At 61.0% G+C, this 228,378-nt stretch carries 213 protein-coding genes and 1 other RNA gene (1 of these 214 only partly in view); 99 read left to right on the forward strand and 115 right to left on the reverse strand.

Going from position 1 to position 228,378, the window contains the following annotated elements; all coding sequences use genetic code 11:
• Positions 1–322 (forward strand): transposase (locus DTP52_RS19050; protein ID WP_146206839.1); only part of this gene is annotated, 322 nt, incomplete at its 5' end.
• 99 nt (positions 323–421) lie between these two features.
• Here DTP52_RS19050 and DTP52_RS19055 read toward each other — a convergent pair.
• The 4 genes from DTP52_RS19055 to DTP52_RS31385 all read right to left on the reverse strand — a co-directional run bounded on the left by DTP52_RS19055 (position 422) and on the right by DTP52_RS31385 (position 2,228).
• Positions 422–781, reverse strand: coding sequence for a DUF6124 family protein (locus tag DTP52_RS19055; RefSeq protein WP_109754739.1), 360 nt, complete (start codon positions 779–781; stop codon positions 422–424).
• A gap of 374 nt (positions 782–1,155) precedes the next feature.
• A complete protein-coding gene (locus tag DTP52_RS19060) occupies positions 1,156–1,608 on the reverse strand; it encodes a hypothetical protein (RefSeq protein WP_109754740.1) in 453 nt (150 codons plus the stop codon).
• A complete protein-coding gene (locus tag DTP52_RS31675; protein WP_371925609.1) occupies positions 1,592–1,891 on the reverse strand; it encodes a hypothetical protein in 300 nt (99 codons plus the stop codon). The genes DTP52_RS19060 and DTP52_RS31675 overlap by 17 nt, the downstream gene beginning before the upstream one ends.
• Complete coding sequence (locus DTP52_RS31385; RefSeq protein ID WP_256594268.1) at positions 1,854–2,228, reverse strand: hypothetical protein; 375 nt, start codon at positions 2,226–2,228, stop codon at positions 1,854–1,856. Before DTP52_RS31385 ends, DTP52_RS31675 begins: the two co-directional genes overlap by 38 nt.
• 535 nt (positions 2,229–2,763) lie before the next feature.
• On the opposite strand from DTP52_RS31385, the gene DTP52_RS19070 reads away from it, so the two are divergent.
• From DTP52_RS19070 to nagE, 5 genes are read left to right on the forward strand one after another with little or no spacing between them, the layout of a single operon-like run.
• Positions 2,764–3,495 carry a GntR family transcriptional regulator gene (locus tag DTP52_RS19070; RefSeq protein WP_109754741.1) on the forward strand — a complete coding sequence of 244 codons (732 nt, stop codon included), beginning with the start codon at positions 2,764–2,766 and terminating at the stop codon, positions 3,493–3,495.
• 17 nt (positions 3,496–3,512) lie between these two features.
• Positions 3,513–4,619 (forward strand): N-acetylglucosamine-6-phosphate deacetylase, encoded by a 1,107-nt coding sequence (nagA, locus tag DTP52_RS19075; protein ID WP_109754742.1) that lies wholly within the window; start codon positions 3,513–3,515, stop codon positions 4,617–4,619.
• Positions 4,600–5,622, forward strand: a complete 1,023-nt coding sequence (locus DTP52_RS19080; RefSeq protein WP_109754743.1) for an SIS domain-containing protein — start codon at positions 4,600–4,602, stop codon at positions 5,620–5,622. The genes nagA and DTP52_RS19080 overlap by 20 nt, the downstream gene beginning before the upstream one ends.
• A gap of 44 nt (positions 5,623–5,666) precedes the next feature.
• On the forward strand, positions 5,667–8,180 hold the full coding sequence (ptsP, locus tag DTP52_RS19085) for a phosphoenolpyruvate--protein phosphotransferase (RefSeq protein ID WP_109754744.1): 2,514 nt from the start codon (positions 5,667–5,669) through the stop codon (positions 8,178–8,180).
• A 33-nt stretch (positions 8,181–8,213) separates the two neighbouring features.
• Positions 8,214–9,929, forward strand: a complete 1,716-nt coding sequence (gene nagE, locus DTP52_RS19090; protein WP_109754745.1) for an N-acetylglucosamine-specific PTS transporter subunit IIBC — start codon at positions 8,214–8,216, stop codon at positions 9,927–9,929.
• A gap of 258 nt (positions 9,930–10,187) precedes the next feature.
• Here nagE and DTP52_RS19100 read toward each other — a convergent pair whose 3' ends face one another.
• On the reverse strand, positions 10,188–10,499 hold the full coding sequence (locus DTP52_RS19100) for a YqfO family protein (protein ID WP_109754746.1): 312 nt from the start codon (positions 10,497–10,499) through the stop codon (positions 10,188–10,190).
• Between the two features lie 4 nt (positions 10,500–10,503).
• Entirely contained in the window at positions 10,504–14,400 is a 3,897-nt protein-coding gene (purL, locus tag DTP52_RS19105; RefSeq protein ID WP_109754747.1) for a phosphoribosylformylglycinamidine synthase, read from the reverse strand.
• Between the two features lie 288 nt (positions 14,401–14,688).
• Between purL and mltF the strand changes: the two genes are divergently transcribed.
• Positions 14,689–16,149 (forward strand): membrane-bound lytic murein transglycosylase MltF, encoded by a 1,461-nt coding sequence (mltF, locus tag DTP52_RS19110; RefSeq protein ID WP_109754748.1) that lies wholly within the window; start codon positions 14,689–14,691, stop codon positions 16,147–16,149.
• 215 nt (positions 16,150–16,364) lie between these two features.
• On the opposite strand, the gene pdxJ is transcribed toward mltF, so the two are convergent.
• From pdxJ to lptF, 8 genes are all read right to left on the reverse strand, one after another.
• Complete coding sequence (gene pdxJ / locus DTP52_RS19115; protein ID WP_109754749.1) at positions 16,365–17,108, reverse strand: pyridoxine 5'-phosphate synthase; 744 nt, start codon at positions 17,106–17,108, stop codon at positions 16,365–16,367.
• A gap of 49 nt (positions 17,109–17,157) precedes the next feature.
• Positions 17,158–17,847 carry a DNA repair protein RecO gene (gene recO / locus DTP52_RS19120; RefSeq protein ID WP_109754750.1) on the reverse strand — a complete coding sequence of 230 codons (690 nt, stop codon included), beginning with the start codon at positions 17,845–17,847 and terminating at the stop codon, positions 17,158–17,160.
• Positions 17,848–18,016: 169 nt separating this feature from the next.
• Positions 18,017–18,919 carry a GTPase Era gene (era, locus tag DTP52_RS19125; RefSeq protein ID WP_109754751.1) on the reverse strand — a complete coding sequence of 301 codons (903 nt, stop codon included), beginning with the start codon at positions 18,917–18,919 and terminating at the stop codon, positions 18,017–18,019.
• A complete protein-coding gene (rnc, locus tag DTP52_RS19130) occupies positions 18,912–19,601 on the reverse strand; it encodes a ribonuclease III (protein WP_109754752.1) in 690 nt (229 codons plus the stop codon). Before rnc ends, era begins: the two co-directional genes overlap by 8 nt.
• A 184-nt stretch (positions 19,602–19,785) precedes the next feature.
• Positions 19,786–20,640, reverse strand: a complete 855-nt coding sequence (gene lepB, locus DTP52_RS19135) for a signal peptidase I (RefSeq protein ID WP_109754753.1) — start codon at positions 20,638–20,640, stop codon at positions 19,786–19,788.
• Positions 20,641–20,645: 5 nt separating this feature from the next.
• On the reverse strand, positions 20,646–22,445 hold the full coding sequence (gene lepA, locus DTP52_RS19140) for a translation elongation factor 4 (RefSeq protein WP_109754754.1): 1,800 nt from the start codon (positions 22,443–22,445) through the stop codon (positions 20,646–20,648).
• A gap of 213 nt (positions 22,446–22,658) precedes the next feature.
• On the reverse strand, positions 22,659–23,720 hold the full coding sequence (gene lptG, locus DTP52_RS19145) for an LPS export ABC transporter permease LptG (protein ID WP_109754755.1): 1,062 nt from the start codon (positions 23,718–23,720) through the stop codon (positions 22,659–22,661).
• Positions 23,713–24,834 carry an LPS export ABC transporter permease LptF gene (gene lptF / locus DTP52_RS19150; protein WP_109754756.1) on the reverse strand — a complete coding sequence of 374 codons (1,122 nt, stop codon included), beginning with the start codon at positions 24,832–24,834 and terminating at the stop codon, positions 23,713–23,715. The genes lptG and lptF overlap by 8 nt, the downstream gene beginning before the upstream one ends.
• Before the next feature lie 315 nt (positions 24,835–25,149).
• Between lptF and DTP52_RS19155 the strand changes: the two genes are divergently transcribed.
• The 5 genes from DTP52_RS19155 (at position 25,150) to rlmF (ending at position 31,865) form a co-directional block, all read left to right on the forward strand.
• Positions 25,150–26,640, forward strand: a complete 1,491-nt coding sequence (locus DTP52_RS19155; protein ID WP_109754757.1) for a leucyl aminopeptidase — start codon at positions 25,150–25,152, stop codon at positions 26,638–26,640.
• A gap of 60 nt (positions 26,641–26,700) precedes the next feature.
• The gene (locus DTP52_RS19160) at positions 26,701–27,129 is read left to right on the forward strand and encodes a DNA polymerase III subunit chi (protein ID WP_109754758.1); all 429 of its coding nucleotides are present in this window, start codon (positions 26,701–26,703) and stop codon (positions 27,127–27,129) included.
• Positions 27,130–27,137: 8 nt separating this feature from the next.
• A complete protein-coding gene (locus DTP52_RS19165) occupies positions 27,138–27,503 on the forward strand; it encodes a DNA polymerase III subunit chi (protein WP_109754759.1) in 366 nt (121 codons plus the stop codon).
• 223 nt (positions 27,504–27,726) lie between these two features.
• The gene (locus DTP52_RS19170; protein WP_109754760.1) at positions 27,727–30,573 is read left to right on the forward strand and encodes a valine--tRNA ligase; all 2,847 of its coding nucleotides are present in this window, start codon (positions 27,727–27,729) and stop codon (positions 30,571–30,573) included.
• Positions 30,574–30,839: 266 nt separating this feature from the next.
• Positions 30,840–31,865, forward strand: a complete 1,026-nt coding sequence (rlmF, locus tag DTP52_RS19180; RefSeq protein ID WP_109754762.1) for a 23S rRNA (adenine(1618)-N(6))-methyltransferase RlmF — start codon at positions 30,840–30,842, stop codon at positions 31,863–31,865.
• An 87-nt stretch (positions 31,866–31,952) separates the two neighbouring features.
• On the opposite strand, the gene DTP52_RS19185 is transcribed toward rlmF, so the two are convergent.
• Entirely contained in the window at positions 31,953–32,234 is a 282-nt protein-coding gene (locus DTP52_RS19185) for an HU family DNA-binding protein (RefSeq protein ID WP_058544106.1), read from the reverse strand.
• Between the two features lie 396 nt (positions 32,235–32,630).
• Here DTP52_RS19185 and yejK point away from each other — a divergent pair, with 396 nt between their 5' ends.
• Positions 32,631–33,635 carry a nucleoid-associated protein YejK gene (gene yejK, locus DTP52_RS19190; RefSeq protein WP_014340016.1) on the forward strand — a complete coding sequence of 335 codons (1,005 nt, stop codon included), beginning with the start codon at positions 32,631–32,633 and terminating at the stop codon, positions 33,633–33,635.
• Positions 33,635–33,991 (forward strand): glutaredoxin family protein, encoded by a 357-nt coding sequence (locus DTP52_RS19195; RefSeq protein WP_109754763.1) that lies wholly within the window; start codon positions 33,635–33,637, stop codon positions 33,989–33,991. Before yejK ends, DTP52_RS19195 begins: the two co-directional genes overlap by 1 nt.
• A 210-nt stretch (positions 33,992–34,201) precedes the next feature.
• Here the strand turns inward: DTP52_RS19195 and DTP52_RS19205 are convergent, their stop codons facing one another.
• From DTP52_RS19205 to DTP52_RS19225, 5 genes are all read right to left on the reverse strand, one after another.
• Positions 34,202–35,137 (reverse strand): glutathione S-transferase family protein, encoded by a 936-nt coding sequence (locus DTP52_RS19205; RefSeq protein WP_109754764.1) that lies wholly within the window; start codon positions 35,135–35,137, stop codon positions 34,202–34,204.
• Between the two features lie 79 nt (positions 35,138–35,216).
• Positions 35,217–35,540, reverse strand: a complete 324-nt coding sequence (locus DTP52_RS19210; RefSeq protein ID WP_109754765.1) for a GIY-YIG nuclease family protein — start codon at positions 35,538–35,540, stop codon at positions 35,217–35,219.
• A gap of 41 nt (positions 35,541–35,581) precedes the next feature.
• Complete coding sequence (locus tag DTP52_RS19215; RefSeq protein ID WP_109754766.1) at positions 35,582–36,052, reverse strand: nuclear transport factor 2 family protein; 471 nt, start codon at positions 36,050–36,052, stop codon at positions 35,582–35,584.
• 87 nt (positions 36,053–36,139) lie between these two features.
• Positions 36,140–37,468 carry a CynX/NimT family MFS transporter gene (locus DTP52_RS19220; RefSeq protein WP_109754767.1) on the reverse strand — a complete coding sequence of 443 codons (1,329 nt, stop codon included), beginning with the start codon at positions 37,466–37,468 and terminating at the stop codon, positions 36,140–36,142.
• A complete protein-coding gene (locus DTP52_RS19225; RefSeq protein ID WP_109754768.1) occupies positions 37,458–38,117 on the reverse strand; it encodes a FadR/GntR family transcriptional regulator in 660 nt (219 codons plus the stop codon). The genes DTP52_RS19220 and DTP52_RS19225 overlap by 11 nt, the downstream gene beginning before the upstream one ends.
• A 165-nt stretch (positions 38,118–38,282) precedes the next feature.
• Between DTP52_RS19225 and DTP52_RS19230 the strand changes: the two genes are divergently transcribed.
• Both DTP52_RS19230 and DTP52_RS19235 read left to right on the forward strand, forming a co-directional pair.
• Positions 38,283–38,594, forward strand: coding sequence for a type II toxin-antitoxin system MqsR family toxin (locus DTP52_RS19230; RefSeq protein WP_109754769.1), 312 nt, complete (start codon positions 38,283–38,285; stop codon positions 38,592–38,594).
• On the forward strand, positions 38,591–39,073 hold the full coding sequence (locus DTP52_RS19235) for a type II toxin-antitoxin system MqsA family antitoxin (protein ID WP_109754770.1): 483 nt from the start codon (positions 38,591–38,593) through the stop codon (positions 39,071–39,073). The genes DTP52_RS19230 and DTP52_RS19235 overlap by 4 nt, the downstream gene beginning before the upstream one ends.
• A gap of 63 nt (positions 39,074–39,136) precedes the next feature.
• Here the strand turns inward: DTP52_RS19235 and DTP52_RS19240 are convergent, their stop codons facing one another.
• From DTP52_RS19240 to DTP52_RS19255, 4 genes are all read right to left on the reverse strand, one after another.
• Entirely contained in the window at positions 39,137–39,901 is a 765-nt protein-coding gene (locus DTP52_RS19240) for an amino acid ABC transporter ATP-binding protein (protein ID WP_003178331.1), read from the reverse strand.
• A 10-nt stretch (positions 39,902–39,911) separates the two neighbouring features.
• Positions 39,912–41,009, reverse strand: coding sequence for an amino acid ABC transporter permease (locus DTP52_RS19245; RefSeq protein ID WP_109754771.1), 1,098 nt, complete (start codon positions 41,007–41,009; stop codon positions 39,912–39,914).
• Positions 41,010–41,019: 10 nt separating this feature from the next.
• Positions 41,020–42,201 (reverse strand): amino acid ABC transporter permease, encoded by a 1,182-nt coding sequence (locus DTP52_RS19250; RefSeq protein WP_109754772.1) that lies wholly within the window; start codon positions 42,199–42,201, stop codon positions 41,020–41,022.
• A 65-nt stretch (positions 42,202–42,266) separates the two neighbouring features.
• Entirely contained in the window at positions 42,267–43,298 is a 1,032-nt protein-coding gene (locus tag DTP52_RS19255) for an amino acid ABC transporter substrate-binding protein (RefSeq protein ID WP_060740792.1), read from the reverse strand.
• Positions 43,299–43,771: 473 nt separating this feature from the next.
• On the opposite strand from DTP52_RS19255, the gene DTP52_RS19260 reads away from it, so the two are divergent.
• From DTP52_RS19260 to DTP52_RS19280, 5 genes are all read left to right on the forward strand, one after another.
• Complete coding sequence (locus tag DTP52_RS19260) at positions 43,772–44,428, forward strand: alpha/beta hydrolase (RefSeq protein WP_109754773.1); 657 nt, start codon at positions 43,772–43,774, stop codon at positions 44,426–44,428.
• A 98-nt stretch (positions 44,429–44,526) separates the two neighbouring features.
• On the forward strand, positions 44,527–45,990 hold the full coding sequence (rhlB, locus tag DTP52_RS19265; RefSeq protein WP_109754774.1) for an ATP-dependent RNA helicase RhlB: 1,464 nt from the start codon (positions 44,527–44,529) through the stop codon (positions 45,988–45,990).
• Between the two features lie 164 nt (positions 45,991–46,154).
• Positions 46,155–47,102 carry an ornithine cyclodeaminase family protein gene (locus tag DTP52_RS19270; protein ID WP_109754775.1) on the forward strand — a complete coding sequence of 316 codons (948 nt, stop codon included), beginning with the start codon at positions 46,155–46,157 and terminating at the stop codon, positions 47,100–47,102.
• A gap of 149 nt (positions 47,103–47,251) precedes the next feature.
• A complete protein-coding gene (locus DTP52_RS19275; protein ID WP_109754776.1) occupies positions 47,252–48,379 on the forward strand; it encodes an FAD-binding oxidoreductase in 1,128 nt (375 codons plus the stop codon).
• Between the two features lie 88 nt (positions 48,380–48,467).
• A complete protein-coding gene (locus DTP52_RS19280) occupies positions 48,468–49,094 on the forward strand; it encodes a transcriptional regulator (RefSeq protein ID WP_109754777.1) in 627 nt (208 codons plus the stop codon).
• Between the two features lie 127 nt (positions 49,095–49,221).
• Here DTP52_RS19280 and DTP52_RS19285 read toward each other — a convergent pair whose 3' ends face one another.
• From DTP52_RS19285 to DTP52_RS19310, 6 genes are all read right to left on the reverse strand, one after another.
• Entirely contained in the window at positions 49,222–49,998 is a 777-nt protein-coding gene (locus DTP52_RS19285) for an ABC transporter substrate-binding protein (protein ID WP_109754778.1), read from the reverse strand.
• A gap of 268 nt (positions 49,999–50,266) precedes the next feature.
• Positions 50,267–50,719: a molybdopterin synthase catalytic subunit MoaE gene (moaE, locus tag DTP52_RS19290; protein ID WP_109754779.1), complete on the reverse strand. Its 453-nt coding sequence runs from the start codon at positions 50,717–50,719 to the stop codon at positions 50,267–50,269.
• Positions 50,720–50,722: 3 nt separating this feature from the next.
• Positions 50,723–50,965: a MoaD/ThiS family protein gene (locus DTP52_RS19295; RefSeq protein ID WP_109754780.1), complete on the reverse strand. Its 243-nt coding sequence runs from the start codon at positions 50,963–50,965 to the stop codon at positions 50,723–50,725.
• On the reverse strand, positions 50,962–51,435 hold the full coding sequence (gene moaC / locus DTP52_RS19300) for a cyclic pyranopterin monophosphate synthase MoaC (protein WP_030139643.1): 474 nt from the start codon (positions 51,433–51,435) through the stop codon (positions 50,962–50,964). Before moaC ends, DTP52_RS19295 begins: the two co-directional genes overlap by 4 nt.
• A gap of 260 nt (positions 51,436–51,695) precedes the next feature.
• Positions 51,696–53,090, reverse strand: a complete 1,395-nt coding sequence (locus DTP52_RS19305; RefSeq protein ID WP_109754781.1) for a PhoH family protein — start codon at positions 53,088–53,090, stop codon at positions 51,696–51,698.
• 338 nt (positions 53,091–53,428) lie between these two features.
• Positions 53,429–54,553, reverse strand: a complete 1,125-nt coding sequence (locus tag DTP52_RS19310; protein WP_109754782.1) for a polysaccharide deacetylase family protein — start codon at positions 54,551–54,553, stop codon at positions 53,429–53,431.
• Positions 54,554–54,860: 307 nt separating this feature from the next.
• On the opposite strand from DTP52_RS19310, the gene yaaA reads away from it, so the two are divergent.
• Entirely contained in the window at positions 54,861–55,640 is a 780-nt protein-coding gene (yaaA, locus tag DTP52_RS19315) for a peroxide stress protein YaaA (RefSeq protein ID WP_109754783.1), read from the forward strand.
• Positions 55,641–55,723: 83 nt separating this feature from the next.
• Here yaaA and DTP52_RS31070 read toward each other — a convergent pair whose 3' ends face one another.
• Positions 55,724–55,978, reverse strand: coding sequence for a hypothetical protein (locus DTP52_RS31070; RefSeq protein ID WP_146206871.1), 255 nt, complete (start codon positions 55,976–55,978; stop codon positions 55,724–55,726).
• Positions 55,979–56,451: 473 nt separating this feature from the next.
• On the opposite strand from DTP52_RS31070, the gene DTP52_RS19320 reads away from it, so the two are divergent.
• From DTP52_RS19320 to DTP52_RS19395, 14 genes are all read left to right on the forward strand, one after another.
• The gene (locus DTP52_RS19320) at positions 56,452–57,768 is read left to right on the forward strand and encodes a nucleotide sugar dehydrogenase (protein ID WP_057448969.1); all 1,317 of its coding nucleotides are present in this window, start codon (positions 56,452–56,454) and stop codon (positions 57,766–57,768) included.
• Positions 57,769–57,868: 100 nt separating this feature from the next.
• Complete coding sequence (gene alg8, locus DTP52_RS19325; RefSeq protein ID WP_370873689.1) at positions 57,869–59,350, forward strand: mannuronan synthase; 1,482 nt, start codon at positions 57,869–57,871, stop codon at positions 59,348–59,350.
• Between the two features lie 35 nt (positions 59,351–59,385).
• Positions 59,386–60,555 (forward strand): alginate biosynthesis protein Alg44, encoded by a 1,170-nt coding sequence (locus DTP52_RS19330; protein WP_109754785.1) that lies wholly within the window; start codon positions 59,386–59,388, stop codon positions 60,553–60,555.
• Between the two features lie 15 nt (positions 60,556–60,570).
• Entirely contained in the window at positions 60,571–62,055 is a 1,485-nt protein-coding gene (gene algK, locus DTP52_RS19335) for an alginate biosynthesis TPR repeat lipoprotein AlgK (protein ID WP_109754786.1), read from the forward strand.
• Between the two features lie 5 nt (positions 62,056–62,060).
• A complete protein-coding gene (locus DTP52_RS19340) occupies positions 62,061–63,551 on the forward strand; it encodes an alginate export family protein (protein WP_109754936.1) in 1,491 nt (496 codons plus the stop codon).
• A gap of 26 nt (positions 63,552–63,577) precedes the next feature.
• On the forward strand, positions 63,578–65,167 hold the full coding sequence (gene algG, locus DTP52_RS19345) for a mannuronan 5-epimerase AlgG (RefSeq protein WP_109754937.1): 1,590 nt from the start codon (positions 63,578–63,580) through the stop codon (positions 65,165–65,167).
• A gap of 11 nt (positions 65,168–65,178) precedes the next feature.
• Positions 65,179–66,627, forward strand: a complete 1,449-nt coding sequence (locus DTP52_RS19350; RefSeq protein ID WP_109754787.1) for an alginate O-acetyltransferase — start codon at positions 65,179–65,181, stop codon at positions 66,625–66,627.
• 23 nt (positions 66,628–66,650) lie between these two features.
• Positions 66,651–67,775: a mannuronate-specific alginate lyase gene (locus tag DTP52_RS19355; RefSeq protein ID WP_109754788.1), complete on the forward strand. Its 1,125-nt coding sequence runs from the start codon at positions 66,651–66,653 to the stop codon at positions 67,773–67,775.
• 223 nt (positions 67,776–67,998) lie between these two features.
• The gene (locus DTP52_RS19365; protein WP_109754790.1) at positions 67,999–69,564 is read left to right on the forward strand and encodes an MBOAT family protein; all 1,566 of its coding nucleotides are present in this window, start codon (positions 67,999–68,001) and stop codon (positions 69,562–69,564) included.
• Between the two features lie 11 nt (positions 69,565–69,575).
• Positions 69,576–70,751: an alginate O-acetyltransferase gene (locus DTP52_RS19370; protein WP_109754791.1), complete on the forward strand. Its 1,176-nt coding sequence runs from the start codon at positions 69,576–69,578 to the stop codon at positions 70,749–70,751.
• Between the two features lie 14 nt (positions 70,752–70,765).
• Complete coding sequence (locus DTP52_RS19375) at positions 70,766–71,431, forward strand: alginate O-acetyltransferase AlgF (protein ID WP_109754792.1); 666 nt, start codon at positions 70,766–70,768, stop codon at positions 71,429–71,431.
• 217 nt (positions 71,432–71,648) lie between these two features.
• Positions 71,649–73,100 carry a mannose-1-phosphate guanylyltransferase/mannose-6-phosphate isomerase gene (locus DTP52_RS19385; protein WP_109754793.1) on the forward strand — a complete coding sequence of 484 codons (1,452 nt, stop codon included), beginning with the start codon at positions 71,649–71,651 and terminating at the stop codon, positions 73,098–73,100.
• Positions 73,101–73,261: 161 nt separating this feature from the next.
• Positions 73,262–73,726: a multidrug transporter gene (locus DTP52_RS19390; protein WP_109754794.1), complete on the forward strand. Its 465-nt coding sequence runs from the start codon at positions 73,262–73,264 to the stop codon at positions 73,724–73,726.
• A gap of 38 nt (positions 73,727–73,764) precedes the next feature.
• Positions 73,765–74,589 carry an SDR family oxidoreductase gene (locus DTP52_RS19395; RefSeq protein WP_109754795.1) on the forward strand — a complete coding sequence of 275 codons (825 nt, stop codon included), beginning with the start codon at positions 73,765–73,767 and terminating at the stop codon, positions 74,587–74,589.
• A gap of 225 nt (positions 74,590–74,814) precedes the next feature.
• Here DTP52_RS19395 and DTP52_RS19400 read toward each other — a convergent pair whose 3' ends face one another.
• Genes DTP52_RS19400 through DTP52_RS19415 form a run of 4 tightly spaced genes read right to left on the reverse strand, consistent with a single transcriptional unit; the run spans position 74,815 to position 79,563 of the window.
• Positions 74,815–75,678, reverse strand: a complete 864-nt coding sequence (locus DTP52_RS19400) for an HlyD family secretion protein (protein WP_109754796.1) — start codon at positions 75,676–75,678, stop codon at positions 74,815–74,817.
• Positions 75,679–75,688: 10 nt separating this feature from the next.
• Complete coding sequence (locus DTP52_RS19405; protein ID WP_024617598.1) at positions 75,689–75,889, reverse strand: DUF1656 domain-containing protein; 201 nt, start codon at positions 75,887–75,889, stop codon at positions 75,689–75,691.
• The gene (locus DTP52_RS19410; protein ID WP_109754938.1) at positions 75,879–78,083 is read right to left on the reverse strand and encodes an FUSC family protein; all 2,205 of its coding nucleotides are present in this window, start codon (positions 78,081–78,083) and stop codon (positions 75,879–75,881) included. Before DTP52_RS19410 ends, DTP52_RS19405 begins: the two co-directional genes overlap by 11 nt.
• A gap of 7 nt (positions 78,084–78,090) precedes the next feature.
• Positions 78,091–79,563, reverse strand: a complete 1,473-nt coding sequence (locus tag DTP52_RS19415; protein ID WP_109754797.1) for an efflux transporter outer membrane subunit — start codon at positions 79,561–79,563, stop codon at positions 78,091–78,093.
• 322 nt (positions 79,564–79,885) lie between these two features.
• Between DTP52_RS19415 and DTP52_RS19420 the strand changes: the two genes are divergently transcribed.
• Positions 79,886–80,854: a LysR family transcriptional regulator gene (locus tag DTP52_RS19420; RefSeq protein WP_109754798.1), complete on the forward strand. Its 969-nt coding sequence runs from the start codon at positions 79,886–79,888 to the stop codon at positions 80,852–80,854.
• Positions 80,855–80,883: 29 nt separating this feature from the next.
• Here DTP52_RS19420 and DTP52_RS19425 read toward each other — a convergent pair whose 3' ends face one another.
• Positions 80,884–81,141: a hypothetical protein gene (locus DTP52_RS19425; protein WP_109754799.1), complete on the reverse strand. Its 258-nt coding sequence runs from the start codon at positions 81,139–81,141 to the stop codon at positions 80,884–80,886.
• Between the two features lie 236 nt (positions 81,142–81,377).
• On the opposite strand from DTP52_RS19425, the gene DTP52_RS19430 reads away from it, so the two are divergent.
• The 5 genes from DTP52_RS19430 (at position 81,378) to DTP52_RS19455 (ending at position 89,433) form a co-directional block, all read left to right on the forward strand.
• Positions 81,378–82,535: an efflux RND transporter periplasmic adaptor subunit gene (locus DTP52_RS19430; RefSeq protein ID WP_109754800.1), complete on the forward strand. Its 1,158-nt coding sequence runs from the start codon at positions 81,378–81,380 to the stop codon at positions 82,533–82,535.
• Complete coding sequence (locus DTP52_RS19435; RefSeq protein ID WP_109754801.1) at positions 82,532–85,657, forward strand: multidrug efflux RND transporter permease subunit; 3,126 nt, start codon at positions 82,532–82,534, stop codon at positions 85,655–85,657. The genes DTP52_RS19430 and DTP52_RS19435 overlap by 4 nt, the downstream gene beginning before the upstream one ends.
• A gap of 9 nt (positions 85,658–85,666) precedes the next feature.
• Positions 85,667–86,350 carry a heavy metal response regulator transcription factor gene (locus tag DTP52_RS19440; protein ID WP_109754802.1) on the forward strand — a complete coding sequence of 228 codons (684 nt, stop codon included), beginning with the start codon at positions 85,667–85,669 and terminating at the stop codon, positions 86,348–86,350.
• A complete protein-coding gene (locus DTP52_RS19445) occupies positions 86,337–87,704 on the forward strand; it encodes a heavy metal sensor histidine kinase (RefSeq protein ID WP_109754803.1) in 1,368 nt (455 codons plus the stop codon). Before DTP52_RS19440 ends, DTP52_RS19445 begins: the two co-directional genes overlap by 14 nt.
• Before the next feature lie 232 nt (positions 87,705–87,936).
• Positions 87,937–89,433 carry a sensor domain-containing diguanylate cyclase gene (locus DTP52_RS19455; RefSeq protein WP_109754805.1) on the forward strand — a complete coding sequence of 499 codons (1,497 nt, stop codon included), beginning with the start codon at positions 87,937–87,939 and terminating at the stop codon, positions 89,431–89,433.
• 35 nt (positions 89,434–89,468) lie between these two features.
• On the opposite strand, the gene DTP52_RS19460 is transcribed toward DTP52_RS19455, so the two are convergent.
• The 19 genes from DTP52_RS19460 to rsmI all read right to left on the reverse strand — a co-directional run bounded on the left by DTP52_RS19460 (position 89,469) and on the right by rsmI (position 113,189).
• Positions 89,469–93,512, reverse strand: coding sequence for a dermonecrotic toxin domain-containing protein (locus DTP52_RS19460; RefSeq protein ID WP_109754806.1), 4,044 nt, complete (start codon positions 93,510–93,512; stop codon positions 89,469–89,471).
• Between the two features lie 200 nt (positions 93,513–93,712).
• On the reverse strand, positions 93,713–94,624 hold the full coding sequence (lpxC, locus tag DTP52_RS19465; RefSeq protein WP_030139673.1) for a UDP-3-O-acyl-N-acetylglucosamine deacetylase: 912 nt from the start codon (positions 94,622–94,624) through the stop codon (positions 93,713–93,715).
• 112 nt (positions 94,625–94,736) lie between these two features.
• Positions 94,737–95,930, reverse strand: coding sequence for a cell division protein FtsZ (ftsZ, locus tag DTP52_RS19470; RefSeq protein ID WP_109754807.1), 1,194 nt, complete (start codon positions 95,928–95,930; stop codon positions 94,737–94,739).
• Positions 95,931–96,028: 98 nt separating this feature from the next.
• Positions 96,029–97,288 (reverse strand): cell division protein FtsA, encoded by a 1,260-nt coding sequence (ftsA, locus tag DTP52_RS19475; RefSeq protein ID WP_003178237.1) that lies wholly within the window; start codon positions 97,286–97,288, stop codon positions 96,029–96,031.
• A 14-nt stretch (positions 97,289–97,302) separates the two neighbouring features.
• Entirely contained in the window at positions 97,303–98,169 is an 867-nt protein-coding gene (locus tag DTP52_RS19480) for a cell division protein FtsQ/DivIB (RefSeq protein ID WP_030139675.1), read from the reverse strand.
• A 3-nt stretch (positions 98,170–98,172) separates the two neighbouring features.
• On the reverse strand, positions 98,173–99,138 hold the full coding sequence (locus tag DTP52_RS19485; protein WP_109754808.1) for a D-alanine--D-alanine ligase: 966 nt from the start codon (positions 99,136–99,138) through the stop codon (positions 98,173–98,175).
• Positions 99,135–100,595 carry a UDP-N-acetylmuramate--L-alanine ligase gene (gene murC, locus DTP52_RS19490; RefSeq protein ID WP_109754809.1) on the reverse strand — a complete coding sequence of 487 codons (1,461 nt, stop codon included), beginning with the start codon at positions 100,593–100,595 and terminating at the stop codon, positions 99,135–99,137. The genes DTP52_RS19485 and murC overlap by 4 nt, the downstream gene beginning before the upstream one ends.
• Complete coding sequence (gene murG, locus DTP52_RS19495) at positions 100,588–101,658, reverse strand: undecaprenyldiphospho-muramoylpentapeptide beta-N-acetylglucosaminyltransferase (RefSeq protein ID WP_109754810.1); 1,071 nt, start codon at positions 101,656–101,658, stop codon at positions 100,588–100,590. The genes murC and murG overlap by 8 nt, the downstream gene beginning before the upstream one ends.
• The gene (gene ftsW / locus DTP52_RS19500) at positions 101,648–102,865 is read right to left on the reverse strand and encodes a putative lipid II flippase FtsW (RefSeq protein WP_109754811.1); all 1,218 of its coding nucleotides are present in this window, start codon (positions 102,863–102,865) and stop codon (positions 101,648–101,650) included. Before ftsW ends, murG begins: the two co-directional genes overlap by 11 nt.
• Complete coding sequence (murD, locus tag DTP52_RS19505; protein WP_109754812.1) at positions 102,862–104,208, reverse strand: UDP-N-acetylmuramoyl-L-alanine--D-glutamate ligase; 1,347 nt, start codon at positions 104,206–104,208, stop codon at positions 102,862–102,864. Before murD ends, ftsW begins: the two co-directional genes overlap by 4 nt.
• Positions 104,209–104,213: 5 nt before the next feature.
• Complete coding sequence (gene mraY, locus DTP52_RS19510) at positions 104,214–105,296, reverse strand: phospho-N-acetylmuramoyl-pentapeptide-transferase (protein ID WP_109754813.1); 1,083 nt, start codon at positions 105,294–105,296, stop codon at positions 104,214–104,216.
• Positions 105,296–106,663 carry a UDP-N-acetylmuramoyl-tripeptide--D-alanyl-D-alanine ligase gene (murF, locus tag DTP52_RS19515; protein WP_109754814.1) on the reverse strand — a complete coding sequence of 456 codons (1,368 nt, stop codon included), beginning with the start codon at positions 106,661–106,663 and terminating at the stop codon, positions 105,296–105,298. The genes mraY and murF overlap by 1 nt, the downstream gene beginning before the upstream one ends.
• A complete protein-coding gene (locus DTP52_RS19520; RefSeq protein ID WP_109754815.1) occupies positions 106,656–108,119 on the reverse strand; it encodes a UDP-N-acetylmuramoyl-L-alanyl-D-glutamate--2,6-diaminopimelate ligase in 1,464 nt (487 codons plus the stop codon). Before DTP52_RS19520 ends, murF begins: the two co-directional genes overlap by 8 nt.
• Positions 108,119–109,858, reverse strand: a complete 1,740-nt coding sequence (locus DTP52_RS19525; RefSeq protein WP_162893922.1) for a penicillin-binding protein 2 — start codon at positions 109,856–109,858, stop codon at positions 108,119–108,121. Before DTP52_RS19525 ends, DTP52_RS19520 begins: the two co-directional genes overlap by 1 nt.
• Positions 109,858–110,151 (reverse strand): cell division protein FtsL, encoded by a 294-nt coding sequence (ftsL, locus tag DTP52_RS19530; RefSeq protein ID WP_003178214.1) that lies wholly within the window; start codon positions 110,149–110,151, stop codon positions 109,858–109,860. Before ftsL ends, DTP52_RS19525 begins: the two co-directional genes overlap by 1 nt.
• Entirely contained in the window at positions 110,148–111,095 is a 948-nt protein-coding gene (rsmH, locus tag DTP52_RS19535) for a 16S rRNA (cytosine(1402)-N(4))-methyltransferase RsmH (RefSeq protein ID WP_162893864.1), read from the reverse strand. The genes ftsL and rsmH overlap by 4 nt, the downstream gene beginning before the upstream one ends.
• Positions 111,092–111,547: a division/cell wall cluster transcriptional repressor MraZ gene (gene mraZ, locus DTP52_RS19540; RefSeq protein WP_003205355.1), complete on the reverse strand. Its 456-nt coding sequence runs from the start codon at positions 111,545–111,547 to the stop codon at positions 111,092–111,094. Before mraZ ends, rsmH begins: the two co-directional genes overlap by 4 nt.
• A 308-nt stretch (positions 111,548–111,855) precedes the next feature.
• An RNA gene (gene rnpB, locus DTP52_RS19545) (RNase P RNA component class A) lies at positions 111,856–112,209 on the reverse strand.
• Between the two features lie 74 nt (positions 112,210–112,283).
• Positions 112,284–113,189 carry a 16S rRNA (cytidine(1402)-2'-O)-methyltransferase gene (gene rsmI / locus DTP52_RS19550; RefSeq protein WP_109754816.1) on the reverse strand — a complete coding sequence of 302 codons (906 nt, stop codon included), beginning with the start codon at positions 113,187–113,189 and terminating at the stop codon, positions 112,284–112,286.
• A 329-nt stretch (positions 113,190–113,518) separates the two neighbouring features.
• Between rsmI and DTP52_RS19555 the strand changes: the two genes are divergently transcribed.
• The 4 genes from DTP52_RS19555 to DTP52_RS19570 all read left to right on the forward strand — a co-directional run bounded on the left by DTP52_RS19555 (position 113,519) and on the right by DTP52_RS19570 (position 116,963).
• Entirely contained in the window at positions 113,519–115,330 is a 1,812-nt protein-coding gene (locus DTP52_RS19555) for a penicillin-binding protein activator (protein WP_109754817.1), read from the forward strand.
• Positions 115,330–115,692, forward strand: a complete 363-nt coding sequence (locus tag DTP52_RS19560) for a YraN family protein (RefSeq protein ID WP_109754818.1) — start codon at positions 115,330–115,332, stop codon at positions 115,690–115,692. The genes DTP52_RS19555 and DTP52_RS19560 overlap by 1 nt, the downstream gene beginning before the upstream one ends.
• Before the next feature lie 102 nt (positions 115,693–115,794).
• Positions 115,795–116,388: a phosphoheptose isomerase gene (locus tag DTP52_RS19565; RefSeq protein WP_007928463.1), complete on the forward strand. Its 594-nt coding sequence runs from the start codon at positions 115,795–115,797 to the stop codon at positions 116,386–116,388.
• A complete protein-coding gene (locus DTP52_RS19570) occupies positions 116,385–116,963 on the forward strand; it encodes a BON domain-containing protein (RefSeq protein WP_030139689.1) in 579 nt (192 codons plus the stop codon). The genes DTP52_RS19565 and DTP52_RS19570 overlap by 4 nt, the downstream gene beginning before the upstream one ends.
• 160 nt (positions 116,964–117,123) lie before the next feature.
• Here the strand turns inward: DTP52_RS19570 and DTP52_RS19575 are convergent, their stop codons facing one another.
• From DTP52_RS19575 to rplM, 7 genes are all read right to left on the reverse strand, one after another.
• Complete coding sequence (locus DTP52_RS19575) at positions 117,124–117,537, reverse strand: ClpXP protease specificity-enhancing factor (protein ID WP_058545586.1); 414 nt, start codon at positions 117,535–117,537, stop codon at positions 117,124–117,126.
• Positions 117,538–117,553: 16 nt separating this feature from the next.
• Positions 117,554–118,171 carry a glutathione S-transferase N-terminal domain-containing protein gene (locus DTP52_RS19580; protein ID WP_003178195.1) on the reverse strand — a complete coding sequence of 206 codons (618 nt, stop codon included), beginning with the start codon at positions 118,169–118,171 and terminating at the stop codon, positions 117,554–117,556.
• A gap of 151 nt (positions 118,172–118,322) precedes the next feature.
• Positions 118,323–119,105: a cytochrome c1 gene (locus DTP52_RS19585; protein ID WP_109754819.1), complete on the reverse strand. Its 783-nt coding sequence runs from the start codon at positions 119,103–119,105 to the stop codon at positions 118,323–118,325.
• Positions 119,105–120,316 (reverse strand): cytochrome bc complex cytochrome b subunit, encoded by a 1,212-nt coding sequence (locus DTP52_RS19590; RefSeq protein WP_003205362.1) that lies wholly within the window; start codon positions 120,314–120,316, stop codon positions 119,105–119,107. The genes DTP52_RS19585 and DTP52_RS19590 overlap by 1 nt, the downstream gene beginning before the upstream one ends.
• Positions 120,316–120,909 (reverse strand): ubiquinol-cytochrome c reductase iron-sulfur subunit, encoded by a 594-nt coding sequence (petA, locus tag DTP52_RS19595; protein ID WP_109754820.1) that lies wholly within the window; start codon positions 120,907–120,909, stop codon positions 120,316–120,318. The genes DTP52_RS19590 and petA overlap by 1 nt, the downstream gene beginning before the upstream one ends.
• A 256-nt stretch (positions 120,910–121,165) precedes the next feature.
• Positions 121,166–121,558: a 30S ribosomal protein S9 gene (rpsI, locus tag DTP52_RS19600; RefSeq protein ID WP_003228056.1), complete on the reverse strand. Its 393-nt coding sequence runs from the start codon at positions 121,556–121,558 to the stop codon at positions 121,166–121,168.
• A 14-nt stretch (positions 121,559–121,572) separates the two neighbouring features.
• Entirely contained in the window at positions 121,573–122,001 is a 429-nt protein-coding gene (gene rplM, locus DTP52_RS19605) for a 50S ribosomal protein L13 (protein WP_003205365.1), read from the reverse strand.
• Between the two features lie 245 nt (positions 122,002–122,246).
• Here rplM and DTP52_RS19610 point away from each other — a divergent pair, with 245 nt between their 5' ends.
• Entirely contained in the window at positions 122,247–123,287 is a 1,041-nt protein-coding gene (locus tag DTP52_RS19610) for an NADP(H)-dependent aldo-keto reductase (RefSeq protein ID WP_109754821.1), read from the forward strand.
• A gap of 132 nt (positions 123,288–123,419) precedes the next feature.
• On the opposite strand, the gene DTP52_RS19615 is transcribed toward DTP52_RS19610, so the two are convergent.
• The gene (locus DTP52_RS19615; protein ID WP_109754822.1) at positions 123,420–124,556 is read right to left on the reverse strand and encodes an acyl-CoA dehydrogenase family protein; all 1,137 of its coding nucleotides are present in this window, start codon (positions 124,554–124,556) and stop codon (positions 123,420–123,422) included.
• Between the two features lie 245 nt (positions 124,557–124,801).
• Between DTP52_RS19615 and DTP52_RS19620 the strand changes: the two genes are divergently transcribed.
• Entirely contained in the window at positions 124,802–125,698 is an 897-nt protein-coding gene (locus DTP52_RS19620; RefSeq protein WP_178082494.1) for a GlxA family transcriptional regulator, read from the forward strand.
• A gap of 188 nt (positions 125,699–125,886) precedes the next feature.
• Here DTP52_RS19620 and zapE read toward each other — a convergent pair whose 3' ends face one another.
• The 3 genes from zapE to DTP52_RS19635 form a co-directional block, all read right to left on the reverse strand.
• Positions 125,887–126,981, reverse strand: a complete 1,095-nt coding sequence (gene zapE / locus DTP52_RS19625) for a cell division protein ZapE (protein WP_109754824.1) — start codon at positions 126,979–126,981, stop codon at positions 125,887–125,889.
• Positions 126,982–127,084: 103 nt separating this feature from the next.
• Positions 127,085–128,440: a tryptophan--tRNA ligase gene (locus tag DTP52_RS19630; RefSeq protein WP_109754825.1), complete on the reverse strand. Its 1,356-nt coding sequence runs from the start codon at positions 128,438–128,440 to the stop codon at positions 127,085–127,087.
• Positions 128,441–128,464: 24 nt separating this feature from the next.
• Complete coding sequence (locus tag DTP52_RS19635; RefSeq protein WP_109754826.1) at positions 128,465–129,094, reverse strand: alpha/beta hydrolase; 630 nt, start codon at positions 129,092–129,094, stop codon at positions 128,465–128,467.
• Between the two features lie 147 nt (positions 129,095–129,241).
• On the opposite strand from DTP52_RS19635, the gene DTP52_RS19640 reads away from it, so the two are divergent.
• The gene (locus DTP52_RS19640) at positions 129,242–129,679 is read left to right on the forward strand and encodes a YhcB family protein (RefSeq protein WP_003205372.1); all 438 of its coding nucleotides are present in this window, start codon (positions 129,242–129,244) and stop codon (positions 129,677–129,679) included.
• A gap of 166 nt (positions 129,680–129,845) precedes the next feature.
• Here DTP52_RS19640 and DTP52_RS19645 read toward each other — a convergent pair whose 3' ends face one another.
• Together DTP52_RS19645 and DTP52_RS19650 are read right to left on the reverse strand one after the other, a co-directional pair.
• Positions 129,846–130,583 carry an OmpA family protein gene (locus tag DTP52_RS19645; protein WP_109754827.1) on the reverse strand — a complete coding sequence of 246 codons (738 nt, stop codon included), beginning with the start codon at positions 130,581–130,583 and terminating at the stop codon, positions 129,846–129,848.
• A gap of 151 nt (positions 130,584–130,734) precedes the next feature.
• Complete coding sequence (locus DTP52_RS19650) at positions 130,735–131,910, reverse strand: aspartate aminotransferase family protein (RefSeq protein WP_109754828.1); 1,176 nt, start codon at positions 131,908–131,910, stop codon at positions 130,735–130,737.
• A 97-nt stretch (positions 131,911–132,007) separates the two neighbouring features.
• Here DTP52_RS19650 and DTP52_RS19655 point away from each other — a divergent pair, with 97 nt between their 5' ends.
• The 4 genes from DTP52_RS19655 (at position 132,008) to DTP52_RS19670 (ending at position 135,861) form a co-directional block, all read left to right on the forward strand.
• A complete protein-coding gene (locus DTP52_RS19655) occupies positions 132,008–132,925 on the forward strand; it encodes a LysR family transcriptional regulator (protein WP_109754829.1) in 918 nt (305 codons plus the stop codon).
• A gap of 243 nt (positions 132,926–133,168) precedes the next feature.
• The gene (locus DTP52_RS19660) at positions 133,169–134,182 is read left to right on the forward strand and encodes a sensor domain-containing diguanylate cyclase (protein ID WP_109754830.1); all 1,014 of its coding nucleotides are present in this window, start codon (positions 133,169–133,171) and stop codon (positions 134,180–134,182) included.
• Positions 134,183–134,274: 92 nt separating this feature from the next.
• Positions 134,275–135,018, forward strand: coding sequence for a DUF72 domain-containing protein (locus DTP52_RS19665; RefSeq protein WP_109754831.1), 744 nt, complete (start codon positions 134,275–134,277; stop codon positions 135,016–135,018).
• Between the two features lie 138 nt (positions 135,019–135,156).
• The gene (locus DTP52_RS19670) at positions 135,157–135,861 is read left to right on the forward strand and encodes a hypothetical protein (RefSeq protein WP_109754832.1); all 705 of its coding nucleotides are present in this window, start codon (positions 135,157–135,159) and stop codon (positions 135,859–135,861) included.
• 237 nt (positions 135,862–136,098) lie between these two features.
• Here DTP52_RS19670 and DTP52_RS19675 read toward each other — a convergent pair whose 3' ends face one another.
• The 9 genes from DTP52_RS19675 to hmpA form a co-directional block, all read right to left on the reverse strand.
• Positions 136,099–136,413, reverse strand: coding sequence for a DNA-binding transcriptional regulator (locus tag DTP52_RS19675; protein WP_003205391.1), 315 nt, complete (start codon positions 136,411–136,413; stop codon positions 136,099–136,101).
• Entirely contained in the window at positions 136,410–136,754 is a 345-nt protein-coding gene (locus tag DTP52_RS19680) for a toxin (protein WP_109754833.1), read from the reverse strand. The genes DTP52_RS19675 and DTP52_RS19680 overlap by 4 nt, the downstream gene beginning before the upstream one ends.
• Before the next feature lie 139 nt (positions 136,755–136,893).
• A complete protein-coding gene (cyoE, locus tag DTP52_RS19685; protein ID WP_109754834.1) occupies positions 136,894–137,781 on the reverse strand; it encodes a heme o synthase in 888 nt (295 codons plus the stop codon).
• Positions 137,782–137,792: 11 nt separating this feature from the next.
• Positions 137,793–138,128: a cytochrome o ubiquinol oxidase subunit IV gene (gene cyoD / locus DTP52_RS19690; protein ID WP_025211927.1), complete on the reverse strand. Its 336-nt coding sequence runs from the start codon at positions 138,126–138,128 to the stop codon at positions 137,793–137,795.
• Positions 138,129–138,755: a cytochrome o ubiquinol oxidase subunit III gene (locus DTP52_RS19695; protein WP_109754835.1), complete on the reverse strand. Its 627-nt coding sequence runs from the start codon at positions 138,753–138,755 to the stop codon at positions 138,129–138,131.
• Positions 138,756–138,758: 3 nt separating this feature from the next.
• Positions 138,759–140,789 carry a cytochrome o ubiquinol oxidase subunit I gene (gene cyoB / locus DTP52_RS19700; RefSeq protein ID WP_109754836.1) on the reverse strand — a complete coding sequence of 677 codons (2,031 nt, stop codon included), beginning with the start codon at positions 140,787–140,789 and terminating at the stop codon, positions 138,759–138,761.
• A gap of 3 nt (positions 140,790–140,792) precedes the next feature.
• Entirely contained in the window at positions 140,793–141,740 is a 948-nt protein-coding gene (cyoA, locus tag DTP52_RS19705) for a ubiquinol oxidase subunit II (RefSeq protein ID WP_003205397.1), read from the reverse strand.
• Positions 141,741–142,515: 775 nt separating this feature from the next.
• Positions 142,516–143,025 carry a disulfide bond formation protein B gene (locus DTP52_RS19715; RefSeq protein ID WP_109754837.1) on the reverse strand — a complete coding sequence of 170 codons (510 nt, stop codon included), beginning with the start codon at positions 143,023–143,025 and terminating at the stop codon, positions 142,516–142,518.
• 590 nt (positions 143,026–143,615) lie between these two features.
• Positions 143,616–144,797, reverse strand: coding sequence for an NO-inducible flavohemoprotein (gene hmpA / locus DTP52_RS19720; protein ID WP_109754838.1), 1,182 nt, complete (start codon positions 144,795–144,797; stop codon positions 143,616–143,618).
• 152 nt (positions 144,798–144,949) lie between these two features.
• Here hmpA and norR point away from each other — a divergent pair, with 152 nt between their 5' ends.
• The 5 genes from norR (at position 144,950) to DTP52_RS19750 (ending at position 150,125) form a co-directional block, all read left to right on the forward strand.
• Positions 144,950–146,506 carry a nitric oxide reductase transcriptional regulator NorR gene (norR, locus tag DTP52_RS19725; protein WP_109754839.1) on the forward strand — a complete coding sequence of 519 codons (1,557 nt, stop codon included), beginning with the start codon at positions 144,950–144,952 and terminating at the stop codon, positions 146,504–146,506.
• Between the two features lie 282 nt (positions 146,507–146,788).
• Positions 146,789–147,691, forward strand: coding sequence for a chemotaxis protein CheV (locus tag DTP52_RS19735; RefSeq protein WP_109754840.1), 903 nt, complete (start codon positions 146,789–146,791; stop codon positions 147,689–147,691).
• Positions 147,692–147,789: 98 nt separating this feature from the next.
• Positions 147,790–148,116, forward strand: coding sequence for a hypothetical protein (locus DTP52_RS19740; protein WP_109754841.1), 327 nt, complete (start codon positions 147,790–147,792; stop codon positions 148,114–148,116).
• Positions 148,117–148,194: 78 nt separating this feature from the next.
• On the forward strand, positions 148,195–148,944 hold the full coding sequence (locus DTP52_RS19745) for a YkgJ family cysteine cluster protein (RefSeq protein WP_109754842.1): 750 nt from the start codon (positions 148,195–148,197) through the stop codon (positions 148,942–148,944).
• A gap of 209 nt (positions 148,945–149,153) precedes the next feature.
• Positions 149,154–150,125, forward strand: a complete 972-nt coding sequence (locus DTP52_RS19750; protein WP_109754843.1) for a D-glycerate dehydrogenase — start codon at positions 149,154–149,156, stop codon at positions 150,123–150,125.
• 45 nt (positions 150,126–150,170) lie between these two features.
• On the opposite strand, the gene DTP52_RS19755 is transcribed toward DTP52_RS19750, so the two are convergent.
• On the reverse strand, positions 150,171–151,073 hold the full coding sequence (locus tag DTP52_RS19755; RefSeq protein WP_109754844.1) for a DMT family transporter: 903 nt from the start codon (positions 151,071–151,073) through the stop codon (positions 150,171–150,173).
• A 140-nt stretch (positions 151,074–151,213) separates the two neighbouring features.
• On the opposite strand from DTP52_RS19755, the gene DTP52_RS19760 reads away from it, so the two are divergent.
• Positions 151,214–152,089, forward strand: a complete 876-nt coding sequence (locus tag DTP52_RS19760) for a helix-turn-helix domain-containing protein (protein WP_109754845.1) — start codon at positions 151,214–151,216, stop codon at positions 152,087–152,089.
• Positions 152,090–152,359: 270 nt separating this feature from the next.
• Here DTP52_RS19760 and DTP52_RS19765 read toward each other — a convergent pair whose 3' ends face one another.
• Positions 152,360–152,770: an HPF/RaiA family ribosome-associated protein gene (locus tag DTP52_RS19765; RefSeq protein ID WP_109754846.1), complete on the reverse strand. Its 411-nt coding sequence runs from the start codon at positions 152,768–152,770 to the stop codon at positions 152,360–152,362.
• 507 nt (positions 152,771–153,277) lie between these two features.
• On the opposite strand from DTP52_RS19765, the gene DTP52_RS19770 reads away from it, so the two are divergent.
• On the forward strand, positions 153,278–153,595 hold the full coding sequence (locus DTP52_RS19770; protein WP_109754847.1) for a DUF3509 domain-containing protein: 318 nt from the start codon (positions 153,278–153,280) through the stop codon (positions 153,593–153,595).
• Here the strand turns inward: DTP52_RS19770 and DTP52_RS19775 are convergent.
• Entirely contained in the window at positions 153,592–154,092 is a 501-nt protein-coding gene (locus DTP52_RS19775; RefSeq protein WP_047699631.1) for a phosphate-starvation-inducible protein PsiE, read from the reverse strand. The genes DTP52_RS19770 and DTP52_RS19775 overlap by 4 nt on opposite strands.
• Positions 154,093–154,413: 321 nt before the next feature.
• Here DTP52_RS19775 and DTP52_RS19780 point away from each other — a divergent pair, with 321 nt between their 5' ends.
• Positions 154,414–154,674, forward strand: a complete 261-nt coding sequence (locus DTP52_RS19780) for a YebG family protein (protein WP_003205410.1) — start codon at positions 154,414–154,416, stop codon at positions 154,672–154,674.
• Between the two features lie 65 nt (positions 154,675–154,739).
• Here the strand turns inward: DTP52_RS19780 and DTP52_RS19785 are convergent, their stop codons facing one another.
• Positions 154,740–156,131 (reverse strand): PLP-dependent aminotransferase family protein, encoded by a 1,392-nt coding sequence (locus tag DTP52_RS19785; RefSeq protein ID WP_109754848.1) that lies wholly within the window; start codon positions 156,129–156,131, stop codon positions 154,740–154,742.
• A 342-nt stretch (positions 156,132–156,473) separates the two neighbouring features.
• Between DTP52_RS19785 and DTP52_RS19790 the strand changes: the two genes are divergently transcribed.
• The 5 genes from DTP52_RS19790 (at position 156,474) to glyA (ending at position 161,905) form a co-directional block, all read left to right on the forward strand.
• Positions 156,474–157,679 carry a benzoate/H(+) symporter BenE family transporter gene (locus DTP52_RS19790; protein WP_109754849.1) on the forward strand — a complete coding sequence of 402 codons (1,206 nt, stop codon included), beginning with the start codon at positions 156,474–156,476 and terminating at the stop codon, positions 157,677–157,679.
• The gene (locus DTP52_RS19795; protein WP_109754850.1) at positions 157,676–158,848 is read left to right on the forward strand and encodes an FAD-binding oxidoreductase; all 1,173 of its coding nucleotides are present in this window, start codon (positions 157,676–157,678) and stop codon (positions 158,846–158,848) included. The genes DTP52_RS19790 and DTP52_RS19795 overlap by 4 nt, the downstream gene beginning before the upstream one ends.
• A 27-nt stretch (positions 158,849–158,875) precedes the next feature.
• Positions 158,876–159,307 (forward strand): Rid family detoxifying hydrolase, encoded by a 432-nt coding sequence (locus DTP52_RS19800; RefSeq protein WP_109754851.1) that lies wholly within the window; start codon positions 158,876–158,878, stop codon positions 159,305–159,307.
• Positions 159,308–159,401: 94 nt separating this feature from the next.
• Positions 159,402–160,655: a threonine synthase gene (gene thrC / locus DTP52_RS19805; RefSeq protein ID WP_109754852.1), complete on the forward strand. Its 1,254-nt coding sequence runs from the start codon at positions 159,402–159,404 to the stop codon at positions 160,653–160,655.
• An 11-nt stretch (positions 160,656–160,666) separates the two neighbouring features.
• Positions 160,667–161,905, forward strand: a complete 1,239-nt coding sequence (gene glyA / locus DTP52_RS19810) for a serine hydroxymethyltransferase (protein WP_109754853.1) — start codon at positions 160,667–160,669, stop codon at positions 161,903–161,905.
• 137 nt (positions 161,906–162,042) lie between these two features.
• On the opposite strand, the gene DTP52_RS19815 is transcribed toward glyA, so the two are convergent.
• The gene (locus tag DTP52_RS19815; protein WP_109754854.1) at positions 162,043–163,062 is read right to left on the reverse strand and encodes a Glu/Leu/Phe/Val dehydrogenase dimerization domain-containing protein; all 1,020 of its coding nucleotides are present in this window, start codon (positions 163,060–163,062) and stop codon (positions 162,043–162,045) included.
• Positions 163,063–163,248: 186 nt separating this feature from the next.
• Here DTP52_RS19815 and DTP52_RS19820 point away from each other — a divergent pair, with 186 nt between their 5' ends.
• Entirely contained in the window at positions 163,249–164,052 is an 804-nt protein-coding gene (locus DTP52_RS19820) for a SirB1 family protein (RefSeq protein WP_109754855.1), read from the forward strand.
• Between the two features lie 204 nt (positions 164,053–164,256).
• Here the strand turns inward: DTP52_RS19820 and maiA are convergent, their stop codons facing one another.
• The 3 genes from maiA to hmgA are packed head-to-tail and all read right to left on the reverse strand — an operon-like array spanning position 164,257 to position 167,515.
• Entirely contained in the window at positions 164,257–164,892 is a 636-nt protein-coding gene (maiA, locus tag DTP52_RS19825; protein WP_109754856.1) for a maleylacetoacetate isomerase, read from the reverse strand.
• Between the two features lie 10 nt (positions 164,893–164,902).
• Positions 164,903–166,207 (reverse strand): fumarylacetoacetase, encoded by a 1,305-nt coding sequence (gene fahA / locus DTP52_RS19830; RefSeq protein ID WP_109754857.1) that lies wholly within the window; start codon positions 166,205–166,207, stop codon positions 164,903–164,905.
• A 3-nt stretch (positions 166,208–166,210) separates the two neighbouring features.
• Positions 166,211–167,515, reverse strand: coding sequence for a homogentisate 1,2-dioxygenase (hmgA, locus tag DTP52_RS19835; RefSeq protein WP_109754858.1), 1,305 nt, complete (start codon positions 167,513–167,515; stop codon positions 166,211–166,213).
• Between the two features lie 151 nt (positions 167,516–167,666).
• On the opposite strand from hmgA, the gene DTP52_RS19840 reads away from it, so the two are divergent.
• Positions 167,667–168,488 carry an IclR family transcriptional regulator gene (locus DTP52_RS19840; RefSeq protein ID WP_109754859.1) on the forward strand — a complete coding sequence of 274 codons (822 nt, stop codon included), beginning with the start codon at positions 167,667–167,669 and terminating at the stop codon, positions 168,486–168,488.
• On the opposite strand, the gene DTP52_RS19845 is transcribed toward DTP52_RS19840, so the two are convergent.
• From DTP52_RS19845 to DTP52_RS19860, 4 genes are all read right to left on the reverse strand, one after another.
• A complete protein-coding gene (locus tag DTP52_RS19845; protein WP_146206873.1) occupies positions 168,453–169,154 on the reverse strand; it encodes a hypothetical protein in 702 nt (233 codons plus the stop codon). The two genes, DTP52_RS19840 and DTP52_RS19845, sit on opposite strands and share 36 nt — an antisense overlap.
• Positions 169,155–169,277: 123 nt before the next feature.
• Entirely contained in the window at positions 169,278–171,833 is a 2,556-nt protein-coding gene (locus DTP52_RS19850; RefSeq protein WP_109754861.1) for a LuxR C-terminal-related transcriptional regulator, read from the reverse strand.
• A gap of 226 nt (positions 171,834–172,059) precedes the next feature.
• Positions 172,060–173,427 (reverse strand): DUF1329 domain-containing protein, encoded by a 1,368-nt coding sequence (locus DTP52_RS19855; RefSeq protein ID WP_109754862.1) that lies wholly within the window; start codon positions 173,425–173,427, stop codon positions 172,060–172,062.
• A gap of 22 nt (positions 173,428–173,449) precedes the next feature.
• Positions 173,450–175,243 (reverse strand): DUF1302 domain-containing protein, encoded by a 1,794-nt coding sequence (locus DTP52_RS19860; RefSeq protein ID WP_109754863.1) that lies wholly within the window; start codon positions 175,241–175,243, stop codon positions 173,450–173,452.
• 657 nt (positions 175,244–175,900) lie between these two features.
• Between DTP52_RS19860 and DTP52_RS19865 the strand changes: the two genes are divergently transcribed.
• The gene (locus tag DTP52_RS19865) at positions 175,901–176,668 is read left to right on the forward strand and encodes an N-acetylmuramoyl-L-alanine amidase (RefSeq protein WP_109754864.1); all 768 of its coding nucleotides are present in this window, start codon (positions 175,901–175,903) and stop codon (positions 176,666–176,668) included.
• A 44-nt stretch (positions 176,669–176,712) separates the two neighbouring features.
• Here DTP52_RS19865 and DTP52_RS19870 read toward each other — a convergent pair whose 3' ends face one another.
• The 4 genes from DTP52_RS19870 to DTP52_RS19885 all read right to left on the reverse strand — a co-directional run bounded on the left by DTP52_RS19870 (position 176,713) and on the right by DTP52_RS19885 (position 180,162).
• Positions 176,713–177,624, reverse strand: a complete 912-nt coding sequence (locus DTP52_RS19870; protein WP_109754865.1) for an SDR family oxidoreductase — start codon at positions 177,622–177,624, stop codon at positions 176,713–176,715.
• 262 nt (positions 177,625–177,886) lie between these two features.
• Positions 177,887–178,789: an alpha/beta fold hydrolase gene (locus DTP52_RS19875; protein ID WP_109754866.1), complete on the reverse strand. Its 903-nt coding sequence runs from the start codon at positions 178,787–178,789 to the stop codon at positions 177,887–177,889.
• Entirely contained in the window at positions 178,789–179,571 is a 783-nt protein-coding gene (locus DTP52_RS19880) for a class II aldolase/adducin family protein (RefSeq protein WP_109754867.1), read from the reverse strand. The genes DTP52_RS19875 and DTP52_RS19880 overlap by 1 nt, the downstream gene beginning before the upstream one ends.
• 135 nt (positions 179,572–179,706) lie before the next feature.
• Entirely contained in the window at positions 179,707–180,162 is a 456-nt protein-coding gene (locus tag DTP52_RS19885) for a flavodoxin (RefSeq protein ID WP_109754868.1), read from the reverse strand.
• A 155-nt stretch (positions 180,163–180,317) separates the two neighbouring features.
• Between DTP52_RS19885 and DTP52_RS19890 the strand changes: the two genes are divergently transcribed.
• Both DTP52_RS19890 and DTP52_RS19895 read left to right on the forward strand, forming a co-directional pair.
• The gene (locus DTP52_RS19890) at positions 180,318–180,791 is read left to right on the forward strand and encodes a PAS domain-containing protein (RefSeq protein ID WP_109754869.1); all 474 of its coding nucleotides are present in this window, start codon (positions 180,318–180,320) and stop codon (positions 180,789–180,791) included.
• A 54-nt stretch (positions 180,792–180,845) separates the two neighbouring features.
• Positions 180,846–181,451 carry a hypothetical protein gene (locus DTP52_RS19895; protein ID WP_109754870.1) on the forward strand — a complete coding sequence of 202 codons (606 nt, stop codon included), beginning with the start codon at positions 180,846–180,848 and terminating at the stop codon, positions 181,449–181,451.
• A gap of 1 nt (position 181,452) precedes the next feature.
• On the opposite strand, the gene DTP52_RS19900 is transcribed toward DTP52_RS19895, so the two are convergent.
• Positions 181,453–182,412, reverse strand: a complete 960-nt coding sequence (locus tag DTP52_RS19900; RefSeq protein WP_109754871.1) for a MerR family transcriptional regulator — start codon at positions 182,410–182,412, stop codon at positions 181,453–181,455.
• A 209-nt stretch (positions 182,413–182,621) separates the two neighbouring features.
• Between DTP52_RS19900 and DTP52_RS19905 the strand changes: the two genes are divergently transcribed.
• From DTP52_RS19905 to DTP52_RS19935, 7 genes are all read left to right on the forward strand, one after another.
• A complete protein-coding gene (locus DTP52_RS19905; protein WP_109754872.1) occupies positions 182,622–183,191 on the forward strand; it encodes an antibiotic biosynthesis monooxygenase in 570 nt (189 codons plus the stop codon).
• Positions 183,192–183,402: 211 nt separating this feature from the next.
• Complete coding sequence (gene folM / locus DTP52_RS19910) at positions 183,403–184,113, forward strand: dihydromonapterin reductase (protein WP_109754873.1); 711 nt, start codon at positions 183,403–183,405, stop codon at positions 184,111–184,113.
• Positions 184,114–184,133: 20 nt separating this feature from the next.
• On the forward strand, positions 184,134–184,694 hold the full coding sequence (folE, locus tag DTP52_RS19915) for a GTP cyclohydrolase I FolE (RefSeq protein WP_109754874.1): 561 nt from the start codon (positions 184,134–184,136) through the stop codon (positions 184,692–184,694).
• Positions 184,695–185,066 carry a dihydroneopterin triphosphate 2'-epimerase gene (gene folX, locus DTP52_RS19920; protein ID WP_003178065.1) on the forward strand — a complete coding sequence of 124 codons (372 nt, stop codon included), beginning with the start codon at positions 184,695–184,697 and terminating at the stop codon, positions 185,064–185,066.
• Between the two features lie 104 nt (positions 185,067–185,170).
• Positions 185,171–185,467 carry a DUF1244 domain-containing protein gene (locus DTP52_RS19925; RefSeq protein ID WP_063324421.1) on the forward strand — a complete coding sequence of 99 codons (297 nt, stop codon included), beginning with the start codon at positions 185,171–185,173 and terminating at the stop codon, positions 185,465–185,467.
• Positions 185,460–185,798: a HopJ type III effector protein gene (locus DTP52_RS19930; protein ID WP_109754875.1), complete on the forward strand. Its 339-nt coding sequence runs from the start codon at positions 185,460–185,462 to the stop codon at positions 185,796–185,798. The genes DTP52_RS19925 and DTP52_RS19930 overlap by 8 nt, the downstream gene beginning before the upstream one ends.
• Positions 185,799–186,095: 297 nt before the next feature.
• Positions 186,096–187,346 (forward strand): aspartate aminotransferase family protein, encoded by a 1,251-nt coding sequence (locus DTP52_RS19935; protein WP_109754876.1) that lies wholly within the window; start codon positions 186,096–186,098, stop codon positions 187,344–187,346.
• Between the two features lie 178 nt (positions 187,347–187,524).
• Here DTP52_RS19935 and trxB read toward each other — a convergent pair whose 3' ends face one another.
• Positions 187,525–188,487 (reverse strand): thioredoxin-disulfide reductase, encoded by a 963-nt coding sequence (trxB, locus tag DTP52_RS19940; RefSeq protein WP_003205459.1) that lies wholly within the window; start codon positions 188,485–188,487, stop codon positions 187,525–187,527.
• 310 nt (positions 188,488–188,797) lie between these two features.
• Here trxB and cysZ point away from each other — a divergent pair, with 310 nt between their 5' ends.
• Together cysZ and DTP52_RS19955 are read left to right on the forward strand one after the other, a co-directional pair.
• Entirely contained in the window at positions 188,798–189,553 is a 756-nt protein-coding gene (gene cysZ / locus DTP52_RS19950; protein WP_109754877.1) for a sulfate transporter CysZ, read from the forward strand.
• A gap of 40 nt (positions 189,554–189,593) precedes the next feature.
• The gene (locus DTP52_RS19955) at positions 189,594–190,793 is read left to right on the forward strand and encodes a glycosyltransferase family 1 protein (protein ID WP_109754878.1); all 1,200 of its coding nucleotides are present in this window, start codon (positions 189,594–189,596) and stop codon (positions 190,791–190,793) included.
• Between the two features lie 118 nt (positions 190,794–190,911).
• Here DTP52_RS19955 and DTP52_RS19960 read toward each other — a convergent pair whose 3' ends face one another.
• The 3 genes from DTP52_RS19960 to DTP52_RS19970 all read right to left on the reverse strand — a co-directional run bounded on the left by DTP52_RS19960 (position 190,912) and on the right by DTP52_RS19970 (position 193,408).
• Positions 190,912–192,015, reverse strand: a complete 1,104-nt coding sequence (locus DTP52_RS19960) for an NADH:flavin oxidoreductase (protein WP_109754879.1) — start codon at positions 192,013–192,015, stop codon at positions 190,912–190,914.
• Between the two features lie 303 nt (positions 192,016–192,318).
• Positions 192,319–192,801 (reverse strand): glutathione peroxidase, encoded by a 483-nt coding sequence (locus DTP52_RS19965; RefSeq protein WP_109754880.1) that lies wholly within the window; start codon positions 192,799–192,801, stop codon positions 192,319–192,321.
• A 121-nt stretch (positions 192,802–192,922) separates the two neighbouring features.
• Complete coding sequence (locus DTP52_RS19970) at positions 192,923–193,408, reverse strand: peptidylprolyl isomerase (RefSeq protein ID WP_003205467.1); 486 nt, start codon at positions 193,406–193,408, stop codon at positions 192,923–192,925.
• On the opposite strand from DTP52_RS19970, the gene DTP52_RS19975 reads away from it, so the two are divergent.
• The 3 genes from DTP52_RS19975 to DTP52_RS19985 are packed head-to-tail and all read left to right on the forward strand — an operon-like array spanning position 193,377 to position 196,782.
• Positions 193,377–193,715, forward strand: coding sequence for a DUF3565 domain-containing protein (locus tag DTP52_RS19975; RefSeq protein ID WP_109754940.1), 339 nt, complete (start codon positions 193,377–193,379; stop codon positions 193,713–193,715). The two genes, DTP52_RS19970 and DTP52_RS19975, sit on opposite strands and share 32 nt — an antisense overlap.
• Positions 193,716–193,773: 58 nt before the next feature.
• On the forward strand, positions 193,774–195,873 hold the full coding sequence (gene pta / locus DTP52_RS19980; RefSeq protein ID WP_109754881.1) for a phosphate acetyltransferase: 2,100 nt from the start codon (positions 193,774–193,776) through the stop codon (positions 195,871–195,873).
• Complete coding sequence (locus DTP52_RS19985; RefSeq protein WP_109754882.1) at positions 195,874–196,782, forward strand: acyltransferase; 909 nt, start codon at positions 195,874–195,876, stop codon at positions 196,780–196,782.
• Between the two features lie 177 nt (positions 196,783–196,959).
• Here the strand turns inward: DTP52_RS19985 and cysN are convergent, their stop codons facing one another.
• From cysN to DTP52_RS20005, 3 genes are all read right to left on the reverse strand, one after another.
• Positions 196,960–198,858, reverse strand: coding sequence for a sulfate adenylyltransferase subunit CysN (gene cysN / locus DTP52_RS19990; protein WP_109754883.1), 1,899 nt, complete (start codon positions 198,856–198,858; stop codon positions 196,960–196,962).
• 9 nt (positions 198,859–198,867) lie between these two features.
• Positions 198,868–199,785: a sulfate adenylyltransferase subunit CysD gene (gene cysD, locus DTP52_RS19995; RefSeq protein ID WP_003178041.1), complete on the reverse strand. Its 918-nt coding sequence runs from the start codon at positions 199,783–199,785 to the stop codon at positions 198,868–198,870.
• Positions 199,786–200,055: 270 nt separating this feature from the next.
• A complete protein-coding gene (locus DTP52_RS20005) occupies positions 200,056–200,814 on the reverse strand; it encodes a Nif3-like dinuclear metal center hexameric protein (RefSeq protein ID WP_109754885.1) in 759 nt (252 codons plus the stop codon).
• A gap of 104 nt (positions 200,815–200,918) precedes the next feature.
• Between DTP52_RS20005 and algW the strand changes: the two genes are divergently transcribed.
• The 3 genes from algW to DTP52_RS20020 all read left to right on the forward strand — a co-directional run bounded on the left by algW (position 200,919) and on the right by DTP52_RS20020 (position 205,170).
• Positions 200,919–202,079 (forward strand): Do family serine endopeptidase AlgW, encoded by a 1,161-nt coding sequence (gene algW / locus DTP52_RS20010; RefSeq protein ID WP_109754886.1) that lies wholly within the window; start codon positions 200,919–200,921, stop codon positions 202,077–202,079.
• 252 nt (positions 202,080–202,331) lie between these two features.
• Positions 202,332–204,437, forward strand: a complete 2,106-nt coding sequence (locus tag DTP52_RS20015; protein ID WP_109754887.1) for a TonB-dependent siderophore receptor — start codon at positions 202,332–202,334, stop codon at positions 204,435–204,437.
• A gap of 13 nt (positions 204,438–204,450) precedes the next feature.
• Positions 204,451–205,170, forward strand: coding sequence for a DUF4198 domain-containing protein (locus DTP52_RS20020; protein ID WP_109754888.1), 720 nt, complete (start codon positions 204,451–204,453; stop codon positions 205,168–205,170).
• A gap of 196 nt (positions 205,171–205,366) precedes the next feature.
• Here the strand turns inward: DTP52_RS20020 and DTP52_RS20025 are convergent, their stop codons facing one another.
• The 3 genes from DTP52_RS20025 to DTP52_RS20035 are packed head-to-tail and all read right to left on the reverse strand — an operon-like array spanning position 205,367 to position 206,481.
• Entirely contained in the window at positions 205,367–205,990 is a 624-nt protein-coding gene (locus tag DTP52_RS20025; protein WP_109754889.1) for an SOS response-associated peptidase, read from the reverse strand.
• 36 nt (positions 205,991–206,026) lie between these two features.
• On the reverse strand, positions 206,027–206,287 hold the full coding sequence (locus tag DTP52_RS20030; protein WP_109754941.1) for a putative signal transducing protein: 261 nt from the start codon (positions 206,285–206,287) through the stop codon (positions 206,027–206,029).
• An 11-nt stretch (positions 206,288–206,298) separates the two neighbouring features.
• Complete coding sequence (locus tag DTP52_RS20035; RefSeq protein WP_109754890.1) at positions 206,299–206,481, reverse strand: CPXCG motif-containing cysteine-rich protein; 183 nt, start codon at positions 206,479–206,481, stop codon at positions 206,299–206,301.
• Positions 206,482–206,619: 138 nt separating this feature from the next.
• Here DTP52_RS20035 and DTP52_RS20040 point away from each other — a divergent pair, with 138 nt between their 5' ends.
• Complete coding sequence (locus DTP52_RS20040; RefSeq protein ID WP_109754891.1) at positions 206,620–207,786, forward strand: 1-acyl-sn-glycerol-3-phosphate acyltransferase; 1,167 nt, start codon at positions 206,620–206,622, stop codon at positions 207,784–207,786.
• Between the two features lie 211 nt (positions 207,787–207,997).
• Here DTP52_RS20040 and DTP52_RS20050 read toward each other — a convergent pair whose 3' ends face one another.
• Positions 207,998–208,279: a hypothetical protein gene (locus tag DTP52_RS20050; protein ID WP_109754892.1), complete on the reverse strand. Its 282-nt coding sequence runs from the start codon at positions 208,277–208,279 to the stop codon at positions 207,998–208,000.
• Positions 208,280–208,619: 340 nt separating this feature from the next.
• Here DTP52_RS20050 and DTP52_RS20055 point away from each other — a divergent pair, with 340 nt between their 5' ends.
• Positions 208,620–208,826, forward strand: coding sequence for a hypothetical protein (locus DTP52_RS20055; RefSeq protein ID WP_047735959.1), 207 nt, complete (start codon positions 208,620–208,622; stop codon positions 208,824–208,826).
• 133 nt (positions 208,827–208,959) lie between these two features.
• On the opposite strand, the gene DTP52_RS20060 is transcribed toward DTP52_RS20055, so the two are convergent.
• Positions 208,960–209,544, reverse strand: a complete 585-nt coding sequence (locus DTP52_RS20060; protein WP_003205489.1) for a YajG family lipoprotein — start codon at positions 209,542–209,544, stop codon at positions 208,960–208,962.
• A 184-nt stretch (positions 209,545–209,728) separates the two neighbouring features.
• Between DTP52_RS20060 and DTP52_RS20065 the strand changes: the two genes are divergently transcribed.
• Together DTP52_RS20065 and mqo are read left to right on the forward strand one after the other, a co-directional pair.
• Positions 209,729–209,962 (forward strand): hypothetical protein, encoded by a 234-nt coding sequence (locus tag DTP52_RS20065; RefSeq protein ID WP_109754893.1) that lies wholly within the window; start codon positions 209,729–209,731, stop codon positions 209,960–209,962.
• Positions 209,963–210,699: 737 nt separating this feature from the next.
• Positions 210,700–212,205, forward strand: a complete 1,506-nt coding sequence (gene mqo / locus DTP52_RS20070; RefSeq protein WP_109754894.1) for a malate dehydrogenase (quinone) — start codon at positions 210,700–210,702, stop codon at positions 212,203–212,205.
• 54 nt (positions 212,206–212,259) lie between these two features.
• Here the strand turns inward: mqo and DTP52_RS20075 are convergent, their stop codons facing one another.
• The 3 genes from DTP52_RS20075 to DTP52_RS20085 all read right to left on the reverse strand — a co-directional run bounded on the left by DTP52_RS20075 (position 212,260) and on the right by DTP52_RS20085 (position 213,744).
• Positions 212,260–212,724, reverse strand: a complete 465-nt coding sequence (locus DTP52_RS20075) for a hypothetical protein (RefSeq protein ID WP_109754895.1) — start codon at positions 212,722–212,724, stop codon at positions 212,260–212,262.
• 186 nt (positions 212,725–212,910) lie between these two features.
• Positions 212,911–213,198, reverse strand: coding sequence for a PA4642 family protein (locus tag DTP52_RS20080; protein WP_109754896.1), 288 nt, complete (start codon positions 213,196–213,198; stop codon positions 212,911–212,913).
• A gap of 60 nt (positions 213,199–213,258) precedes the next feature.
• The gene (locus DTP52_RS20085) at positions 213,259–213,744 is read right to left on the reverse strand and encodes a hypothetical protein (RefSeq protein WP_109754897.1); all 486 of its coding nucleotides are present in this window, start codon (positions 213,742–213,744) and stop codon (positions 213,259–213,261) included.
• Between the two features lie 286 nt (positions 213,745–214,030).
• Here DTP52_RS20085 and dauA point away from each other — a divergent pair, with 286 nt between their 5' ends.
• Positions 214,031–215,773, forward strand: coding sequence for a C4-dicarboxylic acid transporter DauA (dauA, locus tag DTP52_RS20090; protein ID WP_109754898.1), 1,743 nt, complete (start codon positions 214,031–214,033; stop codon positions 215,771–215,773).
• A 135-nt stretch (positions 215,774–215,908) separates the two neighbouring features.
• Here dauA and DTP52_RS20095 read toward each other — a convergent pair whose 3' ends face one another.
• Positions 215,909–216,382, reverse strand: a complete 474-nt coding sequence (locus DTP52_RS20095; RefSeq protein WP_109754899.1) for a WbuC family cupin fold metalloprotein — start codon at positions 216,380–216,382, stop codon at positions 215,909–215,911.
• Positions 216,383–216,385: 3 nt separating this feature from the next.
• Positions 216,386–216,943, reverse strand: coding sequence for a hypoxanthine-guanine phosphoribosyltransferase (locus DTP52_RS20100; RefSeq protein WP_060614135.1), 558 nt, complete (start codon positions 216,941–216,943; stop codon positions 216,386–216,388).
• A 173-nt stretch (positions 216,944–217,116) separates the two neighbouring features.
• Here DTP52_RS20100 and upp point away from each other — a divergent pair, with 173 nt between their 5' ends.
• Together upp and DTP52_RS20110 are read left to right on the forward strand one after the other, a co-directional pair.
• Positions 217,117–217,755 carry a uracil phosphoribosyltransferase gene (upp, locus tag DTP52_RS20105; protein ID WP_003185330.1) on the forward strand — a complete coding sequence of 213 codons (639 nt, stop codon included), beginning with the start codon at positions 217,117–217,119 and terminating at the stop codon, positions 217,753–217,755.
• Positions 217,756–217,757: 2 nt separating this feature from the next.
• Positions 217,758–219,032 (forward strand): uracil-xanthine permease family protein, encoded by a 1,275-nt coding sequence (locus tag DTP52_RS20110; RefSeq protein WP_109754900.1) that lies wholly within the window; start codon positions 217,758–217,760, stop codon positions 219,030–219,032.
• Positions 219,033–219,174: 142 nt separating this feature from the next.
• Here DTP52_RS20110 and hemH read toward each other — a convergent pair whose 3' ends face one another.
• Together hemH and DTP52_RS20120 are read right to left on the reverse strand one after the other, a co-directional pair.
• Positions 219,175–220,200 (reverse strand): ferrochelatase, encoded by a 1,026-nt coding sequence (gene hemH / locus DTP52_RS20115; RefSeq protein ID WP_109754901.1) that lies wholly within the window; start codon positions 220,198–220,200, stop codon positions 219,175–219,177.
• 13 nt (positions 220,201–220,213) lie between these two features.
• A complete protein-coding gene (locus DTP52_RS20120) occupies positions 220,214–221,113 on the reverse strand; it encodes a TIGR01777 family oxidoreductase (RefSeq protein ID WP_109754902.1) in 900 nt (299 codons plus the stop codon).
• Positions 221,114–221,309: 196 nt separating this feature from the next.
• Here DTP52_RS20120 and DTP52_RS20125 point away from each other — a divergent pair, with 196 nt between their 5' ends.
• From DTP52_RS20125 to DTP52_RS20150, 6 genes are all read left to right on the forward strand, one after another.
• Complete coding sequence (locus tag DTP52_RS20125; RefSeq protein ID WP_109754903.1) at positions 221,310–222,296, forward strand: NAD(P)/FAD-dependent oxidoreductase; 987 nt, start codon at positions 221,310–221,312, stop codon at positions 222,294–222,296.
• A gap of 174 nt (positions 222,297–222,470) precedes the next feature.
• A complete protein-coding gene (locus DTP52_RS20130) occupies positions 222,471–223,433 on the forward strand; it encodes a DUF523 and DUF1722 domain-containing protein (RefSeq protein ID WP_109754904.1) in 963 nt (320 codons plus the stop codon).
• Complete coding sequence (locus DTP52_RS20135) at positions 223,433–224,380, forward strand: MerR family transcriptional regulator (RefSeq protein ID WP_109754905.1); 948 nt, start codon at positions 223,433–223,435, stop codon at positions 224,378–224,380. The genes DTP52_RS20130 and DTP52_RS20135 overlap by 1 nt, the downstream gene beginning before the upstream one ends.
• A 14-nt stretch (positions 224,381–224,394) precedes the next feature.
• Entirely contained in the window at positions 224,395–225,846 is a 1,452-nt protein-coding gene (gene phrB / locus DTP52_RS20140; RefSeq protein ID WP_109754906.1) for a deoxyribodipyrimidine photo-lyase, read from the forward strand.
• A gap of 123 nt (positions 225,847–225,969) precedes the next feature.
• Entirely contained in the window at positions 225,970–226,743 is a 774-nt protein-coding gene (locus tag DTP52_RS20145) for an SDR family oxidoreductase (RefSeq protein ID WP_109754907.1), read from the forward strand.
• Between the two features lie 27 nt (positions 226,744–226,770).
• A complete protein-coding gene (locus DTP52_RS20150; protein ID WP_109754908.1) occupies positions 226,771–227,076 on the forward strand; it encodes a YkgJ family cysteine cluster protein in 306 nt (101 codons plus the stop codon).
• Between the two features lie 72 nt (positions 227,077–227,148).
• On the opposite strand, the gene DTP52_RS20155 is transcribed toward DTP52_RS20150, so the two are convergent.
• On the reverse strand, positions 227,149–227,667 hold the full coding sequence (locus tag DTP52_RS20155; RefSeq protein WP_025215451.1) for an acyloxyacyl hydrolase: 519 nt from the start codon (positions 227,665–227,667) through the stop codon (positions 227,149–227,151).
• 113 nt (positions 227,668–227,780) lie between these two features.
• Positions 227,781–228,378, reverse strand: the 3' portion of a protein-coding gene (gene murI / locus DTP52_RS20160) for a glutamate racemase (RefSeq protein ID WP_109754943.1). 194 nt of this gene lie beyond the right edge of the window; only the last 598 of its 792 coding nucleotides appear in the window; the start codon falls outside the window, past its right edge — the gene reads right to left on this strand; its stop codon occupies positions 227,781–227,783.

Here is a 228,378-nt window from a genome sequence, read left to right on the forward strand (position 1 = left end):
TCACTTTGTCAGTGGCGATGCATTCATTGCTTTCTTGGGGATGGATTTGCGTCCAAAAGATTCAGGGAAGAAGCACAGTCCTCGTCACTTGAGCAAAAAAGGGGACGGGGAGCTACGACGCCTGGCGCACAACGCCGCGATGGCGGCCTGTCGGTCTCCTGCCTGGAAACCTTACTATGAGGCCTTCTTGGCACGAGGCCTGGCCAGAACTCAGGCCTTGGTTATCCTCGCCCGCAAGTTGTGTCGGGTAGCATTCGCCCTGATGAAAAATCAGAGCGAATACCAACCAAATTCACGGTTGCAGGGTTCCCCTGCAACATAGAATCTCCCACAGTGGATTTGTGGTGTTCACAGAACTTGTGGTCGACACCCGTCCCTTGTGGGAGCGAGCCTGCTCGCGATGAGGCCGGCACTTATTGCATCAGGTCCGAAGCTCTACCCGATCCAAAGCTTTGTTCGCCAATAGCGCTCCCAGCTCGATCATCTGCGCCACTCCCAACGCCACATGCCGCCGAGAACCTTCCAGATCGAAGGCAAGATCGCTGAGCATCGCATTGGCCGAGGCCAGGGTTTCGCTGAGGTTGGCTAGCAGGGCTTCGGTATCGACGTTGTCCGAGACGGTGAACAATTGCGTCGAGGGTTGGGGTTCTGGTTCGCTGTCGTCGGGCTTGAGGTAATGGTCCATCGCACGGTCGGCGGCTTCTTTCAGCTTGTCGGGGGCGTAGTCGCCGTAGGGGAAGGTGGAGGCGGGTTTCGGCGGGTTTGGGGTTTCTTTGATCATTAGAAGCTCCTGATTCAATGGAGCCACCACTCTTCGCGGTCAAACAAAAAGGGGCAGCTGTACGCGGGTTGACCGACCGGGAATCAGAAGAACCGGCACGTCCGAAGACGTCCCACGCACAGCTGCCGCGACACGATACCTCAGGCGAAAGAAAAACGCCTGAACTAGGTCTTGGAACACTGGCGCGTCTAGATTCTCGGACGGTCAAATCCGGTCGCTGAATTTGGCAGCGACACCCAAAGGCTAGAGCCCTCGCTTCCGAGGGACAACCTTAAAAACATGTCGGAAACTTCGGGGCGTCTGACAGACCAAAGGATGATCATTCACACAACAAAAAACCGGCCGAAGCCGGTTTTCGAGGATGACATTTGGGTTTACACAAACGCTGCGCGCTGCTCAGCCTCATAATGCCGAGTTTGAAAAGGCAAGAGGGTTTGCACCTTCAAGCCAAGACCTTCATTCAACCCCCAAGAGAGAGCGAGTTCATCACGGCGTTTGCGAAGCGCAACAGCGGTTTGTGAGGTTATGGCTTGCTTGGGTGTTGAGCGTAAAAATAGTTCAAGGGCTTTGAAGACTTCCAATGCACGACTGTCCGTGACACACGAAAATCGGGTGAGTCGTTCGAGCAAATATCCTGCGCGACGCAACTCGACTTCATTAGTGTGTTGACTCAGAAAAGCTTGGGCTGCGCTTATCAAGTCCAAGTTGGAATACCAGACAGCTTTGGCTGCACTCACGAGTGCAACATCATCTGCGTGATCCAGCGGGCTTTTGACCAATGTGTCCAGAGCGGCTGAGAGGACGTGGCCGTTAGCAGGCTTCGTCATCTGTATTCTCCAAATAATTTTGCAAAATGTGGGTAAGAACAGACGTTGGAGGCTCTTTGTTACCAACATATACATCAATTGCCTGCATTGCCAGTCGACGCAGCTCGGCGGTCAATATGAAGCCGGCCCTCAGGAGCGCCATGATATCGCCAACGTCTTGGTCCGTTGCTCTACCCAGCTTTGAAATCGCAATATCGACAGGAGCAGCAATGTGGACGTGCAGAGGTGACTCTATCGGGAACTCTTCAAGGGGGATGCTTCGGACCCAATAATCCTCGTGAATCGGACCAAAGCTGGTGTTGTTGGAGGTCGTAGTTCAGCTCCATCAATCGGCCGGACTTCTCGTCGACAAATTGCTCAGGCACTTCCGCAAGCAGCGTTCGAAGATGAAAGCCTTCCGGAAGGCTCGCCTCATAGATTTCGGCGTCAACGTCCGTGGAAACACGATGATGCGTATAGAGATGTACTGCGCATCCGCCAAACACCATGACTTTAACCGCCCCTGACTCCGCATTTTCATATATCAGCTCCGCTTCGACAGACTTGAACATTGAAATCAAAGCCCGTCCCAGGGAGGTACTTGTATTGAGGCGGGGGGTGATCATATCCGGCAGTTCCATGTTTGGACCTCAGAGGCTGCTGTTGCTCCTTGAAACTTGGATCTGCTGCTCGGTCTTCCCAAGGTCGGTAAGCGATCCCAGTACTTGGAGATGTGGGCTCCGAAAGCTAGAGCCCTCGCTTCCGAGGGACAACCTTAAAAACATGTCGGAAACTTCGGGGCGTCTGACAGCCCCCTCATCTGATCAGGGATGTTTCGCACAGATTTCAGATGGGCTTTTCTGGATGGGGTTGGATACATATCCATTGCTGCGGTAACGGATATACACACCGCCCCAAAAAACAGACCACTAAATAAATATCAAATTTCAAACCCCCGCCCCATGCATACCACTGACCTCTAAAAACCCAGTCCAACGCTGTAATTCCACACCCCATTCCCACCACCCTAATACCACTTAACGAACCATCCATAGAAATACCCAGAAAAACACTAGCCACCACTAGAAAGCACCGTTGACATGGTATTCAAGTGGTATTAGCTTCCACCCCAATCACCGAGCGACAACGCCCACAAAAACCGCATCGGACAAACAAATGAACGACATCCTGACCCTACGTCCCGACGACACCCAACCCACCCCGCTCTACCTGCAACTGGCCCGCAACCTGGAAGCCGCCATCCACGCCGGCCAGTGGAAAGCCGAGCAAGCGATGCCCTCCGAACGCAGCTTGAGCGAGCAACTGGGCATTTCCCGGGTCACCGCCCGCAAAGCGCTGGAAGTGCTGTTCGAACAAGGCCTGATCCGCCGCAACCAGGGCTCGGGCACGTTCATTACCCCACGCCTGGAACAACCGCTGTCACGCCTCAGCGGCTTCAGCGAGATGCTGCGGCTCAAGGGCTTCGTGCCGGGTTCGCAATGGCTGGAGCGGGAAATCACCCCGCCAACCCACGAAGAACTGATCCGCCTGGGCCTGTCACCCACCGACAAGGTTGCGCGGCTCAAGCGCCTGCGCAAGGCTGACGACACGGTCATGGCCATCGAAATGAGCACCCTGCCCGCCAGCATCATCCCCAAGCCACAAGCGGTGGGCGATTCGCTCTATGAATTCCTCGACGGCATCGGCAAGCCGGTGGTGCGCGCGCTGCAACACATCCAGGCCATCAACGCCTCGGACGAATTCGCCGCCCTGGTGGGCATCGCCCCCGGCACCGCGATGTTGCTGATGACCCGGGTCGGCTACCTGGAAGACAACACCCCCATCGAAGTCACCGACACCTATTGCCGCAACGACTACTACGACTTCGTCGCAGAGCTGCGGCGTTAGACGACTAGAGAGTGCCCATGTCCGAAGACAACATCCTCACCTCCAACGGCTGGGTTCGCGGCCACCTGATCCATGAACACGGCAAGATCGTGGCCATCGATGGCCAACCCTGCGATCCGGCGAGCAATGACCTGCCCTATTTGCTGCCCGGTTTCATCGACCTGCACGTCCATGGCGGTGGCGGCATGGACATCATGCAAGGCGCCCTGGCGTTCGAAACCATCGCCCGCACCCATGTGCGTTTCGGCACGACGTCGTTGCTGGCGACCACCATGACCGCGCCCAGCGACGAGATCGCCAGCGTGCTCAAGGCCCTCGGCGAGTTTTGTGAGCAGCGCCAGCGCGGCAACGCCCGGGTTCTCGGCGTACACCTGGAAGGCCCTTACATCAACCCGGGCAAACTGGGCGCCCAACCGAATTTCGCCCACACCGCGCTGCTGGCCGAGGTGGAGAGTTACCTGGCCCTGGCACCGATCAGGGTGATCACCATTGCCCCGGAAATCGCCGGCCACGACGCCCTGATTCGTACGCTCAGCGCCCGAGGTGTGCGCATGCAGATCGGCCACACCCTGGGCAGCTACGAGGAAGGCGTCGCCGCGCTGGCAGCCGGGGCCAGCAGTTTCACCCATCTGTATAACGCCATGAGCCCGCTGCACCACCGCGAACCGGGCATCGTCGGCGCGGCGCTGGCCCATGCGCAATACGCCGAGCTGATCCCGGACTTGCTGCATGTGCACCCTGGCGCCATGCGCGTGGCCCTGCGTTCGATCCCGTGCCTGTATTGCGTGACCGACTCCACCGCCGCCGCCGGCATGCCCGATGGCGAGTACAAGCTGGGCAGCCACACCGTGACCAAGTGCCTGGGCGGCGTTCGGCTGGCCGACGGCACCCTGGCCGGCAGCACCCTGACCATGGACCAGGCCTTGCGCAACCTGGTGAAGATCGGCCTGCCCATCGGCGAAGCCTCGCAACGCCTGTCCCAATTCCCTGCCGACTACCTCGGCCTGCCCGAGCGCGGACGCCTGCAACCCGGTGCCTGGGCCGACTGCGTGCGCCTGGACCGTTCCCTGACGCTGACCGACGTGATGGTCGAAGGAGAAGCCATTGACTTGCAAAATGCTTGAAGAGGCCCTGAGCGCTTTCGAAGCCGTCGAGCGTCAGTTGCAACAGTTGGACCCGGCGCTGGTGGAAATCGCCGGACGCCTGCGCCGTCAACCGCCGCAAGTGGCGATGACTGTGGCGCGGGGCAGTTCCGACCACGCCGCCAGCTACTTCGCCTACCTGACCATGCAGCTATTGGGCATCCCGGTGGCCTCGCTGCCAATGTCGGTGGTGACCATGCAGCAGGCGCCGCTCAAGGTCAGCGGCCAGGTGGCCTTTGCATTTTCCCAGTCGGGACAGAGCCCGGACCTGGTCGACAGCCTGCGTCTGCTGCGCAAGCGCGGCGCCTTGAGCGTGGCCTTGGTCAATGCTGCCGACTCACCGCTGGAAGCGGCGTGTGAATTCAGCGTGCCGTTGTGCGCCGGCGTCGAAAGCAGCGTCGCCGCCACCAAGAGTTTCATCGCCACCCTCAGCGCCAGTGCGCGACTGGTAGCCCATTGGAAGGACGACGCCGAGTTGCTCGAAGCGGGCAATGCCCTGCCCGAAGGTTTGCGCGATGCCGCCCGTCAGGACTGGAGCGTTGCCGTCGAAGCCCTGCGCAACTGCCAGCGGTTGATGGTGATCGGCCGGGGCGCCGGGTTCGCCATCGCCCAGGAAGCGGCGCTCAAGTTCAAGGAAACCTCGGCAATCCAGGCCGAAGCCTTCAGCAGCGCCGAAGTCCGCCACGGGCCGATGGCGCTGATCGATGCCGACTACCCGCTGCTGGTGTTCGCCCCGCGCGGTGCCGAGCAGGCCGGGGTGTTGAGCCTGGCCGCGGACATGCGCCAGCGCGGCGCCCGGGTACTGCTGGCGGCGCCGGATGACATCGCCGAACGCGACCTGACGCTGACCCGCGCCGGACACCCGGCCCTGGACCCGATTCTGGCCATCCAGAGCTTCTACGGCATGGCCGCGAGCCTGGCCGTGGCCCGAGGACTGGACCCGGACCAACCAAGGCACTTGAGCAAGGTCACCCGTACGCACTGAGCCAACGGCTTTCTTTCAATAAAAGAGTCTGATGAGAGCGCCCCATGCCCAACAATAATAAAGAGCTGATCCTCAGCGCCCCGCTCAGCGGCCCGGTGCTCACCCTCGCCAATGTCCCGGACGCGGTGTTCGCCAGCGGCGCGATGGGCGACGGAATCGCCATCGACCCGCTGAACGACACCCTCTACGCGCCCTGTGCCGGCGAAGTGATCCACGTCGCCCGCAGCCGCCACGCCGTGACCCTGCGCGCCGACAACGGCGCCGAACTGCTGCTGCACCTGGGCCTGGACACGGTCGAGCTGCAAGGCGAGGGGTTTTCCATGCTGGTCAAGGAAGGCGCGCGGGTCAGCAACGGCCAGCCGCTGCTGCGTTACGACGTAGACAAGGTGGCACTGCGCTGCAAGAGCCTGGTCAGCCTGTTGGTCATCACCAACGGCGAGCACTTCCAGGCGCGGCCTATCACCCTCAAAGGGGTGAAGGTCGGCGAGCCGCTGTTGCACGTCGTCGCCAAGACCCCGGCTGAGACGCAAGACGAAGAACAGGCCGTTGGCATCGAAGTTTTCGGTCAGGTGCGCATCGCCCATCGCGGAGGCCTGCACGCCCGCCCGGCGGCGTTGATTCGTCAGACCGCCCAGGGTTTCAAGAGCCGTTCGCAGCTGCATTTCCAAGGCAAAACGGCATCCTGCGACAGCGTGATGGGAATGATGGGCCTGGCCATTACCGAGCAGGCAGAGGTGCACGTCAGTTGCCGGGGCAGCGATGCCGAGGCGGCGTTGCACGCCCTGCTGAGCACGTTATCCACAGCCCTGGCTGAAGAAGCCCACGCCGTGGCGCCTGCGGTAAAAGCCCAGCACCGTAGCGCCGAAGCCGGCGTGCTGCATGGTGTGTGTGCGGCCCCCGGTCTGGTGGCCGGGCCGTTGGTTCGGCTCGATGGCATTCAATTGCCCGAGGACGCTGGCCGCCACAACGTCGAAGAACAACGGCAGCAGTTGAACAGTGCCTTGGGGCACGTTCGTCGCGAAATCCAGCTCACCCTGGAAAACGCCAAGGCCCGTCGCCATCGCGACGAAGAAGCGATTTTCAGCGCCCATCTGGCGCTGCTGGAAGACCCGATCTTGCTCGACGCCGCGCATCTTGCCATCGACCAGGGCAGTGCCGCGAGCCACGCCTGGAGCCGCTCCATCGACGTGCAGTGCCAGGTGCTGCAGCAACTGGGCAGCACGCTGCTGGCCGAGCGCGCCAATGATTTACGCGATCTGCGCCAGCGGGTCTTGCGCGTGCTGTTGGGCGAGGCCTGGCAATTCGACGTGCCCGCGGGCGCCATCGTTGCCGCGCAGGAACTGACTCCGTCGGAGCTGCTGCAACTCTGCGCTCAAGGCGTGGCCGGTGTGTGCATGGTTGAGGGCGGGGCAACCTCCCATGTGGCGATCCTGGCCCGAGGCAAAGGCCTGCCGTGCCTGGTGGCGCTGGGCGATGCACTGCTGGTACAGACGCCGGGGCAATCGGTGGTGCTGGATGCCGACGGCGGCCGCCTCGAACTCGCGCCAACCGCCGAGCGCCTGGCCCAGGTGCAGCAAGAACAACGGCGGCGAGCGACCCAACACGCCCAACAAGAGGCCCACGCCCACACATCGGCGCATACCCGTGACGGCGTGAATATAGAAGTGGCGGCCAATGTCGCCTCCCGTAGCGATGCGGCCCAGGCACTGGCAAGCGGTGCCGACGGGGTTGGCTTGTTGCGCACTGAATTCCTCTTCGTCGACCGTCACACCGCACCCGACGAAGAAGAGCAACGCCAGGCCTATCAAGCCGTACTCGATGCCATGGGCGACAAGCCGGTGATCATCCGCACCATCGACGTCGGCGGCGACAAGCAGTTGGATTACCTGCCGCTGCCGGCCGAAGCCAACCCGGTGCTGGGCCTGCGCGGCATTCGCCTGGCCCAGTTGCGACCGGAACTGCTCGACCAGCAATTGCGGGCCTTGCTGCAAACCCGTCCGCTGCAGCGCTGCCGAATCCTGCTGCCGATGGTGACCGAGGTCGACGAACTGCTGCACATCCGCCAGCGCCTCGATACCTTGGCCAGCGAGCTGGGCCTGAGCGAACGCCCGCAACTAGGGGTGATGATCGAAGTGCCGGCCGCCGCGTTGCTGGCCGAACAATTGGCCGAGCACGCCGACTTCCTCTCCATTGGCACCAACGACCTCTCGCAATACACCCTCGCCATGGACCGCGACCACGCCGGCCTCGCCGCCCGGGTCGATGCCTTGCATCCGGCACTGCTGCGGCTGATCGCCCAGACCTGCGCTGGCGCGGCGAAGCATGGACGCTGGGTCGGCGTGTGCGGCGCCTTGGCCTGCGATCCGTTGGCCACGCCCGTGCTGATCGGGCTGGGCGTACGCGAGCTATCGGTCAGCCCACCGCAGATCGCTGAAATCAAGGCGCGCGTGCGCCAGCTCGACACCGTCAAGTGCGCTTGCCTCAGCGCCGAGCTGCTGAACCTGGGCAGTGCCGCCGCCGTGCGCCGCGCCTGTCATCAACACTGGCCCCTGGGCTGAGCCACGTCGAAGAACAATAAAAGGAGAGACGCCATGTACCAGCATTTCATCGAAGGGCTGCAACGCCTCGGCCGTGCGCTGATGCTGCCGATCGCGATCCTGCCGATTGCTGGCCTGTTGCTGCGCCTGGGCGACACCGATCTTTTGAACATCGCCATCATTCACGATGCCGGGCAGGCGATTTTCGCCAACCTGGCAATGATCTTCGCCATCGGCATCGCCGTGGGTTTCGCCCGGGACAATAACGGTACGGCGGGGTTGGCCGGGGCCATTGGTTATCTGGTGATGATCGCTACCCTGAAAGTGCTCGATGCCAGCATCAACATGGGCATGCTCGCCGGGATCATCAGTGGCCTGCTGGCCGGCGCGCTGTACAACCGCTTCAAGGACATCAAGCTGCCGGAGTACCTGGCGTTCTTTGGTGGCCGGCGCTTCGTGCCGATTGTCACGGGTTTCAGCGCCGTCGGCCTTGGCGTGGTGTTCGGCCTGATCTGGCCACCGATCCAGCAGGGCATCAACAGCTTCGGCGAACTGCTGATGGCCAGTGGCAGCTTCGGCGCGTTCGTCTTCGGTGTATTCAATCGGTTGCTGATCGTCACCGGTTTGCACCACATCCTCAACAACATGGCCTGGTTCATCTTCGGCAGCTTCACCGATCCGCAAACCGGCGCGGTGGTCACGGGCGATCTGACTCGCTACTTTGCCGGCGACCCCAATGGCGGCCAGTTCATGACCGGCATGTTCCCGGTAATGCTCTTCGGCCTGCCCGCCGCGTGCCTGGCGATGTACCGCAATGCCCTGCCCCAGCGGCGCAAAGTCATGGGCGGTATTTTGCTGTCCATGGCGCTGACGTCGTTTCTCACCGGGGTCACCGAGCCGGTGGAATTCGCCTTCATGTTTCTCGCGCCGCTGTTGTTCCTGTTGCATGCCTTGCTCACCGGGCTGTCGATGGCGATCACCGATTGGCTGAACATTCGCCTGGGCTTCACCTTCTCCGGCGGTTTCATCGACATGGTCCTGGGTTGGGGCAAGTCCAGTAACGGTTGGTTGGTGGTACCGGTGGGCCTGGTCTATGCGGTGATCTATTACGTTGTATTCGACTTCTGCATTCGCCGCTTCGACCTGAAGACCCCGGGGCGTGAAGACGTGCCGGCCGGGGACAAACCGGTCATCGCCCAGAACCAGCGCGCCAAGGCCTACATCCAGGCCTTGGGTGGTGCGGACAATCTGATCACCGTCGGCGCCTGTACCACACGGCTGCGCCTGGACATGGTCGATCGCAACAAAGCGTCCGACACGCAACTCAAAGCCCTTGGCGCCATGGCCGTGGTGCGTCCCGGCAATGGTGGGAGCTTGCAGGTAGTGGTCGGGCCGATGGCCGACAGCATTGCCGATGAAATCCGCTTGGCCCTGCCCTCTTCTGCCCGTCCTGCCACTGCGCCCGTGGTTGCGCTGGTTGAGCCTGCTGCACCAACCGCCGTGTCCGGGGTCGAAGCGCAGCAGTGGCTGGATGCGCTGGGTGGCGCTGGCAATGTGTTGCAGCTCGATTGCGTGGCGACGAGCCGGTTACGGGTGCGACTGGCCGATGGCCAAGGGTTGTCGGAGAGCCAACTCAAGACACTGGGTTGCCAGGGAGTGAGCCCGTTGGAGGGTGGAGTCTGGCACTTGCTGCTGGGGGAGAAAGCACCGGGGTTGTGGCGGGCGTTGGAGGTGGTGGTGCTGAGTCGTCAGGCGGGTGTCAAAGCCTGAACTTTCGTTGCCTGATAGCCTGCTCGCGATGAGGCCTGCACACACCCAACACATCTGACAGACCACCCCCTGTGGCGAGGGGATTTATCCCCGCTGGGCTGCGAAGCAGCCCTAAACTCGGCACCTCGGTGTGTCAGGCAAATTGAGTTTGGTTGTTTTGGGGCTGCTGCGCAGCCCAGCGGGGATAAATCCCCTCGCCACAACAATAAAAAAACCCGCTGAATCAATCAGCGGGTTTCTCATTCAACGGCCGGAGGATCAGAAATCCTCCAACCGCCACACTTCATACGCCGGTGTCTCGTAGGGATGGCTCTGCTTCAACGCCACCACCACCGCACGGATCAACTCATCGGCAACGACAAGCTCCACCTTCCATTCCTCGACCTGCTCGACCTGCCCCGCTTCGCCAATGAACGGCTGGCTGCCGTCCAACGGGCGGAACTGGCCCAGGCCCAGCACTTGCCAGGCGCAGTGGTCGTAGTCGCCGATCCGCCCGCCACCGGCGGCGAATACGGCGCTTTTGACCACGTCCAGGTGGCTGGCCGGGACGAAGAAGCAGAGCTTGTACACCGCCTCAGTTCACCCAGACGCGGGCGTTGCGGAACATGCGCATCCAGGGCGCGTCTTCGTTCCAGTCGTCCGAACGCCACGAGTTCTGCACCGCGCGGAATACGCGCTCGGGGTGCGGCATCATGATCGTGACGCGACCGTCGCGGCTGGTCAGGCCGGTGATTCCGCGCGGCGAGCCGTTCGGGTTGGCCGGGTAGGTTTCGGTGACTTTGCCGTGGTTGTCGACGAAACGCAGCGACACACAACCGGACAGGTCGGCTTCGAGCAGCGCTTCTTCGCTTTCGAATTCGGCATGGCCTTCGCCGTGGGCAATGGCAATCGGCATGCGCGAACCGGCCATGCCCTGCAGGAAGATCGAGTTCGATTCCTGGACCTGGACCATCGCCACGCGCGCTTCGAACTGCTCGGAACGGTTACGCACGAAGTGCGGCCAGAACTCGCTGCCCGGGATCAGTTCGTGCAGGTTGGACATCATCTGGCAACCGTTGCACACGCCGAGGGTGAAGCTGTCGGTACGTTCGAAGAAACCCTGGAACGCATCGCGAGCGCGGCTGTTGAACAGTGCCGACTTGGCCCAGCCCTCACCGGCACCCAGCACGTCACCGTAGGAGAAACCGCCACAGGCGACCATGCCCTTGAAGTCGTTCAGGTCGACACGACCGGCGAGGATGTCGCTCATGTGCACGTCGATCGCGCTGAAACCGGCACGGTCGAACGCCGCCGCCATTTCCACCTGGCCGTTGACGCCCTGCTCGCGCAGGACCGCCACTTGTGGGCGAATGCCTTTCTTGATGTAAGGCGCGGCCACGTCGAGGTTGACGTCGTAGCTGAGCTTGGCGCTCAAACCCGGGTTGTCTTCTTCCAGCAGCGCGTCGAACTCCTGCTCGGCGCAGTCGGCGTTGTCGCGCAGACGCTGGATCTGGTAGCTGGTTTCCGCCCACTGGCGCTGCAACAGGCTGCGCTGGCCTTCGAAGACGGTATCGCCGTTGAAGGTGATATTGATGTGGGCGTTATTGATCGGCTGGCCGATCACCGAGACGCAGTCGGCCAAACCAGCGGCGCTGAACTGAGCGAGGATGTCCGGGGTGGCGTCCTGGCGAACCTGGATCACCGCGCCCAACTCTTCGTTGAACAGGATGGCCGGGATTTCAGCGGTGGATTCGGCGACGCTGTCGAGGGTCAGGCTCAGGCCGCAGTGGCCGGCAAAGGCCATTTCCACCACGGTGGTCAGCAAACCGCCATCGGAACGGTCGTGGTAGGCCAGCAGGTGACCGTCGGCGTTGAGGCCCTGGATGACGGCGAAGAACGCCTTCAGGTCTTCGGCATCGTCGACGTCCGGCGCTTGCGAACCAAGCTTGCCGTGCACCTGGGCCAGGATCGAGGCGCCCATGCGGTTCTGGCCACGGCCCAGGTCGATCAGGATCAGGTCGGTGGTGCCCTTGTCCATGCGCAGTTGCGGAGTCAGGGTCTGGCGGATGTCGGTGACTGGCGCGAAACCGGTCACGATCAGCGACAGCGGCGAGGTCACGCTCTTGTCCACGCCTTCGTCGTTCCAGCGCGTGGCCATGGACATGGAGTCCTTGCCCACCGGAATGGTGATGCCCAGCTCCGGGCACAGCTCCATGCCGACGGCCTTGACCGTGTCGTACAGGCGGGCGTCTTCACCCGGGTGGCCGGCGGCGGACATCCAGTTGGCCGACAGCTTGATGTCGGAAATCTTGCCGATGCGCGAAGCCGCGATGTTGGTCAGGGTTTCGCCAATCGCCATGCGGCCCGACGCCGGAGCATCCAGCAGCGCCAGCGGCGTGCGCTCGCCCATCGCCATGGCTTCGCCGGTGTAGACGTCGAAGCTGGTGGCGGTCACGGCCACGTCGGCCACCGGCACTTGCCACGGGCCGACCATCTGGTCGCGGGCCACGAGGCCGGTGATGGTGCGGTCGCCGATGGTGATCAGGAAGCTTTTGCTCGCCACGGCCGGGTGATGCAGCACGCGCTCGATGGACTCGGCAAGGTCGAGGGTGGACGGATCGAAATCGTCGCCCAACTCGGTTTCACGAACGGCCGAACGGTGCATGCGCGGGGCTTTGCCCAGCAGCACTTCCAGCGGCATGTCCACCGGGCTGTTGCCGAAGTGGCTGTCGGTGACGGTCAGTTGTGGCTCGGCGGTGGCCTCACCCACCACGGCGAACGGGCAGCGCTCACGTTCGCAGATGGCCTGGAAGCGCTCGAAGTCAGCCGGGCCGACCGCCAGGACATAACGCTCCTGGGATTCGTTGCTCCAGATTTCGTGCGGGGCCATGCCCGGCTCGTCGTTCGGAATGTTGCGCAATTCGAAGCGGCCGCCACGGCCACCGTCGTTGACCAGTTCCGGGAAGGCGTTGGACAGGCCGCCGGCGCCGACGTCGTGGATGAAGCTGATGGGGTTGTGTTCGCCCAACTGCCAGCAACGGTCGATGACTTCCTGGCAACGGCGTTCCATTTCCGGGTTTTCCCGCTGGACCGAAGCGAAGTCCAGGTCCGCCGAGCTGGTGCCGGTGGCCATGGAGGAAGCGGCGCCGCCGCCCAGGCCGATCAGCATGGCCGGGCCACCGAGGACGATCAGCTTGGAGCCGACCACGATTTCGCCTTTCTGCACGTGTTCGGCGCGGATGTTGCCCATGCCGCCGGCAAGCATGATCGGCTTGTGGTAACCACGAACTTCTTCACCACGCGGGGTGCTGATGGACTGTTCGAAAGTACGGAAATAGCCAGTCAGGGCCGGACGGCCGAATTCGTTGTTGAACGCCGCGCCCCCCAGGGGACCTTCGATCATGATGTCGAGGGCGTTGACGATGCGCTCAGGCTTGCCGTAAGGCTTTTCCCACGGCTGTTCGAAGCCAGGGATCTGCAGGTTCGATACGGTGAAGCCGGTCAGGCCTGCCTTGGGCTTGGCACCGCGACCGGTGGCGCCTTCGTCACGGATCTCGCCACCGGAACCGGTGGACGCGCCCGGGAATGGGGCGATGGCGGTCGGGTGGTTGTGGGTCTCGACCTTCATCAGGATGTGCACCGGCTCCTGGACCGCACCGTACTGGCGGGTCTCAGGGTTCGGGTAGAAACGCCCGGCGACGTTGCCGACGATCACCGCGGCGTTGTCCTTATAGGCCGAGAGCACACCTTCGTTGTGCATCTGGTAGGTGTTCTTGATCATGCCGAACAGGCTTTTTTCCTGGCTCTGGCCATCAATGTCCCAACTGGCGTTGAAGATCTTGTGGCGGCAGTGCTCGGAGTTGGCCTGGGCGAACATCATCAGTTCGATGTCATGGGGGTTGCGCTTCAAGCCCTGGAAAGCATTGACCAGGTAATCGATCTCGTCTTCGGCCAGGGCCAGACCCAGTTCGGCGTTGGCTTTTTCCAGCGCGGCACGACCGCCGCCCAGCACGTCGATAGCGGTCAGCGGCTTGGGTTCGGCGTGGCTGAACAGGCCGGCAGCCTGCTCCAGGTTACCCAGCACGACCTGGGTCATGCGGTCATGCAGGCCATCGGCGATCAACTGGGCCTCGGCCTCGCTGAACTCACCGGCGACATAAAACGCAATGCCGCGCTCCAGGCGCTGGATTTTCGCCAGGCCGCAGTTGCGGGCGATATCGCTGGCCTTGCTCGACCATGGCGAAATGGTGCCGAAACGCGGCAGTACCAGGAACAGACGACCGGCCGGCTCCTGGACGGGAACACTGGGACCGTACTTCAGAAGGCGCGCGAGCACCTGCTGTTCGTCGCCGGTCAAACCGCCGGTGACTTCGGCGAAGTGAGCGAATTCAGCATACAAGCCACTGACAGCCGGAACCTTCTGGCTCAGTTGCTCAAGGAGTTTGCTGTGGCGAAAGGCAGAAAGGGCAGGAGCGCCGCGCAGGATCAACATCTTCGGGACAGCCTCGGGAAGGGGGTGTGCTTTGAGGCCGTGCATTCTAGCCTAAACCGCCGGCAACGGCACCCGAAACGGCACGCGCGGTGCGAGCCGAATGTCGGTCTTTGCTTGCACGGCGCTATTGGACAGCGGTACCCATGCTCGCGAAGAGATATTTTTCAGCGACGCAAAGCCCGCCGCGCGCCGGCCGGCCTGCGCTGCGGACATGTTTTGCAATGGCTAGCAGACTGGCCTTTTGCTGTCGAGATATGGCGGTAGGGGCCGTTTGCGTATACTGCGCAGATGTTTTCCCCAACGGCTTTGCGTCCGCGATATGCCAAATGGCTGATCGCAACCGGACTCTTCCTGGTGCTCAGTGGTTGTGTTGAGAAACCCAACACACTGGAGCGCGTAAAGGAGGATGGCGTGCTGCGGGTGGTCACCCGAAACAGCCCCGCCACCTACTTTGAGGATCGTAACGGTGAAACCGGCTTCGAATACGAGCTGGTGAAGCGCTTCGCCGACGATTTGGGGGTGGAACTGAAGATAGAGACCGCCGACAACCTCGACGACCTGTTCAGCCAGATCGGCAAGCCCAACGGCCCGGTATTGGCCGCCGCCGGCCTGGTCAGCAGCGAGCAACGCAAAAAGCAGGTGCGGTTTTCCCATCCCTACCTGGAAGTCACCCCGCAGGTCATCTACCGCAACGGCCAGTCGCGCCCCACCGATGCCGCCGCCCTGGCCGGCAAGAAGATCATGGTGCTCAAGGGCAGCAGCCACGCCGAACAGCTGGCGCAGTTGAAACAGCAATATCCAGGCATCGAATACGAAGAGTCCGACGCAGTTGAAGTCGTCGACCTGTTGCGCATGGTCGACGAAGGCCAGATCGACCTGACCCTGGTGGATTCCAACGAAGTGGCGATGAACCAGGTGTACTTCCCCAACGTGCGCGTGGCCTTCGACCTGGGCGACGCTCGTAGCCAGAGCTGGGCAGTGGCCCCCGGCGAAGACAACAGCCTGCTCAACGAAATCAACAGCTACCTCGACAAGGTGCAGAAGAACGGCACGCTGCAACGCCTCAAGGACCGTTATTACGGGCACGTCGATGTCCTCGGCTACATGGGCGCCACCACGTTCGCCCAGCATCTGCAGCAGCGGCTGCCCAAATACGAACAGCATTTCAAGGCTTACGCCAAGCAGGAGAAAGTCGATTGGCGCCTGCTGGCCGCGATCGGCTACCAGGAATCGCTGTGGCAACCGGCGGTGACGTCCAAGACCGGCGTGCGCGGCCTGATGATGCTGACCCAGAACACCGCCCAAGCCATGGGCGTGTCCAACCGCCTGGATCCGAAGCAAAGCATCATGGGCGGCGCCAAGTACCTGGCCTACATGAAGGATCAACTGGACGAAAGCATCGAGGAGCCGGACCGCACCTGGTTCGCCCTCGCCGCCTACAACGTGGGCAGCGGTCACCTGGACGACGCCCGCAAACTGGCGGCCAAGGAAGGGCTGAACCCGAATAAGTGGCTGGACGTGAAAAAAATCCTGCCGCGCCTGTCGCAGAAACAGTGGTACAGCAAGACCCGCTATGGCTACGCCCGGGGCGGCGAGCCAGTACATTTCGTGGCGAACATCCGTCGCTACTACGACATCCTGACCTGGGTGACGCAGCCGCAGCTCGAAGGCAATCAGGTGGCCGAGGGCAATCTTCACGTGCCGGGTGTGGACAAGAGCAAGCCGAACCAGGAAACCCCGCCGCTATAAGCTGTACACAACTCCTGATGCTGTGATGAACCTGTGGCGAGGGGATTTATCCCCGCTGGGGCGCGAAGCGGCCCCAGGACAGGTCAACTCAATCTGCCTGACACATCGAGGCGCCGGGTTTTAGGGCTGCTGCGCAGCCCAGCGGGGATAAATCCCCTCGCCACAGTGGATCAGGCAAGCCCAAGTGAGCCGGCACATGGGGTTATGGGATGGGTTCAGGATCTGGCGGCAGCCAGGATCAGCGCTTTCATTTCCGACACAGCCGACTTGAACCCGACGAACAACGCATGGGCCACCAGCGCGTGGCCGATGTTCAGTTCGTTGATGCCCTTGATCGCCGCGACGGCTTCGACGTTGTGGTAGTGCAAGCCATGGCCGGCGTTGACGATCAGGCCCTGGGCCAGGCCGAAGGCGACGCCGTCGGCCACGCGCTGCAGCTCATCGGCCACGTCCGTGGGGGTTTCGGCATCGGCATAACGGCCGGTGTGCAGTTCGATGGCGGGCGCGCCGACACGTTTGGAAGCTTCTATCTGCCGTTCGTCGGCATCGATGAACAGCGACACCTCGGCACCAATCTTCGACAGGCGTTCCACTGCCAAGCTGATCCGCGACTCCTGCCCCGCTACGTCGAGGCCGCCTTCGGTGGTCAGTTCCTGGCGCGTCTCCGGTACCAGGCAGATGTGCGCCGGGCGGATGCGCTCGGCGAACGCCATCATTTCTTCGGTCACACCCATTTCGAAGTTCATGCGGGTTTGCAGCACATCCTTGAGCAGCAGCACGTCGCGCTCCTGGATGTGGCGACGGTCTTCACGCAAATGCACGGTGATGCCGTCGGCGCCCGCCTCTTCGGCGTCCAGTGCGGCCTTGACCGGATCCGGGTAGCGCGTACCGCGGGCCTGGCGCAGGGTGGCGACATGGTCGATGTTCACGCCGAGAAGAATGCGATTGCTGGTGCTCACGAAAAGGCTCCTGAAGGGACAAGTATTCGGCCCACAGCATACGGGTAGATCAGGGCTTGCGAAACAGCTCGCGACTGACCAGCGGCCGACCGCCCAGATGCACGGCCAGGGCCTGGCGCATCAGGCGCTTGGCCGCCGACAAGGCGCCTGGCGCACTCCAGTCGGCCTCGGCCATGGCCAGAAGCTCAGCGCCGTTGAACAGCCCCGGTTGCAGCAGGTAGACCCGCTCCAGGCCGGCGTCCACCTGCAAACGGTACAGACCGTCTGCTGCGATAGGCTCGCCGTGCAAGTCAGTGTTCAGGGCGAACCCGTAGCCGAGATCGTCCAGCAGCCGCCATTCGAACGAGCGCAACAGCGGCTCCAACGGCCGGCCTTCGGCCAGGGCCAGCAGCGTGGCGGCGTAGTGGTCGAAGACGGCCGGGTGGGGATCTTCGGCGGGCAGCAGGCGGATCAGCAGTTCGTTGAGGTACAAACCGCTGAACAGTGCCTCGCCGTTGAGCCACGCCGCCACGCCGTTGCTTTCCATGCGCCCGACATTCTTCAACTCGCCTCGTCCGCGGAATTCGACTTCCAGCGGCACGAATGGCCGCGCCAGCGTCCCGGCCTTGCCCCGCGCCCCACGCAACACCGCCCGCAGCCGCCCTTGCGGCGTGAGGAAATCCACCAGGGCGCTGCTTTCGCGGTAGGCGCGCGAGTGCAGGACGTAGGCGGGTTGGGCGATGGGTTGGGTTGGGGGCATGGGGATCGCGGTTCTCAATGAGCAAGCACAATTTTACTGACAACCACAAACCACTGTGGGAGCGAGCCTGCTCGCGATGAGGGACTGATATTCAACAAAGATGTTGACTGACAGACCGTTATCGCGAGCAGGCTCGCTCCCACAATGGAATTCATGTATCCCAGAAGGATTACAGGTCGCCGTAACCCAACGACCGCAACGCCCGCTCGTCGTCGGACCAGCCGCCCTTCACCTTGACCCACAGGTTGAGCATGATCTTGGAGTCGAACAGCAGTTCCATGTCCTTGCGCGCCTCGGTGCCGATGCGCTTGATGCGCTCGCCCTTGTCGCCAATGATGATTTTCTTCTGGCCGTCACGTTCGACGAGGATCAACGCATGGATGTGCAGGGTCCTGCCCTGCTGCTTGAACTCTTCGATCTCGACGGTGATCTGGTACGGCAGCTCGGCGCCCATCTGGCGCATGATTTTCTCGCGCACCAACTCGGCGGCGAGGAAACGGCTGCTGCGGTCGGTGATCTGGTCTTCGGGGAAGAAGTGATCGTTTTCCGGCAGGTGCTCGGCAATCACCCGCTCCAGCGCGTCGAGGTTATGGCCGTGCTGGGCGGAGATCGGGATGATCTGGGCGTTCGGCAACTGTTCCTGCAACCAGGACAGGTGCGGCATCAGCTCTGCCTTGTCTTCGATGCGGTCGGTCTTGTTCAGCGCCACGATCAGCGGACCGGTGACGTACTGGACACGCTCGAGGACCATCTGGTCTTCTTCGGTCCACTTGGTGCGGTCGACCACGAAGATCACCACGTCGACGTCTTTCAACGCCGCCGAAGCGGTCTTGTTCATGTAACGGTTCAGGGCCTTCTCGCCACCCTTGTGCATGCCAGGGGTGTCAACGTAGATCGCCTGCACGGCGCCTTCGGTCTTGATGCCAAGCATATTGTGGCGAGTGGTCTGGGGCTTGCGCGAAGTGATCGCCAGCTTTTGGCCCAGGATGTGGTTCAGCAACGTGGACTTGCCCACGTTCGGCCGACCGACAATGGCGACGTAGCCGCAGCGGGTGACGGTTGTATCAGTCATTGCCATTCTCCACACCCAGGGCAATCAGTGCTGCGGCGGCCGCTACCTGTTCGGCAATACGACGACTCACACCCTGACCCCGGCTTTTTTCATTCAATAGGACAACTTCGCATTCGACGAAGAAGGTACGGCAATGCGGCTCACCCTGGATATCCACGACTTCGTAGCGCGGCAACTCGCAACTGCGCGATTGCAAAAATTCCTGCAAACGGGTCTTCGGGTCCTTGTTGGTGTCCACCAGCGTCAGGCTGTCGATCTCGGAGGTCAGCCAGGCCAGCACGCGTTCGCGCGCCATTTCCATGCCTGAATCCAGGTAGATCGCGCCAATCAATGCTTCCAGGGCGTCGGCCAGAATCGACTCACGACGGAAACCGCCGCTTTTCAATTCACCGGAGCCCAGGCGCAGGTATTCGCCCAGGTCAAAACCACGAGCCAGTACGGCCAGGGTCTCACCTTTTACCAAGCGCGCGCGTAAACGCGACAACTGGCCTTCGCGAGCCAACGGGAAACGCTCGAACAGCGCCTCGCCCGCCACGAAGTTGAGGATGGCATCACCGAGGAATTCCAGGCGTTCGTTGTTGCGCCCGGCAAAACTGCGGTGAGTGAGGGCCAGGAGCATCAGGTCCTGGTCCTTGAAGGTGTAGCCGAGCTGGCGCTCGAGACGGCTTAGAGAAACGCTCACGGTTTACCCACGCTGAGTTCGTGGCTGGATTCCACCGCTACGGCGGCGAGGCGCCGTTGGCTTGGGACAATTAACGCTGTGTTCAAAAATGACGTCCTGACTATCGTTGGCTTCATGCCTTCGGGCAACCTTGTGCAGGCTCCAGAAAAGCATTCGGCGCTGTGTTCAACAGCGCCGTGTGTGATTACTTGATCAGGCCAACCCGCGAGAAATTCGGCAGGTGACTGAGTTTGGGTTCCGGCCAGCTCATCCAGACCGCAAAGGCCTTGCCGACGATATTCCGGTCGGGGACCATGCCCAGCATGTCCTTGGGAATGTTCGGATCATCCCAGTAACGGCTGTCGTTGGAGTTGTCGCGGTTGTCGCCCATCATGAAGTAGTGCCCCGCCGGCACGGTCCACGAATGGTCCGGCGTGGCGCGGTAGCGGCTCATTTCCTTGCGGATCAGGTGCTCGGCCTCGCCGAGTTTTTCCCGGTAGAGCTCGGCACTGCCCAGCGTACCAGGCTCGGAGCCAAGCAACTGTTCGGCCACCGATTCGCCATTGACGAACAGACGCTTATCGGCGGTGTAGCGGACCGTGTCACCCGGCAGGCCGACGACACGCTTGATGTAGTTGACGTTCGGGTCGCTCGGGAAGCGGAACACCATCACATCGCCGCGTTGCGGGTCACCGACCTCGATGACTTTCTTGTCGATCACCGGCAGACGGATCCCGTAGGAAAACTTGTTCACCAGGATGAAATCGCCCACGTCCAGGGTCGGCTTCATCGAGCCGGACGGGATCTGGAACGGTTCCACCAGGAACGAACGCAGCACCAGCACGATGAACAGCACCGGGAAGAACGACTTGCCGTACTCGACCAGCAACGGTTCCTTGTTGAGCTTTTCGATCACCACACCATCAGGCTGGCTGACGCTGCCCTGATAAGAGGCGATGGCCGCCCGGCGCCGAGGCGCCAGGAACAACAGATCAAGCAACGCCAACAAGCCGCAGACAAACACGGCGATAACCAGCAACAGCGGGAAATTTAGCGACATAGGACCTAACTATCCAACCTGAGCACCGCAAGGAAGGCTTCCTGTGGAATTTCCACGTTACCGACCTGCTTCATGCGTTTTTTACCGGCCTTCTGCTTTTCCAACAGCTTGCGCTTACGGCTGACGTCGCCGCCGTAGCATTTGGCCAATACGTTCTTTCTGAGCGCCTTGACGGTTGTACGCGCCACAATCTGCCCACCAATGGCGGCCTGGATTGCCACATCGAACATCTGCCGCGGAATCAGTTCCTTCATCTTCTCGGTCAATGCACGACCTTTGTAGTGCGCGTTGTCACGGTGCACGATCAATGCCAGGGCATCGACTTTCTCACCGTTGATCAGCACATCCAGCTTCACCAGATTAGCCGATTGGTAACGATCGAAATGATAGTCCAGCGAAGCATAGCCGCGACTGGTGGATTTGAGGCGGTCGAAGAAGTCCAGCACCACTTCGTTCATCGGCAGGTCGTAGGTCACCTGGACCTGCGAGCCGAGGAACAGCATGTCGTGCTGCACGCCGCGCTTCTCGATGCACAGGGTAATGACGTTGCCCAGGTGCTCCTGAGGCACAAGGATGTTGGCCCGCACGATCGGTTCGCGCATGTCCTCGATGGCCGACAGGTCCGGCAGCTTGGACGGGTTGTCGACGTAGAGGGTTTCGCCGTTCTTGAGCAGCAGCTCGAAGATTACCGTCGGCGCCGTGGTGATCAGGTCCAGGTCGTACTCGCGCTCCAGGCGCTCCTGGATGATTTCCATGTGCAACATGCCCAGGAATCCGCAACGGAAGCCGAAGCCCAGGGCATCGGAGCTTTCCGGGGTGTATTGCAGGGACGAGTCGTTCAGGGTCAGCTTTTGCAGGGCTTCGCGGAAATCCTCGAAGTCGTCGGAGCTGACCGGGAACAGGCCGGCATAGACCTGCGGCTGAATGCGTTTGAAACCTGGCAGCACATCGACGTCGGGGGTGGAGCTCAAGGTCAGGGTGTCGCCGACCGGCGCCCCGTGGATGTCCTTGATACCGGCGATGATGAAGCCCACTTCACCGGCCTTCAGGTCAACGGTGGCGGTGTGTTTCGGGTTGAACACACCGACGCTGTCCACCAGGTGGATCTTGCCGGTGGACTTGACCAGGATCTTGTCGCCCTTCTTCACGCGGCCATGGCGCACGCGAACCAGGGAGACCACGCCCAGGTAGTTGTCGAACCAGGAGTCGATGATCAACGCTTGCAGCGGATCTTCGATGTTGCCGGTTGGCGCGGGAATGGTGGTGACCAGGCGTTCGAGCACTTCATCCACGCCCAGGCCGGTCTTGGCGCTGCAAGTGACCGCATCGGTGGCGTCGATGCCGATGATTTTCTCGATTTCTTCCTTCACGCGGTCCGGATCGGCCTGAGGCAGGTCGATCTTGTTCAGTACCGGCATGACTTCCAGGCCCTGCTCGATGGCCGTGTAGCAGTTGGCGACCGACTGGGCCTCGACGCCCTGGCCGGCATCGACCACCAGCAACGCACCTTCACAGGCCGCCAGCGACCGGCTGACTTCATAGGTGAAGTCGACGTGGCCTGGGGTATCGATGAAGTTCAGCTGATAGGTGATGCCGTCGCGGGCCTTGTAGTAGAGGGTAACGCTGTGGGCCTTGATGGTGATCCCGCGTTCACGCTCCAGATCCATGGAGTCCAGGACCTGGGCCTCCATCTCACGCTCGGCCAGGCCGCCGCACATCTGGATGAAGCGATCAGCCAGCGTCGACTTGCCATGGTCAATGTGGGCGATGATGGAGAAATTGCGGATATGACTCAAATCACTCACGGATCAACACTCAAAAAGGCTGCAGGCATGGCCCGCCGAAAAATAGCCGGGAATTGTACCTGATACAGCGCGCAAGTGGGAGCAAAGCTTGCCCGCGAAACAGCCGCCCCCGATCTATGGAAGACCGCAGGGGCTTCATCGCGGGCAAGCCTTGCTCCCACAGCTTGCTCCCACATAGCCCTGCTCCCACAGCCCCGTGCTACAGGTGCATGTTCAACCGGCCCGACGCAGCAGCCAGAGCCCTGCCAACGCACAGACGCCGGCCGGCACCAGCACCGCGAACAGTGGCGAGAAGCCGAACACCAGGCTCGAAGGCCCCAGCAGATCCTGGGCGATACGGAAGGTGAAGCCCACCAGCACACCGGTGAACACCCGCTGCCCCAGGGTCACCGAACGCAGCGGGCCGAAGATGAAGGAAATCGCCATGAGCACCAGCGCGGCGGTGACCAGCGGTTGCAACACCTTGACCCAAAAAGCCAGCCAATAGCGGCCGTTGTTCAGGCCCTGGTCCGCCAGATAGTGGATATAGCCCCACAAACCGGTAATCGACAGGGATTCTGGCGCCATCACCACGGTGCTGAGCAACTGCGGGCTGATCGACACGTCCCAACGCTCTTGCGCGGCGGCGACCACTTCGGTGCGCTTGTCATGGAACAGGGTGGTGGTGACATCGCTCAATTGCCAGTGATCCTCGGCAAAGTTGGCGCGCTTGGCGAAGCTCGACGAGAGCATGTGCCGTTGGTCGTCGAAACGATAGCGGGTCACGCCATAGAGGATGCCGTTGGGTTGGACCGAGTTGATGTGGATGAACTCGTCGCCCTGGCGGTGCCACAGGCCGTGCTTGGCACTTTGCGCATCACCGCCGCCCTGGGCCAGGGAACGGTTGGCCTGAGCGGTATTTTCGGTGGCCGGGGCGATGTATTCGCCAATCAGCACGCCCACCAGCATCAGCACCAGCATGGGCTTCATCACCGCCCAGACGATCCGACCAATGGACACGCCGGCGGCGCGCATGATGGTCAGCTCACTGTTGCTGGCCAGGCTGCCCAGGCCGATCAGGCAGCCGATCAGCGCGGCCATCGGCAACATGTCATACAAACGCCGCGGCGCGGTCAGCAGCACGTAGCTCGCCACGTCCGTCAGCGTGTAGGTGTCGCTGACGTCACTCATTTCATCGATGAAGGCAAACAGGGTCGCCAGGCCGAGGATGATCCCCAGCACCGCGAGGATCGCCATGAACACACTGCTGCCGATGTAGCGATCGAGTTTAACCACGGGCCACCTCCAGCGCGCTGCGGCGACTGGCCAGCTTCAGGCGCAGTGGTTCCCAATAGAGCAGCCCCAGGCCGATGGCCAGGAAGATGCCATGCACCCACCACAAGCCCAGCGTCGGCGAAATCTTGCCCTTTTCCAGGGCGCCACGGGCGGAAATCAGGATGGTCAGGTAAGCCATATACAAAAGAATCGCCGGCAGCAGCTTGAGGAAACGCCCTTGGCGCGGATTGACCCGCGACAGCGGGACCGCCATGAGAGTCACGATGAACACCAGCAGCGGCAAGGACAGGCGCCATTGCAGCTCGGTACGGGCGCGAATGTCTTTGTTGCCCAGCAGGCTGGCGGTGGTCATCGCGTCGCGGTCGGTGACTTCGTTGCTGACCTCGGGCTTGGGCAACAGCACGCCATAGGTGTCGTACTTGATGGCCCGGTAATCGGCCTGCCCGGGCTTGCCGTCATAGCGATAGCCATTCTGCAGGATCAGGTAGCGGTTGCCGTCGGGATTGATTTCCTGGCGGCCCTTCTCGGCCACCAGCACGGAAATGCCACGGTCCTTCTTGGTGTCCGAAGACAGGTTCTTTTGCGTAATGAAGACACCGCCCAGGTCGATCCGGTCGTCTGAGAGCTGTTCGGTGTAGGTCACACGCGTACCGTCGCGCAAGGCCTGGAAACGCCCCGGCACCAGGGTGTCGAACTCGGTCATGGCGTCCTGCTGGTTGATCAGCAATTGGAACTGGTTGGCGCCCTGGGGGGCCAGGCTCAGGCTCAGCCAGGCCACCACCAGTGCCACCAACGTGGCCGGGAACAGGGTCATGCGAAACAGCCGTTGCTGGCTCATGCCAGTGGCCGACAGCACGGTCATTTCGCTGTCCAGGTACAAGCGCCCGTAGGCCAGCAGGATGCCGAGGAACAACCCCAACGGCAGGATCAACTGCAAGAAGCCCGGCAGGCGGAACCCCATGATCAGGAACAGCGAGCCCGGATCCAGGGCACCGGAGGCCGCCTGGGCAAGGTATTTGATGAAGCGTCCGCTCATGATGATGACCAGCAGCACGGCGCTCACGGCGCTCAGGGTCAGCAATACTTCGCGGGATAGATAACGAAAGACGATCAAACCAGACACTCCAGGGTTGTCAGGCTAAGGCGGCCAAACAAGCAAACGTATCGAGTCGGCCCGCCAACGCGAGCCGCCGAAAAAAGAGCCGCATTATCCTGTGATTGGAGGCGCCTGTCACTTCGCACGCTTTAAGCCGGCACTTAAAGCCAAAAAACTTAAGGGTGCCGAGGGTTGTCAGGCTCGGGCGCCGGGGTTCAAACTGCGGCCTTTGTCGCCGGCAAAAACCGGCGCTTCTTTTATATAGAAGAAGCTTGCTCAGCGCGCCATTGCCTCGGCGCCTGGCCTCTTGACCATTGACTCAGGGATCCGGAAATGGAACTGGTTGTAAAAAGCGTCAGCCCAGAAACGTTGAAAACCGCCACGCTGGTAGTCGCCGTCGGTGAAAACCGCAAGCTCGGCGTGGCCGCCACCCAGCTCGATACCCTTAGCGGTGGTGCCATCAGTGCCGTGCTCAAGCGCGGCGACCTGGCCGGCAAAGTCGGTCAGAGCCTGCTACTGCACAACCTGCCCAACCTCAAGGCCGATCGCGTGCTGCTGGTGGGCGTGGGCAAGGACGCCGAACTGGGCGACCGTCCGTTCCGTAAAATCATCGCCGGCGTACTGGGCACACTCAAGGGCTTGGGCGGCAGTGATGCGGCACTGGCATTGGACGAGTTGGTGATCAAGGGCCGCGACAGCTACGGCAAGAACCGCCTGTTGGCCGAGACCCTGGTGGACGGCGGATACCAGTTCGACCAGTTCAAGAGCCAGAAGGCCGAACCCCGCGCCCTGAAAAAAATCACCCTGCTGACCATCAAGGCCGCCCAGGCTGAGGTCCAGCGTGCCGTGACCCACGCCACCGCGATTGCCAATGGCATGGCGTTCACCCGCGACCTGGGCAACCTGCCGCCAAACATCTGCCATCCGACATTCCTCGGCGAACAGGCCAAGGCACTGGGCAAGGAGTTCAAGGGCCTGAAGGTCGAAGTCTTCGACGAGAAGAAGATCAAGGACCTGGGCATGGGCTCGTTCTATGCCGTCGGCCAGGGCAGCGCCCAGCCGCCGCGCCTGATCGTCATGCAATATAACGGCGGCAAGAAATCCGAGAAGCCGTACGCACTGGTCGGCAAAGGCATCACCTTCGACACCGGCGGCATCAGCCTCAAGCCGGGCGCCAACATGGATGAGATGAAGTACGACATGGGCGGTGCCGCCAGCGTGTTCGGCACCCTGCGCGCCGTGCTCGAACTGCAACTGCCGATCAACCTGGTGTGCATCCTGGCCTGCGCCGAGAACATGCCCAGCGGCACGGCCTCGCGTCCGGGCGACATCGTCACCACCATGAGCGGCCAGACCGTGGAAATCCTCAACACCGACGCCGAAGGCCGCCTGGTGCTGTGTGACGCCCTCACCTACTCCGAGCGCTTCAAGCCGCAAGCGGTGATCGACATCGCGACCCTGACCGGCGCCTGCATCGTCGCCCTCGGCTCCCACACCTCGGGCCTGCTGGGCAACAACGACGAACTGATCGGCCAATTGCTCAGTGCCGGCCAACAGGCCGACGACCGCGCCTGGCAGTTGCCACTGTTCGACGAGTACCAGGAACAGCTGGACAGCCCGTTCGCCGACATTGCCAACATCGGCGGCCCGAAAGCCGGGACCATCACGGCGGCGTGCTTCCTGTCGCGCTTCACCAAGAACCTGAACTGGGCGCACCTGGACATCGCCGGCACGGCGTGGACCAGCGGTGGCAAGGACAAGGGTGCCACCGGTCGTCCGGTGCCCCTGCTGACCCAGTACCTGCTGGACCGCGCCAAGGCCTGACACCAATGACCGTCGTTGGCGTCGCTCTCGGGTGACGTCATCGACGGCTCAGGAACCGCAATGACCAAAGTCGATTTCTATATCCTGCCCAGCGCCGATCCGTCGGCGCGGCTGGATTTCGCCTGCAAGCTTGTTGAAAAGGCCTGGCGCATGGGACACAGCATCTACCTGCATTGCAGCGATGCCGCCCAGCGCGAGGACCTGGACGCACGCCTGTGGGCATTCAAGGGCGAGAGCTTCGTGCCCCACGGCCCGGCCGAAAACGAACCCGAAGGGTTGATCGTGCTGGGGCTGGGGAATGACTGCGGCCCGCACCAGGACCTGCTGGTCAACCTCGACCTGAAAGTACCGGCCTTTGCCCAGCGCTTCGCCCGCGTGGCGGAAGTGGTGGTCGAAGACCCGGCCATCCGACAAGCCGCGCGGGAGAGTTTCCGTTTCTACCGCGAACAGGGCTATCCTCTGCAAGACCACCGTTTACAGCGACTCTGAGCCCTACGATGGACACTCCAAAACCGCCACAAAAGCCCGCGCACCTGCTGGATGACCTCGAATCGATCCGCCAGTTGCTCGGTGACGACAACCTGCAACCGCCGCTGCTGACCGATACGGTCGTGCACGAGGTGGTGCATGACGAACAGATCCCCCTGCTGTTCGAGCCGATCAACGGCCAGCCTGAACCCAAGCCGGCTGCCAAGGCCGAAGCCAAGGGGCCCGACGCCCTGCTGCACCTGGACCGCGAATTGCGCGCTGCGGCGCAGTTGATCCTGCAAGACGTCATCGACGACTTCGCCCCGCACATCGAAACCGAGATCAAGCGCCGGCTGGATGCGCGGATGGAGCGGTTGTTGAGTCAGTACGAGTAACGTCCTCAGCCTCATTGTGAACATCCTGTGGGAGCGAGCCTGCTCGCGATAGCGGACTGTCAGTCACCTCCATGTCGAATCTGCTGGCCTCATCGCGAGCAGGCTCGCTCCCACAGGGTTCAACCGCATCCTGCTTCCAGCTCGCTGCGTGTGGCTTGCATCTCCCCCGCCCGCTATACTTCCCGGCTTTTCCTGAATAAATGCCAATAGGGTCCCGCCGCGCATGGATAAGACCTACCAGCCGCACGCCATTGAAACTTCCTGGTACAACACCTGGGAGTCCGAGAATTATTTCGCTCCGCAAGGCGCGGGCGATTCCTACACCATCATGATCCCGCCGCCGAACGTCACCGGCAGCCTGCATATGGGCCACGGTTTCAACAATGCGATCATGGACGCACTGATCCGTTTCCGTCGCATGCAAGGTCGCAACACCTTGTGGCAGCCGGGTACCGACCACGCCGGTATCGCCACGCAGATGCTGGTGGAACGTCGCCTCGAAGCCCAGGGCCAGAGTCGCCATGACCTGGGTCGCGAGAAATTCCTCGAGAAAGTCTGGGAATGGAAAGACGAGTCCGGTGGCAACATCAGCCGGCAGATCCGTCGCCTCGGCTCGTCCGTGGACTGGAGCCGCGAGCGTTTCACCATGGACGACGGCCTCTCGGAAGCAGTGAAAGAAGCTTTCGTGCGCCTGCATGAAGACGGGCTGATCTATCGCGGCAAGCGCCTGGTCAACTGGGACACCAAGTTGCACACAGCCATTTCCGACCTCGAAGTGGAGAACCACGACGAGAAAGGTTTCCTGTGGAACCTGAAATACCCGCTGGCCGACGGCGCCAAGACCGCCGAAGGCAAGGATTACCTGATCGTCGCCACCACGCGTCCGGAAACCATGCTGGGTGACGCCGCCGTGGCGGTGAATCCGAACGATGAGCGCTACCAGGCCCTGATCGGCAAGTTCGTCGAGCTGCCGCTGGTTGGCCGACGCATCCCGATCATCGGCGACGATTACTGCGACCCTGAATTCGGCACCGGCTGCGTGAAAATCACCCCGGCCCACGATTTCAACGACTACGAAGTCGGCAAGCGCCACAACCTGCCGCTGCTGAACATCTTCGACAAGAACGCCAATGTTCTGCCCGCAGCCCAGGTGTTCAACCTGGACGGCACGCTGAACACCGAAGTCGGCGGCAAGCTTCCAGCAGAATACGCCGGCCTGGACCGTTTCGAAGCGCGCAAGCAGATCGTTGCCGCATTCGAAGCCGCCGGCCTGCTGGTCAGCGTCGACGATCACGCCCTGAAAGTCCCGAAAGGCGACCGTTCCGGCACCATCATCGAGCCGTGGCTGACCGACCAGTGGTACGTCTCCACCAAACCGCTGGCCGAGCCGGCGATTGCCGCCGTGGAAGATGGCCGCATCCAGTTCGTGCCCAAGCAATACGAAAACATGTACTTCTCGTGGATGCGCGATATCCAGGATTGGTGCATCAGTCGCCAACTGTGGTGGGGCCATCGCATCCCGGCCTGGTACGACGAGTCGGGCAAGGTTTATGTCGGCCGCGATGAAGCCGAAGTGCGTGCCAAGAACAACCTCGGCGCCGACGTGGCGCTGCAACAGGACAACGACGTTCTCGACACCTGGTTCAGTTCGGGCCTGTGGACTTTCTCCACGCTCGGCTGGCCGGAGCAGACCGAATTCCTGAAGAAATTCCACTCCACCGACGTACTGGTCACCGGTTTCGACATCATTTTCTTCTGGGTCGCCCGGATGATCATGCTGACCATGCACCTGGTGAAGAACGAAGACGGCACGCCGCAAGTCCCGTTCAAGACCGTCTACGTCCACGGCCTGGTGCGCGATGGCCAGGGCCAGAAGATGTCCAAGTCCAAGGGCAACGTCCTCGATCCGCTGGACATCATCGACGGCATCGACCTGGAAACCCTGGTGCAGAAACGCACCTCCGGCCTGATGCAGCCCAAACTGGCGAAAAAGATCGAGAAAGCCACCCGCGAAGAATTCGCCGAGGGCATCGCCAGCTACGGCACCGACGCCCTGCGTTTCACCTTCTGTTCGCTGGCGTCCACCGGCCGCGACATCAAGTTCGACATGGGCCGCGTCGAAGGCTACCGCAACTTCTGCAACAAGATCTGGAACGCCGCGCGCTACGTGCTGGATAAAGGCGAAGACTGCGGTCAGAACGGCGAAGCCTATGAGCTGACCCTGGCCGATCGCTGGATTATTTCGCAGCTGCAACGCACCGAAGCCGAAGTGACCCGCCAACTGGACCAGTTCCGTTTCGACCTGGCCGCACAAGCCTTGTACGAGTTCATCTGGAACCAGTACTGCGACTGGTACCTGGAACTCTCCAAGCCTGTGCTGTGGGACGAAAACGCACCGGTCGAGCGCCAGCGCGGCACCCGTCGCACCCTGGTACGCGTGCTGGAAGTGGCCCTGCGCCTGGCGCATCCGTTCATGCCGTTCATCACGGAGGAAATCTGGCAGCGCATCGCACCGCTGGCGGGCATCCAAGGCAAGACGATCATGCTGCAACCTTGGCCGGTGGCCAACGAAACCCGCATCGATCCGGCGGCCGAAGACGACATCGAATGGCTCAAGACCTTCATGCTGGGCCTGCGTAACATCCGCGCCGAAATGAACATCGGTCCGGGCAAACCGCTGACCTTGTTCCTGAAGAACGCCAGCGCCGAAGACCTGCGTCGCCTCAACGAAAACGAGGCGCTGCTCAAGAAACTGGCGAAGCTTGAATCGGTGACGGTCCTGGCAGCCGGCGAAGAAGCGCCACTGTCGGCCACCGCCCTGGTCGGCGAGATGGAAGTACTGGTGCCAATGGCCGGCCTGATCGACAAGGCCGCTGAACTGGCGCGCCTGGACAAGGAAATCCTGCGCCTCAAGGGCGAAGTGCAGCGGGTCGGCGGCAAGCTGTCCAACGCTGGCTTCGTCGACAAGGCACCAGCCGAAGTCATCGAGAAGGAACGGGCCAAACTGGCCGAGGCCGAACAGGCCTTGGGCAAGCTGGCCGAGCAGCATGGGCGGATCTCCAGCCTGTAACGGCGGTTCGCTACTGAAAAAGGAGGCCCTGGTGGCCTCCTTTTTCATGCCATCACTTCTTACGAACACTGGATACCCCCTGTGGGAGCGAGCCTGCTCGCGATGACGGAGGTACATTCAACATTGATGCAAGCTGACCCACCACTATCGCGAGCAGGCTCGCTCCCACACGGGGTCGCGCCGGTCGTTGCAGTTGGGTTCACACGGGCTGGATGTGGGACAATGCCCGCCACCTTTTTTGAACCCATCCCCGAATCGACCCGCCCATGACTGCCCCCCGCACACCCAAACCTGCCCGCCAGAAGCCCAAGTCCGCCACTGAGGCCAAACCCGTGGCGCCACGGGAGAAGGCCAGCCTGCACCCACGTAACCGCCATCAGGGCCGCTATGACTTCCCAGCGCTGATCAAATCCACGCCTGAGTTGGCCAAGTTCGTGATCATCAACCCCTACGGCAAGGAAAGCATCGATTTCGCCAGCCCCGAAGCCGTGCGGGTGTTCAACCGGGCGCTGCTCAAATCCTTCTACGGCATCGCCCACTGGGATATCCCGGCCGACTACCTGTGCCCTCCGGTGCCAGGTCGTGCGGACTATGTGCACTTCCTCGCCGACTTGCTCGCCAGCCACAACGACGGTGAAATCCCCCGCGGAGCGGCAGTCAAGGTGCTGGACATCGGCACCGGCGCCAACTGCGTCTATCCGCTGATCGGCTACAGCGACTACCGCTGGCACTTCCTCGGTTCGGAGATCGACCCGACGGCCATCGCCTCGGCCAAGGCGATTATCCAGTCCAACGGGTTGAACAAGGCCATCCAGTTGCGCCAACAAACCAACCGCAAGCAGATCCTGCTGGGCTTACTGGAGGATGCCGAGCAGTTCGACCTGACCCTGTGCAACCCGCCGTTCCATGCGTCCCTGGAGGAAGCCACCAAGGGCAGCCAGCGCAAGTGGCGCGCGCTGGGCAAGGCCGATCCGAAGCGCAAGCTGCCGGTGCTGAATTTCGGCGGTCAGGCCGCCGAGCTATGGTGTGAGGGTGGAGAAGCGCGGTTCGTGACGCAACTTATCAGCGAAAGCGCGCAGGTGGCCGGGCAAGTGCTGTGGTTCAGCACCCTGGTGTCGAAGGCGTCGAACCTGCCGGCGATTCAAGCCGCACTGAAAAAGGCCGGGGCGCTGCACAGCCAGGTGGTGGAGATGTCTCAGGGCCAGAAGCAGAGTCGTTTCGTGGCCTGGACCTTCCAGACCGAGGCACAGCAGCAAGCCTGGCGCCAGGCCCGCTGGGTGCGCAGGGACTGAGGGAGCTACCTTGCTCCCACAACTTTTTCCAAGGCAATAAAAAACCGTGCCCGGATCGCTCCGAGGCACGGTTTTTTTACAGCGGTCTTACTTGTTGACCGCGTCGGTCAGGCCTTTGGCCACAACCAGCTTGATCACTTTCTTGGCAGCGATTTCGATGGCAGCGCCAGTCGAAGGGTTGCGGCCGGTACGGGCAGGACGCTCGGTGACTTTCAGCTTGCCAACGCCTGGCAGAGTGATTTCGCCGCCATTTTCCAGCTGATCGGCAACGACTTGGCCCAGTTGGTCCAGCAGAGCACGCACGGTAGCTTTTGGTGCGTCTACAGATTCAGCCAAATCAGCGATCAGTTGGTCTTTAGTAAGAGCCATGTAGTGTTCCTTCCCTATCAAATTCATATGGATTGCAGAGTGCAGTGTCAGCCATCGAGCCCGATCTCTCTTGATCAGGCACCCTCGGCAATCACCGCGACGGATCGGGGTAATAGATGCCGAAAACCGGGTTTGGTTCGACCTGACAGATGCTGAATGCACGCTTAACGCAGTGACTTCGCGTAAGACCGGGCAAAACTAGCACAACGCCTCTGAAATATCCGCCTCTAGCTACCCATTTGGTCAGCTTTCTTGCGCTAAAACGTTAAAAAAATGCATATAGGGCGTCGGACGGGGCTGAAAGGGCCTTTGCTGGGTTGCAAAACCAGTGATTGCGGTACACTGGGCCCTTTTTCGGGGAGCGCGCCCTCCTCTCTTTCATCAGCCGAGAAATCCATGCCGATCCGTCATTGCATCGTCCACCTGATCGACAAAAAACCCGACGGCACCCCTGCCGTGCTCCATGCCCGCGACTCCGAACTGGCAGAGTCCACGGCCATCGAGAACATGCTCGCCGACCTCAACGAGAGCTATAACGCCAAGCAAGGCAAGGCCTGGGGCTTTTTCCATGCCGAGTCCGGGGCGCATCCGTTCAGCGGCTGGCTGAAGGAGTACCTGGACGGCGGCAAGGATTTCACCGCGTTCAGTCGCGTGGCGGTGGAACACCTGCAAAAGCTGATGGAAGAGTCCAACCTGTCCGTGGGCGGCCACGTGCTGTTCGCTCATTACCAGCAAGGCATGACCGACTACCTGGCCATCGCCCTGCTGCACCACAGCGAAGGCGTGGCCGTGACCGATGAACTGGACGTGACCCCGTCCCGTCACCTGGACCTGGGCCAATTGCACCTGGCGGCGCGGATCAACGTGTCGGAATGGCAGAACAACAAACAATCCAAGCAGTACATCTCGTTCATCAAGGGCAAGAACGGCAAGAAGGTTTCGGAGTACTTCCGCGACTTCATCGGCTGCCAGGAAGGCGTCGACGGCCCCGGCGAGACCCGCACCCTGCTCAAGGCCTTCAGTGACTTCGTCGAAAGCGAAGACCTGCCGGAAGACGATGCCCGGGAAAAAACCAAGACCCTGGTGGATTACGCCAGCAGCCAGGCCAAGCTCGGCGAGCCGATGGGCCTGGAAGAACTGTCCGAGCTGATCGATGAGGATCGCCCGAAAGCCTTCTACGATCACATCCGCAACAAGGACTACGGGTTGTCGCCGGAAATCCCGGCGGATAAACGTACCCTCAACCAGTTCCGCCGCTTCACCGGCCGCGCCGAAGGTTTGTCCATCAGCTTCGAGGCGCACTTGCTGGGCTCCAAGATCGAATATGACGAAGAGGCCGGCACGTTGATCATCAAGGGGCTGCCCACATCGCTGACCGACCAGCTCAAGCGCCGCAACTGATGCTCGGTGGGGTGCTGAAGAAGTTTCTGCTGATTTTGCTGGTGGTGGTGGCGTACCAGAACTGGGGCAAGATCGAACGGGTGTTCAATCCCTCGCAGATGGTTTCCGAGCAGATTCGCAGCAACGCCCGCGTCGCGCTGTACGCCACTGATTGGTGCGGCTACTGCAAGGCCACCCGACGGTTCCTGGATGAGAAAGGCGTGCCGTTTCGCGAGTTTGACATCGAGAAGGACACCGAGGCGCGCAAGGCCTATGAGGCACTGGGTGGCCGGGGGATTCCGATCCTCGATGTGAATGGCACGTTGATTCGTGGGTTTGAGCCGGAGAATATTCTCAAGGCGTTGTCCGCGACATAGGGTTGTTCGCTAACGGCGATGTTGGATCTGATGTCCTCATCGCGAGCAGGCTCGCTCCCACAGTGGAGTTGTGGTGGCCACAGGATTCGTGTCCGCCGTGAATCATTGTGGGAGCGAGCCTGCTCGCGATAGCGACGGCACATTCAATAGTGATGTTGACTGTCACACCGCCATCGCGAGCAGGCTCGCTCCCACAGGGTCATTGGTCGTTCATCGAGGCTCGATTCGAAACCCGAACCGCGGAAAGTGCACATGCACCACCCCGCCACGCGCGTCTTCACGGCGCAGGATCAGTTCTTCGCGACCGGCAAACAGCAACTCCCCGGCCACTGGATCGACGCCGTAGTCAGTCGCCGCGATGCTCACTTGTTGGCCCGGCGCAAACCCATTCGGCTCTTCGAACACCTCATCCGGCAGCGCTACCGGTGTGGCATTGCGGGCAATTTCCAGGGCTTCTTCGGAACTCATCTCGTTCGGCGCGCCGTGGCCGAAACCCAGCACCCGCGCCAACCAGGCCGATACCGCCGGATAAGCGTCCACCAGCGGCGAAGTCACAGGCGTACCCTTGAGAAACCACAGAGGATGGGCCATGGCGAAGTCGGCAATCGAGGGATCTCCCAACAGGAAGTCGCCTTCCTCGCGCTGCAACTGTTGCTCAAGGCGCGCCATGATCGTCGGCCACTGGTGCTTGGCCTGGTCAGCGGGCAAGCGCGTGGTCGTGCCGCCACTGAACAGCCCGGCGCGGTCGCTGATGAACGCCTTGATAGCTTCAGGCGACAGCTTGGCGAAACGCACCGCCACCGATTCAGGCTGAAACACCAGACTCACGGCATGCTGGAACACCACCGAATCGGCCCAGGCAGCAAAGGACGCGGCCAGCATTTCCCGGCCTTCGGGGAACAGGGCCGGCGAGGCTTTTTCCTGCTCCAGCCGACGAGCGATCAGGGACGTATCGCAATAGATGTCCGCGCCAATCTGCAATACCGGGGTCTTGCGGTAGCCGCCTGTCAGCGACGTCAGGTCAGGCTTGGGCATCATTGGCGGGATGCTCACCGAACGCCAGGACAGGCCCTTGAAGCCCAGCAACAGCCGGGCCTTTTCCGCGAAAGGAGACGTCGGGTAATGATGAAGGATCAGCTCTGACATGGGATTCGCCACTGCAGGAATGAAGTCTTGCAGCTTAGCGCGCCTGACCGGAGCAGCCTACCGGCCTGATAAAGGCCTATCAGTCCGGCTGATGAAGCGACAGCGCACTGGCCACCAGGCATTCCTTGGCGCTTTTCCTGAGCTTTTTGATCAGCCGCTCCTGGCGCAGGGCTTCGCCCTTGTCGCGACAAGCCTCGGTATACACCAGGGCCACCGCCGGGCTGGAAAGGAAGAAGCGTGCGCCCTTGCCGCTTTGATGCTTGGCGAAACGCCGCACCGGGTCATCACTGATGCCGCAGTACAGCGAGCCATTGGCGGCCCGCACCAGGTAGACGAACCAGGGTTTGTCCGGTTCGGCCGGGCCTTGTGCAGGCAGATCGGGAGATGGGGTGGCGTTCGTCACAAAGATGTTCAACAGGTCGGCACAGACAAGCCGAGATCTTATCAGCGACTGGCCTGGAACGCCCGCAACCCCTTGAGCGCCTGGGCCCTGACGGCGTTGCGCACCAGCGGTGTCCAGCCCAACAACAGGCCCTTGGCGCCCAATGCCTGACGGGACCAACGCCACAGATCAAAGTTGTCGTGGTGCTCGCAGATCTTGCCGTCGCGAAAAACGAACCGCGCCTGGATGTCATTGATCACGACGTTACCCGTCTGGCTGAACAGGTAGGTCGCCACCCAATGCGCTCCGCCGGTACGCTCATCGCTACGCACGTTATCGAAGGTCAGGGAGAAGTCCTTGGCCCGGGTGGTGAGCATGCGCCACATGTCGCCGGCATCACGTCCGCGCAATTCACCAAACGCCGGATCGCTGAACACCACATCGTCGGTGTAGCAAGCACTCATCGCTTCGGCGTCCAGGCGCTGGAAGGCCTGGTAAAAGTGGGTGATCAAGGCGTTGTGGGCATCACTCATGGACAGGCTCCGAAATTCGCTTCAATAAACCTGCACGATAATCTGTCACAGCGGCGAAGACTATCGTCATTCGCCATGAAAATGACATCAACGAAGATCGGTGACTTTTTCGCTACTGACCCCCACGTACAACGCCCGGCCTGCGCCGATGCCCGCGATGATCGCACCCAGGCCAACCAGGCCGAAGATCCAGCCCAGTGCATTCCAACCGCCAGTCAAGTCGTGGACCACGCCCACCGCGAACGGTCCCAGCGACGCCAGCGTATAACCAAAGCCCTGGGCCATGCTGGACAGGTTGGCGGCCACGTGGGCGTCCCGCGAACGCAACACGATCAGCGTGAGCGCCAGGCTGAACGTCGCGCCCTGCCCCAAACCCAGCAGGATCGCCCAGCCCCACAACCCATCGAGCGGAGCGTAGAGGCAACCAAACAGCCCCCCCAGGGTCATGAGCATGACGATCACGATGGCCAGGCGCTGGTCTTTGCCACGCGTTGCCAGCCACGGAGCTGCGAGGGAACTGATCAATTGCACGATGACCGAACCGGACAGCACCAGCCCGGCCTGGGTCGGGGTCAGGCCACGCCCAATAAGAATTGAAGGCAGCCAACCAAAGACGATGTAGGCCAGGGACGATTGCAACCCCATGTACAAGGTCACTTGCCAGGCCAGGGGATCGCGCAGCAAGCCTCGGACCCGGTACGCCACTTGATGGGCACCGTGTTTCTCGCCCACTTGCGGCAACCAGAACACCGCGGCCAGCAGCGCCGGGACCACCCAGAACCCCAGGCCCAAGGCCCAGCTATGACCCAGGTGTTCGCTCAACGGCACTGTCGCCCCGGCCGCCATCGCCGCGCCCAGGCACAGCGCCATGGTGTAGACACCGGTCATGGCGCCGGCCTGCTTGGCGAAGTCGCGCTTGACGATGCCCGGCAGCAGCACGCCGATCACGCCGATACTCGCACCGGCCAGGATACTGCCGGCGAACAGCCCGACCTGACCGAACGCACTGCGCAGGACAATCCCACCCGCCAGCGTCAACAAGATTCCCAGCACCACGCGCTCGGCACCGAAGCGCCGTGCCAGCACCGGCGCCAGCGGCGCGAACAGGCCCAGGCAAAGCACAGGCAATGTGGTCAGCAAACCGGCTTGGGCAGCCGACAGGCCAAGGCTTCGTGACACTTCGCTGAGCAGCGGCGCCATGCTCGACAACGCCGGACGCAGATTCAGCGCTACCAGGATCAACCCCAGCAGCAACAACCAGGGACGACGCACCAACGGAGGACGCTGCTGGGCCTGCTCATCGTCGGCCTCGGCGTCGATCAACAGTTCTTCAAGTTCGGCGGCGCGTTTGGGCGCCGTCGAGGTGGCAGGGTCAAGCAGATCGCGGGACATGGAAAGCTCGGATTCAGGGTTCATTGATCAACTGGCGGCACAGGGACTTGGCCCGTTGCGGATCCTGTTGCTCGACGGCTTCAAGGATTTCGACGTGCAGGTCGAACACATGTTGATGGCGCGGGGTGATGTTGAGGCTCTGGCGCAACTGTGCACCGATGACGCTGGAAAAGTAGCGATAGAGCTCGCTCAACGCGGGGTTGTGCGCGGCATCCACCAGGAGGCGATGGAACACCAGGTCGCAGGCGATGTAGTGCTCCAGGTCGCCGTGGTAATGCTCACCGCTGTCTTGCAGCGCCTGGCGCAAGGCAATCAAGTCTTCATCGGTGCGTCGCAACGCGGCCAGGCCGATGGCCTCGACTTCCAGGATATGCCGGGTTTCCCGGGCCTGCTCCAGCGAACAGCGCGACAGCACCTTGAGGGTATCCAGCGGATCGACCACTGCCCGCACGTAGCTGCCGTCGCCCTGACGGATCTCGATCAACCCGGAAAACGCCAGCACGCGCATGGCTTCGCGCACGGTGTTGCGGCTGATACCCAGCTCGGCCACCAGCTCCGGCTCGGTAGGCAGGCGCTGGCCGACGGCCCACACGCCATCGCTGATGCGCCGACGCAATTGCTCCAGGGCCTGATCGACCAGGGAGCGCTTTATTAACGGAGAGCTATCTGACATTGGATTCGCCTTTTCATCCAATCATAGGATGAATTTTCTGACATGTTAGTCAGCTTCATGTAGGACGGCAACCGCCTAGGGTCAATGGGACGGAAAAGGAGCGAAATTTTCGATTAGCCAACATTACCCTTTAAGGGTAATTTTAAGGACAAGGCACACCGTTCCATGGAAAAGAACACACCCCATTACGCCTTGGTGGCGATACAGGCGGATGTCAGACGGCTTGAAGGGAAAGCTTTCACCAGCACTGCGAAGCACACTGCTCGAACACTTGGTTTAAACGTCTCGGACATGCAGCAGGTCATCCACAGGCTTGAGCGAAAACAGTTCTACAAATCGATGACCACCTATGACGATCATCGGGTCTGGCATGACGTCTACCACGCCAATTCACACGGTCTGCAGATTTACCTGAAGGTGACGTACCGCCCCAGCGGAGGCCCACCGGTAATTTCCTTCAAGGAGAAAAACTCATGAAACACCAGCAATGCTTCAGCTGTGGTGCCCCGGAGGGCATGTTGCATTTCGAAGGTCGCGGCGAAACCATGAGCGTCAAGGGACTGGAATGCCGGGTCGATGACTTGTCTGGCTGGGAATGTCAGATGTGCGGCGAAGTCGAACTCGATTCAAGCTGCTCGGATCGCTACGACCACGCAGGTGATGAGCTGGTCAATGCGGCCAGGCGAATGATCGGCGAAGAGATCAAACGTGTCCGGCGCAAACTGCATCTATCGCAAAAGGAAGCGGTACTGCTGCTATCGGGCGGTGGACACAATGCGTTTTCCCGCTACGAGCGCGGCGAGGTAGTACCACCCAAGGCGTTGATCTTGCTGATGCGTCTGCTTGACCGTTACCCGCATTTGCTTGCAGATGCGCGAGCCCTGGCCGAAGACGCGGACTTGAGAGGTTTCAAGACGACGGTGCACAAGGAGCACGAAACCCTCACGGCTTCCTGAGCAGCCGAAGCAGAAAAAATAAACCCGGACAAGTCCGGGTTCATTTCGCTGCCTAAGGCTGGGTCAATGCAGGATCTGGCTCAGGAACAGCTTGGTGCGGTCGTTCTGCGGGTTGTCGAAGAAGTCGTTCGGCGCGGCCTGTTCGACGATTTCACCCTTGTCCATGAAGATCACGCGGTTGGCCACGGTGCGGGCGAAGCCCATTTCGTGGGTCACGCAGAGCATGGTCATGCCGTCTTCTGCCAGGCCGATCATGGTGTCCAGTACCTCTTTCACCATCTCCGGGTCGAGGGCCGAGGTCGGCTCGTCGAACAGCATGATTTTCGGCTTCATGCACAGGGCACGGGCAATGGCCACACGCTGTTGCTGACCGCCGGAGAGCTGGCCCGGGTACTTGTGCGCCTGCTCTGGAATGCGTACGCGCTCCAGGTAGTGCATGGCGATTTCCTCGGCCTTGCGCTTGGGCATCTTGCGTACCCACATTGGCGCCAGGGTGCAGTTCTGCAGGATGGTCAGGTGCGGGAACAGGTTGAAGTGCTGGAACACCATGCCGACTTCACGGCGGATCGCTTCGATCTGCTTGAGATCGTTGGTCAGTTCCACGCCGTCGACCACAATGCGACCCTGCTGGTGCTCTTCCAGGCGGTTGAGGCAGCGGATGGTGGTGGACTTGCCGGAGCCCGACGGGCCGCACAGCACGATACGCTCGCCCTGCTTGACGTTCAGGTTGATGTCTTTCAACACGTGGAACTGGCCGTACCACTTGTTTACGCCCTGCATCTGAATAATGCCTTCAGGGCTCACAGGCTGTTTGATCGCTTCACTCATGAGTCAACTCCTAACGCTTGTGGCCAGTGTCCAGCTTGCGTTCCAAATGCATGGAATAGCGGGACATACCAAAACAGAAAATCCAGAACACCAGGGCGGCGAACACATAGCCTTCAGTGGCCATGCCCAGCCATTTCGGGTCGGCGGCAGCTTGTTTCACGCTGTTGAGCAGGTCGAACAGGCCGATGATGATCACCAGGCTCGTGTCCTTGAACAACGCAATGAAGGTGTTGACGATACCCGGGATCACCAGCTTCAGGGCTTGCGGCAAAATCACCAGGCCCATGCTGCGCCAGTAGCCCAGGCCCATCGCCGCGGCCGCTTCGTATTGCCCCTTGGGAATGGCTTGCAGGCCACCACGCACCACTTCGGCAATGTAGGCCGACTGGAACAGGATCACCCCGATCAGCGCCCGCAGCAGCTTGTCGAAGTTCATGCCTTCGGGCAGGAACAGCGGCAGCATCACCGAGGACATGAACAGCACCGTGATCAACGGCACGCCGCGCCAGAACTCGATGAAGGTCACGCAGACCACACGAATCGCCGGCATGTTCGAGCGCCGGCCCAAGGCCAGGACAATACCCAGCGGCAGTGCGCCGACGATACCCACGGTGGCGATCACCAGGGTCAGCATCAGGCCGCCCCACTGGCTGGTCGCCACGGCGTCCAGGCCGAACACGCCACCGTGCAACAGGCACCAGGCAATGATCGGGTACAGCACCAGGAAGCTCAGGCCATAGATCGCCTTGCGCGGGAAGCGCGAGATGAACAGTGGTGCCACGCCGATGACCGCCAGCCACACGGTCAGGTCTACGCGCCAGCGCAGATCCGCCGGGTAGTAGCCGTACATGAACTGACCGAAACGCTGCTGGATGAACACCCAGCAGGCGCCTTCCTTGGTGCAGTCGGCGCGGGTAGTACCGACCCAGTTGGCATCGAGGATCGCCCACTGCAACAGCGGTGGAACGATCAGGTAGATCAGGTAGAACGCAAACAACGTCAGCAGCGTGTTGATCCAGCTGGAGAACATGTTGGCGCGCATCCACGCCACCACGCCGATGCTGCTGCCCGGCGGGGGCATGTCAGGTTTGAAAGTATGAGTCGTCATGCGCGTTTCCTCACCGCTCGATCAGCGCAATGCGCTTGTTGTACCAGTTCATCAGCAGGGAAATGCTGATACTGATCGCCAGGTACACACTCATGGTGATCGCGATCACCTCAATGGCCTGGCCGGTCTGGTTCAACACCGTGCCGGCAAACAGCGAAACCATTTCCGGGTAACCGATACCGGCGGCCAGGGACGAGTTTTTCGCCAGGTTCAGGTATTGGCTGGTCAACGGCGGAATGATCACGCGCAGGGCTTGCGGGATGATCACCTTGCGCAAGGTCGGACCGTTGCGCAACCCCAGGGAACGGGCCGCTTCGGTCTGGCCGTGGCTGACCGACTTGATGCCCGAACGCACGATCTCGGCGATGAACGCCGCGGTGTACACGGTCAAGGCCAGGGTCAAGGCCAGCAGTTCGGGAATCAGCACCCAACCGCCGACGAAGTTGAAGCCCTTGAGCTCCGGCATTTCCCAATGCACCGGCGCACCAAAGAGCAGCGCGCTCAAGGCTGGGATCACCAGGAACAACGCCAGGCCGACCCAGAATTTATGGAACGGTTCACCGGTCGCCTCGAAACGCTTGTTGGCCCAGCGAGTCATCAGCACGATGGCGACAATCGCCAGTACGATGCTGATCACAAACGGCCAGAACCCTTCGGCCACTAGCGCGGCGGGCATGTTCAGGCCCCGGCTGCTGACGAAGAAGGTGTCGCCGAAGTTATGGGCGGCCCGCGGTCCCGGCATGCTCAGGAACACGGCAAAGTACCAGAACAGGATTTGCAGCAGCGGCGGGATGTTGCGGAAAACCTCCACATAAACGGTCGCCAGCTTGGCGATGATCCAGTTCGGCGACAGCCGCGCCACGCCGATGATGAAGCCGAGGATGGTCGCCAGGATCACGCCGATGAACGTCACCAGCAGCGTGTTGAGCAAGCCGATGACAAAGACACGGGCATAGCTGTCCGCTTCGGTGTAGTCGATCAGGTGTTGGGCAATGCCGAACCCGGCACTGCGTTCCAGGAAGCCGAAACCGGAGGTGATGCCCCGGTGCGCGAGGTTGGTCTGCGTGTTATCGAACAGAAACCAGCCCAGCGAAATAACCGCCACGACCGTGACGATCTGAAATACCCACGCACGCACTCGTGGATCGCTGAGGCTGAGCCTCTGCTTAGGTGCGCCGATTGAATTTTGCATGAAGTGCCCCGCAAAGAATGGAACAGAACATCACCCGGTGGTTGGCCCACCGGGTGATAGAACCATCAGCGCACTGGTGGTGCGTATTGAATGCCGCCAGCGTTCCACAGAGCGTTCAGGCCGCGGTCGATTTCCAGCGGAGTGCTCTTGCCGAGGTTGCGCTCGAACATTTCACCGTAGTTGCCGACTTGCTTGACGATCTGCACGACCCAGTCTTTCGGCAGTTTCAGGTCCTTGCCGTACTCACCGTCGGCGCCCAGCATACGAGCGACGTCAGGGTTCTTGGTGGACTTGGCTTCAGCTTCGACGTTTTTCGAAGTTACGCCGGCTTCTTCCGCGTTGAGCAGGGCGTAGCCAGTCCAGCGCACGATGGCCAGCCACTCGTCGTCACCGTTACGTACGACCGGGCCCAGGGGTTCCTTGGAAATGGTTTCCGGCAGAACCACGTAGTCCTTCGGCGAAGCCAGCTTGCTGCGCTGGGCGAACAGCTGGGACTTGTCGGAGGTCAGCACGTCGCAACGACCGGATTCCAGCGACTTGGCGCTTTCATCGGAGGTGTCGAACGTGATCGGGGTGTACTTCAGGCCGTTGGCGCGGAAGTAGTCGGAAACGTTCAGCTCGGTGGTGGTACCGGCCTGGATGCAGATAGTTGCACCGTCCAGTTCCTTGGCGCTCTTGACGCCCAGCTTGTTGTTGGCCAGGAAGCCGATGCCATCGTAGTAGGTGATGAAGCCTGGGAATTTCAGGCCCATGCCCGCGTCACGGGAACTGGTCATGGTGGAGTTGCGCGAGAGCATGTCGATTTCGCCCGATTGCAGCGCGGTGAAGCGCTCCTTGGCGTTCAACTGGCTGAACTTGACCTTGGTCGCATCGCCAAATACCGCAGCGGCAACGGCGCGGCAGAAGTCAGCGTCGATACCAACGATCTTGCCGGTCGAATCAGGCACCGAGAAACCCGGCAGGCCATCACTCACACCGCACTGCACAAAGCCTTTCTTCTGCACGGCATCCAGGGTTGCACCCGCCTGAGCGAACCCGCTGACACCGAGCACAGCTGCGGCAGTCACGACAGCCAGGGTGGATTTCAGTAACTTCATTCAAACCTCCAGTTTTGCTCTTGTTGTGTCGGAGCTTGGGTCCTGTCGCACCCTTTTGAGGCATTGCCGACCCTTGTTGGCTTTTTTTAGGGTCAACCGACGTCTGGACCTTCGCTATGAGTCTATTAATGAGAACGTCCACAATCAGTGTTCATGCCCACTTCTCACCAATCGGCCGAACGGGCTGTAGCCCTTCACGTTCGCGAAGCCCCGTAGCGGCTATTGGCGAACATCCATCACCGGATTTCCGATATCCCATGCGGCGCGTCTAACTGATAGTGTTACCGCGTAGCGTGAGAATCATCACTCAGCTACCCCATAGCAAAGCCCGTACCAGACCGCTGCGCTTAGCCCTTGTAAAACACGTCAAGACAAAAACTTTCAACTTTGCGACATCTAATTAACTGAGGCACCGGGAACGCACTGTAATCACGCACTGATTAAGCGCACCCGCACAGATTTGGAGCACAGCCATGTCCGACCCCTTGATTCTCGAGCCCAGCAGCACTGCCGACGCGTGCGTAATCTGGCTCCACGGCCTGGGCGCCGATCGTTTTGATTTCCTGCCGGTTGCCGAAATGCTGCAGCAAAAACTGCTCACCACACGTTTCGTTCTGCCCCAGGCCCCGACCCAACCAGTAACGATCAACGGCGGCTATGAGATGCCCAGTTGGTACGACATCCGAGCCCTGAGCCCGGCGCGGGCCATTGACGAGCAGCAACTCGAAGCCTCGGCACAACGGGTCATTGACTTGATCGACAGCCAGCGAGCCAGCGGAATAGACGCCTCGCGGATTTTCCTGGCGGGTTTCTCCCAGGGCGGCGCGGTGGTCTATCACACCGCCTTCGTGAAATGGGAAGGCCCACTGGGCGGCGTGATCGCGCTGTCTACTTATGCACCGACCTTCAGCGACGAGCTGCAATTGTCGGCCAGCCAGCAACGCATTCCGGTCCTGGCGCTGCACGGGCAATACGACGAAGTGGTACTCAACCCGATGGGCCGCACCGCGAAAGAGTATTTGAAGCAGCATGGTGTCACCGTGACATGGCAGGAATACCCAATGGGCCACGAAGTGTTACCCGAGGAGATCCGCGACATCGGCACCTGGCTGGCCGAGCGGTTGCGCTGAAGGCCTGATTGCCAGGTCAACGCATTGATCATCACACTACGCCGCGCCCGTTTCTTGCATTACACTGGCCGGCGTACATTCCTTAACCAATCGATGAGATGACCGTGCTCAAAGCACTCAAGAAGATGTTCGGTAAAAGCGAGGCCGAGCAACTCGCGCCTGGCTCCACTGCGCCGACCCAAGGCCCGAGCCGTACCGATGCGCAACAACCGCGCCGCGCCGCCCCTGTTGCACAGGCCAAAAAAGAGCCCGCCGCCCAACCTGTCAGCGCCCCTGAACCGGAAAAACCACGTAGCGAAGCCCCCAAGCCACGCCGCGAACGCGCACCAAAACCGCCGGTCGTCGCCTGGAAACTCGAAGACTTCGTCGTAGAACCCCAGGAAGGCAAGACCCGCTTCCACGATTTCAAGCTTGCCCCGGAACTGATGCATGCCATCCAGGACCTGGGCTTCCCGTACTGCACGCCGATCCAGGCGCAAGTGCTCGGCTACACCCTCGCCGGCAAAGACGCCATCGGCCGCGCCCAGACCGGCACCGGCAAGACCGCCGCGTTCCTGATCTCCATCATCACCCAACTGCTCCAGACCCCACCGCCCAAGGAACGCTACATGGGCGAGCCACGGGCGCTGATCATCGCCCCGACCCGCGAGCTGGTGGTGCAGATCGCCAAGGACGCCGCCGACCTGACCAAGTACACCGGCCTGAACGTCATGACGTTCGTGGGCGGCATGGACTTCGACAAACAGCTCAAGCACCTCGAAGCCCGCCACTGCGACATCCTGGTCGCCACGCCGGGCCGCCTGCTGGACTTCAACCAGCGCGGCGACGTGCATCTGGACATGGTCGAAGTGATGGTGCTGGACGAAGCCGACCGCATGCTCGACATGGGCTTCATTCCCCAAGTGCGCCAGATCATTCGCCAGACCCCACCGAAAAGCGAACGCCAGACCCTGCTGTTTTCCGCCACCTTCACCGAAGATGTGATGAACCTGGCCAAGCAGTGGACCACCGACCCGGCCATCGTCGAGATCGAAGCCGAGAACGTCGCCAGCGAAAACGTCGAGCAACACATCTACGCCGTCGCCGGGGCCGACAAGTACAAGCTGCTCTACAACCTGGTCAACGACAATGGCTGGGAACGGGTGATGGTCTTCGCCAACCGCAAGGACGAAGTACGCCGCATCGAAGAACGCCTGGTGCGCGATGGCGTCAACGCCGCGCAACTGTCGGGCGATGTGCCGCAGCACAAGCGTATCAAGACACTGGAAGGTTTCCGCGAGGGCAAGATTCGTGTGCTGGTGGCTACTGACGTGGCAGGCCGTGGGATTCACATCGACGGGATCAGCCATGTGATCAACTTCACCCTGCCGGAAGTGCCGGATGACTATGTGCACCGGATCGGGCGTACTGGCCGTGCCGGGGCTGCGGGTGTATCGATCAGCTTCGCGGGGGAGGATGATTCTTATCAGTTGCCGTCGATCGAGGCGTTGTTGGGTCGCAAGATCAGTTGTGAAATGCCACCGACCCACTTGTTGCGGCCGGTAGAGCGCAAGCGACCTTAGCATCGAGACGGACGCAGAGCGTCCATTGAGGCATTCCCACGCAGAGCTTGGGAACGATCAGCGCAGCCAAGACAGGCTGCGCTTTTTTTTGCCCGGGATATTGCTCGATAAAACTAAAAGTCCATAATAGACAAATTAGTTTACAAAAGCACTCCGGAGGCCCCATGCCCAGCACGCCCTATGTGATGACTCAAGCCCAGGCCCAAGAACTGCTCGGGCAAGTCGATGTGCCGCAGATCCTGCGCAAGCTGTTCCGCGATCTCGCCGTCGGGCAAGCGGTGCAGCCGCCCCAGCAACTGGTGGTGTTTCCCCAGGGTGCCGGGGACTTCATCAACTACCTGGGCGTGCTGGCCGAAGAGCAGGTCTACGGGGTCAAGACCTCGCCCTATATCGTGCGCGAGCAAGGCCCATTGGTAACCGCGTGGACCTTGTTGATGTCGATGCAGACCGGCCAGCCGCTGCTGCTGTGCGACGCCGCCGAGTTGACCACCGCTCGCACCGCCGCCACCACGGCTGTCGCCGTCGATGCCCTCGCTCCTCCCAGGGCCAGGCGTCTGGCGGTCATCGGTAGCGGTGCGGTGGCCCGGGCCCACGTGCAATACGTCAAGGACCTGCGGGACTGGCAAGGCATCAGTCTCTATTCACCGAGCCTGAAGGGCAAAACGGCACAAGAGCTCGCGCCGATCACCAAGCTGGACCCACGCCTGCACATCGCTGACAGCCTTGAAGCGGCGCTGCATGACGCCGACGTGGTGATGCTCTGCACCTCGTCCGCCAAGGCAGTACTCGACCCACAGACCCTGAGCAAACCGGCACTGATCACCTCCATCAGCACCAACGCTCCGCGCGCCCACGAAGTGCCGCCGCAGAGCCTCAACGATATGGATGTGTTCTGCGATTATCGTCAGACCACCCCAGGTTCAGCCGGTGAAATGCTGATAGCCAGCGAACAGTTCGGCTGGGATGTTTCGAAAATCGTCGGCGACTTGCCCGAACTGCTCAGCGACTACGTGGCCCGTCCCGATTATCAACGCCACGTGTTCTTCCGTTCCATTGGTCTGGGGTTGGAAGACGTTGCGTTGGCGAATGCGCTTTACCGACTTCACAACTGACACCCCCCAGTTTCCCTTGTGGGAGCGAGCCTGCTCGCGATGGCGGTGTATCAGATAAATATAGGTGGCTGACACACCGCTATCGCGAGCAGGCTCGCTTCCACAGGTTCCTACGAACGCCCGGCACCGTTGCTCGACAGGAGAGCTACATGACCTCAGCAGATTTCATCATCATCGGCGGCGGCATTGCCGGTGCCTCCACCGGTTACTGGCTGGCGCCCCACGGCCGGGTCATCGTGCTCGAACGCGAGTCCCATCCGGCCTACCACTCCACCGGACGCTCGGCGGCGCTGTACAGCGCCGCCTACGGCACCCCTCAGGTGCGGGCGCTGACCCAGGCCAGTCGGGATTTTTTCGACGCCCCGCCGAGCGGCTTCTGCGAGCATCCATTGCTGACCCCACGGGGCGAAATGACCGTGGACTTCACCGGTGACCCGACCGAGCTGAACAACCAGTACCTCAGCGCCAAGGCCACGGTGCCGCAGATGCAACTGCTCAGCGCCGAAGAAGCCTGCGTACGGCTGCCAATCCTGCGGCGGGACAAGGTCCACGGGGCAATCTACGACCCCACGGCCTGCGACATCGACACCGATGCGCTGCATCAGGGCTACTTGCGCGGTATTCGTCGCAGCGGCGGCCAAGTGCACACCGACAGCGAAGTGCTGGGCCTGAGCCGCGACGACCAGGGATTGTGGCAGGTGAAAACCGCCGGCCAGACCTTCAGCGCGCCGGTACTGATCAACGCCGCTGGCGCCTGGGCCGACCAGGTGGCCGAAATGGCCGGCGCCCGGAAGCTAGGGCTGCAACCCAAGCGGCGCGCGGCCTTCATCTTTGCCGGGCCCGAGGGCGTGGATATTCATGACTGGCCAATGCTGGTGAGCCTGGACGAATCCTTCTACATGAAGCCCGACGCCGGGATGTTCCTTGGTTCGCCGGCCAACGCCGATCCGGTGGAGCCCCATGATGTACAGCCTGAAGAGCTGGACATCGCCATGGGCATCTACCAGATCGAAGAAGCCACCACCCTGACCATCCGCCGTCCGACCCGGACCTGGGCCGGGTTGCGCAGTTTCGTTCACGACGGCGACCTGTTGTCCGGTTTCGATCCACAGGTGCCCGGGCTGTTCTGGGTCGCGGCCCAGGGTGGCTACGGCATCCAGACCTCCCCGGCGATGGGCCAGGCCAGCGCGGCGCTGGTGCGTGGCGAACCGCTGCCCGAGGCGCTGACCCGTTTCGGCCTGAGCAGCGCCATGCTCTCCCCCAAGCGCTTGGAGTGAACCCACTCAGGTGACGCATCGCCACGATTGCGGCACACTCCCCCGCGCCCCTGTCTCACGGGGCGCTGACGCTGCCTGGAGCCCTGTCATGACCGCCTCGCAACCCGATCCGGCGCTGGAAAACTTCCGCACCATCGCCGACGCCATCGCCACGCTGTTCTACCCCCACGCCGAAGTGGTGCTGCACGACCTGCGCACTCAGAAAGTCGACTACATCGCCAACAACCTGTCCAAGCGCGAGATTGGCGACGATTCGTCCCTGGAGGACATGCTCAGCGAGGACGTCAGCGAACGTAACATCGGGCCCTACGAAAAACTGAACTGGGACGGGCAGAAGATTCGCAGCCTCAGCAGCGTACTGCGTGACACCAATGGGCATCCGCTGGCGGTGCTGTGCATCAACCTGAATATTTCGCTGTTCGAGAATGCCAAGGCCGCATTGGACCTGTTCCTGTCGCCGGGGAAATTGATCCCGCAGCCGGACTCACTGTTTCGAGATGACTGGCAGGAGCGGATCAACACCTTCCTGCACGCCTGGATGCGCGAACGGCAACTGAGCCTGAACCTGCTGACCCGCGACCACAAACGCGAGCTGGTGCTGGCGCTGCATGCCGAAGGCGCGTTCAAGGGCAAGAGCGCTTCCAACTATGTGGCCAATGTGCTGAACATGGGGCGGGCGACGGTTTACAAGCATTTGAAAGAGTTGAAGGGCTGAGGTTTTTTGTCGCCAGGCCTGGCCTCATCGCGAGCAGGCTCGCTCCCACAAGGGGTCTGTATCAAACACGCTATTTGTGTTCAATGAGATCCAATGTGGGAGCGAGCCTGCTCGCGAAGGCGATGTATCAGTCGCCGTAGATGTCTGACTTGAAATACTTGGCCTGGATCTTCTGATACTCCCCGTTGGCCCGAATCCCATCGATGGCCTTGTTCAAGTCCGCCACCAGTTGGGTATTGCCTTTGCGCACTGCGATACCCGCGCCTTCGCCGACGTATTTCGGGTCCTTGAGCTCCGGCCCGACAAACGCGTAGCCCTTGCCACGGGGCATAGACAGGAAGTCTTCCAGCGGGATGGTGTCGGCGAAAATCGCGTCCAGGCGACCGGACGCCAGGTCCATGTAGATTTCTTCGTTATTGCTGTAGCGCTTGACGATCACACCCTTGGGTTCGAGGACTTCGGTGGCATAACGGTCAGTGGTGGTAGCCCGCTGCACGCCCACGGTCTTGCCCTTGAGGCTGGCGTATTGGTCATCGACCACCGCCCCTTCCTTCATCACCAGCCGCGATGAGGTGAAGTAGTACTTGTGAGTGAAATCCACCGATTTCTTGCGCTCTTCGGTGATGGTCATGGACGACAGCGCCAGGTCGATCTTCTTCACCTTCAGCGACGGAATCAGCCCGTCGAACTCACCCTCGACCCATTCGCACTTGACCTGCATCTGCACGCACAGGGCATTGCCGATGTCGTAGTCGAAACCCTCGATCTTCCCTTCCGAGGTCTTGGAAGCAAACGGCGGATAAGCCGCCTCGATGCCGATGCGCAAGGTTTTCTCGGCGGCGAACAGACTGCTGGAGGCCAGCAGGCTCAAGGCCAGGCCGGTGATGAGGGGGAATTTTTTCATGATCGATCTCTCGCGGGTTGTTGTTGGTTTGGCAGAGAAAGGTGGATGCGACTATTTGTACTTATAAATCCATACTGGACTTTAATGTACATATCGTCAATTGGGGAAAGCGGGAAAATGATGGAAGGCTGATAGCCCCCTCGCGAGCAAGCCCGCTCCCACAGAGGCCCTGCGTTGAGCACAAATATTGTGTACGACACAGATTCCCTGTGGGAGCGGGCTTGCTCGCGAAGGCGGACTCACAGCCTCCAAACGACTGACAGGCTGCCTACTGCTTCCAGCGATCCGCCGCCGCATGATCACTGTCGCGCCCTTCCACCCAGCGCGGGCCGTCGACAGTGTTTTCCTTTTTCCAGAACGGCGCTCGAGTCTTGAGGTAGTCCATGACGAAGGCGCAGGCGTCGAATGCCGCCTGGCGATGGGCACTGGCGGCCGCGACGAAGACGATCGGCTCGCCCGGCTCCAGGGCACCGATGCGGTGCAGCACCTCCAGCTTGAGCAGCGGCCAGCGCTGCTCGGCCTCGGTGGCGATCTTGCCCAGGGCTTTTTCAGTCATGCCCGGATAGTGCTCCAGGAACATCCCGGACACATCGAGGCCGTCATTGAAATCACGCACGTAGCCGACAAAACTCACCACCGCCCCCACGCCGACATTGGCCGCGTGCATCGCGTTGACTTCGGCGCCCGGGTCGAACGGATCGGCCTGCACACGAATCGCCATGGCTCAGCCTCCGGTCACGGTGGGGAAGAACGCCACTTCGTCACCGTCCAGCAGCGGCTCGTCGAGCTGGCACAGGTCCTCGTTGCGCGCGCACATCAGGTTTTGTTCCTTCAGCACCTCGGCACCGTCACGCTGGGCGAGCAACACGCGCACATCGTCGACCGTGGCAAAATCACCTTCCACCTTTACCGAATCCACGCCAAGCGCTTCACGGTAACGGGCAAAGAACTTCACGTTGATTTTCATGAGGCATCCGCCTGGAAGTGGCCGCTCTTGCCGCCGAGTTTCTCCAGCACCCGCACACCTTCGATGGTCATGCCGCGATCCACGGCCTTGCACATGTCGTAGATGGTCAGCGCGGCAACGCTGGCGGCGGTCAGTGCTTCCATCTCCACACCGGTCTGCCCCGACAGTTTGCAACGGGCAACGATGCGAACGCGGTCCTCACCCTCGGCATTGAGCTCGACCTTGACGCTGGTGAGCATCAGCGGATGGCAGAGCGGGATCAGATCGCTGGTTTTTTTCGCCGCTTGAATACCGGCAATGCGCGCAACGGCAAACACATCGCCCTTGGGATGGCCGCCGCTGACGATCATCTGCAGGGTATCGGGCAACATGCGCACAAAGGCTTCAGCCGTGGCTTCACGGAACGTCACGGCCTTGTCGGTCACGTCGACCATGTTGGCGCGACCTTGGGAATCGAGATGAGTCAGCACAGGGTTACTCCTGATCGGGAGTGTCGATTGTAAACCTGTGGGTCAGATTCCGGCAGGGTTGATTGTCGCACCCACGGCGGCCTGTAATTTGCTGAACACCGTAGATCCCTTTGTGGGAGCGAGCCTGCTCGCGATGGCGGTTTATCAGATAAAAATATGTGGCTGGCACACCGTCATCGCGAGCAGGCTCGCTCCCACAGGCGCTTATGGTGACAGGGTAAAAAACCGGGCGACCTTGAGGTCGCCCGGTTTGCCTGGGGTTACAGATGGGATTCGGCGTATTCGGCCAGGATCGAGCGCGGTACGCCCTGCAGGGTGATGTGGACCCCGTTGGGGAAGTCCTTGAAGCGTTCGGTCAGGTAGGTCAGCCCGGAGCTGGTCGCAGACAGGTAAGGGGTGTCGATCTGCGCCAGGTTACCCAGGCACACCACTTTGGAACCGGCACCGGCACGGGTGATGATGGTTTTCATCTGGTGCGGGGTCAGGTTCTGGCATTCGTCGATCAGGATCAGGCTCTGCTGGAAGCTGCGCCCGCGAATGTAGTTGAGGGATTTGAACTGCAACGGCACTTTGCTGAGGATGTAGTCGACGCTGCCATGGGTGCTTTCGTCATCCATGTGCAAGGCTTCGAGGTTGTCGGTGATCGCCCCCAGCCACGGCTCCATTTTCTCCGCTTCGGTGCCGGGCAGGAAACCGATTTCCTGGTCCAGGCCCTGCACGCTGCGGGTGGCGATGATGCGCCGGTAGCGTTTGCTGACCATGGTCTGCTCGATGGCGGCGGCCAGGGCCAGGATGGTCTTGCCGGAACCGGCGGCGCCGGACAGGTTGACCAGGTGGATATCCGGGTCGAGCAAGGCGAACAGGGCCAGGCTCTGGTAGATGTCACGAGGCTTGAGACCCCAGGCTTCCTGGTGCAGCAAAGGTTCCTGGTGCAGGTCGAGGATCAGCAGCTTGTCGACCTGGATTTCCTTGATCCAGCCGACGAATCCTTGTTCGTCGATGATGAATTCGTTGATGTGCACGGCCGGCAGGTTGTCGATCAGTTGCACCTGGTGCCAGGTGCGACCATGGTCCTGGCGAGTCTCGACCTTGCTCACACGGTCCCAGAAAGAACCGGTCATGGTGTGGTAGCCGTTGGGCAACAGCGAGACGTCGTCGACCAGTTGGTCGGTGCTGTAGTCCTCCGCCGCGATCCCGCAGGCGCGGGCCTTGAGGCGCATGTTGATGTCTTTGGTCACCAGCACCACGGCCTGGTCCTTGGTGCGCGCGTGCAGGTCGATCAACTGGTTGATGATGATGTTGTCGTTCAGGTGTTCAGGCAGCACCAGGTTGGGTTCGGTGCGCTTGCTCATCAGAATCGAAAGCAGGCCCTTGGGACCACTTTTGCCACGCTGGATCGGCACGCCAAGTTCTACATCCTCAGGGGAGGCATCGCCCAGGGTCTTGTCGATCAGGCGGATCGCCTGCCTGCATTCGGCCGCAACGCTGTGGTGCCCGCTCTTGAGCTTGTCCAGCTCCTCAAGCACGGTCATCGGGATGGCAACGTGGTGTTCTTCGAAGTTCAGGAGTGCGTTTGGATCGTGGATCAATACGTTGGTATCGAGTACATAGAGGATTGGCTGGTTGGAGGAAAGGCTACGTCCGTGGTCATCCATACTCGGTCACCTATGTGGGGGCCATTCGACGCAATACCGTGACAGTGCTGCGCCTCGAGGTAGCCACCGAATTCACCCGCGAGGATTTTCAGGTGAACTGCACACAATCTGGGTCTTGGAAGACGCCACCTGTGTTGCAGGTTTCGGCGGTCTGACTTCTTGATACTCCAAAAACCATGACAGGAAAAAGCACTTTGACGCTTTTTTGAAGTTTATTTTTCAGAGTGACGAATAACCCTTGGCGTACCGCCGTTGCGCCGTTAAAGTCGGAAGTCCGGTTGTCATGAATGTGCGCCGTTTTTTTCTCCTCCCCCAATGTTTCCGGGCCTTCGCCGGTTTCAGCGAAACGCGTCCTGACACTCCGCCCAACCGATTCCGCTTTGCGCCGTTTGCGTCATGAGCCAGGGCAACGCCGTTTTCACCCCATCCTGCTTGGCATTGAAATTGATCACCCCGTGGCGCCACAGCAGCATCAGGGTCAGCGCGCGCTGGGCGCTTTGCTCAGGCTTGAGCCGACTGTTGCTGTCCTGGGGGTCGATGTCCCATAGCGCCACTTGCAAGCCCTGCTGCCGGAAGAACGCTTGCGCATCGCCACGACGCTGGCCTTGGGGCGGGCGGAACAGCGGCACGTAATTCTCCGGCAGCTTGCCCTTGACCAGCTCGACACTGCGCCGGACCGAGTCTTGCCAGTCCTGCCAATGGCTATGGGAGCGGAACTCCCAGCCCTGCACACCCACGCATTGTCCTGAATACAACGCCTGGAGATTGTTGACCGAGCGCTCTTCCAACCGCGCCTGGATGTCCTTGCCCAGCACGAAGAAGGTGCCATTCATGTTGGCCTTGCGCAGGTAGTCGGTCAGCCACGGGGTGTTGTCCGGCGCAACGTTGGCGGCGCTGTCGAAGGTCATCAGGAACAGGCGGTCGTTCATATCTTCGCCGTTGCGCTCGTAATCGCCGAAACGTTCGATTTCGCTGCTGGTTTGCGGAAAAAGCGCGGCTTTACGCAGCAATTCATCGCGGTATTGGGTATGAAAGATCTGGCTCGGCGCGGCCCACTTGATGTAATAGGAGTCGTCGTCCAGATGGAACCTGCGCGCCTCTTCGCGCAGGGTCGCCATGTCCTCGACCAGGTAACAGAAGGAGGCGTCCTGATCGCAGCTGCGCTGGGCAAAGTTGTAGTTGGCCAGCAAACGCTGCCACAGCCGGGCGCGAAGCGCGTCGATCGCGACCATATTCACCGTGCGCAGCCCCAGGTATTGCTTGAGCGCGATTTCGTCCATGGCATCGACGTCCAGCAAGACCCGGGCGAACATCAGGATTTCGGCCCGCGAGGCCACATCGAACAGCGTCGGGCTGGTGAGCTGTTCAGGCCACGTGCTGCGATCCAGGGTGGCGACATCGTTGGGCGCAGCAATGGCGCCCAGGCTCAACAGCCAGGCCGATAACAGAAGAGCGATACGCAAAAGGGATGTCTCCATAACGAAACCCGCGCGGCATCATAGCCGATCCTGGCCCAATACCCTTGTGATCAGCGGACTTGGGGAGCAGACCTGTGGGAGCAAAGCTTGCTCGCGATGCAGTCGACAAGATCCATCTGCAAGATTGCGTCATCGTTCATCGCGAGCAAGCTTTGCTCCCACAGACTTTGCTCCCACAGCTCCCTCGCCACAATGCCCGTCAATATTCGCCCATCCATCACCTATCACCCCAATAGCTGGAGTCCACCCGGACAACCCCCTAGAATCGCCGCACCCTCAAGGAGACGATTTCATGCTGATGGTGATTTCCCCCGCCAAGACCCTCGATTACGAAACACCGCCGGCCACCGAGCGTTTTACCCAACCGCAGTACCTGGATCATTCCCAGGAACTGATCGAACAGTTGCGCGAACTCTCGCCGGCACAGATCAGCGAGCTGATGCTCGTTTCCGACAAGATTGGGGGGCTCAATGCCGCTCGATTCGGTAGCTGGACGCCGGCGTTCACCCCGGCCAACGCCAGGCAGGCGCTGCTGGCCTTCAAGGGCGACGTGTACACGGGCCTGGATGCGCAAAGCTTTGGCGAAGCCGATTTCGACTATGCCCAGCAACACTTGCGCATGCTCTCCGGCCTCTATGGCCTGCTGCGGCCACTGGACCTGATGCAACCCTATCGCCTGGAAATGGGCACGAAGCTGGCCAATGCCCGGGGCAAGGACCTTTACGCTTTCTGGGGTACACGCATTAGCGAATGGCTGAACGAAGCCCTGGCCGAACAAGGCGATGACGTCCTGTTGAACCTGGCATCCAATGAGTACTTCTCGGCGGTCAAGCGCAGCGCACTGAAAGCGCGCGTCATCGATACCGAGTTCCGAGACCTGAAAAATGGCCAGTACAAGATCATCAGCTTCTACGCCAAGAAAGCCCGGGGCCTGATGAGTCGTTTCGTGATTCAGGAACGGATCAACGACCCTGCGGCACTCAGCCAATTCGATGTGCAGGGTTATCGCTTCAGTGCACAACAGTCGAGCCAGGACAAACTGGTGTTCTTGCGCGATCACGCCCCCGAATAAGGCATAACCTTATATCGCCCCTGATCGGGGGCTTCGATCAAGCCCCGATCTGTCATCTTAGTTACCCGCCTGTTTCGCCAGTTTCATGACGTCAATAAATCGGCCCACTCCCCCGCTAACTTTTCTTTCACTCGACACTCGTCAGTTTTTTGCGTAGTGGCACCAAAATTTTTTATCGGTAGTGGCACAAAACTATCTCCCCCTCCTAACTCCCCATTAATAAAGGATGAAACGGCAAGTGCCATCATATTGAGGGCAGTGCCATCTTCGATAATATTTCGAAAAATTTCGAAAATCGCGATGAGCGGATCGGAACTATGTGAAATTGCACGGCTCATACCACCCGTAACGATTCTCACGGAGCGTGTAAGAGAAGACTTACATAGGCCGTCGATCCCAGTAACCAAGTTGTCATGGCAATTTAGCGAAACGGTCGCCTATTTGGATCCATCTTATAAAGGACAGGAGATAACGCACCATTACTATCCCCTACAAGGCCAAGGCTGCGCCCCTACAACGTGCTCACCCGAGCACACAAGCTTCTGATTTTGTGGGCTTTTTGCCAGGGATCGGAAGTGAAGGACTTTTGCACGAGCGTTCCTGAAAACGGGAACTGGCTGCATAACAGGGCAGGTCATAACAAACTAGGCCGCTTTGCGCACAACTTGAGTGCAATTATTTAGACACTCGGAACTTAGTATGCCTGCACACGGCATTGTGGCGCCTGCATTCCACACTTCCGAGTGCACTATGACCGCTGAACACTATTAACTCCGGCCATTTAATGGCGTGAAAAACAGAGGTAAATGCGATGCGCATTAGCATATTTGGTTTGGGTTACGTCGGTGCAGTATGTGCCGGTTGCCTGTCTGCACGGGGCCATGATGTAGTTGGCGTGGATGTCGCCAAAGACAAAATCGACATGATCAACGCCGGCAAATCGCCGATCGTTGAACCTGGTCTTGGCGAGCTATTGGCGCAAGGCATTCAAACAGGCCGACTGCGCGGTACGACCAACTTCGCCGAGGCAATTCGCGATACTGACCTGTCGATGATCTGTGTCGGTACACCCAGCAAAAAGAACGGCGACCTGGAACTGAACTACATCGAAGCGGTGTGCCGCGAGATCGGTTTTGTCCTGCGTGACAAGACCACCCGCCACACTATCGTGGTTCGCAGCACCGTATTGCCGGGCACTGTGGCAAACGTTGTCATCCCGATCCTGGAAGACTGCTCCGGCAAGAAAGCCGGCGTCGATTTCGGTGTCGCGGTCAACCCTGAGTTCCTGCGCGAAAGCACCGCAATCAAAGACTACGACCAGCCGCCGATGACCGTTATCGGTGAGTTCGACAAAGCCTCTGGCGACGTTCTGCAATCGCTGTACGAAGAGCTCGACGCACCGATCATCCGCAAGGACATCGCCGTCGCCGAGATGATCAAGTACACCTGCAACGTGTGGCACGCCACCAAGGTGACCTTCGCCAACGAGATCGGCAACATCGCCAAGGCAGTCGGCGTCGATGGCCGTGAAGTGATGGACGTAGTCTGCCAGGACAAGACCCTGAACCTGTCCCAGTACTACATGCGCCCAGGCTTCGCCTTCGGCGGTTCCTGCCTGCCCAAGGACGTTCGTGCGCTGACCTACCGCGCCGGTTCCCTGGACGTGGAAGCGCCGCTGCTCAACTCGCTGATGCGCAGCAACGAATCCCAGGTGCAGAACGCCTTCGACATCGTTTCCAGCCACGACAAGCGCAAAGTCGCCCTGCTGGGCCTGAGCTTCAAGGCCGGCACCGACGACCTGCGTGAAAGCCCATTGGTGGAACTGGCGGAAATGCTGATCGGCAAGGGTTTCGACCTGAAGATCTACGACAGCAACGTCGAATACGCCCGCGTCCACGGTGCGAACAAGGATTACATCGAGTCGAAGATTCCTCACGTCTCGTCCTTGCTCAACGCCGACTTCGACTCGGTGATCGACAGCTCCGACATCATCATCCTGGGTAACCGCGACGAGAAGTTCCGCGCGCTGACCGAAAACGTACCGGAAGGCAAGCAGGTCATCGACCTGGTCGGCTTCATGTCCAAGGCCACCAACCCGAGTGGCCGGACCGAAGGCATCTGCTGGTAAGTCTGTTTGCCGGCCGGGGCTTGCCCCGGCCGGCCTTTCGCCTGCCTTAACCCATCGGGCCGCCCACAAGGCCCGCCCGAGATAGAGACGGATGCAGATTATGCACAGGCTAAAGCACGGCCTGCTTCAGGCCGCCGGTTGGCTGTTTTACTTGAGTTTATTGATGGGCATCGCCATGGCGCTGCCCACGTCCACGTTCGACTCCGAATCCAAGGATTTCATCTTCCTGATCGGCGCCGTGGGCATCTGGCGTTACTCCATGGGAGCAACGCATTTCGTGCGCGGCATGATCTTCCTCTACATCGTCTACCCGCACCTGCGCCGCAAGGTACGCAAGCTGGGCAAGGCGGCGGATCCGTCCCACGTGTACCTGATGGTCACCAGCTTCCGGATCGATGCGCTGACCACTGCCCAGGTGTATGGCTCGGTGATTCGCGAGGCCATCGACTGCGAGCTGCCCACCACCGTGGTCTGCTCCATCGTGGAAATGTCCGACGAACTGCTGGTCAAGAGCCTCTGGGCCCGCATGAACCCGCCAGCGCGGGTCAAGCTGGACTTCGTGCGCATTCCCGGCACTGGCAAGCGTGACGGCCTGGCCTACGGCTTCCGCGCCATCTCCCGGCACTTGCCGGACGACCGCGCCGTGGTTGCGGTGATCGACGGCGATACCGTGCTCGCCGAAGGCGTCGTACGCAAGACCGTGCCGTGGTTCCAGCTGTTCGGCAACGTCGGCGGCCTGACCACCAACGAGTTCTGCGAAGTGCGCGGCGGCTACATCATGAGCGAATGGCACAAGCTGCGCTTCGCCCAACGGCATATCAACATGTGCTCCATGGCCTTGTCCAAGCGCGTGCTGACCATGACCGGCCGTATGTCGGTGTTCCGCGCCACCGTGGTGACCAACCCGGACTTCATCGCCGACGTGGAAAGTGACTCGCTGCAACACTGGCGCCTGGGTCGCTTCAAGTTCCTCACCGGTGATGACAAGTCGAGCTGGTTCAGCCTGATGCGCCTGGGCTACGACACCTTCTACGTACCCGATGCGGCGATCAACACCGTCGAGCATCCCCCGGAGAAAAGCTTCATCAAGGCCAGCCGCAAGCTGATGTTCCGCTGGTACGGCAACAACCTGCGACAGAACTCCCGGGCCCTGGGCCTGGGGCTGCGCCGTCTGGGCCTGTTCACTTCGGTGGTGCTGTTCGACCAGCGCGTGTCGATGTGGACCTCACTGCTGGGCCTGACCGTCGCACTGATCGCCAGCTTCAAGTACGGCACCGCGTTCATCCTGGTGTACCTGCTGTGGATCGGCATCACGCGGTTGATCCTGACCCTGCTGCTGTCGTGCTCCGGACACCGGATCGGCCCTGCCTACCCGGCGATTCTCTATTACAACCAGATCGTCGGTGCCCTGGTGAAGATCTACGTGTTCTTCCGCCTCGATCAACAGTCCTGGACCCGCCAGCCCACCCACCTGACCCGTGATCTCGCCAGCTTTCAACGTTGGTTCAACACTTGGTCGTCTCGGACCATGACCTTCTCCGCCGGCAGCATTTTTGTCGCCGTGCTGCTGACGATGGTCTGACCGGACTTGAATGAATTAACTAGGAAATCGCCCCTATGAACACCGCCGTGAATGTCAACGTAGTGCATGAATCCGAAGCCCAGCGCCAACACGCCCGGGTCAAAATCCCGGCCAAGCTGCGCTTCTTCGGCCCTGACCGCACCCCCATGGAAGTCAAGGTCCTGGACCTGTCCGCCGGTGGCCTGAGCTTCAATGCCGGCCAGATGCCCCTCAAGGTCGGTGAGTCCTACAAGGGTCGCCTGCAGTTCGTCATCGACAACCTTGGCCTGGCCATGGACGTGGAATTGCAGATCCGCTCCTACGACCGCCAGACCGGCCGCACCGGTTGCCAGTTCCAGAACCTGGAGCCTCGGGACATCTCGACACTGCGTCACATCATCACCTCGCACCTGGCCGGCGACATCGTCGGTGTCGGTGACGTACTGGCGACCCTGCAGCGCGATAACTTCACCAAGGCTCGCAAGCAGAAAGACGAAAACGGCGGCATGAGTGCCTTGGGTCGCCTGCGCGCCGTGACCTTCAGCCTCGGGGTCTTCATCGTTGGCCTGGCGGCGTTCGGTTTCATCTTCAAGTCGGTGTACGGCATGTACTTCGTCAGCCACGCCCAGGCGGGCCTGGTGAACGTACCGGGCACGGCCATCACCATGCCGCGCGACGGCACCGTGCAAAGCCTGGTCAAGGCCGACGGCGTGGCAGCCAAGGGCGCCCCGCTGGCGACCTTCAGCACCAGCATGCTCGATGTGCTCAAAGGTCACCTGGACGACAACCAGTTGCAGCCAGCCAAGGTCGAAGAGCTGTTCGGCAAGCAAATGACCGGCACCCTGACGTCTCCGTGCGACTGCATCGTGGCCCAGCAACTGGTCGCCAACGGTCAGTACGCCAGCAAGGGCGACGTGATCTTCCAACTGGTTCCACGAGGCACCGAAGCCAACGTCGAGGCGCGTTTCTCCTATCGCCAGTTCGGCGACGTGCGCCCAGGTACGCCCGTCAACTTCCAGGTCGCCGGCGAAGAAGGTACCCGTACCGGCAAGATCGTCAGCAGCACCAGCCTGAAAAGTGCCGACCTGTCTTCCGATATCCGTGTGTTGATCCAGCCTGACGAACCCCTGGACAGCTCGCTGGCCGGCCGTCCGGTAGAAGTCACCAGCGACCGTGGCCCGAACCTGAACTGGCTGATCGACAAAGCCATGGCCGTCGGTCTTTAAGTCGAGGATATGCCCGTGACCATTATAAAAATCCTTAACACCCCACAGACCCTGTGGGAGCGAGCTTGCTCGCGAAAGGATCAACGCGGTCAGGATGATATGCCGCAAGCTCGTTCCCACATGGGGACACTCTGTGCCCTGGCATTGGCCGTCAGCCTGGCCGGTTGCGCCGGCCTGCCCGATCAACGCCTGGCCAACGAAGCCCTCAAGCGCGGCGACACGGCGCTGGCGCAGCAGAACTATCAGCAACTGGCAGACCTGGGCTACAGCGAAGCCCAGGTCGGCCTGGCCGATATTCAGGTGGACAGCCGTGATCCGGAGCAGATGAAAAAAGCCGAGGCGACCTATCGCGCCGCGGCCGATATCTCGCCCCGGGCCCAGGCGCGCCTGGGTCGCCTGCTGGTAGCCAAGCCGGGCTCCACCGAAGCGGAAAAACACGAAGCCGAAGGTCTGCTGAAAAAAGCTTTCGCCAACGGTGAAGGTAATACCCTGATCCCGCTGGCGATGCTGTACCTGCAATATCCCCACAGTTTCCCGAACGTCAACGCCCAGCAGCAGATCAGCCAATGGCGCAGCGCCGGCTACCCGGAAGCAGGCCTGGCGCAGATTCTGCTCTACCGCACCCAGGGCACCTACGACCAGCACCTGGATGAAGTCGAGAAGGTCTGCAAGGCCGCGCTGGCGACTACGGACATTTGCTACGTCGAATTGGCCACGGTCTATCAGAAACGCGGCCAGCCGGAACAGCAGGCCGCGTTGCTCAAGCAGATGCAGGACGGTCACGCCCGTGGCGTCGTATCCGCCCAGCGCGTGGACAGCGTCGCCCGTGTCCTGGCCGATGCCAGCCTGGGCAAGACCGATGAAAAGACCGCCCAGTCGTTGCTCGAAGGCATCGCCCCTGGCTACCCCGCTGCCTGGGTCAGCCTGGCGCAATTGCTCTACGACTTCCCCGAACTGGGTGACGTCGACAAGATGATGCAGTACCTGGAAAACGGCCGCGCCGCCGACCAGCCTCGCGCCGAGCTGTTGCTAGGCAAGCTTTACTACGAAGGCAAGTGGGTCCCGGCCGATGCCAAGGTCGCCGAGGCGCATTTCCAGAAAGCTGTTGGTCGCGAAGTGGCTGCCGACTACTACCTCGGCCAGATCTATCGCCGCGGCTACCTGGGCCAGGTGTACCCGCAAAAAGCCCTGGACCACCTGCTCAAGGCCGCCCGCAACGGCCAGAACAGCGCCGATTTCGCCATTGCCCAGCTGTTCTCCCAGGGCAAGGGCACCAAGCCCAACCCGGTCAACGCCTATGTCTTCAGCCAGTTGGCCAAGGCGCAGAACACCCCGCAAGCGACCGAACTTGCCCAGACCCTCGAAACACAATTACCGCCGCAACAACTTGCACAAGCCCAACGCCTGCTACAACAAGAGCAGGCCATTCGCGGCTCGATGAGCCCCGATACGCTGGAACTGCAAGCCCTAAAAGAAGATGACGGCGAGGAACCTCTATGAAGCCTTTGAAGCTCAATCCTTTTGTGCAGGCCGGAATTGGCCTGACCTGTGCCCTGCTGTGGTCCTGCCCGACCCTGGCGGCCCTGACCGACACCAAGAACTTCGGCCTGGAAGTGAAGATCACCGGCCAGTCCGAAGACGACCGTGACCTCGGCACCCAGAGCGGTGGCGACGTCAACGGCGTCGGCCTGGACCTGCGTCCCTGGGTCTACGGCGAAAGCGAAAGCGGTGCCTGGAGCGCCTACGCCATGGCCCAGGCCGTGACGTCCTCCGATATCATCGAGACCGACACCCTGCAGCAGTCCGATGGCAGCACCCAGGAAACCGACAGCGGCGATCGCGAAGCCAAGAAAAGCTACCTGGCCATGCGCGAGTTCTGGATTGGCTACCGTGGGCTGACCCCTTACCCGGGCGAGCAGTTGAAGTTCGGTCGCCAGCGCCTGCGCAATGACGACGGCCAATGGCGCGACACCAACATCGAAGCCCTGAACTGGACCTTCGACACCACCTTGCTGCGGGCCAACCTCGGCGTCGCCGAGCGGTTCAGCGAATACCGCACCGACCTGAAAGAATTGTCCCCCAAGGACAAGGATCGCCTGCACGTCTACGGTGACGTGGGTTACCAGTGGATGCCCGGCCAGTGGGCCGGTATCCGTGCCCACCATTCCCACGACAGCGGCAGCCTCGATTATCCGACCCCGGGCGAACCTACCGATACCCTGGACAAGACCCAGAACGGTGACTTGACCTGGCTGGGCCTGGAAGCCAACAGCGACGCCTACAACTGGCGCAACACCAACACCGTCAACTACTGGGCGAGCCTGACCGGCATGACCGGTGACCGTGACACCGTCAACCCGCTCAATGCCGACGGCACGCGTCCGGCGCAAGCCAAGCACAGTGATGACGTCGACGGCTGGGCCACCGACCTGGGTATCCGCCTGCGTCTGGACCCGCAATGGCAAGTCGGTGCGGCCTATGCCCGCGCCAGCGAGGACTACGAACAGAACGGCCTGCAAAGCAACCGCTCGAACTTCACCGGCACCCGCTCGCGCGTGCACCGTTTCGGCGAAGCGTTCCGTGGCGAAATGGCCAACACCCAGAGCGCCAGCCTGTTCGGTTCCTGGCAGCTGCGTGACGAATACGACGCCAGCCTGGTGTACCACAAGTTCTGGCGCGTGGACGGCAACAAGCCGGTGGGCAGCAACGGCATCAACGCCGTGGAAAACAACACCGACGACGTGACCGGCGCGATCCTGTCCACCTCGTCCCTGCCGCTGCGTGACGGTAACAAGGACCTGGGCCAGGAAGTCGACCTGGTGGTTACCAAGTACTTCAAGCAAGGCCTGCTGCCGGCCGCGCTGAGTCAGTCCATTGATGAGCCGTCGGCGCTGGTGCGCTTTCGTGGCGGCGTGTTCAAGCCAGGCGACGCCTACGGCAAAGAGGTCGATTCGTACATGCATCGCGCCTTTGTCGACGTGATCTGGCGCTTCTGATGCGAATGGCCATGGGAGTGCCCGAAATGAACCGCTACCTCAGGAACAGCCAGGCGATGAAAGGTTCGATCAGCCTGTTGGTCGCAGCGATGCTGCTGGCCGGCGCGCCGGCGTTCGCCAACGTTGAACCGGCGGTCAAGCCGGGCAACGTGGTCAAGGAACTGCAACGGGCCAAGACCTACACCGTCAACAGTGCGCCGACCGCGCCACTGGAACTGGCCAAGCCGACCCTGCCCGACCTCTCCGGCTACACCGCCGAAGCGGCCGCGGCAAAAATCGTGCGGACCAAGCCCGGCAAAGTCAGCGTGCGTCGGATGATGCAGGAAAACGCCTTGAAGGACTTCATCGGCGGCGACAACAAGATGGCCGAGTGGGTAGTGCGTCAGCACGGCATCCCACAGGCCATCTTCGTCGACGATGGCTACATGAACCTCAAGGAGCTGGCCAAGAAACAGCCCAAGTACATCATCCAGACTTCGCCAGGTGTCTACCTGGCGAAGATTCCGATCGTGGTCGGCCAGAAAGGCATCCTGGAAATCGACAAACAGACCCAGGAACTGCGCCTGTCCCAGGAGGGCGGAGCGTTCCTGGTCAACGATGGCCAGATGTTCATCCGTGACACCAAGGTCACCGGCTGGCGTGAAAAGGACAATGGCCCCGCCACGTTCCGCTCGCCCAAGGAATTCCGACCGTTCCTGCTGGCCTGGGGCGGCACCGAGACCTATATCGTCAACACCAAGATGGCCAGCTTCGGCTACGCCAACAGTAAGTCGTACGGGGTGAGTATTTCCCAATACACGCCGAACATGGCCAAGGTCCTCAAGCGCCCGGAGCCGACCGGCTGGATCATCGGTTCCGAGTTCTCGGACATGTGGTACGGCTTCTACTGCTACGAGACCCGCGACTTTGTCGTCAAGAGCAACACCTACAAAGACAACATCGTCTACGGCATCGACCCCCACGACCGTTCCCATCGGCTGATCATCGCCGACAACACCGTCTACGGGACCAAGAAGAAGCACGGGATCATTATTTCCCGTGAGGTCAACGACAGCTTCATCATCAACAACAGAAGTTACGACAACAAACTCTCGGGCCTGGTGATCGACCGTAACAGCGTGAACAACCTGATCGCCTACAACGAGATCTACAAGAACCACACCGACGGCATCACGCTCTATGAGAGTGCTGACAACCTGCTGTGGGGCAACAAAGTGATCAGCAACCAACGCCACGGTATTCGCATTCGTAACAGCGTGAACATCCGCCTCTACGAAAACGTCTCCATGGCCAACGGCCTGACCGGTATCTACGGTCACATCAAGGACCTGTCCGATACCGACCGGGACATCAAGCTCGACCCGTTCGACGCCGAAGTCTCGCTGATCGTGGTCGGCGGCGAACTGGCTGCCAACGGCAGCGGCCCGCTGTCCATCGACTCGCCGTTGAGCGTCGAGCTGTACCGCGTGTCCATGCTTGCGCCGACCAAATCCAGCGGCATCAGCTTCACGGGGATCCTTGGCGAACGCCAGGATGAAATTCTCGACCTGCTGGTACGCCAGCAGAAAGCCGTGCTGATCGACCCTGTCGAACGCCAGACCGAAATGCGGGACTGAGGATGACCTTTATGAACCCACAAATGATCAAACTCCTGGGCCTGTCCGCCCTGACTGCCGGCATTCTCGCCGCCGCAAGCGGCGCCCGCGCCGATGAAATCAAGGCCCCGACCTTCACGGCCGAACCGTGCTGCAACCTGTGCCCTGCCGCCCACGACGCGAAGAACTACACCACGCGCTACCAGCAGAACTTCACCACGCTGGTACAAGCCCAGGGTGACTGGCTGTTCCGGACCCAGGAAGACCTGCGTACCGAATTCAACACCACCCCCGCCGGTTACAAGCGCATGCAGCAGTTGCACGATGCGTTCAAGGCCAAAGGCGTCGAGCTGGTGATCGTCTACCAGCCAACCCGGGGCCTGGTAAACCGCAACAAGCTCAACCCACAGGAAAAGGCCGCTTTCGACTATGAGAAAGCCCTGACCAACTACAAATCCATGCTCGGCCGTTTCGCCCAGATGGGCTATGTGGTGCCGGACCTGTCGCCGCTGACCAACGAGAACCTGCCGGAAACCCTGCCGGCCCACGATTTCTATTTCCGTGGCGACCAGCACTGGACTCCGTACGGCGCCCAGCGCACGGCCAAGATCGTCGCCGAGAAGGTCAAGCAGATCCCGGCCTTCGCCGACATTCCCAAGCGTGAGTTCGAGACCAAGAAATCCGGCCGCATGGGCAAGACCGGCACCCTGCACAACATGGCCGGGCAACTGTGCGGCACCAGCTATGCGATCCAGTACATGGACCAGTTCACCACCGAACCCAAGGGCGAGGCTGGCGACGGCGACCTGTTCGGCGATTCCGGCAACCCGCAGATAACCCTCGTGGGCACCAGTCACAGCGGCAAGAACTACAACTTTGCCGGTTTCCTGGAAGAAGCCATCGGCGCCGACATTCTCAACGTCGCCTTCCCTGGTGGCGGCCTGGAAGGCGCGATGATCCAGTACCTGGGCAGCGAAGAGTTCCAGAAGAACCCGCCGAAAATCCTCATCTGGGAATTCTCGCCGCTGTATCGCCTGGACCAGGAAACCATCTACCGCCAGATGATGGCGCTGCTGGACAACAACGGCTGCGAAGGCAAGCCGGCACTCATGAGCAGCAAGACCGCGCTCAAGCCGGGCAAGAACGAATTGATGGTCAATAGCAAGAACATGGATCTGCGTAACAGCAGCCACCAAGTCGACATCCGCTTCGCCGACACCTCGGTGAAAACCTTGCAAGCCACCCTCTGGTACATGAATGGGCGCCACGAGGATATCAAGATCGAAAAACCGGATACCTCGGAAACCGACGGACGTTTCGCCTTCCAATTGCGTACTGATGACGACTGGGCTTCCCAGAACCTGCTGGCTGTAGAAGTCCAGGGACCTGAAGCCGGCAAGGAGCCACAGCAAGTGGAAGCGAAAATCTGCAAACGCAACGCATCTCCGCAAGCCGAACAAACGGCTCAAATCGGACAATGAGGTCTCGTCTCATGACTAGAACCATGCGCACCCGAACGTTGAAAACGCTGCTGGCGCCGTCCCTGCTGACCCTGGCGATGTTCGCCGGGGCCACGCAGGCGGCGGCCCCGCTGCGTCCGCCACAGGGTTACTTCGCACCGATCGAGAAGGTCAAGGTAGGCGAACCCGCCCAAGGCTGCGATGCCACGCCGACACCCTATACCGGCTCCCTGCAATTTCGCAGCAAGTACGAGGGCTCCGACAAGGCCCGCGCGACCCTGAACGTGCAGTCGGAAAAAGCCTTCCGTGACAGCACCGCCGACATCACCAAGATCGAGCGTGGCGTCAGCAAGCAGGTGATGCAATTCATGCGTGACGGTCGTCCCGAACAATTGGAATGCACTCTCAACTGGCTGACCGCGTGGGCCCAGGCCGATGCACTGATGTCCAAGGACTTCAACCACACCGGCAAGTCCATGCGCAAATGGGCGCTGGGCAGCATGGCTTCGGCCTATGTACGCCTGAAGTTCTCCGAGTCCCGCCCACTGGCCAATCACCAGGAGCAGGCGCAACTGATCGAAGGCTGGTTCAGCCGGATGGCCGATCAGGTGGTCAGCGACTGGGACAACCTGCCGCTGGACAAGACCAACAACCACTCCTACTGGGCCGCCTGGTCGGTGATGGCGACGTCCGTGGCAACCAACCGCCGCGACCTGTTCGATTGGGCCGTCAAGGAATACAAGGTCGGCGTCAACCAGGTCGATGCGGACGGTTTCCTGCCCAACGAACTCAAGCGCAAGCAACGGGCCCTGTCCTACCACAACTACGCGTTGCCGCCGCTGGCGATGATCGCCAGTTTCGCCCAGGTCAACGGCGTAGACCTGCGCCAGGAAAACAACGGTGCCCTCAAGCGACTGGGTGATCGGGTGCTGGCCGGGGTGAAAGACCCGGACATCTTCGAAGAGAAGAACGGCGACGAGCAGGACATGAAGGACCTGAAGATCGATTCGAAATTCGCCTGGCTCGAACCGTTCTGCAGCCTCTACACCTGTTCCGAGGATGTGCTGGAGCGCAAGCACGAAATGCAACCGTTCAAGACTTTCCGCCTCGGCGGGGACTTGACCAAGGTGTATGACCCGTCACGGGAGAAAGGCGAAAAGGGAAGCTGACACCACTCACCCTGCCGACAGGGAAACCTGTGGGAGCGAGCCTGCTCGCGATAGCGGTCTGACATTCGCCAAGGATGTCGACTGATACACCGTCATCGCGAGCAGGCTCGCTCCCACAAGGGGAGTTGGGTCTGTTCCGAATGTAATGAAGCCCCCCGGTTTTCATGGGGGGGTTTGGGGGGGCTCTGGCCCTTGACTGTTGATTCAACATGGAGAGATCGGGATGGTATTTTCATCCAACGTGTTCCTGTTCCTGTTCCTGCCGATCTTTCTCGGCTTGTACTACTTGAGCGGGCAACGCTACCGCAACCTGCTGCTGCTGATCGCCAGTTACGTGTTCTATGCCTGGTGGCGAGTGGACTTCCTGGCGCTGTTCGCCGGCGTGACCCTGTGGAACTACTGGATCGGCCTGAAAGTCGGCGCCGCGGGTGTGCGCACCAAACCGGCCCAGCGCTGGCTGTTGCTCGGCGTGGGCGTGGACTTGGCCATCCTGGGCTATTTCAAGTACGCCAACTTCGGCGTGGATAGCCTCAACGCAATCATCACCGGCTTCGGTCTCAACCCGTTCATCCTGACCCACGTGCTGTTGCCGATCGGGATCTCGTTCTACATCTTCGAGTCCATCAGCTACATCATCGACGTCTATCGCGGTGACACACCGGCCACCCGCAACCTGATCGACTTCGCGGCGTTCGTGGCGATTTTCCCGCACCTGATCGCCGGCCCCGTGCTGCGTTTCCGCGACCTGGCCGACCAGTTCAACAACCGTACCCACACCCTGGACAAGTTCTCCGAAGGCTGCACCCGCTTCATGCAGGGCTTCATCAAGAAAGTGTTCATCGCCGACACCCTGGCGGTCGTGGCCGACCATTGCTTCGCCTTGCAAAACCCGACCACGGGCGATGCCTGGCTCGGCGCCCTGGCCTACACCGCGCAGCTGTACTTCGACTTCTCCGGCTACAGCGACATGGCCATCGGCCTGGGCCTGATGATGGGTTTCCGTTTCATGGAAAACTTCAAGCAGCCCTACATCAGCCAGTCGATCACCGAGTTCTGGCGCCGCTGGCATATCAGCCTCTCCACCTGGCTGCGCGATTACCTCTACATCACCCTGGGCGGTAACCGCAAAGGCACGTTGATGACCTATCGCAACCTGTTCCTGACCATGCTGCTCGGTGGTCTGTGGCACGGCGCGAACATCACCTACGTGATCTGGGGTGCCTGGCACGGTATCTGGCTGGCCATCGAGAAGGCCGTGGGCATCAACACCACACCACGCAGCATCAACCCGATCCGCTGGGCGCTGACCTTCCTGCTGGTGGTCATGGGCTGGGTGATTTTCCGTGCCGAGAACCTGCACGTGGCCGGTCGCATGTACGGCGCCATGTTCAGCTTCGGCGACTGGTCGCTATCGGAACTGACCCGCGCCAACCTCACCGGCCTGCAGATCGCGACGCTGGTGGTGGCCTACATCACCCTCGCCTTCTTCGGCCTGCGGGACTTCTACACCAACCGTCCGCCGCTCAAGACCAAGCCCGAGGTCAACACCGAGGCCAACGGCCCGGCCACCGCGCAACCGGGGATGATCAAGGCCGTACCGGGTGACAACCCATCGACGATCCATGAACCGGGCTACACCGTGGGTGTCGAAGCCCAGGTGCAACCTGCCTACTGGACCGTGGACTGGTCACGCTACGTGATGCGCGCCCTGGTACTGCTGCTGTTCATCGCCTCGATTCTCAAACTCTCGGCGCAAAGCTTCTCGCCGTTCCTTTACTTCCAGTTCTGAGGGATCTGAATATGACCCGCTCATTACGCATCTTTTACATCGCACTGTTCATGCTGATCCTGACAGCGCTGGGCCTGTGGTCGATGCGCAGCTTCTTCGGCTTCAACACCAACCCCGACGCGACCGTGCTCAACGGGCGCTGGGCCAAGGCCGTGGAAACGCACTACGACGACGAGTTCCCGATCAAGCGCCTGGGCACCAACATCTGGGCCGCGCTGGACTACAAGCTGTTCAACGAAGGCCGTAAAGGCGTGGTCCTGGGCCGTGACCAGTGGCTGTACAGCGACGAAGAGTTCAACCCGATCGTCAACGAAGAGCTGAACCTGCAAGGCAACTACGCACTGGTCGAAGGCGTGCGCCAGAAGCTCAAGGAACAAGGCATCACCCTGGTGATGGCGATCATACCGGCCAAGGCTCGCCTGTATCCGGAGCACCTGGGTGACGTGAAGCCATCGAGCATTCACGCCAACCTTTACCAGGACTTCCACGCTCGCGTGGCGGCCGACAAGATCCTCGCCCCTGACCTGCTCGGCCCGCTGCAACAGGCCAAGCAAAGCGGCCAGCAAGTGTTCCTGCGCACCGACACCCACTGGACCCCGGAAGGTGCCCAGGTCGCTGCCGAGAACCTGGCCAAGGCCATTGCCGAGAAATCACCGCTCAACGGCGAGCCGCAACGCTTCGTCACCGAGCCTGCGGAGAAAATCACCCACAAGGGCGACCTGCGTCAGTTCCTGCCCCTGGATCCGCTGTTCGAAAACCTGATGCCGGCCCAGGAACCGCTGGTCAAGCGCAATACCCGCGAAGCCGACGACCAGCCGGCCGGCGGCGACGCGCTGTTCGCTGACGCCCAGGTGCCCGTGGCCCTGATCGGCACCAGCTACAGCGCCAACCCTACCTGGAACTTCGTCGGTGCACTCAAGCAAGCCCTGCACAGCGACGTCGTGAACTACGCCGAAGACGGCCACGGCCCGATTCTGCCGATGCTCAGCTACCTCAAGAGCGATGCCTTCAAGAACAGCCCGCCACAGGTGCTGATCTGGGAGTTCCCTGAACGTTATCTGCCCGTGAACAACGAAATCGGCGACGCCGACCCACAGTGGGTCGCAGAGCTCAAACAAGCCGGTGCGCGCCAACAGAACGTAGCCGCCAACACCCCATCCGAGACGCCCGACCGGGCGCAAAACTGAAAGAGAGGTCCACCATGACTTTCAACACTACTCCTCGCCGTCTCGCTGCTCGCTCCTTCAAGGCCGTTGCCCTCGTCGCCAGCATGAGCGCCCTTTCCCTGTCAGCCTTTGCCGGTGACTCGGCCCTGTACGGCCCGGTCGCGCCAAAAGGCTCGAGCTTCGTGCGGGTCTATAACGCCGCCAACGCCGAAGTCAGCGCCACCGTCGGCAGCACCAACATCAGCGACGTAGCTCCCTTGGCCAGCAGCGACTTCAGCTTCATGCCCGGTGGCGACTACAGCGCCAAGGTCGGCAGCCAGACCGTGCCGGTGAAACTGGCTTCCGATCACTATTACACCCTGGTCAACAACGCAAGCGGCCAGCCTCAACTGATCGAGGAACCGCCGTTCAAGAACAAGCAGAAGTCCCTGGTCCGCGTGCAGAACCTCAGCGACAAGGCTCTGACCCTCAAGACCGCCGATGGCAAGACCGAAGTGGTGCCGAACGTCGCGGCCAAAGGTCGTGGCGAGCGTGAAATCAACCCCGTCAAGGTGACCCTGGCGCTGTTCGAAGGCGACAAGAAAGTCGGCGACCTCAAGCCCGTGGCCCTGGAACGCGGCGAAGCGGCCGTGCTGTACGTCACCGGTTCAGGCAGCAGCCTGTCGCCAGTGTGGGTGAAACGCCCAGTGTCGACCCGCTGATGAATTCGCCTGATTGACGCTGTACCCCTGTGGGAGCGGGCTTGCTCGCGAATACGGTCTCACATTCAACATTGATGTTGGCTGAACCACCGCTTTCGCGAGCAAGCCCGCTCCCACCCTGAATCGGGGTGTCATTCGGGTACGGAACAAAAACAAGAGAGTGAAACGACAGAACGCAGTAGCTCTAACAACCATTTCGCTTCAAGGAGTAACAAACATGATTCCGGTGATCTTGTCAGGTGGTAGTGGCTCACGTCTTTGGCCGCTTTCGCGCAAGCAATTCCCTAAACAGTTCCTGGCCCTGACCGGCGAACACACCCTGTTCCAGCAGACCCTCGAGCGCCTGGTGTTCGAAGGCATGGACACGCCGATCGTGGTCTGCAACAAAGACCACCGGTTCATCGTCAACGAGCAACTGAGCAACCGCAAACTGGAAGCCCAGCGCATCCTGATGGAACCGTTCGGGCGCAACACCGCACCGGCCGTGGCACTGACCGCGATGATGCTGGTCAATGAAGGTCGCGACGAGCTGATGCTGGTGCTGCCGGCCGACCATGTGATCGAAGACCAGAAAGCCCTGCAACGCGCCCTGGCCCTGGCCACCGTGGCCGCCGAGCGTGGCGAAATGGTGCTGTTCGGCGTACCGGCCACCAAACCGGAAACCGGCTACGGCTACATCAAGTCGACCAACGATGCGCTGCTGCCTGAAGGCGTGAGCCGCGTCTCGCACTTCGTCGAAAAACCCGACGTCAAGCGCGCCACCGAGTTCGTCGAGGCCGGCGGGTATTTCTGGAACAGCGGCATGTTCCTGTTCCGTGCCAGCCGCTTCCTCGAAGAGCTGAAAAAGCACGATCCGGATATCTACGACACCTGCCTGCTGACTCTGGAGCGCAGTGAGCAGACCCCGGATACCATCACCTTCGACGAAGCCACCTTCGCCTGCTGCCCAGACAACTCCATCGACTACGCGGTGATGGAAAAGACCCAGCGCGCCTGTGTGGTCCCACTGTCGGCCGGTTGGAGTGATGTCGGCTGCTGGTCGTCGCTGTGGGAAGTCAATGCCAAGGACGCCAACGGCAACGTCACCAAGGGCGACGTGGTCGTCCAGGACAGCCGCAACTGCATGATCCACGGCAACGGCAAGCTGGTGTCGGTGATTGGCCTGGACAACATCGTGGTGGTCGAAACCAAGGACGCCATGATGATCGCCCACAAGGACAAGGTCCAAGGTGTCAAGCAGATGGTCAACACCCTCAACGCCCAGGGCCGCACCGAGACCCAGAACCACTGCGAGGTCTATCGTCCGTGGGGTTCCTATGACTCGGTGGACATGGGCGGTCGTTTCCAGGTCAAGCACATCTCGGTCAAGCCGGGCGCGTGCCTGTCGCTGCAGATGCACCACCACCGCGCCGAACACTGGATCGTGGTCAGCGGCACCGCTGAAGTGACCTGCGATGAGAACGTGTTCCTGCTCTGCGAAAACCAGTCGACCTATATCCCGATCGCGTCGGTCCACCGCCTGCGCAACCCGGGCAAGATCCCGCTGGAAATCATCGAAGTGCAGTCTGGCAGCTACCTGGGCGAAGACGACATCGAGCGTTTCGAGGACATCTACGGTCGTTCCACCCCGGTTGAGCGCGGCGTCTCGGTGAAAACCATCGCGCAGTAAACCTTTGCAAAAGAGAAGCCCCCGTCCAGCCCACTGCGTCCCCTATCCGCAGTGGGTTGGGTGGGGGCTTTTTTTTGCCCGCACATGCCGAGCAGCATCATCGCTTCAACACCTGCCACTCTCTTCGGTAGGATGGGCCTACGGTATCGGAGGCTTCAACCATGCTTATCGGCGTCTTGCTGGTTATCACCTGGCTCATCCTGCTGCTGCGCTACCCGGCCAAGGCCTTGCCGGTATCCCTGGCGGCGTTCATCGGCCTGGGCCTGGTCGCCGCGTGGGTGCTCTGGCAGGAAAACCGCGAGACCCGCCAATTGGAGCGCCTGGAGTTGCGCATCAGCTATGCCCCCGGGCAATGCCCCGCCGACCGGCCGCTGTCGCTGACCATAAAAAACACCAATGACGTGCCGCTGATCGAACTGCAGTGGCGGGTCGCGGCCTATGCGCCTGGCGACACCATCAACCTCGCCGACAGCCCCTACGACGCACCGCGCTACCGTGGCCCGGGCGAATTGCAGGCAGGGGCCGATTGGCAAGACTGCCTGCCGCTGCCGCCCCTGCGCCCAGGGTATCGCCCACAGACCCTGGAGTTTCGCGCCGAGCGATTGCACGGTAGCTTTTCCAATTGATTGCCCTGCCCCCCACTTTTTTGCATAAGGAATGCACCATGCCTGTTGCGTTGATTACCGGATGTTCCAGCGGCATTGGCCGCGCCCTCGCCGATGCCTTCAAGGCTGCGGGTTATCAGGTCTGGGCCACGGCGCGCAAGACTGACGACGTGGCGACACTCGCCACCGCCGGGTTCACCGCCGTGCAACTGGACGTTAACGACGGCCCAGCCCTGGAACAACTGAACGAGCGGATCAATCAGCAGCATGGCGGGCTGGATGTGCTGGTCAACAATGCCGGCTACGGTGCCATGGGCCCGCTGCTGGACGGTGGCGTGCCGGCCATGCAGCGGCAGTTCGAAACCAATGTGTTCGCCATCGTCGGCGTGACGCGCGCGCTGTTTCCGGTGTTGCGCCGCGCTCGGGGGCTGGTGGTGAACATCGGCAGCGTGTCCGGCGTGCTGGTCACGCCGTTTGCCGGCGCCTACTGCGCCTCGAAGGCCGCGGTGCACGCCTTGAGCGATGCCTTGCGCATGGAACTGGCGCCGTTCGGCATTCGCGTGATGGAAGTCCAGCCCGGCGCGATAGCCTCCAGCTTCGCCAAGAATGCCGGCCATGAAGCCGAACAGCTGATCAGCGAACAATCGCCCTGGTGGCCCCTGCGCGACGGCATCCGCGCCCGGGCCAAGGCCTCCCAGGACAACCCGACCCCGGCCAACGAATTCGCCGCCGGCCTGCTCAAGGCCGTGCAACAACCCAAGCCTCCGCGCCTGTTGCGCCTGGGCAACGGCAGCCGGTCACTGCCCTTGATGGCCGGGTGGCTGCCCAAGGGGCTTCTGGAGAAGGGGTTGATGAAGCGGTTTGGGTTGGGCCGGTCGTTGTAAGTACCGGAGGAGTAACAGGCATTACTTCTGTGGCGAGAGGATTGGGAGCGAACACAAAACTCATGCTCACCGCAGATCCAGTGTGGGAGCGGGCTTGCTCGCGAAGGCGCCGGCACAGCCAACCTCAGTGCAAGCTGAGCCAACGCTTTCGCGAGCAAGCCCGCTCCCACAGGGGATCTGTGGTGTGTATCAAATCTCACCATCACCCACAAATGATGCGATGCCTCAGCGATTGTCGTGGGGCTCGACCACCACCGTACAGGTCATCCCCGCCGCCAGCAGCACACCTTCCGGCACTTCGTCGAGATGAATCCGCACCGGCACCCGCTGGGCCAGGCGCACCCAGTTGAAGGTCGGGTTGACGTCGGCGATCAATTCGCGGCTTTCAGGGTTGTCACGGTCGTAGATGCCGCGGGAGATGCTTTCCACGTGTCCCTTGAGCATTTCGCCGCTCATGAGCTGCAACTGCGCCGAATCACCAACCCGCACCTTGGGCAGTTTGGTCTCTTCGAAGTAGCCATAGACCCAGAACGAATTCATGTCCACCACGGCCATCTTCGCCTCGCCGATGCGCGCATAGTCGCCACGGTGCACGTTGAGGTTGGTGACGTAACCGTCCACCGCCGCGCGGACTTCGGTGCGCGCCAGGTTCAGCTCGGCCGCCTCCAGTTGCGCCTGGGCCTGCTGGTAATCGGCCAGGGCCGAGTCGGCGATGTTGCTGGCGTCGTCGCGGTTTTCCCGGGAGATCACCAGGCTGTCCAGGTCGGCGCGGCGATGGGCGTTGACCTTGCGCATCTCCCAGGTGGCCTTGCGCGACGCCACCAGGGAACGCGCCTGCTTCACGGCGATGCGGTAATGCTCGGGATCGATGCGCAGCAGCAGGTCGCCCTTTTTTACGATTTGGTTGTCGCGTACCGGCACCTCGACCACCTCGCCGCTGACATCGGCGGCGACGTTGATGATGTCGGCCCGCACCCGACCATCGCGGGTCCAGGGGGTGTTCATGTAATGCACCCATAACGTACGGCCAATCCACAGGGCCAGGGCCAGCACCAACAGTGTCGCCAGCAGGCTGAAAAACTTTTTCATCGCATCGATCTCAACGGTAGACCGTCAGCGCCAGCGCGCCGAACAGGCAGGTAAACAGACTCAGGCGCAGCAACGCCGGGTGCCAGAAGAAGCGGTACAGGTCCAGCCCCGACAGGAAGCGGTCCAACGCCCAGGCCAGAGCGGCGGCGATGAAGAACATCAAGGTCATGGTGGGCATGTACACGCCATGGAAGGCGATCTCACGGGGCATGTTCAGGTTCCTGGGACAGCGGTGTGGCAGGCGGCATGGCATAGCCGGCCAATGGCGATTGCGGGTCGAGCAGCGAGGTACGGATGAAATGCAGGTAGCTTTTCACCCGACGCAGGGCCGAGGTGTCGAAATGCGGAGCGAAGGGTTCGTCGGTGGCCTGCACACGGCTGATGGCGTGATCCACTGCCACCAGGGCACGCTCCAGATTGCTCTGGCTCGGCTGGCGGAACAGCCGCACCAGTGCCCGCCCCATCACGCGGATCGCCTGGCGCCACGGCTGGCTTTCGGCATAAGCCGGATGCACGGGCAAAATCGCCTGCTCCTTGCGCAACTCGATAATCGCGTGGCCAACCTCCAGCACCACGAACATCCAGCGCAGCAATCCCCGTTGCACCTGGGGCTGCCCCGCCGCCAGCCCGTAGGCTTGGTGCAGCAAGTCGCGGGTACCGCTTTCGAAGCTCGACGCCAGGCCCTTGAGCTTGCCGCTGATGGCAAACACCACTTGCTCGCGCAGGTCCTGCTCCAACCGGCGCCACAACCAGCGGCTGTTGGGCGGCAGGATGATTGCCCCAGCCGCCGCACATACCAGCATGCCGAGGATCATCGCGATGTAGTCGTTGATGAACGCGTAGGGGTTGTAGACCGTCAGGTTGTCCGGCACCGAACCGGTGCTGAAAAAGATCAGCAGCCCCAGCCCGACTCCGGCGTATTGCGGCCTGGAACTGAGGAACGAACCGAGCATGATCACTGGCGCCAGCATCACGCAAAGCAACGGGAAGCCATCGATCAACGGGAAGATGAAAAACATCTCGACGAAGCCGATCAACGCCCCGAACAACGTGCCGCAGGCCATCTGGAACGCCATGCGCTTGGGGTTGGGCGTCGCGGCCGACAAGCCCACCGTGGCGGCGGCGATCATCGTCATGGTCGCGCCGCTCGGCCAAGCCGTGGCGACCCAGTAACTACCCAGCACCAACAGGATGAAGGCGGCACGAATACCCGATGCCGTGGCAGCCAACCAGTTGGTCTGCGGCACGAATGGTTCGTCCCAGCGCTCACGTTCGTGGCGATGATCGGCCAGGGATGCATGGGTCAGGGCATAGCCATGCAGATCGTCGACGAAGCGATAAAGCAGCTCGTAGGCGGTATGGAAATCCAACTGCTGCCCATCACTGGGTTCCGTTTCCTGGAACAACGCTCGCAGCCGTCGTACCTGGGCCGGCAGTTCGGCCTTATAGTCGGCCAGCGCCACCGCCAGACGGGCCGCATCGGCGTCGGTCAGGGCGCGGCCACTGAAGCCGTCGAGCAGTTCAGCCAAGGTTTGCAAACCCGGCTTGATGGCGTTGACCACGTGATCCGCCGCACTGCCGCGCAAGCGTTCGAGTAATTGGTGCAAGGCGTTGAAGCGGGTGGTGACGCCCATGAACTCGCTGTTCAAACGACTGAGCCGGCCATTGCGCCGACGCATGTGCGGGTCTTCGAACACGGTCACGCTGCGCAGGCTTTCCAGGCCGACGGCTTCAGCGATGAAGCCCACGTTACGCGCCTCGAAGGCCTCCCGCTGGCTGCGCCCACGCAGGCCATCGGTCACGAACAGGGCAAATACCCCAAAGCGCTGGTACAAGGCATTGCGCATGGCGGCGCTGGCGGTTTGCGGCAGGATCGCGGCGCTGACCAGGGTAGCGCAGAGAATTCCCAGGGATATCTCCAGCACCCGCCAGACCGCCGCCATGAACGCGCCTTCCGGATGGGCCAGGGCTGGCAGGCCGATCATCGCCGCGGTGTAGCCGGCCAGCACAAAACCGTAGGCCCGGAAGTTGCGGTAACGCGCCGCCCCCGCCGAACAGAGGCCAACCCAGATCGCCAGGCAACCGAGAAACGGCTCGGTGTTCTGGGCAAACAAGGCGATCAACGCCACCATCACCGCCGAGCCGGCCAGGGTACCGAGCAAGCGATAGAAGCTCTTGGCGAACACCTGCCCGCTCTGGGGCTGCATGACAATGAATACGGTGATCATGGCCGTGCGCGGTTGGGGCAGTTCCAGGCGCATCGCCAGCCACAAGGTCAAAAACGCAGCAAACAGGACCTTGAAGATATAGACCCAGGTCACCCCGTCGCTGCGGGCCCAGTCGAAGAAACCACGGCGCCACTCGAGGCGATAGAGCCGGCGGGCAGGAGCGAGTAAAGACATCACAATAGAACTACTCTGCATGGCTCAAGTCGGGGGAATCGTTACCGGCTTCCAGCCCCCCGCCCAACGCCGTCACCAGGTCGGCATGGGCACTCAAGCGCGCCGCCTGCACCTGCTGTTGCACCTGTTGCTGCTTGAACAACAGGCTTTGGGCGTTGAGCACGTTGAGGTAATCCGTCAGCCCGCGCTGGAACGCCACCAGCGCAATATCGTAAGTGCGCTGGGCGGCCGCCACCGATTCAGCGGCGAAGGCTTGTTGCTTGTCCATCGATTCACGCCGGATCAACTGATCGGAAATCCCCTTGAGGGCATTCACCAGTGTCTGGTTGTAGTGGGCCACGGCGATGTCATAGCCGGCCGCCGCCTCGCCCAACTGCGAACGCAAGCGCCCACCGTCGAAGATCGGCAACGTGATCGCCGGCCCGACGTTGTAGGTGAGCTTCTTGCCGGTCAAGAACTCCAGCGCCCCGCCGCCGGTGGCCATGTAGCCGATGCTGCCCACCAGGTCGACGTTGGGATAAAAACCGGCGCGAGCCACATCGATACCCCGCGCCTGAGCTGCCACTTGCCAACGCCCGGCCACCACATCCGGACGCTGGCCGAGCAGCTCGGCGGGCAAGGCCGACGGCAACTTCAAAGGTGCGCCGAGGGCCAGGGTGGGTCGTTGCAACTGGCCGCCCGCTCCCGGTCCCTTGCCCGCCAGTGCCGCCAACTGATTGCGGCTCAAGGCAATGGCTTCGTCCAGGGCGTCGAGTTGGCGATGGGTCTCAGGCAACGGCGCCTGGGCCTGGCTGACTTCGAAATGGGTGCCGATGCCGCCATCCAGGCGCTTTTGCGCCAGCTCTAGAATCTGCTCTTGTTGATGGAGGGTCGCGGCGACGATATCGCGCTGGGCGTAGTGCAACGAAAACTGGATGTATGCGCGCACGATGTTGCTCTGCAATTCCAGTTGCGCCTGCCGCGCCTCAGCGACACTGACATGGGCCAGGTCCACCGCCCGTTCACTGGCATTACGCTCGCGCCCCCACAGGTCCAGGGCGTAACTCAAGCCCAGGCCGGCGTTGTTGTCCCAGGTGGTGGTGTCGGCGAGCTCGCCCGGGCCATAGAACTGATCGGTGGGCCAGTTGTGACGCTTGAGGGTCGCCTGGCCATTGATCTGCAGCGACTCGGCGGCCTCGACCACGCCGGCCAAGGCCTTGGCCTGGCGTACCCGGGCAGCGGCCATGGCCAGGCTCGGGCTACCTTGCACGGCCAGGTCGATCCAGCGATTCAACTGCGGGTCGCCATAGGCGTTCCACCACTGGTGGGTAGGCCAGTGGGCATCGCGGGCGGCATCGCGGATGGCCGCATCGGTAGCCAATTGGTTGGCCGGTAACACCTGGCTTTGCGGCCCAATCCCTCCTGTCCCGATGCAACCGCTGATGGTTAATGTCAGAACCCAAACACTGAGAGTCTTCAGCTCTCTGCTGATGCAACGCGGCACTTGCGCAAAATTCCTGAGATGGAGAGGCATGAAGCGATCATGAGGATGCATGCCTGGTAACACACTTGTGGGAGCGAGCCTGCTCGCGATGGCGTCCGGCCAGACACATCGAAGGTGGATGTGGTGCCCCCATCGCGAGCAGGCTCGCTCCCACAAGGAGTCAATAGGTCCAGGATTGGCGGCAATTCTAGGCATCGCCCTCCCCGGCGATAAGCCGACCTTTCTGTGAATCTTTGTTACCGTTAACGCGATAATCCATTAGTCGGGTCCCGCAGCTCTGTAACTTCGTGTCACAATTTGCCACCTCCCAAGAGAGCCCTCCATGGACACCTTGCAAAACATGCGCGCGTTCAGCTGTGTTGCCGAAGCCGGCAGTTTCACCGCCGCCGCCGTGCAACTGGATACCACCACAGCCAACGTCTCGCGTGCGGTTTCCAATCTGGAAGCCCACCTGCAAACCCGCCTGCTCAACCGTACCACTCGCCGGATCGCCCTGACCGAGGCGGGTAAACGCTACTTGTTGCGTTGCGAGCAGATCCTGGCTTATGTCGAAGAAGCGGAAGCCGAGGCCAGCGATGCCCACGCGCGACCGGCCGGGCAGTTGAAGGTCCACACGATGACCGGCATCGGCCAGCATTTCGTGATCGACGCCATCGCCCGTTACCGCAAGACGCATCCGGATGTGACCTTCGACCTGACCCTGGCCAACCGGGTGCCGGACATCCTCGACGAGGGCTATGACGTCTCCATCGTGCTCGCCAGCGAGCTGCCGGATTCGGGTTTTGTCTCCCAGCGCCTGGGGATTACCTACAGCATCGTCTGCGCGTCGCCCGCCTACGTGAAAGCCAGCGGCTGCCCGCAAAAACCCAGCGACCTGCTCAACCACGCCTGCCTGCGCCTGGTCAGCCCGGTCATTCCGCTGGAAAAATGGGTGTTCGACGGCCCGGAAGGCCAGGAGATGGTCACCATCAACAGCTCACCGTTCCTGGTCAATTCCGCCGACGCGATGAAAACCGCGATCACCAGCGGCATGGGCGTGGGGGTACTGCCGGTGTACGCCGCCATCGAAGGCTTGCGCAACGGCACGCTGGTGCGGGTCATGCCCAACTACCGCTCCCAGGAACTGAACCTCTATGCCATCTACCCGTCGCGCCAATACCTGGATGCGAAGATCAAGACCTGGGTCGAGTACCTGCGAGGCTCGTTGCCGGAAATCCTCGCGGCGCACCAGTCTGAGCTGGCGGCTTACGAATTGAGTGGAAAGCTGGCTGGCGCACGGGTCGCGAACTGAGATCACCCCGTGCGTGAAGAAGGATGATTTCAGCGCTTGCCCATCGAACGACGCGTGCCGGGAGGCGCAGCGCCCGGGGTCTTGGTATGACCATTCTTCGCGCCGTTCTTGTACCACGGCTGTTGCCCGGCACCCTTGGCCGCAGCCAGCTCACCAGGTTTGAACGGGAATTTGAAGGCCGGAATCGGCGCTTTGACGTCCTCGGCGCTGGAAACATCGCTGTGGGACAAATCGGCCTGTTCGCCGCCAGGGAGTTCGTCCGCAGGCGAAGATGTCGGGGAATTCATGTAGGGCTCCGGGTCATGCATGCCAGTCGGGCCCGAAGAGCGAGCCGCGAAAGGCGGCAGTATACCTGGCCGATATCACAGCGCGCAGGGCAGTTTCATCCAGCACAACCATTCATCTGACAGCAAGCCGGGACAAAACTGACAAGCCTGACAGTTAGCCGTCACCTTCCTGACCGGCTCGTAACGCTATATAAGAAAGCTCCAACTCCTGTGTCCCGAACCGGCCTTTCATATCCATGCACACCCAGAAGAAAACTGTCCTGCTCGTCGTGCTGTTGGTCGCCCTGGCGGCCCTTGTCCTCTGGTTTGTGCTCAAGCCCGTGACCGCCAAGCCCAGCGCTCCCGCCGCTGTTCCGGTACGGGCCGTCAGCGTGGTGCAAAAAGACGTACCGCGCTTTGCCAGCGGCATCGGCACGGTCCTGTCGCTGCACAGCGTGGTCATCCGGCCGCAGATCGACGGCATCCTCACCCGGTTGTTGGTCAAGGAAGGACAGTTGGTCAAGAAGGGGGACCTGTTGGCGACCATCGACGATCGTTCGATCCGCGCCAGCCTCGACCAGGCCCGGGCCCAACTCGGCGAGAGCCAGGCGCAGCTCGCCGTGGCCCAGGTCAATCTCAAGCGCTACAAATTACTCAGCGTCGATGACGGCGTATCGAAACAGACCTATGACCAGCAACAGGCGCTGGTCAACCAGCTCAAGGCCACCGCCCAGGGCAACCAGGCGGCCATCGACTCGGCGCAGGTGCAACTTTCCTACACCCAGATCCGCTCCCCGGTGAGCGGGCGTGTCGGCATTCGTAACGTGGATGAAGGCAACTTCCTGCGCACCAGCGACACCGAAGGCCTGTTCACGGTGACCCAGATCGATCCGATCGCAGTGGAGTTCTCCCTGCCCCAGCAGATGCTGCCCACCTTGCAACGGTTGATCGCGGCGCCCGAGCAAGCCTTGGTCAAGGCCTACATCGGTGCCGATGGTGCCACCGGGGAGTTGCTGGGCGAGGGGCGCCTGAGTCTTATCGACAACCAGATCAACACCAACACCGGGACCCTGCGGGCCAAGGCTGAATTCAACAACGCCGCGCAACGGCTGTGGCCCGGGCAACTGGTGACGCTGAAGATCCAGACCGCCCTCGACAAGGACGCCCTGGTGGTGCCTCCCACCGTGGTCCAGCGCGGGCTGGAGCAACACTTCGTGTACCGGATCAAGGGCGACAAGGTCGAGAGCGTGCCGGTGGTGATGGTTTACCAGGACAGCGACATGCACATCATCAAGGGCGTGAACGCCGGCGACCAACTGGTGAGCGACGGTCAGTCACGGCTCAAGCCTGGCAGCCACATCCAGGTGCTCAGTGATCCGCCCGCCCTGGCCAAGACCGCGGAGCCGCAACCATGAAGGGCCGCGGCTCGGTTTCGGCGTGGTGCATCGACCACCCCATCGCCACGGTGCTGCTGACGTTTGCCCTGGTCCTGCTGGGGGTGATCGCGTTTCCTCGCCTGCCCGTCGCGCCGTTGCCGGAGGCGGAATTCCCGACCATCCAGGTCAACGCGCAGTTGCCGGGGGCCAGTCCCGAAACCATGGCCTCGTCGGTGGCCACACCGCTGGAAGTGCAATTCAGTGCCATCCCCGGCATCACCCAGATGACCTCCAGCAGCGCCCTGGGCTCGACCAACCTGATCCTGCAATTCAGCCTCGATAAAAGCATCGACACCGCCGCCCAGGAAGTGCAGGCGGCGATCAACACCGCCGCCGGCAAACTGCCCAACGACATGCCGAACCTGCCGACCTGGCGCAAGGTCAACCCCGCCGACAGCCCGGTGCTGATCCTCAGCATCAGTTCCACCCTGATGCCCGGCACCGAGCTGAGCGACTACGTCGAGACCCTGCTCTCGCGTCAGATCAGCCAGATCGATGGTGTAGGGCAAATCTACATTACCGGCCAGCAACGTCCGGCGATCCGGGTCCAGGCCTCGGCTGACCGACTCGCCGCCATCGGCCTGACCCTGGCGGACATCCGCCTGGCGCTCCAGCAGGCCAGCCTCAACCTGGCCAAGGGCGCCCTGTACGGCGAATCGAGCGTTTCCACCCTGTCCACCAACGACCAGCTGTTCCAACCTGAGGAGTACGGTGAGCTGATCGTGTCCTACAAGGACGGGGCACCGGTTCACCTCAAGGACATCGCCAAGGTCGTCAACGGCTCGGAAAACGCCTACGTCCAGGCCTGGGCCGACAACGAACCAGGGGTCAACCTGGTGATCTTCCGGCAGCCGGGGGCGAACATCGTCGAGACCGTCGACCGCATCCAGGCGGCCCTGCCCACCCTGCAAGCCATGTTGCCCGCCGCAGTGCAGGTCAAGGTCCTGATCGACCGCACCCAGACCATCCGCGCCTCGTTGCATGAAGTGGAAATCACCTTGCTGATCGCGGTGCTGCTGGTGGTCGCGGTGATGGCGTTGTTCCTGCGCCAGCTCTCGGCGACCCTGATTGTCTCGGCGGTGCTGGGGGTGTCGCTGACCGCCAGTTTCGCGTTGATGTACGTGATGGGCTTCAGCCTGAACAACCTGACCCTGGTGGCGATCGTCATTTCGGTGGGGTTCGTGGTGGACGATGCGATCGTGGTGGTGGAGAACATCCACCGGCACCTGGAGGCCGGAGACGGCATGCGCGAAGCGGCGATCAAGGGCGCTGGCGAAATCGGCTTCACCGTAGTCTCCATCAGTTTCTCGTTGATAGCGGCGTTCATTCCGTTGCTGTTCATGGGCGGCGTGGTCGGGCGCCTGTTCAAGGAGTTCGCCCTGACCGCCACCTCGACCATCCTGATTTCAGTGGTGGTGTCGCTCACGTTGGCGCCGACCCTGGCCGCGCTGTTCATGCGCGCTCCGGTGCACCATGCCCACGGCGCGCCAGGTTTCGGCGAGCGCCTGCTGAGCTGGTACGAGCACGGCCTGCGTCGGGCCCTGGCCCATCAAAAACTGATGATCGGTGTGTTCGGCCTGACCCTGGCATTGGCGGTGGTGGGCTACGTGTTCATTCCCAAGGGGTTCTTCCCGGTACAGGACACCGGCCTGGTGCTGGGCACCAGCGAAGCTGCCGCCGATGTGTCATTCCCGGACATGGTGGCCAAGCACAAGGCCCTGGCCGAAATCGTCGCCGCCGACCCGGCGGTACAGACCTTCTCCCACTCCGTCGGCGTCTCGGGCAACAACCAGACCATCGCCAACGGCCGCTTCTGGATCGCCCTCAAGCCCCGGGGCGAGCGTGACGTGTCGGCCAGCGGCTTCATCGACCGGATCCGCCCGCAATTACTGAAAATCCCCGGCGTGGTGCTGTACCTCAGGGCCGGACAGGACATCAACCTCAGTTCCGGCCCCAGTCGCGCCCAGTATCAATACGTGCTCAAGAGCAACGATGGGCCGAGCCTGAACGCCTGGACACAAAAACTCACCGACAAGCTGCGCGGCAACCCGGCGTTTCGTGACATCTCCAACGACCTGCAACTGGGCGGCAGCATTACCCACATCAACATCGACCGCAGCGCGGCGGCACGTTTCGGCCTCACCGCCACCGATGTCGACCAGGCTCTATACGACGCCTTCGGCCAGCGCCAGATCAATGAATTCCAGACCGAGACCAACCAGTACAACGTGATCCTGGAGCTCGACGCCCAGCAACGAGGCAAGGCCGAAAGCCTGGCGTATTTCTACCTGCGTTCGCCCCTGAGCGGGGAAATGGTGCCGCTCTCGGCCCTGGCCCGCTTCGATGCGCCGAGCAACGGCCCGCTGTCGATTGCTCACGACGGCATGTTCCCGGCCGCCAACCTGTCATTCAACCTGGCACCAGGCGTGGCCCTGGGGGACGCGGTGCGCCTGCTCGACCAGGCGAAGAACGAAATCGGCATGCCGGCGGCCATCACCGGCAGCTTCCAGGGCGCAGCCCAGGCCTTCCAGAGCTCCCTGGCCAGCCAGCCATGGCTGATCCTCGCCGCGCTGGTGGCCGTGTACATCATCCTCGGCGTGCTCTACGAGAGTTTCGTGCACCCGTTGACGATCATCTCCACCCTGCCCTCCGCCGGCCTCGGCGCGCTGATCATGCTCTGGCTGCTGGGCCAGGACTTTTCGATCATGGCGCTGATCGGGCTGGTGCTGCTGATCGGGATCGTCAAGAAGAACGGCATCCTGATGATCGACTTCGCCCTCGACGCCCAGCGCAACAGAGGACTCGCGCCCCAGGAAGCGATTTTCCAGGCGTGCCTGACACGCTTCCGTCCGATCATGATGACCACCCTGGCCGCGCTGCTCGGTGCCTTGCCGCTGATGCTCGGCTATGGCCCCGGCGCAGAGCTGCGCCAGCCCCTGGGCATCGCGGTAGTGGGCGGCCTGCTGGTGAGCCAGGCGCTGACGCTGTTCACCACACCGGTCATATACTTGTGGCTGGAGCGACTGTTCCATCGGCCCGCCCATCAGCCAGGGTCGGCGCCGACGGCGCCGACGGCGGCGCTGGCGAGCACAGACCACTGAGGCGAGGCCATGCGCGTTCTGATTATCGAAGACGAAGAAAAAACCGCGGACTACCTGCACCGCGGCCTGACCGAACAGGGCTACACCGTGGACGTGGCGCCGGACGGCATCGAGGGGCTGCACCTGGCCCTGGAAACCGACTATGCGGTGATCGTGCTCGACGTGATGCTGCCGGGCCTGGACGGCTTCGGCGTACTGCGGGCCTTGCGCGCCCGCAAGCAGACACCGGTGATCATGCTCACCGCCCGGGAACGGGTCGAGGACCGCATCAAGGGGCTGCGCGACGGTGCCGATGATTACCTGGGCAAGCCCTTCTCGTTCCTGGAACTGGTCGCTCGCCTGCAAGCCCTGACCCGCCGCAGCGGTGGTCATGAACCGGTGCAGGTGAGCATCGCCGACCTGTGGATCGACCTGATCAGCCGCAAGGCCACCCGTGCCGGCCAGCGCCTGGACCTGACGGCCAAGGAATTCTCCCTGCTCAGCGTCCTGGCCCGTCGCCAGGGCGAAATCCTGTCGAAAACCGCCATTGCCGAAATGGTCTGGGACATCAACTTCGACAGTGACGCCAACGTGGTGGAAGTGGCGATCAAACGCTTGCGGGCCAAGCTCGATGGGCCATTCGAACAGAAGTTGCTGCACACCATCCGCGGCATGGGCTATGTGCTGGAGAGTCGCAGTGATGAGCTTCCCTGACAGCATCGCCCTGCGCCTGAGCGCCATGTTCACGCTGGTGGCGGCGTTGGTGTTCCTGTTGATCGGGGGTGCCTTGTACCAACAGGTCGCCAAGGGCCTGGGGCTGCTGCCCGAAGCCGAACTCGATGCCCGCTACAGCGTCCTGGAGTCCACGGTCGGCCGCTACGGCACGCCTGAACACTGGGTGAAGATCAACAACAAGCTGCGATTGCTCGGTGAAGAAGACAAGCGCATCCATTTCTGGATCGTCAGTGACGATCCGCGCTTTGAATACGGCGATCCCGATGCGCAGATCCGTACCTTTGCCCAAGGCCCCCTGGGCAAACGCGACCTGACGTTGCCCCACCGGCACTACCCGATGAAAGTGCTGGTGAGCCAATTCCCGGCCAAGGACCTGCGCCCATCGCTACGCTTCATGATCGGCATCGACACCGAGACCTTCTACCAGACCCAGCATCGCCTGTTGGTGGCGCTGGTGAGCCTGGCGATCGTCGGTGTGATCCTGGCTTCATTGCTGGGCTACTGGGTCGCGCGTATCGGCCTCAAGCCGCTGATCAAGCTGTCCGATGAGGCTCGGCGCCTGGCCCCGCCCCGCCTGTCCGGACGCTTGCAGCTATCGCCCTTGCCGCCGGAGCTGAGCCAGTTCGTCAGTTCCTTCAACGCCACCCTCGACCGGGTCGAACAGGCTTACTCGCGCCTGGAATCGTTCAACGCCGACGTCGCCCATGAACTGCGCTCGCCCCTGACCAACCTGATCGGCCAGACCCAAGTAGCCCTGACCCGCGGACGCTCGGCCGAGCATTACTTCGAAGTGTTGCAGTCAAACCTCGAAGAATTGGAACGGCTGCGCTCGATCATCAACGACATGCTGTTCCTGGCCAGCGCCGACCAGGGTAGCAAGGCCACCAAGCTGACCAGCACCTCCCTGGCCGGCGAAGTGGCGACCACCCTTGACTACCTGGACTTCATTCTCGAAGACGCCCAGGTCCAGGTCCGGGTCAGCGGCGACGCCCAGGCCAACATCGAGATCGCCCACCTGCGTCGAGCACTGATCAACCTGTTGAGCAACGCCGTACAACACACCGCGCCAGGGCAAGTGATCGACGTGCGCATCGAAGCCCTTGGCGACCAGATCTGCCTTGCCGTCACCAACCCCGGCGAACCGATTGCCGGCGAGCATCTGCCGCGCCTGTTCGAACGGTTCTATCGCGTCGACGCCTCGCGCAGCAACAGCGGCGCCAACCATGGGCTGGGATTGGCCATCGTCAAGGCGATTGCACTGATGCATGGTGGGGATGTGTTCGTGCACAGCGACCAGGGCGCCAACACGTTCGGGATCCGCTTGCCGGCCTGAAGCCCTCCATAGGATTCGATCTTTTCCCGAATTGAATGCTGGGCGAAAGCCAGCTCGATCAAAATCAACAGATCGCAACCTTCGGCAGCTCCCACCGGCTTATTGCACAAACACTGATTGCCCGCCTCCACCGATCCAAGCACAATCAGCAAAAGGCCAGCATCTGGTTCATTGCCGGTTTGCAATCCTTTGGGACGGATCCCAGCCACATGACAATGCAGACATCGGAACCATGAGCGCGCGCAGTGCGACACCCGGCAACACCCCGCTTTCCAGACGTTCAGAATGGGTACTCGTACTGGCCAGCTCGCTGGTTGTCGTTGCCATTCTGGGCATCGTGACCTTCCTGCTGATTCGTGAACACGCCGCCGCCCAACAGGCAGCGACGCGTGCGGCGACCAATATCGTGCAACTGATCGATGCCGATGTGCTGCGCAACGTGGAGCTCTACGATCTGTCGCTGCAAGGTCTGGTCGCCGCCGCCAAGCGCGATGATCTGAAAGACGTTTCGCCAACGATTCGCCATCTGGCGCTGTTCGATCGCGCCACCGCCGCGCCCTACAAAGGCGACATCCTGCTGCTCGACAAACACGGCGATGTGATCGCTGACTCCGCCTCGATCGAACCGCGCAAAGGCAATTATGCCGATCGGGAGTATTTCCAATCCCATGTCCAGAACCCGAGCCTGGACATGATGATCAGCCGCCCGTTTCGGTCCAGGAGCCACGCGCAGGACTGGCGCATCAGTTTCAGCCGTCGGCTGAGCGATGAACAGGGTGAGTTCATAGGCGTGGCCGAGGCAGCAATGCGCTTGAACTACTTCAACCAATTGTTCAAGAGCCTGAACATCGGTCATGGCGGCACGGTCAATCTGGTCAGCCGAGACGGTATTCTCCTGGCGCAAGAACCGCCCTTGGCCGAAGACCTGACAGGCAAGGACTTCAGTAACCGACCGAACTTCGTACGCATCCTGCGCGAAGGCAATGGTAGTTTCACCAGCGTGTCTGGCCAGGACCAGACGACGCGCCTGTACACCTTTTCCCAAGTGGGCAACTTGCCGTTGATCGTGGTGGTCGCGCTCTCGACCCAGGAGGTCTTTGCTTCATGGCAACGTACAGCACTGCTGGTCAGCGGCGCTACCGGCGCACTGTGCATCGGTTTACTCTGGCTCACCTGGCTGCTGCGCCGTGAACTACGACGCCGCCACGCTGCGGAGCGGGAATTGGCCCAACTGGCGTCCGTCGACTCGCTAACAGGCCTGGCCAACCGCCGGGCCCTGGACGAAGCACTGCAACAGGAATGGCTACGGGCACAGCGCTCGGGCCAGCCGCTGTCGGTCATGATGATTGATGCCGATCACTTCAAGGCGTTCAATGATCGCCATGGGCACCAGGGCGGTGACGAGGCCTTGCGAACCCTCGCGCGGTTGATCAGCAGGCACGTCCGCCGACCGGCCGACCTGGCAGCGCGCTACGGCGGTGAGGAATTCTCGGTAGTACTGCCGGAAACCACCACCGCCGGCGCGTTCACCATGGCCCAGCACATCCGCGAGGCGGTGGAACAACTGCCACCGGCTATCGCCGGTGGCGCGCCCCTGACCGTCAGCATCGGCATCGCCACTTGGGTCCAAGGGCCGTATGGCGAACTCGAACAACTCCTGTTCGCCGCGGACAAGGCGTTGTACCAGGCCAAGGCCAGTGGGCGTAATCGCGTAGTTTGTGCGATGTAAAACCTGATCAAGGTAAGCACCAGCTTTCGCTTTGTTCAGCCCCCCCAGACGGTCGCCGGTTTGTTCGCGTGATAATCATAAAAACCCTGGAGCGTCCATGTATCGCCCTGGCGTTCAAACGCGGCGCGCCATGCGCCTCTGCCATGGCCTGGGTCTAGCCGAGCCATGTCATACCAGTAATACCTGTTGATTCTCTTGGTGGTCACCCTGCCGGCACGAATGTCGTCCATGATCTCCATGACTTTCGTCCTGGCGGTCTCGGTAAAGTTATCGTATGCCATCTGCGTTTCAGCCAGCAGGCTGGTGCCTACCGTGAACTTGTCCGGTGCGGGCGATGGCTCAGGTAAAACAGGGGTTGTGACGCTTGGCTGGGTCGCGGTCACGCGATGAGTTCGGGCCTGTGTAACAAGGTCGATGTCGAACGGCTCGTAGTTGGAGAGGGTACTCGTAAAATTTGTGATTTCTTCTTCGGTGATCAACATGACGTTTCGCCGCGTCTTGCCCCGATTGGCGATTATGTAAGGCACTCGATGGTTCCTTATCTCGGTCAGCAGCCCGGGTTTATGCCGGCGTTGCTTCTCCTCCCTGAGTGCATCGATCAGTTCGTTATAGTAGTCGGTCGAGGCCATGTAGTTGCGCTTGGCGGCTATTGCTTGCGGCTCATTTCCCGGGAATAGAGCGGTTGCCCTGGCCTCCATTTTACGCTCTACGGCCACTAACATTTCCCGGGTGTCTTTCGCTATTTTATCGATGGCTGCCCTCTTTTTCCCAGTCTTGGGGGTGATGGCCATGAAGACCGCGCCGGTAAGATTGTCCGTGATGATAGTCGTGTTCATCCGGATGGTGTCTTGGGTAAAGAACATGTTTTGATGAGCCAGTATCGTGTCATATATTTTTATTTTCTGGACGTCGGTAAGGGCTATGTTGGACACCTGTGCTTCGATGTCCATGCAACTCAGGACGACGATGCCCCAAGTGTTCATCTTGTCTAACAGCTTTCCATGGGCGGCTTTATGTCTAGCCATATTGCCCCATCCCCGACTCAAGTCTCGGATCTGTGAACGGTAAGTACTTATATCGGCTGCGCCTGTATCCGCCATGCTCTCGCTAAGGATGCGTTCGGCCAGCACCTCGGGCATCGAATTAAAAATGCCCTTTGCCGTGTTGATGGCCTCGGGGGAGGCGTTGCGATTCTTGACCAATACCCCCTCCACTAAAGCATTGTAGGTTCTCTGTTGCGGGGTCTCGGAGGGCCAACCGAGCAGGCTTTGTACCGCGCCACCACCGCGCAAGCGCTGGCGCTCTTCAACCCGCCATTCGCCCTTTTCCCACGTCACCGTGCGCTGGTTGGATCGGTTGTCTGGCGCGTAAATGATCCGCTCACCGCCCTGCACAGCTGTTTTGTAAAAACCCTGGTGCATCACCAGATACCCCTGCCCGCCGGCGTCCCTGTACCGGTTGCGCCCCTCGGGCACCAATCCCTTACCGTCAAACCCTCTGAGAACAAAGGGCTCCAACTCTGGGTCGGGCATGCGGGGCAAGGACGATAGCATCGGGCGTGCCTGGCCCCGGCGCCCCGCGCGGGCCATGATCAAGTCCTGCCCGGCCTCGGCGATGATCTCGCCCAGCCCGCCAATAAAATCACTCATCCACTGACGGAGGCTTCCGCTCGCATCGTCTATGGCCGAAAGCGCGGCGCCGCCCAGCATTGTCGGCAAGATCGCGCGCCCCAAAAGGCCGCCCAGTTGGCCTACCGGGAACATCGACATCGCCCCCGTCAGCAGCGTGACGCCGTTTCGGCGCCCCTCCCGCGCGGACGCGCTGTCGCGCTCGGCATTCGTCACGGTCAGCATGTCCGCCGTTTTAATCGCATGGGCTATTTGCGTTTCATGCAGCACGCTGAACAGATTCGCTTCAACCACGGGCGACGAAATTTTCATCGCGAAATCATTCTGTGCCCTGTCCTTTGCCCACCCGATCACGGACTGGGTGACTTGCTTTATCTTCTGCTCGAACGTCAGGTTTTCCGAGTTCGGTACCAGGCTGTCAAGCTGCTCGGCCTGCTCCTGCAATGGCAGATGCGAAATGAGCCAGCGGGTCATTTCCGAGGTGGCGGTGAGCGTCTGCGCCAGGGTCGTTTCCAATGCACGAGCGTTTTGCGCATCGACATCCCTGAAGTTTTTTCCGTCCGGCGCTCCCGGCGTGTACAGCGTCAGCGAGGGTCGGCTCGCCACCGTCTTCACCCCAAACGCCAGTACTTCCTTCAACACGCTATCGCCCCAGCACAACTGACGAACGACCACTTCGTGCCCGTTGACCTTACCGCGCCCCGCGGCCGTTGGGTTGTCCAGCGCCTCCAGCACCAGTTTCAGCCCGGTATTGTCGCGGTCGTGCCTCAAGTCGCCCGAGATATGGGCGGCCCATGCTTGGGCCCGCATTTGCTTCGCTTTCAGAGACATCCATTCTGCCTGGCGCTCCCGGGCTGCGAGCTGCAGCTCGGTCGCAAGCCGGGCACCGATATTGGCCCTCTCAATGACCTCTACAATCTGCGCAAAACTCAGCGGCCCTTCGACGGTAGGTTGAGGCGCATTGCGTTCGTCATCTGTCAGGTTCGACATCGCCCACTGCGTCATGGAGCGCCGATCATCGATAACCCCCCTCACGCTGCCTTGCGATATCCCGGAGCCAAACGGCGACCCGCCTGTGGGGGCGTGTGAGTCAATCAACTGCCTTCTGATATTCAGCGACACATCGTCCGGATCGACCGGTGGGTATTTCTCGCTGATGAAACCAGCCAGCAGTGTGCGGGTCCGGTCGTGAAGGGCTTCAGGGGTGGCCAGCGTCACCGGGTCTGGTGGCGGTGTATCCGCCGTGGCGCTTTGCAGATCCTGCACCGCGCGCCACCAGGCCACGCGGTCGCTGCCGATAACGTTCGGGTTGCCGTGCAGCCAGGCGCCGAGTCTTTGCAGGTTAAGCCGTAGTTCGCGTTCGTCCATGGCGGCGGCCAGGTCCAGCCTGTGCTTGACGCTCGCCGCGGCATCCAGCCTCGCCACCCAGGCAGTGATGGTCTCTCCCGCTGCCGGGCCTCTAAGTAAAGCGTCGCTCACGGCTGTTTTCTGCGCCGTTCGCAGGTCCGTGACCAAACGGGCAAGAAAGTCCTCGGCGATGGGGACGATGTCCACCTCGTCCGACGCGTCATTGTCAGCTTTCAGGCTAGTCTTCAGCGCCGCCAGGTCGCTGTACACCTCCAGCGGCCTGCCCGGCCTGTACAACAGCGCGCCCCCCGGGTCGTCGAGACTGTCATGCTGCGTCAGTACCACGACGCCCGACACCAACACGTCGAACCCCCACCCTTCGGGGGTGATACTCAGGCTATACACCCCGGGCCGAACACGTTCCTCGAGCCAGGCGCGAGTCGCCGCGTCCAGTGCCGCCAGCGCACCCTCGGTAATCGCCTTGTGCATTGGCAGGCTCAGCGTTCGATCCAGCCGGTGAAGATCCGCTTGTGCCTTGAGCTGCGCACCGAACTCATAGGCCAGCCAATCGCTGACAGGGGTGTCCTGGCTGCGGTCGGGCGGGCGGTCCCAGAAGTCATCCAGCGCCCGCACCAACAGTCGTTCATATGACCCTGGGGTGATGCCGATCAGTCGCTTGATTTGCTCCTTGGCGTCACGGCTGTTCAGGGCGACCGGCCGATCGGTGACGCTGTCTTTTTCGACGACGATGTCGATGTTGCCCAATTCGAGAAAGAACTCGCGAGCACTCATTTGGCCGGCGACCGCGCGCCAGAACAGCGTGTCGAGGGGGACGGTTTCCACTGCCGTGCGTGTTAACGCTGGCCCATCGGCTGTGTGCTCGGAGTTGGCGCCGCCCTGCAGCCGGCACACGCGTATTTCTTTTACCGTCACCTTGTCCGTGAGCGCGGGGAAGGTTCTCGTGAACCAATAGTCCAGATGCCGCGCCGCCACCTTCGAGGCGCGTGGAACGGCGTCGTTCAAGTGGATCATCTGCTGCTGCGAAGCATGGAGTCGGCTTAACAGCAGGGCGATAGCGGTGTGTAAGGGGATATTCTCCAGCATGTTCTCTTCCTGAGGGGGTTTGGAAGGAACAACGTAGTGAAGGAATACTGGGACAGGGTGGTACATATATACCGCACGTGGCGGTATCACTCCCCTTGCCACAGAAAGCGTTCTCGCCCAGCACGATGCTTACCCAAGAAACAGCCATAAAAAAAGGCCACCCAAAGGCAGCCCTTAAAAAACTAGAGAGGTTTTTTTGCTTACACAGCCGCTACAGGGCGCATGTAAGAGATTGGTGCGGTACTGGCATCTTCAAACGTCACGACTTCCCAAGCATCTTTCTGCTCAATCAACTTGCGCAGCAGCTGGTTGTTCAGTGCGTGGCCGGACTTGAAGCCCTTGAACTCACCAATCAGGCTATTGCCCAGCAGGTAGAGGTCGCCGATTGCATCGAGGATCTTGTGCTTGACGAATTCGTCTTCATAACGAAGGCCGTCTTCGTTCAGTACACCATCGGAATCGACCACGATCGCGTTTTCAACACTGCCGCCGAGTGCGAGGTTGTGCTTGCGCAGGTACTCGATGTCACTCATGAAACCAAAGGTACGGGCGCGGCTGACTTCTTTTACGAACGAAGTGCTGGAAAAATCCACGCTTGCACTTTGGGTGCGGTCACGGAAAACCGGGTGATCGAAATCGATCTCGAAGCTCACCTTGAAACCTTCGAAAGGGACGAAAGTGGCGCGCTTGTCGCCGTCTTCCACTGTCACTTCCCGCAGGATGCGGATGAACTTCTTGGCCGCGTCCTGCTCTTCCAGGCCAGCCGATTGAATCAGGAATACGAAGGGTCCGGCACTGCCATCCATGATCGGGACTTCGGACGCGGAGAGCTCGACGTAGGCGTTATCGATGCCCAGGCCAGCCATGGCCGAGAGCAAATGCTCCACCGTGTCCACTTTGGTGTCACCGTTGACCAACGTGGTCGACATAGTGGTTTCACCAACGTTTTCCGCGCGAGCAGGAATCTGCACCACAGGGTCGAGGTCGGCACGACAAAACACGATGCCGGTATCGACAGGCGCGGGCTTGAGGGTCAGATAGACCTTCTCGCCGGAGTGCAAGCCGACACCTGTGGCACGGATAATATTCTTCAGGGTGCGTTGTTTAATCATGGCATGGGCCGCTTCAGCGCAAATTGCGAACTGGTATCAACAAAGGCTGGCGATGATAGCAGACCAGACCTTTGCTGAACACCAATCACCCGTATCCCCCTGATACATTTCATCAATCGGCCTGACGACGCAGGAATGCCGGGATGTCCAGGTAATCCAGATCGTCTTGCGGATTCATCTTCGCGGCAGTCGCAGCACCGGCCTGGGCCTGGTTGCGCATGACGGTCGGACGGTCCAGGTCACGGTAGTTCACAGCCGGTTGTTCCTGACGAGCGGCCGCTTGTTGCTGTGGCTGGGAGGCCATGGTGGTTTGAACGGTGTTGTCGATCACCTTCATCGGCTTCTCGATTTTCGCGCCCAGACCGGTGGCAACTACAGTCACGTGCAGCTCGTCACGCATGTCAGGATCGATCACGGTGCCGACCTTGACCATCGCGTGGTCGGAAGCGAACGCCTCGATGATGCTACCCACGTCGGAGTACTCGCCCAGGGACAGGTCGGGACCGGCAGTGATGTTCACCAGGATGCCACGAGCGCCCTGCAGGTTCACATCTTCGAGCAGCGGGTTGCGGATGGCCGCTTCGGTGGCTTCACGAGCACGGTTCGGACCGCTGGCGCAGCCAGTGCCCATCATCGCCATGCCCATTTCGGACATCACGGTGCGTACGTCGGCGAAGTCGACGTTGATCATGCCTGGACGCTTGATGATGTCGGAGATACCGCGAACGGCACCGGCCAGTACGTCATCGGCCTTGGCGAAAGCCGACAAGAGGCTTGCGTCTTTACCCAGGATGGTCAGCAGCTTCTCGTTGGGGATGGTGATCAACGAGTCGACGCTTTCGCTCAGCGCGCGGATGCCTTCGTCGGCGATCTGCATGCGCTTGCGACCTTCGAACGGGAACGGACGGGTCACCACCGCAACGGTGAGGATCCCCATTTCCTTGGCCACTTCGGCAATGATCGGAGCAGCACCGGTACCGGTACCGCCGCCCATGCCAGTGGTGATGAACACCATGTTGGTGCCGGCCAGGACTTCAGCGATGCGCTCGCGGTCTTCCAGGGCAGCCTGACGGCCAACCTCGGGATTCGCGCCGGCACCCAGGCCCTTGGTCACGCCGGTACCCAGTTGCAGGATGGTCCGCGCGCCGATGTTTTTCAGCGCTTGAGCATCGGTGTTGGCGCAAATGAATTCGACGCCTTCGATGTTGCTCTTGACCATGTGGTTGACAGCGTTGCCGCCGCCACCGCCGACACCGATTACCTTGATAACCGGGCTAGCGGGGATGTTGTCTACGAGTTCGAACATTTTCCCTCTCCTTTCATTCTCTAGTTTTTTCGCCTACTGCGTTTGCCGCGTCTTCCAGCGCCAAGCCTGAAACTTGTCGCTTGAAGCTTTGAAACTGTTTAAAAGTTGCCTTTGACCCAAGCCTGGAGCCGCTCGAACAGCGGTGCCTTCGGCTCGTCGTTGCTGTAGCTGTCACGGCTGCCGATGCCCGAGAAGGAAATCCCGTCGGACTGCTTCTGCAGGCCGTACATCAACAGGCCCACGCCGGTGGAATAGATCGGATTGCGAACCACGTCATCCAGGCCCTTGACGCCATGGGGCACGCCCAGGCGCACCGGCATGTGGAAGATCTCTTCGGCCAGTTCGACCGCGCCTTCCATCTTCGAGGTACCGCCGGTCAGGACGATGCCGGCCGGGATCAGGTCTTCGTAGCCGCTGCGGCGCAATTCGGCCTGGATCAGCGTGAACAGCTCGTCGTAACGCGGCTCGACCACTTCGGCCAGGGCCTGGCGCGACAGTTCGCGCGGTGGGCGGTCGCCGACGCTTGGCACCTTGATGGTTTCACCGGCACCGGCGAGTTTCGCCAGGGCGCAGGCGTAGCGGATCTTGATTTCCTCGGCGTACTGGGTCGGGGTGCGCAACGCCATCGCGATGTCGTTGGTCACCTGGTCGCCGGCAATCGGGATCACCGCCGTATGACGGATGGCGCCTTCGGTGAAGATCGCGATGTCGGTGGTGCCGCCGCCGATGTCCACCAGGCACACGCCCAGCTCTTTCTCGTCGTCGGTCAGCACCGAGTAGGCCGAAGCCAGTTGCTCGAGGATGATGTCGTCGATTTCCAGGCCGCAGCGGCGCACACATTTCTCGATGTTCTGCGCAGCGTTCACCGCACAGGTCACCACGTGGACCTTGGCTTCCAGGCGAACGCCAGACATGCCCAAGGGCTCGCGCACGCCTTCCTGGTTATCGATCACGTAATCCTGCGGCAGGGTGTGCAACACCCGCTGGTCGGCCGGGATCGCCACGGCCTGGGCCGCGTCGAGCACGCGCTCGAGGTCGGCGGAGCTGACTTCGCGATCACGGATCGCCACGATGCCGTGGGAGTTCAGGCTGCGGATGTGATTGCCTGCCACGCCGACGAACGCCGAGTGGATCCGGCAACCGGCCATCAACTGCGCCTCTTCGATGGCGCGCTGGATCGATTGCACGGTGGACTCGATGTTCACCACCACGCCTTTTTTCAAGCCGCGGGACGGGTGTGTACCGATCCCGACGATGACCAGCGTGCCGTCGTCCGCGACTTCGCCTACCAGCGCCACCACCTTGGAAGTGCCGATATCCAGACCGACGATCATTTTCCCGCTTTGCACGTTTGCCATGGTCCTGCCTCTTCTTAATTCTTCGCGACGGCGGGTACGGCCGTCGTCGGCGCTACAGGTTCCCGCCAGCCAACAGCCAGGCCGTTGGCGTAGCGCAGATCGATGCGCGCAATGTTCGTAATCTGTTCTTTGAGCGTCTTGTCATAGATGGCAATGAAGCGGCGCATCTTTTCCACCAGGTTGCCGCGACCGAGCAACAGCTCGATGCCCGGCCCCGAGCTGCCCGCGCCAGTGGTCAGGAACCAGCTGCCGCGCTCACGCAATTCCAGGCGCGCGATGGAGAAGCCCAGTGGCCGCAACATCTGACTCAACACCTGGTACTGCTGCATCACTTGCTGCTGGGCCCGCTGTGGGCCGAACAGTTGTGGCAAATGTTCATAGTTGGCCAGTTCCCGCGGCGTAAACGCCTGGCCCTGGTTGTTCAACAATGACTCGTCGCCCCATCGGGCCACCGGCAGTTGCTCTTCCAGACGGATCGACACCTGGTCGGGCCATACCCGGCGGACTTCGGCGTGGGCGATCCAGGGCATCTGCTCCAGCTCCGTGCGCATGCCCGCCAGGTCGATGGTGAAGAAGCTCGAGGCCACGAACGGGGCGATCCGCTGCTGCACCGCCTGCTGGCTGATGTAGCTCAGGTCGCCCTGGACGTTGATCCGGGCAATCGGCCGGTCGGCGTAAGGCAACAGCCGTTGGGCGCCTTCATAAGTACCGAACCCCAACGCCACCAGCAGCACCGGCCAGAACAGGCTCTTGAGAAAGCCAAAGTTGGCTTTCGGCAGACGCGCCGACATCGGCTCCTTGGCCACCATTCGGCTGGCACCCCGCGGCACCGGCTTGCGACCGGGTGCGGATGGCTGATGACGAAGCGATGCGCCTTGCATGGCTTAACCTCTTGGCTCTTGTTGGCCGACACTGGCGGCCAGGATCGACAGCACCAGTTGCTGGAAATCCAGGCCAGCGGCCCGGGCCGCCATCGGTACCAGGCTGTGATCGGTCATGCCGGGAGCGGTGTTGACTTCCAGGAACCAGAACTGCCCATCGGCGTCCTGCATCACGTCTGCCCGGCCCCAGCCGGCAATACCCAGCGCCTCACAGGCCTTGGCCGTGAGGTCCATCAGTTCTTTTTCCTTGGCGGCGTCCAGCCCGCAGGGAATGCGGTACTGGGTATCGTTGGCGACGTACTTGGCGTCGTAGTCGTAGAACGTGTGCGGGGTGCCCAGCGCAATCGGGGGCAACACCTGGTCACGCAGGGTGGCGATGGTGAACTCGGGACCGGTGATCCATTGTTCGACCAACACTTGCGAATCGTAGGAACTGGCGTCTTTCCATGCCGCGGTCAACTCAGGCAGCGAATTCACTTTCGCCATGCCGATACTTGAACCTTCATGGGCCGGTTTGACGATCAAAGGGAAGCCCAGTTCCGTGGCCGCCGAAATACAATCGGCCTCGGACGCCAGCACGGCGTGACGCGGCGTCGGAATGCCGAGGCTGTGCCAGACCTGCTTGGTACGCAGTTTGTCCATCGCCAGGGCGGAAGCCAGGATGCCGCTACCGGTGTAGGGAATGCCCAGGCATTCGAGCAGGCCTTGCATGCTGCCGTCTTCGCCACCGCGACCGTGCAGGATGATGAACGCACGGTCGATCTTTTCGTTCAGCAGGCGCTGCAGGAAATCGTCGCCCACATCGATGCCGAATGCGTCGACACCAGCACTTTGCAAGGCTTGCAGCACGGCGTTGCCGGACTTGAGGGACACCTCGCGCTCGGCGCTCTTGCCACCGAACAGCACGGCCACGCGACCGAAGGCTTTCGGATCGAGGGTCGAGACCAGGTTAGCGTAGGCAGCAGTCATTTCAGTTTCCCCGCGCTGGAAGCCACGATGGCCCCGGCGAATAACGGACTGTTCAACAGTTTCGGGGCCAGGCCACCGATATCGCCGGCCCCCTGGCACAGCAGGATGTCGCCGGCGCGCAGCAGCGGCTTGACCAGCGGCGCGAGGTCCACGCCGCGTTCGATGTAGATCGGGTCCAACTGACCGCGCTGGCGAATGCTGTGGCACAGCTGGCGGCTGTCGGCACCCGGGATTGGCTCTTCACCGGCCGGGTAGACTTCCATCAACAGCAGCACGTTGGCGTCGGCCAGTACCTGGACGAAATCGTCATACAGGTCGCGGGTGCGGCTGTAGCGGTGCGGCTGGTAGACCATCACCAGGCGGCGCTCCGGCCAGCCACCGCGTACGGCCTTGATCACCGCGGCGACTTCGGTCGGGTGATGGCCGTAGTCGTCCACCAGCATCACGTTGCCGCCGTCCACCGGCAGTTCGCCGTAGACCTGGAAACGCCGGCCCACGCCCTGGAAGCCGGACAGACCCTGGACGATGGCTTCATCGCTGACGCCTTCGTCGGTGGCGATGCAGATGGTGGCCAAGGCGTTGAGCACGTTGTGGTTGCCGGGCATGTTCACCGACACATCCAGCGGCTCGCGATCAGGGCGCAGCACGGTGAAGAACGTCTGCATGCCCTGCTGGCGCACATTGATGGCGCGTACGTCGGCCTCTTCACCAAAACCGTAGGTCACGGTCGGACGCTTGATCAGCGGCAGGATTTCGCGCACCACCGGGTCATCCAGGCACACCACCGCCAAACCGTAGAACGGCAGGTTGTGCAGGAACTCGACGAAGGTTTTCTTCAGCTTGTTGAAGTCACCGTCGTAGGTCGCCATGTGGTCGGCGTCGATGTTGGTCACCACGGCCACCAGCGGTTGCAGGTGCAGGAAGCTCGCGTCGCTCTCGTCGGCTTCCGCGATCAGGTAGCGGCTGGTGCCCAACTGGGCATTGGTGCCCGCGGCATTCAGCCGCCCACCGATCACGAACGTCGGGTCCAGGCCACCGGCGGCGAACACCGAAGCGATCAGACTGGTGGTGGTGGTCTTGCCGTGGGTACCGGCGACGGCGATGCCGTGGCGATAACGCATCAGCTCGGCGAGCATCTCGGCCCGTGGCACCACCGGAATGCGGCGTTCCAGGGCGGTGGCGACTTCCGGGTTGGAGGTGTTCACGGCACTGGAAACCACCAGCACGTCGGCATTGGCGGCGTTCTCGGCACGGTGGCCGATAAAGATCTGCGCGCCGAAGGATTCCAGACGCTCGGTCACCGGGGACGCTTTCAGGTCGGAACCGGAGACTTCATAGCCCAGGTTCAACAGCACTTCGGCGATTCCGCACATGCCCACGCCGCCGATTCCGACGAAGTGGATGCGGCGGATACGGCGCATTTCCGGTTGTGGCATGGCTTTGCGATTCTCAACCATGGGCCACCTCCAGGCAGGTATCGACCACTTGGGCCGTGGCATCGGGTTTGGCCAGGCGGCGTGCGGCGCGGGCCATCTCTTCAAGTCGTTGCGGCTGCATCAAAACCTCTGTCAGGCGGGCGGCAAGATCCGCGGCGCCAGTCGTTCTTTGCGGCATCAGGAAGGCAGCGCCTTCACGGGCCAAATAATCGGCGTTACGGGTCTGGTGATCGTCGATCGCGTGGGGCAAAGGCACCAGCATCGAGGGCAGACCGGCGGCAGCCAGTTCACTGATGGTCAACGCGCCTGCGCGGCAGACCACCAGGTCGGCCCAGCCATAGGCTTGGGCCATGTCTTTGATGAAAGGCTGCACCTGCGCCTCGACGCCGGCAGCGCGGTAGCGCTCGGCGGTCACTTCATCGTGGTTCTTGCCGGCCTGGTGAAACACTTCCGGACGCAGTTCGGGGGCGACCTGCGACAGGGCTTCAGGCAGCAATTTGTTCAACGGTTCTGCCCCCAGGCTTCCGCCCAGGACCAGCAAACGCGCCTTGCGTCCAGCCAGGGCCGGACGCGGTGTATCGAAAAACAGCTCGGTACGCACCGGATTACCGGTGGTACGGCGGCTGCCCGACAGGGTAAAGGTGTCGGGAAAGGCTTCACAGACCCGGGCGGCCAACGGCACCAGTAACCGATTGGCGGTACCAGCCACGGCGTTTTGTTCGTGAACGATCACCGGCACACCGGCCAATTTCGCCGCGACACCGCCAGGACCGGTCACATAACCACCGAACCCGACCACGCACACGGGCCGCAACCGACGGATGATCGCCCGCGCCTGCCAAATCGACTTGAGCAGCATCAGCGGTGCCTTGAGCAACGACAGCTTGCCTTTGCCGCGCAGGCCACTGGCGTCGATCCGGTGCAGTTCGAGGCCGGCACCTGGCACCAGTTCGTTCTCGATCCCCCGTGGCGTGCCCAGCCAGTGCACGGTATAGCCGCGCGCCTGGAACTCCCGGGCACAGGCCAGCGCCGGGAAGACATGCCCGCCGGTACCGCCCGCCATGATCAGCACGTTAGCGCCCATGAGTCGGCTCCTCGGCGAAGTCGCTCTCCTGGAATTCCATCTCTTCGCTGCCCAAATGGGTTCGACTCTCCCATTCGATACGCAACAACAAGCCGAGACAGGCGCAGCAGATCACCAGGGAGCTGCCGCCATAACTGAGGAACGGCAACGTCAGGCCCTTGGTCGGCAACAGGCCGACGTTCACGCCAATGTTGATCAGGAATTGGCCGATCCACAGGAACGACAAGCCATACGCCACGTACGCGGCAAAAAACTGCTTGGCCTTCTCGGCCCACAAGCCGATGTACATGCCGCGCACGCAGACGAACACGAACAGCGCCACGGTGCACAGCGAGCCCACGACGCCCAGCTCTTCGGCCAGCACCGAGAACACGAAGTCGGTGTGCGCTTCGGGTAGGTAGAACTGCTTTTGCACGCTGTTGCCCAAGCCCACGCCCAGCCATTCGCCACGACCGAAGGCGATCAGCGCCTGGGTCAATTGATAGCCGGAACCGAACTGGTCGGCCCACGGGTCGGTAAAGGTGATCAAACGCGCCATCCGATACGGTTGCGCCTGGACCAGCACTGTCACTGCCGCCACCGCCAGCGCCACCATCAGGGTGAAACGGAACAGCCCGACGCCACCCAAAAACAGCATCGCCGCCGCCGCGCCCATCATCACCACCGTGGCGCCGAAGTCCGGCTCCATCAGCAGCAGGCCCGCCATCGGCAGCAACACGATGAACGGCTTGAAGAACCCCATCCAGCTCTCGCGTACTTCCTTCTGGCGACGCACCAGGTAACCGGCCAGGTAGATCACCACGAAGACCTTGGCGATCTCCGAAGGCTGAACGTTGAAGAAGCTGAAGCCGATCCAGCGCATCGAACCGTTGACCTCGCGGCCGATCCCCGGCAACAGCACCATCACCAACAGGCCGAAGGCACCGAGCAGCATCATCCAGCCCAGGCGCTGCCAGGTGGCGATCGGCACCATCATGGTGACGATGCACGCGCCCAAGCCGATCACCAGGTAAATCAGGTGGCGGATCATGTGGTAAAGCGTATTGCCCGACTGCACCGCGGCCACTTCCGACGATGCGGACGTGATCATCACCAGGCCCAGGCCCAGCAATGCCAGGCAACCGGCGAGCATCGGGAAATCCAGGTCGATGCCACGCCCGGTGATCAATGGCGACGGGTACGGCTTGATGATGTTCATCAGGCTCATGCCAAATCCTCCGCCGCCCGGGCGAACAACTGCCCGCGCTCTTCGTAGTTCTTGAACATGTCGAAACTGGCGCAGGCCGGCGACAACAGCACCGCGTCGCCCGGTTGCGCGAGGGCACGGCACTGTTGCACCGCTTCATCCAGCGAAGCGACGCGCACCAGCGGCACGGCATCGCCAAGCGCCTGGGCGATCAACTCGCGGTCGCGGCCCATCAGCACCACGGCACGGCAGTTGGCCGCCACCGGATCGCGCAGATCCTTGAAGTCGGCACCCTTGCCGTCGCCACCGGCGATCAGCACCAGTTTGCCTTCGATGTCCGCGCCCAGCCCTTCGATGGCCGCCAGCGCGGCGCCCACGTTAGTGGCCTTGGAATCGTTGTACCAGGCCACGCCATCGAGGTCGCGCACCCACTGGCAACGATGTTCGAGACCGGCAAAAGTACGCAGCGCCGAGAGCATGGCGTCGAACGGCAGACCGACCGCATGTCCCAAGGCCAGGGCCGCCAGGGCATTGGCCTGATTGTGGGCGCCGCGAATCTTCAGCTCGCGCACCGGCATCAGGTTCTGGAATTCGAAGGCCAGGTACTTCTCGCCATTCTCTTCGCGCAGCCCGAAGCCTTTGAAATCCGGAACGCCCAGGCCAAAGGACCAGCACGGCAGGCCCTCGCCCAGCAACGGACGGGTCAGGGCGTCCTGGCGGTTGAACACCACCTGCCGGGCGCCACGGAAGATCCGGTGCTTGGCCAGGTGATAAGCCGGCAGGCCGCTGTAGCGGTCCATGTGGTCTTCGCTGATGTTGAGCACGGTCGCCACTTCGGCACCCAGATGGTCAGTGGTTTCCAGCTGGAAGCTCGACAGCTCCATCACGTACAGCTCGACGTCGTCACTGAGCAGGTCCAGTGCCGGGGTACCGAGGTTGCCGCCCACGGCGACACGCTTGCCAGCTGCCGCGGCCATCTCGCCCACCAGGGTGGTGACGGTGCTCTTGGCATTGGAACCGCTGATGGCGACGATCGGCGCCTTGGCGTTACGCGCGAACAGCTCGATGTCGCCGGACAGTTTCACGCCACGGGCAGCCGCCGCCTGCAGGGCCGGAGTCGCCAGGGCCAGGCCGGGGCTCACGTAGAGCTCATCGGCGCGGCACAGGAATTCGACATCCAGCTCGCCACAACGCACGTCCACCTGGGGATAGTCACGGCGCAGCGTGGCCAGCTCAGGCGGATTCTCCCGCGTATCGGCCACGGCAAACGACACACCCCGGTTCGCCAGGAAGCGAACCAGGGACATGCCGCTCTTGCCGAGGCCGACAACGATGCGGAAGTGGTCAGAAGCGATCAGGGACACTCGTTCTACCTCAGCTTCAGGGTGGCAAGGCCGATCAGCACCAGGATCACGGTGATGATCCAGAAACGGACGATCACACGCGGCTCGGGCCAGCCCTTGAGTTCAAAGTGGTGGTGGATCGGCGCCATGCGGAATACGCGGCGGCCGGTCAATTTAAAGGAAGCAACCTGAATGACGACTGACAGGGTCTCCATCACGAACACACCGCCCATGATGAACAGGACGATTTCCTGGCGAACGATGACCGCGATGGTGCCCAGGGCCGCGCCCAGCGCCAACGCGCCGACGTCGCCCATGAAGACTTGCGCCGGATAGGTGTTGAACCACAGGAAGCCCAGGCCGGCACCGATCAGCGCACCGCAGAACACGATCAGCTCGCCCGCCCCCGGTACATAAGGGATCAGCAGGTATTCGGCGAACTTCACGTTACCCGACAGGTAGCAGAAGATCCCCAGCGCACCGCCGACCATCACCGTCGGCATGATCGCCAGGCCATCGAGACCATCGGTGAGGTTGACCGCGTTGCTCGAACCGACGATCACCAGGTAGGTCAACACGACGAAGCCGGCGCCCAGCGGGATGCTGTAGTCCTTGAGCATCGGCAGGATCAGGGTGGTTTCCACCGGCGAGGCGGCGGTCATATAAAGGAAGATCGCCGCGCCGAGGCCGAACACCGACTGCCAGAAGTATTTCCAGCGGCTTGGCAGGCCACGGGAGTTCTTCTCGATGACCTTGCGATAGTCGTCGACCCAACCGATGGCGCCGAACAGCAGGGTCACCAGCAGCACGACCCAGACGTAACGGTTCGCCAGGTCGGCCCAGAGCACGGTACTGATGCCAATGGACGACAGGATCAGCGCGCCGCCCATGGTCGGGGTACCGGATTTGGACAGGTGCGACTGCGGGCCGTCGTTACGCACCGACTGGCCGATTTGCAGGTTCTGCAGGGTGCGGATCATCCACGGGCCCAGGAACAGCGACAACGACAGCGCGGTCAGCACACCCAGGATCCCGCGCAGGGTCAGGTACTGGAAGACCGCGAAGCCTTTGTGGAACTGTTGCAGGTACTCCGCTAGCAGCAGCAGCATTAATGTTTCTCCATACGGGTGCCGCACAGCGCCGCGACGACGTTTTCCATCGCTGCGCTGCGTGAGCCCTTGATCAATAAGGTGGTGTTCGGGTCTTGCTCGGCGCCCAGGGCCTGGATCAGCTCGGCCTGAGTGGTGAAATGCTGTGCGTGTTCGCCAAACGCCGCGACCGCGTGGGCCATCATCGGGCCGACGGCATACAGCGCATCGACTTTGCCGCGCGCATAGGCACCGACATCGTGATGGCCCTGTTGCGCCCACTCGCCCAGTTCGCCGATATCCCCCAGCACCAGCACGGTGCGGCCGGAGAAACCGGCGAGGATATCCACTGCCGCGCACATGGACGTCGGGTTGGCGTTGTAGGTGTCGTCGATCACGCGCATGCCGTTGCTGGCCAGTTGCGCGACGGAGCGTCCCTTGACCGGCTGTACGGCGTTCAGCCCGGCGACGATGCCTGGCAGCGACACGCCCAGGGCATGAGCGGCGGCGGCGGCGGCCAGGGCATTGGCCACGTTGTGGGTGCCGAGCAGATTCAACTGGACCCGCTCGGCGCCATCGGGGCTGTGCAGGTTGAAGGCCGGGCAGCCACGGGCATCGCGGTCCAGGTCGCTGGCGTAGAAATTCGCGGCGAGGTTGCTCAGGGCGAAGGTCAACACCTTGCGCTCACCCGCCCGGGTCTTCCAGATTTCAAAGGCCTTGTCGTCGAGATTCAGCACGGCGACGCCATCGGCATCCAGCCCTTCGATGATCTCGCCCTTGGCCTCGACGATTTTTTCCGGGCCGCCGAACTCGCCGACATGGGCGGTCCCGGCGTTGTTGAGTACCGCCACATGGGGCTTGGTCATGGCCACGGTGTAGGCAATCTCACCCAGCCGCGAAGCCCCCAGTTCAATGACCGCTGCGCTATGCTCCGGCGCCAGTTCCAGCAGGGTCAGCGGCACGCCGAGGTCGTTGTTCAGGTTGCCACGGGTCGCCAGCACCGGACCGCGGGTGCGCAGAATGCTGGCAAGCATTTCCTTGACCGTGGTCTTGCCGCTGGAGCCGGTGATGGCCGCGACCGGATTGCCAAACGCCGCGCGGTTCAGCGCACCGAGCTGGCCCAGGGCCTGGCGGGTGTCGTTGACCAACAACTGCGGCAACGTGCTGTTGGTCACTTCCCGCTCGACCAACGCCGCGACCGCACCTTTGCCCGCGACCTCGTTCAAGTAATCGTGACCATCGAAGCGCGGCCCGGCCAGGGCGACAAACAGTTGTCCCGGGGCGATGGCGCGACTGTCGATGCTGACGCCATCGAAGGAAGCGTCCGCAGCAAGCAGGCGCCCATTCAGGGCGTTGGTCAGTTCGCTGAGTTTCAGGGCCTTAAGCATGGGCCACCTCCCATGCGGTCAGGGCGTGATCGGCTTCCACCAGATCGGAGAAAGCATGGCGTTCGCCGTTGATTTCCTGATAGTCCTCGTGGCCCTTGCCGGCCAGGACGATGACGTCGTCCGCCGAAGCGCTGGCAATCAACTGGGCGATGGCCTGGCCGCGACCGGCCACGAAGGTGACGTTATCCACCGCCGAGAAGCCGGCACGGATGTCGTCGAAAATCCGCAGTGGGTCTTCGGTACGTGGATTGTCATCGGTGACCAACACACCGTCGGCCAGCCGCTCGACCACCTCGGCCATCAACGGGCGCTTGCCGCGATCACGATCGCCGCCGCAGCCAAACAGGCACAGCAACTTGCCTTTGGCGTGAGGCCGCAGGGCCATCAAGACTTTTTCCAGGGCATCGGGGGTATGGGCGTAGTCGACCACCACCAGCGGTTGCGTTCCGCCACCCAAGCGCTGCATGCGACCGGCCGGGCCTTCGAGCTTCGGCAAGACCTTGAGGATTTCGTCCAACGCGTAGTCCAGGCCGAGCAAGGCGCCGATGGCGGCCAATACGTTGCTCAGGTTGAAGCGACCCAGCAAGGTGCTGCGCAGATGATGCTCGCCTTGGGGCGTGACCAGCGTGGCGCGAACACCTTCGTCAGTGAACTGCGCCTGGCGTACATAAAGGTAGGCGCTGGCATCTTCCAGGCTGTAGGTAATCAACCGGGACTCGCGCTTTTCGGCAGCCAATTGCCGACCGAACTCGTCATCGAGGTTGATGACCCGGCATTTCAAATCATTCCAGGCGAACAGCTTGGCCTTGGCTTCGCCGTAGGCCTGCATGGTGCCGTGGTAATCCAGGTGATCCCGGGACAGGTTGGTCAACACCGCGACATCGAATGCCAGCGCGGTCACACGGCCCTGGTCCAGGCCATGGGATGAGACTTCCATCGCAATGGCCTTGGCACCGGCCTTCTTCAAGTCCGCCAGGGTCGCTTGTACGGCAATCGGGTTCGGCGTGGTGTGCAGGCCACTTTCCAGTGCGCCATGGAAACCGTTGCCCAGGGTCCCGACAATGCCGCAATGCTGGCCGAGCAGGTCCAGGGCCTGGGCCACCAGTTGGGTGACGCTGGTCTTGCCGTTGGTACCGGTCACGCCAATCAGGTTCAGGTGACGGCTCGGGTCGCCATAGAATCGCCCGGCGATGTCCGACAGCTGTGCCGCCAGGCCCTTGACTGGAATCAGCGGAACGTCAGTGATCGGCAGCACGGTCGCGCCTTGCACTTCATAAGCCACGGCCGCCGCACCGCGCTTGAGGGCATCGGCGATGTGGGCGCGACCATCGAAACGCGCGCCCGGCACCGCCAGGAACAGGTCTCCGGCACGTACATTGCGGCTATCCAGGGCCAACTCGCGAATCAACAGATCGTGACCGGCATGGGCAAAAATCTTGTTCAGGCTCAGGGACATCAGCCACGCCCTCCTTCGGCTTTCAAGGGAACGACCGGTGCGGTATTGGCCTGCTGGGTCGGCGGCAGGTTATCCGGGGTAATGTTCATCAGGCGCAGGGTGCCGGACATCACTTTGCTGAACACCGGTGCCGAAACCAGGCCACCGAAGTAGCCCGCCTTGCTCGGTTCATCAATGACCACGACGATGGCGTAGCGCGGGTCGCTCATCGGGCCGAAACCGGCAAACAGCGAACGGTAGGAGTTCTCGGCGTAGCCTTTGGTGCCCACGGAGGTCTTGCGCGCGGTACCCGATTTACCTGCCACATGATAAGCGGGCACTTGGGCGCGGTAGACGCCGCGTGGCGCCTCGATCACCTGTTGCAGCATGCCCTGCATGGTCTTGGCGACGTTCTCCGGGATCACCTGGGTGGTCTGCGGTGCCTTGTCGGTTTTGATCAGCGTCAGCGGAGCGATACGGCCATTGTTGGCCAGCGCGGAAAATGCGTGGACCAGTTGGATCGCCGTCACGGAAACACCGTAGCCGTAGGACAGGGTGGCCGTTTCAGCCTTGCGCCAGTCGCGGTAGTTCGGCAGGTTGCCGACACGCTCGCCCGGGAAGCCCAGGCCGGTGTCCTGGCCGAGGCCGATCTTCTGGGCCAGGCGATAAATCGTCTCGCCGCCGATATCGAAGGCGATCTTGCTCATGCCGACGTTACTGGAATTGATCAGGATGCCGGTCAGGTCGAGCACCGGGCCTTCGGTCTTGGACACGTCACGAATAGTGTACTTGCCGATCTGCAAGGTGCCCGGATACACCTCGACGGTGTCGCTCGGTTTCCAGCGCCCGGTTTCCAGGGCTGCAGCCATGGACACGGCTTTCATGGTCGAGCCCGGCTCGAACACGTCGATCATCGCGCGGTTGCGCATCATCGCAGGTTGCAGGTTGCGGCGGTTGTTCGGGTTGTAGGTCGGCTGGTTGACCATGGCCAGGATCTCGCCGGTCTTCACATCCATGATCACCAGGCTGCCGGCCTTGGCACCGTTCTCTACGATGGCATTGCGCAGTTCACGGTTGGCCAGGTATTGCAGGCGCAGGTCAATGGACAACGCCAAGGGCTTTCCGGCCTTGGCGTTTTTTGTAACCTGGACATCCTTGATCAGCCGTCCGCGCCGGTCCTTGATGACCTGGCGCTTGCCGGCGACCCCGGCGAGCCATTCGTCATAGGCCAGTTCGACACCTTCCCGACCTCGATCATCGATGTCGGTGAACCCGACCATGTGGGCCGTGACTTCACCGGCTGGGTAGAAACGCCGGAACTCTTCGATGCCGTAGACGCCCGGCACTTTAAGGTCGAGCACGCTCTGGCCCTGCTCGGGGGTCAACCCGCGCACCAGATAGATGAATTCCTTGTTGGCCTGAGCTTCGAGGCGCTCGGCCAGGGCCTTGGGATCCTGCCCGAGAGCGGCGGCCAGTGCCGGCCATTTTTCCTTGGCCAGTTGCATTTCCTTGGCGTTGGCCCACAGGGTGGTCACCGGGGTACTCACGGCCAGGGGTTCGCCATTGCGGTCGGTGATCAGGCCACGGTGAGCCGGGATCGGAATGTGCCGCACGCTGCGGGCATCGCCCTGCCCCTTGAGGAAATCACGGTCGACGACCTGCAGGTCGATGATGCGCCACGAAATCGCCGCCACCATGATCCCGAGCAGGCCCAAAACCAGACGAAACCGCCACGGGAACAGCGCCCCTTCGAGTTTCATCATGGCGCCACCATCTGCACTTCGGCGGCGCCGGGAATGCGCATTTTCAGTTGTTCGGTGGCCAATACTTCGATGCGGCTATGGGCGGTCCAGGTGCTCTGCTCCAGGATCAACCGGCCCCACTCGGCCTGCGCTTTATCGCGCACGCTCAGTTCGTTGTAGAGGGTATTGAGCAACTGCCGGTTCCAGTGCGCGCTATAGGACACGGCGATGGCCGACACGAGCACGCCGATAAACAGCAGCAGCATGAAAAAGCTGCCGCCGGGCAGGGGCTTGGCGAAGAGCTTGCTCACCGCAACTTCTCCGCGACACGCATGACGGCGCTACGGGCGCGTGGGTTGGCCTTGAGCTCGGCTTCGGAAGCGAACTGCGCTTTGCCATGGATCTTGATTTTCGGCACGAAGGCTTCGAAACGCACCGGCAGGTTGCGCGGCAGGTTATCGGCTTCGCCCTTGGTGAGTTTGCGCATGAACAGCTTGACGATGCGGTCTTCCAGGGAATGGAAGCTGATCACTACCAGCCGACCGCCGATCTCCAGTGCCTCAAGCGCCGCTTCGAGACCGACTTCCAGATCGCCCAGCTCGTTATTGACGTGGATACGCAAGCCCTGGAAAGCACGGGTCGCCGGGTTCTTGCCCTTCTCCCAGGCCGGGTTGGCGACTTTCAGTACTTCGGCCAGATCGCCGGTGCGCTCGAAAGGCTTGATGTCGCGACGCTCGACCACGGCACGGGCCATACGGCCGGAGAAACGCTCCTCACCGTATTCCTTGAAGACACGGGCGATTTCTTCCACCGGGGCAGTGTTGACAAATTCGGCAGCGCTGATGCCACGGGACGGGTCCATGCGCATATCCAGCGGGCCATCATTGAGGAAACTGAAGCCGCGCTCCGGGTCATCCAGTTGTGGCGAAGACACGCCCAGGTCGAGCAGCACGCCACTGACCTTGCCGGCCAGGCCACGCTCGGCGACTTCCGAACCCAACTCGGCAAAGCTGCGCTGCACAACGACAAAGCGGCCGTCTTCGGCCGCCAGCGCTTGCCCGGTGGCAATCGCTTGAGGATCCTTGTCGAATCCAAGCAACCGGCCGCCCGGCCCCAGCTTGCTGAGAATCAACCGGCTGTGCCCGCCACGTCCGAACGTGCCGTCCAGATAGCAGCCATCAGGACGTACGGCGAGAGCCTCGACGGCTTCGTCAAGCAGTACGGTGATGTGGTTAAAGCCGCTATCAATAGTCACAGGATCAAATCACGCAGTTCATCAGGCATGGCGCCCGGTTGTTGAATAGCAGCGAGGTCGGCGGCAGAAACCGCATTCCAGGCATCTTCGTCCCACAGCTGGAACTTGTTCAGTTGGCCCACCAGCATCGCGCGCTTGTCCAACTTGGCGTATTCGCGCAGGCGCGGCGGCACCAGGAAACGACCGCTGCCATCGAGCTCGAGGTCGACGGCATTACCAATCAGCAAGCGTTGCAGGCGACGGTTTTCTTCACGCAGCGAAGGCAGTGCGCGCAGTTTGGTTTCGATGATTTCCCACTCATCCAGAGGGTAAACACACAAACATGGATCAACAGCGTCGATCGTGACGATTAACTGCCCCGAACTTCGCGAAACGAGCTCGTCACGATACCGGCTCGGCATGGCGAGACGGCCTTTTGCATCGAGACTGATAGCGTTAGCTCCGCGAAACACGTCAGCGTTTCTCCACTTTTTGGCGTTTTACCTTCAAAAAAACCCACTTCATGCCACTTTCCGCCACTTGCGCACACTATAGGAATGCGCCCACCGCACCGTCAAGGCGCGGATTGAAGGAAAAGCCTTATAGATCGGAGATTTAGGAGCGTTTCAGGAGGGGTAACAAGAATCTGACGTAGGAAATTTCGCCTCAACCCGAGGAAGCACAGGAGGCTGCGCGCACAAGTTAAAGTGATTTGTTAAGAGTAAGATTTTTTTGGTATTAGGAACTGCGTCTGCCAGTGATTCCGGCAGGGAGGGAAAAGGTGGAGAGTCGATCTGTAAGCCGGGTTCTGTCTTGAACAGTCATTCGTCTACGATGGCCATCACTGGACATCTTTAGCAACCTACCCGGTCCCAGCGCGGGCCACGCCTTGGGACCCTATTTGGTCTTGCTCCAAGTGGGGTTTACCTAGCCACGAACTGTTGCCAGACGTGCGGTGCGCTCTTACCGCACCTTTTCACCCTTACCGGCGCCGAAGCGCTTAGGCGGTTATTTTCTGTGGCACTTTCCGTAGGCTCACGCCTCCCAGGCATTACCTGGCACTTCGCCCTATGGAGCCCGGACTTTCCTCCCCCCCCTAATTCTCATAGAGGGCAGCGACTGTCCAATCGACTCTCCGCCGCGAAGGTTAACGGTAGAGCGCCCGAAGAACAAGCGCTAAAAGCCTTGGGCCAGCCCCATATCCCGGTTTCACTGGCCTTTCTGTTTTTCCAGCGCGACCTGATACAGCACGTTCTTGCGCTCGCCAGTGATCTGCGCAGCAAGGGCAGCGGCGCGCTTGAGGGGCATCTCCTCAAGCAACAGGTTCAGGACGCGCATCGCCTCGCTGCTGACAGCGTCTTCACTTTCCGGCGCTGTCCACCCGGCCACTAGCACGACGCACTCGCCGCGCTGCTGGTTGCTGTCGCTTTCGACAAAAGCTCGCAACTCGGCCAGCGGCAGGCCCTTCAGGGTTTCAAACGTCTTGGTCAGCTCACGAGCCAACAGTGCCGGACGCTCGGGACCAAACACCAACTCCATGTCTTGCAGGCATTCCAGAATGCGGTGCGGCGCTTCATAGAAGATCAGCGTGCGCGGCTCCTCCTTTATAGCATCCAGACGGGCGCGCCGCCCCACCGCCTTGGCCGGCAGGAAACCTTCGAAGATGAACCGGTCCGACGGCAGGCCCGCCGCCGACAGTGCAGCAATCAATGCGCAGGCGCCCGGCACCGGAACCACATTGATGCCAGCGGCCCGAGCCTGGCGCACCAGGTGATAGCCAGGATCGGAAATCAGCGGCGTCCCTGCATCGGAAATCAGCGCGACGTTATCGCCCGCCAATAGCCGGGTAATGAAACGGCTGCCCTCGTCGCGCTCATTGTGCTCATGGCAGGCCGCCAATGGCGTGGAAATACCGAAATGCTGCAGCAGGCGTTGGGAGTGGCGCGTGTCTTCCGCCGCGATCAGCGCAACCTCCTGCAGGATTTTCAGCGCCCGAGCACTGATATCGTCCAGGTTGCCGATGGGCGTCGCCACCACATAAAGCGAGCCGGCAGCGGAATTCAAAGCACCTGGAGCAGTCAAAGCGCACACCTCATGATCGGTAAAAACCGCCATTGTAGCGTGTGCCAGCCCTCTCAGTTGTTCACATCAGCCATTGTGGCGAGGGGATTTATCCCCGCGGGGCTGCGCAGCAGCCCCAAAAAGGCTGGAAACCATTCAGCCTGACACACCGATGTGGAAGGTCTTGGGGCTGCTACGCAACCCAGCGGGGATAAATCCCCTCGCCACAGGTTGGTGTCGCCACCCGAGTGAGTAGCGGCTTTTGTGCGGCGCCGCACCCTTTGAAATACCTAAATTGATCGATTCACACCACTAACATCGCGCCCCGGCCAGTGCTTGGGTACAATTCGACGCTAATTTGATCTCGTATCAGGAACACTTACATGATCGCTTGCCTGCGGCTGCTCTCCGCCCTCTGCCTCGCTGCCCTCCTGGCGGCCTGCGCCAGCTCGCCCTCGTCCAGCCTTGGCGAACTTCCACGGACCCCGGATGCCAGTATCGAGCAGTTGCTCGAACAGGCCAACCAAAGCAAAAACCCGGAAAAAGCCGCCCTACTGCGCCTGAGCGCTGCCGACCTGGCCTACCGCCAGGGCAACGCCGGCCAGTCCGCACAGATCCTGCAACAAGTGCCGATGGAGCAACTCAAGCCCGGCCAGCAGATTTTTGCCAGCACGCTGTCGGCTGAACTGGCGATGACCCGCAACCAGCCCAAGGCGGCACTGACTGCCCTGAGCCACCCAAGCCTGCAACACCTGAGCGAAATGCCAGTAGAGCAGCAGGTCCGCACCGGCACCGTCCGCGCCCGCGCCCTCGAGGCCGATGGCCAGACCCTGGCCGCCGCCAAGGAGCGCATCTTCATCGCGCCCCTGCTGGAAAACGACGCCGCGGCGAAAAACCACGAAGCGATCTGGGTACTGATCGCCTCGCTGCCCACCGACCAGTTGCAACCGACCAGCAACGACGATCTGGGCGGCTGGCTGAGCCTCGCCCAGGCCGTCAAGACCGCCGGCACCCTGGAGCAACAGCAGGCAGCCATCGATCACTGGCGCGAACAGAACCCGAAGCACCCCGCCGCCCTGCAACTACCGACACCCCTGGTCAAGCTCAAGGAACTGGCGAGCCAGCCGCTGAGCAAGATCGCCCTGCTGCTGCCGCAGAATGGCCCGCTGGCCGCGGTTGCCAAGGCCTTGCGTGAAGGCTTCATGGCCGCGCACTACCAGGCCCAGCAGGCCGGGCAGAAGCCACCAAGCATCCAGTTCTACGACAGCTCCAGCCTGACCTCCATGGACGAGTTCTACCGCAAGGCCCAGGCCGACGGCGTGCAACTGGTGGTCGGACCGCTGGAAAAACCACTGGTCAAGCAGATCAGCACTCGCCCGCAACTGCCAATCACCACCCTGGCGCTGAACTACAGCGAAGGCGAACAAGGGCCACCGCAACTGTTCCAGTTTGGCCTGGCGCCCGAGGATGAAGCGCGCGAAGTGTCCCGTCGCGCCCGTGCCGACGGCCTGCATCGTGCCGCCGCCATGATACCGAAGGGTGAATGGGGCGATCGTGTACTGAAGGCCTTCAGCCAGGACTGGCAGGCCAATGGCGGCACCATCATCGCGATCGAACGGGTCGACCAGCCAGTGCAACTGGCCCAGCAGATCGCCGACATGTTCCAATTGCGCCAGAGCGAGGGCCGCGCCAAAAGCCTGCAAAACACCGTTGGCACCACGGTCGCAGCCCAGCCATCCCGTCGCCAGGACATCGAGTTCATCTTCCTGGCCTCGACGCCGCAACAGGCTCAGCAGATCAAGCCAACCCTGAACTTCCAGTACGCCGGCGACGTGCCGGTCTACGCGACGTCTTCGGTGTTCAGCGCCAGCGGCGACCAGAACCAGTACAACGACATGAGCGGCATCCGCTTCTGCGAAACCCCGTGGTTGCTCGACGCCAATGACCCACTGCGCAAGCAGGTCACCGCCCAGTGGCCCCAGGCCGGTGGCAGCCTGGGTCGGTTGTACGCGATGGGTGTAGATGCCTATCGCCTGGCACCGCGCCTGGGCCAGCTCAAGACGCTGCCGGACAGCCGCATCGAAGGTCTGTCGGGCAGCCTGGCAGTATCCGCAACCCAGCGCGTACAGCGTCAACTGCCATGGGCCGAGTTCGTCAACGGCCAGGTACAGCGCCTGCCGGATACCCAGCGCTGATGCCTGACCGATCACGCCAGCAACGCGGACGGGATGCCGAGGGCCAGGCTCTCGCGCATCTCCAGCAGCAAGGCCTGCGGCTGGTGGCGCAGAACTGGTTGTGTAAACGCGGCGAGCTTGATCTGGTCATGCTTGACGGCGATACAGTAGTATTCGTCGAAGTCCGCTACAGAAAAAATACTCAATGGGGTGGCGCGCTCGACAGCATTGACGAGCGCAAGCGCCAGAAGCTGGTTTTCGCCGCGCAGTACTTTCTGCAAAGCGAGTCTCGCTGGGCCGATCATCCCTGCCGCTTCGACGTGGTTGCCATCGACAGCAACGCCGCCCAGTTGAATTGGCTGCAGAACGCCTTCGACAGTTGAGCGCCCATGCCGAGCCGGACACCTTCACCTAACTTTTTTGCTCTTTGCTTTGCGCGCCGCACACTTTTGTGCCGATAAGCCGCGCTACTTAAGGTCACACTGATGGACATGCAATCGCGAATTCGCCAGCTTTTTCAGGCCAGTATCGACACCAAGCAACAGGCGATGGACGTACTTGCACCACACATCGAGCAAGCCAGCCAAGTGATGGTCAACGCCTTGCTCAACGAGGGCAAGATGCTTTCGTGCGGCAATGGCGGCTCGGCCGGCGATGCCCAGCATTTCTCTTCGGAACTGCTCAACCGCTTCGAACGCGAGCGTCCGAGCCTGCCGGCGATCGCCCTGACCACCGACAGCTCGACGATCACCTCGATCGCCAACGACTACAGCTACAACGAAGTATTCTCCAAACAGATCCGCGCCCTGGGTCAACCCGGCGATGTACTGCTGGCCATTTCCACCAGCGGCAACTCGGCCAATATTATTCAAGCGATCCAGGCCGCACATGATCGCGAAATGATTGTCGTAGCATTGACCGGTCGTGACGGCGGCGGCATGGCGTCCCTGCTATTGCCTGAAGACGTCGAGATCCGCGTACCGGCCAATGTCACTGCACGTATCCAGGAAGTCCACCTGCTGGCGATCCACTGCCTTTGCGACTTGATCGACAGCCAACTGTTCGGGAGTGAAGAATGACCCCTAATCGCCTAGGCCTTCTGGCCCTGACCCTGTGCCTCGGCATCAGCGGCTGCACATCGGTGGTTAACGCCAGCCGGGAAAAGCCGATTGAAGACGACCGCGGCACCCGCACCTTCGGCAGCAAGATCGACGACTCCCTGATCGAAACCAAAGTGGGAGTGAACATCGCCAAGGCCGACCCGGACCTGGACAACAACTCGCACATCGTCGTCACCAGCTTCAACGGCGTCGTATTGCTGGCCGGCCAGACCCCGCGCGCCGACCTCAAGGCCAAGGCCGAGCAGGAAGCCAGCGCCGTGCAGCGGGTCAAGACCGTGCATAACGAACTGCAGGTGTTGCAACCGTCCTCGCTGCTGGCACGCCAGAATGACGCCTGGCTGACCACCAAGATCAAGACCCAGATGCTCACCGACGCCAGCATTCCCGGCTCGCGCATCAAGGTTGTGACCGAGAATGGCATCGTCTATCTGCTGGGTCTGCTGACCAAGCAGGAGGCCGCGCAGGCGACCAATCTGGTACAGGGTGTGTCCGGGGTACAGAAAATCGTCAAGTTGTTTGAGTACATTGACTGATACGGCGCGAGCTCAGAAAAGGCGCTTTTCCCAGGCGGGGAAAGCGCTTTTTTTTGGTTCGATTTCAGGGTTGATTGGCGCGATATACACACCAACCACGGAACCAAAAAAATGCCCGCATCTCACGACACAGGCATTTTCTTCAAACCAGCCAGCAGATCTATTTCACCACTTTCAGACTAGGCCGCCCGCTAGGACGCGGCGGCTCGTCATCCGGTGGTGGCAGGTCATCATCCGGCTCGAACTCTTCTTCACCGTCCAGCGGCGCTTCCAGCTCAAACACCATGCCCTGGCCATTCTCCCGAGCATAAATCCCCAGGATCGCAGCAATAGGCACGTACAGCGTGTGCGGCACACCACCGAAGCGCCCTTCGAAGCTGACGGCGTCATTATCCATGTGCAGGTGACGCACAGCGGCTGGCGATACGTTCAGGACAATCTGCCCATCGTTGGCAAAACCCTGCGGCACCTGCACCGACGGATACTCGGCGTTGACCAGCATGTGCGGGGTGCAATCGTTGTCCACAATCCACTCGTAGAGCGCGCGGACCAGATAAGGTCGACTGGAGTTCATAGCGGCTCCCTAAGCCTTAGCGCATGTCGCGTTCGACACCAGACAGACTCGCCTGGAAAGCCTCACGCGCGAATTGGCGCTCCATATAATCAAGCAGCGGCTTGGCAGGCCGCGGCAGTTCGATACCCAGAATCGGCAAACGCCAGAGTATGGGCAATAGGCAGCAATCCACCAGACTTTGTTCCTCACTGAGGAAAAACGGCTTGTCGACGAACAACGGCGATACGCCAGTCAGGCTTTCACGCAGTTCCTTACGTGCCACGACCCGCGCGGGTTCCTTGGTCCGGGAATCCAGGATCAGATCCACCAACCCGCACCAGTCACGCTGGATGCGATGGATCAGCAAACGACTGTTGGCGCGTGCGACAGGGTACACCGGCAGCAAAGGCGGATGCGGATAACGCTCATCCAAGTATTCCATCACCACGGTCGACTCCCACAATGCCAGGTCACGATCGACCAGTGTGGGCAGACTGCCGTAAGGGTTCACTTCGATCAGCTTCGGCGGCTGACGGCCCGCTTCGACGTAAATGATCTCGGCGCTGACACCCTTCTCTGCCAGTACGATGCGTACCCGGTGGGAATAGTGGTCGGCGGGGTCGGAGTAACAGGCCAACCGATTGGTCACGCCCATGGCGATCCTCCTCGCTTGTTGAAATTATCGAAAAACGGAAAAACGAGCGCGCCCAGAGAGCGTCTCCCGTAACACCTGGCTGACCAGGCTCGTTACATTTCTAGAGACGCCCTTGGGCGCGCACGATTAACAGCAACGGCTTACAGCTTTATCAATGCACGTCTTTCCAGTATTCACGCTTGAGCAGGTAAGCGAATACGAAGAAGAACGCCAGGTACAGCAATACATAGGTACCGATGCGCTGATGCTCCAGCTTCACCGGGTTGGCCGAGTAGGCCAGGAAGGTCACCAGGTTCTTGACCTTCTCGTCAAACTGCTCCGGGGTCAGGCTACCGGTGTTCGGCAATACGGTCAGTTGGTCGCAGGCTTCATGCGTCAAAGCGGTGCCAGTCAGCGGATCGAATTGCTTTTTACCACCCTCGACGATCTGAACCTGTTTGCAGCCTACCACCTGGCGCCCCTGGAGGCCGACCAGAACGTTAGGCATGCCGACGTTCGGGAAGACCTTGTTGTTCACGCCCCATGGACGCGCAGGGTCTTCGTAGAACGAACGCAGGTAACCATAAAGCCAGTCAGTTCCACGTACGCGGGCGACCAGGGTCAAATCCGGCGGCGCGGCGCCGAACCAGGTCTTGGCATCCGCAGGCTGCATGCCGATGGTCATGTGATCGCCCAGCTTGGCACCGGTGAACACCAGTTTCTCGAGCATCATTTCATGGGGAATGCCCAGGTCATCGGCTACACGCTCGTAGCGCTGGAACTTGGCACTGTGGCAGCCCATGCAGTAGTTGGCGAACGTCCGTGCGCCGTCCTGCATGGCAGCCTTGTCGGAAACGTCGATGTCGACTTTTTCCAGCTCTGGACCACCGTGTTCGGCCGCGAAGGACAATACAGGCATAGCAGCAAGAATCAGTACAGCAAATAGCTTTTTCATCAGCCAGTCACCCTTTCCGGAACCGGTTTGGTCTTCTCGAGCCTGGTATAGAACGGCATCAGAATGAAGTAGGCGAAGTACAGGAAGGTGCAAACCTGCGACAGCAACGTACGCTCCGGTGTCGGTGCCAGTACACCCAGCACGCCCAGGATCACGAACGAGATGCAGAACACCACGAGCCAGATCTTGCTCAGCCAGCCTTTGTAGCGCATCGACTTGACCGGACTGCGGTCCAGCCACGGCAGGACGAACAGCACGGCGATGGCCGCGCCCATGGCGATAACGCCCATCAGCTTGTCCGGAATCGCCCGCAGGATCGCGTAGAACGGCGTGAAGTACCAGACCGGGGCAATGTGTTCAGGGGTCTTGAAGGCGTTCGCTTGCTCGAAGTTCGGCTTCTCGAGGAAATAACCACCCATTTCCGGGAAGAAGAACACGATGGAGCAGAAGATGAACAGGAAGACCACCACACCGACGATATCTTTCACGGTGTAGTACGGGTGGAAGGCAATGCCATCCAGCGGTACGCCGTTCTCGTCCTTGTGCTTCTTGATGTCCACACCATCGGGGTTGTTCGAGCCGACTTCGTGCAGCGCCAGGATGTGCAGTACCACCAGACCGAGGATCACGATCGGCAAGGCCACGACGTGCAGGGCGAAGAAGCGGTTCAGGGTGATGCCGGAGATCAGGTAATCACCGCGGATCCACTGGGTCAGGTCGTCGCCGATGACCGGAATCGCACCGAACAACGAGATGATCACCTGGGCACCCCAGTAGGACATCTGGCCCCATGGCAGCAGGTAGCCCATGAAGGCTTCGGCCATCAGCGCCAGGTAGATCAGCATGCCGAAAACCCACACCAGCTCACGAGGCTTCTGGTACGAACCGTAGAGCAGACCACGGAACATGTGCAGGTAGACCACGATGAAGAATGCCGAAGCGCCAGTGGAGTGCAGCAGACGCAGGATCGAGCCGTACTCGACGTCGCGCATGATGTATTCGACGGAGGCAAACGCTTCTTCCGCCGACGGGGTGTAGCTCATGGTCAGCCAGACACCGGTAACGATCTGGTTGACCAGAACGAGCAATGCCAGAGAGCCAAAGAAGTAGAAGAAGTTGAAGTTTTTTGGAGCGTAATACTTGCTGAGATGGTCTTCCCACATTTTGGTCGCGGGAAAGCGCGCATCAACCCAATCCATGAATTTGCTCATCACGCTTTCTCCGTGTCGACGCCGATGACAATGATGTCATCCGACTCATAGGAATGCGGGGGAACTGGCAGGTTCAGAGGTGCAGGCTGCGACTTGTAGACGCGACCGGCCAGGTCGTAGTGGGAGCCGTGGCAAGGGCAGAAATAACCACCAACCCAGTCCTTGCCCAAGTCGGCAGGCGCCACTTCAGGACGGAACGTTGGCGAGCAACCCAGGTGCGTGCAGATCCCGATCAGAAGCAGGACTTCTGGCTTGATCGAACGTGTCTCCGGATCGACATAGGTCGGTTGCGTCGAGTTCTTGGAGGTGGGGTCGGACAACTGCCCCTCGATCTTTTTCAGATTCCCCAGGATTTCCTCTGTACGGCGGACGATGAACACCGGCTGGCCGCGCCACTCAGCAATCATCTGCTGGCCTGGCTCGATCTTGCTGACATTCACTTTCACCGGTGCACCTGCAGCTTTCGCCTTGGCACTGGGAAACCATGACCCCACGAACGGGACCGCAGCCCCCACCGCTCCTGCAGCACCCACCACGGATGTGGCTGCTACCAGGAAGCGACGCCGGCCTGCATTCACGCCGTCATTGCTCATTCAGTCCTCTCCCATCAGCTTTGTGGCCTGTTAGATCAGGCGTCTACTAAGTAAAAATCTGAACTTATAAAAATTTTGCCGAATGGTAATGAAAAGCCCCAATTCTGACAAGGTAATTACCAAGCGGCCAAACCGCCAAGCCTTGTAGTATAGGGGCTCTACGAATGTGGCAAGTTGTCACAGAGCAATTCTTTTGCCCATAAAAAAACGCCCAGCTCCGTGAGGAACTGGGCGCCTTTTGAAAGCGGAAGCGGAATTAACGCTTCGAGTACTGCGGACGCTTACGCGCTTTACGCAGACCGACTTTCTTACGTTCAACTTCGCGAGCATCGCGAGTTACGAAGCCGGCTTTGCGCAGAGCACTACGCAGAGTCTCGTCGTAGTCCATCAGGGCGCGAGTGATGCCGTGGCGGATTGCGCCAGCTTGACCACTTACACCACCACCGATAACGGTGACGTAGATGTCGAATTTTTCGACGGTCTCGGTCAGTTCCAGCGGCTGACGAACTACCATGCGGGCAGTTTCGCGGCCGAAGAAGTTATCCAGGGAGCGGTTGTTGATGGAGATATTACCAGTGCCCGGACGCAGGAAAACGCGTGCGGTTGCAGTCTTGCGACGGCCAGTGCCGTAATTTTGAGTCGCCGACATAATGAACTATTCCGTTAAAACTTCAGTTCTTGGGGCTGCTGAGCAGTATGAGGGTGAGCAGCGCCCGCATAAACCTTCAGCTTACGATACATGTCGCGACCCAGTGGGTTTTTAGGCAGCATGCCTTTAACCGCGGTCTCGATCACGCGCTCAGGGGCTTTGGCGATCAGCTTTTCGAAGTTGATCGACTTGATGCCGCCAGGAAAACCGGAGTGGGAGTAGTACATTTTGTCAGTGGTTTTAGCGCCAGTAACACGTACTTGCTCAGCGTTGATCACGACGATGTAGTCACCGGTGTCAACGTGAGGGGTGTACTCAGGCTTGTGCTTGCCACGCAGACGGCTCGCGATTTCGGTGGCCAGACGACCCAGGGTCTGACCAGCAGCGTCGACGACAAACCAGTCGCGCTTTACTGTTTCCGGTTTAGCAGTAAAAGTTTTCATTCTTTATAGCCTCAGGGGCCGCCCTGTAAATTAGACGGCGGATCTTACTGAATAGTGCGTACTTTGACAAGTCAAAGGCAGCCGGATACAGACGCTTTCGGGGGCTCGGGTCGGCGCGTCCGTTCAACGGCAAGATTCTTCGGCGGCGGCGCATCACTTCCACTGCAGAAAGAGGTGCGCAATTATGCAGATTGCGAAAAATATTTCAACCTGCTTTTATGATTGTTTTGCCCAAGGAGGTCCCGATGGACTATCGCCAGCTAGGCCGTACCGATCTGAACGTGAGTGCCCTGTGCCTCGGAACCATGACCTGGGGTGAGCAGAACAGCGAGGCCGAAGCCTTCGCCCAGATCGAACGCGCCAAGGGTGCCGGCATCAATTTCATGGACACCGCCGAGATGTACCCGGTGCCACCGAAGGCCGAGACCTACGCCACCACCGAGCGCTACATCGGCAATTACTTCAAGAGCCGCGGCGACCGTGCCGACTGGATCCTGGCAAGCAAGATCGCCGGTCCCGGCAACACCATCGACTACATCCGCGACAAGAACCTCAAGCACAACCGCCGCCACATCGTCGAAGCGGTGGATGCCAGCCTCAAGCGCTTGCAGACCGACTGGATCGATCTTTACCAGTTGCATTGGCCGGAACGCAGCACCAATTTCTTTGGCCAACTGGGCTACCAGCACAAGGCCGACGAAACGTTCACCCCGCTGGAGGAAACCCTCGAAGCCCTGGACGAACAGGTCCGCGCCGGCAAGATCCGCCACATCGGCCTGTCCAACGAAACGCCTTGGGGCACCATGAAATTCCTCGCCCTGGCCGAAGCCCGCGGCTGGCCGCGGGCGGTGTCGATCCAGAACCCTTACAACCTGCTCAATCGCAGCTTCGAGGTCGGCCTCGCGGAAATCGCCATCCGCGAACAGTGCGGCCTGCTGGCCTACTCGCCCCTGGCGTTCGGTTTCCTGTCGGGCAAATACGAAAACGGCGCACGGCCAGCCAAGGGTCGCCTGACCCTCTATAGCCGCTTCATGCGCTATTTCAATCCACAGTCGGAAGCAGCATGCAGCCGCTATGTGGCGTTGGCCCGCGAACATGGCCTGGACCCCGCACAGATGGCCCTGGCGTTCGTCACCCAGCAGCCGTTCGTGACCAGCAACATCATCGGCGCCACCACGCTGGAGCAACTGGACAGCAACATCGCCAGCTTCGACCTGAAGCTGTCAGATGAAGTCCTGGCAGGGATCGAGGCGATTCACAAGGACCAGCCGAATCCGGCGCCTTGATTGATTCATAGCCCTCATCGCGAGCAGGCTCACTCCCACATTGGATTTATGTCTGACCACAATTTGTGATTCGACAGACACCCTTGTGGGAGCGGGCTTGCTCGCGATAGCGGTCTAACAGTCACTACGTCATCAAAGCGACCGCGCAATAATCTCCTTCATGATTTCATTGGTCCCGGCATAGATCCGCTGCACCCGCGCATCCGCCCACGCCCGGGCAACCGGGTATTCCCACATGAAGCCGTAGCCGCCGTGTAGCTGCACGCATTCGTCGAGCACCTTGCATTGCAGGTCGGTGCCCCAGTACTTGGCCATCGCCGCCGTCGGTACATCGAGCTTGCCTTGCAGGTGCAGTTCCAGGCAGCGGTCGACGAAGACCCGGCCAATCTGGATTTCGGTGGCCATTTCCGCGAGCTTGAAACGCGTGTTCTGGAAGTCCGCGATGGATTTGCCGAACGCCTTGCGGTCGCGGGTGTAGTCCAGGGTCCATTGCAGCGCCGCTTCGGCCGAGGCCAGGCCGCCAATGGCGACGGTCAGGCGCTCCTGAGGTAGCTCCTGCATCAAGTAGGCGAAGCCCATTCCGGCCTGGCCAAGCAGGTTTTCCTTCGGCACGCGGACATCCTGGAAGAACAATTCCGAGGTGTCCTGGGCCTTCATTCCAACTTTTTCCAGGCGCTTGCCCTTTTCGAAACCCGGCGTGCCCGCCTCCACCAGGAACAGGCTGGTGCCCTTGGACCCAGCCTTCGGATCGGTCTTGGCGACCACGATCACCAGGTCAGCCAGGAAACCATTGGTAATGAAAGTCTTCGAGCCGTTGATGACGTACTCATCGCCGTCCAGCACCGCCGAGGTCTTCACGCCTTGCAGGTCGGAACCGGCGCCCGGCTCGGTCATGGCGATGGCCGTGACCATCTCACCAGACACCAGTTTCGGCAGGTATTTGTGTTTCAGCGCTTCACTGCCGTAATGCAGGATGTACGGCGCGACGATGTCGGAATGCAGCGAGAAACCGATCCCCGTCAGCCCCAGGCGGCCGATCTCCTCGATCACCACCGTGCTGTAGAGGAAGTCCGCGTCCAGCCCGCCGTAGGCTTCTGGAAGGTGCGAGCACAACATGCCCGCCTCCCCCGCTTTGTTCCAGAGCTGGCGGTCGACATGCCCCTGTTTTTCCCACTGGCCGTGGTACGGCACGGCTTCTTTTTCGAGGAAGGTTCGTACGCTGTCGCGAAACAATTCGTGCTCGGGACTGAACAGTGTTCTTGGGATCATGACGCACCTTTGATTATTGTTGGACGTGGTTATCCGATAGAGCCTAAAGCCTGCGGTGTACGACAGGACACTGGACACATCCGACAAAAAATAAGACGATCCAGCCGTCTGGTGACCACTTTCCCCTATAAAAATAAAGATGAATTATGTCTATGCACGTCTCCACGCCCTTGCGGCGCGTCAGCATCCTGGCAATCGACCGGGTCTTCGCCTTCACCCTCATGCAAGCCAAGGATTTTTTCCACCTGGCCAGCCTGCGCTATGGCAAGCAACTGGGCCTAGGCCTGACGCCGGCGTTTGAAATCCGCCTGGTCAGCCCCGATGGCAAACCGGTGAACAGCTTCAGCGATGTGATCATGCCGGTGGACGGTGGCCTGGAAAATACCGACGTCATCATCCTGCCAGCCTTCTGGGATGATTTCGCCAGCCTCTGCCAACGTTATCCTCAGGTCCTGCCCTGGCTGCGGGAACAACATGCCCGCGGTGCGGTGCTCTGCGGCGAAGCCACCGGGGTGTTCTGGCTGGCCGAGTCCGGGCTGCTCGACGGCAAGGAGGCGACCACCTACTGGCGCTTCTTCAATGCCTTCAAGGAGCGCTTCCCCCAAGTGCACTTGAACCAGGACAAGCACCTGACCGACGCCGACAACCTGTTCTGCGCTGGCGGTGCGACCTCAGCCTGCGATCTCTACATTTACCTCATTGAACGCTTCTGTGGCGCCAATGTGGCCCAGGCCGTGGCGCGGGACATCCTGTATGAAGTGCAACGCAGCTATTCGCCGGGACGGATCGGCTTCGGCGGGCAGAAACTGCACCAGGATGTGATCATCCTGCAGATCCAGCACTGGCTTGAGGAGCACTTCGCCGACAAATTCCGCTTCGAGGACGTCGCCCGCGAACACGGCATGAGCATTCGCAATTTCATGCGCCGCTTCCAGACCGCCACGGGTGACAAACCATTGCATTACCTGCAACGACTGCGGATAGAAACCGCCAAGGGCCTGCTCTCCGGCAGCCGCAAGAGCATCAAGACCATCAGCTATGAAGTCGGCTACGACGATGCGAGCTTTTTCGCCCGGTTGTTCCGGCAACATACCGACCTGTCGCCGAACCAGTATCGGCAGCAGTTTCAGCAGGCGGCGTGAACCGGAGCTGAATGCAATCCAATGTGGGAGCGGGCTTGCTCGCGAAAGCGGTGGGTCAGCTTGCATCTATGCTGAACATACCGCCCCCTTCGCGAGCAAGCCCGCTCCCACAGGGTTATGCAGTGAACTGCTAAATCTCGCGCGCACAAAAAAGGCCTGCAATCGCAGGCCTTTTTGTTCCGAATCCCCTACGGCTTATGCGCCCGCGACAGGAATTCGTGGGATTGCATCTCCAGCAAACGACTCAAGGTCCGCTGGAATTCGAACGTCAGGCGACCGCCGGTGTAGAGGTCCTTGAGTTCGACTTCAGCCGAAATGATCAGCTTCACGTTACGGTCGTAGAACTCGTCGACCATGTTGATGAAGCGGCGGGCGATGTCGTCGGTGGTAACGCTCATTTGTTCGACGCCGCTGAGCAGCACGGCGTGGAAGATCTTGCCCAGCTCGATGTAGTCGTTCTGGCTGCGAGGGCCGTCGCACAGTTCGCGGAAGTCGAACCAGGCCACGTCGTCACAGGTGCGGATGGCGCGGATTTCACGGTTCTCGATGATCAATACATCGTTTTCCACCGCCTGGGTGCACTCCGGCGTCAAGGCACGGAAGCTCTTGCGCAAGCTTTCTTCGGCGGCGGCATCCAGGGGAAAGTGGAACAGCTCGGCTTGCTCGAGGTGACGCAGGCGATAATCCACGCCGCTGTCGACGTTGACGATTTCGGTGTGTTCCTTGATCAGCGCGATCGCCGGCAGGAAACGCGCCCGCTGCAGGCCGTCCTTGTACAGGCCGTCCGGCACGATGTTCGAGGTGGCGACCAGGGTCACGCCGTTCTTGAACAGCTCTTCCATCAAGGTGCCGAGGATCATGGCGTCGGTGATGTCGGACACGAAAAACTCATCGAAGCAGATCACCCGGGTCTCGTCGGAGAAACGCTTGGCGATGATGGTCAGCGGGTTCTTCTCGCCACCCAGGGTCTTCATTTCTTCGTGCACACGCTTCATGAAGCGGTGGAAGTGCGTCCGCGTCTTTTCCTTGAACGGCAGCGCTTCGAAGAAGGTGTCCACCAGGTAGGTCTTGCCACGGCCCACACCCCCCCAGAAATACAGGCCCTTGACCGGTGTCTGGTCTTTCTTGCCGAACAGTTTGCCCAACAGGCCCGGCTTGTTGTTCGACGCCGCGACCAAGTCATCGTACAGGCGCTGCAAATGCCGCACCGCCGTTTCCTGGGCTGCGTCGTGGAAAAACTCCGGGCGTTTCAGATCAGCTTGATATCGTTCTAGGGGCGTCATATTCGTTAGCAAGGCAACAAAAACGGGCCGTCACTGTAGCGATGGCCCAAAGGAATGGCAATCGGCCCGTATTCGGGCCGATGGTCGGAGTTACGCGCCAGAATCAGTCCTGGGCAGGTGTCAGGGCAACACGCAACGCATCAATGCCTGCATCGCGAGCGGCGCTGTCTGCGAAAGCCGGGCTGTCCGCCACGCATTCGCCGTCGAGCCAGACACTGAAACTCTGTCCGTCGTTACGAACATCCAATGGCTGACCGGACTGCAATTGCTTGGTGACCTGGCCAGCAGCCTTGCCATCGGCAAAGTGGCGGGACAACAACAGTTGCTCGCCGTCGGCGGCCAGCAGACGGAAGCGGAAACTGCCGTCGTCTTCGCGAAAGCTCACGAAGCGTGCAGCCTTGGTGGCTTTCTTCTTGGTGCTGGCGGCCACTTGGACCTGGCTGACAAACGACCGCAGGCCAACGGCCTCGCGCAGTTCATTGAGGAACGGCGTCGCCACGGCCCGGGCTTTTTTCGCGCCGTGCTGCAGGATGTCTTCCAGGTCCGCCGGACGCTCGATCAACTGGTGATAACGCTCACGCGCTTCACCCAACTCACTGTCGAGCAACTGGAACAGACGGTTCTTGGCTTCGCCCCAACCCAGGCCTTGCAGCAGTTCGCTGCGGAAGCTGGCGGACTGTTCGGCAGTGGCAAAAGCCTGGAACAGGGTGAACAGGTGCGAATTGTCCGGATCCTTGGCTTCGCCCGGGGCACGGGAGTCGGTAACGATCCGCGAGATCGCGTCCTTCATGTCCTTGGCGCTGCTGAACAACGGGATGGTGTTGTCGTAGCTCTTGGACATCTTGCGGCCATCGAGGCCCGGCAGCGTCGCCACGCTTTCCTCGATCAGCGCCTCGGGCATGGTGAAGAACTCCTTGCCCTGGCCGAACAGGTGATTGAAGCGCTGGCCGATGTCGCGGGCCATTTCCACGTGCTGGATCTGGTCACGACCGACCGGCACCTTATGGGCGTTGAACATCAGGATGTCGGCGGCCATCAGTACCGGGTAGCTGTACAGGCCCATGGTGATGCCGGCGTCCGGGTCTTCGCCGGCCTCGACGTTCTTGTCCACCGAGGCCTTGTAGGCATGGGCACGGTTGAGCAGGCCCTTGGCGGCGACGCAGGTCAGCAGCCAGGTCAGTTCGGGAATCTCGGGAATGTCGGACTGCCGATAAAAGGTCACGCGGTCCACGTCCAGGCCGCCGGCCAGCCAAGTGGCGGCGATTTCCAGGCGCGAACGCTGGATACGCAGCGGGTCATCGCATTTGATCAGGGCGTGGTAGTCGGCCAGGAAGTAGAACGAATCGGCGTTACTGTCGCGGCTGGCGAGGATCGCCGGACGGATAGCGCCGGCATAGTTGCCCAGGTGCGGGGTGCCGGTGGTGGTGATGCCGGTCAGGATACGGGTACGCGTCGTCATGAGTTATCGCTTGTCAGACTGCTGTCAATTCGAAAGGCGCGGCAGGATCAGATCCTTGAGATCGGTCAGCTTGCCATGAAAAAAGTGTCCGCATTCTGCCACTTTCAGCAGCTCATGGGGGCGTTGGAGCGTGTCGGACCATTCGTAAACCAGTTGCGGATCGACCACTTCGTCGGTTTCCGGCTGGATCACGGTCAACTCGCCACTCATCGGCAAGGGCGACTGTTCATTCAGGCGCATCACCGCCGGGGCCACCATGAACAGGTGTTTGAGCGGTTGCCCCTGGGCTTCCAGGCGTCCGCCAAGGCTCGCGGCAACGAAACCACCAAACGAAAAACCGAACAGGGTAAGCGGCAGTTGCGGGTATTTTTCCCGCAGCCAATCGGCGGCGGCCTGGGCGTCGTCGACTTCACCAGTGCCCATGTCATGCGTACCGGCACTGGCACCCACGCCACGATAATTGAAACGCAACGTAACCAGCCCAGCATCGCGGGCAGTGCGTTGCAGGGTCGAGACCACTTTATTGAGCATGGTCCCACCCTGCACCGGGTTCGGGTGGCAGATCAGCGCCAGGCCACGGGGCGCCTCGCTGTCCAGGTACAAGGCTTCCAGTTGGCCCACCGGGCCATCGATGACTACAGGGGTTTCGCGCATAAGCAAGGGAAAGAACTCCGTGACCTCGAATAGGGTCGACTCGTCTAGCTAAAGTCTGTGCCTGGCATGATTGCGATGTTCTTCGCGGTATACAGCGCAGGTCCGAGCCGTTAACGTAAAGCAAAGCCGTTTATAGAGGAAGGACTCGTGGAACACTCGCTCTTAGTTTGGCTGTTGCCGACTCTTGCCCTGGTTGCCGGTGTCGCCATTGGATTCCTGCTTGCCCGATTGCTGCCCAACGCGGTGCCCAACAGCACGCAACGTCAGCTGGACGACATTCAGGAACGTTTCGACAGTTATCAGAATGAGGTGGTCACCCACTTCAACAGCACCGCGTCCCTGGTGAAAAAACTCACCCAGAGCTACCAGGACGTCCAGGATCATCTGTCCGAAGGTGCCAATCGCCTGGCCCTGGACGAGCAGACTCGCCAACGTCTGCTGGCTGCTCTGCAAGCCGATGCGGCACAGACTCCACGGGAACGCCTGACCCCACCAAAAGGGATCCAGGAACCGCCGCGGGACTACGCCCCCAAGGCCCCCAATTCACCCGGCATGCTCGATGAGCATTACGGTTTGAAGAAGTAATCTCCAAGCGACACCCAAAAGCCCGCCCGATCATATGATCGGGCGGGCTTTTTATTGCCTCAAATCCCACTCACTTCACTGTTGATCCATTGTGGCAAGGGTAAATGGCAGCCACAAAAAGGGGGGCCATGTTTCCATGGCCCCCCTTTCATTTATCGCCCAGCGATTACGGATATTGCTGGTAAGTCTGCCCCTGCTGCTGCGGTGCCTGCTGGTAATTCTGGCCCGGAATAGCCTTGAGGTTCACCTCGACACGACGGTTCTGCGCACGGCCGTTGACGTCGGCGTTGCTCGCCACCGGGTTGTCCGGGCCGGCGCCACGGGCCGAGAGGTTGGCACCGCTCACGCCCTGGGATGTCAGGTAGGTCGCCACGCTCTGGGCACGACGCTGGGACAGGTCCATGTTGTGCTGGCGGCTGCCGGTGCTGTCGGTATAACCGACGATTTCGATCTGGTTCTGGTTGAACTCCTTGAGGGAGTTGGCCAGGTTGTTCAGTGGCTGGTAGAAGCTGGAGGCGATGTTCGCCGAGTCGGTGGCGAAGGTGATGTTGCCCGGCATGATCAGCTTGATCTGGTCACCCTGGCGCTGCACTTCAACGCCGGTATTGGCCATGCTCGCACGCAGTTTCTTTTCCTGCTGGTCGGCGTAGTAGCCGTAGCCAGCTGCGGAAGCCCCCACCACCGCCGCGCCGATCAATGCCCCTTTGCCGCGGTTATCGTGACCGATGGCCGCACCGGCCAACGCCCCCGCCAGTGCACCGAGGCCGCCGTACTTGGCGGTTTTGCTCATACCCGACGATTCGGTAGAGGCCTGGCCCTGGTTGTCATAGGGGTTAGGCGACGCACAGCCGGACAACAGGGCCACAGCAGTAGCGACAACGATCAAGCGACGCGAGGTGAACATGGAATGCTCCTGGGTTTTCAGTCTGAAGTGCCAGGGCGTAGGCAATCGACTCTGGCAGGCGTTGGAACACGGCAATCGTTAAAAATTCCGTCCCGCTGCGTCGCGTTTCGCCCGGCTGCCCGATAAAAACCGGCGTCCGGGCGAACGCCCCTCAACCCTGCGCCAGACAGCGGCTCACGCCCCTGACAATCATCTCCACTTCGCGCCCATCGATCGTCAACGGCGGTAACAGGCGGATGGTCTGGCCCCGGGTGACATTGATCAGCAGCCCGTGGTCCCGGGCGGCGCGAAGGGTCAGGTCGCGGACCGGTTGCTTGAGTTCGATGCCGATCATCAAGCCCTGACCGCGAATCGCCAATACATTGGGGTTGTCCGCCAACTCGATCCGCAACCGACTCAGCAATTGTTCGCCCTGGTGCCTGGCGTTATCCACCAGCGCTTGTTGCTCAATGATATCCAGCACCGTGCAGCCGACCCGACAGGCCAGTGGATTGCCGCCAAAGGTGCTGCCATGACTGCCAGGAGTAAACAACTCGGCAGCCTTGCCCCGCGCCAGGCAGGCACCGATGGGCACGCCGTTGCCCAGGCCTTTGGCAAGGGTCATGACGTCCGGCACGATGCCTTCATGCTGGAACGCGAACCATTGGCCGGTGCGACCGATACCGGTCTGGATCTCGTCGAGCATCAACAGCCAGGCACGCCGGCTGCACAGTTGCCGCAAGGCCTTGAGGTAACCCGGTGGGGCGAGCTGCACACCGCTCTCGCCCTGGATCGGCTCCACCAGTACCGCAACGATGCGCTCGGCATGAGCCTGCCGGACCTCTTCCAACGCCGCGAGGTCGCCAAACGGTACCTTGATGAAATCCCCCGGCAACCGATTGAAACCCAGCCGCACGGACGGGCCGTCACTGGCGGACATGGTGCCCAAGGTGCGCCCGTGGAACGCGTTGTCCATGACCACCACCAACGGCTGCTCGACGCCCCTGTGCCAGCCATAGAGGCGCGCCAGTTTCAGCGCGGTTTCGTTGGCCTCGGCGCCCGAGTTGTTGAAAAACACCCGCTCCAGCCCGGACAACTGGGTGAGTTTTTGCGCCAGGCGTTGCTGCCAATCGATGCTGTACAGGTTGGACGTGTGCAACAGCAGGCCGGCCTGCTCGCTGATGGCGGCCACCAGCCGAGGATGGGAATGGCCGACATTGGTCACCGCCACGCCCGCCACCGCATCGAGGTACTCGCGGCCGTCCTGGTCCCACAGGCGCGTGCCCAAGCCATGGGTGAAATTCAGCGCCAGGGGTTGGTAAGTGGTCATCAGGCAGGCAGCGGTCATGGCTCAAGCTCCATCGGGTGGTTTTTTCCAGTATGGTTAGCCACTCAAAATGGATAAATGCGACTTTACTTCAATCATTTAAAAGTTGAGCTTGATAATGGACCTGTTCCAGGCAATGACCGTTTACGTGAAGGTGGTAGAAACCGGAAGCCTGACAGCGGCGGCCCAGGCCTGCGAAATGTCCACCACCATGGTGGGCAATCATCTTCGGGCGCTGGAGCAACGCCTCGGCGTGCGCCTGATCAACCGTACGACACGGCGCCAGCGCCTGACTGAATTCGGCTCGGCCTACTACCAGCGTTGCCTGGAAGTGTTGGGGTTGGTGGCCGATTCCGAACGCCTGGCCGAACAGGCCCAGGGCGAGCCCACCGGCACCCTGCGCATCACCGCACCGCTGACCTTTGGTACCGAACGCCTTTCGCCGGCGCTGGCCGAATTCAGCCAGCGCTTCGCCCAGGTCAAGCTCGACGTGGTGCTGACCAACCAGCGCCTGGACCTGCTCGACCATGGCTTCGACGTGGCCATCCGCCTTGGCCATCCCGACCCGAAACTGATTGCCCGTCCGTTGATGGACTACACCCTGACTATCTGTGCCTCCCCTGCTTACCTGGCCCGGCGAGGCACGCCGGAACAACCCGCGGACTTGCAACAGCACGACTGCCTGTCGTTCGCCTATTCGGCAGCAGACGAATGGCGCTTTGCCCAGGATCACTGGCCGATCAATGGCCCGCAAGGCGAGATCAAGATCCCGGTGAACGGACCGATGCTGATCAACAGCTCCTCGGGCCTGCATCGCGCCGCCCTGGCCGGGATGGGCGTGGTGATGCTGCCCGATGCGCTGGTGGCCCAGGACCTGAAGGATGGACACCTGGTGACGTTGCTGCCGGGCTACCAGCTGCCCCATCGGCCGATGAGCCTGATGTACGCGCAGGATCGCTACCGTTTGCCGAAGCTGCGCAGTTTTGTCGAGTTTGCGCTGAAGAAATGGGGCAAACCCCCAACCCCAGCCGAATGATGTTGTGGCGAGGGGATTTATCCCCGCTGGGTTGCGAAGCAACCCCAAGGCTGTCGGCTCACATCGCAGATGATGTCGGGTTTGATGATTTCTGGGGCCGCTACGCGACCCAACGGGGATAAATCCCCTCGCCACAAAAGCGAACCCCGCCTGAACATCCCCCGCTAGTGACCCCGCGCCCCATCAGCTACTCTTCCTCCTTGGACGAGCATTTTGATATCAAGGCTGATTGAGGAAACGACGATGGGAGATGCCTCGAACATCGACATGCTGCGGTTCGACTTGTCCGATCTGGACGAAGGCGTACTGCACACCATCCTGGAACTGGTCAGCGATGGCATCTGGGACTGGAATGCCAACACCGGCTTCGTCTACCGCAATCCCGGCTGGTACACGATGCTTGGCTACCCGCCTCACTCCCTGGACAACACCGTGCTGACCTGGGAGAGCGTGATCCACCCGGGTGACTATCCACGGGTCATGGCGTTGTTCGACGACTATCTGGAACAAAGATCCCACGGCTACCAGGCCGAATACCGTTGTCGCACGCGCGACGGTTCCTATATCTGGATCGAGGATCGCGGCTACGTGATCGCCCGCAACCCTGACGGCACGGTGGCGCGCATGATCGGCGCCCATCGCAGTATCGACGACAAGAAGCGCTTGTTCGAGCAACTGGAGCGGCGCAACAAGTCCCTGGAAGCAGTGATCGAAGAGCGCACCCGCGAACTGTCCCGGGTCAACCAACAATTGCAGATTCAACTCGAGGAAAACCGTCGACTCGCCGAGACCGATGCACTGACGCTGGTCGCCAACCGCTATCGCCTGGAGCAAGCGCTGCCACTGGCCTGCGAGCGTGCCCAGCGCTTTCGCGAACCTTTGTCGCTGATCGCCATGGATGTCGACGATTTCAAAGACATCAACGACCGTTACGGACATGCTTTCGGCGATGCGGCATTGGTGCAAGTGGTGCAGGCGGTCCAGCGCTGCGAGCGCGACGGCGACCTGCTGGTGCGCTGGGGCGGCGACGAGTTCATCATGATCTTGCCCAACACTTCCCTGACCGACGCCTGCCTGATGGCCGAAACCATTCGCCGTGGATTGTCCGACCTGCTGCCGGTGGGCGATTTTCAGATCACCATGAGCTTTGGCGTGGTGCAGCGCTTCGACGATGAACAACAAGCGGCGCTGCTGGACCGGGCGGACCAGGCGCTGTATCGCTCCAAGATGGCCGGCAAGAATGTGATCTGCAAATGAAACCGGGCTCAGGGTCCGCGGCAAAAATGAATGCATCTTTGCGGCGTTTACAGCGGTCATAGGTTGTAACGCTTGCAATCAGGTCCGGGCACTTGTCGACTCGATCCCCCTCCCCTTCTAACCTTTATCTGGGCTGCGCCGGTTGGTCGTTACCCCGGGAGCAATGGCTGGCCTTTCCCGTCGAGGGCACCCACTTGCAGCGCTATAGCGCACGCTTCCCGGCGGTGGAGATCAACAGTTCGTTCTACCGTCCACACCGCCCCGCCACCTACGCAAAGTGGGCCGATAGCGTCACCTCGGACTTTCGCTTCTCGGTCAAAGTGCCAAAACAGATCACCCATGAACGGCGGCTGCTCGATTGCGAAGGGCTTATGGATGATTTTCTGGGGCAATGCTCGCAATTGGGAGAGAAACTGGGCTGCCTGCTGATCCAGTTACCACCATCACTGGCCTTCGATGCCGCAGTGGCCGAAGCATTCTTCACCGCATTGCGCGACCGTTATCAGGGCTATGCCGTGCTTGAACCCCGGCATCCGAGTTGGCTCGCGCCGACGGCGCAAGCACTGCTGCAAGCCCAGCACATCGGTCGCGTCGCCGCCGATCCCTCGCCATTGCCCGGTTGCGATCGACCGGCAGGCTGGCCTGGCGTTCGTTACTACCGGTTGCACGGTTCGCCGCGAATTTACTACTCCCCGTACGATGAGCCCTGGCTGGAACGGCTCGCCCGGCAATTGAAGACCGGGGCCGACACACCGACCTGGTGCATCTTTGACAACACTGCCAGTGGCGCCGCAACGCCCAATGCCCTGCGACTGTTGGAGCTGATGCGAGATTGAAGCCAGGACCGGCAACAAAAGCCAACCTGTCGCCGGTCCGACCGTGACAACACCGTCCGCGTCCAATAGATTAGGCGACCGGAAAAAAGCTCAATGCCTTTCTCGCCTCATCCCGCTAACAGAAGTAGTGAAATTTCAATGTCCGATTCCAATACCGCTGAATCCGTAGTCACCCTGTCGTCCAAAGCGGAATACGAAAACTCCATCAATCTTTCACAGCATCTGCCCCAGGCCAAAAGCATCAGTGAGATGGTCCTCGATGCGTTCCAGTCGAACCGCGAAAGCGACCAGATCCGCGAACTGCGCAACGCCATCCGCCAGGCTCACGATGCGTTCGACGACGACAAGGCCTACGAACTGATGGGCCAGCTCAAGCAGCTCAAGGACGCCGAAGCCGCCGACTTCGCGGCCCTGGAAGACCTGAGCAGCCGCTTCCCGATCAGCCGCATTCTCTCCAGCTACAAGGACGATCCATCGTTCCAGGAATTGGTCTACGGCCTGGCCCTGAAAGTGCTGAACCAGACCCACCAGGCCATCAGCAATCCAAGTGGCAGCAAGGGCAAGGCCTCGCGAGCCAAGAAGGAAGCCGAAGTGTTTGTCATCAGCAAGGACGGCATCAGCGTCACCCTGCCCTTGCGCACACCACGCTCCAAGCCGAACGTCGACCGTGAAGCCTTCGAATTCCTCGGTTTCAATTTTGTCGGCGAAGGCGAAGAAGCCGAGCTGGAAAGCGAAACCTTCCTGGACAACGACGGCACCGAACAACCGGTCACCCGCAAGAGCATCGTCACCGCCCTGCAACAGCAAAAAGCCTTCGACGGCTACAGCATCGCCCAGCAATAAGCCTTTTCAGGAGGTTGTGGGTCCACCACAAACACCTGTGGGAGCGAGCCTGCTCGCGATAGCGGTGGTTCAGCTTGCATCGATGTTGAATGTGCCGGTCTCATCGCGAGCAGGCTCGCTCCCACAATGGATCAGCAGCGTTTGTCGACCATGTGTCCACCACGGAAACACCGACAACACCATGAAAAAGCCCCGCGCTTTTGTCAAAGGCGGGGCTTTTTCATGGGTGTCAGCTGTTCAAACAGCGCCAAGTCGTTCGACCATATCTGGAAACTTCTCGACCAGTTTGATCAACAAAGCCGCCTGGGCGTTAGGCTTGGATTTTTCCTGTTCCCAATTTCTCAGGGTACCTGGACTGGTTCTGATGCTCTTGGCGAAAACGGCTTGGGACATGTGGAGCTTGTCGCGCAAGGCCACGATTTCCTGGGCCGACACCTCGGGAACCGGTTTGTCTTCGATCGATATCTGGCGAAGGGTAATCTTGCCCTCGCGGTGAGCGGCCATCTCCTCGACGCCTTGCATCATCTCGGCAAACAGATCGCGCTTTTTCATAAGGTACCTCGTACTTTCAACTCAGCTTCTATGGCGCGCTTGAGCGTCTTCTCTTGCTCGGAGGTCAGGTTTACCAACTCGTCCTTGTCATAAATCGCGAACATCCAAAACTGACGATCGTTCATGAGCCAATAGTAAATGACTCGCAACCCACCCCGCTTCCCTTTGCCACGACGTTCATCGAACCAGCGCAGCTTACGAAAGCCGCCGGTACGTGGCATGACGTCACCGACCTCTGGATGCTCCAGCATATAGGACTGAAGCAGACGATACTCATCATCAGTCAGGTAATGGCCAACCGTGGCGGTGAATGTGGTCGTTTCAAAAAATAGGGTACGCATGGTGGAAACTATAGGCAAGTTGCGCATAGATCAACAAACCAAAATCTATTGCGACGAATGACAGTCCATCCATGCCCATCTAGAAAAAAAGCCCCGCGCTTCTCTCGAAGGCGGGGCTTTTTTGTGCAACGTCTGGAGCTTAAGGTGCGTAAGTCAGCAGCAGCTCACTCGGCACTTTGAAGTCCAGGGACATCATGACGCTCAGGGCGGTGATGGTGAAGATCGAGAACACGAACAGCTTGCGTGCCCAGACCGTGTCATCCACCGCCTTGTAGCCGGTCCAGGCCATGTACAGCCAGTACATGCCCATGGCGGCGGCGACGGCGAGGTAGCTCATGCCGGCGTAACCGCTGAAGGTCAGCATCAAGGTCGCCACGAGGAAGGCCAGGATGTAGAGCAGGATGTGCTTCTTCGCCACCCGGATACCACGCTTGACCGGCAGCACCGGAATCGAGGCCGCCAGGTAGTCGTTGAAGCGGAAGATCGCGATGGCATAGGAATGCGGCATCTGCCACAGGCTGAACATCACCAGCAGCGTCAGCGCCGCCATGTCGAAGCTGTTGCTCACCGCGACGTAACCGATCACCGGCGGCATCGCCCCCGACAGACTGCCCACCAGCGTGCCGTGGACCGACTTGCGCTTGAGGTACAGGCTGTAGAGGCCGACGTAGATGACAAAACCGATCACTGCGAACAACGCCGCCAACGGGTTGGCGACCCAGTACAACAGCGCGACACCGGCCACGCCCAGCACCGTGGCGAACACCAAGGCCAGTTGCACCGGGATCAGGCCCTGAACCAGGGCGCGGTTCTTGGTGCGCTCCATCTTGATGTCGATGTCGCGGTCGATGCAGTTGTTGAACACGCAACCGGACGCCACCACCAGGGACGTGCCGATCATCGCCGCCAGGAAGATGGCCAGATCGACATGCCCTTTGGAGGCCAGGAAAAAACCGCCTGCCACAGAAAGCACGTTACCGAAAATGATCCCCGGCTTGGTGATTTGGATAAAGTGCTTCAGGGACATCCGGATTTTCCTCAGTGCGCCATCATGTTGGTATGGATGCTGAACATGATCCACAACGACAGGCCAACCAGCAGGACGATCACGATCGCGGCAAAGACAAACGCGACCACGTTGTTACGTTGGGCGGCGGAGCGGTCCAGGTGCAGGAAGTACACCAGGTGCACCAGTACCTGGACCACGGCGAAGATCAGGATGATCCACAGGGTCAGGCTTTTCGGCAGCGTCGGGTACATCACCAGGCCGAACGGAATGACGGTCAGGATCACCGACAGGATGAAGCCGATGGCGTAGGACTTGACGCTGCCGTGGCCGGCGTCGTGGCCATCATGGGAATGAGCGTTAGCCATTTACAGGGTCCCCATCAGATAAACAACGGTGAATACGCAGATCCACACCACGTCCAGGAAGTGCCAGAACAGGCTCAGGCAGCTCAGGCGCGTCTTGTTGGTGGCAGTCAGGCCGTTTTTCTGGACCTGGTACATCATGATCGCCATCCAGATCAGGCCGCTGGTCACGTGCAGACCGTGGGTACCGACCAGGGTGAAGAACCCGGACAGGAAGCCGCTGCGGTTAGGACCGTAGCCCTCGGAGATCAACATGTGGAACTCGTTGATCTCCATGCCGATGAAGCCGGCACCGAACAGGAAGGTCATGGCCAGCCAGCCCAGTACCTGGGTTTTCTTGCCCTTGAACAACGCCAGCATGGCGAAGCCGTAGGTGATCGAGCTGAACAGCAGCAGCGCGGTTTCGCCCAGTACGTACGGCAGCTCGAAGATGTCGTGGCCCGACGGGCCACCGGCGACGTTGTTAACCAGCACCGCGTACGCTGCGAAGATCGACGCAAACAGAATGCAGTCGGTCATCAGGTAGAGCCAGAAACCGAATACGGTCATCTCGCCCGAGTCGTGGTGATGGTCATCGTGCCCATGGTCTTGACCATGGGCGTGTCCAACATTGGTCACTAAGTTCGACATGGTTTAAGCCTGTTCCAACGAGGTTTCAACACGGGTGGCGGTGGCTGGGACTTTCCCGGCCGCTACCAGACGTTTGTGCTGCTCGGCTTCGATGCGCTCGATGACATCCACCGGCACCATGTAGCCCTGATCGTCACGGGCGGCATGGATGGCGAAATACACCACGGTGCCGACCAGGCTGGCGATGGCCAGCCACCAGATGTGCCAGATCATCGCGAAACCGAACACGGTCAGCAGCGCCCCCATGACCACACCGGTGGCGGTGTTGTTGGGCATGTGGATCGGCTCGTACCTGGCCGGAACCGGGTACGCGGTACCGTTTTCCTTGGCTTCGGTGAACGGGTCGATGACGTCCGCTTTTGGCAGCACGGCAAAGTTGTAGAACGGCGGTGGCGAAGAGGTCGACCATTCCAGGGTATGGGCATTCCACGGGTCGCCGTGTTCGCACATGTTCTCTGGCTTGTTGCGATCGCGCACGCTGACATACAACTGGATCAGCTGGCAGGCGATACCGACGGCGATCATCACCGCACCGAACATGGCGACGTACAGGTACGGCACCCACTCAGGGTTGGTAGTGGTGTTCAGGCGACGGGTCATGCCCATGAAGCCCAGTACATACAGCGGCATGAACGCGACGAAGAAGCCGGTGATCCAGAACCAGAACGCGGCCTTGCCCCAACCTTCGTGCAGCTTGAAGCCGAACGCTTTCGGGAAGTAGAAGGCGAAACCGGCGATGTAGCCAAACACGGCGCCACCGATGATCACGTTGTGGAAGTGCGCGATCACGAACAGGCTGTTGTGCAGCACGAAGTCAGCACCCGGGATGGCCAGCAGTACGCCGGTCATGCCGCCGATGGCGAAGGTCACCATGAAGCCCAGGGTCCACATTACGTGGCTGGTGAAACGCAGGCGGCCCTGATAGATGGTGAACAGCCAGTTGAACAGCTTCACCCCGGTCGGGATCGAAATCAGCATCGTCGCCAGGCCGAAGAAGGCGTTGACGCTCGCCCCGGAACCCATGGTGAAGAAGTGGTGCAGCCAGACCATGAAGCCCAGTACCGAGATCGCGCCGGAAGCGTAGATCATCGAGTGGTGGCCGAACAGTTTCTTGCCGGAGAAGGTCGAGATGACTTCGGAGAAAATCCCGAACGCTGGCAGGATCAGGATGTACACCTCGGGGTGACCCCAGGCCCAGAACAGGTTGACGTACATCATCGGATTTCCACCCAGTTCATTGGTGAAAATGTGGAAATCCATGTAACGGTCAAGCGTCAGCAAAGCCAGGGTAGCGGTCAGGATCGGGAAGGAGGCGACGATCAGGACGTTGGCCCAGGTGCAGGTCCAGGTGAAGATCGGCATGTCCATCAGCTTCATGCCCGGGGTACGCATTTTCACCACGGTGGCCAGGAAGTTGACCCCCGTCAGCGTCGTACCCAACCCGGAAAGCTGTAGCGCCCAGATGTAGTAATCCATCCCCACGCCCGGACTGTATTGCAGGCCCGACAGCGGCGGATAGGCAACCCAACCGGTCTTGGCAAATTCGCCAACGCCCAGGGACAAGTTGATCAGCACCACGCCCGATACCAGCAGCCAGAAGCTCAAGGAGTTCAGGAACGGGAAGGCCACGTCGCGGGCGCCGATCTGCAGCGGCACTGCAAGGTTCATCAGGCCGGTGAAGAATGGCATCGCCATGAAGATGATCATGATCACACCGTGGGCGGTGAAGATCTGGTCATAGTGTTCAGGCGGCAGGTAGCCAGGCGAACCCTCGGTGGCCATGGCCAGCTGGGTACGCATCATGATGGCGTCGGCAAAACCGCGCAGCAGCATGACCATGGCGACGATGATGTACATCACGCCGATTTTCTTGTGGTCGACCGACGTCAGCCACTCGGTCCACAGGTAGGTCCACTTCTTGAAATAAGTGATGCCTGCAAACAATGCCAGACCACCGAGCGCGATGATGGCGAGGGTCACCATGACAATCGGCTCGTGGAACGGGATCGCTTCCCAACTTAATTTACCAAACATCGTTTACTCCTCTGCCCCGGCAGCTGAATGCGAGCTCATGTCCATCCCTTCCATGTTGTGAGCCACTTCCTTCTCGTTCTTCTCGTGGTGCATCGGCTTGCCCGGATTCATCCCTTCATATTTGTCGATGATGGTCTGGAACAGGTTCGGCGTAACCGACGAGTAGAGTTCGACTGGGTTGTTCTGGCTCGGTTTGGAAAGGGCTTCGTATTCAGCTTTTTCAAGCTGTTTAGGTGCCTTCTTCACATCGTTGACCCAGGCATCGAAATCTTCCTGGGTCGTGGCGATTGCTTTGAACTTCATGCCGGTGAAACCCGCGCCGCTGTAGTTGGCGGAGATACCGTCGAGTTCGGCGTTCTGGTTGGCGATCAGGTGCAACTTGGTTTGCATGCCCGCCATCGCGTAGATCTGGCCGCCCAGGCCCGGGATGAAGAACGAGTTCATCACGGTGTCAGAGGTGACCTTGAAGTTGATCGGCGTGTGGGCCGGGAACACGATCTTGTTGACGGTGGCGATGCCTTGTTCCGGATAGATGAACAGCCACTTCCAGTCCATCGAGACCACTTCAATGGTGATCGGCTTGACGTCGGAATCCAGCGGACGATACGGGTCCAGGGCGTGGGTCGACTTGTAGGTGACGTAACCCAGGGCAATGATGATCAGCACCGGAATGGTCCACACCGCCACTTCGATCTTGGTCGAGTGCGACCACTTCGGCGTGTAGGTGGCATTGGTGTTGGTCGCGCGGTACTTCCAGGCGAACAGGAAAGTCATGACGATGACCGGCACGACGACCAGCAACATCAGCAACGTGGCGGTGATGATCAGGTTTCGTTCATCCAGGCCGACCTGGCCCTTGGGATCGAGCAGGGTCATGTTGCAGCCTCCCAGCAACAACGTGCCGAGCAGCGGCAGCAAGCCTAGTAATCGGGGGTACCTGTTTTTACTCATCTCACGACCTCTAAAGCAGCTTGCGCAATGCAGTTGGGTTTTGATCGCCAACACTTCACCCTGCCAAGGGTTGGCATTTTCTTGGATTGAATAAGGGCTGCCCGTCGAACGTCAGCGGCTGTTCGACACATCCTGGGCCAGCAGTGAGTTCTTATTCGTTGGTCAAAGGCCTAGTTCAAGCCCAATTCCATTTGGTGCGGATAGTTGGAGGCACCGACACCTGGGGTCGCATGGGGCGCTGGCGCCCTTCGACCACTCTCGTGCTCAAGCTTGAGCCGGGTCGGAAAATCGGTGCGGGCGATTGTAGTGAGCTGACGCGCTGTAGACCATGTCTCATCCCGAAATAATTTTTATCCGATCCGGCAACAATCTCTTGCCGATATTGCAACGGGCAAGCATGTTATCGAAATTCATTCTCAACAAGAACCCCAAAAAACGTAGGCCTACTACGCCCGATTTAGACAGCTCGGGAGGACCGCCAAGCGCTTTTTTGCCCGGCAAGCGCCCAGTTTTCGGGGCCTCTGGCGCCTGACGCTTCGCTGTTAAAAATGCCTGCTGCCAGCGATGCGCTTGTTGCGAAAGCAGACGTTTTTTTATTACAGGGAGAAGCGTTTAATCGGCCTCGCAAAGGCAGAGCGCCTCAAGATATGTGACAACATGTCGCACATTGTCGCAGGCCATTCTTGCCTCGGATCAAGGACGACCCGGCTCGAGAGTGAAATGCAAAACGCCCCGGCTCTCCTGGAGAGAAACCGGGGCGTTTCATTAAGGCGGTTCAGCGAATCTGTTTACGGTTACGCGACACCAGCAACGGCACCAGCACCGCCGTCAACACGAAAGCCACCAACGCCCATTGCGCCAGGGACAGACCCAGGATCGGTGGGTAGGGGGTGGAGCAAAAGCCATCGACCTGGAAGCCCAGCGGGAAGATCTTCGCCAGCGGCAGGTCATCGACAATCGGTTGCAACACGTCGATACCGCAGCTGACCGCGGGGAAGAACTGGGTGTACACGTGATGCCCCGCCACCCCGGCACCGGCCAGGGCGCTGAGCACCACCAGGCCTTCGAAGATCGTCAGGCTGCGACGGGTGCGCATGGCTGCGCCGATGAAGGCGAAAATCGCGATCAGCAACAGCGCATAGCGTTGCAGGATGCACAGCGGGCATGGCGCCTCACCGAGGGCCACCTGCATGTACAGCGCACCGCCGATCAGTGCCAGGCAGATCAGCCCCAGCAGCACCAGGTAGCGCCGCTCACGGCCCAACCGCATCATTTCCTCACTCATTGCGTTTCCCTTTGTCTGCATGGATCGACGCGCAGCACGGCAACACTCGGGTGCGCGCTCGGATGCCCGAAGTCTACACGCAGACCATGACAGTGAACGAGCAGCGGGCGTCGACATTGGAGGGGAATAGACCGCAAGAAGGTTAAGAGCAGATTAATGCGGGTCCGTTGGACAGGGGCGGACCTGCCGCCGCTATCGCGAGCAAGCTCGCTCCCACAGGGGGATTTGGGGCGAATGCGGATTTTGTCACCACACAGATCCAGGGTGGGAGCGAGCTTGCTCGCGATAGCGGTGGGTCAGCTTGCATTGATGTTGAATGTGCCGGTGCCATCGCGAGCAGGCTCGCTCCCACAGTTTTTTTGTGGCGTTCACAGGAATCGTGTCCACCACAAATCCCCTGTGGGAGCGAGCTTGCTCGCGATAGCGGTGGATCAGCTTGCATTGATGTTGAATGTGCCGGTGCCATCGCGAGCAGGCTCGCTCCCACAGTTTTTTGTGGCGTTCACAGGAATCATGTCCACCACAAATCCCCTGTGGGAGCGAGCCTGCTCGCGATGAGGCCAACCCGGTTCCCCGGATTAGCCGTGACCTTACTCCAGCGCCGCCGCCGGGCCGAAGAATTCGTAACGGCTCTGCTGGTCCGGCACACCCAAGGCCTTGAGGTGGCGCTTGACGGCCCCCATGAAACCCTTCGGCCCGAGGAAATAGGCGTCCAGGTCACGTTGCTGCGGCAGCCATTGCGCCAGTTGCTCCTGGCTCAACAGCCCCACCTTGTCGGCCGCCGGGCTCAAGCCGTCGTCTTCGTCGTAGCAGTAGAAGCGCTTGAGCTGCGGATGCCGCTTGGCCAGGTCGTCGATCCAGTCGCGGAAAGCATGGGCACTGCCGTTGCGCGCACAGTGAATGAAATGCACCGGCCGCTCGGTTTGCAGCGCCGCCTGCAACATGGCCAGGGTCGGGGTGATGCCGACGCCGCCACTGATCAGCACCAACGGCTTGTCGCTGGCGGTCAGGTAGAAATCCCCGGACGGCGGGAACAACTGGATGCGACTACCGACATCGAAATGATGATGCAGGTGATTGGACACCCGCCCACCCGGCTCGCGCTTGACGCTGATACGGTACTGACCATTGTCCGCCAGGGCCGACAGTGAATAGTTGCGGCGCACTTCCTCGCCATCGAGCATCAGCTTCATGCCAATGTACTGGCCCGGTTCGGCCACCAGGATCGGGCCCTTGTCCGCAGGTTCAAAGTAGAACGAGGTGATCTCCGAGCTTTCCTGGACCTTGGCCGTCAGGATGAACTCTCGTTCGCCACGCCAGCCGCCCGGCGCCTCGGCCTTCTTGTCGTACATGCCGGCTTCGGCGCCGATCAGGATATCGGCCAACTGGTTGTAGGCTGCGCCCCACGCCGCAATCACTTCGGGCGTGGCGATCTCTGCGCCCAGCACTTCGGCGATTGCCCGCAACAGGCATGAACCGACAATAGGGTAATGTTCCGGCAGGATCTGCAGGGCAACATGCTTGTTGACGATCTTCGCCACCAGGTCGCCCAGTTGATCGAGCTGGTCAATGTGCCGTGCATACATCAACACACCGTTGGCCAAGGCACGCGGTTGATCGCCGCTGGCCTGGTGAGCCTGGTTGAACAGCGGGCGCACCTGCGGGTACTCGGACAGCATCATGCGATAGAAGTGAGTGATCAACGCTTCACCCCCGCTTTCCAGCAACGGAACGGTGGAGCGAATGATGGCGCGTTCTTCTCGACTGAGCATAGGGTGACTCCTGGCATATGACCGATAACAGTTACCTAAGCCTTATCAGTTTCCATGCCATAAATTTTTCCATTTAATATCAGCAAGTTAAGAACACTGTAGTCATAACGACACGACGCGCTTTATAGTCGTTACGACTACATGGAGTCATTATGACCGCAACCGCCCTGCTGACCTCCCTGCTGCCACTGGTGGCCGATCTGTCCCGCGAATTGCCTGAAGGCGAACGCTATCGTCGCCTGCTCGGCACCTTGCGCGCCCTGCTGCCCTGCGATGCGGCGGCGTTGTTGCGCCTGGACGGCGACTGCCTGGTGCCGCTCGCCGTGGATGGCTTGAGCACCGATACACTGGGCCGGCGGTTCCGGGTCAGCGAACATCCGCGCTTCGAAGCACTGCTGGCCAACCCGCAGCCCACCCGCTTCGCCGCCGACAGCGGCCTGCCCGATCCGTATGACGGGCTGGTCGAAGGGTTGGCCGAGCATCTGGAGGTTCATGACTGCATGGGCTGTCCGCTGTTCGTCGACGAGCGCCCCTGGGGCCTGCTGACCCTCGACTCACTGGACCCGGAGCGCTTCGAGCCCATCGACCTGAGTGCCCTGCAAGCCTTCGCCAGCCTCGCCGCCGCCACGGTCAGCGCCGCCGAGCGCATCGAGCGGCTGGCCTTGAAGGCCGAGGACGAGCACCGTCGCGCCGAGGTCTATCGCCAGGCCAGCGGCCAGCAACCTCGCGACATGGTCGGCCAGAGCAAGGCCCACAAGCGCCTGGTGGAAGAGATCGCGCTGGTGGGCGGCAGTGACTTGACCGTACTGATCACAGGCGAAACCGGTGTGGGCAAGGAACTGGTCGCCCAGGCCATCCATGCCGCGTCAAAACGCGCCGAGCAGCCACTCATCAGCCTCAATTGCGCCGCCCTGCCGGATACGCTGGTGGAAAGTGAACTCTTCGGCCATGTACGAGGCGCCTTCACCGGCGCCACGAACGACCGGCGCGGCAAATTCGAACTGGCCGACGGCGGCACCTTGTTCCTCGATGAGGTGGGTGAGCTGTCCCTGACCGTCCAGGCCAAGTTGCTGCGAGTGCTGCAGAGCGGCCAACTGCAACGCCTGGGCTCGGACAAGGAACATCGGGTCGACGTACGCCTGATCGCGGCCACCAATCGCGACCTTGCCGAAGAAGTGCGCAACGGCCGATATCGGGCCGACTTCTACCATCGCTTGAGTGTGTATCCGTTGCAGGTGCCGGCGCTGCGTGATCGTGGGCGGGACGTGCTGCTGATCAGCGGGTTCTTCCTGGAGCAGAATCGTTCGCGCATGGGCCTGGGCAGCCTGCGCCTGACCAGCGATGCCCAGGCGGCATTGCTGGCCTACGACTGGCCGGGCAACGTGCGCGAACTGGAACACCTGATCGGCCGCAGCGCCCTGAAGGCCTTGGGTCGGTGCACGACACGCCCGAAAATCCTCAGCCTCAGCGCCCAGGACCTGGATTTGCCCCAGGCTCCTGTGGATAACCCCGCACCTTCGTCCCTCAGTCCGGTACCGGCCATGGCGCAGGTGAGGGGGGACTTGCGCGAAGCGGTGGACGAGTTCCAGCGCCAACTGATCGCGGCCTGCCTGGAGCGTCACCAGCACAACTGGGCCAGCGCCGCCCGGGAGCTGGGTCTGGACCGGGCAAACCTGGGGCGGATGGCAAAACGGCTTGGCCTGAAATAGTGGCTGGAGGTGCTTTTGTGGCGAGGGAGCTTGCTCCCGCTGGGCTGCGAAGCAGCCCCTATCAACGGCAGCGCGGTTTCGAATCTTACGACCGCTACGCGGCCGAGCGGGAGCAAGCTCCCTCGCCACAAAAGCTATCCCGCACAAAGACCTGATGACGGCAATCAATGCTATCGACAAGCTTTTGCCCTAAAGCCTGTCCCCGACAAGTCGATAACCCAATATCACAAGCTGTTCTGGCGATCGGTATGCTCGCCCCACCTTTTTCCACAGAAGGTTTTTATGTCTTCCAACAAAGCCCGCGCAGATTCACTTTCGCTTCTGCTGTTTACCTTGCGCAGCGGCAAGCTGATGGCGATCAACCTGCTCAAGGTCAGTGAGATCATTCCCTGCCCACCGTTGACCAAGCTGCCGGAGTCGCATCCGCACGTCAAAGGCATCGCCACCCTGCGCGGGACATCGTTGTCGGTGATCGACCTGAGCCGCGCCATTGGCGAGCGGCCACTGGAAGATCCGGATGGCGGCTGCCTGATCGTCACCGACGTCAGTCGCTCCAAACAGGGTCTGCATGTGCAGGCGGTGAGCAAGATCGTGCATTGCCTGACCACCGACATCAAACCGCCGCCCTACGGTTCCGGCGGTGTGCGCTCGTTCATCACCGGCGTGACCTCGGTGGACGGTACGCTGGTGCAGGTACTGGACATCGAAAAGGTCATCCACGGCATCGCACCGGCGCAGATCGAAACCGCGCCAACCGAATTGAGCATGGAAGACGCCGAAGTCCTGGGCAACGCACGGATCCTGGTGGTCGATGACAGCCAGGTCGCACTGCAACAATCGGTGCACACCCTGCGCAACCTGGGCCTGCAATGCCACACTGCTCGCAGTGCCAAGGAAGCCATCGAGTGCCTGCTGGACCTGCAAGGCACGGCCGAACAAATCAACCTGATCGTCTCCGACATCGAAATGTCGGAGATGGACGGGTACGCCCTCACCCGGACCCTGCGCGAAACGCCGGACTTCGCCCACCTCTACGTGTTGCTGCACACCTCGCTGGACAGCGCCATGAACAGCGAAAAGGCCCGGCTGGCCGGCGCCAACGGCGTGCTCACCAAGTTCTCCTCGCCGGAACTGACCAAATGCCTGATCACAGCGGCCAAGGCTGTTGCCGAGCAAGGTCACTGAGGCACACCCGATCGGTCCCGGGCGGCCTGGGATCGATCGTCGCCCGGCACCATTCAGGCATACTCCTGCCCTGGCCTCCCAGAATAAGGACATTGCTGATGAAACCCCAAACCCTGATCCTCCTTGGCCTCACTGCCCTGGCCCCCCAGACCCACGCCTCCAGTCCCGACGCGTGGGCAGCCCACGATAAAGCCGTACTCGCCAGTTGCCTCAAGACCAGCAGTTTGAAAGACGCCGAACCGGTAGGCACTGCCGCACAATTCGACGACCGCGTCGGTTACACCGCGTTGCTGCTGCAAGGCCAGTACCCGCAAAAGCACATGAAAGGCGCGAGTGGCACCGAGCTGTGCCTCTATCGCAAGAAAACCAAGACAGCCTATGTCACCGAGTGGGACTCGATCCGTCCGACCGATAGCGCCCGGTGAATGGCGCATAACTTGCTTCGCAACAGCTGATAGGCGTGTTTCCGTCGCCGTGTTTCAGCCTTCCCCATCGGTCGCCCAATGAACACAACGTTTTCCTGCGTAGGGTGCGGCAAATGCTGCACCGATCACCACGTTCCCCTGACCCTCGACGAGGCCCGCATGTGGGCGGACGATGGCGGCCAGGTGATTGTCCTGGTGGAGGCCTTCCTACCGAACGGCCTCGGCCTGCCGACGGTACAACGCGAGCATGCCGAGCGCCGCTCGGCGGTGGTCCACAGCGGCAGCACCGAGGCCTTTGTGGCGATCACTTTTGCCGCCTACAACGTCGGCCGCTGTCGGAATCTTGACGAAGAAAACCTCTGTCGCATCTATGAGCGTCGCCCCTTGGTGTGCCGTATCTATCCGATGGAAATCAATCCGCACATTCCCCTCAATATCGCCGTCAAGGAATGCCCTCCCGAGTCATGGGAAACCGGGCCACAACTGATACTCGGCGGTGAACTGGTCGACCAGGAACTGGCTCGGTTGATCGAACGCTCACGCCAGGCCGACCGTGAAGAGATCGCCATCAAGGACCGCATCTGCGCCGCCCTCGGCATCCGCACGACGGCCCTCAAGGGCGACGGTTTCACCGCATACCTGCCGGACATGAGCGCATTCGTGGCAGCCCTCGATGAGGCGCGCCGGCAACCGGCGCAACAACACTTCAGTCAATGGCAGTTCCATCTGTCTGGCGACGACGTGGCCAGCCAGGTATCGGCCTGTGGCGCACAGGTGGTCACTGAAGCGCCAGTCAATTACGCCTTTATTTCCTTGCGGGCGGCATAAACAGCCAAGGCATGAAGTAGAAGCCCCTGTGGGAGCGAGCCTGCTCGCGATAGCGGTCTGTCAGCCACCGCTATATGACTGATGCAACGCCGTCGCGAGCAGGCTCGCTCCCACAACGGTTTTGCCACGCTCAGCCGCTCTCCCCCTCGCCTAACCCTCGCCAGGAATGTTAGCGTGCTTGGTATCTTCTCCCAGACGAGCCTTGCACGATGAAAAAAACCGTACTTGCCTTCAGCCGTATCACGCCCCAGATGGTCGAGCGCCTGCAACAGGACTTCGACGTGATCGTGCCGAGCCCGTCCAAGGGCGACATCAACGCACAGTTCAACGAAGCCCTGCCCCACGTCCATGGGCTGATCGGGGTCGGTCGCAAGCTCGGGCGCGAGCAGTTGCAGGGCGCTGCGAACCTGCAAGTGGTCGCCAGTGTCTCGGTGGGCTACGACAACTATGACCTGGCCTACTTCAATGAGCGCGGGATCATGCTCACCAACACCCCCGACGTACTCACCGAAAGCACCGCCGACCTGGCCTTCGCCCTGCTGATGAGCAGCGCCCGTCGCGTAGCCGAGCTGGACGCCTGGACCAAGGCCGGGCAATGGCAGGCGACAGTCGGGCCGCAATTGTTCGGCAGCGATGTGCATGGCAAGACCCTGGGTATCGTCGGTATGGGCAACATCGGTGCAGCCATTGCACGGCGCGGCCGGCTGGGCTTCAACATGCCGATCCTCTACAGCGGCAACAGCCGCAAGACCGAGCTGGAAAACCAGTTGGGCGCACAATTTCGCGAGCTGGATCAGTTGCTGGCCGAAGCGGACTTCGTCTGCCTCGTGGTGCCATTGAGCGAGAAGACCCGTCACCTGATCGGCCAGCGCGAACTGAGCCTGATGAAACCGAGCGCCATCCTGGTCAACATTTCCCGTGGCCCGGTGGTGGATGAACCGGCGCTGATCGAAGCCTTGCAAAACAATCGCATCCGCGGTGCCGGGCTGGATGTCTACGAGAAAGAACCGTTGGCCGAATCGCCGCTGTTCCAGTTGAAGAACGCCGTCACCCTGCCCCATATCGGCTCGGCGACCCACGAAACCCGCGAAGCCATGGCCAATCTTGCTGTGGATAACTTGCGCAGCGCTTTGCTGGGCGAGCGTCCGCAGAACCTGGTCAACCCGCAGGTCTGGAAGTAACCCGCCTGGCAGGCCCTGTCGGGCGGGCCTGCCATTCCTTTCGATTCAGCGAGCGCCCAAGACCACATTTGCTGGCGCTGGTCGCGGCTTGCGAAATACCAGCACGTTGCCCAGCATGACCAGGACCAATCCCACCAATGCCGGCGCGGTCCACTGATAGCCCTCGGCAAACGCCGAGACGTTCAACGCCACCACCGGGAACAACACCGTGCAATACGCCGCCCGCTCCGGCCCCATGCGCCCCACCAGCGTCAGGTAGGCGGTAAAGCCGATCACCGACCCCGGGATCACCAGGTACAACAGCGAACCGATGTAGCGCGTGTTCCATTCCATGTCGAACGGGATGTCCTGGAACAGGCACCACAGCGACAGCATGGCCGCGCCGTAGGCCATGCCCCAGGCATTGGTGGTCAGCGGCTTGAGGCCGGCTTTCTGTTGCAGGCTCGAGAGCATGTTGCCCGCCGAGAAACACAAGGTCCCCAGCAACGCCAGCGCCAACCCAAGCAAGGTTTGCGGACTTGCGCTGTGGCCGGCCAGCTCCGGCCAGAACAGCAGCGCCAACCCCAGCAGACCCAGGGCACCACCCAACAGCACGTTGCGCGCGATCCGCTGACCGAAGAACACGCGGGCATTGAGGGCATTCCAGAGCGTGGCGGTGGAAAACACCACGGCGACCAAACCACTGGGAATCCATTGGCTGGCGGTCAGGAAGCACATGAAGTTGATGCAGAACAGACACAGGCCCTGGGCAATGCAAATCAAATGGCCGCGCCGCCCCATCACCTGCAAGCGCCGGCTGAGCAAGAGCATCGCAAACAGAATCAGAGCCGCGAGACCGAAGCGATAGACAATCGACACGGGAATGGCGACCACGCCCAATTGCAATTTCAGCGCAATCCAGGTGGTGCCCCAGATGAGCACGGTGAGCAGATACAACGAGAGGTTCATGGCGACGACTCCTGACAATGACAGCCAGTGTCACGCCACTGCGCCTGCGGCACTTGCGTAAACTTGCGGTTTTTGTCGACAGACAGGCTGGCACGCCCCCATCGACGGAGTAGGATGCAAGGCGTTGGAGAGAACCGATCATGCCCACACTGCAAACCCTGCAAGTCTTTCAAGCCCTCAACAGCTCGCCCAATGCTCGCCTGGAGCACAGTGCCGAGCTCGGGGACGGCATGGCGGCCGCTTTGTGGAGCAATCATCACGACGCCCGGGACTATGAGGCGCCGACCCACCATACGCTGTCGTGCTACATCGCCGGCGGCACCGGCACGTTTCGCCGCGAACGGCCCGACACCACGGGGGCACCGGACAAACTCTGCATCCTGCCGGCCGGGCATGAGTCAGCCTGGGTCATCAACGGCGACATTCGCCTCGCCCACCTGTATTTCAGCGCTGAACAATTCGCCCTGGGGTGCGTCACGCTGCTGGATCGCGAGCCTCGACAGGTGCAATTGCACGAGGAGACATTCCTCGACGACCCGCGACAGGCACAGCGTTTTCGCCAGTTGATTGCGCTGAACTGGGATGAACCGGGCGAACGCCTGCTGACCACCAGCCTGGCCCACGATCTGCTCAACCACCTGCTGCTCAGCCAGGTGGGCCAGCGCCAAGGGCTTCGCCTCAAGGGCGGCCTGGCCGCTCACCAGCGGCGGTTGCTGGTGGATTACGTCGACAGCCACCTGGCCGACGCCATCAGTCTCGGTCAATTGGCGGCGCTGTGTGCGTTGTCCGAATACCACTTCGCGCGGATGTTCCGCGAAAGCTTCGGGCTGCCGCCTCACCAGTACGTACTGGCTAGACGCTTGACCTGCGCGCAACACTTGCTGCGCACCACTTCACAACCGCTGGGCGACGTAGCACTGGCCTGCGGGTTTGCCAGCGCCAGCCACTTCACCAACCGGTTCCGCCAGGCCCTGGGCGCGACGCCCGGAGAGTATCGGCAGGCGTTTTTGCGCTAGCCCCGGCTATCGCCATCGCGAGCAGGCTCGCTCCCACAGAAGTCCTATGCTGAACATGAAACTCAAACCCACTGAAGATCCAGTGTGGGAGCGAGCCTGCTCGCGATGACGTCGGCACATCCAACATCCATGCAAGCTGCCCCACCACTATCGCGAGCAGGCTCGCTCCCCCATCGATTGCGCTTCTCCAGATAACAGTTCACATACAAAAACAAAACGGGCCTGCAATTGCAGGCCCGTTGTTCAGTCGAAATTGAAATGGACGGGGTTTCAGCCGTGAAGCGAAGCCCGTTCGTTCTCGAGGAATTCTTCTTCCAGCAGCGCATCGGCCAAGGCTACGGATTCGCTCGGCTTGTCAACGGCGGCGCGCTTGCCGCGCAGTTTGCCGAACAAATGCTCCAGGGCATTTTCAAGTTTGGTGGCCGCACCTTCGATCGCCAGTTCCAGCGATTCGGCCTTGTGCGTCACGGAAATCGGCTGATGGCCCTTCGGCCGTGCTTCAAGCTGGCAGCGCAGGTCATGGGGACCCGGCTTGTCGCCGTTCTCATCGCGCAAATGAACCTCGACCCGTGTCAGGTCCTCTTCATAACGTTCGAGCGTGCTTTCGATGGTAGTACGTACCCACTCCTCCAGTCGGATGCTGCTTTGAATATGGTTATCGCTGTTGACTTGGATTTGCATAGTTCATCCCTTATTTCAGCTAGCTCGCCGGGGGCCATCGACGTTGATGCAACGGCCCCTTGAATACAGAGTCGGGCTGGCGGAGGAACAATTCAACCCCTGGGAAAAGATAAATATTCATATGCAAATAAAGCCGGACAACGAGCAAAAGCGCTGTTAATGTCGGGAGTTACCCCTGCCCTGCCTATCCAGCGCAAATCGTCCCTGCCTCCTGCACCGTCAACGAACATCCGCGCGTTATTGCCCCGAAACGGGCAGCGGCCACGGCCGCATTCCAGAGCGTTCGGCGCCCAGGCTCCGCGATCATTGTCCGACAGTTTTTCCGGCATGCCACTTGCTAACTCTATGCAGGAGCTGCCGCAGGCCGCGGTCTTTTGATCCTGGGCCTGCCCGGCCCCGGAATCTTGAGATGAACACGATCATGGAATGGCCGATGGTCTGGTGTTGCGAACTAATCCCGATCACGGCCGGTCAACAACTGCACGTTCAATCAGGCGGTGACGCATCATGGACAACCCTTTTCAGATCATTACCGACGCCTTTGCGCCGCATTATCAAATCAACCTGAGTATTCAGGGCCTGGACGGCAGCATTATGCTGACCCTGTCCAAGAGCGGGCGCGTCGTCGCCAAACGCATGATCAGCGCCCAGCAGCGCAACGATCCGGAGCGGCTCAAGCGCTTGGTGCAGAGCATTCAATTCGGTATCGCCATCGAACAGGGCCACAGCGCCGTGGCCATCCTCGAAGCAATGACCGGCGGTGACAACATCAAGCTGCCACCACCGCACGCACAGGGGCCAGCCTCCGCCGCCACCGGCCTCTAGATTTCCCCCTTCTCCACTTCGGCATGCTCACTGGAGCCCGCGCCAACCTTGCGGTGCGGGTGCTCGATCTTGACCGAAGGGAATTGCGACGACGCATAGCGCACCACCAGGATCGAAAACGCCAGTAGCAGGATGCCTCCGCACAGGTAAATGATCCCCAGGTCTGGTGGGCTGTGATGGGAAACATTGGAAATCAGCAGCCGTGTCAGCGCCGTGATCGCCACGTAGATCAGAAACCGCACCGGCATGTGGTTGGTCTTGAAGTAGATCCCGACCATCGCCCCCAATTCCAGGTAGATGAACAACAGCAGGATGTCATCGATCTTGATGTGTCCTGCCTCGATCATCTGCAAGAATTCCATCACCGCAGCCCACGCGGTCACCGCACCGATGGCGAACAGCGCCAGGTAGTGAAAGGTCTCGACGAACAGGTTTCCCAGGGATTCGGCCAGTTGATGGACGTTCTGGCGCAAATTCTCGGCCCAGTTGATTTTCACGATGTAGTTTCCTTAGGTCGGCTCGACCGGATGATGCGGGTTGGACGTGACGGTTGTTCTGCATGCAGAAAAAAGGCCAGCGACTGAGAGTGAGATGGCGATAGGCTGGTATGCGGCACTTTTGGTGGCTTCATGCGGCCGGATCGCGAGCAAGCTTTGCTCCCACACAAGCTTTGCTCACATTAGCTTCGCGCTCACATGCCGAAACCGGTCTACATTAAAAAGCCACTATCCAAAGCAAAAGGATTCGCTTATTCTTTTGCCTGTATATAAATACAGTAGTCACAAAGACAACCAATGTGAAGGCATGTGAGGTGGTGAATGGCCGTCGAAGTGGTATACCGCAGCAGCCGAGATCTGGAGCGCTTGTTCATGGATAAAGCCGAAGCTGACCGTCATGACAAAATGCTGGAACTCGCCGAATTGCTGGCGGAGGTGTTGCAAAAAGCCGTTCCATCGCTGAGCGAGCAACAGGTCGAGGAAGCCGGGATCTACATGGCGAAGAATCGTGATGTGTTCGCCAAGGCTTTCAAGAGCCAGCCGGACGCCTTGTCCGAACTGCTCAACCCGTCGGACGAATGACCAAGAGATCGCCGCCTTTGGCAGCGCCTACACCGCGTAGGCGCTGCCAAAGGCGGCGATCTTTTTCAATAATAACGGCGTGGATCTGAATCGATCAGGCTGGCCAGCTTGGTCAGGGCGAAGCGCAGTTCATCCTGGCTGGTGGGCGACATCAACACCAACCGTACACATCGCGTAGTCCCCGAACGCTCAGCCTGGAACTGGGTGCCACTGAGCACCAATACACCGTTGGCCCGGGCGAGCATGGTGAATTCGTCGCTGGTCCAGGGCTCCGGCAGTGTCAACCAGACGTGATAGGAATACGGCTGGGTCTTGAGCTCGAAATTGGCAAAGATTTCCCGGGCGATGGCTTGTCGCCCCGCCGCCTCGTTGCGCTGGATGCGGATCAGTTTCTTGTCCAGGCCTTCGGTAATCACATTGCTGGCCAACTGCGCGGTCAACGGCGACGGCATCCAGACACTGCTGCGCACCATCGAGGTCAGGCGCGACAGCAGTTTCGGCGGGCTGTAGATGTAACCGACACGAAGCGCCGGCATGACCGATTTCGACAGGCTGGTCAGGTACACCGACCGCTCCGGCGCAAAGGCCGACAGTGGCTTGATCGACGGATCGGTGGCCAGGAAACCATAGATGTCATCGTCCAGGATGATGAAGTCGAATTCCTCGGCAAGCGCAGCGATCTGGGCCCGACGCTTCTGCGACATGATCGCCGCCGTCGGGTTCTGGCACGTCGCCACGCAGACCAGCATCGCCGGCTTCTCCCGCAGGCACAGTTCGCGCAATGCTTCGGGAATGATGCCTTCGTCATCCATCGGCACGCCACGCAGGCGGCGCTCGAGGCCATGGGCCAGGGAAATGATGCCGGGGTAGCAAAGCGCTTCGCAGAGCACCAGGTCACCGGCGTTGGTCAGGGCGCTCATCGCGACCATCAAGCCATGCTGGGCCCCTGCGGTAATCACCACTTGCTGCCATTGCGCGTCGGGCAATGAATGGCGCAACCACTGCGCACCCGCCTCGCGATGAGCCGGGTGACCGCCATCCGGCGCGTAATCCAGTGCGCGAGCGAAATCGGTGCTTTTGGCCATGCCCACCAACGCACCGCGCAACCAGTACTCCAGGGTTTCGCTGTAGGGCTTGATGATCGAAAGATCGAGCAGTTCGGATTGCCCCAGGTTCAGCGGCGCGGAGGCACTGTTGCTTGCCGGCAGTTCCAGCTGCTTCTGGTTGAGCACGTAGGTGCCACGCCCCACTTCCCCCTGCACCAACCGACGCCGGTGGGCTTCGCTATAGGCCCGGCTGATGGTGCCCGGCGTGACATTCAAGGTGGTGGCCAGCTCTCGCAAGGTCGGCAGGCGATCGCCCTCGTTCAACACGCCATTGTTGATATCGCGCGCCAACGCATCGGCAATCGACAGATACATCGGCTGGTTGAACTCGCTTAGCTGGGGAACCCACATGAATGATCACTGCCCATCGTAGAAATGATGAATATCCGAGCATATCACATGGAGGTTAGGCAACTAATAATTCGACACAATCAACACATTGAGTCGATTGATTCGATTATTGAATGCTTTTTCAACGCGGCGTGAAGAAATTTTTACGAGCAATAATATTTATAAAAATCAAATAGTTAATCAAAAATAAAACCAAAAACAGCCCGTAATAGCAGAAAAATATCTCGTAACAATCCCGCCCCCTATTGAATCAACTCAATCCATTCAAATACACTGATCTAGAATCGAAGCAATCGACTCAATCATCCACCGCGCGCTCCTGTCGCGCCAAGTCGAGACATCATGGACACACTCAGAAAGGATCTATCCCTCTCAGCGGTGATTGCGGGCTTCATCGCCGTGATCATCTCCTACGCCGGCCCGCTCATCATCGTGTTCCAGGCAGCCAAGGAAGCGCACCTGCCCAACGACGTGGTGTCTTCATGGATCTGGGCCATTTCCATCGGCAGCGGGATTACCGGCCTGTTCCTGAGCTGGCGCCTGCGTGTTCCAGTCATCACCGCGTGGTCGACGCCAGGGGCGGCGTTGCTGGTGTCGATGCTGCCCACCGTGACCCTGCCCCAAGCCATCGGGGCCTATGTGGTGGCGTCGGTGATCATCGCGCTGGTCGGTCTGTCCGGGGCGTTCGACAAGCTGATGAGTCGCCTGCCCAAGGCCATTGCCGCCGCCATGCTCGCCGGCATCCTGTTCCGCTTTGGCGCCGAGCTGTTCATGTCGATCAAGTTGCAGCCGGCATTGGTGCTGGCGATGATCGCGGCATACCTGGTCTTCAAGCGCTTTTCGCCACGCTACGCGATCCTGTCGGTATTGATCGTCGGTTGCGCGGTGGCCGCCTCGTTCGGTGAACTCAACAGCAGCTCGATCACCATTGCCGTGGCCCAGCCGGTCTTCATCGCCCCTGAATGGAACTGGCACGCAATCATCAACATCGGCCTGCCCCTGGCGTTGGTGACCTTGACCGGCCAGTACGTGCCTGGCATGGCGGTGTTGCGCACCTCGGGCTACAACACGCCTGCGCGCTCGATCATCTCCGTCACTGCGATTGGCTCGGTGCTGATGGCTCCATTCGGCTCCCACGGCTTTAACCTGGCGGCCATTACCGCAGCGATCTGCACCGGCCGCGAAGCCCACGAGGACCGCGACAAACGCTACATGGCCGGGATTGCCTGCGGGGTGTTCTACATTCTGATGGGCACCTTTGGCGCCACCCTGGCCTCGGTGTTCTCCGCCCTGCCGAAAGAATTGATCGCATCCCTCGCCGGCCTCGCCTTGTTTGGCGCGATCAGTGCCGGGCTGAGCGGCGCCATGGCTGACGAGAAGCAACGTGAAGCTGCCTTGATCACCTTCCTGGTGACGGCTTCGGGCATGAGTTTCCTGGGCCTGGCCGCCGCATTCTGGGGGTTGATCTTCGGCCTCGTGGCGCACTTCGTTCTGACTTACACCCGCGAAAGCAAAGCCGCCGTTATCGCCGAGGGCAGCCGACCATGACCGCACGTTACGACTTCATTGTGATCGGTGGCGGCATCGCCGGCGTGTCTGTCGCTTATGAATTGGCGGCCCATGGCAGCGTCTGCCTGCTCGAACAGGAACAGCAACTGGCCTATCACACCACGGGGCGTTCAGCCGCGATCTCGATGGAAAGCTACGGCAACCAACAGATCCGCTCACTGACCTGCGCATCCCGCAACTTCTTCGAAAACCCGCCCGAGGGCCTGGCCGAACATCCGCTATGGGCACCACGGGGCGCGCTGATCGTGGCCCAGGCGGCTCGGGTGGACAAACTCAAAGCGCGTTTCAGCGCCGTACTGGGGCAAGTGCCCACGGCCGAGCTGCTCGACGACAAGCAAGTGCTGGAACTGGTCCCCTACCTCGCCGAAGGCGCCTGGAGTGCAGGGATCTACGAGCCCAGCGCCTTCGACCTGGACGTACATGGCATCCACGGTGCCTACCTCGGTGGGCTGCGTGCCCGCGGAGGGGTGATCAAGCGTGAGACCCAAGTGCTGCGTGGCGAATATCGCGATGGGCACTGGCGCTTGCACACCCAGGATGGCCAACAACTGCAAGCCGCCATCGTGGTCAACGCCGCCGGGGCCTGGGCCGATGAACTCGCCGAGCGCTGCGGCGTGCCCAAGGTCGGTGTCCGCCCGTTGCGGCGCACCGTGCTGGCGGTCGATCCACAATGCGATGTGCACCACACGCCCTACCTGGGGACGGTGGACGAGGACATTTTCATCAAGCCCGAAGCCGGGCGACTGATCGTCTCCCCGTGCGATGAAAGCCCTTCGCTGCCCTGTGACGCGCTACCGGAAGAGCTTGACCTGGCCATCACCATGGATCGCCTGCAAAACACCACGCGCCTGCGCCCGCGCTCGATCATCAATAAATGGGCAGGCCTGCGCACCTTCGTCGCCGACCGCTCGCCGGTGCTCGGCCAAGACCCACAGCAAGAGAGTTTTATCTGGCTCGCGGCCCTCGGTGGCTACGGCATCCAGGCAGCCCCCGCCATTGCACGCCTGTGCAGCCATGCGGCGCTGGGCATCGCCATGCCGGATGACCTGGCGGCGCTGCAACTCAACTACCAGCACTTTTCTCCGGCCCGTTGCCGCGACGAGGAATTTTCCAGCCTGGCCGTCAAGCAGGTTGCCGATTTGCACTAACCCATCCACTTAACAAGGAACGTCACCATGCAAACCACCGCTCAAATCCAGCCCGCCGCCAAACCTTTCCTGGGCGAAGAAAACGTGATCTTCACCGACAAGGCGCCACTGCCGCTGGGCACCTATTCCCAGGGCATCAAGGTCAATCACGGGCAGACCATCTACCTGTCGGCACAAACCCCGGTCTCGGCGCTGAACAACGAAGTGCTGGCCAAGGATTTCGAAGGCCAACTGCGCCAGACCCTCGACAACCTGGTGCAAATGGCCGAAGCGGCAGGTGGCACCCTGGCGAACGTGGTCAAGGTCACGGCATTCATCACTGACCTGAGCGAGTTCCCGACCCTCAATCGCGTCATGGAAGAGTACTTCACCAAGCCGTATCCGGCCCGCACCACCGCCGGCGCCAGTGCGCTGGCACGCAATACCCTGGTTGCCATCGACGCCATCATGGTGATTTGAAACACCTTCTGTCAGCGGAGTGCCCGTCGGTCCGGTGAGCTGGACCGACGTTGGCAAGGAAAGCACCAGCACAGCGTACTTTCAGAGGGTGACCATGAAAAATTCGTACAGAGAGTATGTATTGCAGTGCCTGGTTTGCGATCGAAGCTACCAGCCCCATGAGGTCAGCTACTACTGCCCTCATTGCAAAGTCGATGGCGCCCTGGACGCGCTTTACGATTATCCGAAACTCAAGCGCGAATGGTCCCGGGACAGCCTGGCCCATGACCACGCTCGTGGCATGTGGCGCTATGACCGCTTGATGCCGTTGAGCTCGACGCAATTCATTCCACCGTTACTGGTGGGCAACACGCCGCTGTACTCGCGCCCGGAATTGCTCGGTAAAGGTGCCCGGATCAAAGTCTTCGTGAAAGACGAATCACGGCAACCGACCGGGTCGTTGAAGGATCGCGCCAGCGCCCTGGCGGTGGCCCACGCCATGCAATCCGGTGCGCGTACCGTGGCGGTGGCCAGCACCGGCAATGCCGCTTCGGCATTGGCCGGGATGAGCGCCAGCCTGGGTTTGCACAACGTCATTTACCTGCCCAGGAGCGCGCCCCGCGAAAAGCTCGCGCAGATGCAGGGCTACGGCGCCGAGATCGTGCTGGTGGATGGGCAATATGACGAAGCCTTCGAACAATGCCTCAACGCCTGCGAAGACCACGGTTGGTACAACCGCACCACCGGGATCAACTCGTACATGAGCGAAGGCAAGAAAACCGTCGCCTTCGAAATGTGCGAACAACTCAACTGGCAGGTACCGGACCTGGTGTTCGTACCCGTCGGCAACGGCTGCATCCTGGGTTCGGTCTACAAGGGCTTTTTCGACTTGCTGCAATTGGGCTGGATCGAACGCATTCCACGCCTGATCGGCGTGCAGGCCGAGCACAGCAACTTCATGTACCGCGCCTGGCGCAACGACCGCTCGATGCAGAAGACCGAACGCCTGCCGCCCACCAGCCTGGCCAGCAGCATCAATGTGGCGCTGCCACGTGATCGCCTCAAGGCCATGCGCGCGGTTACCGCCAGTGGCGGTGAGTTCATCTGCGTCAGCGACCCGAGCATTGTCGCCGCCGCCTCCCGATTGGCCGCCAGCACCGGCGTGTTTCCAGAAGCCGGCGCCGCCAGCGCCTTCGCCGGCCTGCTCAAGTATGCAGAAACACACCCCGACACGGCGCAAACCGCCGTGATCCTGATTACCGGTAGCGGTTTGAAAGACACCTCCATTTTTCTGTCCAGCTCGGCCAAAAGCCATCCACGAGCGTTGCCGCATCACGTGACTGCGCCACCGGCCGAAGCGCTTATCTAAGGAATCACACCATGAGCCTGCAAAATTTCGACCCCGCCATTGCCCGCCTGATCGACCGCGAGCGCAATCGCCAGGAAACCCACCTGGAGCTGATCGCTTCGGAAAACTATGTCAGCGAAGAAGTGCTCCAGGCCCAGGGCTCGGTACTGACCAACAAATATGCCGAAGGTTATCCGGGCAGGCGCTACTACGGCGGCTGCAAAGTCGTCGATGAGGTCGAGAACCTGGCCATCGAACGTGCTCGCAAACTGTTCAACTGCGAATACGTCAACGTGCAACCGCATTCGGGCTCCCAGGCCAACCAGGCGGTGTTCCTGGCGGTACTCGAACCCGGCGATACGATCCTGGGCATGTCCCTGGCCCACGGCGGCCACCTGACCCACGGCGCCTCGGTGAATTTTTCCGGCAAGATGTACCGGGCCTTTTCCTATGGCCTGGACACGGCAACCGAAACCCTCGACTACGAAGAGATGGAAGCCCTGGCCAGGGAACACCGGCCCAAGATGATCATCGCCGGAGCCTCGGCCTATTCGCGGACCATCGACTTCCAGCGCTTTCGCAAGATCTGCGATGAAATCGGCGCCTACCTGATGGTGGACATGGCGCACTACGCCGGGTTGATCGCCGCCGGTGTCTACCCGTCGCCGGTTGGCATCGCCGACTTCATAACCTCCACCACCCACAAGACCTTGCGCGGCCCGCGCGGTGGCTTGATCCTGGCCAAGGCGCAATATGCCGCCCTGCTCGACAAGACGATTTTCCCGGTGTACCAGGGCGGCCCACTGATGCACGTCATCGCCGCCAAAGCCGTGGCGTTCAACGAAGCCTTGGGCGACGGATTCAAGCATTACCAGCAGCGGGTGATCGACAACGCCCGCGTCATGGCCGATGTCCTGACCCGACGCGGCTTGCGGGTAGTGTCCGGTGGTACCGACTGCCACATGTTCCTGCTCGATCTGCGCTCGATGAACATCACCGGCAAAGACGCCGAGGCCCTGCTGGAAAGTGCCCACATCACCCTGAACAAAAACGCGATCCCCAATGATCCGCAGAAACCGGCGATCACCAGCGGCATTCGCATCGGAACGCCGGCATTGACCACACGCGGCTTTGGCGAAGCAGAATGCGCCGAAGTGGCGAACTTGATCGCCGACCTGCTGGAACAACCGGACAACGCCGCGCGCCTGGATAACACCCGGCGCCGGGTGATGCATTTGTGCGAATGCTTTCCGGTGTATCTGTTGAGGTGATTCAGCTGTGGGAGCAAAGCTTGCTCGCGATGAACGATGACTCGGTTAGCCTGAACAGTCGCGACGCCTGCATCGCTGGCAAGCCTTGCTCCCACAGATAGGCTGCTTCACTGCTACCCATTACTTCCTTTTGATTTTCAGCGGTACAACAGACGCTCCGCCAGCTCATCGGCCACCCGGGCCGGTGAGCGCTTCTCCGCCTGGGCGTGAGCGAAGACTTCCGTGAGCCGGGCGCCGATCTTCGACAAATGCGCGGTGATCGTCGACAGTTCTTCGCCACGATGCTTCAACGCGACGTAGATCAGCCCGCCGGAATTGATCACATAGTCCGGCGCATAGAGAATTCCACGTCTTTCCAACTGGTCGGCCACCTGCAGGTTGCTCAACTGATTATGGGCCGAGCCGGCCACGGCCGAGCAACGCAGTTGCGCCACGCTGTGGCTGTTGAGCACGCCGCCCAGGCCGCAAGGGGCAAGGATGTCGCAAGGGGTACTGAGCAACGCATCGTTGGCGATCGGATGAGCGCCCAGTTGCTCCATCGCCAATTGCACCTTGCCTGGGTCGATGTCGCTGACCAGCAGTTCGGCGCCCGCCGCGTGCAGCTGTTCGGCCAGGGCATAACCGACATTGCCCAAGCCCTGGATCGCCACCCGCAGGCTTTCGAGATTATCGCTGCCCAGGCGGGCCATAGCGGTGGCACGGATGCCGGCAAATACGCCCATTGCCGCGTGGGGCGCAGGGTCTCCCGAGGCGGTGGTGCTGGTGACATGGCGAGTCTGCTGGGCGATGCAATCCATGTCGGCCACCGACGTACCGCTGTCGATGGCGGTGATGTAGCGCCCGTCCAATTGCTCGATACAACGACCGAAGGCTTCGAAGAGCGCCGCCCGACTCTCGACATGGGCTGGACGCATGATTACCGCGACCCCGCCGCCCACAGGCAAGCCAGCCAGCGCCGCCTTATAGCTCATGCCTTGGGCCAGGCGCACGGCGTCAGCCACGGCACTTTCGTCGTCGGGGTAGGCAAGATAACGACAGCCCCCCAGGGCGGGCCCGGGACGGCTGCAATGAATGGCAATCACCGCCTTCAACCCGGTCGTCGGGTCTACGCTTAGGTGCAGCGATTCAAGGCGGGAGCTTTGCATGAGAGCAAACATCGTAAGGCTCCCGAATCACTTTTGTTTGTTTCGCCAGTATAGGCGTGCGGCCGAAATTTGCTGGAGCACGCCGGAATAAGCCGCCGGGATTGCCAGTCTTTTTCGGCATAACCTGTAACCGCGTCTGTCCGAGACTGGACGAAAATCCAAGGCAGGGCTAAAACGAGGCATAGCCCGGAGAGTTTGATGAAACCGCGCCAAGCCTTTTTTGACTGTTTGCACCGTTCGCCACCGGCGCTGTTCGAAGCGGCGCTGTGGATCGCTGCCGAACATGATAGCGATGTGGACGTACCGGCCTTGCTGAAGGATTTCAAGGAGCTGCAACAACAGGTCAGCCATGGCCTGCCGATGTTGCCGGTCAGCGAGCTGGGTCAACCTTTGTTGCGACGACTCAATGACCTGGGGTTCGCTCAGGACGATTTCACGCCGCTGCGCCCACGTGCGGCGCTGCTGAACCAAGTGCTCACCCGCAAGCGCGGGCAACCCCTGGCGCTGAGCTTGATTGCCCTGGAGTTGGCCCGAGGCCTGGAAATTCCGATGGTCGGTGTCAATTTCCCCGGCCATTTCCTGCTGAAAGTACCCGGGGCCGATCATCTGCTCGATCCATGCGGTGGCCGCCGGCTATACCCCAATGACTGCCGGGAACTGCTACAGCGCCAATACGGCGCGAACATGCCGCTCAAGGCCGAGCATCTGCTCAACGCCGAGCCGATACAGATGCTCCAGCGCCTGTCGCGCAACCTGCGCCAACTGCATCTGGCCAACGACGACTACATCGCGGCCCTGATCGACGCCGAACGGGTGCTGGAACTGGGCAACGCCAGCGCCGCCGACTACCTGGCACGCGCCAGCCTGTATCAGCGGCTCGACTGTCCGAATGCCGAACGCTTCGACCTGGAACATGCACTGATGCTCAGCGACGACCCGATCCAGCGGATCCGGCTGACGGAGCGGCTGGGGCATTTGCCACCGAATTCGGTTGTGCATTGAGCGGTTGCAGGCGTGCAGATTCAGGTTGCTGGTTGAATCGCTATCGCGAGCAAGCTCGCACACAGTTGATCGCATCGAACTCAGGCTCGATGTTCACCGCAGACCACATGTGGGAGCGAGCCTGCTCGCGATGAGGCAAGCAGCGCCAACATCATTGGGGCTGACCCACCGCTATCACGAGTAGGCTCGCTCCCACAGGAAGGATCAAGGTGTATCGGGTTGATTCGCCGGATGCGCCTGTTGGAACGCCCTATGCGCAGCCGCCAACGCCGCCACGCGACGGATCCGCGGATACGCCTGCAAGGACACATTGAAACGCTCGGCCGCGTACAACTGCGGAATCAGGAACACGTCCGCCAACCCCGGCTCTGCACCGAAGCAATAGCCCTCATCGCCAATCAACTGCTCCACCGCCGCCAGCCCCTGGCTGATCCAGTGCCCGATCCATTCCGTCACCTGGGTTTCATCGTGGCCCCACTGGCGCAATCTGTTGAGCACGCTGACGTTGTGCAGGGGGTGAATATCGCAACCGATCAGCGCCGCCACACCGCGCTCATGGGCCCGAACCGCCAGGTCGGCGCTGAGCAGCGGCACCTGTGGATAACGCTCCTCCAGATATTCGATGATGGCGGGCGATTGCACCAGCAACGCGCCTTCATCGGTACGCAGCGCCGGCACCCGGCCCTGGGGGTTGATCGCCAGGTAGGCCGGCTGGCGATGCTCGCCCCCCGGCGCGGCGATCAGGTTGACTGGCAAGGCCTGGTAATCCAGGCCCTTGAGCGCCAGCGCAATGCGCACCCGGTAGGACGAGGTGGAACGGTAGTAGGTATAGAGTTCCATGCCCTGGCCCTCAACGCGCCGACAGGATCTTGCCCCGGCACTCGCCGAAGCCGATGGAAGCGAAACCCTCGCGGCGGCAACGGGCCCGCAGGATGATTTCGTCACCGTCCTCGAGGAAGCGGCGCACTTCGCCAGAGGCCAGTTCGATCGGTTTTTTGCCACCCTCGGTGATTTCCAGCAGGCTGCCGAATTGATGGTTTTCAGGCCCCGACAAGGTGCCCGAGCCAAACAGATCACCGGCCTGCAACTGGCAACCGTTGACGCTGTGGTGCGCGACCATTTGCGCCACGGTCCAGTACATGTACTGGGTGTTGCTCAGGGTCAGGCGCTGGGCCGGCAGATTCTGCTCGACCATGGCCTCGGTCAGCAGCAGCACTTCCAGTTCGATGTCGAAGGCGCCACCGGCCTGGTCACGCTTGTCCAGCAGATACGGCAGTGGCTGTGGATCGCCTTCCGGGCGCGCCGGTTGTGGGCGGCGGAACGGTTCCAGGGCCTCAGCGGTCACCACCCACGGCGAAATACTGGTCAGGAAACTCTTCGACAGAAATGGCCCCAGGGGCTGGTATTCCCAAGCCTGGATATCCCGGGCCGACCAGTCGTTGAGCAGGCAGAACCCGCCAATGTGCTCGGCGGCATCGCCGATGGCGATAGGTTCGCCCAAGGCATTGCCCTTGCCGATCCAGATCCCCAGCTCCAGCTCATAGTCCAGCCGCGCACACGGGCCGAAAGTCGGCTCGGTCTGGCCGGCGGGCAGGGTTTGGCCCTTGGGGCGGCGCACGTCGGTGCCGGAGGGGCGAATGGTCGAGGCGCGGCCGTGATAACCGATGGGCACGTACTTGTAGTTGGGCAGCAAGGGATTGTCGGGACGAAACAGCTTGCCGACATTTTGCGCGTGTTCGATACCGACATAGAAGTCGGTGTAGTCGTTGATCCTGGCCGGCAGGTGCATCTGGCAGTCGGCGGCGCGGATCAGCAGCTTCGCACCCTGGGCTTCGATCTTGCCCCGCAGCGAGCTGTCTTCGCGCAGCAACTCCAGCAAGCGCTCACGCAACGCCACCCGAGCGCCGCGGCCCAGATCGAAGAACCCGTTCAACTGGCCGCCCTTCATGGCCTCGACGGCTTCGCGCGCCGCGCCGTCAAACAGGCCCGCCTGCAAAGCGGCCTGCAAATCGAAGATGAACTCGCCAATGGCCACGCCGCTACGAGGGGCGCCGCCGTCGGTGCTGAAAATGCCCAGCGGCAGGTTTTGCAGCGGGAAGTCGGCATGGCCGTTGGCGGAGGTGACCCAGCTACGGTCAGGGGAAGGTTGAGTCATGGGTTATCTCCGGGTCGGGTCGAACGTGACAGGCAGCGAGGCCCAACAAGCATCGTAGTCGGTTTGCAGTTGCGGGCAGTCCAGGGCGAAACGGCTCGGGCGCAACACCTGGCTGGTCTCGAACATGAATGCCATGGTGTTGTCGATTTTCGCCGGCTGAAGTTCAGCGTTGATCGCCTTGGTGCAGGTTTCGCCGTCCGGGCCATGGGCACTCATGCAACTGTGCAAGGACGCGCCACCCGGCAGGAAACCTTCCGCCTTGGCATCGTAGGCGCCCTGGATCAGGCCCATGAATTCGTTCATCAGGTTGCGGTGGAACCACGGCGGACGGAAGGTGTTTTCCGCCACCATCCAGCGTGGCGGGAAGATCACGAAATCGAGGTTGGCCAGGCCATGGACGCTGGTGGGCGAGGTCAACACAGTGAAAATCGACGGATCCGGGTGATCGAAGCTGACCGTGCCAATGGTGTTGAAGCGGCGCAGATCATACTTGTACGGCACGTTGTTGCCGTGCCAGGCCACCACGTCGAGGGGCGAATGATCCAACTCGCAACCCCACAACTCACCGAGGAATTTCTGCACCAGCGGGGTCGGTTGCGCGAGATTCTCGTAATGGGCGACCGGCGTCAGGAAATCCCGTGGGTTCGCCAGGCCGTTGCTGCCGATGGGGCCGAGGTCCGGCAAGCGCAACGGCGCGCCGTGGTTCTCGGCGAGGTAACCACGGGCCTGCGGATCGAGCAGTTCGACGCGAAACTTCAGGCCCCGGGGCAGCACGGCGATTTCCAGCGGTGCCAGCTCCAGCACACCCAGTTCGGTGGCGATCCGCAGCCGTCCCAGTTGCGGCACGATCAGCCATTCACCGTCGGCGTTGAAAAACACCCGCTCCATGGAGCGGTTGGCCCGGTAGTGATAAAGGCTGATGCCGGCCGGTTTGTCCGCAGCGGCGTTGGCCGCCATGCACACCAGCCCGTCGATGAAATCGGTGGGCTCGGCGGGAATTTCCAGCGGGTTCCAACGCAGGCGATTGGGCGTGACTTCGCCCAATGGTCCGCCCGCCAATTGCCGTTCGAGCTTGGTGAAGGCCGGGTGATTGGCCGACGGCCGGATACGATACATCCAGGTACGCCGCGCTTCGCTGCGGGCCATGGTGAACGCGGTGCCGGAGAACAATTCGGTATAGAGACCGTACGGAGCTTTCTGCGGTGAGTTCTGGCCCACCGGCAATGCACCGGGCAATGCTTCGCTGGCAAATTCGTTACCGAAGCCTGATTGGTAGACCAGGTCCGACACTGGGGAATCGAGGTTCATGGAGCCTCCAGGAATGCGGCCCGTCACTCAACAGAGTGGTTGAGGCGCACCGGGTTATTTTTATCGTAATTCAATTACGCATAACGTAATTTGCTCGACAGCGACCGTCAAGCTATAAAGACGCCCATTCGCCTCTGGACCCTGCGCCACCATGGAAACCCCGCTCAGCAACGGTAAACAGAAAGTCCGCTCGGCCGAAGTCGGCACCGACATCCTCAAGGCGCTGGCGGAACTGTCCCCCTCCACATCGCTATCGCGGCTGGCCGAACACGTGCAAATGCCGGCGAGCAAGGTGCATCGATACCTGCAGGCCTTGATCGCCAGCGGGTTTGCCGAGCAGAACGCCGCCACCAACCACTATGGCCTGGGCCGCGAGGCCCTGCGCGTGGGCCTGGCGGCGCTCAATGGCATGGACGTGCTGCAAGTGGCCGCCCTGCCCTTGTCCGAGTTGCGCGACGACTTGAACGAAACCTGTTTCCTGGCGGTATGGGGCAACCATGGCGCGACCGTGGTGCGTATCGAACCCGCCGTGCGGGCCGTGACCGTGGTGACGCAACTGGGCTCGGTATTGCCGCTGCTCAGTTCGTCCACGGGGCTGGTGTTCAGCGCTTATCTGCCGGAGCGCGAGACCATCGGTTTGCGCGAACAGGAAGTACAAGGCAGCGAGCATCACGCCCTCGCCGACGACCGCGCCTACGCCGCCCTGTGCGAGCAGATTCGCAATCGCGGCCTGCACCATGTGCATGGCTTGCTGATGCCGGGCGTGGATGCCTTGTCTGCTCCGGTATTCAATGCCGTTGGCGAGGTGAAGGCGGTGATGACCATCGTCGGTCCGACCTCGCTGTTCCACGCCGACGAAAACGGCCCGGCGGCGCAACGCCTGTTGGCGGCGACCCGGGCCGTGAGTTGGCGGATGGGGTATGAAGCAGGTCCGGGATCAGCCCAGGAAATCCGGGACAATCCTGATCAGTAGTTCATTGAGATGAGCGGGGATCAGCCGCGGATGGCTATCGCGCTCTTCGCCACTGAAGGCAACCATATAAATACCCTGATGATCGCCCTTGGAGTGGTAGGGAATATCATTATGGTGGAAATGCTCCAGTAGGTATTCAACCAGTAGTTCAGAAGACGACACCATCCGTTTACCGGAGTCATGGGGCACAAAACTGGTGACGTAGACTTTATCCAGGTCGACGCCGGGCAAATGAGCTTTCAAGGCCGCATGAACATCCATGGCATCCAACGGCCGGATGGAGCGCTTGGATAAATCCATTGCAGGTTTTTCTGCCAGGCTTGTAACGATATCCACGACAATTTTTTCAAAAGCAATTAAATCCAGGGCCTTGACCCGGTCTTCCGTGGCAAAGGAATAACGCTTGCTGAACACATTACTGACGGCTTGTGTGTAATTGGGCAATCGCTGCTCCACAACGCAGGCCAGCGCCTCATCGAACAGGGTTTCGGAAGATCCAACTTCGGTGTTGGGAAAGTCTGCCAATGTATTCAGATAGGTATTCAACGGGTTGACACCCAACCCTTCCAGATGATCGCCCAATAGCACCTTCACCGCAAAATCCACGCGAGTGTTCTTCAGAGCGCGAAGTTTTTCGGAATAAGAAGAAAATAACCGAGTATTCATAAACATCCTTGTCATGTCAGGGGCACGAACTTCCTGTTCGGCCGATCAATTCAGTTATACCTCAGCCTCCCCCCTTATTGTAAAAAGGCAAAATGTAAGAGTGCGTAAAGAACTCGATTGAAACTAAGCCATCATGCCCATGACCTTGGCTTTTGCTACCGCTTGAGTACGCCGCTGCACCCCCAACTTGCTATGTATCCGCCGCGAATGAGTTTTTACGGTATGCAACGAGATGAACAACCGTTCGGCAATTTGCTGGTTGGAATAGCCCTGTGCAATCAGCTCCAGCACTTCCAGTTCACGGTGACTGAGTAACGGTTCTTCGACCGCCAGCACGGTCGTCTCCTCGACTTGCTCCGTCATTTGTGCCCAACGCAAGAACTCGGGCTGGCGCAGGCGCAACTCACACAAAGCTTGCTCGGCCCGCCAGCAGGTGACTCGTTCAACCCCCTCCTGCAGCATCGTCCGAGCCTGGGCACGATCACCGGACAACCAGACAACCTCCGTCAGCACCAGATGCAGCTCGGTTTCCAGGCTGTGCATTTCACTGTCCTGTGCCTGGGCGATCATTGCCTTGAGTCGAGTTTGCGGATCATGCGCCCGCTGCAAGTAGACCTCGGCCAGCACCAGCAGGTATTCAAGTCGCGCAATCAACTCCAGGGTCGCGGGAGGCGCGTGTTTGGCCCGCGGTCCGCGAAAATGGCGCAAGACGCGGGTCAAGGCTTCATGGGCCAATTGCGCCCGTCCCTGTTGCAACCAGAACTGGCAACTGGTTTGCAACAACACGCCACGGTAAACGGTGTCGGGGATGTGCCGCTGCTGCATGATCCGCTCGGCATCGCGCAGTTGCATGAAGGCTTCGCCATAGTCGCATTGGTTGGCGGCCAGGGTAGCCTTGCCAAGAAAGCCGTAGAGCACCTGTTTGTCCTGGCTGTGCAGGCCCGTTTCCAGGCCCGCTTGAAACTGTTCGGCGGCCCGTTCCTCAAAGCCCATGCGCAAGGCCAGGCGCCCACGCCGCAGGGCAATACGCCCCAACAACGCAGAAAAATCCTGGCCCGGTTTATCCAGCAGCGCCTGAACGGCGGCCAGCAGATGATCGGCCCGGTGCGGTGCCCCCCGTTGCTCCAGGATTTGGGCGTGGTCCAGTTCCAGCAACCCCTCAAATACCAGCGAGCCTTGCGCACGCGCCAAGCACAATGCCTGGCGGTTGATCAATTGTGCAGAGGCCAGTTCGCCTGCAAGCAGCGCCTGTTGCGTCAGCCCACCGAGGCACAGCACCCGTTGGGCCCAGGCATCGGGGTCCAGGCTGGCCTGGGCTTGGAGGAAGTGCTCACGCGCCCGCTCGCCATCGCCCGAGAGGTGCAGCAGCCAACCCTGCAAGACCTGCCACCTTGCCAGCACCTGTCGCTGCCGACAGGCTGAAGGCTGGGGCATGAACCTGGCCAGTTGTTCAATACATGCCGAGGCCTGGTCGAAACGGCCGGCGAACAGCAGCGCAGCGGTGACCAACCCCACCGATTGCGGCGTACCAAGGGTCAGCGCTTCGCCTTGTTGATCATGCAAGCCCAACAACAGCACGACGTTGCGGCGCTGCAAGACGTGCTCGAAGCTCAGATGCTGCAAGAAACTCACGGCCGTCTCGAACTCTCCGGCCAACAGGGCTTGCTCGAACGCCATTTGCCAGTCCTGCTCGGCAGCAAACCATTGGCAGGCCCGGCGATGCCAGGAACGCCCCTGCGACCAGGGCTCTTCACGGACCAGCCGAGCCAGGGCCGGGAATATCTGCAACCAGTCCGATGTCTGCTCCCACGGCTCGATGAAACACCCCAGGTCCAGCAACAACGGCAGGCACTCAGCGCCTACGGTGTCGCCGAACAGATGCTCGCACAGCCGGGCATTGAAGCGCGGCAAACGCGCCAGCACACGCCAGGCCTGCGCCAGGTCCGGGGTCAGCGTGCTGAACAGTTCGTACTCCAGGTAGTCGAGCAAGGTCCCGGGCCGCCCTGGCGTTGCATGACTGCGTGCCCATTCGCAACGCTCGAGCAGGGTGATGCGTACCCCGGCACACCAGCCGCCACTGCGCTGGATCACCTCACGGGCAGTGCGGGCAGCCTGAGGACCGGGCAGGTGACGAAGCAATGGCAGGACATCGTCAGGGGTGAAGAACAACGCCTGCGCATCGAACTCGTGCAGCTCGTCATCGAGTAACAGCCGCGGCCAGTTGCAGTGGGGCCGGCGGCGGCCATTCAACCACAGATGCAACGCCGGACTGCTGTTGTTCAACAGACGGTCAAGCAACTGGTCCAGTTCTGGATTCGGCACCCGGCAGTAATCATCCAGGAACAACCACGTGGGGGTTTGCAAACGCGCCAGGTGGGCCAGTAGCCCCGCTTCATCCAGCCTCGGCAAGCCGAGGGTCTGCGCCAAGTGCTCGCACATTTGCACCGCGCTCAACGCCGCGCCCCCCAGGGGCAACCAATGCAAGCGACAACCGGGGGGGGCCTGCAGGAAGCATTCGGCGAACAATGCACTCTTGCCACTGCCCGCCGGCGCGCAGAGCAGTTTTACCCGCGCTTCGGAAGTCAGCAGCGGCTCGCTCAGGGACCGCCGCGGCACATGCGTCGAGGACAGGCGAGGCAGCAATCCTGGACGGTCCGGACACGGGGTCATGGCGGTCATGTGGGAAGATCCTGTTTATTGTTATCTCACCACCCTAGTCCTGTGTCGCCAAGCTTTGGAGAAGTATTCAGCGCGCTGATTGGCGCCCATAAAAAAACGACCGGCAGGAGCACTGCCGGTCGATCATGATCATCAAGTCAGGCACAACCTGATGAAGAGAGGATTTACTGTGGGAGCAAGGCTTGCCCCACAGACAAATCCCCTCGCCACAGTTGGCTGCCAGACCTTAGCGAACCCCGGTCGAACGCAGCGCTGCCGGCGTGTAGTCGGCGGCCCTGGCTTCGAAGCCATACTCGTAGCTGTGTTTCTCTTCGTTCTTCATCCCCAGCGCGATGTAGCGACCAGCGATGATGTCGTAGAGCGCCTCCAGGGTGTAGCCCGGGTTCTGATGGTCGTAGTAGAACTGGGCATGACCTTCGGCAACACGCCACAGTTGGCCGCGACCGTCGTAGTGATCCACCAGCGCCGCCTGCCAGCTGTCCTCGTCGAAGTACATGTGGCGCTTGGCATAGATGTGCCGCTCACTCGGCTTGACCGTGCCGACCACTTCCCAGACCCGGTGCAATTCATAGCGGGTCAGGTCCTGGTTGATGTGGCCGGCCTTGATCACGTCGTCGTACTTGAGGCTTGGCGAATCGAGCTTGTAGCTGTTGTACGGGATGTACATTTCCTTCTTGCCGATCAGCTTCCAGTCGTAACGGTCCGGCGCGCCGGAAAACAGGTCAAAGTTGTCGGAAGTACGCAGACCATCGGCGGCGGTACCCGGACCGTCGTAAGCCACTTGCGGGGCGCGACGCACCCGGCGTTGGCCGGCGTTGTAGATCCAGGCCAGGCGTGGTTCCTTCACTTGGTCGAGAGTTTCATGCACCAACAGCACGTTGCCGGCCAGGCGTGCCGGAGCAGTCACCTCCTGCTTGAAATAGGTCAATACGTTGCTGGCCTTTTCCGGGTCGGCGTCCTTGATCAGGAACGGCACGGCAATTTCTTCTTCAAAGCGGATCGGTGTGAAGCTGCCATTGGTCTGCGGCGTGGCCTGGGTGATGATGCGCCGCAGGTTACCGCCGTGATAGCGGGTGACGTGGTTCCACAACACTTCCACACCATTCTTGGGAATCGGGAAGGCGTAGTAGCGATTGCCGGTGAAATTGGCCAGGCCATTACCGTCGTTGATGGCGTTCACGTTAAGGGCGCTGCGCTTGGCCGACTCATAGATTTCCGGTGGCAAGCCGACGCTGCGATGAGTCGGGTAGACCGGGATCTTGTAGGTTTCCGGGTAACGCTTGAACATCGCGACCTGGCCTTCGGACAGCTTGTCCTTGTACTTGTCCACGGTCGCGGCGGTGATGGTGAACAGCGGTTTTTCATTGGCAAATGGGTCGGCCAAAAAGCCCTTGCTGTCCACGGCTCCGGCATTTTTCGGAATACCGCCAGTCCAGGCCGGGATCGAGCCATCGGCATTGCCGGCTTTTTCCGCGCCCAACGGCGTCAGGCTGGTGCCCAGTTTGTTCGCTTCATCCGGCGAGACCGCCGCCATCACGTTCGCGGCCAGCAGGCTCAAGGCCAGGGCACCGCATTGCAGGATCATCTTGCGCATTGGGTTTTCCTTGTCAGCCAGATCAGAAGTTCACGCCGAAGCTCAATGCGAGGAAGTCGCGGTCTTCGAGAACGTTGTAATCGCCGCCAAAAAAGTCGGTGTAGCTCAAGCTGGCGGTGTAGGTGTTGCGGTAATCGGCATCGACACCAACGCTGACCGCCTTGGCGCCTTCGTTGAACAGACCGTTGGGGCCATAGCCGGCCACGTCATGGGACCAGGACACGTTGGGCTTGAAGTTCACCCCGCCGATCACGTTGGAATAATCAAGAATCGCCCGGGCGCGATAGCCCCAGGACGTCGAGGTGACGAAGCCATCGGTGTCACCCCGGAAGCCATACTGGCCATAGACCGAATCACGGCCATAACGCAGCTTGTCCTTGGACTCCAGGCCACCGACATGCACCACCGCCGCCTCGCCGACCACGGTCAGGCGATCAGCCCCCAGCACCTGATCGAAGAAGTGCGTCAGGGTGCTCTGGACCTGGGTCACTTCCTTGCGCCGGTAACCGGTGTTGTCGGCACCCGGTGCGGTTGCGATGGGCGACGCCGCGCCACCGGCAATCGGGTTGACCAGGGCCAGGGTCAGGTCGTTGGTATTGACCTGAACCGGCGCGTTGGGACGATAGCTGACTTCCCCGGTCCACGCGGTGCCGGTGGGCAACGTCGTGGAGAAACTGGCGCCGTACAGGCGGATGTCTTCCGGGTATTCAAGATAATACCCACCACGCCCCAGCATCACACTCTGCGCCAGACCCGCACCGCTGCCAGGCGCCAGGCCGTTGGCAATCGCGACCATGCCCGGCAACGCCGCCAGCGTCGAGAGCCCCGCCGTGGTCGTCCCGACGGTAGGCGTACGGCTGTGGTAGTTCATGAAGTACAGGCCATACTCGGTGTCATCGCCGAGCCAGCGCAACGCCGTGCCCCACTGGCCGGAGTCGCGGGCGTCGCGGTCACCGCCACGGGGAATGATCACCCCTTCACTGGAGACCTGGATCTCCTGGCCAAATGCCTGGGTCAATGGCACGAACGGCGCAATCGCCGGGCTGCCCACGGTGTAGCCAGTGGTGCAGCCATCGGCCACCACATCGTTGCCGAAGAACGTGCCGCAGTTATCCACCACGGTCTGGTCCCACTCCAACTGGTAGAAACCTTCGATAGTGAGCTTGTCGGTCAGGCCCTGAGAGGCGAACAGCATGTTCACCGGGATCAAGCCTTCCTTGATCTCCGCACCAGGGCGACGGAACGCGGACACGTCCACCGGGTTGATGCTGTTGATGGAGTTACCGATGAAGGTACTCTCCCCCCAACTGACCACCTGCTTGCCGGCGCGCACGGTGCCCGGCAAATCGGCGATGGAATAATTGTGATAGACGAAGGCATCGAGAATCTGTGCCCCCGAGGACTTGGCGCCTTCCTTGCGATTGCTGTCGCTGATGTCCTTGAACTCGCGGCCTTCATCCTTGAGTTCGAAGTCGTACCAGTACTTGCCGCGCACGAACACACCGGTATCGCCGTACTTGAGTTCGAGGTCGTGCAGGCCCTTGAAGATTTTGGAAAAGGTCTCGCCTTTCTTGAAATTCAGCCGCCCATCATCACCGGTGGAGGACTGGCCCCGGCCGCCGTTGACCGTGCCGACCAGGTCCTTGTCGGCATCGCGCATGCCCCAGCTCGCGCCCACGGACAGCGACGAATCGAACTGACCCTCGATCTCGCCAATGTTGAATGAAACGGCCTGCGCCTGGGCACAGCAACCCAAGGCCACCGCGACGGCCAGCGCCTGCGGCTTGAAGATGGCGCGCATTGTTATTGTTGTCATGCGTCTTCCCCGGTGAGTGACAGAGGCTTCACCCTACTGCCGCACGCCATGGGCGATAAGCGCACCAAGGAGGTATTCGCGCTGTACCTAAAAAGGATTACAGCCCTTGCACGGCGGGCCTTTGCGCCGTGCATGGACGGTCTGGATGATGGGTCATCAGCGCCGCGCATATTCATGCCCGGCCTGCGACTGTTACGCGCCCTGCAACGGTGCATGTCCGGATCCGGGCTGTTTCCCACCGGGCTCGATGCCTATGCTGGCCGGGCTTGCAGGGCAACGGGCCTGCAAGCCCAAGTCGTCATGGCATCCCTCATGCCTGGCGCACCGTCATTCGGATGGATTGCTTATTGGTCCATCATCCCGTGCTTAGCGACGTTGGTTTGTAGCTCCTTTGCAACGTCATGTTTAGGCCGCTGCTTTTGGCAGCGGCCTTTTTTATGTGGGCGTTACTTTCCCGAATGAGTTTCCAGGCTGTTGCCTCGTTATCCCAGAATCGCTCCCGCCCCCCTTATCTTTGCAAATAACAAATTCCCAGATATCCAAACGCCTGCTCCTACAACAAAGCAAGAAACCCACTACAAACCCATAAAAAAACCACTGATAGGCTGAAAGTCAGTCGCAGCATTCGGCTTCGTTTTTTCAATCAGTGAGTTATCTATGACCCCCATCAACTACCACAGCTATCGTTCAAAAAAAGGCTATAACAGCCGAATCCGTTTCCTGGTTTTCCATTACACAGCCGCCAACTTTTCATCCTCTGTCAACGCGCTGACCGGCGCTTCCGTCAGCGCCCATTACCTGATTCCGGACATCAGCGATCCCAGTTATTTGAACGCAGGTTTCACCGAGCAGCAGATTTTCAACCTGGTAGACGAAAACCAGCGTGCCTGGCATGCCGGGGTGAGTAGTTGGGGTGGTCGCACTAACCTTAACGACACCTCGATTGGCGTGGAAATCATCAACCTCGCCACCGATAACCAAGGGCAATTTACCTTCCCGCCCTACCAGCCCATGCAAATCGAGGCAATCGAACACCTGGCGTTGAACATCCTCAAGCGTTACCCCGATATCAGTCCCGTCAATGTGGTGGGCCACTCGGACATTGCCGCCGGCAGGAAAAGCGACCCAGGCCCGATGTTTCCCTGGCAGGCGCTGTACGCCAAAGGCATCGGCGCCTGGTTTGATGAGTCCACTCAAAGGACGTACATGCAGGCCTACCAAGGCAACGGATTGCCGACTCGCGAACAACAACTCGGGCTATTCAAGAAGTATGGTTATGACACGTCGGCCGCTACGACGGATGCCGGCTTCCAGCGCCTGGTGCGCGCCTTCCAGCTGCACTTTCGTCCGGCCAAATATGACGGTGTGATAGATATCGAGACCGCCGCGAACCTGGCGGCCCTGGTGAAAAAGTATTTTCCATGAGCACGGTTGCCGCCGCTGACGGCAACCGGCCCAGGCAATGAAGCTCAAATGGCGTGGCGTTGCAGGTTCGCCATCATTTCTTTCAAGGCTTCCAGGTTGTCGTTCGGATGCACCGCGTGCTCGAAGTCGCAGATCTGCTGCCAATGGGCGGCGACATCTTCGGGTGAAAAACCTTTGCGCGGATCGAAACCGGCCCCCAGGCTCCGCTCCCAGCGCACCTTGCCCATCCAGCCGCCGCCCACTTCGAACAGGCCGGAAGTTTCCTGACAGTTCTCACTGGCCAGGTACACCACCAGCGGGCTGACGAGTTCAGGCTTGAGTTGTTCGAATACCTGCGGCGGGATCAGGCCTTCGGTCATGCGGGTGCCTCCGGTGGGGGCGATGGCATTGACCAGGATATTGTTCTTGCGACCTTCGATGGCCAGGGTCCGCGTCAGGCCATAAAGACCGAGCTTGGCCATGCCGTAGTTGGATTGGCCGAAGTTGCCATAGATGCCAGAGGTGGAAGCGGTGAAGATTACCCGCCCGTAGTTTTGCTCACGCAGATGCGGCCAGGCGGCCCGGGTCACCTTGTAGGCGCCCTCGACGTGGACGCGATAGACCAGGTCCCAATCGGCGTCGTCCATTTTGTGGAACGTCTTGTCCCGCAGAATCCCGGCGTTATTGACCACCACATCGACGCGACCGAATGCGTCGAGGGCATTTTGTACAAGCTTGTCACCATCGGTCACCGAATCGTGGTTGGCCTCGGCGATGCCGCCCGCCTCGCGGATTTCGGCGACCACCCGATCTGCTGCCGAGGCGTTGGCCCCTTCGCCCTGGGCCGAGCCGCCAAGGTCGTTGACCAGCACTTTCGCGCCTTGTCTGGCGAACAGCAGCGCATGGGCGCGCCCCAGGCCGCCGCCGGCTCCCGTGACGATCACGACTTTATCTTCGAAGCGCACAGACTCACTCATGGCAGAACTCCAGCAGGCGGACAGGACAATGGGCACGAGTGTCCGGCACAAGTGGGCCGGTCACAATCAACACGGTTGCGAGTGAATGGTGGCCGATAAGGCGGGGGGATGATGCAGGCCCAAGCCACGGCGGCACATTCGATTTTCCTGCTGGCCGCAGCACCGCTATCGCGAGCAGGCTCGCTCCCACAAGGGACTTCTGTTGCCCACAAATTCTGTATTCACAATCGCTCCCACCCGGGCTCGCTCCCGCAGGGTGTCGTCATGAACAGGCCATTTGTCTGCGCGGCGTGGCGATGGCTTCACGAAAGGCCAGGTAATGCTTGAGCACCTGCACCGGGGCCTCGGTGTGCGGGTAATGCCCGATGTCAGGCAACAGCACCGTGTCAGGGTTGGGGATCAGGGCCTCGTAGCGCGCCACCATGTGCTCACCGGAAATCGGGTCGACCGCGCCGTCGATCACCCGCAACGGCACATCGCCGCGCTGCATCGCCTGTACCCAGCGATCGCGCTGCACAAGGCGCTCGGGAATATAGCTGATGAGTTTATGCATGATCCACGGACCGTGATGGGCTTCTACCAGGCTCCAGAAATCATCCAGTTCGCTTTCCGTGGGGCGGGTCTTGGGGCCGAAAATCTGCCGGAAACTGCTGACCAGGCTCTCCCGGGAGAACGCCCGCCCCAACAGCCAGCCCAGGGGGCTGAGCAAGAGTTTCTGGGCCAGGACCGGACGATGGGTTTCCGGGAACAGGCCACCATTGAGAAAGACACAACTGGCAAGACGGATGCGCGCTTCGTAATGCCGTGCGAGCAGCTCCTGGGCCACGCTGTCACCGTAATCGTGGGCTAGCACATGCAGTTCGTCCTTCACGTTCAGGTGCGCCAGCAAGGCCTGTTGCAGATCGGCCTGCTCCAGCAGGCTGTAAACGTGATCCGTCGGCTTGGCGGAGTCGCCGAAACCGAGCATGTCACAAGCGATCACCCGGTAGCGTTGCGCCAACGGTTGCCACAGGTAATGCCAATCCCAACTGGCGGTGGGGAAACCGTGGATCAGCAGCAACGGCTCGCCCTGCCCCGCCACCCAGTAACGGATGGCATGGCCACGGAACATGAAGATCTGGCTGCGCTGGCGCCAGATACGCAGGGGAATCTGCGCCGGAGGCATCAGCTTCCATACCCGGCGTCTTGTTGATCGAGCTTGCGCAGCAAAGCCGGCCAGGCCAACGCGCCGCCCATGCCCTGGGCGCTTTTGGTCACCCCGGCGATCATCGCCCGGGCACCGGCCAGGATCTGCGGCTCGATGGCAATCAGTTCGGCCCCGCCGTTCTGGGCCAGGACCTGGATGTCACAGGCTCGTTGGAAGGTGAACATCATCAGGAAGGTATCGGCGATGGTCCCGCCACAGGTCAGCAGGCCATGGTTGTGCAGCATCAGGAAGTTGCTCTGGCCCAGGTCCGCCTGCAGGCGCGCCTTTTCTTCGTGATTCAAGGCCACCCCTTCGTAGGCGTGATAGGCCAGGCTCGAGAGCACGAACAGCGATTGCTGGCTGATCGGCAGCACCCCCTGCTTCTGTGCCGATACCGCCACGCCAGCGGCGGTGTGAGTGTGCAGCACACAGGCCACATCATGGCGCACCTCATGCACCGCGCTGTGAATGGTGTAACCGGCCGGGTTGATCTCGTAGGGGCTGTCCATCAGCTTGTTGCCGGCCTGATCGACCTTGACCAGGCACGAGGCGGTGATCTCATGGAACATCATCCCGAACGGGTTGATCAGGAAATCTTCGGTACCGGGGACCTTCGCGGAAATATGGGTGAAGATCAGGTCATCCCAACCATGCAGCGCGACAAGCCGATAACAGGCGGCAAGATCCACCCGGGTTTGCCATTCGGCCGCACTGACCTGTTCCTTGATACTGAGTGTCGTTTGGATAGGCGCTACGCTCACGGCTCTGCCCCTGTTTTCTTGTTATAGGTATCGATCGAAACGTCGTACGCAAGAAAATCAGTCTAGTCAGGTCTTTCAGAGGCGGTAGTTGCATTGGCAGCCAGCTTACTGGCCGAACGAGTCAGCGCCTGCGCTTCAAGGGCGCAACGTGTCGATCAACTCCGCGAGCCACGGCTCGGCATCGGTTTCCGGTGTGACGCTTTCACTGGCGTCCAGACGCAGCATCGGCAGTATTTCACGCACGCCCAATTCGGCGAACAGCTCGCACATCTGCTCGCCGCCGGCGCAGAAGGTATCCCCATAGCTGGCATCGCCCAGGCCGATCACCGCGCCAGGCAAGCCGCGAAAAAAACCTGGCAATTGGTCGCGGATGGTCGAATACAACGGCATCAAATTGTCCGGCAACTCACCCATGCCGGTCGTGGAAGTCACCGCCAGCAGCGCCTCTGGCGCGAATGCCTGGACATCCGCCAGGGTCGCGCGAGGGTCGTGCCAGGCGTCAAAACCCGCATCGCGAAGCAGTTTGGCGGCGTGCCGGGCGACTTCTTCGGCTGTGCCGTATACCGAGCCGGAAAGGATGGCGACTTTCATCAATCTGATCCTGAACCTGAAAAAAGAGCCGGGATAGTAACAGTTGCACCTGCCTGGCTGCGAATGGCTCTCGACAGCCATAATGGCCAGTGGACAGCCTAACGATTTCTTCTAGAATGCAGCTCCAACACGGACGTTCAAAGGGGATTTTCTCCATGATCAACGCTCAACTGATGCAACTGGTCATCAACGCTTCGAACGACGGAATTGTCATCGCCGAAAAAGAAGGCGAAGACAACATCCTGATCTACGTGAACCCGGCCTTCGAACGATTGACCGGCTATCAGCGCGACGAAATCCTTTATCAGGATTGCCGGTTCCTGCAATCGGGTGATCGGGACCAAGCCTCTCTGGAGCCTATTCGCCAGGCCTTGAAAGAGGGCGGTGCTTGCCGCGAGGTGTTGCGCAACTACCGTAAGGACGGCACGCCGTTCTGGAATGAGTTGTCGCTGTCCACGGTAAAAAACCAGGCTGACGGGCATACCTATTTCGTGGGTGTGCAAAAAGATGTCACGGCCCAGGTCAAGGCTCAACAACGCGTCGCCCAGCTGGAACGGGAGCTGGCCGAAGCACGAGAGACAATTGCCCGGCTTGAAGCGACGAACGGTGTAAACAAAACCACGAATTAATGGTCAGTCACTACAATCACCAGTGAAAATGTAAATTATCATTTCGAGCAGATCATGCAGCGCGATGCCCTCCTGACGCAGGATGAACTGGATTTCATCCGCACCATGCAACACAACCCGCAGTTGAACGAGCGGGATGTCACGTCGAGCTTGCTGGTAAACGGTGGGTCGCAGATCCGTGACTTGCTGACACGTCTGGCCGCCAATGAGCAGGTTACGCTGCAAGCCAATTTCGAAAACCAGCAGATGACCTTTCCGCTGCATCTGGTGGAAGACGAATTCCATGCAATGCACCTGCGCTTGGGTGTGCCGAGCATCTACGAAGACGGACCGAAGATTCGCCCATGGCGCCTGGCGCTCGAAGAGCCGGTAGCGCTGGAAAATATCAAGGGGCAACCGGGACCGCTGTGGGTCCACGAAGTGTCCTGCAAGGGCGTATTGCTGGAAAACCGCAGTCGTGCCAAGCCGCCGAAGCAGTTTGCCTTGTGGTTCAGCCCATCGGGCTACGAGAGAATTTCGTTACGAGGCACCTTCGAACGGGAAACCGATCAAGGCCTGTTTGCCTACCATCTGAGCCAGAATGACCAGGACGAGACGGAACGCCTGCGCCAGTACATCCTGCAGCAACATCGCCTGACCCATCCAACCATGCATCTCTAACTCAAGTATCCAGGTTGCCTGCCAGAAATTGACGCAGGCGCTGGGGCATCACCGCTCCTTCGTTGCCCAGGCAACCGATTGACGAGCCCACCAGGCTTTCCTGCGCCAGGTCAGATGCATCACCGGCCAGCATCAGCGGACAATCCAGGCTCATCGCCAATTTGCCCAAACGCTTGGGCAAGTCCGGGACCGGCGCATGATTGGAGACCAGCACCAATGCCACAGGCTGGATCTTCTGGCACACCAGGGTCAATTCCTCGAACGGCAGGCCGATCGATAACAGCCTGACGCCCACTTCCGCCTTGGACAGGAACAGCCCCGCGACCAGCAACTCCAGCTCATGACAATGATCGGCAATGGCGCAGACCAGGACACGCGGCGACGCACCTTCGCGCTTGAACAAGAGCCGCTGGATGATGCGCGAACGCAGGAAACCATCGAAAAACACCCATTCACTGGTTTGTCCGAACGCCTGCTGACGCTGCATCAATTGGCGCCAGAGCGGCATCAGGATGTCCTGGAATACGACCGGGACGGTGTAGGTGGAAAAGACCTGCCCGTAGACGCGATCCAGCTCCACATCGTCAAAGCAGGCCACCGCGTCCGCCACTTGTTGTTGCCAACGGGCATGATCGGTCCTGACCAGGTCGGATGAAATCAGCGTGGAGACGGGTTGCACCGACTCGGTCTTCGCCAGGATCGTTCCTACTTTGCTTACCGCCACCCCGCGTTCGATCCACGCCAGAATGCTGCGCACCTTATCAATATCGCCCAACGAGTACAGGCGATGCCCGCTTTCGGTGCGGGTAGGCTGGATCAAACCGTAGCGCCGCTCCCAGGCGCGCAGGGTCACCGGATTCACGCCGGTCATGCGCGCGACTTCACGAATGGGGAACAGATCTTCCCGTTTCAAGGCATTTGATGCCTGGAAAACAAAGCTATCTTCTGTAATCACACTCATTGGGGAGACAATTCCGGCTGGGAAATTGGATCCCAGTTTACTCCCCCCAAGACATGTCATGACAAGGATAATGCGCGGTTTTGTTGTTTTATGCGCAATCGGGAATAATCCTTGCCTGTCTTTTGGCGACCAGACGCTACCCACCACCCCGGGGCGTCCCCCGCGAACCTCCTACCCGGAGTGCCGCGCCTGTCTTACGGAGATGCATAATGTCTACCTCACCCGTCACCCTGATGGTTGCCCGCCGCGTCGCCAATGGACGCTATCAGGATCTGATCGCCTGGTTGCGCGAAGGTGAACAACTGGCCACCGATTTTCCCGGCTACCTGGGTTCCGGCGTACTCGCGCCACCGCCCCAGGACGATGAATTCCAGATTATCTTCCGTTTTGCCGACGAGCAGACGCTGCACGCCTGGGAACACTCCGCCTCACGCACGGCCTGGCTGGGACGGGGCAGCGATCTGTTTGCCCATCCCTCCGAACACCGGGTACGTGGCATCGATGGCTGGTTTGGCACGATCGGCCAGCGTCCGCCCCGTTGGAAACAGGCCGTGGCCATCTGGCTCGCGTTCTTTCCCGTGTCGCTGTTGTTCAATTTCCTGTTGGGGCCGCTGCTGGGCGAACTGGGTTTGTTGAGCCGCGTGTTCATCAGCACGCTGATCCTGACGCCGCTGATGGTCTACCTGTTTATCCCGATGTCGACCCATCTGCTGGCGAACTGGCTCAACGGCGCGCCGCAGCGAAGGTTGCCGGCCAAGCCTTTCACACAGAATCGGTGATGCTGCCGACCTTGGCAGCGGTCTCTGTGGGAGCGAGCCTGCTCGCGATAGCGGTATGTCAGGCGATATTTGTGTTGGCTGACCCAGCACATCGCGAGCAGGCTCGCTCCCACAGTGGAATACGGCGATATATCCGCTGGATTAGCCATCAATAGGTACGCACTACCCGTCGCTGTTATAGTTTTGCTCTTGCCGCGAACCGAGTCGTCCTATGTCCAGCGCCACCGCTCCGATCCTGATCACTGGCGCAGCCCAGCGCGTCGGCCTGCATTGCGCCCGGCGATTGCTGGAAGACGGGCAACCGGTGATTGCGACCTATCGCACCGAACGCCCGGGCGTGCAGACGCTGCGGGACCTGGGCGCGGTGACGCTGTTCGCCGACTTATCCAGCGAAGCGGGGATCCTGACCTTTATCGAACAACTCAAGCAGCACACCGACCGGCTGCGCGCCATCGTGCACAACGCCTCGGCCTGGCTGGCCGAAAGTCCGGGCAGCGAAGCGGCGGCCCTCAACGCCATGTTCGGCGTGCACATGCTCGCGCCATACCTGATCAACCTGCACAGCGCAGAGCTACTGCAGCGTTCAACGCCGGCAGATATCGTGCACATCAGCGATGACGTGACCCGCAAGGGCAGCGCCCGGCATATCGCCTACTGCGCCACCAAGGCTGGCCTGGAAAGCCTGACACTGTCGTTCGCGGCGAAGTTCGCACCGGCGATCAAGGTCAACGGCATCGCCCCTGCCCTGCTACTGTTCAACCCCGAGGACGACGCGACTTACCGCGCCAAGGCCCTGGCCAAGTCCGCGCTGGGTATCGAACCCGGCAGCGAAGTGATCTACCAGAGCCTGCGTTATCTGCTGGACAACCCTTATGTCACCGGCACGACCCTGACCGTCAACGGCGGGCGGCACGTCAAATAGCCTTGTTTCGAGGATGCACCATGACGCTATCCCTGCCCCAGAACTACCGCGAGATCCTCATCGGCCTGGGGGAAAACCCCGAGCGCGAGGGGCTGCTCGATACCCCGGCTCGTGCCGCCAAGGCCATGCAGTACCTTTGCCATGGTTATGAACAAAGCGTCGAGCAGATCGTCAATGGCGCACTGTTCGCCTCTGACAGCGATGAAATGATCATCGTCGCCGACATCGAACTCTATTCACTCTGCGAACATCACCTGTTGCCCTTCATCGGCAAGGCCCATGTGGCTTATATTCCTACGGGCAAGGTCCTGGGGCTGTCGAAGATCGCCCGGCTGGTGGACATGTTCGCCCGCCGCCTGCAAATCCAGGAGAACCTGACCCGGCAAATCGCCGACGCGGTGCAGCAAGTCACCCAGGCCGCTGGCGTGGCGGTGGTGATCGAGGCCCAGCACATGTGCATGATGATGCGCGGTGTCGAAAAACAGAACTCGACCATGAACACCTCGGTGATGCTCGGCGCTTTTCGCGATTCCAGCACCACGCGCCAGGAGTTCCTGCAATTGATTCGACGGAGCAAGTAAATGCCACAACTTCAGCCAGCCATGGCACGCATCAAGGTCAAGGACCTGCGTCTGCGCACCTTCATCGGGATCAACGAGGATGAAATCCTCAACAAGCAGGATGTGTTGATCAACCTGACCATCCTCTACGCCGCCCAGGAGGCGGTGCGCGACAACGACATCGACCATGCGCTGAACTACCGCACCATTACCAAGGCAATCATCGCCCACGTGGAAGGCAACCGCTTCGCCCTGCTCGAACGCCTGACCCAGGAATTGCTCGACCTGGTCATGGCCAACGAGTCGGTGCTGTACGCCGAAGTCGAAGTCGACAAGCCCCACGCCTTGCGATTCGCCGAGTCGGTGTCGATTACCCTTGCGGCAAGCCGCTGAGTGGCACGTTTTCAGACGCAGCCCTCAAGCGGTAAGCTTGTCGTCACTGCAATCCATCCCACAGCTTGAAGCACGCCGCTTGAAGCTGTTCGTCAGAGACCATCATGAACGACCAACAACGCCTCGAGCTCGAAGCCGCCGCTTTCCGTCGGCTGGTTGCCCACCTGGACAGCCGCAAGGATGTGCAGAACATCGACCTGATGAACCTCGCCGGCTTCTGCCGCAACTGCCTGTCCAAGTGGTACAAGGCCGCCGCCGATGAACGCCAGATCGAGGTCAGCCTCGACGACGCCCGCGAAGTGGTCTATGGCATGCCGTACGCCGAGTGGAAAGCCCAATACCAGAAAGAAGCCAGCGCCGAACAACAGGCGGCGTTCGCCAAAGGAAAACCCGATGCCTGATCTCAATACCCTGCGTACCCGCCTCAAGAGCGGCGAACATGCCTTCGCCGACACCCTGGCCTTTATCGCCGCCGGCTACGACTACCAACCCCAGGCCTTCGACAACGGCGGCGTGCAAAACGCCGCCGGGCAGAACGAAGGCTCGTGCAAGACCCTGGGCCTGGCCCTGCTCGAAGGCCTGAGCGATGAAGAAGCGCTGCTGGCGTTTGGCGAACACTACCGGTCGGTGCTGGCCACGCCCGAGGGCAGTGACCACGGCAATATCCGCGCGCTGATGGTCCATGGGCTGGCGGGTGTGAGATTCGAAGCGCAGCCGTTGCAACGGCGCTGATCGTCCCGCTTTTGTGACGGGGTCCGCTTTTGTGGCGAGGGAGCTTGCTCCCGCTGGGCTGCGCAGCAGCCCCAAACAGTCAAACTCAATTTGCCTGACACTCCGGGTTGCCAGGTTTCGGGGCCGCTTCGCGCCCCAGCGGGAGCAAGCTCCCTCGCCACAGTGCACGTCCCAAGTCAGTGGCACCTCACCACATCCCGACTTTTAAGATTGACCCGGCAACTTTATTTCGTTTGCCGGCCCCCTCTGCTCGCGGCTTAGATAACGGAAATTTCTCCTCCGTCCGAGCCGTCATCCATGAGCAGCGAAACCATCAGCCAGTCGATCTCCATCGTGCATCCCGTCAGCCTCAGCCATGGCAAAAATGCCGAGGTCTGGGACACCAACGGTAAACGCTACATCGATTTCGTCGGCGGCATCGGTGTGTTGAACCTCGGCCATTGTCATCCACGCATCGTCGAGGCGATCCGTGAACAAGCGACCCGGCTGACTCACTACGCCTTCAATGCCGCTCCCCACGCCCCCTACATTGAGTTGATGGAGCGCCTGGCGACGTTTGTCCCGGTGGATTACCCGGTCAGCGGCATGCTCACCAACAGCGGCGCCGAGGCGGCAGAAAACGCCTTGAAGATCGTGCGTGGTGCCACGGGCCGTACCGCTGTGATCGCGTTTGACGGTGCTTTTCACGGCCGCACCCTGGCGACCCTCAACCTCAACGGCAAGGTCGCGCCCTACAAACAGAAAGTCGGCGTATTGCCCGGGCCGGTGTATCACCTGCCCTACCCCAGCCAGGACAACGGCGTAACCTGCGAAGAGGCCTTGAAGGCCATGGAGCGGCTGTTCAGCGTCGAGATCGATGTGAGTGACGTGGCCTGTTTCATTGTCGAACCGGTGCAGGGCGAAGCCGGCTTCCTGGCGATGGACATAGCCTTCGCCCAGGCCCTGCGACAGTTCTGCGACGAGAAGGGCATTGTGCTGATCATCGATGAGATCCAGTCCGGCTTCGGCCGCACCGGCCAACGCTTTGCGTTCTCGCGACTGGGCATCGAACCAGACCTGATTCTGCTGGGCAAAAGTATTGCCGGCGGCGTGCCTCTGGGGGCTGTGGTGGGACGCAAGGCGCTGCTGGACAACCTGCCCAAGGGCGGCCTGGGCGGCACTTATTCCGGCAACCCCATCGCCTGCGCCGCCGCCCTGGCGACCCTGGATGAAATGACCGACGCCAACCTGCACGCCTGGGGCTCGCAACAGGAAGAGGCGATCGTCAGCCGCTACGAATCCTGGCGGCGTCGTGGGCTAACGCCCTACCTGGGCCGCCTGACCGGCGTCGGCGCGATGCGCGGTATAGAACTGGCCCACGCCGACGGCACACCGGCCTCGGCACAACTGACGCAGTTGCTGGCCCTGGCACGGGAGTCGGGCTTGCTGCTGATGCCCAGTGGTAAATCGCGGCATATCATTCGGCTGCTGGCGCCGTTGACGACCGAGGCGGCGGTGTTGGAAGAGGGCTTGGATATTCTGGAAGCGTGCCTGGCTAAGTTGGCCTGAAATGCGGTGTTTCTGATCACACCAAAAACTTGTGGGAGCGGGCTTGCTCGCGAATGCGGGGGATCAGCCAGCACAGTGTTGACTGACACACCGCATTCGCGAGCAAGCCCGCTCCCACAGGTTTGCGTGGAGCCTAAGTAAAAAAACCGGCCGAAGCCGGTTTTTTTATGCGGATGGATCAGAACGAAGCGTTCTGCAGGCCATCCAGGTAGCGCTCGGTGTCCAGGGCCGCCATGCAGCCGGCGCCGGCCGAGGTGATGGCTTGGCGGTAGACGTGGTCAGCCACGTCGCCGGCCGCGAAGATACCTTCGACGCTGGTAGCGGTAGCGTTACCGTCGCGCCCACCCTTGACCACCAGGTAGCCGTCCTTGAGTTCCAGCTGGCCTTCGAACAGCGAGGTGTTCGGGGTGTGGCCGATGGCGATGAAGACGCCGTCAACCTTGATCTCGTCAAAGCTGCCGTCGTTGTTTTTCAGGCGGGCACCGGTCACGCCCATGTTGTCGCCCAGCACTTCGTCCAGGGTTGCGTTGAGCTTGAGGATGATCTTGCCTTCGGCCACGCGGGCATTGAGCTTATCGATCAGGATCTTCTCGGCGCGGAAGGTTTCGCGACGGTGGATCAGGGTGACCGTGCTGGCGATGTTCGCCAGGTACAGCGCTTCCTCGACCGCGGTGTTGCCGCCACCGACCACTGCCACTGGCTTGTTGCGGTAGAAGAAACCGTCGCAGGTGGCGCAGGCGGAAACACCTTTGCCCATGAAGGCTTCTTCCGACGGCAGGCCCAGGTAACGAGCGCTGGCACCGGTGGCGATGATCAGGGCATCGCAGGTGTAGGTCGCGCTGTCGCCGGTCAGGGTGTAGGGCTTGGCGGCGAAATCCACGGCATTGATGTGGTCGAAAACGATTTCGGTCTCGAAACGCTCGGCGTGTTCTTTCATGCGCTCCATCAGCGCCGGGCCGGTCAGGCCGTGGACGTCGCCCGGCCAGTTGTCGACTTCGGTGGTGGTGGTCAATTGACCGCCGGCCTGCATGCCGGTGATCAGCAGCGGCTTGAGGTTGGCACGGGCCGCATAAACCGCAGCGCTGTAACCGGCAGGGCCGGAACCGAGAATAATCACTCGCGAATGACGCACTTCAGACATGACCTGCTCCTGTTGACCGGACCTTGAGGGCCGGAACGCCGGGTGAGCGGCGTGAATAAAAAAGGACCGTTGACGCACTTGGGGAAGGCTGGTTTCGACAGTCCTGAAAAAGAATGGGTGCAGCGTATCGAGGGAGCGAAGATTAAGGAAATACGGTTTAACAATCCAGCTCATAGGTGAGCTCTATGCCCAGCGGTCCTTCCAATAGGCGCCTTCAGCGCAAGAAACGTTGTTACACGCCATGTCGCCGCTTTCCCAGGCGGGGCAAAGCCGGTAAGGTCGGCGCGTTCACCTTCGCTCGGAGCCACCTATGCCCGCCCCCGTCCTGTCCGGCCCGCAATATTTGCGAGAAGGCCTCAAGCTGGTCTTGAGCCCGGGCCTGCGCCTGTTCGTGCTCTTGCCCCTGGCGATCAACCTGGTGCTGTTCGTCGGCTTGATTTACCTGGCCGGCCATCAGTTCAGCCTGTGGGTCGATACGCTGATGCCGTCGCTGCCGGACTGGCTGAGTTTCCTCAGCTACATTCTCTGGCCGCTGTTCGTGGTGCTCGTCGTACTGATGGTGTTTTTCACCTTCACCATGCTCGCCAACATCATCGCCGCACCGTTCAACGGTTTTCTCGCGGAGAAAGTCGAAGTGGTCGTCCGCGGCACAGACGACTTCCCGGCGTTCAGTTGGGGCGAGTTGATCGCCATGATCCCGCGTACCCTTGGCCGGGAAGCGCGCAAGCTTGGCTACTTCCTGCCCCGCGCCCTGGGGCTGTTCGTGCTGTCGTTCATCCCTGTGGTCAACCTGGTGGCGGCACCGCTGTGGCTGCTGTTCGGCGTGTGGATGATGGCGATCCAGTACATCGACTACCCGGCGGACAACCACAAGCTGGGCTGGAACGAGATGCTCGCCTGGCTGCGGGAAAAACGCTGGCAGAGCCTGGGCTTTGGCGGCAGCGTGTACCTGGTGCTGCTGATCCCGGTGGTGAACATCCTGATGATGCCGGCGGCGGTGGCTGGGGCGACGTTGTTCTGGGTGCGCGAGCAAGGCGCCGAGACCGCGTTGGCCCGGCAGGGCTGAGTCGGTCACAAATCCATCATCCTGGCGTCACAATGACGAAATGGCCCCGGTCGACACTGGGGTCATGACCACACCCCTGCACATTACCCTGATCACTGAAACCTTCCCGCCGGAAATCAATGGCGTGGCCAATACCCTGGGCCGCCTGTACGACGGCCTGCGTGCCCGTGGGCATCAAGTCGAACTGATACGGCCTCGCCAGGTCGACGACCGACGCCAGGCCAGTGACGAGCAGTTGCTGCTGTGCCGGGGCTGGCCGCTACCGGGCTATCCGGGTTTGCAATGGGGCCAGGCGTCCATGCACAAACTGCTCAGGCGCTGGAAACGCCATCGTCCGGACGTACTGTACATCGCCACGGAAGGGCCGCTGGGTTTGTCGGCACTGCGCGCGGCACGACGCCTGGGCATCTCGGTGGTCAGTGGTTTCCACACCAACTTCCAGCAATACACCCAGCAGTACGGCCTCGGGCTGTTAAGTCGCGGGCTCACCCATTACCTGCGCTGGTTTCACAACCGCTCCAGCCTGACCTTGGTGCCCAGCCTCAGCCAGCGCCTGGAACTGGAGCGACGCCACTTCGAGCGCGTGGCACTGCTGTCTCGCGGCGTGGACAGTCAACTGTTCCATCCGATCAAGCGTTCAGCGAGCCTGCGTGAGGCGTGGGGCCTGGGCGACGATGACATCGCCGTGATCCATGTCGGACGCCTGGCACCAGAGAAAAACCTCGGATTGCTCAAGCGCTGTTTCGCCACACTGTGCAGCGCTTTCCCGCAGCGACGGATGAAACTGGTGGTGGTCGGCGACGGCCCGCAAAGGTCCGCGCTGGAGCAGGAACTGCCTGAAGCGATCTTTTGTGGCTCGCAACGCGGCGAAGCGCTGGCCAGCCATTATGCGTCCGGGGATGTGTTTGTCTTTCCGAGCCTGACCGAAACCTTCGGCAACGTGGTGTTGGAGGCGCTGGCGTCCGGGCTGGGCGTGGTGGCCTACGATCAGGCCGCGGCGGCGCAACACATCCGTCATGGTTACAACGGCGTACTTGCAATGCCGGGGGATGAAGAAGCCTTCTGCGACGCGGCCCGCTGGTTGCTGGATGAGCGCGAGGCCTTACGGTGCGTGCGGCTCAATGCCCGCCAACACGCCAGCCGCCAGGGCTGGGCGTCGGTGATCGAGCAGTTCGAGGCGCAGTTGCGCGGGGTTTGTCAGAGCGAACTGCCGTTGCCACAAGCAGTGTCGACACGCTGAAAAGCATCGCGGGCAAGCCTTGCTCCCACATGGGACTTCAGTGAACACATTACTTGTGAACAGCTGATAATCCTGTGGGAGCAAGGCTTGCCCGCGATGAGGCCCTGGAAGGCGCCGCTTAAACCAGGGTCATCAACGCCTCACGACTGAATGGCAAGATCTCCTGCTCGCGCCCTTCACGCACTTTTTGCGCCCAGTCCGGATCCACCAGCAGCGCGCGCCCCACCGCCACCAGGTCGAACTCATCATTGTTCAGGCGCTCCAGCAGCTTCTCCAGGCTGGCCGGTTGCGCGACTTTGTCGGTGTTGACCATGAACTGCAGGAACTCGCCATCCAGGCCGACGCTGCCGACAGTGATGGTGGGCTTGCCGGTGAGTTTGCGGGTCCAGCCGGCCAGGTTCAGTTCGGAACCGTCGAACTCCGGCTCCCAGAAGCGCCGTGTCGAGCAGTGGAAAATATCCACGCCGGCTTCGGACAACGGCTTGAGGAATTCGCCCAGGGCTTCGGGGCTCTGCACCAGGCGCGCGGTGTAATCCTGCTGCTTCCATTGGGAGAACCGGAAAATGATCGGGAAACCCTCGCCCACCGCGGCGCGCACGGCACGGATCAATTCGATCGCAAAGCGCGAACGGTTGGCCAGGGTGCCGCCGTAACCGTCGGTACGCTGGTTGCTGCCTTCCCAGAAGAACTGGTCCACCAGGTAGCCGTGGGCACCGTGGATTTCCACGCCGTCCATGCCGATGCCCTGGGCATCTTTTGCCGCTTGGGCAAACGCAGCGATGACCTCGTCGATATCGGTCTGGGTCATGCCGTGGACCACCACCTGGCCGTCCTTGAGTTTCTCGCTCGGGCCATAACCCGGTACGCTGGCATCCGGCTCGGTGCCAAGGCGGCGCACGTTGCCCACATGCCACAACTGCGGAACGATCTTGCCGCCTTCGGCGTGCACTGCATCCACCACTTTCTTCCAGCCGGCCAAAGCCGCATCGCCATAGAAATGCGGCACGTTCGGGTAGCCGTTGGAAGCCTTGTGCCCGACCGTCGTGCCCTCGGTGATGATCAGGCCGACCCCAGCCGCCGCGCGGCGACGGTAATACTCGACCACCTTGGCATTGGGTACGCCACCGGGCGAAAAGGAACGGGTCATCGGCGCCATCACCACCCGGGTCGGCAACTCGAACGCGCCGAGGTGGAAAGGTTTGAACAGGGCTTTTGCAGGCATGAGGCACTCCACGGGACAACGTCACAGGTCGATATGACGAGGATAATATGTGCCGTGTAAGGTACTGGGTAGCATTATTGATTTGGGTGATTAAGGATTAGAAGATCGCGACTGTCGGGATTGAGCCGAATGCCCAGCCGGGTGCAAAACCTGTGGCGAGGGGATTTATCCCCGCTGGGTTGCGCAGCAGCCCCCAAAACCTGCTAACTCGGCGTGTCAGAAAGACCCGGTCGCTGTTGATGGGGGTTGCTGCGCAACCCAGCGGGGATAAATCCCCTCGCCACAAGGGTCCAGTGCCTGGCTTCAGCTCAGCGCTTTTTCGATCGCCTGGATCACGGCAGGATCATCCGGCGCCGTGCGCGGTGAGAATCGCGCCAACACCCGGCCGTCCTTGCCGAGGAGGAATTTTTCGAAGTTCCAGGTAATGTCCCCGGGAAACTCGGCCCCCTCGCCCGCGAGCAAGCGGTACAACTGGTGACGATCATGGCCGTTCACGTCCAGCTTGCTGGACAGCGGGAACGTCACGCCATAGTTGAGGCTGCAAAACTCCTGGATTTCCTGCTCGGTCCCGGGCTCTTGCCCGGCGAACTGATTGCAGGGCAGGCCCAGGACGGTAAAGCCTTTGGCCTTGTATTGCTGATAGAGATTTTCCAGCGCCGCGTACTGAGGCGTCAGGCCACATTTGGAGGCGACGTTGACCACCAGCACGACTTGCCCCTTGAACGGTGCCAGAGCAAGCTCCTGACCATCCAGGGCTTTGAGTTTAAGGTCGTGAAAAGCACTCATGACGAACTCCAGGTTTGCGGATCTTTTCGAAACAGCCATGGGTGATGCTAACAGCAACCGACTAAAAAGGCGCCGCATGGCGCCTTTTCAGTTCACTGGTCACTTGAGCGTAGCGCAGAAATCAGTGGTGATGACCACCTTCGCCATGGACGTGACCATGAGCGATTTCTTCCTGGCTGGCATCACGGATGTCGACGATCTTGACTTTGAAGTTCAAGCGCTGGCCGGCCAACGGGTGGTTGCCGTCAACGGTGACGTCGTCGCCTTCCAGGTCGCGGATGGTGACGATCTGCATCTGGCCATCGGGCGCCGAGGCGTGGAACTGCATGCCCACTTCCAGCTCATCCACGCCTTCGAACATGCTGCGGCTCAGGGTGCTGACCAGTTCGGCGGAGTACTCGCCATAGGCGTCTTCCGGTTCGACGGTAACGTTCAGGTCGTCACCGACCGTTTTACCTTCCAGGGCTTTTTCCAGACCCTGGATGATGTTGCCTGCGCCATGCAGGTAGACCAGCGGAGCGCCGCCGGCAGAGCTGTCGATGACCTCACCAGCGTCGTTGGTCAGGGTATAGTCGATGGAGACAGCCTTATTGGCGGCGATCAGCATGGGGCGAGACCTTTTGCATAAGAATGAAGAACGGACAAGTCTAAACAAGGATTTGCCCGAAAGCGAACGGAACCCGGACAAACGGGCCTGCTCGAACAGACCGACGGTCACGGGTTTGCATCAGGACGAGGACGGACACTGGGTGGCCGAGCTGTCCTGTGGCCACACCCAGCATCTGCGCCACCAACCGCCGTGGCAGTCCCGGGCCTGGGTGCTGGATCCGGCGCAACGCGTTGAAAAAATAGGCCAGCCCTTTGATTGCGGCTGGTGCGCGCAGGGCCCGGTTAGCGATAACCTTGGCGACTGAATTGACGGTAGACGGCAGTTATAGCCTCGCCCTTGCCATGCACCTTTAGAGAATCCGCATGCAAACTTTTTTTATCGCGCCCACCGATTTTGGTGTGGGTCTGACCTCCATCAGCCTCGGGCTGGTGCGTACCCTCGAACGAGCCGGGCTGAAAGTCGGCTTTTTCAAACCCATTGCCCAGCCTCACCCCGGTGATACCGGGCCGGAGCGCTCCACTGAACTGGTGGCCCGTACCCACGGCCTCAAGCCGCCACAGCCCCTGGGCCTGGCGCATGTCGAGCGCATGCTCGGCGACGGCCAGCTCGATGAGTTGCTGGAAGAAATCATCACCCTTTACCAACAGGCCGCCATCGGCAAAGACGTGCTGGTGGTCGAAGGCATGGTCCCGACCCGCAGCGCCAGCTACGCCGCCCGGGTCAACCTGCACCTGGCCAAGAGCCTGGACGCCGAAGTCATCCTGGTGTCGGCGCCAGAAAACGAAGTGCTGGCCGAGCTGTCCGGCCGGGTGGAATTGCAGGCGCAACTGTTCGGTGGGCCGAAAGATCCGAAAGTCCTCGGGGTGATCCTGAACAAGGTCCGCGCCGACGAAAGCATGGAGGCGTTTTCCGCACGCCTCAAGGAGCACTCGCCGCTGTTGCGCAGCGGCGATTTCCGCCTGCTCGGTTGCATCCCGTTTCGCCCTGAACTCAACGCCCCGCGCACCCGCGATGTGGCCGACCTGATGGGCGCCCAGGTGCTCAATGCCGGCGACTACGAAACCCGGCGCATGAGCAACATCATCATTTGCGCGCGCACCATGCGCAACACCGTGGAGCTGCTCAAGCCCGGCGTGCTGGTGGTGACTCCCGGCGATCGCGACGACATCATCCTCGCGGTGAGCCTGGCAGCGCTCAACGGTGTGCCGCTGGCCGGCTTGCTGCTGACCAGCGATACCCTGCCCGACCCACGCATCATGGACCTGTGCCGAGGCGCCTTGCAGGCCGGGCTGCCGGTGCTGTCGGTGAGCACCGGCTCCTATGACACCGCCAACCTGCTCAACGGACTGAACAAGGAAATTCCTATCGATGACCGCGAACGTGCGGAGATCATCACCGATTTTGTCGCCAGCCACCTGGACGCCAACTGGCTGCACCAGCGCTGCGGCACGCCACGGGAAATGCGCTTGTCGCCAGCCGTGTTCCGCTATCAACTGATCCAGCGCGCCCAGGCTGCCAACAAGCGCATCGTACTGCCCGAAGGCAGTGAACCGCTGACCGTACAGGCCGCCGCCATTTGCCAGGCCCGGGGCATTGCCCGCTGCGTGTTGCTGGCCAAACCGGCCGACGTCGAGGCGGTGGCCCGCGCCCAAGGCATCGAGTTGCCGCCAGGGCTGGAGATTCTCGACCCCGATTCGATTCGCGAGCGTTACGTGGAACCGATGGTGAGGTTGCGCAAAAGCAAAAGCCTGAACGCACCGATGGCCGAGCAGCAGTTGGAAGACACCGTGGTGATCGGCACCATGATGCTGGCGCTGGACGAGGTGGACGGGCTGGTGTCCGGGGTCATCCACTCCACTGCCAACACCATCCGTCCGGCCCTGCAACTGATCAAGACCGCGCCGGGTTGCTCCCTCGTGTCTTCGGTGTTTTTCATGCTGTTCCCCGAAGAAGTGCTGGTGTATGGCGACTGCGTGATGAACCCGCACCCCAGCGCCGCGGAACTGGCGGAAATTGCCCTGCAAAGCGCCGACTCGGCTGCCGCGTTCGGCATCACCCCACGGGTGGCGATGCTCAGCTATTCCAGCGGCGAGTCAGCCAGTGGCGAGGAAGTGGAGAAAGTCCGCGAAGCCACCTTGCTGGCCCACGAGGCGCAACACGGCTTGCTGATCGACGGCCCCTTGCAATACGACGCCGCCGCCAACGAAACCGTGGCGCGGCAACTGGCGCCCAACAGCCAGGTGGCCGGTCGTGCGACGGTATTCATCTTCCCGGACCTGAACACCGGCAACACCACCCACAAGGCCGTGCAACGCAGCGCCGATTGCGTCAGCCTCGGGCCGATGCTGCAAGGCCTGCGCAAACCGGTGAACGACTTGCCGCGTGGCGCCCAGGTCGACGACATCGTATACACCATCGCCCTGACCGCGATCCAAGCCGCCAACCGCCCCCTGGATATTTAAATGCTGGATTTCCTGCCTGTCCCACTGCGGGGCGTGATTGCCTCGCTGCTGTTGGCGCTCAATACCATCGCCTGCTGCACGCCGTTGTTCATCGTGGCGATTTTCAAACTGCTACTGCCCTTCCCCGCTGCCCAGCGCTGCACCGACTGGTTGATGGGCCACATCCACGAAACCTGGATCAGCAACAACAAGGCCTGGATGAACCTGCTACGCCGCACCCGCTGGCACCTCAGCGGCCTGGAAGGCCTGGACTACCAGCACTCGTACCTGGTCACCAGCAACCACCAGAGCTGGGTCGACATCATGGTGTTGCAGTACGTGCTGAACCGGCGCATCCGGCCATTGAAGTTTTTCCTCAAGCAGGAGCTGATCTGGGTGCCGGTGATCGGCCTGGCCTGGTGGGCGCTGGGGTTCCCGTTCATGAAGCGCTATTCCAAGGCGTACCTGGAAAAACATCCAGAAAAGAAGGGCAAGGACCTGGAAACCACCCGCAAGACCTGCGCGAAGTTTCGCGACAATCCGGTGGGCATCTTCAACTTCGTCGAAGGCACGCGCTTCACCGAAGGCAAACATGCCCAGCAGCAGTCACCGTTTCGCTACCTGCTCAAGCCCAAGGCCGGCGGCATCGCGTTTGTACTCGACGCCATGGGTGAGCAACTGGAGTCGATCATCAACGTGACGATCCATTATCCGAGCGGTCGTCCAGGGTATTGGGATTTGCTCTGCGGCAACGTGGAAGAGGTGGTGGTGCATTTCCAGGAACTGAAGATCCCGCCGCAGTTCATTGGCAAGAACTACGATCAGGACGGTGTGTACCGCCTGGAGTTCCAGGGCTGGATCAACCAGTTGTGGCAGGACAAGGATGCGCTGCTTGCGCAGATGCATCGGGAGTATCCAGACCGCCACTGAATCCCTTGTGGGAGCGAGCCTGCTCGCGATTGCGGTGTCTCAGCGTGGATAAATGGAGACTGACCCACCGCTATCGCGAGCAGGCTCGCTCCCACAGTTAACCGAGTTGGCTCCAGATAAATGAAAAGCCCGCAGATGATTGCTCACCTGCGGGCTTTTTATTGACTGCCGCGTTGGTTAGATCGCTCCACGCTTGCGCAGCAGATCCAGCACCTGCTTGACGCTTTCTTCCAGCGTCAGCGACTGGGTGTCGATCACCAGGTCGGCATCCAGCGGCACGTCATACGGGAAGGATTCGCCCGGGATGTTGTCACCAGCAGCGGCGTACAGCCCTTGCGGATCACGCTGGGCGCAGACCGCTGGCGAGGCCTGGACATAGACCGTCAGTAAACGCTCCCGACCGATCAGGTCCTTGGCCTGCTCACGCCCTTCGGCATTCGGCGCAACGAACGCAGCGAGGGTCAGCAAGCCGGCCTCGTTGAACTGACGGGCAACGTGGGCCGCACGACGCCAGTTCTCGGTGCGCCCGGCACGGTCCTGCGGCAGGCCTTTGTTCAAGTCATGACGCAGATTCTGGCCATCGAGGACGAAGACTGCACGGCCCAGGTCGAACAACTTGCGTTCCACCGCATAGGCCAGCGTGCTCTTGCCGGCGCCCGACAGGCCACTGAACAAGACCGTGGCCGGTTGCTGGCCGAAGCGCTGGGCGCGTTCTTCAACCGACACATGAGCCAGTTTGCCGTGGTGCGTGCTGCTGCCATGGGCCAGCGGCTGGGCGACGATCATGCCGGCGCCGACCGTGCCGTTGGTCAGACGATCGATGACGATGAACGCGCCGGTGGTGCGGTTGCTCTCGTAACCGTCCAGGGCGATCGGTGCATCGAGGGCGATCTTCACCTTGCCGATTTCGTTGAGCTGCAGCGCGCTGGCCGGTCCCTCTTCCAGGGTGTTCACGTCAACCTTGTTGACGATGCTGGCAATCGAGCCCGGCACGTAGCTGGTGGCGCGCTTGATGTCGTATTTCTTGCCCGGCAGCATCGGTTCTTCGGCCATCCACACCAGCATCGCTTCGAAGCTGTCGGTCACCGGCGGCACGTTGTCGGCATGCACCAGCAGGTCGCCACGGGAGATGTCGATCTCGTCTTCCATGGTCAGCGTCACCGCTTGACCAGGACCGGCGTGCTCCAACTCGCCTTCGAAGGTGACGATGGACTTCACGCGGCTGCTCTTGCCCGACGGCAGCACCACCACTTCGTCACCCTTGTGCACGATGCCGCTGGCGAGGGTGCCGGCGAAGCCGCGGAAGTTCAGGTTCGGACGGTTGACGTACTGCACCGGGAAGCGCAGGTCGGTGAAGTTACGGTCACCCGCCACTTCCACGGTCTCGAGGATTTCCATCAGCGACTGGCCGGTGTACCACGGCGAGCGCTCGGACTTGTTCACCACGTTGTCACCCTTGAGGGCAGACATCGGCACGAAGTGCATGCTGGTGGGCTTCATCTTCAAGCCTTCGGCGAACTTCAGGTAGTCAGCCTTGATCGACTCGAACACACCCTGGTCGAAGTCCTTGAGGTCCATCTTGTTGATGGCCACGACGATGTGCTTGATGCCCAGCAACGAGGCAATGAAGCTGTGGCGACGGGTCTGGGTCTGCACGCCGTAGCGGGCGTCTACCAGGATGATCGCCAGGTCACAGGTGGAAGCACCGGTGGCCATGTTGCGGGTGTACTGCTCATGGCCGGGCGTATCGGCGATGATGAATTTGCGCTTGGCGGTGGAGAAGTAGCGGTACGCAACGTCGATGGTGATGCCTTGCTCGCGCTCGGCCTGCAGGCCGTCCACCAGCAGCGCCAGGTCGATGTCGTCACCGGTGGTGCCGACTTTCTTCGAATCGCGGGTGATGGCTTCCAGGTGATCTTCGTAGATCATCTTGGAGTCGTGCAGCAGGCGCCCGATCAGGGTGCTCTTGCCGTCGTCGACGTTACCGCAGGTCAAAAAGCGCAGCAGCTCTTTACGCTCGTGCTGGCCCAGGTAGGCGAGGATGTCCTCGCTGATCAAATCAGATTGATGCGACATGACAGCCCCTTAGAAATAACCTTGACGTTTTTTATCTTCCATCGAGCCTGCGCCATCGTGGTCGATGACCCGGCCCTGGCGCTCGGAAGTTCGCGTCAGGAGCATTTCCTGGATGATGTCCGTCAGGCTTTCGGCCTCGGACTCCACCGCGCCCGTCAACGGGTAGCAGCCAAGGGTACGGAAACGCACTTTCTTCTTGACGATGCGGGCCTTGTCTTCGTCGGACAGGTGCTCAAGGATGCGCTCGTCGTCGATCATGATCAGCGTGCCGTTCTTCTCGATCACTTCACGCTCGGCGGCGAAGTACAGCGGCACGATCGGGATGCCTTCGAGGTAGATGTACTGCCAGATGTCCAGCTCGGTCCAGTTCGACAACGGGAACACGCGGATCGACTCGCCCTTGTTGACCTTGCCGTTGTAGACGTTCCACAGCTCCGGACGCTGGTTCTTCGGGTCCCAGCGGTGCTTGCTGTCGCGGAACGAATACACGCGCTCCTTGGCACGGGATTTCTCTTCATCGCGACGGGCACCGCCGAACGCGGCGTCGAAACCATATTTGTCCAAGGCCTGCTTGAGGCCTTCGGTCTTCATGATGTCGGTGTGCTTGGCACTGCCGTGGGTGAACGGGTTGATGCCCTGGGCCACGCCATCCGGGTTCACGTGAGTGATCAGGTCCAGGCCCAGCTCCTCGACCATGCGATCGCGGAACTTGTACATTTCCTGGAATTTCCAGCGGGTGTCGACGTGCATCACCGGAAACGGCAGCTTGCCGGGGAAGAACGCCTTGCGTGCCAGGTGCAGCATCACGGCGGAGTCTTTACCGATGGAGTACAGCATCACCGGGTTATCGAACTCGGCGGCCACCTCGCGGATGATGTGGATGCTTTCCGCCTCCAGCTGTTTCAGATGCGTCAGTTTGTCGACCATGGCTACTCACGAAAACTTTCTTATGAACGGCCAGCGGGCCGTGTTCGAGCGGGGAATCCTAGCACAGCGACCTCTTCTAATCAGGGCGCCAACTAGATCGAAACAGCATATGGATATGCCTGGTGGTTCGGGTATTGCAATGCCCTCTGTGGGAGCCAGTGAACTCTGTGGGAGCAAAGCTTGCTCGCGATGACGTCGGCACATGCAACGCCGCTATCGCGAGCAAGCTTTGCTCCCACAGGCCCGCTTCCACATTCAGTTCAGCGTTAGTCAGATGGGATTCGGACAATCGATGAAGATATGTTCCAGGGCAAAGCGTCGCGCCAGGTAATCGCCCAGCGCCTGCACACCATAGCGCTCAGTCGCATGGTGCCCGGCGGCGATGAAGCTGATGCCGTTTTCCCGCGCACTGTGGAATGTCTGCTCCGAGGCCTCGCCGCTGAGGTACAGGTCGACGCCTGCCAGCACGGCCTGGTCAATATAGCCCTGGCCGCCGCCGGTGCACCAGCCGACCCGGCGGATCATCTGCTCGCCTTCGATCAGCAAGGGCTCGCGCCCCATGGTTTCCTGGACCTTGCGCGCAAAGTCCCGCGCCGTCATCGGTTCGGACAGGGAACCGACCAGGCCGACAATCTTGGGGTTGTCCGGATCCAGCGGTCCCTCGACGGTGATGTCCAACTGACGGGCCAGTTGCACGTTATTGCCCACCTCGGGGTGCAGGTCCAACGGCAAGTGGTAAGCCAGCAGGCTGATGTCATGCTTGAGCAACGTTTTCAGGCGACGTTGTTTCATGCCGGTGACACAGGGGTTCTCGCCCTTCCAGAAATAACCGTGATGCACCAGCACCAGGTCGGCCTCGGCCTCGACTGCAGCGTCGAGCAAGGCCTGGCTGGCGGTGACGCCACTGACAATGCGCATCACCTGGGGCGCGCCTTCGACCTGCAGGCCATTGGGGCAGTAATCGGCAATCCGGCTGCTCGCCAGGTAACGGTCCGCTTCTTCGACCAGGGTGCTCAGGGCTACGGCCATGAAAAGACTCCTAAATATCCCGTTCAGAGGCGCGCGCGGCCTCGTATAATGCGCGACATTATGGGCGGTCTCATACCGCCTGCAACCTTTGTAGGACGTGCTTAATGCTCAAGGCGCTGCGTTTTTCCGGCTGGCCGCTGTTGGCCGGCGTGCTTGTCGCTCTACTGATTATCCAGCGCTACCCGGAATGGGTCGGGCTGCCGAGCCTCGACGTCAACTTGCAGCAGGCGCCGCAAAGCAAGGCGGTGCAACAGGGGCCGGTGTCCTACGCCGATGCCGTGACCACCGCCGCGCCGGCCGTGGTGAACCTGTACACCACCAAGGTCATCAACAAACCCAGCCATCCGCTGTTCGAAGACCCGCAATTCCGGCGTTTCTTCGGCGACAACTCGCCCAAGCAGAAGCGCATGGAGTCGAGCCTGGGGTCGGGCGTAATCATGAGCCCGGAAGGTTATATCTTGACCAACAACCACGTCACCAGCGGTGCCGATCAGATCGTGGTGGCCCTCAAGGACGGTCGTGAGACCCTGGCCCGGGTGATCGGCAGCGACCCGGAAACCGATCTCGCGGTGCTGAAGATCGACCTCAAGAACCTGCCGGCCATTACCATCGGCCGCTCCGACAGCATCCGCATCGGCGACGTGACCCTGGCCATCGGCAACCCGTTCGGCGTTGGCCAGACCGTGACCATGGGCATCATCAGCGCCACCGGGCGCAATCAGTTGGGCCTGAACAACTACGAGGATTTCATCCAGACCGACGCCGCGATCAACCCCGGCAACTCCGGCGGTGCGCTGGTGGATGCCAACGGCAACCTTACCGGGATCAACACGGCGATCTTCTCCAAGTCCGGTGGCAGCCAGGGCATCGGCTTCGCCATTCCGGTGAAGCTGGCGATGGAGGTGATGAAGTCCATCATCGAACACGGCCAGGTGATTCGCGGCTGGCTGGGGATTGAAGTCCAGCCGCTGACCCAGGAACTGGCGGAGTCCTTCGGTTTGTCCGGGCGGCCCGGCATCGTGGTGGCGGGGATTTTCCGCGACGGCCCGGCGCAGAAGGCCGGCCTGCAGTTGGGCGATGTGATCCTGAGCATCGATGGCGAACCGGCCGGCGATGGCCGCCGCTCGATGAACCAGGTGGCGCGGATCAAGCCCACCGACAAGGTGACCATCCAGGTCATGCGCAACGGCAAGGAGCTCAAGCTCACCGCTGAAATCGGCCTGCGCCCACCGCCCGCACCAGCGGCGGTCAAGGAAGAGCAGTAAGCCGCAACAGCCCCCATCCCCGTGGCGAGGGAGCTTGCTCCCGCTGGGCTGCACAGCAGCCCTGAACCTGCCACCGCAAAAACCCAGACTGATCGCATCAATCCTGTTGGGGCTGCTTCGCAGCCCTGCGGGAGCAAGCTCCCTCGCCACGAAAACAGCGTCTGGCGCTACTTTTTCTGAAAATCAGGAATAGCATAAATTCTCATTAGTAGTGTTATATTGTTTCAATACTAAAAATTGGAACAACATAACATGTCATCCCTGAAACGGATTTCCGTTGCCAGCCTCGCCCTGGGTCTGCTCGGCGATCCCGCCTACGCCGAAGAAACCCAGCCCGTGGAACTGGACGCCATCAGCGTCACATCCGAGTACGAATCGCCCACCGGCCCCGTGACGGGCTACCGCGCCACCCGCTCCGCCAGTGCCACCAAAACCGATACGGCCCTGCGCGACATCCCGCAATCGATCAGCGTGATTCCCGCAAGCGTGCTCAAGGACCTGGGCAGCACCAACGTCGAACGGGCATTGGAATATGCCGGCGGCGTGTCGAAACAAAACAACTTCGGTGGCCTGACGCTCTACGAATACAGCGTGCGCGGCTTCACGACGTCGGAGTTCTACAAGGATGGTTTCAGCGCCAATCGCGGCTACCCAAGCACCCCGGACGCGGCCAACATCGAACGCATCGAAGTGCTCAAGGGCCCCGCCGCCAGCCTGTATGGGCGAGGCGACCCGGGTGGCACGGTAAACATCGTCACCAAGAAACCCCAGCCTGAAGCCTTCACCACCCTGCAAACCAGCGCCGGCAGTTGGGATCGCTATCGCACCGCGCTGGACGTCAACACGCCACTGGATACCGAAGGCCACTTGTTGTCGCGGGTCAATCTGGCGGTCGAGGACAACCACAGCTTTCGCGATCACGTCGACAGCAAGCGCGTCTTCGTCGCCCCTTCCATCAGTTGGCAGTTGAACCCCGACACGCGGTTGCTGGTGGAAAGCGAAATCGTGCGCCACAGCTCAACCTTCGACCGCGGCATCGTCGCCCCGGACAATCGCTGGAGCGGCGTTTCCCGCTCGACCTTTCTAGGCGAACCCAACGACGGCGATATCGACAATCACAACAACATGCTCCAGGCCGCCCTCGAACATCAGCTCAACGACACCTGGCAACTGCGCCTGGCCAGCCATTACAAACAGGGTGAACTCTGGGGTTTCGCCTCCGAAGCGCGCCCGCTGAACGCCGACGGCCATACGGTGAACCGCCGCTATCGCGAGCGTGACAACAATTGGCACGACAGCATCACCCAACTGGAATTGCGTGGCCTGTTCGACCTCGGCCCGTGGCAGCACGAACTGCTGATCGGCAGCGAATATGAGGACTACCGCAAGAACGAGCGCGTGACCACCATCGGCGGCGGCACCTACCCCATCGACATCTACCAGCCGATCTACGGCCAGCCGAAACCCAATGGTGCTCGTACCGGCACAGACTTCTTCGAACATGTGCAAAGCCGCGCGCTGAACCTGCAGGACCAGATCGTCTTCACCGACAAACTGCGGGGCCTGCTCGGCGTGCGCTACGAGCATTTCGAGCAGAGCATCGACGACCACACCCGTGATCGCACCAGCCGCCAGCGCCACGACGCCCTGACGCAACGAGCCGGCCTGCTGTATCAACTGAGGCCCCAGGTGGGTCTGTTCGCCAACGCCTCCACTTCATTCAAGCCCAATAACGGTCTGGATGCCGACGGCAAATCTTTCAATCCCGAGGAAGGCGTCGGCTATGAAGTGGGAATCAAGAGCGAATTGTTCGACGACCGCCTGAGCACCACCCTGGCGGCGTTCCATATAGAGAAGGAAAACGTCCTGAGCCCGGTCGCCGGGACCGACTTCAGCCGGGCCGTGGGCAAGGCTCGCAGCCAAGGCATCGACCTGCAATTCACCGGGCAAGTGACCGATGCCGTACGGGTGATCGGCGCCTTCGCCTACATCGATGCCGAAGTGACCAAGGGCGATCAGCAGATTCCCACCGGCAGCCGGATCCTCGGCGTCGCCAAACACAGCGGCAGCGTGCTGGGGGTCTACGAATTCCAGGACGGCCACCTGCGCGGCTCGGACGTCGGCGCGGCATTCACTTACGTCGGGGATCGCTCGGGCGAGGCCGGCAAGGATTTCGAACTGCCGGCCTACCACACAGTCGACCTGCTGGCCCATTACAAGGCCAGCGATGACGTCACCGTGGGCCTGAACCTGAACAACGTCTTCGACGAAAAATACTACGAGCGCTCCTACAGCAACTACTGGGTCACCCCCGGCGAGCCGCGCAACTTCACTGTCAGTCTCACCCTCGCGCTATAAAAGGAAAATCGACATGAAACACCCCAAGACCTTCGCCCTGCTCGGCCTGCTCCTGGCCACACAGGCCTCGGCCCATGGCCTGTGGACCGAACAGCGGCGCGGCAACATCGAAGTGGTCTACGGTCACGGTGCCGAAGACAATGCCTTCAAAGCGCGAAAAGTCAGCGGCGCCTGGGCCTATGACCTGGGCGGCAAGATGATCCCCGTCACCGTGGAGCGCCTGCCGGACCACGCCCGCCTGCAACCGCTCAAGCCGCCGGCCGTGCTGGCGGTGGCGCTGGACAACGGCATGTGGTCGCAGACCGCCGACAAGAAGTGGATCAACGAAGGCCGCAGCAAAGTGCCCGGAGCGATTGAATCGACCCACACGTTCAAGTACAGCCTGGCGATCTATGAGCCGGGGGCAAAACTGCCGGCGCTTGCACCGATCAAGTTCGTGATCCTGCCGGAAGTCGACCCGCTGACCGTCGGGCCGGGCCAGTCATTGCCGGTACGGGTGCTGCTGGATGGCAAACCGGCGGCCGGGGTGAAGCTGGTGGGCGACTACCGCAGCGCGCCAAACACCGTATCGACGGAAACTGACGCGGAAGGCCGGGCCAAGGTGTTGGTGCGCAACGAAGGCTTGAACGTGATCGCGGCGCAGATGGAAATTGCGCTCAAGGACGACAAGGACGTGGCCACGCGCGGCGTGTTCACCTCGTTGACCTTCCTCGGTGAACCGCATCACGAGTAACCCCCGAATCTATTGTGGGAGCGAGCCTGCTCGCGATGACGACAGATCAGCCAGCATTGAGGTTGACTGACACGACGCCATCGCGAGCAGGCTCGCTCCCACAGGGATCGCGGATATAAGGGAAATTTGAGTACACCAGCAATCCACTGTGGGAGCGAGCCTGCTCGCGATGAGGCCAGTACAATCGCCGCAAAACTCAAGCCGGGGTCAAGCACTCCGGCCCGTTGAGCTTCGGATCATTGACCATGTTGGCCAGCACTCGCTCGCGTAGTGGCGCCGGTTCGCTGGCCAGCAGCCCTTGCAAGGCATGCAGCGGGGTTGCGGGATCGAGCCACAGGCGCTGGCCTTCTTCGTCCAGGATCAATGGCCGACGTTGACCCGCCGCCGGTTGGGTGATGACCGCCGTGCTCAGCCACACCTGCTCCTGCACCGGATACGCCTCCCAGATCGCGGCAAAGAACAACGACGAACCCTCCCCCGGTGTCAGCCAGTACGGACGCTTGCGCGTGCCGCCACGCCATTCATAGAAACCATTGGCCGGCAGCAGGCAGCGGCGCAGGCGCAAGGCCTCACGGAACATCGGCTGCTCGGCCACGGTTTCGGCCCGGGCATGGGCCGGGGTGCGGGACAGGTCGGTCAGCCACGGTGGCGTCAAGCCCCAGCGCGCTCGGGCCAGTTCGCGCTGGCCATCGGCGCCGGCCCGCAGCATCAGCACCGAATCGTTGGGCGAAATATTCCATTGGGCCTTCTGATCGGCGGGAAAACCGGGCAGGGCCGCGAAGGCGGGGTTCCAGCGAAACAGGGCATAACGTCCACACATGGGGGCAACACGACTCTTGATCAAACGGCCGCCAGCCTAGCAGACCAGCGTGCCGGGGTAACTGTCCGGTTCATCGCCGGGCAATGGCAGCGCGGCATTGTACTCGGCGATCAACTCCCGGGCGTATTGCGCCTGATCGTCCTCCACCGCCAGCCCCAACAGCCCGTGCATCGGCAGTTCCCCGGCACCGCCCAGCAGATCACGCCCCACCAGGTGCGCCGTGATGCCTTCGCTGGCGAGCATGCCTTGGAGCAACTCGCCTTCCATCAGATTTTCCAGCTCATAGATTCGTCGCATGGACGCCCCCATCACTCGTTTTCGCTAAAGACCTCGAGATGCCACTCTTCACCGTGGACCTGCAGTACAAAAGTTATCGGGCGACAACAGACCTGACAGTCCTCGATATAGGTCTGATCGCCACCGGACAGATCCACCGAAGTCTCCACTTCCTCACCACAATACGGACATTCATACAGAGCGGTTTCCAGCATCGCGGTCTCCCAGGTGACTTGTGCGTATAATCGCCGGTCTATTTGCAGGGCTATTTTTGTCTGGCTTATCTTCCAGACCGTGCCCCGTCGTTTTTTGATCGAACCTTTACTTACCCTAGCCGTTTCCAACAAGAGAGCATGATGGGCGAATTCGATGCCATCCGACCTTACGACGACAGTGAAGTCCCAGCGGTGCTGGCACGGCTGCTCGGCGACAAGGCGTTTCTAGATATCCTCACCCACTTCCGCTTCCCACGCCTGGCCGGCGCCTTCGGCTGGATGCTCAAACCCCTTATAGCGCAAAGATTGCGCCGTGAGTTCGCTGGTGTGACGTCGGTCGCCACGTTGCAGGACAAGGTGGAGTTCTACGTCGACCACACCATTGAGCGCGCCACCGATGGCGTGACCTACACCGGGGTGGAGCAATTCAAGTCGGGCAGTGCGTACCTGTTCATCGCCAACCACCGCGATATCGTGATGGACCCGGCCTTCGTCAACTACGCGGTGTACCACGCCGGCCTGCCGACGCCGCGCATCGCCATTGGCGACAACCTGCTGCAAAAGCCCTTTGTCAGCGACCTGATGCGCCTGAACAAGAGCTTCATCGTGCACCGCTCCATCACCGGACGCCGGGAAAAAATGGCGGCGTACCAATTGTTGTCGGCGTACATCAACCATTCGATCCGCAACGACTGCGCCTCGATCTGGATCGCCCAGGCCGAAGGACGGGCCAAGGACGGTGACGACCGGACGGAGTCGGCGATCCTCAAGATGTTCCACATGAGCCGCAAGGACGAGCCGTTCGGCGAGGTGATCCAGTCGCTGAACCTCACACCGGTGTCGATCAGCTACGAATACGACCCGTGCGACCAGGCCAAGGCCCGCGAGCTGTACATCCGCGCCACCACCGGCACCTACACCAAGGCGCCAGGCGAGGACGACGTGAGCATCGCCAAGGGCATCACCGGTTACAAGGGCCGGGTCCACGTGAACTTCGCCGCGCCGATCACCGAGTTCTACGAGGACACCAAGCAATTGGCCCAGGAGATGGACCGGCAGATTCTCGGCGGCTACCGGCTGTTCCCGGTGCATTACCTGGCCTACGCCCAATGGGCCGACGCCGACCCGCAGTTGCAGGTTCCGACAGCGGCCGAGGTGTTTGGCGCCGAAGAGCTGGCCAAGGCCGAACAGGAATGGCAGCGCCGGCTGGACGCCTGCCCACCGGAACACCGGCCATTCCTGGTGCTGCAATATGCGACGCCGGTGCGTAATCAGTATCGGGTCAAGGCGGGACTGGCGCTTTAAGCGATAGGTCTGAGGACAAGGGTTCCCTGTGGCGAGGGAGCTTGCTGTGGCGAGGGGATTTATCCCCGCTGGGCTGCGCAGCAGCCCCAAACCCTGACAGCTCGGTGAGTCAGGTCGATCACATCAAACCGATCAGGGCTGCTACGCAGCCCAACGGGGATAAATCCCCTCGCCACAGGTCACCAGGTCCCCGATCAAAACGGCTACGCCATCAGAACTGCGTACTGATCCACGACACCAGCAACGCCAGCGCCAGGCAGCCAAAGCCAAACCGGTAGAAAAACCGGTTCATCCGCTGGGTGGCCAGGTCCAGCAGAGCTTCGAATCGTTCATTACCTTCGCGATTGCGCGCTTCAAGGCAGGCCCGCGCCCGTTGTTCACGGCGACGCGTGGCATGCAACACCCAACCACCCGGGCAGGCAAACAGCAACGCCAGCAGGTTGATCAGTTTGGCGGGGTGGGCGGCGAACAACGAAAGCAGATGCGACGACATCACGAACCTCAAGCGAAAAACGGACAGGACACATCCGGGCCTACGAACAGGGCGCGGATTCTACCGAAAGCCTGCCGCCCTGCGCCGTTTTTTCCGACCAGTAACGATCCCCTGCGGTGATGACCGAGTGATTTTGTGGCGAGGGGATTTATCCCCGCTGGGCTGCGAAGCGGCCCCAGGATTTCTGCAGCGCCCAAGAGCTTGCGAGTGCTGCGCACTCGAACGGGGATAAATCCCCTCGCCACAAGAGAAAGGTTCAATCCATCATAATTCTTTGCGTCACGGTTTCGTCATCTGATTAGGCCACTCTGTCGCCCTTCAAACTTGCCCGGAACCCGTCATGCTGCACGCCGAAAACCAGGATCGCCTCTATCTCATCAGCCCGAGCGACGAACAACAGAACCTCGTCGACAGCCTGTCCTTCAACGTGCAGGACCGACATTGGCTGGTGTATTGCGCCCTCGGCGGCCATCAACATGCCGACCTTCCAGAGACCGACCTGCTGACCGGGATCAGTGTGCTGGAGCTGTATTCCCAGGCAGCCTGAGAATATCACCCATAAAAAACCCCTGTGGGAGCAAGGCTTGCCCGCGATGGCGGTGGATCAGTCAATACTAAAGTGGCTGACACTCCGCTATCGCGAGCAGGCTCGCTCCCACAGGGGTTATCGGACGTATTACTTACTCTGCCAGCACCTGGCCAATGGTCGGGTCCTTGAACAGCCGGGTCAGGGCATCGCTCAAGACGTCGCTGACCAGCTTGGTGTTGGTGTCCTGGTTAGGTGCCATGCCGAAGCGCTGGTCCAGGGAAGCACCGTAACGACCACTGTAGCGGCGGTTGGCGTTCTGCACATCGGAGCGGAAGGTCGCGCCGATGGTGGCTTCGGTCACGTACATGCCTTCCTTGGGCGACTGGTACTTGAGCTCGGCCAGGGTCACGGTCAGTTGCGGGGCATTCAAGGCATTGGCGGTCGGCGTGAAACCGAGCAAACGCACCGCGGCTTCAGCCTGGGCCTGCAGCTTGGGCAGGATCTGCGCGCCCTGCACCGTGATCACGCTGGTTTCCGGATACAACCCGCCACGGGTGCCGAGCGTCGGCGACGGACGACCGTCCACGACCCGCACCACCACCGGTTGGCCACGACCCACAGGCGCCAACTGGGCGTTGAGCTTGGGCTCCGGGTTAAGTTGTTGCGGGCTGTGGGCGCAGCCGACGAGGGTCAGACTGGTCACAGCGATCAAACCGAACAACAGGCGTTGCAACATGCTCTTCTCTCCAGAATCGGGCACAAACAAGCCGGCAGTATAGCGGTGCGCCATCGCCGTGAACCAGATGTCTGACACGGGCCGTGGCTGCCGGTTCCTGTCACCCCATTGTCACGGTCCTTACACCGGCATGTCATGGCCCGCTGTCAGGCTTATCCCAAGCTCCCTGACCCGGTATTCGATCATGCGCTTCCTTATTTCCCTGTTCACCCCACGCCCACATCACCGCAGCTTCGCCCTGCTCGATCGCAATGGCCGTTGCCAGGCATTCAAGCAATGCAGCCTGCAACCCATGGGCGAAGGCTGGGTGGAAATCGACGAGATTCGTCTCAACTGGTTGCACCAGCCATTGCCCGCCAGCGCCCGCGTGCAACCGCTTAGTGCTCGCCCACGCAACCGACAGCTGTTGACCATCTGACCAGACGGCTAATAAAAGTCATTAAACACGACCATTTCCCTGCGTTTCTTCGATACAATCTCCCCCCGATTATAAGGACGTCTCCTGATCGGGCCTCGCAACACCGCTGATGCGCTGGTATTGGCACCCCGCAACGCCCACAGAGAGCCGCCCACACAGATCGAGTGAAGCTGGCGCGCTTGCTGTTCTTCAGGCAAATCCCCACTTTTCGCGAATCTGCAGAGCTGTCATTACGCTCGGTCACTGAGCTGTCTGCCCGTTTTGCCTGTCATGTACTACATGGGGGCAACCAAACCGGGCGCAGTGCCAGGCTGGGACAGCCCTTTTTTGAGGTTCACGTCTTCAAAAGAGCGTGAAAAAACGGGTTTTCACAACTTCACGAGAGTGTGGCGAGCAAATGAAGAGTTTTGCGTCTGAACAAGCACCATTAGCGTCTGAAACAGCCCAACGACACAGGACCGGATATCGCTCAAGAACCGGCGCCTGAAGCCTGTCCGCTACGGATTTGGTTGCACGAACGGATGTCTCGGCCATAAGTCGAATTGCCTGCCCGGCGCTTAAATGAGTTCATGTGACTCTTGAGGCCAGGCTGCATGCATCCGCAGTAGGTGCGAAAAATTGCGAAGATTCGGACATGGCGATCCTGGCCATGGATAACTGGGGCGCAACTGACCTGCCCCGCCACTCCTGGCCGCTATGCCGACAATTTGGTGCTGCAGATTTTGGAGACGCGTTAAATGGCGCATAACGAAGCAGTCGATGTAGTTCTGGTAGGGGCCGGCATCATGAGTGCCACCCTGGCCGTCCTGCTCAAGGAGCTCGACCCCGCGATTTCGCTGGAAGTCGTCGAGCTGATGGATTCCGGTGCCGCGGAGAGTTCCAACCCGTGGAACAACGCCGGCACCGGCCACGCCGGGCTGTGTGAGCTCAACTACACGCCCCAGGCGGCCGACGGCACTGTCGACATCAAGAAAGCCGTGCACATCAACACCCAGTTCGAGGTGTCGAAGCAGTTCTGGACGTACCTGACCCAAAAAGGCACGTTCGGTTCCTCCAAGTCCTTCATCGCCCCGGTGCCACACCTGAGCTTCGTGCAAGGCGAGAAAGGCGTGTCGTTCCTGAAGAAGCGCTTCGAGCTGATGCGCCAGCATCACGCCTTCGCCGACATGGAATACACCGAAGACAAGGCCAAGATGGCCGAGTGGATGCCGCTGATGATGCCAGGCCGGCCGACCGACGAAGTCATCGCCGCGACCCGTGTCATGAACGGTACCGACGTCAACTTCGGCGCCCTGACCAACCAGTTGCTCAAGCACCTGACCAGCGCCCCGGACACCCAGGTCAAATACTGCAAGCGCGTCACCGGCCTCAAGCGCAACGGCAGTGGCTGGACCGTGACCATCAAGGACGTCAATTCCGGCAGCAGCCGCGACGTCGATGCCAAGTTCGTGTTCCTGGGGGCCGGCGGCGCCGCGTTGCCGCTGCTTCAGGCTTCGGGCATCGAGGAAAGCAAGGGCTTCGGCGGCTTCCCGGTCAGCGGCCAGTGGCTGCGTTGCGACAACCCGGAAGTGGTCAAGCACCACCAGGCCAAGGTCTACAGCCAGGCGGCCGTGGGTTCGCCGCCCATGTCGGTACCGCACCTGGACACGCGTGTGGTCGATGGCAAGAAGTCCCTGCTGTTCGGGCCGTACGCCGGCTTCACCACCAAGTTCCTCAAGCACGGCTCGCTCATGGACCTGCCACTGTCGGTACGCGCCGGCAACATCGGCCCGATGCTGGCCGTGGCCCGGGACAACATGGACCTGACCAAGTACCTGATCAGCGAAGTGATGCAATCCATGGAACAACGCCTGGAATCCCTGCGGCGCTTCTACCCCGAGGCGAAAGCCGAGGACTGGCGCCTGGAAGTGGCCGGCCAACGGGTGCAGATCATCAAGAAGGATCCGAAGAAAGGTGGCGTCCTGCAGTTCGGCACCGAACTGGTGGCAGCCAAGGACGGCACCCTCGCCGCCCTGCTCGGCGCATCGCCGGGTGCTTCGGTGACCGTGTCGATCATGCTGGAACTGATCGAGCGCTGCTTCCCGGACAAGGCCAAGGGCGAGTGGGCCGCCAAGCTCGCAGAGATCTTCCCGGCCCGGGAAAAAGTGCTGGAAACCGACGCAGCGCTGTATCGCAAGATCAACGCGCAAAACAACATTGCGTTGGAATTGGTTGAAGACAACAAGGCTCAAAGTTACGCCTGATACTGCACTTATAAAAAGCCTCCCGCGCAAACGGGAGGCTTTTTATTATCCGCGTTATGACTTCATGCTGAACTTGACGCGACTTCCGCCATGACGAACATAATCGTCGTCATCTTCGACTTCCAATAACTCTGCACTACAAGAACCTGCCGGCTTCGCTTCAGCCCAGCGAAGATAAGGCATTGTCTGCTGGTCGCTCAACGGCGCTCTGGCGATATGCCCGAAACTGAAATGACAGGTGCGCCTTCCTTGAGTGTAGGTAAACGATTCCCGTTCGGCGCGCGACTGGGGCAGGTAATAGGTTAGCTCCTGGCTCTCACCGGGATTCACCGAAAAGCTGTGGCCTGCGTTTTCCGGGGCCAGGGACCACGTGAAATCGCTGCCCGGTACGATGACCGCTGACGTTGCATTGAAGATTTCCACATTGACGATCTCATCGAACGCACTGGAAACCGAACTTGCCGTACAACCGACCAGAGACAATAACGCCCCGGCGATATATCTGCTTTTATCTTCCATGATAAATACAACTCCATTGAACAATTAGACTGAAGCCACTTGGCTTCAGTGCAAAAGTAATGGAAATGCAGTTAAAACAAAACAGCCCGAATGGTGACATAACCTTTCGGACCCGGTTGAATAAAACGCAGAAACACTGACGGAACTTCAAACGCCCCGAAGGGCGCTGACAATACTTTAACGCAATCAGCCACGCGCTTTTTTGATCAACTCGATATATTCCTCGGCATTGCGCTGGTCCTGGACCAACGCCACGAAATCGTTGCCATGCTCATCCTTGCCATTGAGGTCATGACCGGCTTCGACGAAAAACGTCAGGAAGCGCTCGAAATCGTCGACCCGCAGGCCACGGTAGGCCTTGATCAGTTTGTGCAGCGACGGCGAAGTGGCATCGACCGGTTCGAAATTGAGGAACAGCTTGATCTGTTCATCGCCAATCTCGTCGCCAATCACTTGTTTCTTGTCTTTACGCATTGCCGGCTCCAGCTCGCACAGTTCACGGGGCGGGCAGTTTACCCCCGGCAACGCCCAGGCTCAACGCGGGCGTTCGGCACCGGTGTGCAGGTCGGCCCAGATATGACCATTGGCATAGGTGAGAAACTGCACGTAGACCGTGTTGTTGCGCAACAGATCGATGACCACCCGGTACTGGGCCTGTGGATAAGACAGCGTCAGGGTCTTGCTCGCCTCGTCGAAGACCGGCTTCTTCAGGCTCTTGCTTTCGCCGTCGAAGTTGAGGATCACCTGGTTGAGGGTGGCCCCCTTGTTCATCGGCTTGCCCTTGAGGCGCACCAGCAAGGGAGAAGTGACCGGTATCGGTTGCTGGTTGGACTGACGCTGGTTACCCAGCACCACCGAATACTCGGTCACTTGCAGCAATTGCTGCTGTTCAGGCTGCTCCTGGCGCACCACCAGGTCATCGGGGGGCAGGAACTGGCTGTGCATCGGCGCGGCCACAGCCGCCAGGGACAGGCTGGACATCAACAGCAGAGCGGCGCAGCGGCGGATCGATACACTCATGACAGGCTCCAGGGTCTTGGCCTGGCACTCTAGCATGAGCCTGGACGGTAAAAATAACGACCCGGATCAATACTTACACACGACGAGCGCGGCATACTCAGAGAGCCATCAGCCTTGCCCAGCAGGTGTATGCCTTTGTGGCGAGGGAACTTGCTCCCGCCGGGCTGCGCAGTTGCCCCAGAATTTTGCGAGCGCTACGCACTCGAGCGGGAGCAAGCTCCCTCGCCACGGGTCCTGTGTTTGCCAAGGCTCAGGGGGTTTCCTTTCTTTCGTGCGTGGAGTCCCCATGTCTTTCTCCGCCCCACCGTTATTCGCCGCTTGGCGCCAAAGCTGGCGCGCCGGTTACACCCTTGAACGCCTGCGCGGCGATCTGGTGGCCGGGTTGACCGTCGGTATTATCGCCATACCACTGGCCATGGCCCTGGCAATTGCCGTCGGTGTCCCGCCGCAACACGGCTTGTACACGGTGTTGGTGGCCGCGCCCTTGATCGCCCTCACCGGCGGCTCGCGCTTCAACGTCAGCGGGCCGACGGCGGCGTTCGTGGTGATCCTGCTGCCCATTACCCAACAATACGGCCTCGGTGGCCTGTTGTTGTGCACCATGCTCGCCGGCCTGATTCTGATCACCTTGGGATTGATGCGCGCCGGGCGACTGATCCAATACATTCCCTATCCGGTCATCCTCGGCTTTACCGCCGGGATCGGCGTGGTCATCGCCACCTTGCAACTGAAGGATCTGCTGGGGCTGACCACCGTCGGGCAAGCCAAGCACTACATCGAACAGCTGGGCGAATTGATCGTGGCGCTGCCCAGTGCCCGACTCGGCGATGGCATCATCGGCATCAGTTGCCTGGCGGTGCTGATTGCCTGGCCACGCTGGGTACCACGGGTTCCCGGGCATCTGGTGGCCTTGCTGGTCGGGGCGCTATTGGGACTGGTGCTGGAACGCGGCGGTTGGCCGGTTGCGACATTGGGTGAGCGTTTCAGCTATGTGGTCGATGGCATCAGCCATCCCGGTATCCCGCCGTTTTTGCCGCGCTTTGACTGGCCATGGAACCTGCCAGATGGCCAGGGCCATCCCCTGGTGCTGTCCTATGACCTGCTCCGCCAATTGCTGGGCCCGGCCTTCGCCATTGCCATGCTTGGCGCCATCGAATCGCTGCTGTGCGCCGTGGTGGCGGACGGCATGACCGGCAGCAAGCACGACCCCAACGCCGAGCTGATCGGCCAAGGCCTGGGTAACGTCGTGGCGCCGCTGTTCGGTGGTATCACCGCCACGGCGGCCATTGCCCGTAGCGCGACCAATGTGCGCAGTGGCGCCTCTTCACCGCTGGCCGCGATCATTCATAGCCTCGTGGTACTGCTGGCGATGGTGCTGCTGGCGCCGTTGTTCAGTTACTTGCCCATGGCTGCCCTGGCGGCACTGCTGGTGATAGTTGCCTGGAACATGAGCGAAGCCGGGCATGTCCTGCACACGTTGCGCATTGCGCCGCGCAGCGACGTACTGGTGCTGCTGACCTGCCTGAGCCTGACCGTTTTGTTCGACATGGTCATGGCGGTTGCCGTCGGCCTGCTGCTGGCCGCCGGCCTGTTCATCAAGCGCATGAGCGAGCTGACGGACAGCGCCGAACTGCCTCGTCACTTCCATCAAGCCTTGCTGGACATGCCCGAGCATGTACGCTGCTACGCAATCCGTGGGCCGCTGTTCTTCGGTGCAGCCGAAAAAGCCCTGGATGTGCTGCGCAAGTTCGATCCGGGGGTGCGCGTGGTGGTGGTGGAAATGAGCGCCGTGCCGATGCTGGACATGACCGCGCTGGCCGCTTTTGAAAATATCCTGAAAGACTATCGCAAGCAGGGCATCGGCCTGATCCTGGTGGCGACCGCCCCCCGGGTGCGCCTGAAATTGCGCCGTGCCGGCATTCATCGCGAGCAGCGCCAATTGGCGTATGTGCAAACCCTGGAGCAGGCGCGGGTCAAAAGCGAAAAATGGCTCGCAGCCGGCAGCGCCGCTCATTCAAGATTTGTCTGATCTGTGGCGAGGGGATTTATCCCCGTTCGAGTGCGGAGCACTCGCAAGCTCTTGGGCACACCAACAATCTCGGGGTCGCTTCGCAACCCAGCGGGGATAAATCCCCTCGCCACAGAAGCCCTGCTGCCGCATCGTTCAGTCGAACTGCGCGCGCATCCAGGCCTGGTACTCGGCCACGCCTGGCTCGGCTTCGCGGGGCGCCCAGTCGGCCAGTTCGCCCTCGCCCACAGGCCGGTATGGGCCGGCCTTGCATTCGAACATCAGGCTGTCGGCTTCCAGCACCACCAAGCCGTGATACACGCCGGCTGGCAGGTCGACCCCGAGGCAATCGCCACCGGCCTGCAGGATGCGCTTATCCACCACCGCACCGGCGTCGTCGAAGATCAATACACCCAACCGGCCCTTGAGTACCAGCAAGGTTTCCGCCTTGTCGGCGCTCAGGTGGCGGTGCGGTGGAATGTAGGTCGAAGGCTGCAAGCCCACCGCCATGCGGTGGCACGGCTCGTCCATCGCATGGAAATTATGGTGCTGCCGCCCGCGAGGACTGGCCGCAGCTTTTTCGGCCAAATCGTCGAACAGTGCGCGTTCCAGAAAACTTGGCCGAGTCATCGATTACATCCCCTTGACGGCAAAAATGCCATTAGCGTTGCGCCAGTAGCCTTTGTAGTCCATGCCGTAGCCAAAGATGTAGCGGTCGACGCACGGCAGGCCGACAAAATCGGCTTTCAAGTCAGGCCGCGCCTTGCGGTCATGGTCCTTGTCGATCAGCACGGCGGTGTGCACGGCGCGAGCGCCGGCGTGTTTGCAGAAATCGATGATCGCGCCCAGGGTATGACCTTCGTCGAGGATGTCGTCGATGATCAGCACGTCACGGTCGATGAACGAGACTTCCGGCTTGGCTTTCCAGAACAGATCACCGCCGCTGGTTTCGTTGCGATAACGGGTCGCGTGCAGGTAGGACGCTTCCAAGGGGAAGTTCAGGTAGGTCAGCAGCTTGCCGGAGAAAATCAGCCCGCCGTTCATGACGCAGAACACCACCGGGTTGGCATCCGCCAGTTGGTCGTTGATTTGCGCACCGACACGGGCGATGGCCGCTTCGACTTCAGCTTCGGTGTACAGGCAGTCAGCCTCTCGCATGATTTGACGGATATGCTCGAGATCAGCGGACATGGCGCTCTCCAGGAGAGATTGAGGGGGACGGGTTCGGAAAAGCCGGCAAAGGTACGCATCCCGCCCGGCCAGATCAAGCGTTTGTGGACTAACGTTCTGTATTGTCTATAGGACAACACCCTCGGATAGATTAATCTAGGCCGGTTTTTTTGCCCGCCGCCGGAGCCTTCCCCATGCCCATCCTCGAGATCCGCCATCCGCTGATCAGACACAAACTCGGCCTGATGCGCCGCGCTGACATTAGCACGAAGAACTTCCGTGAACTCGCCCAGGAAGTCGGTGCGCTGCTCACCTACGAAGCCACCAAGGACCTGCCCCTGGAGTCCTATGAAATCGACGGTTGGGCCGGTACGGTCCAGGTCGAGAAAATCGCCGGCAAGAAGATCACCGTGGTGCCGATCCTGCGCGCCGGCATCGGCATGCTCGAGGGCGTACTGAGCCTGATCCCCGGGGCCAAGGTCAGCGCCGTGGGCGTGGCTCGCAACGAGCAGACCCTGCAGGCGCACACCTACCTGGAAAAACTGGTGCCGGAAATCGACGAGCGCCTGGCGATGATCATCGACCCGATGCTCGCCACCGGCAGCTCCATGGTCGCCACCATCGACCTGTTGAAAAAAGCCGGTTGCCGGGACATCCGCGCCATGGTGCTGGTCGCGGCGCCCGAAGGCATCAAGGCCGTGCAGGACGCCCACCCGGATGTGACCATCTACACCGCGTCCATCGACCAGAAACTCAACGAGCATGGCTACATCATCCCGGGCCTGGGCGATGCCGGCGACAAGATCTTCGGCACCAAGCAGAAGGACGCTTGAGCATGCAGGACGAGTTCAACGACCCGCTCTGGCGCCAGGTCCTGTCCGGTGCGCAGATGCTGTTCGTCGCCTTCGGCGCGCTGGTATTGATGCCGCTGATCACCGGGCTGGACCCTAACGTGGCGCTGTTCACCGCCGGCCTGGGGACGATCCTGTTCCAGATCGTCACCGGACGCCAGGTGCCGGTGTTCCTGGCGTCGAGCTTTGCCTTCATCACACCGATCATCCTCGCCAAGGGCCAGTTCGGCCTGGCCGCGACCATGGGTGGCGTGATGGCGGCGGGTTTCGTCTACACCTTCCTGGGCCTGGCGGTGAAGATCAAGGGCACCGGCTTCATCGACCGGCTACTGCCGCCGGTGGTCATTGGCCCGGTGATCATTTCCATCGGCCTGGCCATGGCGCCGATTGCGGCCAACATGGCGATGGGCAAGGCCGGCGACGGCACCGAACTGATTCATTATCAAACCGCGATGCTGATTTCGATGCCAGCCCTGCTCACCACCCTGATCGTCGCGGTGTTCGGCAAAGGTATTTTCCGCCTGGTGCCGATCATTTCCGGCGTGCTGGTGGGCTTTGCCATGGCGTTTTTCTTCGGTGTGGTGGATACCGCGAAAATCGCCGCCGCGCCGTGGTTCGCCCTGCCAAACTTCACTGCACCTGAATTCAACTGGCAGGCGATCCTGTTCATCGTACCGGTGGCCCTGGCGCCAGCCATCGAGCACATCGGCGGCGTGATTGCCGTGGGCAGCGTGACCGGTCGCGACTACCTGAAAAAACCCGGCCTGCATCGCACCCTGCTCGGTGACGGCCTCGCCACCACCGCCGCCGGCCTGTTCGGCGGCCCGCCCAACACCACCTACGCCGAAGTGACCGGTGCGGTGATGCTGACCAAGAACTACAACCCGAAGATCATGACCTGGGCGGCGATCTTCGCCATCAGCCTGGCGTTCATCGGCAAGTTCGGCGCGCTGCTGCAAAGCATCCCGGTGCCAGTGATGGGCGGGATCCTGTGCCTGTTGTTCGGTTCGATCGCGGCGGTGGGCATGAACACCTTGATCCGCCACAAGATCGACCTGGGCGAAGCGCGCAACCTGGTGATCGTTTCGGTGACCCTGGTGTTCGGCATCGGCGGTGTACTGGTGGGCACCGGCACCGGCCCGGACGACTTCGGCCTCAAAGGCATTGCGCTGTGCGCGGTAGTGGCGATCGCCCTGAACCTGCTGCTGCCGGGCAATGACAGCTGGAAGCAGAAGAAGGCGGATGAGCCGCTGATCTGATTCGAGCTTGAGGTTTTGTTGTCAGTCAGATAGCTATTGCGAGCAGGCTCGCTCCCACATGGGATCTGTTGTGAACACCAGTTTTGTGATCACTCGAGATCCACTGTGGGAGCGAGCCTGCTCGCGATGGGGCCCTTGAATTTCACAAAGCGATGGGCGCCCGCTCACACAACGTACTCAACGCCTTCGCCCACTGCGACTCGTCGTTGAGACACGGCACCAGCACCAGCTCCTCCCCTCCTGCCGCGCGGAATTGCTCGCGCCCGCGATCGCCGATTTCCTCCAGGGTCTCGATGCAATCGGCCACGAACGCCGGGCACATCACCAAGACTTTCTTCACACCGCTTTTGGCCAACTCATCCAGGCGCGCTTCGGTGTAGGGTTCGATCCACTTGGCACGGCCCAGCCGCGACTGGAACGACACCGACCACTGGCCCTCCTTGAGCCCCATGCGCTGGGCGAACTGTTCGGCCGTGCGAATGCACTGGGCGCGGTAACAGGTGGCCATGACTTCCGGCGGTGCGTTCTTGCAGCAGTCGGCATCCTTGAAGCAATGGAACCCCGTTGGGTCGAGCTTGGTCAGGTGTCGCTCGGGCAAGCCGTGGAAACTCAACAGCAGGTGATCGTGATCCTGCATCAGGTAGGGCTTGGCGCTGGCCACCAGGGCGTCGAGGTACTCCGGCTGGTCGTAGAACGGCTGGAGAATCGAGAACTGCACATTGAGCTTCTTTTCCCGCACAACCCGCTTCGCTTCCTCGACCACCGTGGTGACGGTACTGTCAGCGAACTGCGGGTACAACGGCGCCAGGGTGATCTTTTTGTGCCCCTGGCTCGCCAGGCGCACCAGCGCCGATTCAATGGACGGCTCGCCATAACGCATCGCCAGTTCCACCGGGCCCTGGGTCCACTGCGCGGTCATGGCCTGTTGCAGCCGACGACTGAGCACCACCAACGGCGACCCCTCCTCCCACCAGATCGAAGCGTAGGCATGAGCCGACTGCTCGGGACGCTTGATCAGAATCAGCGACACCAGCAAGCGCCGTACCGGCCATGGCAAGTCGATGACATACGGATCCATCAGGAATTGATTGAGGTAGCGGCGCACATCGGCCACCGAAGTGGAGGCAGGCGAACCCAGATTCACCAGAAGCAACGCGTGATCGGTCATGCAACGTCCTATTTCAAAGGCGGCTGGACAAGTCTTCCAGGGCCGCAGGCAAATCAGTGAACCGGAATGTGAAACCCGCCGCCTGCAGTCGGGCCGGCGTGGCGCGCTGGCCGCCGAGCAACAGCAGTGACAATTCCCCCAATGCGACTTTCAACGCAAGCTCCGGCATCGGCACCACGGCTGGCCGATGCAACACGCGCCCCAAGGCCTTGGCAAAATCGCGGTTGCGCACCGGGTTAGGAGCGCACGCATTATAAGGACCGCTGGCATCAGAGCGGTGCAGAAGAAAATCAATCAGGGCGATTTGATCGTCAATATGAATCCACGGCATCCACTGCCGACCATTGCCGATACGCCCGCCCAGCGCCAGTTTGAATGGCAGCAACAGCCGCGACAAAAAGCCGCCCTCGGCAGACAGGACCAGGCCGGTACGAACCAGTACCACGCGCATGCCCTGCGCCTCGGCCCGCTGCGCGGTTTCTTCCCAGGCGATACACAACTGACTGGCAAAATCTTCGCTCACCGGTCCCGATTCCTCGGTCAACTCGCGCTCGCCACCATCGCCGTACCAGCCCACTGCCGAACCGGAAATCAACACCTGCGGTTTCTGTTCGCAACGCTCCAGCCACGCCAGCAAAACTTCCGTCAATGTGATGCGACTGCTCCATAGCAACATCTTGCGTTTGTGGCTCCAGGGCCGGTCGGCAATGGGCGCTCCCGCGAGGTTGATCACCGCGTCCACCGGCACATCGATGTCCTCGAGCCTGGCAACGCCGCGCACTTGTGCCCCACAGATTTTCGCCACCTCTTCAGGCCGGCGACTCCATACCGTCAAGCGATGTCCCTGCTCCAACCAGAGGCGGCAGAGCTGACGTCCGATCAAACCAGTACCGCCGGTCAGCAATATGTGCATGAGATGTTCCTCGCATCGCGTTTTACCCGGCCCATTAGTCTATTTTTATAAGCAGGGATTTTTCGTATCGGACAGGGTCTGTGTTTAACAATAGGACAACCTGTCCAAACGCGAACGGTAAAACTTATACCAAAAACCCGAATTGTACAGGTTTAAACGACGGCGTAGTCTGTACAGAAAGGTAAACGAGGCCCTCATGACTGTACCTATCGCAATCATCGGCACCGGCATCGCCGGACTTTCAGCCGCCCAGGCCCTGACGGAGGCCGGGCATATCGTTCAACTCTTCGATAAAAGCCACGGCAGTGGCGGACGCATGTCGAGCAAACGCAGCGATGCCGGCGCCCTGGACATGGGCGCGCAATACTTCACCGCTCGCGATCGGCGCTTTGTCACGGAGGTCCAGCGCTGGCAAGCCAACGGCTGGGCCGCGGAATGGAACCCGCAACTCTACAATTTCCAGGGCGGGCAACTGAGCCCTTCGCCGGACGAACAGACCCGCTGGGTCGGCACCCCGCGCATGAGCGCCATCACCCGCGCCCTGCTCGGCAAGTTGCAAGTGCAGTTTTCCTGCCGGATCACCGAGGTGTACCGCGGCCAGGAACATTGGCATTTGCAGGACGCGGAAGGTTTCACCCATGGCCCCTTCGGCCAGGTGGTGATCGCCACGCCCGCACCCCAGGCCACCGCGTTGCTGGCGGCCGTGCCGAAGCTGGCTGGCGTGGCAGCGGGGGTAAAGATGGACCCGACCTGGGCAGTGGCCCTGGCGTTCGAAAAGCCGCTGGATACCTCCATGGAAGGCTGCTTCGTACAGGACAGCCCCCTCGACTGGCTGGCCCGCAACCGCAGCAAACCCGGACGCGACAGCAAGCTCGATACCTGGATACTGCATGCCACCAGCGACTGGAGCCGGCAGCACATCGACCTGTCCAAGGAAGCGGTGATCGAACACCTGCACGGCGCCTTCGCCGAACTGCTGCACAGCGCCATGCCCGCACCAAGCTTCAGTGTCGCCCATCGCTGGCTCTACGCCCGCCCCGCTGGCAACCATGAATGGGGCGCCCTGGCCGATGCCGACCTGGGCCTGTATGTGTGTGGTGACTGGTGCCTGTCCGGCCGGGTCGAAGGCGCATGGCTAAGCGGCCAGGAAGCTGCCCGCCGCCTGCATGCAAGCCTGCAATAGATCGCGTCACCCCATCGCTTTACGCTGCTGTCGAAAGAGACAGCAGCCTGCCTTCGACACAGTTTGACGCCGCCTCGCTACTCAATCCGATTGACTTGCGCAGGTTCGAGCCTATGATAAAAATATTGTACATATACAAAAATTTGTACAAGATTTAGCAATCAGAGGTCGCCCATGCCCAGCGCAGCCATCGCCAAACCCAGAATCGCCATCAGCGCCTGCCTGATGGGTGCTGAAGTTCGCTTTAACGGCGGGCACAAGCAATCGCAGTTGTGCAGCCGCACCCTCGTCGACTATTTCGAGTTCGTGCCGGTATGTCCCGAAGTCGCCATTGGCCTGGGTATCCCCCGCGAACCGATCCGCCTGGTGGGCAACCCCGGACACCCTGAGGCGCTGGGCACGGTGAATCGCGACCTCAACGTGACCCGGCCACTGGCCGACTATGGGCAGCAGATGGCAGGGGAACTGGATGACATTTGCGGCTACATCTTCATGCAGAAATCGCCGTCCTGTGGGCTGGAGCGGGTCAAGGTCTACGACCACAACGGCGTGACCCAGGACGGCGGCGGGCGCGGCATCTATGCCCAGGCCTTTTGTGCCCACCACCCCGACCTGCCGGTGGAGGAAGACGGTCGCCTCAACGACCCGGTGCTGCGGGAGAACTTCCTGACCCGCGTGTTTGCCTATGCCGCCTGGCAATCCTTGCGTCGCCAGGGCCTGACCCGTCGCGGCCTGATCGAATTCCACTCGCGCTACAAATACCTGCTGATGGCCCACAACCCGGTGCAGTACAAGGTCCTGGGCTCCTTGTTGGGCAACATGGGCAGGACCGACCCTGATGAGCTGGGCCCACGCTACTTCAGTGCATTGATAGCGGCCTTGAAGAAATGCGCGACCCGCCGCACCCACACCAATGTGCTGCAACACCTGAGCGGTTACCTCAAGCGCGCCATCGACGCCGAGGACAAACAGGAAGTACAGCATCTCATCGGGCAATATCGCCTCGGCATCGTGCCCTTGGTAGTGCCACTGACGTTGCTCAAGCATCACTTGCGCCAGCACCCCGATCCTTACCTGGCACAGCAGGTCTACCTGCAACCGCACCCGGAAAACCTTAGCCTGCGAAACGCTATTTGATGAGCAACGAGCCCGACTCCAGCGCCCGCGAAGACCTCGGGGCCGATTTTGCCCAGGCCCTGGCACAAGGCTGGCTGCCCATACGCGAGGTCTCCCGGCAAACCGGTGTCAACGCCGTCACGCTGCGGGCCTGGGAGCGCCGTTACGGCCTGATCGTGCCGCACCGCACGCCCAAGGGCCACCGACTGTTCAATGCCGATCATGTGCAACGGATCCTGAACATCCTCACCTGGATCGATCGTGGCGTTGCCGTGAGCAAGATCAAACCCTTGCTGGACACACCGCAGCCGCCGAGCGAACCCACGCAGGCGCCAGAGAATGACTGGCAGCCCCAACGTCATGCCCTGGTGCTGGCGGTGACGCAACTGGCCGAGCGCCAGATCGATGAGCTGGTCAATCAGGCGATGGCGCTATACCCGCCCTGGACCGTGTGCGAGCAATTGCTCTTGCCGTTGCTGGCCGAGCTGCACCTGCACTGGCAGGGCCAGTTCGGCGCGCAGCTGGAACGGGTCTTCCTGTACTCGTGGCTGCGCAGCAAATTCGGCAGCCGCATCTACCACAACAACCGTCAGCTGCGCGGCGCACCATTGTTGCTGGTCAATCATTCAGACTCGCCCCAGGAGCCGCACCTGTGGCTCACTGCCTGGCTGGCCAGCAGCGCTGACTGCCCGGTGGAAGTACTCGACAGCCCTCTACCGCCGGGCGAACTGGCCCTGGCGGTGGAACGCCTCAAGGCCCGGGGCGTACTGCTGTATTCCAGTCATGCCCTCAACCTTTCCCAACTGCCCCGGCTGTTGGGCGGCATCGATTGCCCGATCATCATTGCCGGCCCGGCCGCGTCTATCCACCACGCCAGGTTATCCACAGGCGTCTCGCTGGTTGACGTGTCCTGGGCCGTAGACCCGTTATCGGCTCATCGCGAACTGAGCCGCAGAGCACTCCTTTAGATGGAAAAAACAGCATGCAACTGATCTGGCTACGCAGCGACTTGCGCCTGCACGACAACACCGCCCTAGCGGCGGCAGCGGCCCAGGGCCCATGCGTGGCGGTGTACCTGACCAGCCCCGAACAATGGCGCGCCCATGACGATGCACCGTGCAAGATCGATTTCTGGCTACGCAACCTCGGCGCGTTGAGCGCGGCCCTGGACGAATTGAACATTGCGCTGCTGATCCGCGACGCAGCGCATTGGCACCAGGCCCCAGAAGTGCTGCTCAAACTGTGTCGCGAGCTGAACGTCGGCGCCGTGCATGTCAACGAAGAGTACGGCCTGAATGAAACGCGACGCGACGCCGAGGTCGCCCGCGCCTTGAATGACCAAGGCATTGAATTTCACAGCCATCTCGACCAATTGCTGTTCAAGCCCGGCAGCGTACTGACCAAGACCGGCAACTATTTCCAAGTGTTCAGCCAGTTCCGCAAGGTCTGCTACAGCCGCCTGCATTTCTCCTTGCCGAGCCTGGTCGCCACACCGCTCCGGCAGGCTCCCACCGGCATTGCCCGTGACCCGGTGCCGACGCAAGTCGCTGGATTTCCCCCACCCAGCGAAGCGCTACGCGCCCTCTGGCCCGCTGGCGAAACCGAAGCCCGTCGGCGCCTGGACACCTTTGTCGACCAACACATCGACGACTACCAGAACGAACGGGACTTTCCCGCCAGGCCGGGCACCAGCCAGCTATCGGCCTATCTGGTGGCCGGAGTGGTGTCGCCGCGTCAGTGCCTGCACGCCGCGCTACAAGCCAACCAGGGTGAATTCGAAAGCGGAAGTGCCGGAACAGTGACCTGGATCAATGAATTGCTCTGGCGCGAGTTCTATAAACATATTCTGGTGGGCTATCCACGCGTGTCACGCCATAAAGCGTTCCGCCCGGAAACCGAGGCGCTGGCGTGGCGCAAGGCCCCCGCAGAACTGGAGGCCTGGAAGCAAGCACGCACCGGCCTGCCGATTATCGATGCGGCCATGCGTCAGTTGCTGGAGACCGGCTGGATGCACAACCGTTTGCGGATGGTGGTCGCGATGTTCCTGACCAAGAACCTGCTGATCGATTGGCGTGAAGGTGAGCGCTTTTTCATGCAGCACTTGATCGACGGCGACCTGGCCGCCAACAATGGCGGCTGGCAGTGGAGCGCCTCCACCGGCACCGATTCGGCGCCCTGGTTCCGCATCTTCAACCCAATGAGCCAGTCGGAAAAATTTGATCGCGAAGGCCTGTTCATCAAACGCTGGTTACCTGGACTGAACGATCTGGACAGCCAACGGGTCCATAGCCCAAATACCCAAGGCGGCTTGTTTGGCGCAGTGGATTATCCGGCACCGATCGTCGATTTGCGCGAATCCAGGGCGCGTGCGCTGGCAGCGTTCAGAAACCTGCCAGCGCGCCAGGATGCAGGTACTGAAGGGATGGGCGATTAGCGAACAAGAAATGCCGGCCTGTGGGGTGCATTATTTACCCGATGACATATAGTCTTACTAATCGTATGGACTCTACTGAAAATGCGCTTAATCAGTACGCTGTCTAATCGAAAGGAGCATGGAATGGGTCTAACACTGCCGCGGCGCTATTGGCTCACCGGGGCTGGCAACGGAATCGGCGCTTCGTTGGCTGAAGCGATCCTGGAGACAGGCGCATACCTGGCCGTCAGTTCGCGCTCGGCCCGATCGCGCGACAGCCTTTCGGTACGTTATCCAGGACAAGTGCTGACAGTGCCTGGCAATTTGACCGACAGTCAGAGCGTGCGCGAAATCGGCGAACAAATCGCCCGCCAATGGGGCGCCTTGGACAGCGTGATCCTCAATCTCGGAACGGCTGAGTACGTTGACGGGCAGCCGGCCGATCACACCTTGATAGAACACATCGTGCGCAGCAACCTGCTGGCCGCCAGTTTCTGTATTGAAGTGGCCATGCCTTTGCTGCGCGCCGGGGCCGAACCTCATCTGGTGGGCATTGCCAGCCCGGTAACTTATCTGCCGCCCTCGCAAAACGAAACGGGTGGCAATGCAATGCGTTATCTGTTCACATCGGATCGAGCTGGGCTGGCATCCGCAGGTATCGATGTGACGTTGGTGCACCCTGGGTATGACGGTCCGTCGCTGGGGCCCGACGGTTGCTTTCTAACGCAGGCCCACCAGTCAGCGGACGAAGCGGCGCGGCATGTGCTCGAACAACTCGTCGAACGCCCCCGGGAAGTCGCGCTCCCCATCGCATGCATGACCGCACTCTGGCCCTTACCTTCTTCGACCGAAACCATGCCGGCCGATACCGACTCATGCCAGGCAAAAAACGGCTATCCGATCAAGGGACAACCCTGAGCCGCCGATTGCCTTACACTGCGCGTCATGAAAACCATCCCCCTGCATGAAATCCCGGCACCGGTCATCACCTGCTCGACGTGCGCGGCGTGCTGCTGCCAGCTGGAAGTGATGTTGATCACCGACACCGGGGTGCCGCAACGGTTTATCGCCACGGACGATTGGGGTGCCGAGGTGATGCTGCGACTCGATGACGGGTGGTGCGCGGCCCTGGATCGGGACAGCATGATGTGCAGCATCTACGAAAAGCGCCCGCTGATCTGCCGCGAATTCGAGATGGGGGCGCCGGAGTGCCTGGAAGAACGCCAAGGGATTGCGACGGCGTATCGATAAAGGAATGATCTGACAGAGCTGATTTACTGTGGGAGCGAGCCTGCTCGCTCCCACAGTTCTCAAGCTGTTTTGTTACAGCGGCATCGTGTAGTGGAGCGCGTAGCTTTCTACACCGTCGTTGGTCGACTTGATGCCGGCGTTGGAGTAATGCGTGGCGCGAATGCCCACTTCATGTCCACCGTTGAAGCGCAGGCCGAACCCGATGCGATCTTCAAACTGGAAAGCCGTACCGAGCTTGTTGTCTTCCACTTCGGTATTGGCGAACAACGCCACACCGACACCCGCCTCAATGTAAGGCTTCACGTTCTGGCCGGAAAACTCATACACAAACACAGGCGAGAACGACAGGCTGTGGTTGCTGGACGTCTCGTCCCCCTCCCAATAGGTATAGGCGCCGCTCCAGTAGCCGGTCAGGCGACCGACATCACTTTGCAGCCAACTCTTGTCCCAGTCGAACTGCATGCCCAGACGATAAGTCATGGTCGAGTCGCTGGTCTGGCCTACCCCAAACTCCACACCCGCTGCTTGTGCAGTGTAAGTGTGCCCCAACAATGCAGCCGCAAACGCGGCAAAGCAGAATAAGCGCTTCATTAGAAACATCCTTTCCGAACAGACTTAGTTGATTTTCTTACAAACAGACAAAGCTATAGAAATCTGCGCTAAAACAGAAGTTCAGCCTGTTTTACACAATTTTCACGTTTTTTTTACAGACCAAAGCTTCGCACAACGCCAGACGAATGCCATAGCGTGGGTAGGATTTTTCTTAAATGTATCGGGTCTGCACTCGTCCAGAAATGCGTTTCACTGGCTGGCCCCTCCGCCAACAGCCCGCGCTCAGCCAAGAGGCGCTGGAGTTGCCGGGCCACGGCGGCACCGGTGTCGATCAGGCTGATGTGCTCCGGAATCATCCGTGCGAGCAATGGCTTGAGGAACGGATAGTGCGTGCAACCCAGGATCAACGTGTCACAGCCAGCCGCCAGCAAGGGCTCGACGTAATGTTGCAGCAACTGATACAAGGCCGGGCTGTGCAGGTCACCCGCCTCGATCAGTTCCACCAGCCCCGGACAGGGTTGCGTGATGACCCGCACATCGGTGGCGAAACGGTCGAGCAGCGCTGCGAACTTGGCGCTCTGCAAGGTACCGGTGGTGGCCAGCACACCGACGACACCGCTGCGGGTCGCGGCAGCCGCCGGCTTGACCGCCGGCTCCATGCCGACGATGGGCCAATCGGGGAAATCACGGCGCAGATCGGCAACGGCAGCCACCGTCGCGGTGTTGCACGCCACGACCAGCGCCTTGGCG

Source organism: Pseudomonas sp. 43mfcvi1.1, assembly GCF_900115935.1.
Taxonomy (GTDB): Bacteria; Pseudomonadota; Gammaproteobacteria; order Pseudomonadales; family Pseudomonadaceae; genus Aquipseudomonas; species Aquipseudomonas bijieensis.

Excerpts from the sequence above, each read along its gene's own strand:
- DTP52_RS19815 (WP_109754854.1), bottom strand. The coding sequence starts at position 163,062 with ATGTTTGCTCTCATGCAAAGCTCCCGCCTTGAATCGCTGCACCTAAGC.
- ftsW (WP_109754811.1), bottom strand. The coding sequence starts at position 102,865 with ATGAGCCTGATGAACATCATCAAGCCGTACCCGTCGCCATTGATCACC.
- DTP52_RS19270 (WP_109754775.1), top strand. The coding sequence starts at position 46,155 with ATGCCCAGCACGCCCTATGTGATGACTCAAGCCCAGGCCCAAGAACTG.
- DTP52_RS19445 (WP_109754803.1), top strand. The coding sequence starts at position 86,337 with ATGAGCTTCCCTGACAGCATCGCCCTGCGCCTGAGCGCCATGTTCACG.
- cyoD (WP_025211927.1), bottom strand. The coding sequence starts at position 138,128 with ATGGCTAACGCTCATTCCCATGATGGCCACGACGCCGGCCACGGCAGC.
- DTP52_RS19795 (WP_109754850.1), top strand. The coding sequence starts at position 157,676 with ATGACCGCACGTTACGACTTCATTGTGATCGGTGGCGGCATCGCCGGC.
- DTP52_RS19925 (WP_063324421.1), top strand. The coding sequence starts at position 185,171 with ATGAACGACCAACAACGCCTCGAGCTCGAAGCCGCCGCTTTCCGTCGG.
- DTP52_RS20065 (WP_109754893.1), top strand. The coding sequence starts at position 209,729 with ATGCGCTTCCTTATTTCCCTGTTCACCCCACGCCCACATCACCGCAGC.
- DTP52_RS19905 (WP_109754872.1), top strand. The coding sequence starts at position 182,622 with ATGTCTACCTCACCCGTCACCCTGATGGTTGCCCGCCGCGTCGCCAAT.
- DTP52_RS19240 (WP_003178331.1), bottom strand. The coding sequence starts at position 39,901 with ATGAGTGAAGCGATCAAACAGCCTGTGAGCCCTGAAGGCATTATTCAG.
- DTP52_RS19580 (WP_003178195.1), bottom strand. The coding sequence starts at position 118,171 with ATGGGCGTGACCAATCGGTTGGCCTGTTACTCCGACCCCGCCGACCAC.
- DTP52_RS19395 (WP_109754795.1), top strand. The coding sequence starts at position 73,765 with ATGCCTGTTGCGTTGATTACCGGATGTTCCAGCGGCATTGGCCGCGCC.
- recO (WP_109754750.1), bottom strand. The coding sequence starts at position 17,847 with ATGCCCCCAACCCAACCCATCGCCCAACCCGCCTACGTCCTGCACTCG.
- DTP52_RS19370 (WP_109754791.1), top strand. The coding sequence starts at position 69,576 with ATGACCCGCTCATTACGCATCTTTTACATCGCACTGTTCATGCTGATC.
- DTP52_RS19235 (WP_109754770.1), top strand. The coding sequence starts at position 38,591 with ATGAAACACCAGCAATGCTTCAGCTGTGGTGCCCCGGAGGGCATGTTG.
- DTP52_RS19770 (WP_109754847.1), top strand. The coding sequence starts at position 153,278 with ATGGACAACCCTTTTCAGATCATTACCGACGCCTTTGCGCCGCATTAT.
- DTP52_RS19610 (WP_109754821.1), top strand. The coding sequence starts at position 122,247 with ATGGACTATCGCCAGCTAGGCCGTACCGATCTGAACGTGAGTGCCCTG.
- DTP52_RS19275 (WP_109754776.1), top strand. The coding sequence starts at position 47,252 with ATGACCTCAGCAGATTTCATCATCATCGGCGGCGGCATTGCCGGTGCC.
- DTP52_RS20100 (WP_060614135.1), bottom strand. The coding sequence starts at position 216,943 with ATGTCCGCTGATCTCGAGCATATCCGTCAAATCATGCGAGAGGCTGAC.
- algG (WP_109754937.1), top strand. The coding sequence starts at position 63,578 with ATGAACCGCTACCTCAGGAACAGCCAGGCGATGAAAGGTTCGATCAGC.
- DTP52_RS19800 (WP_109754851.1), top strand. The coding sequence starts at position 158,876 with ATGCAAACCACCGCTCAAATCCAGCCCGCCGCCAAACCTTTCCTGGGC.
- DTP52_RS20020 (WP_109754888.1), top strand. The coding sequence starts at position 204,451 with ATGAAACACCCCAAGACCTTCGCCCTGCTCGGCCTGCTCCTGGCCACA.
- DTP52_RS19615 (WP_109754822.1), bottom strand. The coding sequence starts at position 124,556 with ATGATCCCAAGAACACTGTTCAGTCCCGAGCACGAATTGTTTCGCGAC.
- DTP52_RS19785 (WP_109754848.1), bottom strand. The coding sequence starts at position 156,131 with ATGTGGGTTCCCCAGCTAAGCGAGTTCAACCAGCCGATGTATCTGTCG.
- DTP52_RS19185 (WP_058544106.1), bottom strand. The coding sequence starts at position 32,234 with ATGGCTCTTACTAAAGACCAACTGATCGCTGATTTGGCTGAATCTGTA.
- DTP52_RS19845 (WP_146206873.1), bottom strand. The coding sequence starts at position 169,154 with ATGAATACTCGGTTATTTTCTTCTTATTCCGAAAAACTTCGCGCTCTG.
- DTP52_RS19750 (WP_109754843.1), top strand. The coding sequence starts at position 149,154 with ATGAAAAAAACCGTACTTGCCTTCAGCCGTATCACGCCCCAGATGGTC.
- DTP52_RS19760 (WP_109754845.1), top strand. The coding sequence starts at position 151,214 with ATGCCCACACTGCAAACCCTGCAAGTCTTTCAAGCCCTCAACAGCTCG.
- trxB (WP_003205459.1), bottom strand. The coding sequence starts at position 188,487 with ATGTCTGAAGTGCGTCATTCGCGAGTGATTATTCTCGGTTCCGGCCCT.
- DTP52_RS20150 (WP_109754908.1), top strand. The coding sequence starts at position 226,771 with ATGAAAACCATCCCCCTGCATGAAATCCCGGCACCGGTCATCACCTGC.
- DTP52_RS19220 (WP_109754767.1), bottom strand. The coding sequence starts at position 37,468 with ATGAACCCTGAATCCGAGCTTTCCATGTCCCGCGATCTGCTTGACCCT.
- DTP52_RS19985 (WP_109754882.1), top strand. The coding sequence starts at position 195,874 with ATGCTGGATTTCCTGCCTGTCCCACTGCGGGGCGTGATTGCCTCGCTG.
- DTP52_RS19375 (WP_109754792.1), top strand. The coding sequence starts at position 70,766 with ATGACTTTCAACACTACTCCTCGCCGTCTCGCTGCTCGCTCCTTCAAG.
- DTP52_RS19320 (WP_057448969.1), top strand. The coding sequence starts at position 56,452 with ATGCGCATTAGCATATTTGGTTTGGGTTACGTCGGTGCAGTATGTGCC.
- DTP52_RS19350 (WP_109754787.1), top strand. The coding sequence starts at position 65,179 with ATGAACCCACAAATGATCAAACTCCTGGGCCTGTCCGCCCTGACTGCC.
- DTP52_RS20080 (WP_109754896.1), bottom strand. The coding sequence starts at position 213,198 with ATGCGTAAAGACAAGAAACAAGTGATTGGCGACGAGATTGGCGATGAA.
- DTP52_RS19970 (WP_003205467.1), bottom strand. The coding sequence starts at position 193,408 with ATGCTGATCGCCGCCAATAAGGCTGTCTCCATCGACTATACCCTGACC.
- folM (WP_109754873.1), top strand. The coding sequence starts at position 183,403 with ATGTCCAGCGCCACCGCTCCGATCCTGATCACTGGCGCAGCCCAGCGC.
- cyoA (WP_003205397.1), bottom strand. The coding sequence starts at position 141,740 with ATGAGTAAAAACAGGTACCCCCGATTACTAGGCTTGCTGCCGCTGCTC.
- DTP52_RS19850 (WP_109754861.1), bottom strand. The coding sequence starts at position 171,833 with ATGACCGCCATGACCCCGTGTCCGGACCGTCCAGGATTGCTGCCTCGC.
- DTP52_RS19205 (WP_109754764.1), bottom strand. The coding sequence starts at position 35,137 with ATGTCAGAGCTGATCCTTCATCATTACCCGACGTCTCCTTTCGCGGAA.
- mqo (WP_109754894.1), top strand. The coding sequence starts at position 210,700 with ATGGCGCATAACGAAGCAGTCGATGTAGTTCTGGTAGGGGCCGGCATC.
- era (WP_109754751.1), bottom strand. The coding sequence starts at position 18,919 with ATGACTGATACAACCGTCACCCGCTGCGGCTACGTCGCCATTGTCGGT.
- DTP52_RS20040 (WP_109754891.1), top strand. The coding sequence starts at position 206,620 with ATGATGGGCGAATTCGATGCCATCCGACCTTACGACGACAGTGAAGTC.
- murF (WP_109754814.1), bottom strand. The coding sequence starts at position 106,663 with ATGCTTAAGGCCCTGAAACTCAGCGAACTGACCAACGCCCTGAATGGG.
- murC (WP_109754809.1), bottom strand. The coding sequence starts at position 100,595 with ATGGTTGAGAATCGCAAAGCCATGCCACAACCGGAAATGCGCCGTATC.
- DTP52_RS19885 (WP_109754868.1), bottom strand. The coding sequence starts at position 180,162 with ATGAAAGTCGCCATCCTTTCCGGCTCGGTATACGGCACAGCCGAAGAA.
- DTP52_RS19675 (WP_003205391.1), bottom strand. The coding sequence starts at position 136,413 with ATGAAAAAGCGCGATCTGTTTGCCGAGATGATGCAAGGCGTCGAGGAG.
- DTP52_RS19745 (WP_109754842.1), top strand. The coding sequence starts at position 148,195 with ATGAACACAACGTTTTCCTGCGTAGGGTGCGGCAAATGCTGCACCGAT.
- nagE (WP_109754745.1), top strand. The coding sequence starts at position 8,214 with ATGTACCAGCATTTCATCGAAGGGCTGCAACGCCTCGGCCGTGCGCTG.
- alg8 (WP_370873689.1), top strand. The coding sequence starts at position 57,869 with ATGCACAGGCTAAAGCACGGCCTGCTTCAGGCCGCCGGTTGGCTGTTT.
- DTP52_RS19900 (WP_109754871.1), bottom strand. The coding sequence starts at position 182,412 with ATGAGTGTGATTACAGAAGATAGCTTTGTTTTCCAGGCATCAAATGCC.
- DTP52_RS19245 (WP_109754771.1), bottom strand. The coding sequence starts at position 41,009 with ATGACGACTCATACTTTCAAACCTGACATGCCCCCGCCGGGCAGCAGC.
- DTP52_RS19865 (WP_109754864.1), top strand. The coding sequence starts at position 175,901 with ATGACCCCCATCAACTACCACAGCTATCGTTCAAAAAAAGGCTATAAC.
- DTP52_RS19215 (WP_109754766.1), bottom strand. The coding sequence starts at position 36,052 with ATGAGTGATGCCCACAACGCCTTGATCACCCACTTTTACCAGGCCTTC.
- DTP52_RS19430 (WP_109754800.1), top strand. The coding sequence starts at position 81,378 with ATGCACACCCAGAAGAAAACTGTCCTGCTCGTCGTGCTGTTGGTCGCC.
- DTP52_RS19425 (WP_109754799.1), bottom strand. The coding sequence starts at position 81,141 with ATGAATTCCCCGACATCTTCGCCTGCGGACGAACTCCCTGGCGGCGAA.
- DTP52_RS19575 (WP_058545586.1), bottom strand. The coding sequence starts at position 117,537 with ATGAACTCCAGTCGACCTTATCTGGTCCGCGCGCTCTACGAGTGGATT.
- DTP52_RS19635 (WP_109754826.1), bottom strand. The coding sequence starts at position 129,094 with ATGCGCGAAACCCCTGTAGTCATCGATGGCCCGGTGGGCCAACTGGAA.
- cysN (WP_109754883.1), bottom strand. The coding sequence starts at position 198,858 with ATGTCGCATCAATCTGATTTGATCAGCGAGGACATCCTCGCCTACCTG.
- DTP52_RS19840 (WP_109754859.1), top strand. The coding sequence starts at position 167,667 with ATGGAAACCCCGCTCAGCAACGGTAAACAGAAAGTCCGCTCGGCCGAA.
- DTP52_RS20055 (WP_047735959.1), top strand. The coding sequence starts at position 208,620 with ATGCTGCACGCCGAAAACCAGGATCGCCTCTATCTCATCAGCCCGAGC.
- DTP52_RS19935 (WP_109754876.1), top strand. The coding sequence starts at position 186,096 with ATGAGCAGCGAAACCATCAGCCAGTCGATCTCCATCGTGCATCCCGTC.
- DTP52_RS19250 (WP_109754772.1), bottom strand. The coding sequence starts at position 42,201 with ATGCAAAATTCAATCGGCGCACCTAAGCAGAGGCTCAGCCTCAGCGAT.
- DTP52_RS19660 (WP_109754830.1), top strand. The coding sequence starts at position 133,169 with ATGGGAGATGCCTCGAACATCGACATGCTGCGGTTCGACTTGTCCGAT.
- ptsP (WP_109754744.1), top strand. The coding sequence starts at position 5,667 with ATGCCCAACAATAATAAAGAGCTGATCCTCAGCGCCCCGCTCAGCGGC.
- DTP52_RS20145 (WP_109754907.1), top strand. The coding sequence starts at position 225,970 with ATGGGTCTAACACTGCCGCGGCGCTATTGGCTCACCGGGGCTGGCAAC.
- upp (WP_003185330.1), top strand. The coding sequence starts at position 217,117 with ATGCCCATCCTCGAGATCCGCCATCCGCTGATCAGACACAAACTCGGC.
- DTP52_RS20060 (WP_003205489.1), bottom strand. The coding sequence starts at position 209,544 with ATGTTGCAACGCCTGTTGTTCGGTTTGATCGCTGTGACCAGTCTGACC.
- DTP52_RS19260 (WP_109754773.1), top strand. The coding sequence starts at position 43,772 with ATGTCCGACCCCTTGATTCTCGAGCCCAGCAGCACTGCCGACGCGTGC.
- cyoE (WP_109754834.1), bottom strand. The coding sequence starts at position 137,781 with ATGTCCCTGAAGCACTTTATCCAAATCACCAAGCCGGGGATCATTTTC.
- DTP52_RS19330 (WP_109754785.1), top strand. The coding sequence starts at position 59,386 with ATGAACACCGCCGTGAATGTCAACGTAGTGCATGAATCCGAAGCCCAG.
- DTP52_RS20110 (WP_109754900.1), top strand. The coding sequence starts at position 217,758 with ATGCAGGACGAGTTCAACGACCCGCTCTGGCGCCAGGTCCTGTCCGGT.
- yejK (WP_014340016.1), top strand. The coding sequence starts at position 32,631 with ATGCCGATCCGTCATTGCATCGTCCACCTGATCGACAAAAAACCCGAC.
- DTP52_RS19405 (WP_024617598.1), bottom strand. The coding sequence starts at position 75,889 with ATGCCCCGTGAGATCGCCTTCCATGGCGTGTACATGCCCACCATGACC.
- DTP52_RS19070 (WP_109754741.1), top strand. The coding sequence starts at position 2,764 with ATGAACGACATCCTGACCCTACGTCCCGACGACACCCAACCCACCCCG.
- fahA (WP_109754857.1), bottom strand. The coding sequence starts at position 166,207 with ATGACTCAACCTTCCCCTGACCGTAGCTGGGTCACCTCCGCCAACGGC.
- DTP52_RS19890 (WP_109754869.1), top strand. The coding sequence starts at position 180,318 with ATGATCAACGCTCAACTGATGCAACTGGTCATCAACGCTTCGAACGAC.
- DTP52_RS19455 (WP_109754805.1), top strand. The coding sequence starts at position 87,937 with ATGAGCGCGCGCAGTGCGACACCCGGCAACACCCCGCTTTCCAGACGT.
- DTP52_RS19965 (WP_109754880.1), bottom strand. The coding sequence starts at position 192,801 with ATGAGTGCTTTTCACGACCTTAAACTCAAAGCCCTGGATGGTCAGGAG.
- DTP52_RS19855 (WP_109754862.1), bottom strand. The coding sequence starts at position 173,427 with ATGCGCAAGATGATCCTGCAATGCGGTGCCCTGGCCTTGAGCCTGCTG.
- lepB (WP_109754753.1), bottom strand. The coding sequence starts at position 20,640 with ATGTCGCTAAATTTCCCGCTGTTGCTGGTTATCGCCGTGTTTGTCTGC.
- cyoB (WP_109754836.1), bottom strand. The coding sequence starts at position 140,789 with ATGTTTGGTAAATTAAGTTGGGAAGCGATCCCGTTCCACGAGCCGATT.
- DTP52_RS20085 (WP_109754897.1), bottom strand. The coding sequence starts at position 213,744 with ATGAGTGTATCGATCCGCCGCTGCGCCGCTCTGCTGTTGATGTCCAGC.
- DTP52_RS19285 (WP_109754778.1), bottom strand. The coding sequence starts at position 49,998 with ATGAAAAAATTCCCCCTCATCACCGGCCTGGCCTTGAGCCTGCTGGCC.
- DTP52_RS19560 (WP_109754818.1), top strand. The coding sequence starts at position 115,330 with ATGCCTGACCGATCACGCCAGCAACGCGGACGGGATGCCGAGGGCCAG.
- DTP52_RS19585 (WP_109754819.1), bottom strand. The coding sequence starts at position 119,105 with ATGAAAAAGCTATTTGCTGTACTGATTCTTGCTGCTATGCCTGTATTG.
- DTP52_RS19755 (WP_109754844.1), bottom strand. The coding sequence starts at position 151,073 with ATGAACCTCTCGTTGTATCTGCTCACCGTGCTCATCTGGGGCACCACC.
- DTP52_RS19520 (WP_109754815.1), bottom strand. The coding sequence starts at position 108,119 with ATGTCCCTGAGCCTGAACAAGATTTTTGCCCATGCCGGTCACGATCTG.
- DTP52_RS19765 (WP_109754846.1), bottom strand. The coding sequence starts at position 152,770 with ATGCAAATCCAAGTCAACAGCGATAACCATATTCAAAGCAGCATCCGA.
- purL (WP_109754747.1), bottom strand. The coding sequence starts at position 14,400 with ATGTTGATCCTGCGCGGCGCTCCTGCCCTTTCTGCCTTTCGCCACAGC.
- DTP52_RS19225 (WP_109754768.1), bottom strand. The coding sequence starts at position 38,117 with ATGTCAGATAGCTCTCCGTTAATAAAGCGCTCCCTGGTCGATCAGGCC.
- DTP52_RS19420 (WP_109754798.1), top strand. The coding sequence starts at position 79,886 with ATGGACACCTTGCAAAACATGCGCGCGTTCAGCTGTGTTGCCGAAGCC.
- DTP52_RS20025 (WP_109754889.1), bottom strand. The coding sequence starts at position 205,990 with ATGTGTGGACGTTATGCCCTGTTTCGCTGGAACCCCGCCTTCGCGGCC.
- moaE (WP_109754779.1), bottom strand. The coding sequence starts at position 50,719 with ATGGCGATTCGTGTGCAGGCCGATCCGTTCGACCCGGGCGCCGAAGTC.
- DTP52_RS19400 (WP_109754796.1), bottom strand. The coding sequence starts at position 75,678 with ATGAAAAAGTTTTTCAGCCTGCTGGCGACACTGTTGGTGCTGGCCCTG.
- nagA (WP_109754742.1), top strand. The coding sequence starts at position 3,513 with ATGTCCGAAGACAACATCCTCACCTCCAACGGCTGGGTTCGCGGCCAC.
- DTP52_RS19485 (WP_109754808.1), bottom strand. The coding sequence starts at position 99,138 with ATGACTGCTGCCTACGCTAACCTGGTCTCGACCCTCGATCCGAAAGCC.
- rhlB (WP_109754774.1), top strand. The coding sequence starts at position 44,527 with ATGACCGTGCTCAAAGCACTCAAGAAGATGTTCGGTAAAAGCGAGGCC.
- DTP52_RS31385 (WP_256594268.1), bottom strand. The coding sequence starts at position 2,228 with ATGGAACTGCCGGATATGATCACCCCCCGCCTCAATACAAGTACCTCC.
- DTP52_RS19955 (WP_109754878.1), top strand. The coding sequence starts at position 189,594 with ATGGCCCCGGTCGACACTGGGGTCATGACCACACCCCTGCACATTACC.
- cysD (WP_003178041.1), bottom strand. The coding sequence starts at position 199,785 with ATGGTCGACAAACTGACGCATCTGAAACAGCTGGAGGCGGAAAGCATC.
- DTP52_RS20130 (WP_109754904.1), top strand. The coding sequence starts at position 222,471 with ATGCCCAGCGCAGCCATCGCCAAACCCAGAATCGCCATCAGCGCCTGC.
- DTP52_RS19460 (WP_109754806.1), bottom strand. The coding sequence starts at position 93,512 with ATGCTGGAGAATATCCCCTTACACACCGCTATCGCCCTGCTGTTAAGC.
- DTP52_RS20125 (WP_109754903.1), top strand. The coding sequence starts at position 221,310 with ATGACTGTACCTATCGCAATCATCGGCACCGGCATCGCCGGACTTTCA.
- DTP52_RS19565 (WP_007928463.1), top strand. The coding sequence starts at position 115,795 with ATGGACATGCAATCGCGAATTCGCCAGCTTTTTCAGGCCAGTATCGAC.
- DTP52_RS19195 (WP_109754763.1), top strand. The coding sequence starts at position 33,635 with ATGCTCGGTGGGGTGCTGAAGAAGTTTCTGCTGATTTTGCTGGTGGTG.
- folE (WP_109754874.1), top strand. The coding sequence starts at position 184,134 with ATGACGCTATCCCTGCCCCAGAACTACCGCGAGATCCTCATCGGCCTG.
- murG (WP_109754810.1), bottom strand. The coding sequence starts at position 101,658 with ATGGGCGCTAACGTGCTGATCATGGCGGGCGGTACCGGCGGGCATGTC.
- DTP52_RS19480 (WP_030139675.1), bottom strand. The coding sequence starts at position 98,169 with ATGCAAGGCGCATCGCTTCGTCATCAGCCATCCGCACCCGGTCGCAAG.
- DTP52_RS19895 (WP_109754870.1), top strand. The coding sequence starts at position 180,846 with ATGCAGCGCGATGCCCTCCTGACGCAGGATGAACTGGATTTCATCCGC.
- DTP52_RS19680 (WP_109754833.1), bottom strand. The coding sequence starts at position 136,754 with ATGCGTACCCTATTTTTTGAAACGACCACATTCACCGCCACGGTTGGC.
- DTP52_RS20120 (WP_109754902.1), bottom strand. The coding sequence starts at position 221,113 with ATGCACATATTGCTGACCGGCGGTACTGGTTTGATCGGACGTCAGCTC.
- DTP52_RS19295 (WP_109754780.1), bottom strand. The coding sequence starts at position 50,965 with ATGAAAATCAACGTGAAGTTCTTTGCCCGTTACCGTGAAGCGCTTGGC.
- DTP52_RS20155 (WP_025215451.1), bottom strand. The coding sequence starts at position 227,667 with ATGAAGCGCTTATTCTGCTTTGCCGCGTTTGCGGCTGCATTGTTGGGG.
- DTP52_RS20095 (WP_109754899.1), bottom strand. The coding sequence starts at position 216,382 with ATGACTCGGCCAAGTTTTCTGGAACGCGCACTGTTCGACGATTTGGCC.
- DTP52_RS19435 (WP_109754801.1), top strand. The coding sequence starts at position 82,532 with ATGAAGGGCCGCGGCTCGGTTTCGGCGTGGTGCATCGACCACCCCATC.
- thrC (WP_109754852.1), top strand. The coding sequence starts at position 159,402 with ATGAAAAATTCGTACAGAGAGTATGTATTGCAGTGCCTGGTTTGCGAT.
- DTP52_RS19790 (WP_109754849.1), top strand. The coding sequence starts at position 156,474 with ATGGACACACTCAGAAAGGATCTATCCCTCTCAGCGGTGATTGCGGGC.
- DTP52_RS19280 (WP_109754777.1), top strand. The coding sequence starts at position 48,468 with ATGACCGCCTCGCAACCCGATCCGGCGCTGGAAAACTTCCGCACCATC.
- DTP52_RS19780 (WP_003205410.1), top strand. The coding sequence starts at position 154,414 with ATGGCCGTCGAAGTGGTATACCGCAGCAGCCGAGATCTGGAGCGCTTG.
- DTP52_RS19655 (WP_109754829.1), top strand. The coding sequence starts at position 132,008 with ATGGACCTGTTCCAGGCAATGACCGTTTACGTGAAGGTGGTAGAAACC.
- DTP52_RS19975 (WP_109754940.1), top strand. The coding sequence starts at position 193,377 with ATGGAGACAGCCTTATTGGCGGCGATCAGCATGGGGCGAGACCTTTTG.
- DTP52_RS19305 (WP_109754781.1), bottom strand. The coding sequence starts at position 53,090 with ATGGATGACCACGGACGTAGCCTTTCCTCCAACCAGCCAATCCTCTAT.
- algW (WP_109754886.1), top strand. The coding sequence starts at position 200,919 with ATGCTCAAGGCGCTGCGTTTTTCCGGCTGGCCGCTGTTGGCCGGCGTG.
- DTP52_RS19385 (WP_109754793.1), top strand. The coding sequence starts at position 71,649 with ATGATTCCGGTGATCTTGTCAGGTGGTAGTGGCTCACGTCTTTGGCCG.
- zapE (WP_109754824.1), bottom strand. The coding sequence starts at position 126,981 with ATGACGCCCCTAGAACGATATCAAGCTGATCTGAAACGCCCGGAGTTT.
- rpsI (WP_003228056.1), bottom strand. The coding sequence starts at position 121,558 with ATGTCGGCGACTCAAAATTACGGCACTGGCCGTCGCAAGACTGCAACC.
- maiA (WP_109754856.1), bottom strand. The coding sequence starts at position 164,892 with ATGGAACTCTATACCTACTACCGTTCCACCTCGTCCTACCGGGTGCGC.
- glyA (WP_109754853.1), top strand. The coding sequence starts at position 160,667 with ATGAGCCTGCAAAATTTCGACCCCGCCATTGCCCGCCTGATCGACCGC.
- DTP52_RS19570 (WP_030139689.1), top strand. The coding sequence starts at position 116,385 with ATGACCCCTAATCGCCTAGGCCTTCTGGCCCTGACCCTGTGCCTCGGC.
- DTP52_RS19060 (WP_109754740.1), bottom strand. The coding sequence starts at position 1,608 with ATGACGAAGCCTGCTAACGGCCACGTCCTCTCAGCCGCTCTGGACACA.
- DTP52_RS19670 (WP_109754832.1), top strand. The coding sequence starts at position 135,157 with ATGTCCGATTCCAATACCGCTGAATCCGTAGTCACCCTGTCGTCCAAA.
- norR (WP_109754839.1), top strand. The coding sequence starts at position 144,950 with ATGACCGCAACCGCCCTGCTGACCTCCCTGCTGCCACTGGTGGCCGAT.
- DTP52_RS19255 (WP_060740792.1), bottom strand. The coding sequence starts at position 43,298 with ATGAAGTTACTGAAATCCACCCTGGCTGTCGTGACTGCCGCAGCTGTG.
- DTP52_RS19930 (WP_109754875.1), top strand. The coding sequence starts at position 185,460 with ATGCCTGATCTCAATACCCTGCGTACCCGCCTCAAGAGCGGCGAACAT.
- DTP52_RS19230 (WP_109754769.1), top strand. The coding sequence starts at position 38,283 with ATGGAAAAGAACACACCCCATTACGCCTTGGTGGCGATACAGGCGGAT.
- mraY (WP_109754813.1), bottom strand. The coding sequence starts at position 105,296 with ATGCTGCTGCTGCTAGCGGAGTACCTGCAACAGTTCCACAAAGGCTTC.
- DTP52_RS20050 (WP_109754892.1), bottom strand. The coding sequence starts at position 208,279 with ATGTCGTCGCATCTGCTTTCGTTGTTCGCCGCCCACCCCGCCAAACTG.
- DTP52_RS19960 (WP_109754879.1), bottom strand. The coding sequence starts at position 192,015 with ATGCCTGCAAAAGCCCTGTTCAAACCTTTCCACCTCGGCGCGTTCGAG.
- DTP52_RS19590 (WP_003205362.1), bottom strand. The coding sequence starts at position 120,316 with ATGAGCAAATTCATGGATTGGGTTGATGCGCGCTTTCCCGCGACCAAA.
- folX (WP_003178065.1), top strand. The coding sequence starts at position 184,695 with ATGCCACAACTTCAGCCAGCCATGGCACGCATCAAGGTCAAGGACCTG.
- hemH (WP_109754901.1), bottom strand. The coding sequence starts at position 220,200 with ATGACCGATCACGCGTTGCTTCTGGTGAATCTGGGTTCGCCTGCCTCC.
- phrB (WP_109754906.1), top strand. The coding sequence starts at position 224,395 with ATGCAACTGATCTGGCTACGCAGCGACTTGCGCCTGCACGACAACACC.
- rlmF (WP_109754762.1), top strand. The coding sequence starts at position 30,840 with ATGACTGCCCCCCGCACACCCAAACCTGCCCGCCAGAAGCCCAAGTCC.
- DTP52_RS19650 (WP_109754828.1), bottom strand. The coding sequence starts at position 131,910 with ATGACCGCTGCCTGCCTGATGACCACTTACCAACCCCTGGCGCTGAAT.
- cysZ (WP_109754877.1), top strand. The coding sequence starts at position 188,798 with ATGCCCGCCCCCGTCCTGTCCGGCCCGCAATATTTGCGAGAAGGCCTC.
- DTP52_RS19630 (WP_109754825.1), bottom strand. The coding sequence starts at position 128,440 with ATGACGACGCGTACCCGTATCCTGACCGGCATCACCACCACCGGCACC.
- DTP52_RS19165 (WP_109754759.1), top strand. The coding sequence starts at position 27,138 with ATGGACACTCCAAAACCGCCACAAAAGCCCGCGCACCTGCTGGATGAC.
- DTP52_RS19820 (WP_109754855.1), top strand. The coding sequence starts at position 163,249 with ATGAAACCGCGCCAAGCCTTTTTTGACTGTTTGCACCGTTCGCCACCG.
- DTP52_RS20075 (WP_109754895.1), bottom strand. The coding sequence starts at position 212,724 with ATGGAAGATAAAAGCAGATATATCGCCGGGGCGTTATTGTCTCTGGTC.
- DTP52_RS19645 (WP_109754827.1), bottom strand. The coding sequence starts at position 130,583 with ATGTTCACCTCGCGTCGCTTGATCGTTGTCGCTACTGCTGTGGCCCTG.
- hmpA (WP_109754838.1), bottom strand. The coding sequence starts at position 144,797 with ATGCTCAGTCGAGAAGAACGCGCCATCATTCGCTCCACCGTTCCGTTG.
- DTP52_RS31070 (WP_146206871.1), bottom strand. The coding sequence starts at position 55,978 with ATGAGCCGTGCAATTTCACATAGTTCCGATCCGCTCATCGCGATTTTC.
- yaaA (WP_109754783.1), top strand. The coding sequence starts at position 54,861 with ATGCTGATGGTGATTTCCCCCGCCAAGACCCTCGATTACGAAACACCG.
- DTP52_RS19875 (WP_109754866.1), bottom strand. The coding sequence starts at position 178,789 with ATGCCTCCGGCGCAGATTCCCCTGCGTATCTGGCGCCAGCGCAGCCAG.
- DTP52_RS19160 (WP_109754758.1), top strand. The coding sequence starts at position 26,701 with ATGACCAAAGTCGATTTCTATATCCTGCCCAGCGCCGATCCGTCGGCG.
- DTP52_RS19170 (WP_109754760.1), top strand. The coding sequence starts at position 27,727 with ATGGATAAGACCTACCAGCCGCACGCCATTGAAACTTCCTGGTACAAC.
- ftsA (WP_003178237.1), bottom strand. The coding sequence starts at position 97,288 with ATGGCAAACGTGCAAAGCGGGAAAATGATCGTCGGTCTGGATATCGGC.
- DTP52_RS19055 (WP_109754739.1), bottom strand. The coding sequence starts at position 781 with ATGATCAAAGAAACCCCAAACCCGCCGAAACCCGCCTCCACCTTCCCC.
- petA (WP_109754820.1), bottom strand. The coding sequence starts at position 120,909 with ATGAGCAATGACGGCGTGAATGCAGGCCGGCGTCGCTTCCTGGTAGCA.
- DTP52_RS19390 (WP_109754794.1), top strand. The coding sequence starts at position 73,262 with ATGCTTATCGGCGTCTTGCTGGTTATCACCTGGCTCATCCTGCTGCTG.
- rsmI (WP_109754816.1), bottom strand. The coding sequence starts at position 113,189 with ATGGCGGTTTTTACCGATCATGAGGTGTGCGCTTTGACTGCTCCAGGT.
- DTP52_RS20005 (WP_109754885.1), bottom strand. The coding sequence starts at position 200,814 with ATGGCCGTAGCCCTGAGCACCCTGGTCGAAGAAGCGGACCGTTACCTG.
- DTP52_RS19735 (WP_109754840.1), top strand. The coding sequence starts at position 146,789 with ATGTCTTCCAACAAAGCCCGCGCAGATTCACTTTCGCTTCTGCTGTTT.
- DTP52_RS20015 (WP_109754887.1), top strand. The coding sequence starts at position 202,332 with ATGTCATCCCTGAAACGGATTTCCGTTGCCAGCCTCGCCCTGGGTCTG.
- mltF (WP_109754748.1), top strand. The coding sequence starts at position 14,689 with ATGTTTTCCCCAACGGCTTTGCGTCCGCGATATGCCAAATGGCTGATC.
- rplM (WP_003205365.1), bottom strand. The coding sequence starts at position 122,001 with ATGAAAACTTTTACTGCTAAACCGGAAACAGTAAAGCGCGACTGGTTT.
- ftsZ (WP_109754807.1), bottom strand. The coding sequence starts at position 95,930 with ATGTTCGAACTCGTAGACAACATCCCCGCTAGCCCGGTTATCAAGGTA.
- dauA (WP_109754898.1), top strand. The coding sequence starts at position 214,031 with ATGTCTTTCTCCGCCCCACCGTTATTCGCCGCTTGGCGCCAAAGCTGG.
- DTP52_RS19355 (WP_109754788.1), top strand. The coding sequence starts at position 66,651 with ATGCGCACCCGAACGTTGAAAACGCTGCTGGCGCCGTCCCTGCTGACC.
- pta (WP_109754881.1), top strand. The coding sequence starts at position 193,774 with ATGCAAACTTTTTTTATCGCGCCCACCGATTTTGGTGTGGGTCTGACC.
- DTP52_RS19860 (WP_109754863.1), bottom strand. The coding sequence starts at position 175,243 with ATGACAACAATAACAATGCGCGCCATCTTCAAGCCGCAGGCGCTGGCC.
- DTP52_RS20135 (WP_109754905.1), top strand. The coding sequence starts at position 223,433 with ATGAGCAACGAGCCCGACTCCAGCGCCCGCGAAGACCTCGGGGCCGAT.
- DTP52_RS19555 (WP_109754817.1), top strand. The coding sequence starts at position 113,519 with ATGATCGCTTGCCTGCGGCTGCTCTCCGCCCTCTGCCTCGCTGCCCTC.
- DTP52_RS20035 (WP_109754890.1), bottom strand. The coding sequence starts at position 206,481 with ATGCTGGAAACCGCTCTGTATGAATGTCCGTATTGTGGTGAGGAAGTG.
- DTP52_RS19715 (WP_109754837.1), bottom strand. The coding sequence starts at position 143,025 with ATGAGTGAGGAAATGATGCGGTTGGGCCGTGAGCGGCGCTACCTGGTG.
- DTP52_RS19155 (WP_109754757.1), top strand. The coding sequence starts at position 25,150 with ATGGAACTGGTTGTAAAAAGCGTCAGCCCAGAAACGTTGAAAACCGCC.
- lpxC (WP_030139673.1), bottom strand. The coding sequence starts at position 94,624 with ATGATTAAACAACGCACCCTGAAGAATATTATCCGTGCCACAGGTGTC.
- DTP52_RS19740 (WP_109754841.1), top strand. The coding sequence starts at position 147,790 with ATGAAACCCCAAACCCTGATCCTCCTTGGCCTCACTGCCCTGGCCCCC.
- DTP52_RS19870 (WP_109754865.1), bottom strand. The coding sequence starts at position 177,624 with ATGAGTGAGTCTGTGCGCTTCGAAGATAAAGTCGTGATCGTCACGGGA.
- DTP52_RS19365 (WP_109754790.1), top strand. The coding sequence starts at position 67,999 with ATGGTATTTTCATCCAACGTGTTCCTGTTCCTGTTCCTGCCGATCTTT.
- DTP52_RS19440 (WP_109754802.1), top strand. The coding sequence starts at position 85,667 with ATGCGCGTTCTGATTATCGAAGACGAAGAAAAAACCGCGGACTACCTG.
- DTP52_RS20030 (WP_109754941.1), bottom strand. The coding sequence starts at position 206,287 with ATGCGACGAATCTATGAGCTGGAAAATCTGATGGAAGGCGAGTTGCTC.
- hmgA (WP_109754858.1), bottom strand. The coding sequence starts at position 167,515 with ATGAACCTCGATTCCCCAGTGTCGGACCTGGTCTACCAATCAGGCTTC.
- DTP52_RS19525 (WP_162893922.1), bottom strand. The coding sequence starts at position 109,858 with ATGAAACTCGAAGGGGCGCTGTTCCCGTGGCGGTTTCGTCTGGTTTTG.
- DTP52_RS19695 (WP_109754835.1), bottom strand. The coding sequence starts at position 138,755 with ATGTCGAACTTAGTGACCAATGTTGGACACGCCCATGGTCAAGACCAT.